The organism is Bacillus sp. AMCV2, from assembly GCF_056033925.1.
Genome location: NZ_JBVYIB010000002.1, coordinates 2,323,588 through 2,551,743, shown reverse-complemented (window position 1 = coordinate 2,551,743; position 228,156 = coordinate 2,323,588). Strand labels below are relative to the sequence as shown.

Below are 228,156 nucleotides of genomic sequence, written 5' to 3'. Positions count from 1 at the left end.
TGACTATCACTTAGACGGTGGGGGATTTAAAATGTTTGAAGGTTTATTGTTTTTTATTTCAGCTGGAATTGTCTGTGAACTTGCTGCAATTAATAGAAATGGCCGCAAAAATATAAAGCAACAGGCGGAATTGATTCAAATTTTAAAAGAAAACCTTAATAAAGACATTAAATAAATCAAGATGGTTGGATATTATTGAAACACACCAGAAAATTCAGGTGTGTTTTTATTTTGCTTTTTATTTTAAGTCTTAAAACGTCACCAATCGCTAGTTGAATACTATGGGAACCACTCTCCATACGGAAAAGATGATTATTTACATCATTCAGAGTTGATTTTAGGTTCTTTTGAACTTATAATGTTACATATACTGTTTTTTGTTTATTCAGAAAAAACGGACGTTATAAAAATAAAAGAAAATATTTACATCGGAGGTGTACGCCTTACTAGGTAAGGCAAATCATTGACAACCATTAACCTTATCATCTTTACTCTTTTAATTGTCTTGACAGCATTTTTTGTTGCGACTGAATTTGCGATAGTAAAGATCAGGTCATCAAAAATTGACCAACTCATATTAGAGGGAAAAAAAGGTGCCGTATCAGCCAAAAAGGTCATTACTCATTTGGACGAATATTTGTCAGCTTGTCAATTAGGGATCACGGTTACAGCGTTGGGAATTGGCTGGGTTGGAGAATCGACTTTTGAAGTGATTTTGCACCCCTTATTTGTTCATTTTCATGTAAGTGAAACAGTCTCACATGTATTGATCTTAGTGATTGCTTTTGTGATGGCGACTTTTTTGCATGTTGTAGTTGGAGAACTTGCTCCTAAAACACTCGCTATCCAAAAAGCGGAAACCATCACTCTTTTGACTGCAAAGCCAATTATTTGGTTTTACCGCATCCTGTTCCCTTTTATATGGTTTTTAAATGGTTCAGCCCGGTTTATAGTAGGACTCTTCGGTTTGAAACCTGCATCAGAACATGAACTTGCTCATTCTGAAGAAGAACTGCGCATCTTACTGTCTGAAAGCTATAAGAGCGGTGAAATCAATAAAAATGAGTTGAAATATGTAAATAATATTTTTGAATTTGATGAAAGAATCGCCAAAGAAATTATGATTCCGAGAAGAGAGATCGTAGCGATTTCTAGTGAGGATTCTTATGAAACTATTGTTAAGACCATTAAGACAGAGAGCTATACAAGGTACCCCGTCCTAAATGGAGATAAAGATTCAATCATTGGTTTTATCAATGCTAAAGAGTTCTTGTCAGCTTATATTGACACAGACCAGAAGATAAAAGAGAATTTCAAGTTAGAAAATCATATCAACCCTGTTATCCATGTTATTGAATCCGTTCCAATTCATGATTTATTGGTAAAAATGCAAAAAGAGCGAACACACATCGCTATTCTTGTGGATGAATATGGCGGCACTTCAGGTTTAGTCACTGCTGAAGATATTCTTGAAGAAATTGTTGGGGAAATCAGAGATGAATTTGATGAAGATGAAGTGCCTGATATTAGAAAAGTAAATGATAATCACTATATCTTAGATTCGAAAGTGCTCATTGAGGATGTAAATGATTTATTGGGAACGACGTTAGCAAGTGACGAAGTGGATACAATAGGCGGCTGGTTTATAACTCAACAAATAGACGCTGCAGTTGGGTCCGTTATAGAAGCCGATGGGTATATTTTTAAAGTGCACAAAACAGTTGGCCGGCATATTAATTATTTAGAAATTGTCCGGAAAAAAGAATAACATCTGGATAAAACACATGAGATTTTGACTAATAAGATGCTTAAAGCCTGAGATGAAAATTTCATCCAGGCTTTTTTAAACAATGATCTTGCAGTTTAAGCAGGTAATCATTATCGAGGTTCAAACGTTTCTCAGCAAACAAGGAGGCTTGGATATCTATAGCTCTTTTACCATTACCTTCTCGCCATTAAAGTCGAGTTCACCATTAAATCGAAAACCAAACCTTTGATAAAGGCGTAGAGCATGAATATTATTTTCAAATATACTCAAATAAATTCTCTTGCATTTATATAGCTCAGCAAGGTGCTGAATGAGGGCTTTAAGCATTTTCTTCCCTAATCCTTTTCCCTGATAGCGTTCGTCAATAAAAAATCGGTCAAGCCAGACTCGTCCATTTTTATTATCTTCATCATACTCTGGAAACAATCCATACATTGCAAAACCGACTAGATCTCCTTCATAGTAAAGCCCGACAGGTTTATAATAGTGACATTCTTTTGCATCCTCTAAACATACTTTTGTAGATTCAATATATGATAATTGATTCTCGCTGACATGTAGATCAAGAATTGCAGCACGATTATCATCAGTTACTGCTTTTATTTTTATACTCATACTACATTCTCCTTTTTTCTTATCCCGGTTAGGCTGCGGTTTATGGTGATGGCAGATGAAATCCTGATATTGCTAAATCTCAGCTTAAACTATATTCACGTCAAACAACATGTAGCCTATCAAATTAAGTACCTTTTCTTATTGTGCCTAACCAGAGGCATTCCCTGCATCCAAATGACTTGACTTTATAGAGAATGAATTAATTTAAAGCTGTAGCATCATTCTTTTTTTCTTTCCAAACCATTGTAAGACCAAGGCCGACAATCATAACGAAACCTGCAAAAAGGAAAGGATAATGAATGTTAAGATCAAATAGTATACCGCCTAGAGCAGGTCCAAATATATTTCCCAGGCTGGTGTATGTGGAGTTCATGCCTGCTGCGAAACCCTGCTGGTTACCGGCCATATTGGATAAATGAGCGGTTAAGGCCGGGCGTAGCAAATCGAACGCCAGAAAAATAAAACAAGTTACAAGCAAAACAGTTAAAAATCCTGACATAACAGTAGACACGAAAGCCAAGATCGCTCCGGTTATTAAGCACAGCTGAATCATTCTTTTCTCTCCAAGTTTGTTGACCAATTTCCCGAATAGTAAAACTTGAATAACTACCGCAACAATGGAACTTATCGTAATAATGGTTGCGATATCTTTTGGTGTGAAGCCAAATTTATGATCAGAAAACAAGCTGAATACCGTTTCATAAGCTGATAAACCAAAAGCCATTACAAAGACGATAATAAATGCAATGAAATAGACAGGATGAATGGATATCTTCAAGTCTTTAATGAAATTTGATTCCTTTGTATGAGATGAGAGTTGATGGCGTTCTTCTATCGACAATGACTCTTTTAGTATAAAAACGGAAGTGACAGCTGCTATTAACGCGATGGCGGAGGCGAAGAAAAACGGCATGCGGATACCAAAGCCGGCAATAAATCCTCCCGCACCAGGCCCAATAATAAAGCCTGTGCTAATTGCAGCAGAAACATACCCCATAGCCTTTGACCTTTCCTTTAGGGTTGTAATATCAGCTACATATGCTGTTACCGCGGGCATGATAAAAGCCGCACTTATACCACCCAATATCCTCGAGAAATAAAATATTGAAACATGGGTCCCTAATCCGAAAATCAACTCAGATAAACTGAATATAAGCAACCCGAGAATAATCATTTTTTTTCTGCCGAATCGGTCAACCCACCTACCTGCAAAAGGTGACGCAATTAACTGAGAAATGGAAAAAGCTGCAACAAGATAACCCATTGTGCTGCCGGATAAATGCATGATTTTCATAAAAGAAGGCATAACTGGAATGATTAAACCGATACCAAGAAATACTACGAAGATGTTGCTTAATAGTATAATGAATATCGTTTTTTGCTCATTTATTGATTTTTTCATCTGAATTCCCCTTTAACTCAATTGAACCCTTTTTACCTATCCTTTTCGCTTGAAGCTTTTTTCAAGTACAATCAAATCATAAGGTATATGGTTACCGTATAGTCAAGGAGGTTTTTATGAGCGAAGATGTTAAGAAGTATTTCACAACAGGGGAGTTTTCGAAGCTCTGCCGTGTAAAAAAACAAACCTTATTTCATTATGATGAGATTGGTCTTTTCTCGCCGGAAATAAAAAAAGAAAATGGGTATAGATATTATTCCTATCATCAATTTGAGATTTTTCAAGTCATCAGTCTATTTAAAGAGCTTGGAGTTCCATTAAAAGAAATAAAGTGTCTAATAAAAGGAAAAACACCAGACAAGATCCTGCATGTTCTAAAAGAAAAGTCTATTGAGATTGATAAAAAAATAAATGAGCTTAAGCAGTTGCAAACGATCTTACATACAAAAGTGGCGCTTACTGAACAAGCACTTGATACTGATTTTTCCTCAATTTCATTTGAGTATTTACATGAAGAAAAATTTATGTTAAGCCGAAAAACATTAAACTTACCGGAACGAAAATATGTGGCTGCCATTTCAGAACTCATTCATGAAGTTCAGCAATATGAATTAGATGAAGGATATCCGATAGGCGGAATCTTTGCACGGGAACAAATCTTAGAAAAAGACTTCTACAATTACAGTTACTTTTATATAAAAGTAAAAGATGGGGCAGAGAACATAAATTATCATGTACGACCAAAGGGCCTGTATGCAGTTGGATATGAAATAGGCGGAAATACTGAAGAGGCATACCGGAGAATCATTGAGTTCATTGAAAAGAATGGAATGCAAATAGGGCAAAATGCATATGAGGAATATATGCTGGATGAGATGGTAGTTGACGGGTATGAAAATACATATGCCAAAATCCTCCTTCAAGTTAAGGAGGTGTAAGATTACGAGATTTTCATATGGAAAAATTGCTTCTATTGTGTGCCCAAAAAGAATATAAACTGGTTTAATAAGCAGCCCACAAGCGAACTTCAAAACTGCACCATTGAGTAAAAAGCAATGTCAATCTTTATTCGCTGGTGTAATTATTACTAGTGAAAAGGGCAAGGAGAATAAAATGGACTTCAAAGGGGCTTAATCATGAAAATGAATTATAAAATGAAAGAAGTTCAAAGAAAATACCAAAATGGATTGTGAAACGCGGGGCTTGCTTGTTGGTGGGGGTTAAATATCAATAACAAGTTGGTAAAAGGTTAATGATGGTGCCAATTTTATTCATCTGTTATGTTTTATTTTTAAATCCTGAAATTATACTTGAAGAGCAATGTCCTATTAAGCCTCACAGCCAAAGGGGAGGACATTTTATTTATTTTTAAAGAGTGCATTAATTACTGAATTTAAAGACATAAGGAAAATAAAATAGTAATCTAGTATGAAAATTCAGTTATCTTCTAAAAAAGATATTGATATTTATTCCAACTCTGTGGTATTTAATTGTTGTCAATATTCTTAAAAGGAGTTGGAATAATGAACAAATTTTTCTTGGCTCTCTTTTTATTTGTAATCACTTCTGTTAGCACGGTTTCAACAGCAAATGCAGCTGTAATCGATCATGATAAAGTTGTGGGTTTTAGAGAGGTGGTGCCTACCACTGTTACTCAAAAAGCGGCGAAACGTTTTCAACCATATCTAAAGGTTTATAGCGGCTGTGTGCCTTTTCCTGCAGTAGATGCGCAAGGTAATACAAGTGGAGGTTTAGAGCCGACTGGAGCGCCTGAAGGACATTGCAGCAAAAATACTGGACAAGTATATTCACGTTCTGCATGGTACAATGGGGTTTGGGCAATCATGTATTCTTGGTATTTTCCTAAAGATGAAGCCTCTCCAAGCTTAGGTCACAGACATGACTGGGAAGGAATCGTTGTATGGATTGATAATCCAGCGAATCAAAATCCAAAGGTTTTATCAATTGCATATTCCGGACATGGAAAATTCACAAATGTAGCACCAAGCGGAAACCAACATGAAAGATGGCACTCATCCTTTGATTGCCTATGACAGCACGTGGCCACTTAACCACGAATTGATGATGAGCGATCGTGTTGTAGGTGGAACTCAACCGTTGATCGGTTGGGATGATTTAACTCCTGCCGCAAGGAATGCATTAAATACAGCAGATTTCGGTAAAGCAAACGTTCCTTTTAATGATAGTAATTTCACCAACAATTTAAAGAAAGCTTGGTTTAAATAAAAATTCATAATTCTAAATTGAGAAGAGTCCTTACTAAAAGAAGGGCTCTTTTTTCTCCTTACTTCAAGACGACATTTATGGACCGAAAACAAAAGCAAAACTTAAATCCCTAATAAAAGAGAAGCCCTTCTTGTTATGAGAAGGACTTTCCACATATATAATATGATTTCTTAAATTTTGCTTTCTGCAAATTCTGCCTTAGTTTTTTGTTATTTACTTAAAATCAGCTAGAGACAAAGTTCATTCTATTCAAGTTTGTTCATTAACTCTGTGAATGAATCACAAACATAGCTAATGGAACTTTCCTTATCTTCATAAGCGATGTCATGATCCCAAAATACAATAGAAGGACTATTGAGTCCTTTTCTAAAATCGAAGCAGATTTCATTGCCAAACACATCATCGGCAATCGGTTTTACTTTATCTGGCATTCTGCCGTCTCGATAACGATTAGAAACGTTAACTATATATGACTCACTTTCTTTATGGAAGCTATGTAAGTATCCAAATGCAATTCCTTCCCTATCTTCAAGATCAAAAGTTTCAGGAGAGGGGGTAGCACCAGAATAGGTTTTGACATATTCTAAATAATCTTTTGGGAACTTTACTTGTAACGTGTTTTCTACTTCAATAATTTCCTCGTTACTAACAGGATGCTCTCCGAAATCCCATTCAACCATATGAATCCCGCCTTGATCTGTAACATCCTTCTTTATGTAACAAGAGGGTGTTGATTTTTCTAATCTTTAAATATATCTGGAATTTTTTCTCATCATATTAATAGCAATTCTCTAAATTGATTAGTTTCAATTGAGTTTTCATAGGGTTCTTCTTCCTAAAAGAGGTTTCAACAATTGCCACATCTTTTTTGATTAGAACACTTGTAGCATTTAACTCTATCTCAATATCTTCATATATCCCTTCTGAAACCTTCTCAATGTAATCTATATACTCGTTGGCTTGTTCTTCTGTAGTGATGTTTTCAATAAAGTCAGAGAAAATACTGATTTCTTCTGGCAATACTATTCCTAAATCACCAAATGGATCTTCTTCAAATTTATATGAATACTTCATATGTTATTTCACCTTAAATATTATTATTTATATAACGGATAAGCAGTTGCTATTGCTCCTTATTTAAATACATTTCTATTTTAATACCCGACCAAGAGATGCCCCTGAATTTAGTTGGCCGATTTGCTTTTTAGTTTGGTAAGCTTCATCAATAGCTTTTAATACATCTGTACGGTTCCACTCTCAGGGAAGAAACTAGAATCAGCTATTTTTATCAACCTCAACCTTTGCCATATAAACTCCGTTTTTATCAGTTTTTTTTTCCGTACCCTGAATAATTTTTCCGCCCGGCGCTTTGTAAAGCTTCTCTCAAGTTGACCATTTGCGTCCTTAGTTCTTTATATTCTTTGGCGCGGTCTGTAGCTTCAGACATAAGTGTTTTAGCTTCAAAGACTTTCATAATCATACCCTTTCATTTAATTATATATCAAAATATTACCATGGAAGAAAGAAGAAACGAACCTAAAATTAACTTGATTGATCATATCAAAGATAGCGAATAAAAAGTTTGCGGTTTTTTTGCGGTCTGAACACTTTTTGGAAATGTTAGAATATTACATAAAAAGACATAAAAAGACATAAAAGGAGGGGTCCTGTGAATCCGGTTTTATCATCGTCAGAAGTTGGCGTAAAGATCAATGAATGGTATAAAATGATACGTCAATTTAGTGTCCCGGATGCAGAGATTTTAAAGGCAGAGGTCGAGCAAGAAATCCAACGGATGGAGGAAGATGAGTATTTACTCATTTACTTCTCCCTAATGAAATTCCGTCATCAGCTCATGTTAGATTATTTGGAACCCGTAACAACACGTATAAGACCAACTATTGAGGAACTTCTTGAAAAAATTGAGACTTCAAATAAAGGCATATCTGGCCTGTTATCGTATTATTCTCTATTTTTCAGAGGGATGTACGAGTTTGATAAGAAGCAATACATGAAAGCTATCTACTATTATAGAGAAGCCGAAAAGCAGCTTATACATGTCCCAGATGAGATCGAAAGGGCAGAGTTTCATTTTAAGTTAGCTGAAGCATATTATGGTATGAAGCAAAGTCATGTGTCTATGCATCACGTTAAACAAGCATTGGATATTTATAATCAATATGAACTTTATAAGGTGCGAAAAGTTCAATGTATGTTTGTTATCTCAGGGAATTATACTGATTTTAAACATTACGAAAAAAGTCAGCCGCATCTTGAAAAGGCATTAGAGTTATCTAGGGAATTGAATAACAAAAGGTTGATTAGTTCTGCACTATATAATTTAGGCACTAATTTTGCTGACAGTGGTGATTACGAGCAGGCGGAAGTATACATAAAGCAAGCAGTGGAGATTACAGAAAAAGAAAAGCTCACAAACTTGCCACATTCTTTATTTTCTTATGCAAAAATCCTTTTTAAACAAGGAAAAATGAATGAGGCTATCCAAGTAAGTAAGAAAGGTTTGTCAGCAGCTCTTTATCAAGGTGATGAGCTTTTCGCAAAATTACAGGGATATTTAAAAGCTCTTTATGTCGATGCAGTGGACCAACAAGGTGTTAATCAAACAATAGAATACTTAGAAAAAAATAAGAACTATTCATATATTGAAGACATTGCCTGTGAGACCGCAGCTGCTTACGCAAACTCAAAAGAATTTGAAACATCCTATGTATATCATCAGAAAATGCTTGAGACTCAAACACAAATTCAAAGGGGAGAATGCCTGTATGACTTTTAAAAAGAAGGTATGCCTAATCCTGGGTTTGTCACTTGTTTTAGTGTGTGGTTTCGGATCCAACTTAACAGAAGATCAAACTCAAAACACATTTCATATTGCCTCTGATCGTTTTCAAACTTGATAATATTACATTCAACCTCCTTCAGAAATGGAGGTTTTTTTATTTGATATTAACAGAAACAATGGAATCAAATGCTACATAAATAGTATCCCCTTTTAAATCCTTGAGGCATAACCTTATTTTTTGGGGAGAGAAAAAGGCAATAGTGCACCGCAAATTAAAATTTTCGGTAGATCATAATAACTTTTGGCTTGGTATTAAGCATCTTGAATATATGCTAGGTAACGGAGAAAGTGACAGGTTGGGGCTGTCAAAGAAAACACCAGATTATTAAGAAGCAAAAGGTAAAGAAACTAAGTTGGAAAACTAAACTTTAAATTAATTCAGGCTGTGAGAAAAATCTCAACAGCCTTTTATAATTGTTTAGGAGCAAGTGGATTGATAGTATGGACAAATGGTATCTAAAAAAGGAAAGAGTTTTAAGCCTTTTCTTTTTATCTATTATGTATATGAGCAAATTTTCTGTGCCTTTCAACTTCTATTTCTTAATTATGTTTAATTTAACCAAGCACTTTTTAAAAGCTGTGAGCCAGATGTAATTTCATCAAAGTTGAGATGAGCAAAACCTAACTTTATAATTGGTTTATCAGGCATAGTGTTAACGAAATGAACGGAAGTAGGATATACTTTCACACCGTACTGCAAAGCACGCTGAATTAATTTCTCTTCTAGGCAATTCAGATGAACTCTCACTAATATATATAATCCGGACTGCTCGCCGATGATTGTCACATGATCCCCAAACTGCTGCTTTAAATTTGAAATTAAGTGTTGCATCTTGCGTTTATATACAATGCGCATACGCTTAATATGGCGAGTCCATTCACCAGCCTTTATAAATTCAGACATGGTTAGCTGATTAAGCAAAGAAGCAGTGTTTTCAAAATGAAGAAACCGTTTTTTATACTTATGCAAAATGGGCTGCGGCAAAACCATATAACTTATACGGATGCCGGGAAGAAAGGATTTTGAGAAATTCCCCAAATAGATCACTCGTTCTGATTGAATGGATGCAAGGGCGGGAAACGGCTGTTGCGTATAACGGAACTCACTATCATAATCATCTTCAATAATATATCCTTCTCTATTATTCGCCCAATTGATCAGTGTTTGACGATGCTGAATGGTCATGCTTACGCCGTAAGGGCTATGATGGGAAGGAGTCACATAGATTAATTTCTCTTTCAGTGCATTTAATTGAGAAAAGTCAGCTCCACTTTCATAAACAGGAAGCGTTTCTAAATGAAGTCCATGAAATTGAAAAGCTTCCCTGGCACCTTCATACCCCGGATTTTCAACTACAATTCCGTGAAATTCCTCTTTTAGAATGTGGCAAAGATATATTAGCATTTGTTGCGTACCACTGCCGATAATAATAGAATTAGCATCTGTTTTCACCCCACGTGATTCTAAAAGATAAGTGGCAATTTGCTCACGGAGGCTCATTTCTCCAAATGGTTCGCTGTACAGATAGCTTTTCTCTAATGACAAAACCTGATTGTATAATTTTCTCCATGTTTTCAGCGGAAAATGCTTTTGATCGACGGCTCCGGCGCGAAAATCAATCAGTATCGGTTGTGACGTTTCTGTTTTATCAGCTTGTACCTCAGCATTTTCTTGTCTTAAAAGGGGTCCTACTTCATTTGCAAAATACCCTTTACGTGATTCTCCGCGAATGTATCCCTCTGCTAAAAGAAGATCGTAGGCCATTAGCGTTGTATTGCGGCTTACCTGCAGGGAATTGGCCAGTTCTCGAATGGATGGCAGCTGCTCATTTACTTTTATATTTCCATGCTCGATTAATGCCTTAAATTGCTCGTAAATTTGTTTGTATTTCGGAGTGTCGCTTTTGAAAGCGAAAATCATGCTTTTCATTTGTTTTTCTCCTCTGACATGTATATTTAACTAAAACTGTACCTTTTAAAATGTCAGTTGTTATTTTATCCTAAAAGTACTTTGTCAATCCATTGAAAATAAAGACATATGGTTAGTTAAAGAATATTTATTTGGGGGAAATTTCAAAATGAAAAATCTAAATGTTGCTATTCCTACGCCTTTTAATGAGGATGAAAGTCTATTTTTAGAAGGATTTGATACTATTGTTGATCATTTAAAAAACAACGGTATCAATTCATTACTAATATGCGGTACTACTGGTGAACAACATTCACTGAGCATAGATGAACGTATTCAGATCATTGAGTATTTCAGTCAGCGAAAATCCGATGATATCGAACTTATGTTTGGTGTTTCAGCTACGAGAACAAGTGATGCCATAAAACTAATTGAAAAAATTGAGAAAACTCATATTCATTCAATATTAATTGGTTTTCCGCCTTATATAAGACCTACACAAAAGCAAGCTATTTATTATGTTGACGAACTTCTTAGTCATACATCTAAAGAGGTTGCGCTTTATAATAACCCTACCAGGACTGGTTTTAATTTGAGTGAGAAAGCACTTAATGATTTACTAAGCCGACATTCAAATATAAGGGGACTTAAAGAAGGAGGCGATGTTCATCGGCATAAACAAACAGACTTCCCTAATAATTTTATTATGTTTGCAGCTGGAGATGTAAACCTTCCAGAAATGATTAAAAATGGATGTAATGGTCTATCAAGCTTGGTTGGAAATGTTTATCCTGATGAGATCAAAGTAATTTTCAATGACTTATTAGAAAATAAACATGTAGATTTAAATAGATTAAACGAACTTATAAATGAAGTTATAAACGATCACACTCTTATTAATATAAAAACTCACTATAAAAATATTGGTTTAAAAATAGGAGATTGTCGATCACCGATCATAAAAATGTAAGATGGCGCCTTAGTTTGTTACAGAAAGGACTAACTTTGAGAAAGTGGAAGGAAGAACAGAGGAGTAAATATTTATGGCTGTCGAGAAAAAACTCGACAGCATACCCTATATTGTGTGGTTTTTATCTTTACCTAAATTTAATGAGGTACTAGAAGGGTTTGTTAATATGCAGTCTAAAACTTTTTTAGTAAATGGCATAAAGTAATTAAGTATTAACCCTGCTAAACAAACGGTCAATAAAGTCCCTATACCAATTGGTCCATTCGAAATTATTGCCATTATCAAGAATATTAGGTAAATGAGTGTTCTTGCAAAAAATAGATTTGTTCTGGTTAATTCTTGTATGATTAAAGTTAATCGATCAATTGGAATTGGCGCAAAATTGGTGTATAAATATGTTGCAGTTCCTATTCCTATTACAACTAGCCCGATTCCGAAACAAACAATTTTGCTATACCATTGTTCAGGTGTTATTAAATCCTGCAATAAAAAAAAGCCACATATCAATGCCAATTCCTGTTATAAATGCTGTTAACATCCCCAAAATTTCTGGTCGTTGTCTCTTTAAAATTGAATTGAAGCAAATCAGTATTAAGGCTAATATAATTTCCCAACTTCCCGCAGTAAGTCCCACATTTGTGGACAGTCCAACCAATAGAGCATCAAAAGGTGAAGTGCCAAGGTTTGATTGAATCGTGAAAGAAATGCCGAGGGTTAAGATTAAAATTCCTAATATATAAAACAAATATTTCATTGTACTCAGCCTCTTTTTTTATTATTTTTTGTTGTATTTACAACAAAGTTAGTTTATATTCAATATATGTCATTTATATTGTATTTGCAACAAAAATAACTTTAAGGGGGTAATGATGAAGGAAATTCTTCGTGAAATTGGAATGATTGCAAGGGCGTTAGATTCCATAAGTAATATCGAATTTAAAGAACATGACCTTACCAAAGGGCAGTATTTGTATCTTGTACGAATATGTGAAAACCCAGGAATCATCCAAGAAAAACTAGTTGAAATGATCAAAGTAGACAGAACGACAGCGTCTCGTGCGATTAAAAAACTTGAAATGAACAGTTTTATTGAAAAGAAAGATGATGAACATAACAAAAAAAATAAAAAAACTCTTTCCAACTGAGAAGGGGAAAAATGTATTTCCATTTATTAAAAGTGAAAATGAGCATTCAAATCGTGTTGCTTTAGCGGGATTTTCTGAAAAAGAAGCAGAGTCTATTTTCAATTTTCTTCAAAGAATAAGAAAAAATATAGAAAAAGATTGGGAATATGTTAAGAAGGGAAACAAAAGAAGTTATTTATAAAGAAGGAGCTTTATAAAAGTGAACATTCTAATTAAAAAGTGCAATCATGAAGATTTAAACATACTACAAGAAATAAGTATTGAAACGTTCAACGACACATTTAAAGATCAGAATTCACCTGAAAATATGAAAGCCTATTTAGAAAAAGCTTTTAACTCTAAACAACTTCAATTGGAGTTATCCAATTCTTGGTCACAATTCTATTTTGTTTTTTTAGATAATGAAGTAGCTGGATATTTAAAGGTCAATACAAATGATGCTCAGTCGGAAGAGATGGGTGAAGAATCACTTGAAATCGAAAGGATTTATATAAAGAAGAAATTCCAAAAACATGGTCTGGGTAAACATCTGTTTAATAAAGCTGTGGATATTGCACTGGAATGTAATAAAAAGAAAATTTGGCTAGGTGTTTGGGAAAAAAATGAAAATGCCATTGCTTTTTATGAAAAGATGGGATTTATTAAAACAGGAGCGCACTCATTTTATATGGGCGATGAAGAACAAACTGATTTCATCATGATCAAGACACTGATATAAATTTTTACAAGGGGGATGGATAGTTATGTATATTCCGAAATACTATAAGATAACAAATATTAATGAGATTTGGGACTTTGTTAAAGAAAACTCTTTTGGCACAATTGTGACAACAAGAAAAGGGAAACCCATTGCTACTCATTTACCATTGCAGCTAGTGCAAGAAGGAGATACTTACTTTATAACGGGGCATATCGCTTATGGGAATCCTCAATGGAGAACATTTGAAACCAGTGAAGATGTACTGGTGATGTTTCAGGGACCACACGCTTATATCTCTTCTTCTTGGTATAAACAGGAAAATGTGCCAACATGGAATTATCAAGCTGTACATGTATATGGTACAGCTAGCATTTTAAACGAAGAAGAGTTAAAACAAGACTTAACATCGTTGCTACAAAAATATGAAAAACATCGTGAAAATCCGGTTTTATGGGATAGGCTTTCTCCTCAATTATTAGAACAAGAATTGAAAGGTATTGTTGGTTTTAAGATTAGAGTACAAGAAATTCAAGCTGCCAATAAATTAAGTCAAAATCGTAATGAAGAGGACTATCAGAACATCGTAAATAAACTCTATGAAGAAAAGGATATAAATTCTCAACAAATGGCGCAACTGATGGAGAGCAAGTTCAAAAAGGAAAATTAAATGCTATTTTTATAATTTAAGATTTTTCTTTACAAGAATTAGTTTTGTTAATGAAAACAATCTAATTGTAGAGGGGATTTTCAGTATGCTTCAAGAAGTAGCAGGTATTAGAATTCCAGATACTCAATTGGCGAAAGATGCAGCAGATATTTTACGCGAGCATGGGGACAACTTATTGTGGAATCACTCAAATCGCGTATTTTTATTTGGTGCAGTTAACGGAAGAAAAACAAAGCAGCATTATGATTTAGAATTGCTTTATGTTAGTGCATTATTCCATGATTTAGGCTTAACAAAAAAATTCAGCAGTCCAGATTTAAGATTTGAGGTAGATGGAGCAAATGCAGCGAGGAGCTTTTTGCAACAGTACCAAATATCGGAGGAATCAATTCGTCTTGTTTGGGATGCCATTGCATTGCATACTACACCAGGTGTTGCAGAACATAAAGAGCCTGAAGTGGCATTACTCTTTTCAGGTGTTGGTTTAGATGTAATGGGAGATGGATTTGAACAATTCCCAGCCGACTATCGCGAAGAAATTATAAAGGCATTCCCACGCAACAATTTTAAGAGGGAGATTATTCCGGCGTTTTATGAGGGATTTAAACATAAGCCTGAGACTACTTTTGGAAATATGAAAGAGGATATTGTTAAACATTTTAGGCCCAACTATAAAAATAAAAATTTCTGTGATTGTATTTTGCATTCACCTTGGACTGAATAGAGAAAAAGAAACAAAGTTTGTTAGAGGATTAAACCATGTGTTTACTTCTCTTTTTTTGTGTCTTTGAAAGGATCGAAAATGAAACAATAAGGAGAAAAAGTTCATTTGACAGGGCAAGCAACTGCCTCTAGAGTTGCCAAGTTAGAAGACAACGGTGTTATTGAGGGATATACAATTAGAGTAAATCAACAGAAATTGGGATGGAACATACATGCCATGCTGAATATCTATACAAAAAGCACATATCATACACCATTTCTTACATTTATAGAAACACAAGAGAAATATGTAATCAATAATTATAAAATTAGCGGAGATGGCTGTTATCTTCTTGAATGTAGATTTCCGAATAACGAAGTGCTAGATCAATTTTTAACGGAATTAAACAAGCATGTTAATTATAAATTGACAATTTTGATAAATAAATAAAAGGTACCTTTAGGGTGTTTGCAATTTTTGACGGACATGGCACCAATGACGTATTGCTAATCTATATGGGCACAAATTTCATCACAATTTTTAACCATAATTCGTGAAAACATATAGAAATGATGAAAATGGAAGATAGAGAGTATAATGAAAATAAGCTTTCATAACCGATGATATGGATTTACTATGTTGAGGGACTTGATTTAGATGAAGATACCAAATCATATTGGTATCTTTTTTGTTTTGGCTTTAGAGCTATTAAATCCATCTAGAAGTACCATGATTTGGCATCAACAAAGTAACTTAATACTATATCGAATCTATTTGAGGAAACTGATTGATGATATATTGTTTGAAGTTTTCAGTGACAGGTGATAGATACTTCCCTTCAATCCAAGAAATACCGACTACACGCTCAAACCTTGGCCAACTAATACGTACTTTTGCGATATTTGTTTGGTCTAAGCCTTTAAAATCAGGAAGAATTGAAACGCCAAGACCCGCTGTAACAAAACCTGCAATTGTGGTAGCTTCTTCACCTTCAAATACAATGTTTGGGGTAATATTAACCTGTTCAAAAATATGATCTATTGTCACTCGAAGAGCGAAACCTTCTTTCATTAAAACAAAAGGCTCATTAGCAATTTCGTTTAATGTAATATCCTTACGGGCAGCTAACACATGATTTTTGGGCAAAAATAAAAAGAGCTCCTCCTTCCATAAGGGTTTCCACATTATATTTGATTCGACTGGAAAAGAAGCAAGCAGGCAGAGATCTAGTTCACCTGATTTTAGTTTATCTAAAAGCTGATTAGAGTGAGACTGGTTTAGTTGGAAATGAACATTTGGGTATTGATCTTTAAATGCTCCAATTAAGTTTGGAACGATAGTCGTACCCAGAGTGTGTAAGAAGCCTAAAGACACTTCACCTTGATCCGGTTTTAAAAGAGTTTGAATTTCTTCCTTTCCTTCTGTATATTCTCGAATCATGGAATCAACCCTTTTGAGGAATATTTCCCCATATTTATTTAATTTAATGGACCGGCCTTGTCTATCAAAAAGCGGAACACCTAAGTGATTTTCTAATCTAACAATAGACCGAGAAAGTGCTGGCTGTGTTATTGATAACGTTTCAGCAGCTTTGGTTACATGCTGTATACGAGCAAGAGTTTGAAAGTACTCTAATTGTTCCCATTCCATAAAAAAACCTCTCTTCTTATAAATCATTAATTACATAAAGGAATTGAAATCATATTTATTATGCATTATACATCATGATTTATTAGTGTTAAGCTAAATTTAGCAGCGAAATATATAAATTTTTATATTAATTTTAAACTATTTTCATGTTCAGAAGGAGGACTATTTTAATGAACTATCGAATTGAAAAAGATACTTTTGGAGAAATAAAGGTGCCTGCTGATAAGTTTTGGGGAGCGCAAACACAACGTAGTAAAGAGAACTTCAAGATAGGTTCTGAAAAAATGCCAAAACGTATTGTTAAAGCTTTTGCTATATTGAAGCGCAGTACAGCTATTGCTAATAATCGTTTAGGGAATTTGGATAGTGAAAAAACAGAGGTTATTACCGCAGTTTGTGATGAAATTCTTGAAGGTAAATATGATGACAATTTTCCACTCGTTGTTTGGCAGACGGGAAGCGGTACACAAAGCAATATGAATGTTAACGAAGTTATAGCAAACCTTGCAACATCTTTATTAAAAGAGAAAGGCTCTATCCAAACCATACATCCAAATGATGATGTGAACCGCAGTCAAAGTTCAAATGACACTTTCCCAACAGCGATGCATGTTGCAGGTGTATTAGCTATCTATGAACAATTAGTTACTGCACTGGATCAACTTCGGAACACATTAGATGAAAAAGCAAAAAAATTCAATGGCATTGTAAAAATAGGTCGTACACATCTTCAAGATGCTACACCTCTTACCCTTGGACAAGAAATTAGCGGTTGGGTATATATGATTGATCGTTCGAAAGAAATGATATTGGAAGCAACTGAAAAAATGCGTGAACTTGCTATCGGGGGGACGGCTGTAGGGACAGGCATTAATGCACATCCGCATTTTGGAGAAGTTGTCTCAGAGGAGATCTCAAAGTTTACAGGCCAACAGTTTAAAAGTTCACCTAATAAGTTTCATGCCTTAACTAGTCATGATGAAATAACGTATGTACATGGTGCTATGAAAGCATTAGCAGCTGACTTAATGAAAATTGCGAATGATGTTAGATGGCTTGCAAGCGGTCCTCGCTGTGGTATCGGGGAAATTTCAATCCCGGAAAATGAGCCAGGTAGCTCCATTATGCCCGGTAAAGTTAACCCTACTCAATGTGAAGCTCTTACCATGATTGCGGCTCAAGTTATGGGGAATGATGCAACTATTGGTTTTGCTTCAAGTCAGGGTAACTTTGAACTAAATGTATTTAAACCAGTTATTATCTATAACTTCCTTCAATCCGTGCAGTTATTGAGTGATGGAATAAAATCTTTCCATGATCATTGTGCGGTTGGTATTGAACCTAATAAGAAAACCATTAAAGAAAATCTTTTCGGATCTTTGATGCTTGTTACAGCATTGAATCCTTATATCGGATATGAAAATGCTGCAAAAATTGCTAAGTTTGCTTATAAAGAAGGCTTGACGTTAAAAGAGGCTGCTGTGCAACTTAAATTGCTAACGGAAGAAGAATTTGATGAGATGGTTAAACCAGAAGATATGGTGAAACCAAACATTTAAATCTTTTAAGTGAAAACTAGTTACTGATCTGTAACTAGTTTTTTCTTTTTTTACACTCATTGAAAATCGCCTCATTAGGACAAACACTTATTACATAGCAGGATGCATTTTATGAAGGTAATAATTATCGAGAGACCGCAAGCTGACAAATGCATGAACGATTGCTATCATTATTTAATAAAACTTTATAGGAAGGAGATCCAGGGTGATAGCAATATACCGAGGAACAAGCGATCAAGGAATCGAGCATCGACAGCCAGTTCGAGGCCTGTATAAAGAAAGCAGGGACTAAGGATGTGCTGAAGTATGCCGATGAAGGATTTTCTGGGGAGCTTTTAGAACGTCCGGCTTTGAATCGCTTGAGGGAGGATGCAGGCAAAGGACTTATAAGTCATTTGTTACGATCAGACCGTCTTTCTCGGAGAGCTTATCAGCGATGAAAAAAATGATTTTCATATCTTTCAAATAGAGAAAGCCGGAATATGAGATCCGGCCTCTTCTGCATTATTTCCCCTTCGCCTTCTTCCGCTTTTCCTTCTCAGCCCGATAAAACTCATGAAACATCTTCATCAGCGCCCTCTTTTCAATCCGCGATACATAGCTGCGCGAGATCCCGAGCTCTTTGGCAATCTCACGCTGCGTTTTTTCTTTCTTCAAATCAAGCCCAAACCGCCCGACTATCACTTCCTTCTCACGGTCATCTAGAATGTCAATGTATTGTTTCACTTTTTCAAGCTCCATATTGAGCTGGATCGTATCAATCACATCTTCGTTTTCTGATTTCAATACGTCGATCAGGCTTATTTCATTCCCTTCTTTGTCCTGCCCGATCGGATCGTGAAGGGAGACGTCTTTTTTTGTTTTTTTCAATGCGCGCAAATGCATGAGGATTTCATTATTCATTACAAAAGGGGGGTGCACAGATTTCCCGTAACTGTTTGATTAAATAAATGTTGAGTCAGCTTCCTGTAATATATGTTCAAACGTTTCTTCGCAAACGAAGGGGATACTTTAAATAGCCAAGCCACATTTTCAATTGCATGTGATTGTATGTACGAAAGATTAATATTACGCAACATGAAAGTTGGAATGCAAAAGTGATATGTAAAATAATTGGACTGCCACTCTAAATAATCAGTCCAAGTTGCAGGCATTGTTTTTTTATCGCCTTCATGTCTCTATATATGGCAAAATTCATGAGCAAAATCATACCATTGTTCAATTCGGCTTTTTCGGCTGTCCAAGCGTATATTATAAATGCCGCTGGGCTTAAGTGCGAAGCTTGTAACAGGTTTAAACGAAAGCCTGATATCTAATGACTCAGCAATCCGTTCAAAATTAATTTGTTCAGGTTCTGTAATATCAATCTTTCTGTATAAGTTTTCAATCCAATCCTCTAAATGACTGTTTGTATACCTCAAGATAAAAAACCTCCTTAAAGACGACAATCTAAAAATTGGATTCGTTTAAATATTATAGGGAAATCAAGACTTTTTTATAGGAAAAAGCGTCTAAGGAGATGGAATATGAATCCGTTTGATAATGGCTGTTTTCGTAAGTATGATGATTTTAACACGCATCTGGATTTCTCTAGAAAAGTAAAGGTCTTTAGGGATTTATGTCAAAATAATAGTAAGTACCTTATGCGACAAACAGGGAGTTTGGTTGCTTAATAAGGAGGGGGAAGTATGAAAAAAAATATTCACATATTGGGAAGCCTCTCGTGCCAGGAACGTCAACATTAGGTGCTGCATTATCAAAACGTTTGCCTCATACGCATCTTGATACTGATAATTACTATTGGTTAGATAAATTCACTAAAAAAAGAGAAATTCCTGAAAGAAGAAAGTTGCTTGAAAAAGACTTAACAATAAATGAGAAATGGATTCTTTCTGGTGCAGTGTGTGGCTGGGGCGATAATCTAAAAAGTTATTTTGACCTTGTCGTCTTCTTATGGATTCCACAAGAAATACGGCTTGAGAGATTAAGGCATAGGGAATTTCAGCGTTATGGAAATGAAGTGTTAGCCGGTGGCAGTAAATATGAACAATCAAAAGCATTTTTAGAGTGGGCTTCATTATATGACACTGCTGGAATGGAAGTTAGAAGTAAAGCATTACACGAACATTGGATGGCAGATTTATCTTGTCCAGTGTTAAAAATTGAAGGCGATTGCTCAGTCAGCGAAAGAGTTCACCGCGTCTTGGATTATTTGAATTCTAATTAAACTAACGGCTAGCGATTGAAAAAGAAGAACACGCAGCTGATTCACTTGCTTTTGTTGGGGGCAAGTGTTGACAACCCTCTTACTGGTTTAAATAAAGAAGGAGTATAAAACCTGTATCAAACATGTTACTAGATATCTACGACACAGGTTTTATATTTAGGTAACTAATGTTCTTAAATTTAACTTTTCATTTTTTTATTTTGCAATAGTTGAGTTGATTCTATTTCTGTTTTCAATTTTTCAAACCACTCTAAATTAACCAAATGATGTGAACGGGAATTTTCGTTCATACGGCGAAAGTAATCGATTGTGCCGGGAATTTCTTGAGTGATGGACAGGTATTCATCAAGGAGCTCGATTCGAGTTTTAGTCTGATCGATTTGTGATTGGATCAGATCCAGTAATTTATTTTTGTCGAATTCATCGGCAAAGAGTAACGCCCCATAAAATTGCAGGTTCACATATTCCGATTTGGTGCCGTATTTGATCATTAATTTTTCGAATTCTGCCCTTCCCGAATCTGTGACTTTGTAGTTACGGATTTCACGCCCGCTGGTTGAGGGTTTTTGCTGAATCTGTTCAATAAAGCACTTTTCTTCAAGTTGCTGAAGATTGTAATAAAATGAACCTTTCGTGAAGTTAACAATGTATTTGTAATGACGCTTTTCCATTAAGGCCAGAAGTTCATAGCCGTGAGCTCCGGGGTTTTGGATTAGCAAGCCAAGGATAAGTAAGGGAATCATGGTTTCATCACCTTCGCCATCCGCGCCTCAAATTCCGCGTACGTAATTTTACCCGAAGCCAAATCCATACTATGAAGGTAAATCTGTTCTGTTTTAGAATAGTCACCATTCACTTTCAGTGATTGCTCCTCTCCCGAAATGGGTTTCAGGATATGGTGCTTTTTCGAAAAAGCCTCGAAATAGCGGTAACCGAATTTGCGTTGTGAAGCTGCGTCTAAATGAATGCCATCAGGATTCGCAGTCAAACCTGCTGCAGTAACAAAATAACAATTCTGTTGTTCATTAGCAAAACGCAGCAATTGTTCATTAACCTGTCGAAATTCAGTTGCGTGCTGTCCAAAACCGGTCTTTCCAAGAAAGTCACCAAGCCCTCCAATAATTAACGGTACCTCATCAAGTTCCAACTCGTTTCTTAGCGTCTCGATGATAAGAGTTAATTTCTCGTAATAAGTTTCATGTAGCGAACGATAACTGTCACTCTCACCTTGGTGCCAAAGGATTCCACAAATTTGACTGGACCGGAGGGCGAAGCGGGCTTCGGACAAAGCATGCTGAAAAAGGATGCCTTCCGGATGCCAGTCATTCAATGAACTGCCACCTTCCGCACAAGGGATCAAGCCAATTTCTTCATCGGGATGAGCTTTCGACCATGCATCTGCAAAAGATGCCGCCAGGCCAACGCCGGAAACCGGACGGTCGTAATTAATCGGCTCTGTCATCATCTGCCACTGTCCATTGCGCAGCATTTTTATTTTTTCATTATAGATAGGGTCTACTTCATTCAAAAATCCACGGCCCGCCATATTCGACTGCCCCAACATTAAAAAAGACTTTATCATCTCATTTTTCACTTCTATACATTAATATTTTAGTCTAATTAGACTATAGTCAATTCAGTTTGTCTTGTAAAGTTTTTAACAAGGTTTTATTTTTTTATTAGTATGTATGAACAACAAACTAACATTGAAAATTTGGTGGATGTATTTGAGAAATAGCAAGTTCTTTTGCTTTTTCTTATCCAACTATCGGGGCTTTCGTTCAATAACGATCTTCCACAATCGGGCAAGTGAATTGAAGTTCTGGGGTAAATCCTTATCGGGGACAAAAAGAGCCCTTAGAGGGCAGAAAGTGGATGACGGAACATTTGCCACTAGCACAAAAGGGAAATCAGAAGCTTGGTCTTTTAACATTACTGGTTTTAAAGAAATTGTTATGGAGCTTACAGCTTTAACAAATGGAAACTTTTCAGTTAGAGGGACGGCCGTCTCATAAGATACGGCTGTCCTTTTTTATTTGCCTCGGAGGAGGTGATTAGAAATGGAGGAGACAAGTTTGTTTATCAATTTTGAAACATTAGATTTAGCAAGAGTATATTTATTTGGAGGGGTGAAGTACCTTGATTTACTTCTAGTACTTAGCATAATTGACGTTTTAACAGGAGTAATTAAGGCATGGAAATTCAAGAAACTGCGGAGCCGAAGTGCATGGTTTGGCTATGTCCGCAAGCTGCTCAATTTCTTTGCGGTCATTTTAGCAAACGTTATTGATACAGTCCTCAATTTAAACGGTGTCCTAACTTTTGGTACTGTTCTTTTTTATATCGCTAATGAAGGCTTGTCAATAACTGAAAACTTAGCACAGATCGGTGTTAAAATCCCTTCATCGATAACAGATCGATTACAAACAATTGAGAACGAAAAAGAACAGAGCAAGAATAACGCAGACAAAGCTGCTGGCTAAGCCAGTGGCTTTTTTTATTACACAGACAGAAGGAGAGAGGATATATGGCCATCAAAGTTGTTAAGAATCTAGTCTCTAAATCAAAGTATGGATTGAAATGTCCTAATGCAATGAAAGCTGAATATATCACTATTCATAACACTGCGAATGATGCTTCAGCAGCCAATGAGATTTCTTACATGAAGAATAACTCTAGCTCAACAAGTTTTCATTTTGCAGTAGACGATAAACAAGTCATTCAAGGAATTCCAACTAATCGAAATGCATGGCACACAGGAGATGGAACAAACGGTACAGGGAATCGTAAGTCGATTGGTGTCGAAATTTGTTATAGCAAGTCAGGAGGGTCACGATATAAGGCAGCGGAAAAGCTCGCTATTAAGTTTGTGGTACAGCTGCTTAAAGAACGAGGATGGGGTGTTGATCGTGTCCGCAAACATCAAGACTGGAACGGTAAGTATTGTCCGCATCGTATTTTGTCAGAGGGAAGATGGAATCAAGTTAAGGCTGCCATTGAAAAAGAATTAAAGACGCTAGGTGGAAAAACAAGCTCAAGCAAAACAAGTGCAACCAAAAAGAAAACAAACTTAATCAGCAAAAAAACGTCATATGCTCTACCTTTCGGTATTTTTAAAGTGAAGAACCCAATGATGAGAGGCGCGTCTGTCACGCAGATTCAGAAAGCTCTAGCGGCTCTTTATTTCTATCCAGATAAAGGAGCGCCGAATCACGGAATTGACGGTGTGTATGGTCCGAAAACAGCAGATGCAGTTAGACGATTCCAGCTGATGCAGGGGCTTTCTGCTGATGGTATCTATGGATTAAAAACAAAAGCGAAACTTGAAGCTCTCTTGAAGTAAATTAATAGTCTCCTTGAGTATCTTTCTCAAGGAGATACTTATGTTTATTTTGTTACAGATAGTTCAAAATTATTCTAATATTTGAGTAAAAAGTATTGTTTTTCTAGTCTGAACATAATGTTATCATTTACATGTAAATAATTTAAAAGAAAGGGATTAATTTCATGTTTAAGAAATTACTTTTAGTAACATCCGCATTAACATTCTCTTTATCATTAGTTCTTCCGTTGGATGGACATGCCAAAGCTCAAGAGGTAACATTACAGGCACAGCAGGAAGTCACTTATCAAACTCCTGCTAAACTATCCGAATTACCAACTAATACAACTGAACAATCTGGTGAATTTCACACAAATGGTATTAAAAAATGGATTGCTAAAGAAGCAATGAAGGCAACAGCCAGTGCGCTTCGACATGGTGGGAGAATTGTTGGTGAGGTAGTCGATGAGTTAGGTGGATCAGCAGGAAAAACATTCGCAAAACATACTGATGATGTAGCAGATGCTTTGGACGAGTTAGTTAAACGAGGTGACGTTGTGGAGGACGCAATTATTGACACGGTTTCCTCATATCTAATTGATGCTGGTGTAAAATCTTCTACAGCTAGAACTATTGCAAGTGTATTTACTTTCTTAGCTTTTTAATTGAGGTGATTTGAATTGGTAACAGTAGAAGAAAGGCTTGACAACCTAGAAAAAAAAGTCGAGAAGCAGGCTTTTCAACTAAGGTTAGTCCAACAATTAGCAGCTGATTATGATCGGTTTGGCTTATTTGATCAAGTTTTGGCCTATGATTTAAGTGAAAAACAGTATCAAGAATTAAGAGAGTTAACGAGCCAGTACACTGATAAGATTAAAAATGGCGAAGAGGTCTCTCTTCATAACTTTACTGAAGAATTTAAAAGAATTTTGAAAGATATTGAAAAAGAAGTGGATTTCGAAAAGTTTATTTCTCTCTGGTTAAAGGGACCAGAAGAAGGTTTTGGATTTTCTAAAGCTTTACATAACCATTTCTTTAATTAAAGATAAGGACCAGCCACATAATAAGCTGGTCTTTCTTTAATTTCCCTCAAGTTCGAACTCCTATGAACAGAATACCAGGTATCTATCCTTCCAAATATATTGTTAATAGCTTGAGGGTTGTGTGTTTTTCTTCATTAATCATAGAATTCTCCTTACCTCAGTCATTTTCATTATTAGCAGCTGATTTCAAATTAAATAGAATAAGCCCTTCTCATTGAGAGGGGCTTGTAAAGTACTCTTCTTCATTAAATAAAGAAATGAATGTTATTTAAGCAACAGATTCTCTCTTTATATCAAAAATATCAGTCTGCTTTGATTCCAAAAGACCTTGTAAATAATCTGGACCGTGTTTCTCAGCTACTTGTAACTCTCCTTCTGAAATAGGTAAAGCCATTAGCCAGGTAACACTCTTGTTGTTAAATTCAAGTAGCTCTAAATCTTCCTCCCACAGAAATGGGGGAACGAATATAACATGTTTCATGTCGGTTTTCTGATTATACATACTAATCACATCTTTAAAAATAACACCTGGTGCACAAGAGAAATTCGAGTTGATTATATTAAAGGCACAAGTTGATAAAACATTAGCATATATGTCTGAAGCTGACTCCATTGCAGCTACAATTTCTATTCGTAACGGAGTGCCATTCACCTCATAATTAATAGAATGATCCGACAAGCCTAGAGTTGAGTATGACGTGATACCTTCTTGAGGCTGGTCACTAACTGATAAAATATCAATGCTGCTACTCTTGTTATCATCCCAATATTTCGTAACCTTCGGTTTACCTCCAAAAGCTCCTAAAACTGTTCTAGCAATTACTTTATTTTCTTGTGTAACGCCCATTAGACAATCTCTCCTAATCACCAAAGTATACTCCTTTAGGACAAAGGTAATTCAGGTTGATAAAGCTCTGGATTTTTGTTGTTAGTTTAGGATTCGTTAACTTAAAAACCTGACTTGGAGTTAAGCTTTTGTTAATTCTGCGTACTCCAAAAGGAACCAACATTTTGCGCTACTGAGGCTATGTTCTTGCCTTTCTTTGAAGACTTTATTCCTGAACATATCACGTCCAGTTATAGCCTTACCATTTGCTCAAAGCGAAGCCTTCTTGAAATAGAACAAAGCCCCTTAGAAATTTCATGGGGCTTTAAAATAACATAACAATGTACAACATAGAAATATTCAGCTTTTCCTTATAGCTTAATATTATATTTCTCTTTAATGGTTCCCATGTATTTTTCTACTTCTAATTTATTGTCTGGGTGTCGTTCTACATATTGACCAACAATTTCATTTAAATATTTATAAAAATTTCCGTAATCTAATATGACTTCTTCATCTTCTTCGACTGCTGGGTAATCGAAATAAAAAGCTATACCCTCATCTCCAAAGTAATCTTCTTCCCACTCTTTGTAGTCATCAGCAAATACACACCAAACATTCTCTATACCATAACCTTCTCCTTTGGAGAATTTCTCTAAAATTTGTATAAATCGTTCATCACCCATAACCTTAAAGAAATAATTAATTAATGCTTTATTTTTATTATCCATTTCATTTTTACACCGAATTATGCCCTCTCATAACAAGAAGGGCTTTCCACCTTTTTTTACTCTCTCCTCAAAAAGAAGGGGAAAGGTTTTATCCTATCCCTCGTATAGTTTATTAATCAACTCTGTAAATGAATCACAAACATAGCTAATGGAACTTTCCTTATCTTCATAAGCGATCTCATGATCCCAAAAAACAATTACGGGTTCTTGAGAAGACATTCTGTAATCAAAACAAAAGAGGTTTCCCCCTGCATCTGTAGCAAAAGGTATGATCTTATCAACTAACCGGTCTTTAACATTATCAATTGTACTAAGGAGATCAATTGGCCGAGTAGGATCTCCTATGCTCAGTAAATTGTTGATTGATTCTCGAGAATCTTGGAATAAAACAACCTTTTTATCTATAGGGGAACATCCATTATGGTCTTTAATGAATTCTTTGTAATCTGTCGGGAACTTGATTTTTAATTTCTCTTCTACCTCTTTGATCTGACTGTTTGTCGCCTCTTGAAAGGTGCTTCGTTTTCTCCATTTAATACTTTGCATTGGTTAACCTCCTATTTCTCATCTTTCCCCCAAATTTTATATCCGCCAGTGTGACCTGTTTTAGCATGAATTACTCGGTCCACCAGCTCCATTTTTCCAGGAGTTTGATGGTGGTGCCATGTGTATTTCTCTGGTGTTATTCCATCTTGAAGATCAAGTAAATCATCTTCGTTCAAATCAAGCTTTTTAATCAATGATGGGTCTTCTTCAATCTGCTTATATAATTGTTTATTTAATTTGTCAAAATGCTGGTCTCTACTTTTTTTAAAGTCGGCTTTATCAAGTGTGAGTGTATGCTTTGATTCGAATATTGGAAATCCATCTTTATCATAGGGAACTTTTGTTACTGGGTGGACATCATTTTTCAAGTGACCCATTCTTAAGTTAATAGTCGTTGTTTTACCCGCACTGTTTTCGTACGTGTATGGTGCAGCTTTAACAAATTGATCATGTTTGGATTGTATTGCTTTTTTTAATATAGACGTATTCTTTACATTATGAGTATTTTCAATATCTTGGGCAATCCCTACAAGTGCAGGTTCATATCTGTTGTTATAAAAGGGATTAATAAGGTTGTTTCCTTTTGTAATTCCTTTATCCACATGAGCAGCGGCTGTTCCACCTTCCACCACTTTACCTACTTTTGATAGCTTAGTAGTGGTTTGCACTGCAGCACCTGCACCTTTTGGACCAACGATATTACCGACCGCATAACTGATATAATGTGCTCTTGAGTATGCATCGCCATTTATCATTTTATCATTCCATGAATCAACGATGTTTGTCCAAATTATTTTAGGGTAGGAGGGGACACTTAAGACTGTTGTAATTGTTTTTGCAAGTTTTAGTTCCATAGGGAGCTGTGAAAATTCCCATGCGCCTACAACCAAGTCCTTGATTCCATATATCGTATCATCAATCGCATCGTTAAGCCCATCATTAACCCCATCGATGATATCCAATGCCGTTTTACCTGCATTGATTACACTTTCACCGACGGACTTCAGCTGTTTTGCTTGTTCTAGCTGCACCACATACTGTAACTGTGCAGGTTCAAGGTTCTCATACCCGATCTTCTTCGCAATTTCTAAATACTCATCCGGATCTGAGACACCATTCGCAAGCTTTTTCTTTAAGTCTTTTATCTCGCGTTCCTTCGCTTCTTCTTTCTTGATCTTCAAATAAGCTTCCGTTCGCTTTTCAATATCGCCTTTTTTCTTATGTATATCACTCTCACGGTACGCCTTGGCGTTGTAGTGAATGGGTGTAGCGTTTTTGCCTTTGCCCGTTGCTTCTTGGAGCTTTTGGAAGTCTGACTTGATGAATTGTTCATTAGGTTCTGACATAGCATATTCTGTCAGTAAATCTTCGTCAAGATCACCTAGTTTTTCAATTGTTTTTTTACGTTTATCATTGGCATCTGCAAGCTCATCTTTGAAGGTTTCTGTTGAAAACAAGTCGAGCGGGAGGATGTCGTCGATATCGTTTAGAATATCTTTCATGGCTTTTTTCTGTTCAGACATGATGGATTTGGATTTTTTATGGGCGTTAGCCAGTTCATGTTCTAAAAAAGACTCTTCAATATAAGCATCAGAGAGGCCTTTGTCCTCGATAGCTCCAGCAATGCTGTTAAAGAATGCAATTTTCATGTCAATGTAGTCGATCCATTGATCAGTGACACCAACATGATCGTGATAGAATGCTTTAATGTTATTAGCGCCTTTACCTGAGAATTCGCTGTCGTCAAGTTCAGCGACGCTTTGTAAAGCTTTTCTCAAGTTGACCATTTGCGTCCTTAGTTCTTTATATTCTTTGGCGCGGTCTGTAGCTTCAGACATAAGTGTTTTAGCTTCAAAGACTTTCATAATCATACCCTCTCATTTAATCATATAACAAAATATTACCATGGAAGAATGATGAAACTAACTGTTATGTGGATCAAAGGGTGGAAATAAATCATTCGATCTGTGTCATTTTACCTATTTGCTAATCCTTTCAATGAAAGGGGACTTTCCAATTGTAACATCGCCATCATGAAAAAATTCGATAACGTAGCCGGATTCACTAAACATAAAAGTATCTGAACCAACGGCAGTTACACCATCAATTACGTTTAATGCATGTTCAAGACCGGTTTTTAATGCTGGTTGTTCTCCGTAACCCCAAAGAATGATAATGTTTCTATCTTTAAAATGGTGTTCAGCTAGCCACTCGTCAATCTCTTCCTCGTAATCTATAGATTGGTGACAACAAACTTCTTCCCACTTGATTCGTCCCCAAGATGTAAAGGGAAAACTGTTTGAAAGCAGTTCATAATATTTTGCCGTTAATTCTTCTGATAAGATTTCTTTGTTTTTCTCTAGAGCTTCTAAGCATTCATCAAATAAATCCAAAATTCTCATCTCAAAAGCTTTATGTATATGATGGATTTTTTCAGTATTAGAAATAAGAAAAAGCCGTTATGAAACGGCTAAAGGGAATCAGAACTAATGTTGTTTATCGAATCAAACAAGGAATTCATGAGTAGGTGCGAGAGTTACATTCCGGGATGCTTCCTTCATTTCGCCATTAGACATAGATCCGAAAAAGGCAAGTCCAATTAAAACGGCGGATAAACTGATAAACAATTTAGATTTCATACATGCATTCCCCTTTCGATATTTGCTTTTGAGCATATACCATCTTCTTGAAACAGATGATACTATCCTCTATTTTTCCATTATAATCGAAAAGATTGCCTCCTAACAATGCCAGCTCTTCCAGATAAGGGTATCCTTTGCCGTTCTCTAAACGAGAAAAAATGTTGAGGAGTTTAGGTGTATCGCCATTTCTTATATAAAGAACGTCTAATGCTTCAAATAAGTTCATAAAAAGTTCGTCTTTAAAATCTACAGCACTTCTGATTCCTTTGCGGAAGCAATCCATTGCTTGTTCTTTTTTGCCTTGTTTAAAATAAATCAACGCTAGGTCATGATAAGCTTGCGGAAGTACGTCAGAGTTAATTTTTCTGTATTGAACCAAGGCTTGTTCGATGTAACGAGCAGCCTTATTTAAGTTGTCCATTTTGTGATAGCAATTGCCGAGATTGAAAAACGCAGTGGCATAGATATGAGTATTTTTACTTTTAAGCAGCTCAGCACCTTTTAAAGCTTCTTGAAGGTGGGGGAGAGCTTTTTCATGATTTTCAAGGTCATCGTAGTTACCGGCAATGACAAAATGGCACTGAATACGCCGAACAGAATAAAGTTCATGTTTTTTATAGATATTGTATGAAAGTTCAGCGTAGTGCATTGAGATGTGAGTCATTTTCATATGATAATAGACTTCGGATAACTTAAAATAAAACTCAGCTTTTTCAATCTTGTCGGAGATCGTTGGAATTTTGCGTTCAGCTTTTTTGTAATATGTAATGGCCTTTGTGTATTTACCGTTTCTAAACTCATACATCCCGCGGAAGAAGTTATAATAATATGCCCGCATATTGTCTAGTTTTTTCTTATGTCCTTCAATTTTCTTCAAATATTCTGAAAGTTTCATTCGGTTTTCATCAGATGGCAGCGTGTATTCCAACATGATCTTATGGCGAAAGGCCATCAATTGATAATAAATAAGCAAATCTTGATCTTCTTCCATAACCTCTATATCACGTTCGATTTCAGCTTTTAACATTTCAGCATCAGTAACGTTGAATTTTTGAATATGCCTATGCCATTCATTAATCTTCATTCCCACTTCAGCTGATGTGATTGATATCAAGATATTCACCCTTCCCTTAACTCTACTAGTAATGTAAATATTAACAAGTTTTCACCCGCAGAAAAAGGTAATAGGGCACCGCAATTTAAATTTTCGGTAAGACCGCAATAACTTTTTGGTTTTCATGGAAAATCTCTCAAGGGGGAGTGGTTTGGGGATTAGCTCATTAAAAAATTCACTTCACTTCATAGATGAAGACAGTGCTTCAAATGGTGGTTTCAAACTTGCCGTAGATCGAGTTGGTGCAAAAGAAAAGAAGTGGGCTTTTTAATCCCACTTCTTAGTTCATATTAATCGCATTCTACCAAATTTACAATAATTCTTCCTCTTGCTTCGCCTCTCAGTAAGGTAGGAAGAACATCTGGTAATTGATCAAGTGTTACTTCATTCTGAACGAATTTTTCTAAATTTGCTGGTTTAAGTTCACTGGCTAGGCGTTGCCACGTTTTTTGTCTAGTTTCCATTGGACAATAAACAGAATCTATTCCTAACAAATTCACTCCGCGTAGTATGAACGGAAATACTGTGGTTGGAAGCGTTGTACCGGCTGTTAACCCACTAACTGCCACTGAACCTCCGTACTGAATTTGGCTAAGTATTGATGCTAGAGGTTCTCCGCCTACAGGATCGACAGCAGCTGCCCATTTTTGTTTTTGCAATGGTTTTAAGGTGCCGTTATATACTTCATTCCGATGAATGACAGTTTTAGCGCCCAGTTCTTTCAGGTAACTGCTTTCTTTTTCTTTCCCTGTACTTGCTTCAACATGATAGCCGCTTGCTGAGAGCATAGACACAGCAAAACTGCCGACTCCGCCTGTCGCTCCTGTGACAAGCACCTTGCCCTTTTTAGGTGTAACATGATTTTCTTCAAGGCGCTGTACGGATAATGCTGCAGTAAAGCCAGCAGTACCAATAATCATCGCATCTTTTAAAGTAAGACCCTCAGGAAGGGGGACGATCCAATCAGCAGGAATACGAGCGTATTCACTATAGCCTCCAAAATGGGAAACACCTATTTCGTAGCTAGTAGCAATTACTTTGTCTCCTACTTTGAAACGGTCATCTTCTGAAGAAACGACCACTCCAGATAAATCAATACCAGGAACAAATGGATAGGTTGATACAATTTCCCCTTCAGGAATGGTAGCAAGACTATCTTTATAATTTACACTGGAATAACAAACACGAATTAATACTTCTCCTTTTTGTAAATCAGAAGAAGTTAACTGTTGGACATTTACTGAAAAATTATGATTTGCATTGTTTATAACCAGAGCCTTAAATTCCATGGCCAACATGACTCCTTTGATTTCCATCTAATATTTCAAACAAATTTTTATACTTTGATATGATTTCTGGGTCCTCGATTTTATGACCAGAACGATAAAAGGTGATTGAACCTGATCCTTCACCAAGCTGGTTATGATCTGCAAGAATTTTCTTCAACTGTCTTGCAGTACCGATACTGCCTGAAATAATATCAACATTTATACCAAACAATTTTTCAAAACTTTTTTTAAAAAACGGAAAATGAGTACAACCTAACACAACGGTCCCGTATTGTTTTATATCATTAGAAGACAGCTCGTTCTTTAGATATTTAATGATCTTGTCTTCACTAAAATCAAAGTTCTCAGCAAATTCAACTAGTCCTGGAAGAGCTAAGCAATCAACAAGTTCATGGTGATCAATTTCTTTGACTAGATTATGAAATTTCTCTTCTTTAAGCGTCAAGTTAGTAGCAACTACGAGAACTCTTTTTCTTTCGTCTTCACAGTTTTTTATAGCGGGCTTAACAGCAGGTTCGATTCCGATTATCGGAAAATCGAAATTTTCCCGAAGATTCTCTATCGCAATGCTAGTAGCTGTATTACATGCAATAACGAGAGCTTTGATATTTTGACTGGCCATAAATTCAACTGCATTAAAAATATATTCTCTAACTTCTATCTTTGATTTTTCACCGTATGGAACGTTTAAAGTGTCTGCATAAAAAATGTAATCTTCATAAGGAAGAACTTTTATGGCCTCATATAATACAGACATTCCACCTATTCCGGAATCAAAAAATCCTATTTTCATAACTTTTCACGCTTTCTATCTCATTCTTTTTTTATCATATGACTTCATATCATCTTAATCAAACGAAAAAGAACCATTTTAATATTCGAATTTAATATGGGAGATATCTATTTTTCGAATAGGATAGTTTTAATTCAATATGTTACCTTAGAGCAAAACTTAAGAAGGGAGAGATAGGGTGGAAATGTTTAAAAAATGTTGGTGGTGTAATATGGTGAAGTCATCAAAATCGAATCAACCAATGAAGTTTTCAGGTTTTGGGCTCATTCAAAATCAAGATAAAGACAGCCTTTCGAGAAAAATTACTAGGGAAGCGGATTTATTCAAAGTATGGCATCTTGGTATTCCTGATATTAATAATCGTGAATGGATGCTAAGTATCAACGGAATGGTTGATAGACCGAATCAATTCAGTTTGGAAGATTTAAAAGTATTTCCACAAACATCTGTAATGGCGTTTCATGAGTGTGCAGGAAATCCCCTTAATCCAAAAGTACCGCAACGGAGAGTTGGAAACGTTGTTTGGAAAGGAGTCAGACTCACAGATTTATTAAGTGTGGTAGGTGTAAAAGAAGAGGCATGCTATGTTATCTCAAAAGGTATTGATCAAGGAGTTTACAACCAAGAATACTATTCAGAATACGAGAAAGATCTCCCCCTAGCAAAGGCGTTAAATCCAAATGTATTAATAGCTTTGGAAATTAACAATGAGCCGTTAACTGTAGAGAGAGGAGGTCCTGTTCGACTTGTTGTTCCTGGCTATTATGGAACTAATTCCACAAAATGGCTGACTCATTTGACTGTTTCAGACTCCCGAAGCAACAGTGCTTTCACTACCAAATATTATGTTGACCGGGAAGTAGTAGATGGACAACTAAAAGAGTCCCCGGTATGGACTGTTAGCCCAAACAGTATTATTGTACATCCGCAGAATGGACAATTGGTTGAACTTGAAGAGATTGATATTTTCGGTTGGACATGGGCAGAACATCCAATTGTATCAGTTGAAGTATCTACTGATGGAGGAGAGAATTGGAAAGAAGCCAAGGTTGAAGGCCGTAAGAGTGTAGAGTGGCAGAAATTCTCTTTCCATTGGTACCCGAAATCTGTAGGTGAATATTTAATATTTGTGAGAGCGATTGACTCTTTAGGAAATAGTCAGCCTTTAACTTCAAGACGCAACCAAGTGTCTAGGGCAATGATCTTCGTTCAAAATTCTTTGGATGAGGAAAATCTACATCCTAATATCGACTAGGTTTAACGATTCAGAGTGCGAAATCACGAAGAAAAAGCAAACTACATATCGAAGTTTGCTTTTTTGCTCTATACAAACAATGAGATGCGCCTATATTTTTATATCCTCTTGGCAAAGCTGATTTAAAAGCTGCTTAACCGAAATTTCCTCAGTCAATGACCGTATCCCTTGACCTGCCCATAAAGACATCTGATCATGGTTATTTTGAAGTGAAGCCTGCTGTCTCATTGCCTTCGTTAGTGTATTTTGATAAGGGTACGGAAGGGTTTGTGTCTCAAACTGTTCTTTTTCTTCCATCCATTTATTTACGATTCCTCTGGCCTCTTTACCTGAAAATAATGTCGTAAGCTTTGTATCTGCTTCGTTTGCTTCTCGTATTTTCTGTTTATGCACTGGATGTGCGTTACTTTCGTGACAAATTAAAAAGGCAGACCCAATTTGAACGCCTTGGGCTCCAAGGGTTAAAGCTGCTTTTACTCCTCTATGGTCTATCATTCCCCCAGCAGCTATGACAGGTACACTCAATGCATCTGCTGCTTGTGGTATCAGAGCCATTAAACCTATGGCAGATTCACCTTTGGAAGGTAAGAACGCTCCACGATGTCCACCGGCTTCACTTCCTTGAAGGACTACTATATCCATTCCCCGTTCTTCCATTAACAATGCTTCTTCTACTGTTGAAGCGGTTCCAATTAAACAGCAACCAGAAGTTTTTAGTTCCTTTACAGCGTCTTCCGGCGGCAGATCAAAAGTGAATGAGCAAGCCTTTACCTTGTATCTTAAAATCATATCAATTTTTTGATAGAAGTCATCCCACTCTTCTTGCACAGATGTGAATTGATTTACTAGATTAGCTAACGGTATGTTTTTTTTCCACGAGTCAATTTGATCTTCTGATGGCATATCTAGACCTAATGGAACAAACACATTAATTTGAAAGGGAGCGTCTGTCAGCTCAAACATTTCTTTAATTTGTTGCTCTAGTAATTCTGACGTAAGATATCCTGATGCTAAACTACCGAGAGCACCTTGATTCGAAACTGCAGAGGCCAGTTGCGGCTTTGTAATACCGCCAGCCATTGGAGCTTGAATAATTGGTTTTGTTAAGGAAAACATCTTCATAAATTCATTCATACCGAATCCCCCTGTTAAGACATAAATTTTGAAAAAAGTGTCATTTTCAAAGAATCGTATTCGCTTAAATATATAGTTTTCCTTCTTTTTGTCAACTAATGTTTTTCTGAAAATGATCCCTCATATTCGTTAAAAAAGCAGATAAAGCAGGTGTAATTAAAGTGTCTTTTCGCCTAATAAACATGGTTGTTACTAAAGAATATTTGTCAGAAATAGTATGGCTGCGGATGCGGCCTTGTTTTTCATGCGCGGCAATAATTGAACGAGGCAGCAATGAAATACCCAAACCGGCGCTAACACAACCAATAATTGCTTCAAGTATGCCAAATTCCATTAATTTTACAGGTAATAAACCTTCTTCTTGCAAGATATGATTGAGCTTTGCTCTGTAAGAACATCCTTCACGCAATACCAGCATTGTTTGTGTTTGAACATCATGGATGGAAGAAATATCAGGGTGTGAAGCACTTGTAACAAGAACCAGCTCTTCGTCCAATACCTTTTCCTGAACTAAATCAGGGTGTTCAATAGGCCCAGAAATAAAAGCGCCATTTAACTCGTAATGTAAAACTGCTTGTATTTGCTGTTCCGTAGGACCGGTTACTAAATTTAAATCAACATTTGGATAGAGGTTATGATAATGTGCAAGGAGTTGTGGAAGCCAAACTGCAGCCGTTGTTTCCATCGATCCTATACGTAGAGGTCCAGAAGGCGCAGATGATTCGCCCATGGCTGCTCTTGCTTCTTCAATCGCATGTAGAATTTTTTCTGAGTAAGAAACAAGAATTTGCCCAGAGGGAGTAAGTGTGATTCCTCTATTATGGCGGTAGAATAATGTTGTCTGTAAATCTGTTTCTAGTTGTTGTATCTTATTCGTTACGTTCGATTGAGCATAATTTAAAGTCTGAGCTGCCTTAGAAATACTGCCTTCACGAGCAGTAGTGAGAAAAACCTGTAACAATTGAATATTCATGTAGTCCTCCATAGTTGGTATCTGATTTTGAGATGTCTCACATCTTAATTTTGAATTATATATGATAGGAGAACTTCATGTAAACTAAAGCTTAGAAAGGATAAATGATTTCCTGAGTGAGTCATACAGATAAGTGTTATTCCATTCAAGAGTAAAAAAATCGACATGACACACCCTAATATAAGGAAAATTGCACAGGAGGGATATAAATGACAACATATCATTTTGTTGAAATAGAGGGTATAAATGTATTTTATCGTAAGGCTGGAGATCCTGAAAAACCAGTCATTTTATTGTTTCATGGTTTTCCAACATCAAGTCATATGTTCCGTGAACTGATACCCATTCTAGAAAATGACTATTATGTAATTGCACCTGATTACCCGGGTTTTGGTAACACGGCCTCACCCGATAGAGAAAAGTTTGAATATACATTTGATCACATCACTGAAATTGTTGCAGCTTTCGTTGATAGACTTAATCTAAAGAAATATGCCCTTTATGTCTTTGATTATGGCGCGCCCATTGGCTTTCGTTTAGCTATGAAACACCCGGAACGCGTCACGGCAATAATTAGTCAAAATGGGAACGTCTATCGTGAAGGTTTGGGTAAAAAATGGGCTGAGCGGGAAGATTATTGGGAAAATCCTACACAGGAAAAAAGGGAAAGCTACCGTACAGCATTTGCACCGAAAACAATTAAAAATCAGTATCTTGATGGGACACAAAATAATCAAGTATCGCCAGATGGATATACTCTTGATATTGCATATATGTCTCGACCGGGAATTGACGAAAAACAATTAGATTTAATTTTCGATTATAAAAATAACGTGAAGCTTTATCCGGCATTTCAACAATATTTACGCGAATATCAACCACCTTTATTGGCAGCATGGGGCAAAAATGATGTTTCGTTTATTCCTCAAGGTGCTTTAGCCTTTAAAAAAGATTTGCCCGATTCCGAGATTCATTTATTAGACTCTGGACATTTTGCATTAGAAACACATGCGGATGAAATCGGAAAATTGATTTTGAACTTCATGGAAAAAATTAATGTTATATAAATTCGGGTCACGGTTCAAGGATAAACTTTTTGTGAAAGACATTTAATTTTTATAAGGAGAGAGACGGTTGAAGGCTGTATCACCGAAACAAGGATTTATTCTTATTATTTCCCTTGTTATTATTTGGAGTTTGAATTGGCCCATTACAAAGATTGCTTTAGAGTATACACCTCCATTTCTATTCTCAGGCATGAGGACTTTTCTGGGAGGGTTAATTCTATTGATTATTTTTTGGCCGAAACTTAGAAATTTAAATCTGAGAGGGAATTGGGGCATATATTCAATATCCACTATATTTAATGTTGTTCTTTATTATGGACTCCAAACAATTGGACTCAATTATTTACCTTCTGGTTTATTTTCAGTTATTGTTTTCCTTCAGCCAGTATTAGTTGGAATTATGGCTTGGATATGGCTTCAAGAGAAAATGACAAAATTCAAGCTTATTGGTTTGATTTTGGGCATTATAGGTGAATTGGTGATTAGCGAAGGAAGCTTTTCAGGGGATATTTCAATTGTGGGTGTTTTACTTGCCGTGGGGACCGCAGTAAGTTGGGCGATTGGCACAATCTACGCTAAAAAAATAGAACAGAGGGTAGACGTATTAAGTATGATCATTGTTCAGTTTATCATTGGGGGTATTATACTAACGGCTATTGGTGCTTCTATAGAAAATTGGAGAGATATCCAATTAAATTTTTCCTATATGTTTGGCTTATTATTTGGTGGTATTCTAGTCATTGCCTTGGGGTGGTTAATTTACTTCACGTTAGTTAGACATGGGGAGGCGAGTAAAGTAGCATCTTACATGTTTGTTATACCAATTGTTGCATTAATTATTGGAGCACTTTTTTTAAATGAATCAATTACTTTAAATATTCTGGTGGGAATAATTATGGTTACTATGAGTATTTATTTTGTGAATAGAAAGCCAAAGAAGTTAGATGTATTAAAAATTCAGAGTTAACAACTGTGAAATATAAACCTGAGAAGGAGGAAATTTTATGCCATTACTTCGTTTTGACTTAATAGAAGGGCGAGATAAATCAAGTTTGAAAAAACTTTTAGATGTCGCTCACAATGTTGTAGTAGAGGCTTTTGATGTGCCTCAACAGGACCGTTATCAAATTGTGCATGAACATCCAGAAAATCATATGATTATTGAGGATACAGGCTTAGGATTTAACCGAACCAAAAATCTTGTTGTTCTTTCTGTTACAAGTAAATCCCGACCGAAAGAGAAGAAACAAAAATTCTACAGTCTGTTAGCCGAAAGACTGGAATCCGAGTGTGGTATCGCATCAACTGATTTAATTGTATCTCTTGTTGAAAATGATAATGCTGACTGGAGTTTTGGACTTGGTGAGGCACAATTTTTAACCGGTAAATTGTAGGTGAATCCATTTAGTAAGGCTTTTTATATGGAGCCCTTGGGACAAAAGTTCAAGTGATGATGAAAAATATTCGCCAGAGAGATTGTATTGGTGTACAAATGATTAAACTTAATTTAAAACAATGCCCATTTTGTGCCCAAAATCATTATAAAATAATTAAAATAGGTGTAATGAGTGATCTTGAAAGCTTGAAATGCCGGGCTTTTGTAACTGATAATAAGCTTTCGCTTTATGAATAACCCGTGAAGGTTCAAGTCCTCTCGGCCGCATCAATGTTACCAAGGGTTTTAACGCCCTTGGTGTTTTGTATGTTCTTGAAGAAAATGAGTTTTGTGCCCCAAAGTGTCCACTAACTTAAAGGAAGTCATCTAATTTTTCCGTCATTCTTGTTTAGTGATAATAAAGTTATTTAAGTTTGCATTAAAAGATACGAGCCTTGCTACATTTTATTGTAATAAGGCTCCTTAAATTGATTAATTTCGATTCATATTTTACATTCGAAAATGATAATAAAGTTATTTAATTCTTATTCAACTAAAGCACCCGTTATTTTAAGTGAAAGAGCTCACAATTTTTTCACCATAACAAAATCTAATCCCTTTATGTGTAGGAACATATCATAGAGACGCTTTCTTACTAAAGAAAAGCTTCCTTTAATGGAATAATTAAAGGAAGCTTTTAATCATAAAATCAATTTTTTCTACTTAAACTTAAGCAGCTGATCGTTAATGATTAACCTCTCTTTTCAAAAGCTAACCATGTTCCTAAACCAATTAGAGTAAATCCACTAACCCTTTTCTGCCATTGCATTACAGTTTTATTTTTCGATAAAACACTTCTAATTGAATCTGCAATAATTGAATAGCAAACGTCAATTATTAGACCAAGCAATCCAAAAATAACTCCTAGAAATATGAATTGGAAAAAAGTGTTCCCTTTGTCGGGACTAATAAATTGTGGTAGAAAAGTAAGGAAAAATAAAGCAACTTTCGGATTAAAAACATCGGTTATAGCTCCTTGCCAAAAAGCTTTCCACATTCCACCCTGATTTTGATGAATATTAATGTTTATTCCTTCTTTATCTCGAATAGTTTGTATTCCTAAATAAATTAGATACGCAGCACCAATATACTTTACGATTTGAAAAGCAAGTGCAGAAGTCATCAAGATAGCTGATAGTCCGAATGCTGCAAGAAGAATGTGGAACATAATCCCTACTTGCATCCCAAATGCTGTGGCAATTCCGACCTTTTTACCTCCAGCAATACTACGGCTCACTACAAATGCTACATCTGGTCCTGGAACAAGTGATATTATCAGTGTAGCAAATAAAAAAGCTGTAAAATTAGTAAAATCTAAATTCATAAAATCAAACATAAATAACCTCCGAAAAAAAAGATATTATCACAATAAAAATTAATTAAGGAATATTAACTTTATTTATTGTTATATTAGCGCAGTTTTGTATAAAAAAATATGTTTATGCATAATTATAAACCTCATAGTAGAATAAGGTCAACGGCTTTGTGTTATTAAAGATGTGAATTTTATCTATGTATAATTATTGGGCAATGAAAAAAAGAAATTGTAATGGAAATAGGATTTAAACTAGATAAATAGTGGTATATGTCAGAAAAGAAACCGATGATTCAAACCATCGGTTTTTTATTTGTTTTCATACTCATTGAAAACCACCTCATTAGGACAAACAGTTATTACATAGCATTACCCAAGGGGTGATGCATTTTATGAAGGTGATAATCATCGAGGGACCGCAAGCTGACAAATGCATGAACGATTGCTATCATTATTTAATAAAACTTTATAGGAAGGAGATCCAGGGTGATAGCAATATATGTAAGGGTATCGACCGAGGAACAAGCGATCAAGGGATCGAGTATCGACAGCCAGATCGAGGCCTGCATAAAGAAAGCAGGGACTAAGGATTGTTTGAAGTATGCCGATGAAGGATTTTCTGGAGAGCTTTTAGAACGTCCGGCTTTGAATGCCTGAGGGAGGATGCAAGCAAGGGACTTATAAGTCAAGTTATTTATTACGATCCTGCGTGTCTTTCTCGGAGAGCTTATCAGCGATGAAAAAAATGATCTTCATATCTTTCAAATAGAGAAAGCCGGAATATGAGATCCGGCCTCTTCTGCATTATTTCCCCTTCGCCTTCTTCCGCTTTTCCTTCTCAGCCCGATAAAACTCATGAAACATCTTCATCAGCGCCCTCTTTTCAATCCGCGATACATAGCTGCGCGAGATCCCGAGTTCTTTGGCAATCTCTCGCTGCGTTTTTTCCTTCTTCAAATCAAGTCCAAACCGCCCGACAATCACTTCCTTCTCACGGTCATCTAGAATGTCAATGTATTGTTTCACTTTTTCAAGCTCCATATTGAGCTGGATCGTATCTATCACGTCTTCGTTTTCTGATTTCAAAACGTCAATCAGGCTTATTTCATTCCCTTCCTTATCCTGCCCGATCGGATCGTGAAGGGAGACGTCTTTTTTTGTTTTTTTCAATGCGCGCAAATGCATGAGGATTTCATTTTCAATACACCTCGCAGCATACGTCGCCAGCTTTGTCCCTTTACCAGCGGAATAGCTTTCAATTCCTTTTATCAGCCCGATCGTTCCGATGGAGATTAAGTCCTCTGCATCCTCACCTGTATTTTCAAACTTTTTCACAATATGGGCGACCAAGCGAAGATTATGCTCAATCAGCATGTTTCTGGCATGTTCATCCCCTTTAGCCATGAGCTCTAAGTATTTTTTTTTCTTCGCTGCTTGAGAGCGGTTGTGGAAAGGCATTGTTTTTCACGTAAGATACTAAAAAGACAAGCTCTTTAACAACAAAGCCGAGCGCTGCGAAAACACCTGTCACCATCGTCACCTCCACAAAAGTATGTAGGCAAAAGCCTATATGTAAATGTATGTGACCTGGAGGCTGTCTGTGTCTGTACCGGGAAATTTCTCGCGGGGGAGTCCGGCTTTGGTAAGCAGCATACGAACTTCAAATGTTAAAAATATTCTTCATCAAGCGCCCATACATTGAAATGAACAAAGGTATGGGGGGATGGGAATGAAAAAATGGATGGCAGGCCTGTTTCTTGCTGCAGCAGTTCTTCTTTGTTTAATGATTCCGCAACAGATCCAAGGCGCATCTTCGTATGACAAAGTGTTATATTTTCCGCTGTCTCGTTATCCGGAAACCGGCAGTCATATTAGAGATGCGATTGCAGAGGGACATCCAGATATTTGTACCATTGACAGAGATGGAGCAGACAAAAGGCGGGAGGAATCTTTAAAGGGAATCCCGACCAAGACGGGCTATGACCGGGATGAGTGGCCGATGGCGGTCTGCGAGGAAGGCGGCGCAGGGGCTGATGTCCGATATGTGACACCTTCTGATAATCGCGGCGCCGGCTCGTGGGTAGGGAATCAAATGAGCAGCTATCCTGACGGCACCAGAGTGCTGTTTATTGTGCAGTAGTAAAGAAGAGGCTCTTTCTTGAGCCTCTGTTGTTACAATCCTTCGCCGAGCTGAATTTTCGGGGGATAGGTTTCTGCTTTTCGCCAATATTGGCGTGTGCCTTCGTCCCGTACAACGATGCCCAGCTGTGCCAGTTCGAGACGGAATTCTTCAATATCGTCTTTTTCTTCGTCCTGCAGCGCTTTGTGACGAGCTTTTAATAAGGCATGGGCGCCTTGCGATAGGTCTGGTGCATCAGGAATCCATCGGCGAAATTGATCTTTAAACGGATCACCATCTGTTGCCCATTCGTAATGATGCTGTCTAAAGGCCTTCTCAACGTTTACTGGTTTTTCATCAATTTCTTCCCGTACCAATTCATATCCGGCTGTTCCCAGGAGGACAAGCCGTTTGTGATCCATAAATACAAGAGCGATGTCATCGGAATGAATTGTTTGCACTTTTTTTCCTTTGATGAATTCCACTGTGTGATCTGTAATTTTGACAGACAGCAGCATTGCAATAACAGAATGAGCGAACCAAATCCCCGCACACATACCGAGAAGAGCAGTGATAAATGAAGCTGTAGATCCCTGAAAAGAGGTAATGAGCCGAAGCGGTCCTTCAAGAGGGATCCAGGGGAGGGATAATGCCCATTTCGCAATCTGCGGAATAAAATACCCGATTGCAAAACCGATGATTGCAAGTGCAGCGTATAAATAGAATACAGCGGTTTTCGTAACTCCAATAAGAGTATGAGATTGATTCTGCAACATGTCACCTTCTTTTTACTGAAAAAATCGAATTCCTTCACATATTTTAACTTAAACTGATGGTAAATCAAGGATAAAGTGATAATTATGGATATAAAGAGATTCAGTAATAGAACTGGCAGGCGCAGTCAATCATGAAAAATAAAATTTACATGAGTAGACGATGTAAGCCCCATTTGTTTTCTGCGTATCACAATACAATCCAAAGGGAACATAAAGAGTGAAGGCTTTTTAGACAATCAGGAGGAACAGATATGAAAATCGGATTAATCGGCTTAGGGAAAATGGGCATAAACATAGGAAAGCAATTCATTGACCGCAATCATCAAGCGGTTGGATATGATGTAAATCAAGCGGCTGTTGATGAACTGAAAGCATACGGGGCAGAGGGGACAACGAATCTTAAAGAGTTAATTTCTTTATTAGGCCCGCCGCGTATTCTATGGGTTATGGTACCGCATGGCATTGTCGATGCTGTTTTGCGTGATGTATCACCTTTATTAAGTAAAGGCGATATGATTATCGAAGCTGGAAACTCTCATTATAAAGAATCAATTCGCCGCTACAACCAAATGAAAGAAGCGGGTATCCATTATCTTGATGCCGGAACGTCGGGCGGAATGGAAGGCGCACGGCATGGAGCCTGTTTTATGGTGGGGGGCGATCATGAAGCATGGGAGATTGTGGAACCGCTTTTTCGTGATACCGCCGTCGAAAATGGTTATCTATACGCGGGTGAAGCGGGAAGCGGACATTTTTTAAAAATGATCCATAATGGAATTGAGTATGGAATGATGGCCGCGATTGGTGAAGGATTCGAAGTGCTTGAAAACAGCCAATTTGATTTTGACTACGAGAAGGTTGCCAGAGTGTGGAATCATGGTTCTGTCATTCGTTCTTGGCTTATGGGGCTGACTGAGCGAGCTTTCGCTAAGGATGCGAAACTGGATCAGATCAAGGGCATTATGCATTCCTCAGGTGAAGGAAAATGGACGGTGGAAACCGCGCTTGATCTGCAGACGGCAACTCCGGTGATCGCCATGTCACTGATGATGAGATACCGTTCTTTAACAGACGATACGTTTACAGGAAAGGTGGTCGCTGCGCTTCGAAATGAATTTGGAGGCCATGCGACAGAAAAAAAGTAAGGGGGCCCAACAAGCCTCCTTATTTTTTTGGCACCTTCAGAAGATGAGGAAACTTTTTATAAATGACCAGCATGATGATCAGAATATATGTACCGTAAATGCTGATAGACAATAATTTATTGCTGGTGAAATTGGCACCTGCAATAGTGACAACAACAATATTGGGGATTTTCCCTATTAAAGACGCAAAGAAAAAAACATGCCAGCGAACCTGGCTCAGCCCGCAGATCACGTTCATTACAAGTGAAGGTATGACAGGTATCAGCCTTCCTAATAAAACAGCGGTAAAAGCGTTTTTGTTGAAGGAAGCCTCGTAGCTTTGTATGGCAGGATAGGCCTGAACTTTTTTTCTGGCCCAATCTCTAAAACTGTACCTGGCGAGAAAAAACAGCAATATTGTACCAAGCATTGAGCCGGTTAGTGTAATCCAAATTCCATTTGCAGTCCCGAACACTGCGCCGTTTAAAGCAGCAACCAAAGCAAACGGCACTATTGGGAAAAAAACATCGGCAGCAATCAGCAGCATACTAAATAAAACGGAAAACATCCCTCCTGCTTTGATTGCATCAAGCCAAGCTTCTTTCTGAAAAAAACCGACTGCAATGATAGCAATAATCACAAGTATACCTATTACTTTTTTTAACATGTCTATGGTCACTCCCAACTTAGGTGATGTCAGGAGCCAAAACCTCCGTCATCTAAATTAGTATAACTGTTGCCATTTCAGCGGTTCAACTGAAAACCAGGTTAAGAACACAATTCTTTTTTACCTCAAAAAAAAGGCTGTCCATCTCTCTGTTTTCTGCATTCTTAATAATAGGGAGGGATAGAAATGGTAACCATAAAAAAGGATTTTATACCGCTATCAAATGATAATCGTCCTGGCTATTCGATGACGCCTGCTTATATTACGGTGCATAATACAGCGAATACAGCAAAAGGCGCTGATGCGAAAATGCACGCCAATTTTGTGAAAAACCCGAGCACATCCGAAAGCTGGCATTTTACAGTTGACGATTCAGTCATTTATCAGCATCTCCCGATAGATGAAAACGGCTGGCATGCGGGAGACGGTACAAACGGGACAGGAAATCGCAAATCGATCGGGATTGAAATCTGCGAAAATGCTGATGGCGATTTTGAAAAAGCAACATCAAATGCCCAGTGGCTGATCAGAAAGCTGATGAAGGAAAACAATATTCCGTTAAATCGTGTTGTTCCCCACAAAAAATGGTCTGGGAAAGAATGTCCGCGGAAACTCTTGAACCACTGGAACTCTTTTATAAACGGAATTTCTTCCTCGGATACACCTCCAAAAGAATCTTCACCATCATATCCCCTGCCGTCTGGGGTTATAAAGCTCACTTCGCCTTATCGAAAGGGCACAAACATTCTCCAGCTGCAAAAGGCTTTAGCTGCACTTCACTTTTACCCTGATAAGGAAGCCAAAAACAATGGCATAGATGGAGTTTACGGACCGAAAACAGCGAATGCCGTCAAGCGTTTTCAGCTCATGAACGGATTAACTGCAGACGGGATTTATGGGTCAAAAACAAAGGCCAGGCTTAAATCGAAGTTAAAGTAAATGCAGGATTTAACGGATAACCTGTTTCCGGTGCGGATTCAGGTTATTTTCTTTTCTTTGGTTTGTGTGTTTTTCAGATTGGAAAGAAGGGAATTTTAAAAAATCATCAGCTGCGCCGCAATGAAAGCAGAATGATATTCACTGAGAGGGACACGTTAACTATAGGAAAAAACAGTGATAGCGAAAAACTCTTCATTGAACGAAGAGAAACAGAGGTATAACATTAAGGTGAGGCTTTTGGGGGTGTAAAGATGAAACATTTTATCATCCTTTTCCTTCTGCTGTTCGTTACAGCAGGATGCGAGGGAAGGGGATACGAAGACGTTGTAGCATTTGGTGACAGCAATACGCGTGGTTCTAACTGGGATTATCGCGATTATCCAAAAGCACAGCAGTGGGTCAATATATTAAAAACAGCTGAGCGCGGTAACCTTGATATACTCAATGCGGGAATCGGCGGACAGACGACAGAGGATGCCCGTCTCCGATTTCAGACAGATGTGCTGGATCAAAAACCGAAGTATTTGTTTATTATGTTCGGCACCAATGACGCTGCCATACTGACTGAGGGGAAACCGAGAGTGTCGAAGCAGCGTTTTAGAGAAAATCTAATTTATTTTATTGAAGAAAGCAGAAAACACGGGATCAAGCCAATCTTAATGACGTGTATCCCAATTATAGAAGGTAATGGGAAGCATCATCTGTTTTACTATTCCAGATATCAAGCAGCTGCTTTTGAACCAAAAGGCGGAGCAAGGAAATGGCACAACTCATATAACGATATTACAAGAGATGTGTCGAAGCGCCTGGATGTCCCTCTTGTAGATAACTGGAAGCATTTTATAGAAGCAGACGGCGGAAAAGCAACTGATGAAGCGCTTATCCAATCTGGTCTTATAGATCCTTCTGGAAATCATATGACACCTAAAGGGGCAAGGATTGTATATGAAGGAATACAAGATGGGCAGATTCTGCAGCGTTGAGCCGGACAACCGCCTAGTCCGATTTATTTCTCCTACATAGGCTGTTATCAAACCTTATTAAGGAGGCGCTTCACATGTATGGCGCAGGCAGAGCATATGGATACGCTTTTATTGTTGTTTTAGTTGTTGTTCTCCTGGTTGTGGGCGGCATATACTGGTTAGCATAATAACCGGCCCTTTAAAACACCTCTTTTTAGGGGTGTTTTTTGCTGAAAATAGTAGTAAAGCGCGCAGCCAAAGTGATATAATATCAGTCATCTGAGTAAAAAAAGGAAATACGCCCGGAAAAAATAGACAAATTCCTATTAAGAAGATACGGAAATAATATGTCCGAGCGATCTTCTTTTTATTTCGTTTTCAATTAACTCGATAAAGTCACGGTTTAAATTCATTTCGGTGGCTTTGAAATAAGATTCTATTAGTAATTCATCAGACAGTTTTCTCATGCTAGGAACCCAATTAATGGGAGAGGCACCTCCTTAAAAGTTGGAATCATTCATGATTTTAACGCATACAATGATAAGTTGCGTTCATCTGAGGTTGAAGTTATCTTTAATCTACCATGAAATGCATATAAGAACAATCGTTCTGTTATCCACACCAAAAAGTGGATAACTTGTGAGTATCGTGTTTATAATTTGTCTAAAGAGTGATGTAATAAGAGTGGATAGTGTGTGTAAATTTATCCACACCTGGTGAAGAAACCCAATTTTTGTCGAAATTTTTTTGCTCAGTTTTTCTTTAGGCGCAAGTTCGATTTTTTTCGACAATCATTTTGAGAGAAAGAAAAAGGGAAGGGTGCGGGTTTTGTTAAAAAAGTTTTTTTTACCTGACGAGTTTGTAAAAAATATTTTTCATATTACACCTGAGAAATTAAAGGAACGAAATGTAAAAGGAATTATTACTGACCTGGATAATACGCTTGTTGAATGGGACAGACCGAACGCGACACCGCGATTGATCGAGTGGTTTGAAGAAATGAAGGAACACGGCATTAAAGTGACAATTGTCTCTAATAATAATGAAAGAAGAGTGAAACTTTTCTCAGAACCGCTTGGAATCCCATTCATCTATAAAGCAAGAAAACCGATGGGTAAAGCCTTTAATAGAGCGGTGCGCAATATGGAGCTAAAAAAAGAGGACTGCGTTGTCATCGGAGACCAGCTGCTGACCGATGTACTCGGGGGAAACCGAAACGGCTACCATACGATTTTGGTCGTGCCAGTCGCTTCCTCTGACGGATTCATTACGCGCTTTAACCGCCAGGTCGAACGCAGAATACTGAGTGCTCTCAAACGAAAAGGGCACATTCAGTGGGAGGAGTAAGAAATGGAAAAGGTTGTTTGTATCGGGTGCGGAGTTACGATCCAAACCGAGGACAAAACAGGTTTGGGGTACGCGCCGCCTGCATCGCTTACGAAAGAAAATGTGATTTGCCAGCGTTGCTTCAGACTGAAAAACTATAATGAAATACAAGATGTCTCCTTAACTGATGATGATTTTTTAAACATTCTTCACGGTATTGGAGAAACGGACTCTCTTGTCGTAAAAATTGTTGATATTTTTGATTTTAACGGCAGCTGGATTAATGGGCTGCAGCGCTTGGTGGGGGGAAACCCTATTTTATTGGTTGGCAATAAAGCGGATATTTTGCCTAAGTCACTGAAAAGAGAGCGTCTGATTCAATGGATGAAGCGTGAAGCGAAAGAGCTTGGCTTAAAACCGGTTGACGTATTTTTGGTCAGTGCGGGACGCGGCCAGGGAATCAGAGAAGTAATTGATGCGATTGAGCATTACCGCAACGGAAAAGACGTCTATGTTGTCGGATGTACAAATGTAGGAAAGTCAACCTTTATTAACCGGATTATTAAAGAAGTGTCAGGTGAAGAAGATATTATTACAACATCCCAATTTCCTGGCACAACCCTTGATGCGATTGAAATCCCGCTGGATGACGGTTCATCGCTTTATGATACACCGGGAATTATCAACAACCATCAAATGGCGCATTATGTCAATAAAAAGGATCTGAAAATATTATCTCCTAAAAAGGAGCTGAAGCCTCGCACATTCCAGCTTAATGATCAGCAAACACTGTATTTTGGCGGACTTGCAAGGTTTGATTATGTGTCTGGGGAAAGATCTCCTTTTATTTGCTATATGCCGAATGAGCTGATGATTCATAGAACAAAACTTGAAAATGCAGACGCGCTTTATGAAAAGCATGCAGGGGAATTGCTCACACCTCCGGGTAAAGATGAAATGGATGAGTTTCCGGAATTGGTCGCCCATACGTTTACGATAAAAGACAAAAAGACAGATATTGTTTTCTCTGGGTTAGGCTGGGTTACTGTCCATGACGCCGATAAAAAGGTAACTGCATACGCGCCAAAAGGCGTTCATGTATTTGTTCGGCGTTCATTAATTTAAGAAAAGGGGAGAGGAGTATGAAAAAGCTGTACGGGGTTATCGGAAATCCGATTGGCCATTCTATGTCACCTGATATTCATAACGCATCATTGAAAGACCTCGGGCTTGACGGACATTATCATGCCTTCAAGGTAGAAGAGAATGATCTGGAGAATGCGGTAAAAGGAATAAGAGCTCTAGGCGTACAAGGAATCAATGTGACTGTTCCGCACAAGGTTTCCATTATGGATTATCTGGATCATATTGATGAGAGTGCAAAAGTGCTCGGTGCCGTAAACACGGTCAGAAGAGAGGGAGATAAGCTTGTCGGATACAATACCGATGGGGAAGGCTTCGTGAAGTCATTAATGAAGGTATTAGACAAGCCCATCTCTGAACTGTCATTCTTAATGATCGGCGCTGGCGGAGCGGCGAGAGCCATTTTTACAACAATTGTCCGAAATACCCCGAAAAAATTTGATATTTGCAACCGGACGTTAGAAAAAGCAAAGCGGCTTACAGAAGCTACTCCCTCGTTTCACAATAAAGAAGTATTAAGCATAAAAGAAGCAGAAGAACGTCTTGAGCAGTATGATGTTATCATCCATACAACGTCTGTGGGCATGTATCCGAACGTGGACGATGTGCCGCTTTCATTACAGCGTGCCGCGAGCAGTGCCGTCGTATGTGATATCGTGTATAATCCAATACAGACGGCCCTTTTAAAAGAAGCAAGCCAAAAAGGCTTGAAAACACTTGACGGTGTGGGCATGTTTGTTGAACAGGCAGCATTGTCTTTCCAATTGTGGACTGGACAAGAGCCTGATATTGAAAAAATGAGATCCATTGTAATAGGAAAATTAGGAGGAACAGAATGTTAACAGGTAAACAAAAACGTTTTTTGCGTTCAAAAGCGCATCATTTAACGCCGATTTTTCAAGTAGGTAAAGGCGGAGTAAACGACAACATGATTAAACAAATTGCTGAGGCGCTTGAAGCGAGAGAGCTGATTAAAGTCAGCGTGCTTCAGAATTGCGAAGAGGATAAAAACGATGTAGCGGAAGCTCTTGTAAAAGGAAGCCGCTCTCAATTGGTGCAGACAATCGGCAATACGATTGTGTTATATAAGGAATCAAAGGAAAATAAACAAATCGAGCTTCCTTAAAGGTGGTTGAAATGAAGAAAATCGGAATTTTCGGAGGCACGTTTGACCCTCCGCATAATGGTCACCTCTTAATGGCGAATGAGGTGCTGTACCAGGCGGGGCTTGATGAAATTTGGTTTATGCCTAATCAAATTCCGCCGCATAAACAGAACGAAGACTATACCGACAGCTTTCATCGCGTGGAAATGCTAAAGCTTGCAATTCAATCTAATCCGTCCTTTAAGCTGGAGCTTGTTGAAATGGAAAGAGAAGGACCGTCATATACCTTTGATACCGTTTCTTTACTGAAGCAGCGTTATCCAAATGATCAGCTGTTCTTTATTATCGGTGCTGATATGATTGAATATTTGCCGAAATGGTATAAGCTGGACGAGCTGCTGAACCTCATACAATTTATTGGAGTAAAGCGCCCCGGTTTTCATGTTGAAACCCCTTATCCGCTTCTCTTTGCAGACGTTCCGGAATTTGAGGTATCATCAACTATGATAAGGGAACGGTTTAAAAGCAAGAAGCCCACTGACTACTTAATCCCTGATAAAGTGAAGAAGTATGTAGAGGAGAATGGTTTATATGAATCGTGAGGAGGCACTTGCATGCGTGAAGCAGCAATTGACCGAACACCGATATATCCATACGGTTGGCGTGATGAACACGGCGATCGAACTTGCGGAGCGTTTTGGAGCCGATTCTAAAAAAGCGGAAACAGCGGCAATCTTTCATGATTACGCCAAATTCCGCCCTAAAGAAGAAATGAAACAAATTATTGCGCGCGAAAAAATGCCTGCGCATTTATTGGATCATAATCCGGAGCTCTGGCACGCTCCGGTCGGCGCTTATTTGGTCCAAAGAGAGGCAGGGGTTCAAGATGAAGACATTCTTGACGCCATTAGGTATCATACCTCAGGGCGCCCCGGCATGTCACTTTTAGAAAAAGTCATTTACGTTGCCGATTACATTGAGCCAAACCGGGCATTTCCCGGTGTCGATGAGGTGCGTAAGCTTGCTGAGACAGATTTGAATCAAGCGCTGATTCAGTCCATTAAAAATACAATGGTTTTTCTTATGAAAAAAAATCAACCGGTTTTTCCAGACACATTTTTAACGTATAACTGGCTTGTGTCTGGCAGCTGAACAGGAGGAATTTGTGAATGAACCAAAAGTCCATTTTAAAGATCGCAGCTGCGGCTTGCGACGATAAACGGGCAGAGGATATTTTAGCACTGGATATGGAAGGTATTTCTCTGGTTGCTGATTATTTTCTGATCTGCCACGGAAATTCAGATAAACAGGTACAGGCGATTGCCCGTGAAATCAAGGATCAGGCTGATGAAAACGGCATTCAAGTCAAAAAGATGGAAGGCTTTGATGAAGCAAGATGGGTTCTCGTTGATCTAGGCGATGTGATTGTCCATGTCTTCCACAAGGATGAAAGAAGCTACTACAACCTTGAAAAGCTGTGGGGAGACGCTCCGCTCGCAGATCTTGATCTTGGAATGAATCAATGATTTATCAAGGCTTTGCAAGCGTGTATGACGAGTTAATGTCACACGCGCCTTACGATCAATGGACAAAATGGATTGAAGCATCTCTCCCGGAAAAAGGCCGTATTCTCGATCTGGCATGCGGCACGGGGGAAATCTCCATCCGGCTTGCCGAAAAAGGCTTCGAGGTTACAGGCATCGATCTCAGCGAAGAGATGCTTTCTTTCGCCCAGCAAAAGGTATCGAGTAGCCAGCCTATTTTATTTCTTCAGCAGGATATGAGAGAGATTACCGGCTTTGACGGTCAGTTTGACGCTGTTGTGATATGCTGTGACTCATTAAATTATTTAAAAACAAAAAATGATGTGATCGAAACCTTTAAAAGTGTATTTCGGGTATTAAAGCCTGAAGGCATTTTGCTGTTTGATGTTCATTCGTCTTATAAAATTGCGGAAGTCTTTCCGGATAGCACATTTGCTGACCAGGACGAAGATATCAGCTATATTTGGCAGAGCTTTGCCGGAAGTGGCGAGCTTTCTGTCATTCATGATATGTCGTTTTTTGTGTGGAATGGAGAAGCGTATGATCGTTTTGATGAGACACACGAGCAAAGAACGTTCCCAGTGGAAGAATACGAAGAAATGCTTAAGAACTGCGGCTTTCAGCTCCATCGCGTGACAGCTGATTTTACGGATACCGAGCCATCAGCACAATCAGAACGCCTCTTTTTCAAGGCGCAGAAATCAAAAACCATCGTTTCCTAAAACGATGGTTTTTTAAAATGCTTTTTTATGCTTTTGCAGTACAGACGAAAGTATGACATACTCGTCTACACATGAAACTGCTTTTTCACTGCGGAAATGTCCTCCTCGTACTTCATATGAGTATTTTGAAATACCCGGTGAAACATATCCTGCACACCGCTTTCCAGCGCTTTAATGCCTTCTCCAGTTACACCGCCTTTAACGCAAACCTTTTCCTGTAATGCAGGCAGGGTATACAATTCGGTTTCTAACAGTTTTCCCATTCCGACAAGCATTTCCTTACACATCAAAATCGCGTCCTGTTTAGACACTGATGTTTCCGAAACAGCTGCATCTATAAACCGCTGAATCAGATAGCTCATAAAAGCGGGGCCGCAGCTTACGATGTCTGATGCAACCCTCGTGATGTCACTTTCAATTTGCAGCGGATGAGAGATATGCTGCATCAGCTCATTGATTTTCGTTTTTGCAGATTCGCCGCAGCTTGTGCCGAACGTGACGAGAGAAACACCTGCCAGCGCTCTGTTCGTAATACTTGGGATTACTCGAGCCACTTGACACGGCACATATTGTTCGAGCTGTTCGGTTTGAACGGGGCTTGTAATTGAAATGAGAATATGATCTTTTCTTAAATAAGGTAACGCTCTTGCCAGTAAAGGATATATATCAAGCGGCTTAACACAAATAAAAATCATCTCGTTCTCAGAAACGAGCTTTTCGAGACTTTCGGTAACGTTTATGCTGTTGTAGCGGTTTTTTATGTGCAACGCTTTTTCAATTGTGCGGTTTGTGATTGTTATGTTTGAGGGATCGGCCGCTTTTGATTCAATAAATGATTCGATAAGGATTGTACCCATATTTCCTGTGCCGATAAAGCCTATCTTCAATGGTTTCCCCTCCTTTGAGCTATTATCCTCTAAACCATATGTGTTATGAAAATAAAATATGACGAAAGCGGGGAACATGCACGATGAATTGGTTGAATCAGCATAAGAAAGTAATTATTTTAGCGGCTTCTGCGGCTGTTTTCACAGCGATTATGATCGTTCTTGCCACAGGGAAAAATAAAGAGCCGGTGAAGCAAGCTGTACCAACAGAGACAGAAAATACAGTGGTAAAGCAGGAAGCAAACAACGACAAGTCAAACGAAACAATTGTGATAGACATCAAAGGTGCTGTTCAGCATCCTGGCGTTTATGAAATGCGAACAGGGGACAGAGTATCTCAGGCAATTGAGAAAGCGGGCGGGACCAGTGAACAAGCAGACGAAGCGCAAGTAAATTTGGCGGAGATTCTGCAGGACGGGACAGTGGTGTTCATCCCGAAAAAGGGAGAGGAAACAGCAGTGCAGCAAGGTGGCGGAGTGTCTGTCCAAAGCGATGGAGGGAAGGGAGCGCTGGTGAATATCAATACAGCAACCTTAGAGGAGTTACAAGGCATCTCAGGGGTGGGGCCATCCAAAGCTGAAGCTATTATTGCATACCGGGAAGAGAACGGTCGTTTCCAAACAATTGAAGATATTACTAAGGTTTCAGGAATAGGTGAAAAGTCATTTGAAAAAATAAAGTCTTCCATTACAGTAAAGTGATTTGACGGTCATGCATTATGATAGGTAAACTAAAGGTCAGGCAACACAACATTTGGAGGGAACAACGTGGAACGAATTTCATGGAATCAATACTTTATGGCTCAAAGCCATTTATTGGCGCTGCGCAGCACATGTCCGAGATTATCTGTCGGCGCTACTATAGTCAGAGACAAACGCATGATAGCAGGAGGCTACAACGGGTCAATCGCGGGCGGCGTACATTGTGCAGATGAAGGATGCTTAATGATAGATGATCATTGCGCAAGAACCATTCACGCTGAAATGAATGCTATTCTTCAATGCTCTAAGTTTGGGGTGCCGACTGATGGAGCGGAGATTTATGTGACGCATTATCCGTGCATTCAATGCTGCAAATCTATTATTCAAGCTGGTATCAAAACGGTTTATTATGCTGAGGATTACAAAACACATCCGTATGCGCAGGAATTATTTGAACAGGCGGGTGTAACTGTTGAACAGGTTGAACTCGATGAAATGATCGTTGATCTGAAAAACAGAGAAAAGCTTTCATTTGTAGCGGGTCTTATAGGGAAATTGGCCGATGCCGGTTTAGCGGAGGAAGAATTGAAAAAGATACATGAGCAGGCGAATACACTTTTCACGAGCTACGTGTGATGAATGCGTAATTCGCGATTGTTATTGCCTATGGCGGCAGCTTCGGCAACGGCTGGAATTACTGCCGCCGCTTATTTCCCCGCTATTTTTCTTTTCATCCTCTTTCTCCTCATCATTTTAATCAAAACGAGGCACGCTTTTCTTATTATTGTTTGTTTCTTCTCTTTTATATTGTTTTTTGTACTGTATGCAGTCACAGATTCTCAGAATGTCTCTTCCTATCGGCAGGGAACTTATCAATTCAAGGCAGTGATTGACAATATTCCTAAAATTGACGGCGACCGTATGTCTATGATGGTTGAGACACCTGATAAGGAAAAATGGGCTGCTGCGTATCGCATTCAGTCTGCTGGTGAAAAAGAACAGCTGTTATACATAGAACCAGGAATGTCATGTGAGTTGACTGGTACATTGGAAGAACCGAATCACGCAACTGTGCCGGGTGCATTTGATTATAACGAGTATCTTTATCGGCAGCATATTCATTGGAACTACTCTGTCACGTCTATCCAAAACTGCAGCGAACCTGAAAATTTCAAGTACAAGGTGCTCAGCTTGAGAAAACATATCATATCATTCACAAACAGCCTTCTGCCTCCTGATTCGGCAGGGATTGTACAGGCACTTACAGTTGGTGACAAATTTTATGTGGAAGATGAAGTGCTTACTGCGTATCAAAAGCTTGGTGTTGTCCATCTCTTGGCAATATCAGGGCTCCACGTGGGGATTTTGACAGCAGGTTTGTTTTATATCATGATACGCCTTGGTATAACAAGAGAAAAGGCGTCAATTCTGTTGCTGTTATTTCTGCCGCTCTATGTGATGTTGACCGGCGCTGCTCCTTCAGTGCTACGCGCCGCTCTCATGTCGGGTGTTTACTTAGCTGGAAGCCTTGTCAAATGGCGTGTCCACTCTGCAACTGCAATTTGCCTTTCATACATCGTCCTTCTGCTCTTCAATCCTTATCATCTCTTTGAAGCCGGTTTTCAGCTATCGTTCGCCGTCAGTTTTTCTTTAATTCTATCCTCTTCTATTTTTCAGCAGGTTAAAACCTCCTTGGGGCAGCTGACAATTGTATCACTCATCGCTCAGCTGGGCTCGCTTCCGATTCTCCTATATCATTTTCATCAGTTTTCTATCATCAGCGTACCGATGAATATGTTGATGGTACCATTTTATACCTTCTGTATTTTGCCGGGAGCTGTAGCAGGTGTTCTTCTATTAAGTCTTTCCGCTTCGTTTGGGAGATTGTTTTTCAGCTGGTTTGATTTATTGATAAGCTGGACCAATAGGCTAATCACAAACATTGCAGATGTTGATGTATTCACGATTATGATCGCACATCCTGCACCTGTTTTGCTTTTTTTATTCACGGTCACGATCCTCCTATTGCTTATGGCGATTGAAAAACGCTCCTTGTCACAGTTGATGGTAACTGGAGGCATTTGCTGCACGGTGCTGTTTCTGCTCTTTATATATCCGTGTCTTAGTTCCGAAGGAGAAGTGGATATGATAGATATTGGACAGGGTGACAGCATGTTTGTAGGTGCTCCGCATCAGCGGGGTCGTGTCTTAATTGATACCGGCGGCACTTTGTCTTACTCGTCAGAGCCTTGGCGCGAAAAACAGCATCCGTTTTCACTGGGGGAAAAGGTGCTGATTCCGTTTTTAACTGCTAAGGGAATCAAACAGCTTGACGCTTTAATTCTGACGCACGCTGACCAAGATCATATCGGAGAGGCGGAGACTCTGCTGAAGTATCATAAAGTAAAGCGCCTCGTGATTCCGAAAGGGTTCGTTTCTGAACCTAAAGATGAGAAAGTGCTGCAGACAGCCAGAGAAGAGGGAGTGACAATTGAAGAGGTGAAGCGAGGCGATGTATTGCAAATAAAGGATTTGCAGTTCCATGTACTGTCACCTGAAGCACCTGATCCGGCAAGCAAAAATAATTCCTCTCTCGTTCTGTGGATGGAGACGGGCGGTATGAGCTGGATCTTGACGGGTGATCTGGAGAAAGAAGGGGAACAGGAGGTGATGGACGTGTTTCCAAATATTAAAGCAGATGTCTTAAAGGTGGGGCACCATGGGAGCAAAGGCTCTACCGGTGAAGAATTCATCCAACAGCTTCAGCCGGAAACGGCCATTATCTCAGCTGGGAAAAACAATCGGTACCATCATCCTCATCAAGAAGTTCTGCAACTATTACAGAGACATTCTATCCGCGTGCTGCGAACAGATCAAAACGGAACGATCCAATATAGATACAAAAACAGAGGTGGAACCTTTTCTGTCTATCCTCCATATGATACATCAGATATAACAGAGACGAACTAAAAAAGACTGCCGAGAAATCAGCAGCCCGGGCAGTCGCTGTTATGAACCAACTAGGTGAATAACCGTTGCCATGACAAACAAGAAGGCGAAAAATCCGAAGGACACAACAAAACCAACAGCTGAATCTACAGCATCATTTCGTTTGCTTTGAACGTTTTTTTCAAAATCATTCAACTTTATCCCTCCTGACTGATTTAAGTATAATGGAATTGTTTTGAAAAATCTAGAAGCTAAGGTAACGTTTTCTGTTCTGGTGATTATCGCCTTTTTACAAGCTGTCCCGGGGGCTTGCGAACAGGCGTTTAATATAAATGGGGAAGCAGCAGTCAGGCTTCCTCTTTACTATTTTGCAAACTCAATTTAGGATAGAAGGGGATGATGAAAGAGAGGAAGTCGTACAACAATGGTATTTGATGTGTGGAAAAGCCTGAAAAAAGGAGATGTCCATCCGGTTTATTGCTTATACGGAAAAGAGACATATCTGCTGCAAGAAACCGTCAGCAGGATCAGACAGACGGTCGTTGATCAGGAGACAAAGGATTTCAATCTATCCGTTTTTGATCTGGAAGAGGACCCGCTGGATCAAGCGATTGCAGATGCTGAAACGTTTCCGTTTATGGGAGAGCGGCGTCTTGTCATTGTGAAAAATCCATATTTTTTAACAGGTGAAAAGAAAAAAGAAAAAATTGAGCACAACGTCAGTGCGCTTGAATCATATATACAATCACCTGCGCCTTACACAGTCTTTGTCCTGCTTGCTCCGTATGAAAAGCTTGATGAGCGGAAAAAGCTGACGAAAGCGTTAAAGAAGCACGCGTTTATGATGGAGGCGAAGGAATTAAACGCAAAGGAAACGACAGACTTTACTGTCAACCTTGCAAAAACAGAGCAGAAAACAATCGGCACGGAAGCGGCGGAGCATTTGGTTCTGCTTGTGAACGGGCATCTGTCATCGATTTTTCAGGAGATTCAAAAGCTCTGCACGTTTATTGGAGATCGTGAAGAAATTACGCTGGATGATGTGAAAATGCTTGTTGCTAGAAGCCTTGAACAAAATATTTTTGAGCTGATCAATAAAATCGTCAACCGAAAACGAACAGAGAGTCTGCAAATTTTTTATGATTTGCTTAAACAAAATGAAGAACCGATTAAAATTATGGCGCTTATTTCGAACCAGTTCCGACTGATTCTGCAGACAAAGTACTTCGCGGAACAGGGATACGGACAAAAACAAATCGCTTCTAATCTAAAAGTTCACCCATTTCGGGTAAAGCTGGCGATGGATCAAGCAAGGCTTTTTTCAGAGGAGGAGCTCCGTTCAATTATTGAACAGCTTGCCGTCATGGACTATGAGATGAAAACCGGGAAAAAGGACAAGCAGCTCCTGCTCGAACTGTTCCTTTTACAGCTGTTAAAAAGAAATGAAAAAAACGATCCCCATTATTGAGGATCGTTTTTATATTATGCAGAAAGTCCGTTCACTTTTTTCGCTAGTCTTGATTTGTATCGAGCTGCGGTATTTTTGTGTACAAGACCTGTTTTCACTGCTTTATCAATACGTTTAGCTGCTTCAGTAAGAGCAGTTTTCGCTTTGTCAGCTTCGTTGTTGGCAACAGAAGCTTCAACTTGTTTGATTGCAGTACGCATAGCAGATTTGATTGTCGCGTTATGAACGCGGCGTTCGTTGTTTGTTTTTGTACGTTTAATCGCTGATTTAATGTTTGGCATGTGTTTCACCTCCTAAGATACAACCTGTAGCACAGTGTCTTAAGGTTAAATCTTCTTCACAATAGAACAAATTGTATTCTATCAAACACACCTTTAGATTGCAATATAAATGTAAAGTATTTTTCATTGAAGGTTCTCTTTTTAGCATGATTCATTCAGCAAATGGCAACAATATAGGTACTTAATGTGAAGGAGGCCCCTGTATGAAAAAGAGTGAGCTGGATGTGAATCAGTATTTGATACGGACCGATTTGGCAGTAGAAACGAAGGAAGCAATGGCCAATCAGCAGGCTGTGCCGACAAAAGAAATTAAAGGCTTTATTGAAAAAGAGCGTGATCACGGCGGCATTAAAATCCGCACAGTTGATGTTACAAAGGAAGGCGCAGAGCTTTCGGGAAAAAAAGAAGGGCGCTATTTAACGCTTGAAGCACAGGGAATCAGGGAGAATGATTCGGAAATGCAGGAGAAGGTCTCTGCTGTCTTTGCGGAGGAATTCTCAGCTTTTCTTGAAAACCTTAATATCTCAAAAGATGCGAGCTGTTTGATCGTTGGGCTCGGCAACTGGAACGTGACACCTGACGCGCTTGGACCGATGGCAGTAGAAAATCTGTTGGTAACAAGGCACTTGTTTAAGCTTCAGCCGGAAAACGTACAGGAGGGGTACAGGCCTGTCAGTGCATTTGCACCGGGTGTAATGGGGATAACAGGAATCGAAACAAGTGACATTATTAAAGGTGTGATTGAGCAATCGAAGCCTGATTTTGTCATCGCCATTGATGCGTTGGCGGCGCGGGCAGTGGAAAGGGTAAACACAACCATTCAAATATCGGATACAGGCATTCATCCGGGATCTGGAGTGGGGAATAAACGAAAAGATTTAAGCAAAGACACGCTTGGTGTTCCGGTGATTGCTATCGGTGTTCCGACAGTAGTTGATGCCGTGACAATTGCCAGCGACACGGTGGACTACATATTAAAACATTTTGGCAGAGAAATGAAGGATAACAGGCCGTCAAGATCGCTTGTTCCGGCAGGCATGACGTTTGGGAAGAAGAAAGTGCTCACTGAAGAAGATCTTCCCGATCAAAAGCAGCGCCAATCGTTCCTAGGTATTGTCGGAACCCTTCAAGAAGATGAAAAACGGCAGCTCATTCACGAGGTGCTTTCGCCTTTAGGGCACAACTTAATGGTTACGCCGAAGGAAGTCGATTCATTTATCGACGATATGGCAAATGTTTTAGCGAACGGATTAAACACAGCGCTTCATGAAAAAGTGTCACAAGAAAACAAAGGCTCCTACAATCACTAAACAGTTCTACTTCCTCTAGCTTGTTCATAGAGTAATTACTAGACAAGCGCTGGAGGGATTCAATGAGAAATAAACGCAGAAACAGACAAATTGTTGTTGCGGTAAATGGCGGGAAAGCGGTAAAAGCCATCTTTCTATTTATCGTAAGCCTTATCGTGATTTTTGTTCTATCCGGTGTGCTGACGTCTCTCCGGCCGGAACTTAGGCCGTCGTCTGACTCTTTTTATGGGATTGCTGAAGAATTGCCGGGTGACGTGTTTGCACACTTGCTGCGGATGGAAAACCATTATTTCGCTTCTGACCTCTCTCAAACAGACAGCTCATTTCATCTTTCTCGTCTTTCTTTAAAGCTGGCGACGAGCATTAACCTCGAAGATCCGCGGAGCTTTCTCGGTCGGGAGCTGCCGGGGTTTGCACAATTTGATACCGAGATTTTGTTAGCTGGACAAGGGACGGATTATACGAATATGCCTGCGGAATCGCCGCCGCCGTCTAAGGTGATGGAGGAAGAAAGAGAAGCGAATTTGGCAGAGATTGAAAAACAGCAAACGCAATCAGATAATGCGCAAAAAGATCCGCCCAAACAAACAACAGGTGATAAAAAGGTCGTGTTTATCTATCACACGCACAATACGGAATCATATCTCCCTCTATTAAAAGGCGAGACCGATCCTGACATGGCGCGCCATTCTAAAGCCAACGTCACGCTTGTAGGAGATATGTTCGGACAAGCGCTTGAATCCCAGGGAATCGGAGCCACAGTGAATAAAACCGATATACAGTCAAAATTGAATAAAAAAGGCTTAAACTATGCCAGGTCCTACGATGAATCAAGGCCGGTCGTGAAAGACGCCCTCGCTTCAAACAAAAATCTGCAATATATCATTGACATCCACAGAGACTCACGGCGCAAAAAAGACACAACCGCAACGATTAAAGGAAAAAGCTATGCCAGGGTAGCCTTTGTCGTCGGGAAAAAAAGCAAAAACTTCGAAGAAAACTATAAAATTGCGAGTGAGCTTCATAAACTGATGGAGAAAAAATACCCCGGACTTAGCACAGGTGTCTTTTCCAAAGGCTCGCCAGGCGATAATGGTGTTTACAATCAGGATTTAACCGATAGAGCGCTTTTGCTCGAGTTTGGCGGGGTAGATAATAATCTCGAAGAGCTGCAGCGTGCGGCTAACGCGGCCGCGGACGTATTCAGCGAAATGTACTGGGATGCTGAAAAGGTCAACGCAGCGAGCGGGGAGACGAAAAAACAATAAGAAATAGGTGGTTGATTTGATTGCATATTTTGGAAAATGCTTACTGCTTGTCACGATCATGTTTTTAGGCGTGCTGTTCGGCATGCAGCAGGCAAACAACGGGATGCTGAGTATGAAAGGCTATCATGATCCTTCACTGAAGGGGGCGTTTACGCTCACCGACGGAAAAGATAATGAAAAAGAAGCCTCAATCCTAGGAGAAACAGTCACGGCAAAAGATTTAGAAGAAAAACAAAAAGAGCTGGAAAAGGTGGAGACCTTCAATATGTTTTCGAAAGCCGGAAAAGCGCTTTCAGACACCGTAACCAATACTGCCCAGTCAATGTATGAATGGATACGGGATATGAATCAATAAGTACGTGAAAGAGAAAAGCAGCCCAGATATGACAGGGAACTTTTCTCTTTCTTGTTTTACATTGAATCTTTACAATCCTATTGATATAATCTAAGCTAGTGTATTTTGCGTTTAATAGTAGGAGTGATAGATTGTGACAGATAAAGAAAAGCGTTTAGAGAGGCAATCGAGAATACGGAATTTCTCTATCATTGCCCATATTGACCACGGAAAATCGACCTTAGCGGATCGTATTTTAGAAAAAACGTCGGCAATCACTCAACGAGAAATGAAAGAACAATTGCTCGATTCTATGGATCTTGAACGTGAGCGGGGCATAACCATTAAATTAAACTCTGTTCAGCTTAAATATAAAGCAAAAGACGGAGAAGAATATATCTTTCATCTAATCGATACGCCGGGACACGTCGACTTCACGTATGAAGTATCCCGAAGCCTTGCTGCCTGCGAGGGAGCGATTCTTGTCGTGGATGCAGCCCAGGGGATTGAAGCGCAGACGCTCGCCAATGTCTACTTAGCGCTTGACAACGATCTTGAAATCCTTCCGGTCATCAATAAAATCGACCTTCCGAGCGCCGAGCCTGAACGTGTGCGCCAAGAGGTAGAAGACGTTATCGGCCTTGACGCATCAGAAGCCGTGCTTGCCTCAGCAAAAGCTGGTATCGGGATTGAGGAGATTTTAGAACAAATCGTAGAAAAGGTGCCAGCTCCGACCGGAGATCCGGAGGCGCCGCTCAAAGCGCTGATCTTCGACTCGCTTTATGACGCCTACCGCGGTGTCGTGGCTTATATCAGAGTCGTTGAAGGAACGGTAAAGCCGGGACAAAAAATCAAAATGATGGCAACCGGCAAAGAATTCGAAGTAACAGAGGTGGGCGTGTTCACGCCGAAAGCAACTCCGACAAATGAACTGACGGTCGGTGATGTAGGCTTCCTGACTGCCTCAATCAAAAATGTCGGTGACACACGTGTCGGTGATACAATAACGAGTGCTGCCAATCCTGCAGAAGAAGCGCTGCCGGGATACCGCAAGCTAAACCCGATGGTGTACTGTGGTTTGTATCCGATTGATACAGCGAAGTATAATGATTTAAGGGAAGCTCTTGAAAAGCTTGAGCTGAATGATTCCTCCCTTCAATATGAAGCGGAAACTTCGCAAGCGCTTGGATTCGGTTCCGCTGCGGATTTTTAGGCATGCTTCACATGGAGATCATTCAGGAGCGAATTGAGCGTGAGTTCAACATCGACCTGATTACGACAGCGCCAAGCGTTATCTATGACGTGTATATGACAGACGGCGAAAAGGTCGTTGTCGACAACCCGTCCAACATGCCGGATCCTCAAAAGATCGAACGGGTTGAGGAGCCATACGTAAAAGCGACGATGATGGTGCCGAATGACTATGTCGGCGCTGTAATGGAGCTTTGCCAAGGTAAACGCGGCAATTTCATTGATATGCAGTATTTAGACGCAAACCGAGTCAGCATCATTTATGATATGCCATTAGCGGAAATCGTATATGAGTTTTTTGACCAGCTGAAATCAAGCACTAAAGGCTATGCGTCCTTTGATTATGAGCTGATCGGCTACAAACCGTCCAAGCTTGTGAAAATGGACATTATGCTGAATGGTGAAAAAATCGATGCCCTTTCCTTTATCGTGCATCGTGATTACGCATATGAACGCGGAAAAGTGATCGTTGAAAAACTGAAAGAACTCATTCCGCGCCAGCAGTTTGAAGTTCCGGTACAAGCCGCAATCGGCCAGAAAATCGTGGCCCGCTCCACCATAAAAGCAATGCGTAAAAACGTATTGGCTAAATGTTACGGGGGGGACATCTCACGTAAACGGAAACTTCTTGAAAAACAAAAAGAAGGAAAACGCCGTATGAAGCAGGTCGGCTCAGTTGAAGTGCCGCAAGAAGCATTTATGGCAGTTCTGAAAATGGACGACAGTCCGAAAAAACAATAGAAGCCGCCGCAGTCTTGTACTGCGGCTTCTTTCTGTAAAGAAGGTGAATCCGTTGAAATCAGCTTATATCCATATCCCATTTTGTGAGCATATTTGCCACTACTGCGATTTCAATAAATATTTTATTCAAAGTCAGCCAGTCGACGAGTATTTAAACGCACTCGAACAGGAAATGATAAATACAATAGCAAAAACTGGGCAGCCTGATCTCAAAACAATCTTTATTGGAGGAGGCACGCCGACCTCCCTGTCTGAGGAACAGCTTAAAAAGCTGATGGACATGATCAACCGTGTGCTGAAGCCCTCAAGCGACTTATCGGAATTTGCGGTTGAAGCGAATCCGGACGACTTGTCCGCAGAGAAATTAAAAATATTAAAAGAAGCAGGCGTAAATCGCCTCAGCTTTGGTGTACAAACGTTTGAAGACGATCTGTTAGAAAAAATCGGCCGAGTGCACAAGCAAAAAGATGTATTCACCTCTTTTGAAAGAGCGCGGGAAATTGGTTTTGAGAATATCAGTCTTGATCTCATGTTCGGGCTTCCGGGGCAAACCCTCAAGCATCTGGAACATTCCATCAACACTGCTTTATCACTGGATGCCGAGCATTATTCCGTTTACTCCCTTATTGTAGAACCGAAAACGGTATTTTATAATTTGATGCAAAAAGGGCGGCTTCATCTTCCGCCGCAGGAGCAGGAAGCTGAAATGTATGAAATGGTGATGAGCCAGATGGAAGCTCACGGCATTCATCAATATGAAATCAGCAACTTTGCTAAGGCAGGCATGGAATCTAAGCACAATCTAACGTATTGGAGCAACGAACAATATTTCGGTTTCGGAGCCGGCGCTCACGGATATATCGGCGGCACACGAACAGTGAATGTCGGACCTGTTAAGCATTACATTGACCTGATAGCTGAAAAGGGTTTTCCGTACAGAGATACACATGAAGTGACAACAGAGGAACAGATTGAAGAAGAAATGTTTTTAGGTTTGAGAAAAACAGCCGGTGTCAGCAAAAAACGATTCGCAGAAAAATACGGCCGTTCCCTGGATGGACTTTTCCCAAGCGTATTAAAAGACCTCACTGAAAAAGGGCTGATTCACAATTCGGAGTCTGCCGTTTATTTGACTCATCAAGGGAAATTATTAGGCAATGAAGTTTTTGGCGCTTTTTTGGGTGAGTTATAATTGACATTTTTCTTGTGGTTTGATACTTTTGTTATAGAATTAGCACTCGCTTATTGAGAGTGCTAACAGAGGTGATGATGATGTTAACAAATCGTCAGCTGCTGATCCTTCAGGTTATAATCAACGATTTTATTAAATCGGCACAGCCGGTGGGATCAAGAACTCTTTCGAAAAAAGATGAAATCACATTTAGCTCTGCAACAATAAGAAACGAGATGGCTGACTTGGAGGAATTGGGCTTTATTGAAAAAACCCATTCATCCTCAGGACGTGTTCCGTCAGAAAAAGGGTATCGGTACTATGTTGACCATTTGCTGTCACCCGTCAAACTGACGAAAAGCGACCTGGACCAAATCCACTCGATCTTCAAAGAGAAAATTTTCGAGCTGGAGAAGACAGTTCAAAAATCAGCGCAAATTTTGTCCGATCTGACGAATTACACATCCATCGTACTCGGGCCGAAGCTGAGTGAGAATTACCTTAAACAGATTCAAATCATTCCGATTCAGCCTGATATGGCGGTAGCGATTCTCGTTACCAATACGGGGCATGTGGAAAACAAAACGATTAACTTTCCGACCAAAATGGATCTGTCTGATATTGAAAAACTGGTAAATATACTGAACGACCGTTTAAGCGGCGTTCCAATGGATGAACTGAATGAGCGCATATTTAAGGAAGTTGTCATGTACCTAAGACAGCACATTAAAAACTATGACAATATACTCGACGCGCTTCGTTCAACCTTTCATTCCACAAATCATGTTGAAAAGTTGTTTTTTGGCGGGAAAATCAATATGCTGAACCAGCCTGAGTTCCATGATATCACCCGAGTTCGGTCACTGCTTTCATTAATTGAGAAAGAACAGGATGTTTTAAAGCTGGTTCAATCCCCGCACACGGGAATTTCGATTAAAATCGGAAAAGAAAACGACTATGAAGAGATGGAAAATTGCAGTCTGATTACGGCTTCTTATTCCGTAGACCAGAAGCAGATCGGCTCAATTGCGATTATCGGCCCGACCCGCATGAATTATTCCAGGGTTGTCAGCCTGCTTCAGCATGTGACTTCGGACTTGTCAAAAGCATTAACAAGTCTGTATGATGAATAAGGGAATTTTGGCAAATTTTATCGAAGGGCAGCACCTGTCCTTCTCCTTACACTTTGAGGGAGGTGAACACAATGTCAGAAGAAAAACAAACCGTTGAACAAAACGAAACAGAAGAGCAAGAAATCATTGAAGAACAAGCTGCCGCTGATGAACAGCAGGAAGAAACAAATGAAAGCGAACTTCTTCAAAACCAAATTAACGAATTGCAAGGTTTGCTTGAGGAAAAAGAAAACAAACTTTTGCGTGTTCAAGCAGACTTTGAAAACTATAAACGACGCAGCCGTTTAGAGATGGAAGCGTCCCAAAAATACCGTTCTCAAAATATCGTGACTGATTTGCTGCCGGCTCTTGACAGCTTTGAACGAGCGCTTCAGGTTGAAGCCGACAATGAACAGACGAAAAGTTTGCTCCAGGGAATGGAAATGGTCCACCGTCAGCTCGTAGAAGCCTTGAAAAAAGAAGGCGTCGAAGCCATCGAAGCTGTAGGGCAGGAATTTGATCCTAATCTGCACCAAGCTGTTATGCAGGCTGAAGACGAAAACTACGGCTCCAACATTGTTGTTGAGGAAATGCAAAAAGGCTATAAGCTGAAGGATCGCGTCATTCGCCCTTCCATGGTCAAAGTGAATCAATAATTACATAGCAGGAGGTTATTCAAGTGAGTAAAGTTATCGGAATCGACTTAGGAACAACAAACTCATGTGTGGCAGTGCTTGAAGGCGGCGAGCCTAAAGTGATTGCTAACGCTGAAGGAAACCGCACAACGCCATCAGTTGTTGCGTTTAAAAATGGCGAACGTCAAGTAGGGGAAGTGGCTAAACGCCAATCTATCACAAACCCTAACACTATCATGTCTGTTAAACGCCATATGGGTACTGACTATAAAGTGGAAATTGAAGGAAAAGATTACACTCCTCAAGAAGTGTCTGCTATCATCCTTCAGCACCTTAAATCATACGCTGAAAGCTACCTTGGCGAAACAGTATCAAAAGCAGTTATCACAGTTCCTGCATACTTTAACGATGCTGAGCGTCAAGCAACAAAAGACGCTGGTAAAATTGCAGGTCTTGAAGTAGAACGTATCATCAACGAGCCGACTGCAGCAGCGCTTGCATACGGACTTGATAAAACAGATGAAGATCAAACGATCCTAGTATACGACCTTGGCGGCGGTACATTCGACGTTTCCATCCTTGAGCTTGGCGACGGTGTATTCGAAGTTCGTTCAACTGCCGGCGACAACCGTCTGGGCGGGGACGATTTTGACCAAGTTATCATCGATCATCTTGTGTCTGAATTCAAAAAAGAAAACGGCATTGATTTGTCAAAAGACAAAATGGCGCTTCAGCGTTTGAAAGACGCAGCTGAAAAAGCGAAAAAAGATCTTTCCGGCGTATCTTCTACGCAAATTTCTTTACCGTTTATCACAGCTGGAGAAGCAGGACCGCTTCACCTTGAACTTACATTAACTCGCGCTAAATTCGAAGAGCTTTCTTCTCATTTAGTAGAGCGCACAATGGGTCCTGTCCGTCAAGCGCTTCAAGATGCAGGACTTTCTGCAAGCGAAATCGACAAAGTCATCCTTGTCGGCGGATCAACTCGTATCCCTGCCGTACAAGAAGCAATCAAAAAAGAAACTGGAAAAGAAGCGCATAAAGGCGTAAACCCGGATGAAGTTGTAGCGCTTGGTGCTGCGATTCAGGGCGGCGTTATCACAGGTGACGTAAAAGACGTTGTTCTTCTTGACGTTACACCGCTTTCTCTCGGTATCGAAACAATGGGCGGCGTGTTTACAAAACTGATCGACCGCAACACGACGATCCCGACAAGCAAATCTCAAGTGTTCTCAACTGCTGCTGATAACCAAACAGCTGTTGATATCCATGTTCTTCAAGGTGAGCGCCCAATGTCTGCCGACAACAAAACACTCGGCCGCTTCCAGCTTACTGATATCCCGCCAGCACCGCGCGGCGTGCCTCAAATCGAAGTTTCTTTCGATATTGACAAAAACGGTATCGTAAACGTAAGAGCAAAAGACTTAGGCACAGGAAAAGAACAAAACATTACAATCAAATCTTCTTCAGGTCTTTCAGATGAAGAGATCGAACGCATGGTAAAAGAAGCGGAAGAAAATGCTGACGCTGATGCGAAGAAAAAAGAAGAAATCGAAGTCCGCAACGAAGCAGATCAGCTTGTTTTCCAAACTGAGAAAACATTAAAAGATCTTGAAGGCAAAGTGGACGAAGAACAAGTGAAAAAAGCCAACGATGCCAAAGACGCTTTAAAAGCAGCGATTGAGAAAAACGAATTTGAAGAGATCAAAGCGAAAAAAGATGAGCTTCAAACAATCGTTCAAGAGCTTTCTATGAAGCTTTATGAAGAAGCTGCTAAAGCACAGCAAGCTCAAGGCGGAGCAAACGCTGAAGGCAAAGCGGATGACAACGTTGTCGACGCTGAATACGAAGAAGTAAACGACGACCAAAACAAAAAATAAGTTCTTTTTAGGGTCAGTCCCGCTTCAGGAGCTGACCGAAAAGAACACATTTCATAATCTGATTCAATGATTAGAAAGTCAAAGTCAGGCATCTCTTGGCTTTGACTTTTTTTCTTGCCCGGGATAAAAGGAATTGAAAAATCATAATTCAAAATGATACAATCTAATTTATGTGAGAAATTCGGGAGAGTGAAGCGAGATGAGTAAGCGTGATTACTATGAAGTGCTGGGAGTAAGTAAGAGCGCTTCAAAGGATGAAATTAAAAAAGCTTATCGGAAGCTGTCAAAAAAATATCATCCTGATATTAACAAAGAAGCCGGATCAGATGAAAAATTTAAAGAGGTAAAAGAAGCGTACGAAACGCTGTCAGATGACCAAAAACGAGCGCATTACGATCAATTTGGTCACACTGATCCTAACCAAGGCTTCGGCGGCGGAGGTTTTGGCGGCGGCGATTTCGGCGGTTTTGGTTTCGATGATATTTTCTCAAGTATTTTCGGCGGAGGTACTAGACGAAGAGATCCAAATGCTCCGCGCCAGGGTGCTGATTTACAGTATACGATGACCCTGTCGTTTGAGGATGCGGCTTTCGGTAAAGAAACAACCATCGAAATTCCCCGCGAGGAAACGTGCGAAACATGTAAAGGCTCAGGCGCGAAACCTGGAACAAATCCAGAAACATGCTCCCACTGCGGAGGCTCCGGCCAGTTAAACGTGGAGCAAAATACACCGTTTGGAAAAGTCGTTAACAGACGGGTCTGCCACCACTGTGAAGGTACAGGCAAAATCATTAAAAACAAATGTGCGGACTGCGGCGGCAAAGGAAAAATCAAAAAACGCAAGAAAATCAACGTGACAATTCCAGCCGGTGTAGATGACGGGCAGCAGCTTCGTCTCTCGGGACAGGGTGAACCAGGAATAAACGGCGGCCCTGCCGGGGATTTATTTGTCGTGTTCCATGTACGCGCACACGAGTTCTTCGAGCGTGACGGCGATGATATTTACTGTGAAATGCCGTTAACGTTTGCTCAGGCTGCTCTTGGAGATGAGGTAGAAGTGCCGACGCTGCATGGAAAAGTGAAATTGAAAATTCCGGCCGGTACACAAACAGGGACGAAATTCAGATTAAGAGGCAAAGGCGTTCAAAATGTCAGAGGCTATGGACAGGGTGACCAGCATATCGTCGTCCGCGTCGTTACGCCGACAAATCTGACTGATAAACAAAAAGACATTATCCGCGAATTTGCCGAAGTCAGCGGAAACCTGCCTGACGAACAGGAAATGAGTTTCTTTGACAAGGTAAAACGCGCGTTTAAAGGCGATTAATTATTGGATGAGGAGTTGGTAGTTTTGAAATGGTCCGAATTAAGCATTCACACAACACATGAAGCGGTCGAACCTATCTCAAATATATTGCATGAAGCTGGTGCAAGTGGGGTTGTGATAGAGGACCCGCTTGATTTAATTAAAGAACGTGAGAATGTGTACGGGGAAATCTACCAGCTCGACCCCAATGATTACCCAGATGAGGGTGTCATTGTCAAAGCATATCTGCCGGTTAACAGTTTTCTGGGCGAAACTGTAGACGGCATTAAAGAAACGATTAACAATCTCCTTCTTTACAATATTGATTTGGGCAGAAACCACATCACTATTTCTGAAGTAAATGAAGAAGAGTGGGCGACTGCCTGGAAAAAGTATTATCATCCTGTGAAAATTTCTGAAAAGTTTACAATTGTGCCGACGTGGGAGGAATATACGCCGGTCCATACTGATGAACTGATTATTGAAATGGACCCGGGAATGGCTTTCGGCACAGGGACACATCCGACAACCGTACTCTGCATTCAGGCGCTTGAACGCTTTGTGCAAAAGGGTGATAAAGTGATTGATGTCGGCACTGGTTCGGGAATTTTAAGTATTGCGGCTGCAATGCTTGAGGCTGAATCGGTTCATGCCTACGATCTTGATCCCGTGGCTGTAGAAAGTGCACGCCTTAATCTCAAGCTGAACAAAGTCAGCGATATTGCTCAAGTGAAGCAAAACAATTTGTTAGACGGGATTGAAGGGGAACATGATGTGATTGTGGCCAACATTTTGGCTGAAGTCATTCTTCGCTTTACTTCACAAGCGTACAGCCTGTTAAAAGAAGGCGGCCACTTTATTACGTCAGGAATCATCGGTCATAAAAAACAAGAAGTAAAAGAAGCACTGGAACAAGCTGGCTTTACCATTGTAGAAATCCTTTCAATGGAAGATTGGGTCAGCATTATTGCGAAAAAATAACAGTTAGTAGGTGTCACAGCGTATGCAACGATATTTTATCGAGCTCACGAAGCAGCAAATAGAGGAAGCGCCGGCTTTTTCGATTACAGGCGAAGATGTTCATCATATTGTGAACGTGATGAGAATGAATGAGGGAGATCAGATTATCTGCTGCTCTCAAGACGGCTTCGAGGCAAAATGTGAACTTCAATCTGTTTCCAAAGATAAAGTGTCCTGCCTTGTGATAGAATGGACGAATGAAAACAGAGAGCTTCCGATAAAGGTCTATATTGCGAGCGGCCTTCCGAAAGGAGATAAGCTTGAATGGATTATCCAAAAGGGGACTGAGCTCGGAGCTCATGCCTTTATTCCTTTCCAAGCCGCGCGTTCTGTTGTCAAGCTGGATGACAAAAAGGCAAAGAAAAAGCGGGAAAGATGGACGAAAATTGCAAAGGAAGCGGCTGAGCAATCGTACCGTAACGAAGTGCCGCGAGTGATGGATGTCCATTCTTTTCAGCAGCTTCTTCAAAGGATGCAGGATTTCGATAAATGTGTCGTTGCATACGAGGAGTCATCGAAGCAAGGGGAAATAAGCGCATTCAGCGCGATTGTAAGCAGCCTTCCGAAAGGATCATCTCTATTGATCGTATTTGGTCCCGAAGGCGGTTTAACAGAAGCGGAGGTTGAACGGCTCACAGAGCAAGACGGTGTGACGTGCGGCCTTGGACCGAGAATTTTAAGGACAGAAACCGCTCCGCTATACGCGTTAAGCGCGATTTCTTATCAAACAGAGTTATTAAGAGGTGATCAGTAATGGCAACTGTTGCTTTCCATACGCTTGGCTGTAAAGTCAACCATTATGAAACAGAAGCAATCTGGCAGCTTTTCAAAGAAGCGGGCTATGAAAGAAGAGATTTTGAACAAACAGCTGATGTATATGTCATTAATACATGTACGGTTACAAATACGGGAGATAAAAAAAGCCGCCAAGTGATCAGACGCGCCATTCGTCAAAATCCTGACGGTGTCATCTGTGTCACAGGCTGCTACGCGCAAACCTCACCTGCTGAGATTATGGCGATCCCCGGTGTCGACATTGTAGTCGGAACACAGGACCGTGAAAAAATGCTTGGCTACATTGACCAATACCGAGAAGAACGCCAGCCGATTAATGGCGTCAGCAACATCATGAAAGCAAGAGTATATGAAGAGCTTGATGTGCCTGCTTTCACGGACCGGACAAGAGCGTCATTGAAAATACAGGAGGGCTGCAATAATTTCTGCACATTCTGTATCATTCCGTGGGCGAGAGGCCTGCTCCGCTCCCGCGATCCTGAAGAAGTCATTAAACAAGCGCAGCAGCTTGTCGATGCCGGATATAAGGAAATTGTTCTTACGGGTATTCATACAGGCGGCTACGGCGAAGATATGAAAGATTACAACTTCGCGAAGCTTTTGAGCGAATTAGACACCCGTGTGGAAGGCGTGAAACGGATCAGAATTTCTTCAATCGAAGCCAGCCAAATCACTGACGAAGTGATCGAGGTCTTAGACCGCTCAGATAAGATAGTGAATCATCTGCATATTCCTATCCAATCCGGATCAAACACAGTGCTTAAACGGATGAGACGCAAATATACAATGGAATTCTTTGCAGACCGTTTAAATAAATTGAAAAAAGCACTGCCAGGCTTAGCTGTTACTTCTGATGTCATCGTCGGGTTCCCTGGAGAAACAGAAGAAGAATTTATGGAAACCTATAACTTTATTAAAGAACATAAATTCTCTGAACTGCATGTTTTCCCTTACAGTAAACGTACAGGAACACCAGCTGCGCGAATGGAAGACCAAGTGGATGAAAACGTGAAAAACGAACGTGTGCACCGCCTGATTGCTCTTTCTGACCAGCTTGCAAAAGAATACGCTTCTCAGTATGAAAATGAAGTGCTTGAGATTATCCCTGAGGAAGCGTTTAAGGAAACAGAAGAAGAAAATATGTTTGTCGGTTACACAGACAATTATATGAAGGTTGTTTTCAAAGGTACGGAAGATATGATCGGCAAAATCGTAAAAGTCAAAATCCTAAAAGCAGGTTATCCTTACAACGAAGGACAGTTTGTCCGTGTGGTTGAGGATGAAATAACTGAACACATGCGTTTGTCTTCTTAACCTAAAAAATCGGTGCATTAAAATGTACCGGTTTTTTTATTTAGCCGGGATAAGAAAGTGAATCAATCGGTAAAACAAGTTTGTAAGCGGAAGGAATAAAAGAGCTGTTACTACATTAAATAAAAGACTGAAATGAGCAATCCTTTGGGCAGGATCGGGTGATAACTGCTCTACAAAGCCGGTCGCTGCGGTCAGAAAAGGCAATACTAGAGCCACCCCTAGCACGTTAAATACCACATGGGCATACGCTGTCTGTTTCGCCGCATATCCGCCGGATACAGCAGCCATGACAGCTGTAATGCATGTCCCGATATTGGATCCGAGTACGACGCTCATCGCCTGTGTCAGTCCGATAATCCCTTCATTCATAAAACTCATCAAAATGCCGATACAGACAGAACTGGAGTGAATGATGGCAGTTAACACCATCCCGATGAGCAAAGCGGACCAGTTTGAATCGTTAACATGGTATAGAACGTCGGCTCCCGTTTTCAGCTTCGTCAGCGGCCCGGCAAGGTGGCTGAATCCGCTGATGCAAAAGAAGATGATGCCCAGTCCAAGGAAGCTTGTTCCCAGCTGTTTCAAAGGATACCTGCCAGTCAGAAAAAACAATAAACCTCCTATTAAAAGAACCCAAATCAAAATATCCATTTTGATAGCAATAAATTCAGTTGTAAAAGTAGAGCCAACATTCGTCCCCAGAATCATCGGTATTGTACGCTTAAAAGAAAGAACGCCCGCACTTACAAAGCCGATGACAATGACCATAAAAGCTGAACTGCTCTGAAGTATCCCCGTAAATACAATACTGATAAGAAACGCTTTTAACGGATGGTCCGTAAATAAAAGCAAACGTTCTTCAATTTTTGAGTACGCCATTGAAATTAAGCCCTTTCGAAGCATGTTCATGCCTGCGAGAAAGAATAATATAAGAGCAGTAAAGCTAATCAGAATTAACATCCTATTCACCAACCCCTTTCTATCATTATATAGACAGGCAGTCGCACTCATGACGGAAAAGTGAACTCACTTAGTTGACCTGACTGATGGCTTATATTATAATGTCAAAGTACATGTTTATATGTGTAACTTAAAGGTAGTCGATTGGTGTATTCGGAGGGAGGGAAAGAGAATGTCAAAAACGGTCGTTAGAAAAAACGAATCGCTTGAAGATGCTCTTCGTCGCTTCAAACGCAGTGTATCAAAGACAGGTACTTTGCAAGAAGCAAGAAAGCGTGAATTTTATGAAAAACCTAGCGTAAAGCGCAAGAAAAAGTCTGAAGCTGCTAGAAAACGCAAATTCTAAAAGAGGGTGGATTTATGAGTCTTCTTGAGCGTCTCAACCAGGATATGAAGCTGTATATGAAAAACCGTGAGAAAGACAAACTGACTGTCGTTCGAATGGTTAAGGCTTCACTTCAAAATGAAGCAATTAAGCTTAAGAAAGACAGTTTGACCGAGGATGAGGAACTCACTGTCCTTTCTCGTGAACTTAAGCAACGTAAAGACTCCCTCCAGGAATTTTCAAACGCTAATCGTTTAGATTTAGTAGATAAAGTTCAAAAAGAGCTGGACATTTTAGAAGTTTATTTACCTGAGCAGCTGTCAGAAGAAGAGCTGCGTACAATCGTAAATGAAACCATCGCGGAGGTCGGTGCGAGCTCAAAAGCGGACATGGGCAAAGTGATGGGGGCAATTATGCCTAAAGTAAAAGGTAAAGCTGACGGAAGTTTAATTAATAAGCTTGTGAGCAGTCAACTGTCTTAAATGGCAAAGAAAAGGACATCTTTCTAAGAGAGATGTCTTTTTTTATACATAAAAAAATGAAACCTTTGATACATTTGTTACGTATGAAGAGAAGGCACTTATTATAAAAGGAAGGAGGGATACACCGCCCTTGCTTCAAATCAAAGGATTCCGTGCTGCTCTTTTGAGTATATTTTTGCTTTCTTTATTAGGCGTACAACTGAACGCAAAAGCAGAAAAACAAACTGTTTATGTGATTCCGGTTGAAAAAAATGTCGAACAGGGTCTCGCCTCGTTTTTGTCCCGTTCGTTACAAGACGCAAAGGATGCACATGCAGACCATATTATTCTTGATATCAATACCCCGGGGGGATTGGTCAAATCTGCTATTGATATGGCCGATTTGATAACCGAAAGCGAGATCCCCGTAACTGCATATGTCAACAAACGCGCGTTGTCTGCTGGTGCATATATTGCACTGCAAGCAGATCACATTTATATGGCGCCTGGCGGAAAAATGGGAGCCGCCGCGATTGTTGATGGCCAAGGCAATGCCGCTGACCAAAAAGCTCAATCACTTTGGCTGGCAGAGATGGAAGATGCCGCAGTGAAAAATAACCGCGATCCAAAATATGCGCTCGCAATGGCTGACCCAGATATAGATGCCAAGGAAGTCGGCGCGCCTAAGGGAGATCTGCTGACACTTAACGCAGACAAGGCAATTGAGATAGGGTATTCAGAAGGCACTGCTGACAATTTGTCCACGCTCGTAAAGAAGCTTGGGTTCGAAAAGGCGCAGATCAGCTACGCAAAGGAGAGCTTTGCGGAAAAGTCAGCAAGGTGGCTGACGAATCCGGTCATTGTCCCTATTCTGCTGACAATCGCTTTTTTAGGTCTGACGGTGGAGCTTTTTTCACCGGGTGTCGGCCTCCCTGGAACGGCTGGACTTATTGCGTTATTGCTGTTCTTTTACGGGCATCTTGCAGCCGGCCTTGCCGGGTATGAGACGGTTCTCCTCTTTATAGCAGGGGTGATCCTCATCCTGCTTGAGATTTTTCTTCCCGGAGGAATCATTGGATTACTGGGCTTGGGAGCGATTATTGCGAGCCTGTTTTTAGCCGCGGGGAGCTTCACTGTCATGGCGGTTTCTCTCTTAATCGCCTCAGCTGTTTCGATTACAGCTTTTATTTTACTGACAAGGGTGTTGGGAAAGCGTATGAAATTCTTTAAGAAATTGATATTAAATGATTCTACAAACACGGAGAGCGGCTACGTTTCAAATCAAACGCGCACGGACTTAATGGGAAAAGTGGGTATAACCTTTACACCGCTGCGTCCTTCCGGTACCGTCATTATTGATGATGAACGTCTTGACGTCGTTTCAGAGGGATCGTTTACAGAAAAAGATAAGAAAGTAAAAGTGATTAAAGTAGAAGGCTCCCGCATTGTCGTGCGAGAAATTTAAACAGAAACGAGGAGAATAGATATGGATCCATCAACACTTATGATTCTGGCTATTATCGTAGTAGGGATCATTGTTTTAGCTGTATTTTTTACATTTGTGCCTGTGATGCTTTGGATTTCAGCGTTAGCAGCCGGAGTTAGAATCAGCATTTTCACTCTTGTAGGGATGAGGCTTCGCCGCGTCATTCCGAATCGGGTTGTTAACCCGCTGATTAAAGCGCATAAAGCCGGACTCGACGTTGGAACAAACCAGCTTGAAAGCCACTATCTTGCCGGAGGAAACGTTGACAGAGTTGTCAATGCTCTGATCGCTGCTCAGCGAGCCAACATTGAACTCACATTCGAACGCTGTGCTGCTATTGATCTTGCCGGCCGTGACGTATTGGAAGCCGTGCAGATGAGTGTTAACCCTAAGGTGATTGAAACACCATTTATTGCCGGTGTTGCCATGGACGGGATTGAAATGAAAGCGAAAGCGAGAATCACAGTAAGAGCGAATATCGAACGCCTCGTCGGGGGAGCAGGGGAAGAAACCATTGTAGCCCGTGTCGGCGAAGGGATTGTCTCTACAATCGGTTCATCAGATAATCATAAAAAAGTGCTTGAAAACCCTGATATGATTTCTCAGACAGTCCTTGGAAAAGGATTGGATTCAGGAACTGCGTTTGAAATTCTCTCCATTGATATTGCAGATGTAGATATCGGCAAAAACATCGGTGCAATTTTACAAACCGATCAGGCCGAGGCTGATAAAAACATCGCGCAGGCAAAAGCGGAAGAACGACGTGCGATGGCTGTCGCTCAAGAACAGGAAATGCGCGCCCGCGTAGAAGAAATGCGCGCGAAAGTGGTAGAAGCCGAAGCGGAAGTGCCGCTTGCGATGGCAGAAGCTTTACGTGAAGGGAATATTGGCGTCATGGACTACATGAATATCAAAAACATCGATGCTGACACAGAAATGCGTGATTCATTCGGCAAACTGACGAAAGATTCGTCTGATGAAGACCGCAAATCATAATCTCTCTAAGAAGGGAGAACGCTGATGGAAGATATACTGACCAATCCGCTTATTATTGCAGCGATTATCGGAATCATTTCTGCGATTTTCGGCAAAAAGAACAAAGAAGAAAAGCAAAACAGCCAAAAAAGAAAAAAACCTCAACACGTGCAATCTGCTTCTCCTCAAAAGAAGCAGTCAAAAGAAGACGCCCCTGCACCTATCCCTAACCGTATGGAACAGGCAAGACGGGAAGCGGAAGAAAGACGCAGGGAAACAGCAAGAAACTTGAAAGGGCTGGAACGAGATCTTGCTGCTGCCAAACAAAAAACAGTATACACAAAACAAAAAATGCTTCAGGTGAATAAAGACACTGTCGTACAGGGGATCGTTCTAGGAGAGGTGTTCGGACCTCCACGGGCGAAAAAACCTCACCGTACGATGCGCCCAGCCCGTAAAAATTAAAGTGTTAGAACCTCCTTTCAAATCATACATATGAGATGAAAGGGGGTTCTTTTTGTATGGGGCAAAGAAAGAATCGTATGAAAGCTTGGCTGACAAGAGCATTGGAAATTCCCCCGGACGTTATGATGGATCTGCCGAGGATTACAATGGTTGGCAGACTTCATATCTACATAGAAAACCACAGAGGTCTTTTGCTTTTCAGTGAGAATGAAGTGAGGCTGATGCTGAAGCAGGGCCAGTGCATCATATCTGGTAAAAATTTTGTCATCAAGGCGATTCTTCCGGAAGAGATACTTTTGGAGGGTACGATTGATGTCGTTCGATATGTTGAGTCATAAAGCCGAGGGGGAAATGTTGTGAAAAATAAATGGCTGTCTTTTTTTTCGGGTAAGGTCCAGCTTGAATTGACGGGAAGAGGGATTGAGCGGCTCCTTAATGAATGCACAAGACAGGGGATTCCGGTCTTTCATGTCAAAAAAAAGAAAGAAGCCGTATCGTTATATATACAGCTTCAGGATGTACATGCCTTTCGGCGGGTGAGAAGTAAATTTAAATGTAAAGCCCGATTTATCAATCGGAAGGGTTTTCCCTTCCTGTTGATGAAATCAAAGCTGAATATAGGGTTTACGATCGGTTTTGCGATTTTTTTCATCCTTTTGTTTTTGCTGTCCAATATGGTGTGGAAAATTGATGTGACAGGCGCTAAGCCTGAAACAGAACATCAAATGAGGCAGCATCTTAATGAAATCGGCGTCCAAAAGGGCCGTCTGCAGTTTTTAATGATGTCGCCCGAAAAAATACAGAAATCATTAACCAATGGAATAGACAATATCACTTGGGTCGGAGTTGATCTGAAGGGGACGACCATTCACATGAAAGTTGTGGAGAAAAATGAGCCCGAAAAAGAAAAGTATGTTAGCCCGCGCAATATTGTCGCCAAAAAGAAAGCAACCATTACGAGAATGTTTGTGCAAAAAGGACAGCCCATGGCCGCCATACACGATCATGTTGAAAAGGGGCAGCTGCTTGTTTCGGGACTGATCGGCAACGAAGACCATCAGCAGGAAGTCGCCTCAAAAGCAGAAATTTACGGAGAAACCTGGTATAGATCAGAAGTGACAGTCCCGCTTGAAACATTATTTAACGTCTATACGGGCAAAGTAAGGACAAAGCACAAGCTTTCTTTTGGTTCTTTGGCAATCCCGATCTGGGGGATGACGTTTAAAAAAGAGGAATTGAAGCATCCAAAAACAGAACAAGAAAAGCATTCGCTTCATTTTCTCGGATTTAAGCTCCCTGTATCCTATGTCAAAGAGCAAACGAGAGAAAGTGAAGAGGCTTTACGAAAATATACGAAAGAAGAAGCAGTTCAAGAAGGCATTAAATTGGGTAAACAGGATGTAGAGGATAAAATAGGCGAAAACGGCGAGGTGAAAAGTGAAAAAGTTTTGCACCAGACTGTTGAGAATGGTAAAGTAAAGTTGATTATTCTCTACCAAGTTATAGAAGATATCGTTCAAACCACACCTATTGTCAGGGAGACTGAAGAATGACAGAACATTTACTTGCGATGAATCAAAAACTGAAAAACCCGGACGAGGCGCTTTCACTCTTCGGGAACCAAGATTCTTTTTTGAAATTGATGGAGAAAGATCTGAATGTAAATATCATTACGCGCGGCGAGACGATTTATGTTTCAGGCGATGATGAATCGTTTCAGATTGCAGACAGGCTGCTGGGATCGCTCCTCGCTTTAATTCGCAAGGGGATAGAGATCTCTGAACGTGATGTGATTTACGCCATCAAAATGGCAAAGAAGAATGAACTTGAATACTTTGAAAGCATGTATGAAGAAGAAATTACAAAAAACGCAAAAGGCAAATCAATCCGTGTAAAAACAATGGGACAGCGGGAATACGTGGCCGCTATGAAGCGGAATGACCTTGTATTCGGCATTGGTCCGGCGGGAACCGGGAAAACGTACCTGGCTGTCGTAAAAGCAGTCCATGCTTTAAAAAACGGACATATCAAAAAAATCATTTTAACAAGACCTGCCGTGGAAGCCGGTGAAAGCCTTGGTTTTCTCCCAGGTGACCTAAAAGAAAAAGTAGATCCTTATTTGCGCCCGCTGTATGACGCTCTCCATGATGTGCTTGGGGCAGATCATACAGAACGTCTGATGGAAAGAGGCATCATTGAAATTGCTCCGCTCGCATATATGAGGGGACGGACGCTCGATGATGCTTATGTTATACTTGATGAAGCACAGAATACCACGCCTGCTCAAATGAAAATGTTTTTGACGAGACTGGGTTTTGGCTCTAAAATGATCATTACAGGTGACGTTAGCCAAATTGATCTGCCGAAAGGCGTCAAATCGGGACTTGCAGTAGCGAAGGAGATGCTGAAAGGAATAGACGGCATTTCTATGATTGAGCTGGACCAGACAGACGTGGTCAGACATCCGCTTGTTGCGAAAATTATTGAAGCATACGATAAGCAAAATTAATGCTGAATGACCCGATCGCGCGTTATCGGGTCATTTTTATGATTGCTTATGGGCTTGATGTTTCAAGAGGAGGTTCTTGTGTTGAAAAAGAAGGCTAAGACCAAAAGCAGCTCGAAAAAATGGAGCAGTTTTAAAAATGCCCGCTCCATGCATGTACTGCTGTATCTTCTGCTGGCTGCCATTATGTTTGCTTTGCTCTTTGTACATGTTAAGCCGGAAACACTTGATTTAGACCTGTTTTCAGTCAGCGACAAGACCATTTACGCTCCGGCAACCGTAGAAGATCAAAAAGCCACAGAGGAAAAAAAGCAAGCCGCTGAGGACGCGGTTGAAGATCAATATACATTAAAAAAAGAATATACAGACAATCGGATTGACCTTGTGTCATCAATATTCGACAGTATTAGTGAAGTGAAAAAATCATCGGAAGAAGGCAGTAAATCACCATCGGAAAAATCAATGGTCAAATCTGTAAAGGACAAATTGACATCAGATGTGAATGATTCTATATCGGAGGATTCCATCAAGACATTGCTGAAAGCAGACAGTGAAGACTTTTCTTTTGTTAGAGATACGGTCATTACCGCAGTAAATACGGTCATGAACAGTGAAATCCCTTCGGATAAACTATCTGATGCAAAGGATAAGGTAGAAAAAGAGCTAAAAAGCAATTCTATTCCGTCTAAATACTTGGGAGCTGCGACAGAAATCGGGCGTTTTGCTATTATTCCGAATTACGTCTTCGATCCGAAAGCAACAGAGGCAAAACGGCAGGAAGCCTCAGATAATGTCCAGCAGGTTCAAATCAAACAGGGGCAAGTGCTCGTGGAAGAAAATGACCTCATTGATCGGGAAGTGTACAGGAAACTTGAGCTGACCGGGTTATTAAATAACTCAAATCTCTTTAAACCGATCAGCGGGCTATTGATTATGATCGGACTTTTCATTGCAACACTTGTATATTATTTTGAAAAACAGAAACAAAATCTGAAGTTTAAAAATCAATCCATTCTGTTATTCTCGATTATCACAACACTTTTGCTTGTGATCATGGAGGTTGTCAGTTTGTTTCAGAAGATGGAGTATAATAATATCGGCTATCTGGTCCCCATTGCGGCCGGCGCCATCTTAATCAAACTGCTGATGAATGAACGCATTGCCATTTTGGGAAGTATCATTCTTGCGATTTGCGGAAGTATGATGTTTAATCAGGGTGTGACAGGAACATTCAATTATGTCATAGGGATTTATTATTTGATCAGCGGCATTTCAGGTGTATTATTTTTAGGAAAACACAATGCAAGATCAAAGATTTTGCAGACCGGACTTTTCGTGGCGTTTATTAATATGGTTGTCGTTCTATCCTTATTATTGATCCAGAACACTGCGCTATCGGGTCTTGAAATCGGCACGTTAATGCTCATGGGGGTTGTGTCGGGGTTTGCTTCATCTGTATTGATCATCGGCCTGATGCCGTTTTTTGAGACGGGCTTTGGCATTTTATCCACCATGAGGCTGCTCGAGCTGTCTAATCCTAACCATCCGCTATTGCGCAAAATACTGACGGAAACACCAGGTACATATCATCACAGTGTAATGGTTGCCAATTTATCAGAGGCAGCCTGTGAAGCGGTTGGGGCTAATGGTTTGCTTGCAAGAGTCGGCGCATATTATCACGATCTCGGAAAAACAAAGCGCCCGCAATATTTTATTGAAAACCAAATGAATATTGACAATCCGCATGACAAGCTGTCACCTCAGTTGAGTAAAAATATTATTATCTCGCATACGACAGACGGTGCGAATATGCTGAGAAGCTATAAATTTCCGAAAGAGCTTGTCGATATTGCTGAGCAACATCATGGAACCTCGCTTTTAAAGTTTTTTTACTATAAAGCGAAGGAAAAAGGCGACCAGATTACAGAGGAAGAGTTCCGTTATCCGGGGCCGAAGCCGCAGTCAAAGGAAGCCGCAATTATATCAGTGGCCGACAGTGTTGAAGCGGCCGTCAGATCCATGCATAATCCCAATCCTGAACGAATTGAAAAGCTTGTCCGGGGTATTATATCCGATAAGCTTCAGGACGGACAGTTCAGTGAATGCGATTTGACATTTAAAGAGCTGGATACAATCGCAAAAACGCTCTGTGCAACATTAAAAGGAATTTTCCACTCCCGGATTGAATATCCGGAGGCTACTAAGAAGGTGAAATAGATGAGTTTACTGATTGATATCGTTGATGAAACAGGAAGCGTCTCAGAAGAGATGCTCAAAGAAGTAGAAAATCTGCTTCAATTTGCCGCTGAGCGTGAAGGCGTTCAGGATCAGGCTGAAGTTTCTGTCACGATTGTTTCCAATGATGACATACATCAGATTAACAAAGAATACCGGGGAAAGGATGCTCCGACAGATGTCATCTCATTTGCTCTTGAAGAAGAGGGAGAAGGCGAGATCGAAATCGTGGGCGCTGAAATGCCTCCGGTTTTAGGTGATATTATCATTAGTGCCGATCGCACAAGAGAGCAGGCAGAGGAGTATAATCATTCTTTTAAAAGAGAGCTCGGATTTCTAGCTGTACACGGATTTCTGCACCTTTTAGGATATGACCATATGACGAAAGAGGAAGAAGAGGAGATGTTTACTAAGCAAAAGGAATTGCTGGACGCTTATGGACTCAAAAGATCATAGAAATGAGCTGAAGCGATTCTTCAAAAGCTTCGTGCATGCAGGCCGGGGCATCTGGGAAACAGCGCGGACGGAGCGGAATTTCCAATTTCATGCCGCAGCCGCCTGCGCTGTTCTCATTTGCGGCTTCCTTGTAGAGCTCAGCATGATTGAGTGGATGATTATATTCCTTTTGATTGGCGGTATGTTTTCGCTTGAGCTTTTAAATACAGCCATTGAACATACGGTTGATTTAATAACTGACAAACATCACCCTCTTGCTAAAGCGGCCAAGGACGCTGCCGCCGGGGCTGTTTGCGTTTTTGCCGTGATTTCGTGTATCATTGGTTTACTTATTTTTTTGCCAAAGCTGTAATGGCTGAAAATTCTTACATTTATTTTACATTTTTAGAAATGGGCGTGAAAAAAAGCGCGCGATTATGTAAAATATAAAGTGATAGCGGTACCATTATAGGTAAGAGAGGAATGTACACATGAACAGACAAGAATTAATAACAGAAGCTTTAAAAGCGCGTGATATGGCATATGCGCCGTATTCCAAATTCCAAGTAGGAGCCGCTCTTCTTACCAAGGATGGAAAAGTGTACAGAGGCTGCAACATTGAGAACGCGGCATACAGCATGTGCAATTGCGCCGAGCGTACGGCTTTATTTAAAGCTGTTTCTGAAGGGGATACAGAGTTTCAGATGCTGGCCGTTGCGGCTGACACCCCTGGACCGGTATCTCCGTGCGGAGCCTGCCGCCAGGTGATTTCTGAGCTTTGCACAAAAGACGTTATTGTCGTACTAACTAATTTACAAGGACAAATAAAAGAAATGACTGTGGAAGAATTATTGCCAGGCGCATTTTCATCGGAGGATTTACATGACGAACGAAAGCTTTAAATCAGGATTTGTATCCATTATTGGAAGACCAAACGTAGGAAAATCTACATTTTTGAACAGAGTCATTGGACAAAAAATCGCGATCATGAGCGATAAGCCCCAAACGACGAGAAACAAGGTGCAAGGAGTACTGACGACAGGCACATCACAAACCATTTTTATTGACACACCAGGGATTCATAAACCTAAGCATAAACTTGGGGACTTTATGATGAAAGTGGCGCAAAATACATTAAAAGAAGTCGATTTGATCTTGTTTATGATCAATGCTGAGGAAGGCTACGGGAAGGGCGACGAATTTATCATTGAGAAATTGCAGACGATGTCTACGCCTGTATTCTTAATCGTAAACAAAATTGATAAAATTCATCCCGACCAATTGCTTCTGCTAATTGACGAATACCGCAAACGTTATCCTTTTAAGGAAATTGTTCCGATTTCTGCTTTAGAAGGAAATAACATCGAAACATTGCTCGCTCAGATTGAAGCGTATTTGCCGGAAGGGCCGCAATTCTATCCGAGTGACCAGGTAACTGACCACCCTGAACGATTTATCATTTCTGAATTAATCAGGGAAAAGGTGCTGCATTTGACGAGAGAAGAAATCCCGCACAGCATTGCGGTGGCCATCGAATCCATCAAAGGGCAGGACAACGGTTCTGTGCACGTAGCGGCAACGATTGTGGTCGAGCGGGATTCCCAGAAAGGCATCGTGATCGGTAAAAAAGGAAGCCTTCTAAAAGAGGTTGGAAAAAGAGCGAGAGCGGATATTGAAGCACTGTTGGGCTCCCGTGTCTACCTTGAATTGTGGGTGAAAGTGCAGAAAGACTGGCGTAATAAAATGTCCCAGCTTCGCGATTTTGGCTTTAAAGAGGACGAATATTAATCTCTTGCTGTGTGTGTCATTATCTCACAGGAACAGGGATACATTAGCAAATTTTGTTTAACATGAAATGGAGGACATCTGGTCAAGATAAAGGTAAGAATTTGGAGTTTAGGTAAGCTAGTTTAACTACAGAAAGGTGGGTTTCTTGTGTTGAATTTTACCTGGAACGTATTTTCTCAAACAGGAAATGTTGATACGTATCTTCTTTTTAAAGAACTGGAAAAAGAGAACATGGAAAGACCCGAAGAACTAGAAGATGAGCTAGCCCGATTTGATTATCCAATTTTATAAACCTCTTGGCCGCTCCTGCTTGAGGAAGGTGCGGAAATGCTGACAAAATGTGAAGGAATCGTTCTTCGCACAAATGATTACGGAGAGACGAATAAAATCGTAACTTTATTGACAAGAGAACACGGAAAAATAGGTGTTATGGCACGAGGCGCCAAAAAACCGAACAGCCGTTTATCAGCAGTCAGCCAGCCCTTTTTGTATGGTTCTTTCTTAATGCAAAAAACATCGGGCCTCGGAACGCTTCAGCAGGGGGAAATGATCCTCAGCATGAGAGGCATCAGGGAAGACTTGTTTTTAACAGCATATGCTGCCTATATTGCTGAGTTAGTCGACAGAGGCACAGAAGAAAAAAAGTCAAATCCTTATTTATTTGAATTCATACTAGAATCATTAAAACAGCTGAATGAAGGAACAGATCCGGATGTTATCACCTTCATTGTTCAAATGAAGATGCTCGGTGTCATGGGCCTGTATCCTGAGCTGAATCATTGTGTACATTGTAAAAGCCAAGACGGAACCTTTCATTTCTCTGTTCGTGATAATGGTTTTATATGCCACCGCTGTTTTGAAAAAGATCCTTACAGGATACCGATTAAACCGCAAACGGCAAGGCTGTTAAGACTCTTTTACTATTTTGATCTGTCGAGACTCGGCAATGTGTCCTTAAAAGAGGAAACAAAAGCTGAATTAAAGCAAGTGATTGATTTATATTACGAAGAATATTCGGGATTGTATTTAAAATCAAAGCGCTTTTTAGATCAAATGGAAAGCATGAAACATCTTATGGGTGAAAACAAAAGTTGACATTTGGTCCATCTTTTTATATGATCATTTATTATAAAATATGTTGCAGTGAGAGAAAGAAGTACTTGCGTTTACCTCATGAAAGCGACCTTAGGGCGGTGTAAGCTAAGGATGAGCACGCAACGAAAGGCATTCTTGAGCAATTTTAAAAAAAGAGGCTGGGATTTTGTTCTCAGCAACTAGGGTGGAACCGCGGGAGAACTCTCGTCCCTATGTTTGCGGCTGGCAAGCATAGAGACGGGAGTTTTTTGGTTGCTGCCGCAGTCAACTTATGAAAGAAAAGTGGAGGTGCTTGAAATGAATATTCAAGACATGATTCTAACCTTGCAAAAGCATTGGTCCAGTCAGGGCTGTGTGCTTATGCAGGCTTACGATGTAGAAAAAGGAGCCGGCACGATGAGCCCGTATACATTTTTGCGCAGTATCGGCCCTGAACCGTGGAAAGTGGCTTATGTAGAGCCTTCCAGACGTCCTGCAGACGGCCGCTACGGGGAGAACCCGAACAGACTGTATCAACATCATCAGTTTCAGGTCATTATTAAACCGTCTCCTGATAACATTCAAGAGTTGTATTTGGATTCCTTGCGTGCTCTTGGAATTGATCCGCTTGAGCACGATATTCGCTTTGTTGAAGACAACTGGGAGAATCCGTCTTTAGGCTGCGCGGGTCTAGGCTGGGAAGTTTGGCTTGACGGAATGGAAATAACACAATTTACGTATTTCCAGCAGGTCGGGGGATTAGAGTGTAAACCCGTTTCTGTAGAGATTACGTATGGAATTGAGCGTCTCGCGTCTTATATCCAGGATAAAGAAAACGTGTTTGACTTGGAATGGACGTCAGGGTTTACAGTAAAAGATTTATTCATGATGGCCGAATATGAGCATTCTGTTTATACGTTTGAAACATCAGACGTCGATATGCTGTTCCAATTGTTCAGCACATATGAAAAAGAAGCGATCAAGCAAATGGATAACGGACTTGTTCATCCAGCATATGACTATGTGCTGAAATGCTCGCACACCTTCAATCTGCTTGACGCCAAAGGTGCGATCTCTGTTACCGAGCGGACGGGCTATATCGCAAGAGTGCGGAATTTAGCTAGAAAAGTAGCAAAAACCTATTATGAGGAACGAGAAAAACTAGGGTTTCCAATGCTTAAAGGGGAGGGTTCTTCTCATGAGTAAACAGGATTTACTTTTAGAGATCGGATTAGAGGAAATGCCGGCGCGCTTTTTGAATGAAAGCATGGTTCAGCTTGGCGACAAGCTGACAGGCTGGCTTAAAGAAAAAAATATTACTCACGGTGAAGTGAAACTATTCAATACACCGAGACGTCTTGCTGTGTTCGTTAAGGATGTCGCAGAAAAGCAGGATGATATAAAAGAAGAAGCAAAAGGGCCTGCGAAAAAAATTGCCCTTGATGCGGACGGGAACTGGACAAAAGCGGCAATCGGCTTTTCAAAAGGCCAAGGCGCGAATGTGGAAGACCTGTACATCAAAGAAGTAAAAGGCATAGAGTATGTATTCGTGCAAAAATTCCAAGCTGGCCAAGAAACGAAGTCGCTTCTGCCAGAATTGAGCGGTTTAATTACAAGCTTGCATTTCCCGAAAAACATGCGCTGGGGAAATGAAGATTTGCGTTATATCCGACCGATCAAATGGATTGTCGCATTATTTGGACAGGATGTCATTCCATTTTCGATCACAAACGTTGAGTCTGGACGGACAACACAGGGACACCGTTTCCTCGGACATGAAGTGTCAATTGAATCACCTTCAGCTTATGAAGAGCAGCTGAAAGAACAGCATGTTATTGCTGATCCTAGCGTCCGAAAGCAAATGATTCAATCTCAGCTGGAAACAATGGCTGATGAAAACAATTGGAGCATTCCAGTTGACGAAGACCTTCTTGATGAAGTGAATCATTTAGTAGAATACCCGACAGCTCTTTACGGTTCATTTGAATCCGAGTTTCTGTCAATTCCTGAAGAAGTGCTTGTCACGACAATGAAAGAGCATCAGCGCTACTTCCCTGTCAAAGACAAAAACGGTGACCTGCTGCCTCACTTTATCACAGTCCGAAACGGCAACAGCCACGCGATTGAAAATGTGGCCCGAGGCAATGAAAAAGTGCTGCGCGCACGTTTATCTGATGCTTCATTCTTCTACAAGGAAGATCAGAAACTAAACATTGATGCAAATGTGAAGAAGCTTGAAAATATCGTTTTCCATGAAGAGCTTGGTTCTCTTGCTGATAAGGTTAGAAGAGTCACATCAATCGCAGAGAAACTTGCCGTTCGTCTTCAGGCTGATGAAGATACATTAAAACATGTGAAGCGGGCTGCTGAAATTTCTAAATTCGACCTTGTGACGCATATGATATATGAATTCCCTGAACTTCAAGGAATTATGGGCGAAAAGTATGCGAGAATGCTTGGCGAAGATGAAGCTGTGGCTGCGGCAGTCAATGAACATTATATGCCTAGATCAGCGGGCGGAGAAACACCTTCTACTTTCACCGGAGCTGTTGTAGCAATGGCGGATAAGCTTGACACAATCGCTTCATTCTTCTCTATCGGCGTAATTCCGACCGGTTCCAGGACCCTTACGGACTGCGCCGCCAAGCAAGCGGTATTGTTGCGATTCTTCTTGACCGCAACTGGGGAATTTCATTTGAAGAGCTGCTTACTTTCGTACAAACCGATAAAGAAAATGAACTGCTGGATTTCTTCACTCAGCGCTTGAAATATGTCTTGAATGCTGAACAAATCAGACATGATGTCATTGACGCCGTGCTGGAAAGCTCTGAGCTTGAGCCGTACTCTGCGCTGCATAAAGCACAAGTACTGGAGCAAAAGCTTGGTGCACCTGGTTTTAAGGAAACAGCCGAAGCGTTAGGCCGAGTGATCTCTATCAGCAAAAAAGGAGTCCGCGGAGACATTCAGCCTGATCTGTTTGAAAATGAATACGAAGCAAAACTGTTTGATGCCTACCAAACAGCGAAGCAAAATCTGCAGGAAAACTTCAGCAAAAAAGATTATGAGGCGGCGCTTGCTTCACTTGCAGCCTTAAAAGAACCGATCGATGCTTACTTCGATCATACAATGGTTATAGCGGATAATGAGTCATTAAAGGCAAATCGTTTAGCGCAAATGGTAAGCTTGGCGGATGAGATCAAGTCCTTTGCGAATATGAATGCCCTTATTGTAAAATAAAGAGAGAAAAGGCGGTTGCTGTGTGATCGGTAATCGTCTTTTCCCCATTTATAAGTTTTTTGTTTGATTACAAGATATTTACGTTATAATATGGATTATTATTTCTTTACATAGCTATGAAGTGAAAAGGTGGTGAGTACGATCGAACTAAATAAACGGCAAGAACATATTTTGCAGATTGTAAAAGAAAACGGGCCGATTACAGGGGAGCATATTGCAGAAAAGCTGAACCTAACCAGGGCGACATTGCGCCCGGATTTAGCCATACTCACCATGTCAGGATTCCTCGAGGCGCGCCCGAGAGTCGGTTATTTCTATACGGGAAAAACCGGCACGCAGCTTTTGGCGGATAAACTCAAAAAGCTTCAGGTGAAAGACTTTCAATCTATCCCCGTAGTGATTCACGAAAACGTTTCTGTGTACGATGCGATTTGCACCATGTTTTTAGAAGATGTAGGTACTCTGTTTGTGGTGGACCGCGATGCTGTTTTAGTCGGGGTGCTTTCACGAAAAGACTTGCTCAGAGCGAGCATTGGCCAGCAGGAGCTTACATCGGTCCCTGTTCACATCATCATGACAAGGATGCCGAACATTACGGTGTGCAGACGCGAGGATTATGTGATGGACATTGCAAAGCACTTAATAGAAAAACAAATTGATGCACTTCCTGTCATCAAAGACACCGATAAAGGCTTTGAAGTGATCGGCAGAGTGACAAAAACAAATATGACCAAAATACTTGTCAGTTTATCTGAAAATGAAATCCTATAAGATTGCAAACTAACGGGGGGATAATATGAATAACCGCATCATCTATGTTGTATCGGATTCCGTCGGTGAAACGGCTGAATTGGTAGTAAAAGCAGCACTCAGCCAATTTAACGGATCGGCGGATGATACTCATGTAAGAAGAATTCCTTATGTTGAAGATATAGGCACTATCAATGAAGTGATTTCACTTGCAAAGGCAGACGGGGGCATTATCTGTTTTACACTCGTGGTGCCCGAAATCAGAGAATATTTGATAGCCGAAGCGGAAAAAGCAAATGTTTTATATTATGATATTATCGGCCCGTTGATTGATAAAATGGAAACAGCCTACGGTTTAACAGCGAAATACGAACCGGGGCGGGTGCGCCAGCTTGATGAAGATTATTTCAAAAAAGTGGAGGCCATCGAGTTTGCAGTTAAATACGATGATGGACGTGATCCAAGAGGGATTTTAAAAGCTGATATCGTTTTGATCGGCGTGTCAAGAACGTCTAAAACACCGCTGTCTCAATATCTCGCACACAAACGCCTGAAGGTTGCCAATGTTCCGATTGTACCGGAGGTTGATCCGCCGGAAGAACTCTTTAACGTTGATCCGAAAAAATGCATCGGTTTAAAGATTAGCCCTGATAAACTGAATCATATCAGAAAAGAACGCTTAAAATCACTCGGGCTTAATGATAAAGCGATTTATGCAAATATCAATAGAATCAAAGAGGAACTCGAGTATTTTGAAAAGATTGTGGATCGGATCGGCTGCCAGGTTGTTGATGTTTCAAATAAAGCGGTTGAGGAAACAGCAAATATTATCCATCATCTCAAAACAAAAAACATATAACTCAGGACGCTCTATCCTGGGTTTTTGGCTGTGCCAAAAGGGAATAATGAAAAACAATAGCATCTTTGTGAAGTTTGTATTATAATAAAAAATTGTGATAAAATGATTAATTTTAGGTTTAAGGATCGTGTGATACGAATAAACTATTATGGGTAAGATGTCAAGAATTTCTCCCGGAAATTTTTCGACAAATTCATATACATCCACAATAATAAAGGATGTGCGATTTTGCTTGCTTTTATGCAGGAGTTTAATGGAGGGATGGAGAATTACTCTTCTTAATGAACAAGAAAAGACGATTTTTGTCGATGCTGATGCTTGTCCGGTAAAAGATGAAATTTTACAAACAGCATCCGAGTATGAAGTTCAAGTTCTTTTTGTCGCTTCATTTGAACATTATCAGCTTTCCAGAAGCAATGAAGAAAAATGGAAGTATGTTGATCCTCATAAAGAAGCTGCTGATTTATATATTGCAAATCACGTAAAACCGGGAGATATCGTTGTGACGCAGGACATCGGATTAGCATCTCTGCTGTTGAACAGAAATGTCTCTGTTATGTCGGAAAGAGGTCGTCTTTACAAAGAAGATGCGATTGATTTTGCTCTAGAGGGCCGTCATTTTTCCGGCAAACAAAGAAGAAAAGGCGTATATGCCAAAGGGCCTAAAAAATTGAATAAAGAAGATCGAGAACGATTTATTACACTGCTGCAAAAAATCCTGTCGAACGATGAAGGGATTTTGCACTAAAGCATCGAATAATGTACGACGGAGTGTTATAAGATGGGAAATCGGATACCAGATGAAATTGTGGATCAGGTGCAAAAGTCGGCAGATATCGTTGAAGTCATAGGTGATTATGTTCAATTAAAGAAGCAAGGCCGAAACTACTTTGGACTCTGTCCTTTTCATGGAGAAAGCACACCTTCGTTTTCCGTATCGCCCGACAAACAGATTTTTCATTGCTTTGGCTGCGGAGCGGGCGGCAATGTTTTCTCTTTTTTAAGGCAGATGGAAGGCTATTCTTTTGCCGAGTCGGTTTCTCACCTTGCTGACAAATACCAAATTGATTTTCCAGATGATATAACAGTCCATTCCGGAGCCCGGCCAGAGTCTTCTGGAGAACAAAAAATGGCTGAGGCACATGAGCTCCTGAAGAAATTTTACCATCATTTGTTAATAAATACAAAAGAAGGTCAAGAGGCACTGGATTATCTGCTTTCTAGGGGCTTTACGAAAGAGCTGATTGATGAATTTCAGATTGGCTATGCTCTTGATTCTTGGGACTTTATCACGAAATTCCTTGTAAAGAGGGGATTTAGTGAGGCGCAAATGGAAAAAGCGGGTCTCCTGATCAGACGCGAAGACGGAAGCGGATATTTCGACCGCTTCAGAAACCGTGTCATGTTTCCGATCCATGATCATCACGGGGCTGTTGTTGCTTTCTCAGGCAGGGCTCTTGGCAGCCAGCAGCCTAAGTATATGAACAGTCCTGAAACCCCGCTCTTTCATAAAAGTAAACTGCTTTACAATTTTTATAAGGCCCGCCTTCATATCAGAAAGCAGGAAAGAGCAGTCTTATTTGAAGGGTTTGCTGATGTCATATCGGCCGTAAGCTCGGGTGTAAAAGAAAGCATAGCCACGATGGGAACGTCTCTTACAGATGATCATGTCAAGATCCTGAGAAGAAACGTCGAAGAAATCATTCTTTGCTATGACTCTGATAAAGCCGGTTATGAAGCCACCTTAAAAGCTTCGGAGCTTCTGCAAAAAAAAGGCTGCAAAGTCAGAGTTGCAATGATTCCTGACGGATTGGACCCTGATGATTACATCAAAAAATTCGGCGGGGAAAAATTTAAAAACGACATTATTGACGCCAGTGTCACCGTAATGGCGTTCAAAATGCAATTTTTCCGAAAAGGAAAGAACCTGTCCGATGAAGGCGACCGACTAGCTTACATTAAAGACGTACTGAAAGAAATCAGCACGCTTTCAGGGTCTCTAGAGCAGGAAGTCTATGTAAAGCAGCTTGCTTCAGAGTTTTCGCTTTCACAGGAGTCTTTAACTGAGCAGCTGTCTGTTTTCAGCAAGCAAAACAAACCAGCTGACAATAGCGGTGAAACAAAAATGCGGCGAGCGCATCTGACGACAAAAGCAAGGCAAAAACGTTTGCGTCCGGCGTATGAAAATGCAGAAAGGCTGTTACTCGCTCACATGCTTCGAGATCGGAGCGTCATCAAAAAAGTGATTGACCGGGTAGGGTTTCAATTTAATATTGATGAGCACCGGGCATTAGCCGCCTATCTTTATGCTTTTTATGAAGAGGGAGCCGAGCTGACGCCTCAGCATCTGATGGCCAGGGTGACGGATGATCATATAAGCCAGCTCTTGTCTGATATATTAATGCTTCAGGTTAATCAAGAGCTTAGCGAAGCCGAGTTATCAGATTATGTAAAAAAAGTGTTGAATCAAAGAAATTGGTCAATGATAAAAGAAAAAGAGGCGGAAAGAGCCGAAGCCGAAAGGCAAAAAGATTTTTTAAGAGCTGCTTCTCTGGCTCAAGAAATCGTTACATTGAACCGATCTTTAAAATAACTGGAGAACTGATGAGGAGCATTTATTGGCAATGATTCCTTGCGGAGGAGCAAATAGATCGCTTAACCTCATCATGAATTGTCATTTCATTATTCGCACATTGTTAAAGGCAGTTCACATAGAAAACGCCTGAATGGACCGAATAAGAATCATACCGCTTATAGAATTCGTTGCAAGCTTTGGAAGGAGGGATCCATAATGGCTGATAAACAAACCCACGAGACAGAATTAACATTCGACCAAGTAAAAGAGCAATTAACAGAGTCAGGTAAAAAACGTGGCGTTTTGACATATGAAGAAATTGCTGAGCGTATGTCCAGCTTTGAAATTGAATCAGACCAAATGGATGAGTATTATGAATTTTTAGGTGAACAAGGTGTTGAATTAATTAGTGAGAATGAAGAAACAGAAGATCCTAATATTCAGCAGCTTGCCAAAGCCGAAGAAGAATTTGACCTTAATGACCTAAGTGTACCGCCTGGCGTTAAAATCAATGACCCAGTTCGTATGTATTTAAAGGAAATCGGTCGGGTTAACCTTCTTTCTGCAAAAGAAGAAATCGCCTACGCTCAAAAGATTGAAGAAGGTGACGAAGAATCTAAACGCAGATTGGCTGAAGCGAACCTGCGGCTTGTTGTCAGTATCGCAAAACGGTATGTCGGACGCGGTATGCTGTTCCTTGACCTGATCCAGGAAGGAAACATGGGACTGATGAAAGCCGTTGAAAAATTTGATTATCGCAAAGGTTATAAATTCAGTACGTATGCTACGTGGTGGATCAGACAGGCGATTACACGCGCCATTGCCGATCAGGCGAGAACGATCCGGATTCCCGTTCATATGGTTGAAACCATTAATAAATTAATCCGTGTGCAGCGTCAATTACTGCAAGACTTAGGCAGAGAACCAACACCTGAAGAAATTGCGGAAGATATGGATTTAACGCCTGAAAAAGTACGCGAAATCTTAAAGATTGCTCAAGAACCAGTATCGCTGGAAACACCAATCGGTGAAGAGGATGACTCGCACCTTGGTGATTTCATTGAAGACCAAGAAGCAACTTCACCTTCTGACCACGCCGCATACGAGCTATTGAAAGAGCAGCTGGAAGATGTGCTTGATACGTTAACTGATCGTGAAGAAAATGTATTGCGTCTTCGATTCGGTCTTGATGACGGCCGTACAAGAACATTAGAAGAGGTCGGCAAAGTATTTGGAGTAACGAGAGAGCGTATTCGACAAATCGAAGCCAAAGCGTTGCGGAAACTAAGACATCCTAGCAGAAGTAAACGTTTGAAAGATTTCCTCGAATAAGATGGAACGGGTCTTGAAGATCCGTTCTTCTTTTTTTAAAAAGATATATGGATAATATGCCTTTATTTTACTGAAAAATGATGTCATTTGCAAATGGACATTGTGGTGAAAAATTTCAAAATCTAATTCCATATTTTCTATTGTAAGCGTATACAATACATTATACAATAGAATAAAAAGGATATTAGAGATTTAGGCATGTTTCTATTCAATTTTGTATAAAGTGTGAATAAAAAACTTTTGTATAGCAATCCATTTACTTTTTGTAAAAATAAGTTAGAATTAGAAGTGTTTACATAGGGGGAAGGATCAAAAAGGGGGAAGGGAAATGAAATGGAACCCGCTTATTCCATTTTTGCTGATCGCTGTTTTAGGAATTGGTCTAACTTTCTTTTTATCAGTAAAAGGACTTGATGACTCTCGGGAGATTGCGAGCGGAGGAGAAAGCAAATCTGCTGAAAAGAAAGATGCAAACGCTTCACCAGAAGAAATTTACAAGGCAAACTGCATCGCATGCCACGGTGAAAATTATGAAGGTGTTTCGGGTCCTAGCTTAAAAGGTGTAGGGGATAAGAAAGATGTCGCTGAAATTAAAACAAAGATCGAAAAAGGCGGTAATGGAATGCCTTCCGGTCTTGTTCCGGCCGATAAGCTGGATGATATGGCAGAGTGGGTGTCAAAAATTAAATAAAAGAACCATTTTTCTCTTTATACATTCACAGGCCGCCGAGATGTTCTCGACAGCCTTTTATTTTTGACTGCCGCGTGCAGACCCGCATCAAAAGAAATAATCTCAAAATCATTTGCTTCAGCTTGGATTCTGGGCTGATTTTTTATATGATAGTAAAGGAAAAAATGATTGAGAAAAGTTGTGATGACAAGTGAACGAATTAAAATTATCTAAACGATTGCAAACAGTAGCGGAGTACATACCGAATGGAGCGGTGATGGCCGATATCGGCTCTGATCACGCATACCTTCCTTGTTATGCGGTGCTGAATCATAAAGCCAGCGGGGCGATTGCCGGAGAAATAACAGACGGCCCATTTTTGTCTGCAAAGCGGCAGGTTGAAAAATCAGGCTTAAACTCGCACATTTCTGTAAGGCAGGGAGACGGACTGGAAGTGATTAAAAAAGGTGAAGCTGATGCCATTACGATTGCCGGAATGGGCGGGGCTTTGATCGCTCACATTTTAGAAGCGGGCAAAGACAAATTAACGGGGAAGGAACGGCTCATTTTACAGCCGAATATTCATGCTGTTCATATCAGGGAGTGGCTTTATAAAGAAGGATATGCGCTGATAGATGAGGTAATCCTTGAAGAGGACGGAAAGTGCTATGAGGTGCTGGTAGCAGAAGCGGGAGACAGGGATGCGGCTTATGACGGTATTTCTTTATCAGCCGGGATGCTCGTCGGCCCTTTCTTGGCAAAAGAAAAAAATGCTGTCTTTTTGAAAAAGTGGACACAAGAGCTTCAGCACACTCAAAGCATTTATGAACAGATTAGCCAAGCGGCGGATACAGAGCAAAACAAACAAAAATTAAAGGAGCTCTCCGATCGAATGGAGCTGTTAAAGGAGGTAATCGATCATGGCTAAAAGTGTAAATGGGCAGCAGATCATCCAGCTGTTTGAACAATTTTCCCCGAAAGCCTATGCGGTTGAAGGAGATAAAATCGGCCTGCAAATCGGCACTTTAAACAAACCAATTAAAAATGTGATGGTTACACTTGATGTGTTAGAGAGCGTTATCGATGAAGCGATTGAAAAAGAGGTTGACTTGATTATTGCACATCATCCTCCTATTTTCCGGCCGCTAAAGCATATTTCAACAGATCAGCCTGCCGGAAGGTTAATTGAAAAGTGTTTGAAGCATGATATTGCTGTTTATGCAGCTCATACAAATTTAGACGTTGCGGACGGCGGCGTGAATGATTTGCTTGCTGAAGCATTAGAGCTGAGTGAGACGGAAGTGCTGGCACCTACTTATACGGATCCTCTGAAAAAGCTGGCAGTATACGTGCCGAAGGAATATGAAGAGCAGGTCAGAGCCGCGGTCGGAAATGCGGGGGCCGGCCATATCGGTGAATACAGCCATTGCGCGTTTTCATCTGAAGGAATCGGCAGCTTTAAGCCATTGGATGGAGCTAAGCCTTTTATCGGTGAAGTGGGAGAGCTTGAGCTTGTTCATGAAGTAAGACTTGAGACTGTATTTCCTAAAAGCATCGAAAAAGCTGTTATCAATGCAATGATAAAAAGCCATCCATATGAAGAAGTCGCTTACGATATCTATCCTGTCGAACAGACTCCCGCCGAAAAAGGGCTCGGCCGTGTCGGAACCCTTAAAAATGAGATGACGCTTAAGGAATTCGCTTTATTTGTGAAAGACAAGCTTGACGTCAATGGTGTCAGAATGGTGGGGGATGCTGACAGCATGGTGAAAAAGGTAGCTGTTCTTGGTGGAGATGGAAACAAGTATATTCATCATGCAAAACGAAAGGGAGCCGATGTTTACGTCACAGGAGATTTATACTTCCATGTGGCCCATGATGCGATGATGCTTGGCCTAAATGTGGTTGATCCGGGCCATTACGCGGAAAAAATCATGAAAGAAGGCGTCACGAGAAAACTGACATCAATGTGTAATGATAAAAAGTTTGACGTGAATATCTTTGTTTCTGAAACAGATACAAATCCATTTACATTTCTATAAAAAAACTGAGGCTTTTACAGCCTCAGTTTTTTGCTTTTACTTTTGGAAGTATTTTTTTGAGCGGTATATTATGTTCAGTTGTCCAAGTTGATGGATCTTCGTGATCAAACTGCTCTAAAAAGCGAATGACTTCTTTTGTGATCGGCGTCGGTGTTGAAGCTCCCGCTGTAACTGCAACGGTATTAACGCCTTTCAGCCATTCGAGCTTCAGTTCGCTTAAGTCGCCGATCCGGTATGCTTTTGTCCCGGCTATTTCCTCTGACACTTGAGCAAGCCTATTTGAATTGTTGCTTTTCGGGTCTCCGACAACGATTGTTAAGTCCGCTTTTTTTGCCTGCTCTGATACAGCTTCCTGCCGCACTTGAGTAGCGAGGCAAATCTCTTGGTGATATTCGACATGAGGATATTTTTCTTTGACAAGCTCCATAATGTCGTGAACATCCCATTGAGACATTGTTGTTTGATTCGTCACGATTAACTTCTCTGCTTGGATATCAAGGTTCTTTACATCTTCTTCTGTTTCAACTAAGTGAACGATCTCTGGCGCTACGCCAACGGCTCCCTCAGGCTCTGGATGCCCTTTTTTGCCGATATAGATCACGTGATATCCTTTTTCTTTCATCTCTAAGATTAGATTATGAGTTTTCGTCACATCCGGACATGTAGCATCAATTGCGACTAACCCTTTTTCTTCTGCGATTCTTCTGACTTCGGGAGAAACACCGTGCGCAGTGAAAATGACAGTTCCTTTGTCAACCTGCTTTAAGATGTCCAGACGGTTAGAGCCGTCCAATGTAAAAATCCCTTCCTCTTCAAACGCATCAGTGACGTGTTTATTATGAACAATCATCCCGAGTATATAGATGGGTCTTGGCAAGCTTTTATCTAGTGACGCATTTTTGGCAATGACCATAGCATCAACAACACCATAGCAATAGCCGCGCGGTGAAATTTTAATTACGTCCATTTTCGGTTGTCCTCCAATACTGAAGTGAGTAAAGGCAATATAAAAAGCCGTAATCAAACGGCTCTATTCTTGCATTCTTCTGATCTCATTATAGCCAATCTCACTTCAGATATCAAAGAATGTTAAATATATAATCTCGGTTTTGAACTGCCTGATGTTCTTTTCGGAGCAGAAGAGGCAGCTTCCTTTTTCTTCGGGGCAGATGTTTTTGATTCTTGTTCTTTATTGTCAGTTGTTTTAGATTTCTTTGGGAGAGAAGAACTTTTTGGTTTTGATTTTTTGTTCCCATCTGAGGTTTTTGTTTCAGTCTCTTTTTCTGATGATTCTTCTGAAACGGATTGTTTTTCACTTTCCTCATTGGCCTCTGTCTCAGTTTCATCACTTTTACTTAATTGGCTGTACAGCTTCATCATTGCTGGCAGATTGCGGACTAATGGGCCGTACTGCTGGATCATAGGGGTGACTTGCTGCGCCATGCCGAGTACTTTTTGCACATTTCCAAGCATACTGGATAATGATGCAGGATTGGCGATATTTTGAATGCCTTGCAGGCCAGCACCTCCGCTCGCTGCGGCACCTGCTCCTGGAATTCCAGGAACTCCGGCGCTGCCAGCGCCTCCTCCGCCGGGTAGGAACCTTGACAGCATTCCTTTTAAGCCTCCGCCTGCACCTGCACCATTTCTCGCTCCGGCATTTGCCTGAGGAAGAAATTGTCCGGCTTGCTGAAAACCTTGCTGCTGTGCTCCAAATGAAGGTCCTCGCATATTAGGCGGTCTTCTGCCCATCATTCGCTGATTTGGCATGGGGCGGGGCGGTCCGGGCTGTGGGTAATTTCTCATTGGCTGCTGCGGTGAAAACATACTTGTACCTCCTTTCAGCTCTCTCTGCTATTAGAATATGCATGGGCTGCGGTATTTGCTTTACATAACTGAATAAAACAAACGCCTTGCAAACGTGGTGTTTTTAAGCAAAATCGGGTATAATGTGATGATGGACACATAATGTGCCGCTTTAAGGAGCTGGGAAAAATGAAAGAAACGAAATTTGAACTTTATGAATTGAAACCATTTATTATAGATGCAGTACATCGCCTTGGTTTTTACGAACCGACTGATATCCAGAAAAGGCTGATTCCTGCAGTTTTAAAAAAAGAAAGCGTCATCGGCCAGTCTCAGACGGGTACCGGAAAGACTCACGCTTATTTACTGCCTTTATTAAACAAAATCGATCCTGCTAAGGATGTCGTTCAGGTAGTCATTACGGCTCCGACAAGAGAGCTAGCCAACCAGATTTATCAGGAAGCGCTTAAAATCACACAAGGTGAGGAAGGCAGTCAGATTCGCTCGAAATGTTTTATCGGAGGCACTGATAAACAAAAATCAATTGATAAATTGAAAATACAGCCGCATCTTGTTGTCGGTACACCCGGACGGATTGCTGACTTAATCAAAGAACAGGCGTTAAGTGTTCATAAAGCGGAATCTCTTGTTATTGATGAAGCGGATTTAATGCTGGACATGGGATTCCTTGCAGATGTAGATTACATCGGTTCCCGCATGCCTGAGGATCTGCAAATGCTTGTGTTCTCAGCGACCATACCGGAAAAGCTGAAACCATTTTTGAAGAAATACATGGAAAATCCGAAATACGCCCATGTGGAGCCAAAACAGGTGACTGCTGCGAAAATCGAGCATATCCTCATTCCTTCGAAACATCGTGACAAGGACAAGCTCCTTTTTGACATCATGTCGCATTTGAATCCATACCTGGGGATTGTGTTTGCCAACACGAAAAATACGGCTGACCATATTGCCCAGTATCTGACTGGCAAAGGCATGAAAATCGGCTTGCTGCACGGCGGATTAACACCACGTGAGCGGAAAAAAGTCATGAAGCAGATCAATGATTTGGAATTCACTTATGTCATTGCAACTGACCTTGCCGCAAGAGGCATTGATATTAAAGGTGTCAGCCATGTTATCAACTATGAGCTGCCGGATGATCTCGATTTCTATGTCCACCGTGTGGGCAGAACGGCTCGTGCCGGCTCATCAGGACAAGCGATGACCATTTATGAACTTACTGATGAGGATGCATTAGTAAGACTTGAAAAAATGGGCATCGAATTTGATTACTTAGAGCTTGAAAAGGGCGAATGGAAAAAAGGCGATGACCGTCAGCGCCGCAAAAAGCGTAAAAAAACGCCGAATGAAGCGGATGAAATTGCTCATCGTCTCGTGAAAAAGCCTAAGAAGGTTAAGCCTGGGTATAAAAAGAAAATGAGCTATGAGATGGAGAAAATCAAGAAAAAACAGAGAAGAAACCAATCTAAGAAAAGAAAGTAGGGGAACCTGTTGTTGAGAATAGGCTCACACGTCTCTATGAGCGGAAAACATATGCTTCTGGCTGCAAGCCAGGAAGCAGTCTCTTATGGGGCGAATACGTTTATGATCTATACAGGCGCACCGCAAAATACGCGCCGAAAGAAAATTGAAGACTTAAATATAGAAGCAGGCCGGGCACATATGCAAGAAAACGGCATTGACGAGATTATCGTACACGCGCCTTATATTATTAATATTGGCAACACGACAAATCCGTCCACTTTTGAGCTGGGTGTTGATTTTCTTCGTTCAGAAATTGAACGGACAGCGGCCATCGGAGCGAAGCAAATTGTCCTTCATCCTGGCGCTCACGTAGGGGCAGGAGCTGAAGCCGGCATCAAAAAAATTATTGAAGGCTTAAATGAAGTGATTGATCCGAATCAAAATGTCCAGATTGCATTAGAAACAATGGCTGGAAAAGGATCAGAATGCGGCAGAAGCTTTGAGGAGCTTGCACTGATTATCGAAGGCGTTACACACAATGAGCAGCTGTCAGTGTGCTTTGATACATGCCATACACATGATGCCGGGTATAACATTGTTGAAGACTTTGACGGAGTGCTGAATGAGTTCGATAAAATCATTGGCATTGACCGTATTAAAGTGCTTCATATCAATGACAGCAAAAATGTCAAAGGTGCGAGAAAAGACCGCCATGAAAATATTGGCTTTGGTGAAATTGGTTTTGACGCACTGCAATATGTTGTTCACCATGAGCAGTTAAAAGACATTCCAAAAATTCTTGAAACACCATATGTCGGTGAAGATAAAAAGAACAAAAAACCGCCATACCGTTTTGAGATTGAAATGCTGAAAGAAAAACAATTTGATGATACATTGCTCGAAAAGATTTTACAGCAATAAAAAATGGGGGATAACACCCCCATTTTTTAGCTTATAAATTGTTTGAATAGTTCATTAACTGTTTGAGCTGTTTCTTTCGATGTAATCGTCTCTACTTGTTTCAGCAGCCGCATTCGTTCACTTTCATTAAAGATGTTTACATTTTTCCCGTATAACAGGTTCGCTACTTCAACGGCCTGTGACCTTGTTAAGCTGATTCCGTATTGTTTTGAGTACTTCAGCAAATCGTCAGCAGTAGCCTGATTAAGCCGCTGTAAAATAATTCTTTGAAATAAAATCATCGGTCATTCCACCTCCAGACTTAATGTATGGGCAAATCAGTAAAATGTGTCAGTGTTTAATGGTAAAATAGATTTATAATGTATTTAAAATAGTTATTGCAGGAAAGGAGATTTTATGACCCCAACAAAACAACATAAGAAAGAAACATTTACCCATTTTATTTTCAGGGTCTTTATGATTCTGGTAGGAGCTGCATCTGCGGCTGTAAGTATTGAATTATTTTTAATCCCCAATGATTTTATTGATGGCGGGATTATCGGTGTATCACTTATTTTAGACCACCTCTTTATGTCAAACCCCTTTCTGAATTTCGCCTTTTTCGTTGTCATATTAAATATTCCTTTTATGATCTTCGGATATAAATATATCGGTAAGACCTTTCTAGTCTCTACGTTTATAGGGATTGTCGGGCTTGCCGTTATTGAATCCTCACTTCACCATGTAGAAGCCATCACAACCCAGCCTATTTTGGCTACTGTGTTCGGAGGTCTTTTACTCGGCTTTGGCGTCGGGCTTGTTATTCGAAACGGAGGTTCAATGGATGGTACAGAAATTCTCGGTATTTTGCTGACCAAAAAACTCCCGTTTTCAGTAGGTGAGTTCGTTATGTTCATCAATGTGTTCATTTTCATTTGGGCAGTTTTTGTGTTCGGTCCTGAGCAAGCGATGTACTCATTCATGACTTATTATATTGCGATGAAAACGATTGATGCCGTGATCCAAGGGCTTGATGAAACAAAAGCTGTCATTATTGTGTCTGAGCAGTATGATGAGATTTCCGACGCGATTTTGCACCGTCTCGGTCGGGGCACAACGAAGCTGAAGGGGAAAGGCGGATATACGGACGAAGAAAAAGACGTAATTTACGCGGTTGTCACAAGGCTGGAAGTGACAAAGCTCAAATCGATCGTGTTTGAAGTTGATCAAAATGCATTCATAACAATTATGAATACTCATGAAACGAGAGGCGGAAAATTCAAAAACGCAATCCACTAGGCTTTCATTTACTTTTATTCATTTTATGGGTATAATTTTATCTGCAGTAAAGAAAATGGCTTGCTGGACAGACAGCTGCCATTTTCTTTTTCATACATGTGATACGTTCTTAAGCAAAGCGAAAAGGGGGACCCTTCATGAACGTACAAGAAGCGCTGAACCTATTAAAAGAAAACGGATATAAATATACAAACAAACGGGAGGATATGCTGCAGCTTTTTGCTGATTCAGACAGATATCTTACCGCTAAAAACGTACTGTCTGCACTGAATGATGATTATCCAGGCTTAAGCTTTGATACAATCTACAGAAATCTTTCTTTATATGAAGAACTTGGGATTTTGGAAACAACTGAGCTGTCCGGTGAAAAGCTCTTCCGATTTAAGTGTTCATTCACCCATCACCACCATCATTTTATTTGTCTTGCCTGCGGCAAAACAAAGGAAATTGAATCATGTCCGATGGACAAGCTTTGTGATGATTTAGATGGCTATCAGGTCAGCGGGCATAAATTTGAGATTTACGGCACATGCCCTGATTGTACAGCGGAAAACCAAGAAAACACTAATGCGTAAAATGCGTATATATGAGAAAGGTGCCCCGGTTTGGGCTCTTTTTCAGTTATTGACACGTATAAAGTGATGCTTGTTGTTGTTCATCCATTGAACGGCTTCTAGCCAGTTGTTTACTCTGATGATGTTTGAATCAATCGGAAGCTGATTATAAGGGGAATTGAACAAAATCACCGGTATCCCGGCTTCTTTCGCAATCATCATGGCGTTCCCGTGATGATCTTCAAAAAACAGGTCGATGTTATGATTCTTGACCGCTTCAACTTTGTGATGACCACCAACGAGTTCGATGTGGTCATAATGAATGTTTTGTCTGTCAAACCATTCATAGGTAATATCAGTTAAATGAGTCCGTCTCGCTGTAATATAAATAAGCTTGTGCTCCTCTTTGAGAAGATCAAGTGACTGTTTCGCATGCTGTGCAAGCAATGCTTCCTTATATATGATCGCTTCATTTTGATTCATCCAATCCCAAAATTCTTCCTGGGTAATGTTTAACAGCTTTGTTAAATCATAATCCGTCATATCGTTTAATGAAATGGAAAGATTAAACGAACGGTTCAAATAAGGGACGAATGTATCCTGAGCCGTGATTGTGCCGTCAATATCTATTCCTAAGCGTAACATGCCCACACTCCTTCAGTTTCATCCCTTCAAGTGTAACATAAACAATTGACATTAACAGAAAAGTTTAGCAAACATGAATCAGGCAAAATGGATCAAACTATAAAAGCTCCTTTAATAAAACAGAAGGGGGAATTGAAGGTGGCAAACGATTACGAAAAGCGTGATAACAACAGTTACTATGTTGATCATGGATCTGAAGGGACAAATATTACCCGCGACAATGACGGTTTTTTTGAGGAAACAGCTGCTGAAATCGCAGAGCCTTATCGTGCTGCTGACCGCAGCAATGACCAAGACAATGATCGCAGCGGCGGCAATGTCAATGAAGGACGGGGAATAGGGTACATCGCTTTAGCCTTGTCCATCATTTCATTGTTTGTACTGCCTGTTTTATTGGGAGCTGCCGGTATTATTGTCGGCTATATCGCAAGAAGAAGAGGTGCTCAAGGCCTTGGAGCCTGGGCAATGGGTATCGGTGTCGTTTCATTAGTGCTTGGAATATTTATTATTCCATTTTTCTAACACAAAAAAGCTTGACGGGTTCCCGTCAAGCTTTTTGTGTTTCTTCTTTTAATTTTGCTTTTTCAGCTTCAAGTTTTGCGTAGTGTTCCTCAGCAAGAATGTCAATTTCTTTTTTGAGTTCTTCTACCATCGTTTCCTCTGGAACCTTACGGACAATTTTCCCTTTCCGGAACAGCAGTCCTTCACCGCGTGCGCCGGCGATTCCGATATCAGCTTCTCTCGCTTCACCAGGTCCGTTTACAGCGCAGCCGAGAACAGCAACTTTAATCGGCGCTTTTATCTTAGAAATATACTCTTCCACTTCATTGGCAATGCTGATTAGATCAATCTCAATACGGCCGCAAGTCGGACATGAGATGAGCGTGGCAGCATTGGAGGCTAAGCCGAAAGATTTCAGAAGCTCCCTTGCTACTTTTACCTCTTCTACAGGGTCTGCGCTTAGTGAAATGCGCATGGTGTTCCCGATGCCTTTGCTTAAAATGGCGCCGAGTCCTGCTGCGCTCTTTACTGTGCCGGCAAACAGCGTTCCTGACTCGGTGATCCCGAGGTGAAGCGGGTAGTCAAACGCTTTCGCCGCTTTTTCATAAGCCTCGATTGCAAGGTTCACGTCAGAGGCCTTCATGCTGACAATAATATCGTGAAAATCAAGATCCTCAAGAATTTTAATGTGATGAAGTGCGCTTTCTACCATTCCATCGGCAGTCGGATAACCGTATTTTTCTAAAATGCGTTTTTCCAATGAACCGGCGTTTACTCCGATTCTGATCGGAATGCCTTTGTCTTTGGCCGCTTTAACAACCGCTTCAACTTTTTCGCGTCGGCCGATGTTGCCGGGGTTGATGCGGATTTTATCTGCGCCGCCTTCAATGGCTTTCAACGCAAGTTTATAATCGAAATGTATGTCAACAACGAGAGGAATGGAAATGCGCTTTTTAATATCCGCAATGGCGTTTGCTGCCCGTTCATCCGGACATGCTACCCGAACGATTTGGCATCCGGCTTCAGCCAAACGGTTAATTTCCGCAACCGTTGCTTCTACATCATGTGTTTTTGTTGTTGTCATGCTTTGGATGACAACTTCATTGTTGCCGCCTATTGTTAAAGGTCCCACTTTGACGGGACGCGTTTTTGTACGATGTGTGATTTCACTCACTTGCAATCGCTCCTTAATTGTAGTTGCCGCTTCTAGATATAACAATTCTAGTATGGTTTATGTGAATTTATTTTACAAATTACATTGTAACAGTGTCTTCGCCGAACTGACAAGAAATTAACGTTAAATTAAGGGTAGACCGGGAATTTATACGCTGTTCCCGCTTGAATGGCATTGGCTTTCACATTTGGATTCAGTGCTTCAAAATCCTTTACAATGTCATCCGGAGAACCTGCTGATCCGACTATCGACATAACCGTATCACCCGGCTTTACCTTCACCGTTTTATAAGCCGGTTCTTGTGCAGCCGTTTTTGCTGATGCTTCATAGACAGGGAGGTCCTGAATGGGTATGGTTCCAATTTTAAGGTCATAAAAAAGAATAAAAAGTATAAAAACAATGCTGCATACTAAGGTGAGACGCTTCATCGCTTTTCCTCCCGCATACGAAATTTTATACCATAGTATGCTTGTCCATTTCGATTCATGACAAAAGAAAAGAGACTGCGAATGCAGCCTCGGTTTATACAGCAGCTTTTTTGGACGGAATCTCTTTTAAAACGAGAAACAGGATGACAAAATTGACAAACCAGTTCAGCAAAAATTCACTTGGTACGGTTGCTTCTAATGCCCGCATGATTGTAAAGAATACAGTTGAAAGGGTGATGGAATAAGCAGAAAGCTTCCAGAGCTGATGATAGGATAAATGTTTTTTCTGCGAATTCTTAATGATTAACCCGATAAGCGCTAAAAACGATACTTCAATAAATTTTCCCGCTGCAGTTACGAGAAAAATAAGAGCTGAGAGAACAGTGACAATCATCGCTTTATTTTGGTTTAACCCTGCAATGACATCTTTTTTCTGTAACTCTGACGGCATCATTGAGTAAGACATTTCTTGGGCTTGTCCGTCAATGGCCAAAACAAATTTGTTCTGAAGGATGCCGATCGCGTTTTGCTTTGCTTCAATTTGTTCAGTGCCATAGGAGTCTGTCGGATCGAACACGATAACGAAATCATTTGCTTGAGATTCCGTGGCTTTTTTCTCATCCGTTTGAAGTTTGCCGTTTGAAATTGTGAAATCAGGGAAATCTTTGTTTAAAACAGTTTTAAAGCCATTCATTGATTTTACGGTCCCTGTACTTACATAATAAGCGGTAGGGATTGCAAACAGGACAGAGAGCAAAAATACATAAAGAATCGCTTTTCCGATTCCTTGAAATCTTGTTTTTGCAATATCACGGGGAGAGTATGTACTTTTAATGAAAAGCTGAAACACATTCACTATCTTCACTTCCTAGCTAAACTAATATATGTTGCTTATTGTATCGTTGCATGCGTGTGAATACAAGGAAGACATGAAGAAGACAGAGTAAAATGGGAGGATGGAAGCTATGGATATGTTGTATTGGCTGTTGATTGCAGCGGTTTTTATCATTGCCTTTATCGGGCTGGTGTATCCTGTTATTCCGAGCGTAGTATTTATTGTGGCCGGATTTGTATTGTACGGATTTTTATTTTCATTCAGTCCGTATTCTTATATGTTCTGGCTTGTTGAGGCAGTTTTTGCCGCAGTATTATTCGCAGCAGATTACGTGTCGAATCTGCTTGGGGTAAAAAGGTTCGGAGGAAGCAAAGCTGCCATATGGGGAAGCACGATCGGTTTATTAGTCGGGCCTTTTGTCATTCCGGTTGCAGGGATCATATTGGGTCCGTTTATCGGGGCTGTTTGCGCAGAACTTATCGTCCATCAGAAGGACTTAAAGTCAGCGTTTAAAATTGGCCTCGGCTCACTCATTGGTTTTTTAACAGGGGTTATTGCCAAGGGCATCATACAGCTTTTGATGATCGGATACTTTTTATGGACGGTCCTATAAGAAATGCTGGCGGCAGGTTTAATGGGGCAGATTATCGGTTAAAGTGAAGTATGTCCGCTGAAATGAGCCAAATCGTGAGCTTTTTCATTGATTACAAAGCATTCTTTTGTTACATTGAATGAAGAAAGGCTCGCTGTGAAGCGGCATTTCAGTACATATATACTAAGGAGGAATTATCATGGCTTACGAACTTCCAGAATTACCTTATGCGTACGATGCTTTAGAACCGCATATCGACAAGGAAACTATGACTATTCACCATACGAAACACCACAACACATACGTGACAAATTTAAACAAAGCGGTTGAAGGAAACACTGCTCTTGCCAACAAATCAGTTGAAGAGCTTGTTGCAGATCTTGATTCTGTTCCTGAAAACATCCGCACTGCAGTCCGCAACAACGGCGGCGGACACGCGAACCACAAATTATTCTGGACACTTTTATCTCCAAACGGCGGAGGCGAACCGACTGGCGCGCTTGCTGAAGAGATCAACAGTGTATTTGGAAGCTTTGACAAATTCAAAGAGCAATTCGCAGCAGCAGCAGCTGGACGCTTCGGTTCTGGCTGGGCATGGCTTGTTGTGAACAACGGCAAACTTGAAATCACAAGCACGCCAAACCAAGATTCTCCGCTTTCAGAAGGCAAAACGCCTATCTTAGGTCTTGACGTTTGGGAGCATGCTTACTACCTTAACTATCAAAACCGCCGTCCTGATTACATTTCAGCTTTCTGGAATGTTGTAAACTGGGACGAAGTGGCTCGTCTATACAGTGAAGCAAAATAATGGCACAAACAAGGTCCTCATTATGGGACCTTGTTTTTTTATGTCTTCTTTTTACATATCTCGGTTTGAGTGAGACAGACTAAGGGATAGTAAAGGGGAGTCAGTTATGAGCAAACTAAAAAAAGTGATAGGCGATGTAGACGTAAACAAAGGGTTACTCTTTCTGCTGACCATTGGCGGGCTTTACTCGCTGGGAATTGCACTGTCCAATACATTTGTTAATGTGTATCTTTGGAAGCAGTCAGGGAAATTTATTGATTTGGCGATATATAATTTATCCATTGTGACAATGCAGCCGATAACCTTTTATTTGGCTGGACGGTTAGCCAAAAAAATAGACAGGGTATTTATTTTAAGGTTCGGCGTCATTTTTTTAGCTGCCTTTTATTTAAGTGTGCTTTTAGCCGGAGAAACGGCGGCCAGCCGCCTCGTGCTAATAGGCGCGGTGCTCGGAGTGGGCTATGGCTTTTATTGGCTAGCGTTTAACGTGCTGACCTTTGAAATAACAGAGCCGGATACGCGAGACTTTTTCAACGGGTTTATGGGCATTCTGTCTTCCTCTGCAGGAATGATCGGCCCGATTGTAGCCGGATTCGTGATCTCAAGGCTTGAAAATAATACGGGTTATACAGTGATTTTCAGTCTCTCCCTCAGTTTATTTGCCCTGGCTGTCGTGATGAGCTTTTTCTTAAAACGGAGAGAATCAAAGGGCCGTTTTATGCTGAGCAAAGTATTTGGAGAGCGCCATAGCAATATGAATTGGCGGAGAATCACGAATGCGCATTTTTTTCAGGGTTTGAGAGAAGGGATTTTTGTCTTTTTAATCAGTGTGTTTGTATTTATTGAGACAAACAGCGAACTTGCTCTCGGTACATTCGGTCTTGTCAATTCAGCTGTTTCCTTCTTTGCCTACTACTTTGCATCCAGGCTGATTAAGAAAAAGGCAAGAAAAAAATCGATTTTGCTGGGCGGACTTATTTTGTATGGCGCGCTGTTTTTGATTTTGTTTCATATGAGCTTTTCGACATTATTAACGTACGGCGTTTTTATTGCCATCGGCTATCCTCTGTTGCTTGTGCCATATGTATCACTTACATATGATGTGATAGGGCGGGCGAGGCATGCAAGAAAAGCAAGAATTGAATATATCGTGCTTAGAGAAATGTTCTTGAACGCCGGCAGAATTGTTTCCATTTTGTGCTTTCTCCTGATCGTGGCCCTTCTGAAAGAGGATGTGGGAATTCCTTTGTCACTTGCGATATTGGGTATAGGACATCCTTTGATTTATTACTTTGTCAAGGATATCCGTTTTAAGGAGAAAGAAGGGGAAAATGAAACCATGGAAGAAGACGGCCAAAAACGGGTAACAGAACCGACCCTGTTAAAAGGCGAGAGATAATTTTTTTGCCAAAAAGGGGTTATCTGTAGAAAAAAGTCGAAAAAACCTTTAAAATGAAAACTGGCACTCTTACTTGAGTGTCTTTTCTTTCTGTAAATAGAAAAGGTGATGTTATGAGGAGAAATAAACCAAAAAAGCAAAATCATAAAGAGAAAAAGAAGTCGCTTCCGATCCGGCTGAATATTTTATTTTTAGCTGCCTTTGTTATATTTACCTGGATTATTGTGGAACTGGGCATCAAGCAGATCGTGCAAGGCGATGATTACAAAAACCAAGCGAATAAGCAGGAACAAAGTGAAGTCAGCTCAGCGGTACCACGCGGGAAAATTTATGATCGAAACTTTAATGCCATTGTGACAAATAAGGCTTTAAATGCAATCACATACACGAGATCTAAATCGACCACGCAAGAACAGCGCTTAAAGATCGCAAAAAAGCTGTCTGACATGATCAAAGTCGATACAAAAAAAGTAACAGAACGGGATAAAAAAGATTATTGGATTTTGACTAGACCGAAAGAAGCGAAAAAGCTCATTAGCTCTAAAGAAAGACAGCAGGTTGAAGACAAAAAAATATCCGATGACGATTTATACCAGCTTCAGCTAAAACGGATTACTGATAAGCAGCTGAATGAATTAACGGATAAAGATATGCAGATCCTCGCTATCAAAAGACAGATGGATTCGGGCTATGCATTGACCCCTCAATATATCAAAAACGAAGATGTATCAGCGAAGGAAATGGCAGTGGTAAGTGAACATTTAGACGAACTGCCAGGTGTTGATGTCACGTCCGATTGGGAACGTGAATATCCGTATAAAAACCTTCTTCGCTCAGTGCTCGGAAGTGTTTCCAGCTCTAATGAAGGGTTGCCGTCCAACTTGCTCGACCATTATCTGTCGCTTGGCTACAGCCGTAATGACAGGGTCGGAAAAAGCTATTTGGAATACCAATATGAAAGCCTTCTGCAGGGCCAAAAAGCCAAAGTCGAAAATATCACAGATTCAAACGGCAATGTCACGGGAACAAAAACGGTATCTGAAGGCAAAGCCGGTAAAGATCTCGTGCTTACGATTGACATTGATTTGCAAAAAGAAGTGGAAAAAATCATTGAGAAGAACCTCAAATCTGCTAAAGCAAGACCAAGCACGCAATTGTTAGACCGTGCATTCGTTGTCATGATGGACCCAAGAAACGGTGAAGTGCTTTCAATGGCGGGCAAGCAGATTAAACAAGAAAATGGGAAATATAAAATTGATGATTACGCTTTAGGTACAATGACGTCATCTTATGCCATGGGATCAGCGGTCAAAGGCGCAACAGTCTTGACAGGCCTTCAAACCGGAGCTATTAATCTGAATACTGTTTTTCAAGATGAACCATTGTATATCGGCAGTCAGGATAAACGCGGTAAAAAGTCATGGACTAACTTAGGACCGGTCAATATTCAAAGAGCCTTAGAGCAGTCTTCCAACGTATTTATGTTTAAAACTGCGATCGCGCTCGGAAAAGGTGAATATAAACCGCACCAGGCTTTACCGATTGATACGACGGCCTTTGATACGTTCCGTAATTACTTCAGCCAATTTGGACTGGGTGTCAAAACTGGAATTGATCTTCCGAATGAAATGACAGGCTATAAAGGAACAGACAGATTGACGGGATTCTTGCTTGACTATGCGATCGGCCAATACGACACGTATACACCGCTGGAACTCGCGCAATACGTATCAACGATTGCAAACGGCGGATATCGCTTAAAGCCTCAGCTTGTAAAGGAAGTCAGAGAACCTGATGCTAAAAGAGGGATCGGTGCTGTCGTACAATCCGTTCAGCCGGAAGTGCTGAATAAAATCGACATGAAGAGTGAATACATTAAAGAGGTTCAGGCCGGATTCAGACGGGTGATGACAAAAGGGACAGCTGCCAGCCAATTTGCTTCAGCGTCATATCAGCCTGCCGGTAAAACAGGAACAGCACAATCGTTCTATGATGGACCTGATAAATCAAAAACAGGAACATCGACTTATAATACGACACTTGTCGCCTATGCACCGGCTGATAATCCTGAGATTGCAATCTCTGTAGTAGTCCCTTGGGCTTATATTGATTACAGCGCTAAATATACCATTACAAACGAAATCGGCAGGGAAGTAATGGATAAATATTTTGAGCTGAAATCGAAGCAGGACAAAGAAGATACTCAGCAAAAGAATAAAGACAAAATTGAAGAAAATGCAGAAAACACAACGTCTTCTGATAACTAAAAAGAAACGCTCACATGATGTGGGCGTTTTTTTTATACAAAAAAACGCACTGATTTACAAAACCTTAACATTCGGTTCAAACCCTTTTTACATAGAACCTTTACTCTATACGTGTAGGACAAATTACACATTATACGCAGGGGGAATTCAGGAAATGAAAAAAAACAAATTGATGCTTATGCTTCTGATGGCTGCTTTTATGATGATTGCAGCTGCATGCGGAAATGCAGGAGAAAGTAAAAAATCGAATAGCGATTCTGCAAAAGGAGAAGAAAAGGCATCAGGTTCTTTAACCATTTCTGGTTCATCGGCTATGCAGCCACTAGTACTTGCAGCCGCGGAAAAATTTATGGAAGAAAACCCTGATGCTGATATACAGGTACAAGCTGGCGGTTCTGGAACAGGGCTTTCTCAAGTCTCTGAAGGTGCTGTTCAGATCGGGAATTCAGACGTTTTTGCTGAAGAAAAAGAAGGCATCGATGCAAAAGCGCTTGTCGATCATCAAGTCGCTGTAGTTGGTATGGCAGCAGCTGTAAACCCTGATGCTGGTGTGAAGGATATTTCAAAAGAAGAATTGAAAAAAATCTTCACTGGCAAAATTAAAAACTGGAAAGAGCTCGGCGGCAAAGACCAAAAGATTACACTTGTAAACCGTCCTGATTCTTCTGGCACACGTGCTACATTTGTGAAATATGCGCTTGACGGAGCGGAGCCTGCAGAAGGCATTACTGAAGATTCCTCCAACACGGTGAAAAAGATCATTGCTGATACTCCGGGAGCGATTGGATATCTTGCATTCTCATATTTAACAGATGACAAAGTAACTGCTCTATCTATTGACGGTGTTAAACCTGAAGCGAAAAATGTAGCAACTGGCGAGTATCCGATCTGGGCTTATCAGCATTCTTATACAAAAGGTGAAGCGACAGGTTTAGCTAAAGAATTTCTTGATTATCTAAAGAGTGAAGACATTCAAAAAAGCATTGTTACTGACCAAGGCTACATTCCGGTTACTGATATGAAAGTGACACGCGATGCCAACGGGAAGCAAAGCTGATCTTAATAAAAAGAGGAGTGCGGGGACAACCGTTTCTCCTCTTAACACATTCATAGGAGTGTAAAACAATGATAAACAATAGAGAAAATATGTCTGTGAGCGAGCGTTTAATCAGCTCAAGGCAAAATCGGCAATTGGATGAAGTTCGGGGAAGAATGATTGTAACAGCATGTGCACTGATTATGATTGCGGCATCTGTTGCAATCACCATTTTCCTCGGCGTGAAGGGGCTGCAATCTTTTCTTGTAAATGGTGTAAGCCCAATTGAATTCTTAACGAGCTTAAATTGGAATCCTACAGATACTGATCCGAAATACGGAGTGCTGCCATTTATTTTTGGCTCATTTGCAGTAACGATTCTTTCTGCTCTAATCGCTGCGCCGCTTGGCATTGCAGGTGCGATTTTTATGACAGAGATTGCCCCGAATTGGGGAAAGAAAGTGCTGCAGCCGGTGATTGAGCTTTTAGTCGGTATTCCATCTGTTGTTTATGGATTCATAGGTCTTACAGTATTGGTGCCGTTTATCGCCCAGTTCAAATCGAGCGGAACAGGGCACAGTTTATTGGCGGGAACGATTGTCCTTTCCGTCATGATTCTGCCGACGATCACATCGATTTCTGCTGATGCAATGGCTTCTCTTCCGAAGAGTTTACGAGAGGGTTCTTACGCGCTTGGTGCGACAAGATGGCAGACGATCAGAAAAGTACTTGTGCCTGCAGCTTTTCCAACATTGATGACAGCTGTTGTGTTAGGCATGGCTCGGGCGTTCGGCGAAGCTTTGGCTGTTCAGATGGTCATTGGAAATACAAGAGTATTGCCGGAAAGCCTGTTTGACACTGCGGGAACGCTGACAACGATCATCACGCTGAATATGGGCCACACCACATACGGAAGCGTTGAAAACAATACGCTTTGGTCAATGGGGCTTGTGCTTCTGGTGATGTCATTCTTGTTCATCCTGCTTATTCGCTACTTGTCATCTAGGAGGAAAGTGTAATGAACCGCAAAATAACAGATAAACTGGCGACCGGAATGTTTGGTTTGTGTGCAGCCATTATCGCTGCCATTTTAGTAGGTTTGTTTTCCTATATTATTATAAACGGTGTTTCTCAGCTCAGTTTTCAATTTATTACAACAAAATCGAGCGCCATTGCAGCTGGAGGAGGCATACGAGATCAGCTGTTTAACTCCTTTTATATTTTGTTTATTACAATGCTGATTACAATCCCGCTCGGTGTGGGCGGCGGAGTCTTCATGGCTGAGTACGCGCCTAATAACAAAGTGACTGACTTCATCAGAACATGTATAGAGGTGCTTTCATCTCTTCCGTCTATTGTCATTGGGATGTTTGGATTATTGATGTTTGTCAACTTAACAGGCTGGGGATATACGATCATAGGCGGGGCGCTTGCGTTAACTGTTTTTAACCTTCCTGTCATGGTGCGTGTGACAGAAGACGCGATCCGTTCAGTCCCTAAAGATCTGAAGGAAGCCTCTCTCGCTTTAGGTGTATCACGCTGGCATACCGTAAAAACGGTTTTGATTCCAAGTGCGATTCCTTCTATTATCACAGGAGCAATTTTAGCGTCAGGAAGGGTGTTCGGGGAAGCGGCCGCATTATTATTTACGGCAGGCCTGACAACACCGCGTCTTAATTTTACGGAGTGGAACCCGTTTTCGGAAACATCACCGCTTAATATTTTCAGGCCCGCTGAAACACTTGCGGTCCACATTTGGAACGTCAATACACAAGGAATGATTCCGGATGCTGAAGCGATTGCCAACGGTGGTTCTGCCGTGCTGGTGATTTCTGTTCTTGTGTTTAATCTCGCAGCGAGATGGCTTGGCACGATGATCTACAAAAAGCTTACGGCTAATTAGAACGGAAAGAGGCGAAAAACATGTCTGAACAAATGGTAAAAGAAAAACCTGAGCGAGCTGTTATTGTTCCGAAGCAGAACCACGTGCTTGAGGTGAAAGATCTGTCTATTTTTTACGGAAATAAACAAGCAGTTCATCATGTAAACATGGATATTGAAAAAAATGCGGTGACTGCTTTAATTGGGCCGTCGGGATGCGGAAAATCCACTTTTTTGAGAAATATTAACCGAATGAACGATTTAATTCCATCTGCAAGAGCGGAAGGTGAAATCCTTTATGAGGGATTAAATATATTGGGCGGCAATATTAACGTTGTCAGCTTGAGAAGAGAAATCGGAATGGTTTTCCAAAAACCAAATCCATTTCCGAAATCGATCTATGCGAATATCACACATGCATTGAAATATGCCGGAGAGCGGAATAAAGCCGTTTTAGATGAAATTGTGGAAGAAAGTTTAACAAAAGCAGCGCTCTGGGATGAGGTGAAGGATCGTTTACATTCATCAGCACTCTCGTTATCCGGCGGCCAGCAGCAGCGTTTATGCATCGCGAGAACGCTTGCGATGAAGCCGGCTGTTCTTCTGCTTGATGAACCAGCTTCAGCGCTTGATCCGATTTCAAATGCAAAAATAGAGGAATTAATTACAGGATTGAAAAGAGAATACTCAATTATTATTGTCACGCACAATATGCAGCAGGCTCTGCGGGTTTCTGACCGGACGGCATTCTTTTTAAACGGAGAGCTTGTAGAGTACGGACAGACCGAACAGATTTTCACGAGTCCGAAAAAGCAAAAGACAGAGGATTATATTAACGGAAAATTCGGATAGGAGGGCGGCAATGAGTATTGCTACCGAAGCTGTAATGAAACAGGAAGTCTATCAAGTCAATGAAATGAACTTATGGTATGGACAGCATCATGCTTTAAAAAATATCAATTTGAGCATTTATGAAAATGAGGTTACGGCGATTATCGGGCCATCCGGATGCGGGAAATCGACCTTTATTAAGACATTGAATTTAATGATTCAAATGACGCCGAATGTAAAGCTTGCAGGTGAGCTGAACTATAATGGCAGCAACATTTTAAAGGATAAAGTGGACATCGTGGATTTGCGAAAAAATATCGGCATGGTATTCCAAAAAGGGAATCCGTTTCCGCAATCTATTTTTGATAATGTGGCTTACGGACCGAGAGTCCACGGCACCAAAAATAAAAAGAAGCTTCAGGAAATTGTGGAAAAGTCATTAAAAGACGTGGCATTATGGGATGAGGTGAAGGATCGATTGCATACGTCCGCTCTTTCGCTGTCAGGGGGCCAGCAGCAGCGTCTTTGCATCGCTAGAGCACTTGCGACCAATCCTGATATTTTGCTGATGGATGAACCGACATCTGCACTAGATCCAATCTCAACGAGAAAAATTGAAGAACTCATTCTAGAGCTGAAAAATAAATATACAATTGTCATTGTCACGCATAACATGCAGCAGGCAGCAAGGGTTTCTGATCAAACCGCCTTTTTCTACATGGGCGAGCTTGTTGAATGCGACAATACGAATAAAATGTTCTCTAACCCGAAGGACCAAAGAACGCTCGATTACATTTCAGGAAAGTTTGGATGAAAAAAAACAGGCTGAGTCAGCCTGTTTTTTTATCGTGTTAACGTTTTTACGATCTTTTTGAAACTCATGTCTGATTTTACTTTAAACTCGCCGGCACGAATTTCTTTGTGATAGCCGGCATCAATGACATAGTCATTAAAGTCTTGAGCCGAAAAGATAATGCCCTCTTTTTCAAGAATAGCAGATACATCCGCAGTGCTCATGCCATCTTTAATTTTGAGCTTGTACGTTTTGACTTTGTCTGTTTTCGTGTCTGAGCTACTGTCATCGGTCAACGATTTCTCTTTTGAATCAAGAAGTTTTTGATATTCATCACGGTTCACAGAAACCATTTTTTTAGAATCAAGGTAATTGTTCACGTCTTGTTCAGTTACTGTTTTATTATCTTTTACAGCAGCGACCTGGTCTTCGTCAGTCAGATAAAAAACAGCTGCAAGAACGGCTGTCGCTAAAATGATGCCGCCAGCAAATGCCTGAATGCCCCGTTTTGTCATACGAGCACCTTCTCATTATCTTTGATAATCGTATTCACGTCTTCCACTGATACATGCTCAGCTTTAGCAATCGCTTCAGCTGACATACCGTTATTATATTTAGAAAGTATTTGTTTAGCGATTTTTTGATTGATGTCGTTCTGCTTTGATTTGCGAATGACAAGGTTTGTTTCCAGTAATTCTTCCTCAAGCACTGTCATTTTCTTTTTGAGCTTGTAAATTTCCTGCATCGCAGAAAGCTGCAGTGTTTCGAGCTCCTGTTCTACATCTTTCATCGGGTCTCTTTGAGAATATGAGAATGCAATTAGCGCTATACTGACGATAAACAACGCAATAATAGCAATTTCCACGTTTCATCACCTTCTATTCTTTTTTTATCCTTCTTTTTTATACCATAAAACCAATAGTTTCTAAAGGAATTCGCGAAAAAAACGAGATTTTGTCGAGAAATCTTTCTTTGCTTCTTCTTTATGTAATGGTTTAATAGGAACACGAAGTGAACGATTGGAAAGGAGAATGTTAGGAGTCCATGGATAAACACCCATTTCCCTATAATATACGACATAAGCTTTCCTTTTTTAGGGACACATTCGACATGATCATTCAAAACGCTCACACCTTGACCGTAAGCTGGGAAATCTCAGAAGAAACAATGCGGCTGGCTGAAGCGGTCCTTTTCGAAAAAACGCAGGATATGATAAAAGAATTGCGCATTGTCATCAAAAGAAAAGACATTGAAGCTGTCAGGACAAAACGCACAACGTATGATAAAGGCGAATGGACGATTAGACAGGCGGCTGGTGATGCTGTATATCGGGCTGAATACAGAATTGTGAATTCAATGAATGTCTCTCTCAAGCTTGCCGGTACAGACGACATCTATCTTGATGAAAATGGGATTCGTCATATAAACAGTTTTCAGATTGAAGAAGCGCACACCAGTTGGGAGGCGCAATTTTCTGCATACACCTGTTATGGGAGAGGGGAAAAAGAACGGTGAACATTCTCATGCTTTCACCCGAACATCCCGATGAGCCGAAAAGCGGGCTCGGTGTCCATTTAAACCGCCTCATTTCCTATTTACATCCTCATATCAACATTACGGTTTGTACTCCGAGCGGGCAGTTGTTTTCGTATGCGAAGTTTGAAGATTACATAGCTGATGCTAACTTTACAATGGTTCGCCATGTGTTATCACACAATGAACGCTTTGATCTGATTCATGCCCATGATGACACAACAGCCCCTGCCGCCCAGTATTTGAAACAACGGCTTGGTCTTCCGCTTGCTGCGACAATCCACGGTCTTGAAAGCGAAAGGAAGAAGGTGTGCCGAGAAGCCCCACACCCATACAGGCTCATGACCGAACGGCTCCTTATTGAATCCGCTGATGCATTGATCGTATTAAGCACATTTATGAAGCGGTCTCTTGATAAGGCGGCACATAAAAAATTAACCGTTATCCCGAGTCCTGTATCGATGGAGGAAGAGAAGGGGAAAATCCCAAGAAGCATGAATAGAAGATTCCTCTTTTCATATGGAAGGTTTGTTCCGGAAAAAGGATTTTCGCAGCTGTTAAAGGTGTTTACCATCTTGAAGCAGCGTCAGCCTGACCTCTATCTGGTGCTGGCTGGGGAGGGGCCGTCTCTGTCCTGCTATGAGAAATTGGCTGCGGCATATAACCTGAAGGATCGCGTCATGTTCCTGCCGTTTCTAAATAGGAAAGACATCAGAACGTTACTGTCTCACTGTGAAATGGCTGTTTTCCCTAGTTCTTATGAACCGTTTGGGCTTGCCGCGCAAGAAAGCATGGAACAAGGTGTGCTGACTGTCGTTTCTCATTCGGGTGGTTTTTGTGATTATGCCGTTCATGACAAAACGGCAATCATCGCTGATTTTACGCTCGTACAGGAAGCGGCTGATCTGCTGGACAGTTTTTTTAAAGACCGGGAAAAAGCCCGCCGGATAAAAGAAGCTGGCAGACAACAAGTGTTCAAGCTCCACCACCCCCGACTCATTATGTCATCATATTTGCAGCTTTATGAGCGTATCTTCAATAATTCAGCAATTCATTGAAAAACAGCCTAGCATTCCGTCCATTATAGTGGTATTATATATAAGTCTGAATAAGTAAATGATTTTAGTTTGGAGGGAAAATAATGCGCGTTAATATTACTTTGGCTTGCACTGAATGTGGTGAGCGTAACTATATTTCTAAAAAGAACAAACGCAACAATCCAGACCGCGTTGAATTTAAAAAATATTGCCCACGTGATAAAAAATCTACGTTACACCGTGAAACAAAATAACAGCCTTGCTGTTTGAGGTGTAAGAAAAAAGCCAGAGCTTTGAAAAAGGTTCTGGCTTTTTTTCTATTCCGAGGGGGATGAGAGATGAAATCACAATTAAGAAAAAAGACGCTGGAGGCACTGTCTGCTTTATCAAATGAAGATCTGCTTCAAAAAACGGAACGTATGTATAAGTACTTGTTTTCTCTGCCGGAGTGGCAAAATGCCGGCACCATTGCCGTCACTATTTCCAGAGGATTAGAGATACCGACGCGTCTTGTCATTGAGCAGGCTTGGGAAGAAGGAAAACAAGTTTGCATCCCAAAATGCTATCCGGACACGAAGAAAATGCAATTTCGCACATATCAGACTGATGATCAGCTCGAAACCGTGTACGCCGGACTGCTCGAGCCGGAAATTGAAAAAACAAAAGAAGTAAACCCATCACAAATTGACTTGATGATCGTTCCAGGTGTTTGTTTTGATGTTAACGGGTTTAGGGTCGGCTTTGGAGGCGGCTATTATGATCGCTATTTAAGTGAATATGAAGGGAAGACAGTCTCTTTGCTTTTGGAGTGCCAGTTGTTTGCGCACGTACCCAGTCTGCCGCATGACATCCCGGTACATAAGCTGATAACAGAGGATGGGATTATTTCTTGTTTTTCATAACTTTCCTGTCCCTTATTCGAGAATAAATAAGGTAGAATAACAAACCCTATTGGCAGGAGGGATATAATGAAAAAACTTTTGATATATGCCATTTTCGCGGTTTCTGCCGTCATGTTTTATCAAAATCGCTACCGTCTTATGAATACTGTACTCAGCCAGCCAGGAATCAGGCGGTCTTTTATCCATTTGTTTTTAAGAATTCCATTTATCCGCAATAAGTTTATACAGCAAGCTTTCTAAAATCCCGTGAAAAACGGGATTTTTTGCTTTCAGTAGGCGTTTCGGAGCGCCAGCTGTTATAATGAAAAAAAACTATTGGAGCGGTAAACATGTTTTTGCTGGAGTATACATATTGGAAAATTGCGGCGCACCTGGTGAATAGCGGGTATGGCGTCATACAAGCCGGTGAGTCAGATGAAATATGGTTGGAAGCGCCGGACAAGTCCTCTCATGATCTAGTTCGTCTTTATAAGCACGATCTTGATTTCCGTCAAGAAATGGTTAGAGACATCGAAGAGCAGGCCGAACGAGTAGAACGAGTCAGACATCAATTGGGCAGACGAAGGATGAAGCTGCTGAATGTGTTTTTTTCAACGGAAGCCCCTGTTGATGACTGGGAAGAAATATCCAAACTACCTTTTGAAAAGGGAACTGTGTCAGTTGAGCCGGCAATCGTTAGAGGAACGATGCTTCGAGATGATCTTCAAGCGGTTTTTCCATCATTTCGTACAGAAGATTGTTCAGAGGAACACGCTTCGTTTGAAAACGCGCAAATGGCGCGAGAACGCTTCCTTTCGCTAGTGCTGAAACAAGAAGAACAGAGAAAAACTGAAGCGGCGGTTTTTCAAAACGGAAAACCGATTTTTACATATTTATTTATTGCGCTTCAGATCCTGATGTTTTTCTTGCTCGAAATAAACGGAGGCAGCACTAATACGGAGACGCTGGTGGCTTTTGGAGCAAAAGAAAACAGCCTGATTGCACAAGGAGAATGGTGGCGGCTTCTGACACCCATTGTGCTTCACATCGGCATAGCGCATTTAGCTTTTAATACGCTGGCTTTATGGTCGGTTGGTACAGCGGTTGAGCGGATGTATGGATCGGGCAGGTTTTTGCTGATTTATCTGGCTGCTGGCATTACGGGTTCGATTGCGAGTTTTGTGTTCAGCCCGTATCCTTCGGCAGGGGCATCAGGAGCCATATTCGGATGCTTAGGTGCATTACTGTATGTTGCTTTGTCTAATCGAAAAATGTTTTTAAGAACCATAGGAACCAATATTATTGTCATTATTATCATCAATCTGGGCTTTGGTTTTGCAGTTTCGAATATTGATAATTCAGGACATATCGGCGGCTTGATTGGCGGCTTTTTCGCTGCAGCGGCATTGGGGTTGCCCAAAGCCAGAGCCTTTGGAAAAAGATTGTTGTCAGCGGTTTTGCTGATTGCTTTGGCTGCCGGATTTTTATATTACGGATTGCATTCGCCTTCACACCAGGAGTCAGCGCTGATTCAGCAGGCAAGCGAGCTGTATCAGGAAGGAAAGTATGAAGAAGTAACAGAATTGCTGAACGGAGAAGCAGCGCAAAAAGATGCCTCTGCCGATCTTTTGAAAATTCTTGCTGTTTCTGATATTAAAATCGGCGAATATGATCAGGCGGTTTCCCTTTTGGAACGAGCAGTGAAAAAAGAACCTAAAGACCATGCCTCATATTACAATTTAGCCTTATTGTATGCGGAAAAAAATGAGCTTGCACAAGCAGAAAAGGCTATCAGGCTGGCTTTAAAATTGGAGCCGAAGGAGCAGCGCTACAAGGAGCTTCAGCAACAAATTGAAAACAATAAAGAATCATAAAGGTGGAATATGGAAAGGAGGCTGGCTTTTTTGTCAGCGTTTTCTTCTTGACTGACCGCTTCCTTATGAATACGCTTATGATAGTTAAGTTCAAGAAATGGTGAGGAAAATGAATACATTTTATGATGTGCAGCAGCTGTTAAAAACGTTTGGCCACATTGTTTATTTTGGAGACAGAGAGCTTGAAATTGAGTTTATGCTGGATGAATTAAAGGAATTATACATGAACCACATGATTGAAAAGGAGCAGTGGACCAGAGCGGCAGCTGTCCTTCGAAAAGAATTGGAGCAAACAAAAAACGGAAGAGATTTCTATAAAGGCTAAGGTGATAAAAATGGACGAGATATGGTTTGCGGGCATTGACCTGGGAGGAACGACGATTAAACTCGCTTTTATTAATCAATATGGCGAAATTCAGCATAAGTGGGAAGTTCCGACTGATAAAACCGGCGACACGATTACTGTCACAATTGCAAAAACAATCGACAGCAAGCTGGATGAGCTGCAAAAACCGAAGCACATCATCAAATACATCGGAATGGGTGCACCAGGCCCTGTAGATATGGCGGCAGGAGTTGTTTATGAAACAGTAAATCTAGGGTGGAAAAATTATGCTTTAAAAAACCATCTGGAGACAGAAACCGGCATCCCAGCTGTTATAGAAAATGACGCGAATATTGCTGCGCTCGGGGAAATGTGGAAGGGAGCGGGTGATGGCGCAAAAGACGTCATTCTCGTGACGCTTGGCACAGGAGTTGGCGGCGGCATCATTGCAAATGGTGAAATTGTACATGGCATAAATGGCGCCGGCGGAGAAATCGGCCATATTTGCAGCATCCCTGAAGGCGGAGCGCCCTGCAACTGCGGCAAAACGGGCTGTATCGAAACAATTGCTTCAGCAACCGGAATTGTAAGAATTGCAAAAGAAAAAATAGCAAATGCTAAAAAGACGACACGTTTAAAAGCAACCGAACAATTGTCAGCGCGGGATGTGTTTGAAGCGGCGGGTGAAAATGATGAAATTGCCCTTGAGGTGGTTGATTATGTAGCCAAGCACCTTGGTTTGGTGCTCGGAAATTTGGCAAGCTCGCTTAATCCATCCAAAATCGTTCTTGGCGGCGGCGTATCGAGAGCCGGAGAACTGCTGAGATCAAAAGTTGAGAAAACATTCCGCAAATGCGCGTTTCCGCGGGCGGCCCAAGCTGCTGATATTTCAATCGCAGCACTTGGAAATGATGCCGGCGTTATCGGAGGCGCTTGGATCGCTAAAAATGAATGGCTGAAACATCAAAATTGTTAAAATTGTGTAAATGAAATTGATTTTTTGTTGTGCTCAGGTTAAGATTTAATTTGATGTGTTAATGAGAATGTTGGGAATAGACTGATTTTTTGAGCGTGCTGCATAGGAGGTTGAAATGCGAAAAACGTTTTTTTCGAAGATTTCATTTATGCTGATTGCCATTTTATTGATGTGGCTGAAAACGTATGCTGTTTACAAAACCAGTTTTCATATTAAAATCGACAATCTAACACAGGAATTTATTCTGTTTATCAACCCATTGAGTTTTTTGTTGCTTATTTTTGGCCTCAGCCTGTTTTTAAAAGGCAAAAACAGAAATCGCTACATTATCGCGATGAGCTGTCTTGTCACGTTTGTATTGCTGGCAAATATGGTTTTTTACCGTTTTTACAATGATTTCTTAACAATCCCTGTTCTTTTTCAAACGAGCAATATGGGTGATCTCGGAAGCAGCATCGGAACACTTCTTGAGCCGACAGACCTCCTATTAGCTGTAGATATTGCGGTTTTAATATGGCTTCACATCCGGCAAAAAGCTTTTCAATCGGACATTCCCTCAACGAAAAATGAACGGGCGGCTTATTTTTTGTTCGTTGCTTCTGTTTATTTCTTCAACCTGGGCTTGTCTGAGGCGGAAAGACCTCAGCTATTGACACGCTCATTTGACAGAGAAATGCTTGTTAAAAACATTAGCCTGTTTAATTTTCATATTTACGATGGCGTTCTTCAGTCAAAGCAATCCGCACAGAGAGCGTTGGCAGACAGCAACAGCCTGACGGAAATTGAAAACTACGTAACCGCTAATGCGAAGGATGCCAACAAACGCTTATTCGGCGCTGCAAAAGGAAGGAACGTCATTCTCGTATCCTTAGAGTCGACGCAAAGCTTCGTGATTAATGAAAAATTGAATGGAGAAGAAATCACGCCTTTTCTGAATGACTTTATAAAACAGAGCTACAACTTTAATAATGTTTACCACCAAACAGGCCAGGGGAAAACCTCGGATTCTGAATTTATCGTGGACAATTCACTGTATCCGCTTGGACGAGGTGCCGTGTTTTTTACGAATGCGGGCAATCAATATATGGCCGCTCCTGAAATTTTGAAAAACAGCGGATACTATTCAGCGGTGCTCCACGCTAATAATAAGAGCTTTTGGAATCGTGATTTAATGTACGACTCATTTGGATATGATTCGTTTTTTGATATTAACTCGTATGATGTAACTGACGAAAATTCAGTCGGCTGGGGACTTAAGGATAAAGAATTTTTTGAGCAGTCTTCAGAGCTGATGAAAAATCTGCCTCAGCCGTTTTACTCGAGGCTGATTACACTGACGAACCACTTCCCGTTTGATCTTGATGAAGAGGATCAATTGATTGATGAATATGATTCAAGCAGCCAGACGCTAAATAAATATTTTCCGACAGTGCGTTATCAGGATGAGGCGCTAAAACGGTTTATCGAAAAGCTGAAGGAAGACGGATTATACGACAACTCTGTTATTGTATTGTACGGTGACCATTATGGTATATCAGAAAACCATAATGAAGCGATGGGGCAGTTTTTAGGAAAAGAAATAACCCCATTTGAAGAGGTACAGCTCCAAAAAGTGCCGCTGGTCATTCATATTCCGGGTATTACTGATAAAAAGCCGCAAACCATTGAAACAGTAGGCGGGCAGATTGATATCAGGCCGACGCTGATGAATCTTTTAGGGATTGATACGAAAGATCAAATTCAATTCGGCAACGATCTGCTTTCAGACGAAAAACTGGACTTTACGGTGCTCCGGGACGGGAGCTTTATCACAGATCAGGTTGTTTATACAGACGGTGCGTGTTATGACAAAGAGACGGGAAAACCGTTAGAAGAGACAAAACAATGTGAAGCATTTGCTGATAAAGCAAAACAGGAGCTATCACTTTCTGATGAAATCATTTATGGGGATTTGTTGCGATTTTATGACCAGAAAAGGCTGGACAATTCGTCAAAACGGAAAGAAAAACAAATGCTTGATCAGGCATCGTAATCACAATGTCTCCCGCGTCAAAGTGAGCGGGAGGCTTTCTTTTTTTAAATACGCTGTCATATAGTAACAAAAAAGGGGGATGATGATGGCGTTTATTACGGTGAAACCTGCGATCAAGAACAATTTGGCCAGAGTGGCGAAAGAACTGAAGATAGACGAGGAATTGCTTAAAAGTGCAAATCGCTCCGCACAAAAACATCAATTGTATTGCCCTGGTTATGTGATAGAGGAGCATAGCGACAAAGAGCTTCAAACCATTCAGGACATAAAGCGCTTTTTACAGCCTCGGCAGCTGGAACTTTCTGATAGCTGGATTGAGCAAGAGAAAATCTATGATGATTCAGCTGTTGAAAAGGAAATAAAGAAGATTATTGATGTTTTTCCGTTTGTCTCATGCCGGGAAATTGGCCGTTCTGTACTCGGCAGGCCTATCTGGGAGCTGAAGGCTGGTGGGGAGCATGCCGTAAAAAAGGTCCATATGAACGCGTCATTTCATGCGAATGAGTGGATTACAACGTCTGTCCTGCTAAAATGGTTTAAGGAATACTGTATGTCATTATGCTGCAATTCGCCTTTCTTTGGCTTTTCTCCCATAAAGCTGTTTAACAGCACATCCTTATCCCTCGTTCCTTTTGTCAATCCGGATGGCGTTGATCTTGTTTTAAACGGATCAGAAGTCATGGGAGCCAGAAGAGATGAGCTCGAAAGGCTAAATGAACATCGTCCGAATTTTAATGAATGGAAGGCGAATATAAACGGGGTTGATTTAAATAAACAATTTCCATCATTATGGGAAATTGAAAAATACCGAAAACCGACAGCACCCAGCTACCGCGATTTTCCGGGAATCTCTCCACTTACGGAGCCGGAATCTATTGCGATGTACCGGCTGATCACGGAGAATCCGCCTGACAGACTGCTGGCTCTTCATACTCAAGGAGAAGAAATTTATTGGGGCTATAAAGGCCTTGAGCCTGAGGAATCTGCTGCCGTCATAAAGGATTTTGAGGAGTTAAGCGGGAACATTTATAAGGGAGTAAGGGATATAGACAGCTATGCTGGATTTCGTGATTGGTTTATTCACCATTATTTTAAGGAAGGGTATACGGTGGAACTTGGAAAAGGCCAAAATCCTTTGCCGTTTCAGCAGTTTTCACACATATATAACGCCACAAACGGCATCTTGTGGAGGGCGTTATTTTTTCATGAGTAACTGAAACTTTTTCTTTTTTCTGCCGAAGCAAATATGAGAGAATAAAGATGATCGGAGGGGAATGCTGATGAGATCAGTTTGTTTTATTCTGCTGACGGTATTGCTGTTTAGTCTATCGGCATGCGAACCATCTCATCAGCAGCAAAAACAGGCATCGGCGGCAAAAGATGAGAAAAAAGACATCATACCGCTTTCCGCGGAAAAAGCGGATGGGGCGGAAGGCTGGCTGAATAACAGCACAATATTATATACTGCGTCTAATCCGACGAAAACAGAGCTTTTTGCGTACCGCATCTTTACAGGCAAAGCGAAAAAGCTCTATCAAACGGATGGTCAAATCGTTGATGTTCAAATCAATGCGAGGGAGCAGATGATTCTGCTGCAAATCACACATAGCCAAAAGACGGCAGTGGTTTTGCTTAATGCAGAAGGGGAGACGCTTTACGAAAAAGATTACGAAACGTATGAGCTTGAGGCTGCTTGGAATCAGTATGATCCTTATCAAATGATGGTTACGGAATTCAATGAAAACTGGGATTTCCATACATATCAGGTGAATGCTAAAAAAGGCGAATCTTTCTTAAGTCCGGTACAGGTTCCGTTCATTCATTGGACATCCAAAAATACATTTGATTATGTAAAAGAGGAAAGAGACGATAAAACAGGGCCTTTATATACGTTCGATACAGCTTCTAAGATGGAACAGAAGCTTGAGGATGACGTTCTATTCTTCGATTCTTTCCTTCAAATGAGCTTTACTGTCAAATCAGCTTCCGGAGGAAAAGGGACGTATCAGTTTAAAACGCCGCAATCAACATCACCTGTTACAGCGAAATGGCCGCTCCAAGCGAAATATACAAGTTTGGCTCCAATGGAGTATGACTATGATGAAACAGGAGGCCTGTTTTATACATTCAAACAAAGCGGCGATGCATATAAGCTCGCAGCAGTCGATGTAGCATCGGGAGAGACAAAAGATCTTGTGTCTCTGCGGGAAATGGAGCCGATTCAAATATCTCCGAACGGGAAATATGCGTTATACGGCTTTCATTTTGAGCAAATTATTTTATTGAAATCACATGAAACGAAGCAACTTATCATTGATCAAAAGGAGATGGAATAACGATGGCTATCGCAGATGTAACCATTATCCCAATCGGTACGGAAACACCCAGTGTCAGTGCTTACGTAGCCGATGTGCAAAAGATATTAGAAGGATATCAAGCAGAAGGGAAAATCAAATATCAGCTGACACCGATGAATACGCTGATCGAGGGAGAACTCAGTGACCTTTTTGCAGTCATTCAGGCAATTCACGAAGCGCCATTTCAAAAAGGATTGCACAGAGTGGCAACGAATATCCGTATCGATGACAGGCGTGACAAAAAAACGACGCTTGAGAGCAAAATAGAAAGTGTCAATAAACATTTACAGCCATAAAAATAAACCTGTATCCGATCGGATACAGGTTTTAATGTGCGGTTGGATACCCGCTGTTTATTACGGTCATCACGGTAAACCATCCAAAGACAAATAAGGTGGCACCGGCTAATAAAAACCCGAGTATATTTTTATTTCTAACAGAACGCAAGACTCCCCATAAAGCGAAAAGAGCGACAAGGCCGAAAATCACGACAAGTAACATAACACAGCCCCCTTTACATTGAAAAACCTGCAATTCTTTCCAGTTTTATTCTACCTGTTTTTTATAGGTTTGTCGATAGCGTTTTCAATGCGATTGTTTGAATCTTTTTTAAAAAAACCTCATAATAAGAGCATAAAAAAGAAAGAGGTGATAATAGTGAAATGGAGACGAATGCCAGTAGGGCCGATTCAAGCGAACGCATATTTTCTTATCAGTGATGATCAATGCCTGATTTTTGATCCGGGCGGCGAGGGACATAAAGTCAATCAATACATAAAAGAAAAAGGGCTGACGCCTTTAGCCATTTTGCTTACACATGCCCATTTTGACCATATTGGGGCGCTTGATGAAGTGAGAGAAAAATGGGATATCCCTGTTTACCTGCATCAAAATGAAAAAAATTGGCTTACGGATGCTTCTTTAAACGGCTCCGGCATGCTGCGAGGGATAGAAGTCACAGCTAAGCCTGCAGATCATCTAATTGAAGGTGACGGTGAGTTGAATATCGGGCCGTTTCATTTGGAAACATTATTTACGCCGGGACATTCACCAGGCAGTGTGTCTTACTACGTGAAAGATGCAGACTTGGTCATCTCCGGTGATGTTTTGTTCCAAGGCGGTATAGGACGTACGGATTTAATAGGCGGCGATCAAGAGACGCTGCTGACGTCCATTCATGAAAAACTGCTTACGCTTCCGGAACACACGCTGGTGTTAAGCGGCCATGGACCTGAAACAGACGTACTGACTGAGCAGGACCAAAATCCGTTTTTAAATGGTTTTTCATTGTAAAAAAAGAGACAAACCGATAAGGTTTGTCTCTTTCTGCATTTAATGGCCTCCGCCGCCGGGCACCATAATAAAAATTGAGTAATATGTAAAGCCGGCGAAGAAAATTGTTAAATAAGCGCCAAAAATATAAATATACATGCGTTCGGTTAAGTTCAAATACGATAGAAACACAAATAAGATCGTCTGTCCAAAAAATAAAAGGGAAGCATCTTTCATATCACCTAAATAAAACATGACTGCAAAAATTCCCGTCCAAAATCCTAACACCCGGAACATGCGATTCATTTTTATCCCCTCCCGAGAGTCCCTCTGACTGTTATTATAATAGATCACACCTAGAAATGTAAACATTTTCATTATTAATATACAAATGGAATTTGTCCCTTTGATTGTGTTTTCTATTGTATGAATGTTTTTTAAAAAATAATCCGAAAAAAGTTCTGTAAATGGTTTAAATGAAAAATGATCCGGGTAGTTATTCTACAAAGAGATGGTTAACTGAGGAGGAAAAAACGAATGGAACAACAATTAACTTTTTACTCATATCCAAGCTGCACGTCATGCCGAAAAACAAAACATTGGCTTAAAGCACATCAAATTGAATTTAACGAACGGCACTTATTCAGAGAAACCCCGACAAGAGAAGAATTAAAGTACATTTTATCGTTAACGACAGAAGGAATTGATGAAATTTTGGCGACAAGAAGCCAGACTTTCAAAAATTTAAATTTAAACATTGAAGAAATGACGGTAAATGAGGTGCTGGAACTTTTAATCGAGAAGCCGAAGCTTTTGCGACGCCCGATTCTAGTAGACAACAAAAAGCTGGTGATTGGTTATAACCCGGGAGAACTGTTGAAGTTATCGAAGAAGAAAACGGTTCATCAATCTGCATGATGAAAAACCGAAGATCCGCTGATTTATACGAATCAGCTTATCTTCGGTTTTTCACCTGTTCAGAAACTGGGCTAGCTGGATTCGAACCAACGATCACGGAGTCAAAGTCCATTGCCTTACCGCTTGGCTATAGCCCATTGAATGTAAACATAGTATGTGTAAAGGCAGACGCGTTATACATATATAGCGTACATTTTTCAAAAACAGGAGGTAACTCATTAAGATGATAGCTCTTGATCAGCACTTAACAGAGCACAAAGAAGATATCACGCAACAATGGCTGGAAGTTTGTACGTCAAAAGGCAGCTGGCTGTATTCAGCGAAAGATCAGCAAAAACTAGAACAAAAGTTAAAAGACCAGCATGAATTATTGGTGACCATCGTAGCAAAATCCCTTAGAAAAGAAGACGTAGAGGATGAGCTCAACCGGTGGTCTCTTCAATGCGCCAGAGACCGTGCCGTTCATGAAGTGACGGTAACAGAAAGTGTCGGCCAGTTTAACACCTTCAGGCATATCATGTTTGAATGGATTCAGAAATTCAGCGAAGCTTCTTCTCAAGACATCAGCATTCAGGATTTTTATGAGTGGAGCCGGATCTTGAATCAAAACATTGATGAGATCATCGAAGTGTTTACGGAAGAATATCACCAGGTGACCATGATACAATTAAACGCGCAAAAAGAAATGATTAATGAATTGAGTGCGCCGATTATGCCGATTACTGATGGAATTGGGATTCTTCCGCTTGTCGGTGAGATTGATACGTACAGAGCGAGGACGATTTTGGAGTCTGTGCTGGAGCAGTGCTCAGCGTTAAAGCTCTCGTATTTATTTTTAGATATTTCGGGCGTTCCTATCGTTGATACCATGGTAGCCTATCAAATTTTTAAAGTGATTGACAGCACCAAATTGCTCGGCATTGAGACGATTATTTCAGGAATCAGGCCGGAAATTGCCCAAACTGTCGTGAAGCTGGGTCTAGATTTTTCGAATGTGAAAACCGAGCAAAGTCTTGCTAAAGCCCTGGCCAATAAAGGGTTTAAAATAAAAGAGTGTTGATGCCTTTGCCATGTTGATCTTGAAAGATAGCAGCTGAACAGCCTTTCACGGGCTATTCAGCTTTTTTAACTTCTATAAATAAAATGTGATGGCTGTTGATGTCTTTTACCTTAAAAGAGTAGCCATCATATTCTATGGTACTTTCAGGCTCAGCGTCTATGTTTTGTGTCAAAAACCAGCCGCCCAAGGTGTCTACTTCTGCGTCTGATAAATCGGTTCCAAGCAGGCTGTTAACATCGCTGATTAATAATTTTGCATTTAACAAGTAGTGATCCTTTCCAAGTTCGCGGATATGAGGCACTTCATCCGCATCAAATTCATCACGGATTTCTCCTACAATTTCCTCGATAATATCTTCGACAGTGACCAAACCGGACGTCCCGCCATATTCATCTATGAGGATCGCCATATGAGTGCGTTCCTTTTGCATTTTCAGCAATAGTTTATAAATAGGAATCGTCTCAATGACATGGATAACGGGCTGTACGAAAGGTTCAATTTGATGCTTCTTGATTGAAAAATCTTTCGTCAGCATGGAAAACAGCACTTCTTTCATATTAATCACGCCAATGACGTTATCTTTATCCTCTCTTACAACCGGGTACCGGGTATATTTTGTTTGCTTGACTGTTTCCTGAAGATTTGAAATGGAGTCTTCATCTAGTGACAAACTAACCATTTCATTTCGCGGCACCATAATTTCCTTTGCCATTCGTTTATCAAAGGTGAAGATATTATTCATGTACTTTAATTCACTTTTTCTGATCTCGCCGCTTTTATAGCTTTCAGCCAATAGGACCCGAAGTTCTTCCTCTGTATAAGCCAGCTCATGCTCTGATGCCGGCTTCAGCCCAAACACTCCTGTAATCAATCGGGCAGAGTGGTTCAACAGCCAAATGAATGGAAACATGATCTTATAAAACCAAATAAGCGGTTTAGCGAACAACAAGGTAATGCTTTCTGCTTTTTGAATGGCGAAACTCTTTGGCGCCAGTTCCCCAATAACGACATTTAAATACGTAACCGCTAAAAATGCGATGACGAGTGAAAGCAGGTGGGTAAGCGATTCATTTAAGCCTGCTTTATGAAAAAGCGGTCGAAGCAGAGTTTGCACAGTCGGTTCCCCAAGCCATCCCAGTCCTAAAGCTGCGACTGTGATGCCTAACTGACAGGCTGATAAATATTCATCAAGGTGAGTGATGACATGCTTTGCCGCTTTAGCACCTTTCTTTCCTTTTGCGACAAGCTGATCAATTTTGGACCGCCGCACTTTTACGATTGAAAATTCTACGGCAACAAAAAATCCTGTTAACAAAATGAGAATAGCGACTGCTAGTAAATTGACAAATTCCAAAACAACTGCCTTCTCCAAGGAAGGCATGCACCTCCCTTTTCCGATGTCTTTCTACATTCCATACCACCTGAAAATGCTCATAAAACATGTGTTGAAGCGGCAGACTGGTTTAGTGACGCGGTTATTGGGCAATTAAAGAATAAAGAACAAAAGTTTGGAGGATCTTGACATGAAGGCACATACAGGAAAGGATTGGTTTTGGTACCAAATGGGGCCTCAAGAAAGAAGTAAGGCAAGGGATCTAATCCATTTTTCTCACTGGCCTCAGTGTGAAAAGTGGTTTGAAAATAACCATCACGTTAATTTTTTGAGAGTAGATACAACTGAGACGGAAAATGAAGCGGTATTTGGGTCGATTGTTTATGATCAGGGGCTTGGTGAAGAAAAAGACCATACTGTTTTTCACTTTTATATCACCAGACAATATTTTTTTACAATCAACTTTGACTTTTCGATTTTGAGAGAGATTAAAGGAAAAGAAGTTGTCCGGCAAATGGAAAGAGCGGACAATGCGATAGAGGGGTTTTTAATTCTTCTCGGCGAGCTAATGAATGCGTATTTAATCGGTGTTGATGAATTTGAAGTAAAGCTGAGAAAGCTTAGATGGCAGATTAAAGACGACAATAGCAAAAGCATTTTAAACCGCGTCCATCTCCTGCGCCATGAACTGATGATTTGGAAAAACTTGATATTAAGCGCTAAAAAAATTGAAATGGCGTTGAAAGAAACCTTTTTACCTCAAAATGAAGAGAAAAAGGATTATCAGCGGACACAACTGAAAATTGACAGGGGATTTACATACATCAGCGAATTTGAAGGAGAGCTTAACAATCTGCTGCATTCAGAGGAAGTCATTACCTCACATAGGGGGAATGAAATTGTAAAAGCACTGACCATTTTCACGACGCTTTTTACGCCGATTACAGCTCTGGGTGCCTTATGGGGGATGAACTTTTCAGTGATGCCGGAACTGAATTGGAAATACGGATATCTCTTTTCTCTCTTATTGATTGTCACATCTACAGTTCTGATCTACCTCTATTTGAGGAAAAAAGGCTGGACGGGAGATATGCTGCAGGAACGGAAGAAGAAAAAGAAACCTCGGAAAAGGCGGACTCTATAGGATGTTTCATATTTTGTGCAGCGTGCCCCGCTTTTTCACCAGACATATCAGGGTGACCGGATACGATGTCAAGGCGCTTATGGCAGAGCATTAAATCCACAGTTTATCGATTCTTGAAAATGACCAAATGACCGGTATTGTTGCATTAGGCGACCTTTCCGTTGAAAAAGATACTGGTCAAAAAGCGAAAACAGCATAATGAAAATGGAATCAAGCAGGCATGGTGACCATGTCTGCTTTTTTATTATTGGGAAAATTGTAATGAAAGGGGCACATTCAGTTGAAAGTTTTTTTCTTGCCAGAAAGAATTGGTTTTTCAGCATATAACATCTCACAAAATCACGTTTTCCCTGTTTGATTACCGTTTCTTCTTTTTCTACAATATGCGTTGAAAGGAGAGGGAATCAAATTGGATTCAATAGAAAAGGTAAGCAAAAACTTGATTGAAGAGGCATATCTAACAAAGGCTTCTGATATTCACATCGTGCCGAGGGAGCGGGACGCTATCATTCATTTTCGTGTCGATCATGCCTTGCTGAAAAAAAGGGACATGAAAAAAGAAGAGTGCGTAAGGCTGATTTCACATTTTAAATTTCTTTCAGCAATGGATATAGGTGAAAGGCGAAAGCCGCAAAACGGTTCGCTTACGTTAAAGCTGAAAGAGGGAAATGTTCATTTAAGAATGTCAACGCTGCCCACAATTAATGAAGAAAGCCTCGTGATCAGAGTGATGCCCCAATACAATATCCCTTCGATTGATAAATTGTCGCTATTTCCGAAGACAGGAGCCACATTACTCTCATTTTTAAAACATTCCCATGGCATGCTCATTTTTACCGGGCCGACTGGTTCAGGGAAGACTACCACATTATACTCTCTCGTTCAATATGCAAAAAAACACTTTAATCGAAATATTGTCACATTAGAGGACCCTGTTGAAACAAGGGACGAAGATGTTCTTCAGGTTCAGGTGAATGAAAAAGCCGGTGTAACTTATTCCGCAGGTCTGAAAGCAATTTTGCGCCATGATCCCGATATGATTATTTTAGGTGAGATCAGAGACGCGGAAACAGCTGAAATTGCGGTGCGGGCAGCGATGACGGGACATCTGGTACTGACGAGCCTTCATACGAGAGACGCAAAGGGCGCAATTTACAGACTGCTTGAATTCGGTATCAATATGAATGAAATCGAACAGACTGTCATTGCAATAGCGGCTCAGCGCTTAGTTGATTTGGCTTGCCCGTTTTGTGAAAACGGATGTTCATCAGTGTATTGCCGCCAGTCACGAAATACCAGGAGAGCTAGCGTTTATGAGCTTCTTTACGGGAAAAATCTTCAGCAATGTATCCAGGAGGCAAAAGGAAATCATGCAAATTACCAATATCAAACGCTTCGTCAAATTATCAGAAAAGGAATTGCGCTCGGCTATATAACGACAAACAACTATGACCGGTGGGTTTATCATGAAAAAGATTAGAAAAGTCTGGTCGTTAAAGGATCAAGCCAGGTTATTAAAGCGGCTTGGTGAAATGACTGCGGGCGGATATACGCTTCTGGATGGATTACGCCTGATGGAACTTCAGATGAATAAGAGGCAGGCTGCTGACTTGACTGATACGGTCACTTGTTTGAGGGAAGGGGCTCCGTTTTATCAAGTACTAAAGAGTTTGTCATTTCATAAGGAAGCCGTAGGTATTTGTTATTTTGCTGAAACACATGGTGAACTGCCCGCTTCCATGATCCAGAGCGGAGAGCTGCTGGAACGAAAAATTGCACAGTCAGACCAGCTGAAAAGAGTGCTGCGCTATCCGCTTTTCCTCATTTTTACGGTCGCTGTCATGTTTTATATGTTACAGTCCATCATCATTCCTCAGTTTTCCGGTATCTATCAATCGATGAATATGGAAACCTCACGTTCAACCGATATGCTTTTTGCTTTTTTTCAGCATATTGATCTTGTGATCATTTTGTTGGCTCTTTTTACAGCAGGTATCGGGATTTATTATTGGCTTGTGTTTAAGAAAAAATCACCTGCCCGGCAAATGCTGATTTGTGTCAGGATTCCTTTGATTGGAAAGCTTGTCAAGCTGTTTAACAGCTACTTTTTTTCTTTGCAGCTAAGCAGCCTTTTAAAATCGGGCCTCTCAATTTATGACAGCCTTAATGCATTTAAACATCAAACGTTTCTCCCTTTCTACCGCTGCGAGGCTGAACAATTGATTGAACGGCTAAAAGCCGGTGAGTCAATTGAAGCCGCTATTTGTGGAAGCCCTTTTTATGAAGTTGATTTTTCAAAAGTCATATCTCACGGCCAGCTGAGCGGCCGATTGGATCGAGAGCTTTTCACATACAGTCAGTTCATATTGCAGCGGCTGGAACACAAAGCGCAAAAATGGACAGGCATCCTTCAGCCGATGATTTATGGATTTGTTGCAGCGATGATCTTACTTGTGTATTTATCTATGCTTGTGCCTATGTATCAGATGATGAATCAAATGTGAAAGGAAGAGGCTGATGAATGAGAAAGGATTTACACTTGTTGAAATGTTAATTGTGCTCTTTATTATTTCGATCTTGCTTTTAATTACGATACCGAACGTCACGAAACATAATCAAACCATTCAAAAAAAGGGCTGTGAAGGCCTACAAAACATGGTTAAGGCACAAATGACCGCATTTGAGCTTGATCATGAAGGACAAACTCCGAGCCTTGCCGATTTACAGTCAGAGGGCTATGTGAAAAAGGATGCTGTCTGTCCAAATGGGAAGCACATTATCATCACCGGCGGAGAAGTTAAGGTTGAACATTAAATTAAACGAGGAGGAGGGGTTTACCCTTTTAGAAAGTTTGCTTGTGTTAAGCCTTGCCTCTATCCTCCTGGTGGCCGTCTTCACTACACTTCCTCCTGCTTATGACAATACAGCTGTCCGACAGGCAGCAAGGCAGCTGAAAAATGATATTATGCTCACACAGCAGACTGCTATTTCCCGTCAACAAAGAACAAAAATTCTCTTTCATAAAAAAGAATATCAATTAGTCATTGGTGATACGGTCATTGAACGTCCGTATGCAACGGGACTATCTATAGAACTGCTGACATTAAAAGACCGTTTGGAATTTAATGAGAAAGGGCACCCGAATGCAGGCGGAAAAATACGAGTAAATGGCCATGCCGTTTATGACATAACAGTTTATCTAGGGAGCGGGAGAGTCAATGTGGAGAGAAAATAAAGGTTTTTCTACAATAGAAACAATGTCAGCGCTAAGCCTGTGGCTGTTTGTGCTGCTGACAGTCGTCCCCTTGTGGGACAAGCTGATGTCTGATGAAAAAATGGCGGAATCACGAGAAATTGGCTATCAGATGATGAATGAGAGCATTAGCAAATATGTCATGAGTGGTGAAGGAGCCGCGTCAAAAACGATTACAAAGAACAATCATATCTATGCAATGAAGTGGAAGGAGGAGGGTGAATATCAAAACGTATGTATCAAAGCCACAGCTTATAAAGAAAAATCATATTGCCTCAGCATCCTGCAGACAGAATGGCTACACGCTTCTTAACGTATTATTTTCGCTCTCAGTCTTTTTGCTCATATCAGGATCGTTAGCTGCGATTTTCCATCTGTTTTTGTCTCGACAGCAGGAACATGACGGTTTCACACAGCAAGAATGGATGATTTCGATAGAACAGATGATGAATGAATGCAAGGAGTCACAGGCAGTTAAGACAGCCGAGGATGGGAGCGTGTTAATCTGCACCAATCTTTCCGGACAAGACATCCGTTTTGACATTTATCACTCAATGATAAGAAAAAGAGTGGATGGCAAAGGGCATGTTCCGATTTTAGATCATATTACTGCCATGAAAGCTGATATTGAAAATGGTGTTGTTTTGCTGAAAATTGAGAGTGAGGACCAAAAAGTGTATCAAACTGCTTTTCCAGTCTATTCGTATTTAGGAGGGGGGTGAATGTACCGTACAAGAGGGTTTATTTATCCAGCTGTTCTTTTTGTGTCAGCGCTTGTGCTGTTAATCGTGAACTTTGCTGCTGCTCAATATATTTCACGCTGCATGTTTGAGAAGGAAACAAAAGAGTTATACATAGGAGAGAACTTGCTTCAAAATGGGGTGCTTCTTTCGATTCGGCATGTTCTAGAGGAACGGAAAGGCCAGGAGGGTACGCAGCAATTTCCATATGGACGGGTTTCTTATTACATTCATGATACATCGATAAAAGAACAAAAAGAAATCAACTTAAGAGTGTCAACGGAGTCGGGAACAGAAAGAACTGCACAGATCGTGTTTGATCAAAAACAGAAAAAACTGCTGAGATGGACAGAATAAAACAGTGTAAAGGGTATAAAAAAAGTCATGTGAGACAACACTTCATAATAATTGAATGATGAGGTGATCACGTGAAAACGAATGATTATGTTAAATATATGACGCAGCAATTTGTCAAATATATAGATACTCCGAGAGATGAGCGAAAAGAACGAAAAGAGGTGCGGAAAGAAACAAAAACGCCTGTTTCCCAGCAGTGGTTCGGTATTTTACCCTATGGCTTCCGACTTTGGCTGAAACGGAAAAAATAACCGCAAATAAACGAATAAGGTCCTTCAAAAAATGGAGGACCTTATTGATATTCTTCTAATATGGCAATTTTATTGACCTTTTGGCTATAAGGATCAAATGAAATCGTCACAAAAACGCCGAATTCTTTTGACCCTTCCCTCAGAGTTAAATGGTATTGCTTCACTGCTTCATCTTTTCTTTTACGGTCCCATACTTTTTGTTTGAACAGTACCTGTGCGAGCGGGTACCTTTTTTTTGCTTCTTTTACAGCAATCTCTTCCCATTTGGACATGTGGCGGGCGGTTACAAGCGGTATTTCTTCTGCGTGAGCGGCTGTGGTGCCAAAGACGAGAAGAGGTAGACAAATCACACATTGTTTGATCATCATGCTGTCACCCTTTCTTTATTTATTATTACCAAATAATAATTGGATATGCATTTAAATTCTCACATAACAATCCCAAAAATTTCAAAAAATGAAAAGATGAGCAATACTGAGCAAGACTTTGTAATATGACGAAAACATTCTTTTAAACGAACAAAATGAGCGATTTCGGTGTTTTAAAATCTATAAATCGTTGATTATACTCTACTTGTGCGGTTCTTTAAAGAGAACGACTGTCATATCAAGTTACAGTGTTTTACAGGAGGTAAGATATGTTTCGATTGTTTCACAATCAGCAAAAGACGAAGACGAAACTGAAAGTTCTGCTTATCTTTCAGCTTTCAGTCATTTTCAGTCTGACTGCCGCAATATGCTTACAATTTTCCGATGATACAAGCGCTGCTTTTCATGATATTGAAACATTTGATTTCTCACTTCAAACGTGTAAAGACTTTCAGCATACAGATAAAAACTGCCATTATGATAAACGCTGGGATCAAAGTGATTTGCACATATCAGATCAAACAGATACGAAAGGCACTGTATGCTCACCTTTCGCCTTATTTGCTGTGCTCGAAAATACAGGTGAGAAACTTAAGAAATCAAAGTGGAAGTGGGAGCTTCATAAGCTTAAAAATGCCCGCAAACCGTTAGAGGATGGGAACGTGATCGAAAAAGGATTTGTCTCCAATCAAATTGGCGATTCACTTTATAAAATTGAGACGAAGAAAAAAAAGAAACCCGGCATTTATGCATTTAAAGTATATAAACCGGCAGGCTACCCGGCAAACGGCAGTACATTTGAGTGGTCGGAGCCTATGACGCTTGCAAAATGCGATGAAAAACCGACAGTCCCTAAAAAAGAAACAAAGTCGGACGTCAAAAAGGAGAATGAAACAACACAAAAGGATATACAGGAAAAAACAATGAAAGAAGAAACATCTCAAGAAGCTGTAACCAAAGAAAATGAAACTCAATCAGACCAGAAGGAAAGCGGGGAAGAGGATGAAAAAAGCAATGAAGCTGATCAGTAATATTTTATACGTGATCATCTTTACTCTTATTATTGTGCTGACACTTGTCGTGATTTCAACACGTTCATCCGGGGGAGAGCCGGCGGTGTTTGGGTATACGCTGAAATCAGTTCTGTCAGGTTCGATGGAGCCGGAGTTCAATACAGGTTCCTTAATATTGGTAAAAGAAATCGCTGATGTGAAAGAGCTCCAAAAAGGAGACGTTATTACATTTATGCAGGATGCAAATACGGCAGTCACCCACAGAATAGTTGACATAACAAAGCAAGAAGACCATTTGTTATTTAAAACAAAAGGTGATAATAATGCAGCAGCTGATTCAGCCCCTGTATCGGACGAAAATGTTCGCGCGCAATACACAGGTTTTCAGCTTCCATATGCAGGCTATATGCTTCATTTTGCCAGCCAGCCGATTGGAACGGCTGTATTATTGATTGTTCCCGGCGTGATGCTGTTAGTGTACGCTTTTGTGACGATCAGCAGCGCCATTAGAGAAATTGAAAGAAAGACAAAAGCCTTGGAAACAGATACAAAGGACAGCACCATGTCTACTTAACTTCAGTTGTAAACCTGGCAACAGGTTTCGATATAAAATCATTCAATAAAAGGGGAGTTTACCATGGGTATGAAAAAGAAATTGAGTTTAGGAGTTGCTTCTGCAGCACTAGGATTAGCTTTAGTTGGAGGAGGAACATGGGCAGCATTTAACGACATTAAATCAAAGGATGCTACTTTTGCATCAGGTACGCTTGATTTATCTGCTAAAGAGAATTCAGCGAGTGTGAACCTATCAAATCTAAAGCCGGGAGATAAGTTGACAAAGGATTTCCAATTTGAAAATAACGGATCACTTGCGATCAAAGAAGTTTTAATGGCGCTTAATTATGGAGATTTTAAAGCAAACGGCGGCAGCAATACATCTCCAGAAGATTTCCTCAGCCAGTTTGAAGTGACATTGTTGACAGTTGGAAAAGAGGGCGGCAATGGTTACCCGAAAAACATTATTTTAGATGATGCCAACCTTAAAGACTTGTATTTGATGTCTGCTAAAAATGATGCAGCGGCTACTGAAAAAATCAAAAAACAAATTGACCCTAAATTCTTAAATGCAAGCGGTAAAGTCAATGTAGCAACAATTGACGGTAAAACCGCTCCTGAATATGATGGTGTTCCAAAAACACCAACTGACTTCGATCAGGTTCAAATGGAAATCCAATTCAAAGATGATAAAACAAAAGATGAAAATGGGCTTATGGTTCAAAATAAATATCAAGGCAACTCCATTAAGCTTCAATTCTCGTTCGAAGCTACACAGTGGAACGGCTTGACAATCAAAAAGGACCATACTGATAAAGACGGTTATGTGAAAGAAAATGAAAAAGCGCACAGCGAGGATAAAAATTAATAACAGCCATAAAAAGAGACGGCCCAGTATTCATATACTGGGCCGTCTCGATGTTTATTGACAAAAGAGGAGTTAGTGCCTCTGCTCAGGCACTACTCCTCTTTTTGAGATTTTCTCCATTTTTGATAATCTAAAAATTCACGAAATTGTTTTTTCGATACCCCGGATGTCATCGCATCGCGAACCAATTTCTCCCATTCACTATCTAATTGACCATCGTATTCGGTTTCATGTTTCTCATCGAGCAAAGTATGAACCGAGACGTCCAGAACAGCGGAGACTTTTTCGAGAAATTGAATGGAGGGGTTCGTTTGTAGATTTCGTTCTATTGAGCTTAAATAAGACTTCGCTACCCCAGCTTTTTCAGCTAGTTCTGATAGTGAGTAGCCTTTTTCTTTACGGTATTGTTTAATACGCTGGCCAATCAATGTCATCACCTTCCTTGTGATATTATAGCACATTCAGAAAGGATTTACGGTATGACTTCTGGCTGCCGGACCAGGATGAGCAGACTTTTTGTTTAAAAGTAAATATTTTCGTATTTCTTCCGGGCTGATATTTGCCTCTTTGGCTTCCACCATTAATTCAACCCATTCTTGATCCAATTCAAAGTGCTCTTGTTTTGCATTCTTCATGCAGTTTCTCCTCCTAAAATACTTGTTTATGTATTTCAGCCAGTCCGGCCATGACTTATTGTATGCTTCATTAGTCTCTGGAAGTCATTTGCCATTAAATCGCCAGAATTTTTTTCCAATATACCTTTATTATAATCGTATTTTCTCAAAAAAAACGAGAATGATGTCGAATGGTAAAAAAGTTAGCTTGAAATATTATTTTGCAGATAAAACAATCCGCCATTTTCAATTTCAACTGATATCTTTGGTTGATACAAGGTTTTCAGCGCCTGTTTTTCTAGATGGTATTCTTCTGGTTTTTCTTCTATATGCTCGTAAAACTTATCAAGCAATGTCATATCATTCTTCCACCTGTTAACCGCCTGTTCCGCCCAGTCGGACGGCTCCTGCATAGCGGATTTTGAAATATAGTTTTCCATACGCTTAAGTCCGCTTTCTGGTTTGATCATAGGTGAAATGGTGAAGCAATAGTCACATATTTGAGACGTCAGTGAAAACTGGGTCAGCTTGCTTTGAAAATCTTCAATTATCGTTCCAGAGACTAGGTGAAGACCTAGTGACAATAACTTATCCTTTTTCATGTCGGACTGGTATGAAATCGTGACATTTATACCAAGCCAAGGCTGAAGTGGGACTTTAGCTCCGGCTGATTCAATTTTCTCATACATTCTGGTAAATCTCCCATTTTGTTTAACAGCTTTAAATATTTGAAAAAGACGCGGGGCCCCAAAATATATAAATTCACCATCTAGGTCTTTTGGTGCATTTTCTTTATCTGTAATAAAAGTGATTTTCATTGGATTCGGATCACCGCCTGTCTTCTCGCGCCAATGCCAGTAGAAAGGGCGGTTCATGATTTGTTTGTCCATTTCAACTGTAAGCTGCACTGTCATATAGCCTAAGCCTTGATCGACGATTTGGCAGCTGTTTGCTTGAAAAAAACGCAGCAGAAAATCGTGAACCTCTTGCTGTCTCACTAATAAAACCTCCTTACAGGCTAAGATCCTCTTTTTTCAGCAGGCAGCTGTTTTTTATAAGACAAAAATGAGGTTAAGTTATCCATTTTTATTTTCATTTCTTCTTCTGTTGCTGAGTGATACAAAATGTCATGAAGGTGCTCTTCAAAATTGTTCACTTGAATTTTCGTTAAAATATCATCAAGTTCACCGACCACTTTTTCAAACAAATGAATTTTTTCATATAAAAGCTTTAGAATATGCTCTTCCACCGTATGTTTTGTCGCCATGTTATAAATATGCACGTCACGCTCCTGCCCGAGTCTGTGAATTCTTCCGATTCTTTGCTCAAGTCGCATCGGGTTCCATGGCAGGTCATAGTTGATCATGTGATTGCAAAATTGCAGGTTAATCCCCTCACCGCCTGCTTCAGTTGCAATAAGGACTTGGATTTTTCCGCGGAAAAGATCCTTCATCCAGTCTTTTTTTTCCACGTTTAAATCCGCCTCTAAACGGCACAGAACTGATGCCGTTTTGCTGAAGAAACCACTGCAGATAAATCTGGGTTGCACGGTATTCTGTAAAAATGATGACCTTATCGTCGATCTTTTTGATCAAGTCAACAACTTGAAGCGCTTTAGAGTTTTGTGTCACTTGATTGATGCGATCTATTAAAACTGAAATCGTATCCTCATCAATGGCAGGTGCTTGTTTCTCTTTTTGATCAAGCATCTTTTTCAGCGTCATATACACCGCTTCTCTGCTCGAACAGCATTCTCTTTGCAAGGTCATAATCGAGAACATGCTGGCTGGTTTATTGATACTTTCCTTCAAGCGAGAAATTTCATCATAAAGCGCCTGCTCTGATGGAGAAAGTTGAATCGGCACTGTTTCAACATGGCGCTGTTTCCAATTCAGCCCTGTATCATGCCGCCTGTTACGGATCATGACTTTATTCACAAGATCTTTTAAATGTTCATGCGTTTCTAAACTGGATTTCTTCTTGGCGAACTCCTCCTGAAAGTGATTCTGACTGCCTAAATGGCCGGGTTTTAATAAGGACACCAAATTGAAAATCTCTTCGATACGGTTCTGGATTGGCGTTGCGGTAAGAAGCAGGCAATATTTTTTTACGAGATTCCGGACAAATTCATAGTTCTTCGTTTTGCTATTTTTCAGTTTGTGTGCCTCATCAATAATGACAAGATCATATGGGATAGACAGAACGATTTCTCGATGGGGCGAACGCTTCGCGGTGTCTATTGATGAGACGACAATATCGCATTGCTCCCACACATAGCTTTTCTTTTGTTCAACAGCCGGAATCAAAAATTTTTCCTGAAGCTCTTTGACCCATTGTGACACAAGGGAAGCGGGCACAAGGATCAAAATTTTTTTTGCTAACCCGCGAATCATATATTCTTTTAGAATCAGTCCTGCTTCAACCGTTTTCCCGAGACCAACCTCATCTGCTAAAATTGCTTTCCCGTTCATTTTTTCAACCACTTTTTGCGCCACTTCAAGCTGGTGGGGGAGCGGCGTAAAGGAAGGCAGATATAAAGGAGCCCGTAAGCCTTCAAACTCTGGAATTGCTAATGTTTTCTGGATTTCTGCAGAGAGCTTGTACAGTTCCCAGTTTGCCCAAGGGCCATCGTTTTTCAGTCTTTCAGCAAATTCTTCAGGCCATTTTGCATCGTAGATCATTTCTGTATTCATTGCTTTGAAACCGCCTTTCTTATTCTTCGATTCTTAAGATGAATAATATAAGAAAAATCTGCCCAAATTGCTGTTGCCCAGCATATAGTGATGATGGTAGGATATGAGTATGTATTTGATGTAAGATATTGCTATAGTATGTCCATAACAGCATGAAAATATGAGCGAATGACAGCAAGGGGAGAGACCTGACCGAAAACCTCGGGATACAGGCGCCGAAGGAGCAAACTGCGGAGTGAATCTCTCAGGCAAAAGAACTCTTGCTCGACGCAACTCTGGAGAGTGTTTGTGCGGATGCGCAAACCACCAAAGGGGACGTCTTTGCGTATGCAAAGTAAACTTTCAGGTGCCAGGACAGAGAACCTTCATTTTACATGAGGTGTTTCTCTGTCCTTTTTTGTATGTTTTTTAGCTGCGCCGTTGAAAAAGGGGAGGAATTAGATGCTGAAAAGAACGCCGTTATTTGACCTGTATAAGGAATATGGAGGAAAAACGATTGATTTCGGAGGCTGGGAGCTTCCTGTTCAATTTTCTTCTATAAAAAAAGAACACGAGGCTGTCCGAACTGCAGCCGGTTTGTTTGATGTATCTCATATGGGAGAAGTCGAAGTGTCAGGGAACGACTGTCTGTCTTTTTTGCAAAGATTGATGACAAATGATGTTTCCGCGTTAACGCCAGGCCGTGCTCAATATACAGCGATGTGTTACCCGGATGGCGGAACCGTCGATGATTTGCTTATCTATCAAAAAGGAGAGAACCGCTATCTGCTTGTCATTAATGCTTCTAATATAGATAAAGACTTGGCTTGGATGAAAGAACATGCAGCAGGTGATGTGCAGATTGACAATCAGTCAGACCAAATCGCGCTCTTGGCTGTACAGGGACCGAAAGCAGAAGCGATCTTGAAAAATCTGACAGATGCAGATGTGTCTGCATTAAAGCCGTTTGCGTTTATTGATGAAGCCGATATCAGCGGACGCAAAGCACTTATTTCACGCACTGGCTATACGGGAGAAGACGGGTATGAAATTTACTGCCGCAGTGATGATGCTATGCATATTTGGGAAAAAATTATCGATGCAGGGGATGCATACGGATTGATTCCATGCGGTCTCGGTGCACGTGATACACTCCGGTTTGAAGCGAAGCTCCCGCTCTACGGTCAGGAGCTGACCCGGGATATTACACCGATTGAAGCAGGTATAGGCTTTGCTGTAAAGCACAAAAAGGAGTCTGACTTTTTTGGTAAGTCAGTATTGAGTGAACAAAAAGAAAACGGAGCAAAGCGCAAACTTGTCGGTCTCGAAATGATTGAAAAAGGGATACCGCGGCACGGATATGAGGTTTTCCAAAATGGCAGGTCTGTCGGAAAGGTGACAACCGGCACGCAGTCACCGACATTAGGGAAAAACGTCGGCCTTGCCTTAATTGATTCGGAAACGAGTGAGATCGGGACTGTTGTAGATGTAGAGATTCGCAAAAAATTAGTGAAAGCAAAAGTTGTCAAAACACCATTTTATAAACGCTAATATTTTTTCTTGGAGAGAGGAGACAACACATGAAGCACCGTTATTTGCCCGCAACAGAAGAGGATAAACAGGAGATGCTTGCCACTATCGGCGTAAGCAGCATCGATGATTTATTTGCTGATATACCGGAAAACGTCAAATATAAAAAAGAGTATCAAATCAAAAAAGCGAAATCAGAAACAGAATTAACAAGAGAACTGACAAAGCTGGCCTCTAAAAATCGTGATACCGTTCAATACGCTTCTTTCTTAGGAGCGGGTGTATATGACCACTATCAGCCTGTCATTGTGGATCATGTCATTTCGCGCTCTGAGTTTTATACCGCATATACGCCTTATCAGCCAGAGATTTCACAAGGAGAGCTCCAGGCTATTTTTGAATTCCAAACGATGATCTGTGAACTGACAGGCATGGATATCGCCAACTCCTCGATGTATGACGGCGGAACAGCCTTGGCAGAAGCAGCAATGCTTGCTTCAGGCCACACGAAAAAGAAAAAAATCGTTGTGTCAAAAACCGTGCATCCTGAATCGCGAGAGGTGCTGAAAACGTACGCAAAAGGTCAGTATATTGATGTTGTTGAAGTACCCGCTGCGGATGGCGTTACGGATCTTGATGCATTGCGCCAAACCGTTTGCGAGAACACAGCCGCAGTGATCGTTCAGTACCCGAATTTTTTCGGCCGGATCGAGCCGCTAAAGGATATTGAGCCTATCGCTCATCAAGGGAAATCCATGTTTATTGTTTCAGCCAACCCGCTGGCGCTAGGTCTTCTCACTCCGCCGGGCAAGTTTCAGTCTGATATCGTCGTCGGTGATGCGCAGCCTTTCGGCATTCCTTCAGCGTACGGCGGCCCGCATTGCGGCTTTTTTGCCGTTACTAAAAAATTAATGAGAAAGGTGCCGGGCCGTCTCGTCGGACAAACGGAAGACGAAAACGGAAAAAGAGGCTTTGTGCTTACCCTGCAAGCCAGGGAGCAGCATATCCGCCGGGATAAAGCAACATCAAATATATGCTCGAACCAAGCTTTAAATGCGCTGGCAGCATCAGTGGCCATGACTGCTCTCGGAAAAAACGGCGTAAAAGATATAGCCCGCCAAAATCTCTTAAAAGCCAACTATGCAAAGCAAGAAGCAAAAAAAGCAGGCCTTACCGTTATGTTTGACGGGCCGATGTTTAATGAATTTGTCATCAAACTGGATGAGCCGGTGAGAGCTGTGAACAAGCGTTTGCTGGCAAAAGGCATGATTGGCGGATATGATCTTGGGCTGACGTATCCGGAGCTGGACTGCCATATGCTGATTGCTGTAACGGAGCTGAGAACAAAAGAAGAAATTGACGCACTCATTCAGGAATTGGGGGATCGCCATGAGTAATCAGGACCAGGCACTTATTTTTGAACTTTCAAGAGAAGGCCGAATCGGCTATAGTCTGCCGGAGCTCGATGTACCGGAAATCGAATTGGGGCACCTCTTGTCAGACACCTATATTCGTGACGAAGACGCAGCGCTGCCGGAGGTTTCAGAGCTGGACATCATGCGCCATTATACAGCGCTGTCCAAACGCAATCACGGGGTGGATTCCGGCTTTTATCCTCTCGGTTCTTGCACGATGAAATACAATCCGAAAATCAATGAAAAAATTGCGCGTATACCTGGTTTTGCTGCGATTCATCCCCTTCAGGATGAAGACACGGTGCAAGGCGCATTAGAACTTTTATATGATTTAAGCAAGCACCTTGAAGAAATAACGGGAATGGATGAGGTTACGCTTCAGCCTGCTGCCGGAGCGCACGGCGAATGGACGGGGCTGATGATGATCCGTGCCTATCATGAAGCTTGCGGGGATTTCAAGCGGACGAAGGTCATTGTCCCTGATTCCGCGCACGGGACGAATCCTGCATCAGCGACAGTAGCAGGCTTTGAAACCGTTACGGTGAAATCGAATGAAAATGGGCTTGTTGATTTAGAGGATTTAAAAAGAGCAGTGAATGAAGAAACTGCAGCTCTTATGCTGACGAATCCAAACACGCTCGGCTTGTTTGAGGAGCAGATTACAGAGATGGCGGAAATTGTACACCAAGCGGGGGGGAAACTGTATTATGACGGCGCTAATTTAAATGCTGTTTTAAGCAAAGCGAGACCTGGTGATATGGGATTTGACGTGGTGCACCTCAACCTGCATAAAACATTCACAGGCCCTCATGGCGGCGGAGGCCCCGGCTCAGGCCCTGTCGGCGTAAAACAAGATCTGATTCCTTATTTGCCAAAGCCAGTTATAGTCAAAAAAGAAGGGCGCTTTACGTTTGATTATGACCGCCCTCATGCGATCGGCCGTGTGAAGCCGTATTACGGCAACTTTGGCATTAATGTGAGAGCGTATACGTATATTCGCTCCATGGGGCCTGACGGATTAAAGGCTGTTACTGAGAACGCAGTGTTAAACGCCAATTATATGATGAGAAAGCTCGCGCCTTATTACGATCTTCCGTTTGACCGCCATTGCAAGCATGAATTTGTATTATCAGGGAAGCGGCAGAAAAAGCTGGGAGTGCGTACGCTTGATATTGCAAAACGGCTCCTTGATTTCGGCTATCATCCGCCGACGATTTATTTCCCGCTTAATGTTGAAGAATGCATCATGATCGAGCCGACAGAGACAGAATCAAAGGAAACACTGGATGCGTTTATTGATGCTATGATTCAAATCGCAAAAGAAGCGGAGGAGAATCCGGAGCTTGTTCAGGAGGCCCCGCATACAACGATTGTAAAAAGAATGGATGAAACAAAAGCGGCGAGACACCCGGTGCTCAGATACGAGGCGGTAGAAAGATAAATAAAAACAGCTGTCTACCAGACAGCTGTTTGCTTTATTTCTTCGCTTTAATCTTTCCGCCCCATTTTTTAAAGCCGCCTTTTAGGTTGTAAATCTCAGTGCAGCCGTTTTTGCGCAGGGTTTGTGCCGCGCGTCCGCTGCGGACACTGTTTTGGCAGTACAGGTAAACAGGCTTGTCCGTACGGATCTCATTTTTTCTCTGTTTCAGCTGGGAAAGCGGGATGTTGCGGGCGCCTAAAATATGTCCGCCCTCAAACTCATTTGGTTCACGAACGTCAATAAGCTGCGCTTTGCGGTAACCCGCGCGGAATTCTTCTTCGGTAAGTGTTTTCATAATTCGCTGCTGATAGACATATGAAGCAATCATATAGATGATAAACGCAGCAAAAATAATCAAAACGATCATATTAGACAATGTGATTCTACTCCTTTAGCATATAAAATCAAAACCCTGCTTCATAAAACAAGGTCATAGAGCCGTTTTCGACAAATACTATTATAGTAAAGCACAGCGTGATTGTCATCTATAATGGAACTAAAATATTTTTCATTTTCCCGACAGTTTGATAAACTGATTCTATTAAAACGGTAAGGAAGGTCTTAAAATGCAAAAAGAAACTTGGCGGTTTATAGACTCAGGCAATGCAAGTCCTGCATTCAATATGGCGCTTGATGAAGCGCTTTTATATTGGCACAGCGAAAAGAAAATCCCCCCGGTTATCCGTTTTTACGGCTGGAATCCGGCGACACTTTCTGTAGGGTATTTTCAAAATATTAAAAAGGAAATCAATTTTGAAGCAGTACATAAATATAATCTCGGATTCGTCAGACGCCCGACCGGCGGGAGAGGTGTGCTGCACGATCAGGAACTGACATACAGCGTAATTGTTTCGGAAGAGCACCCCGAGATGCCGGCGACTGTTACTGAGGCTTACCGGGTTATTTCAGAAGGCATACTTCAAGGCTTTAGAAATCTCGGTCTGGACGCTTACTTTGCCATCCCGAGAACTGAAAAAGAAAAAGAAAGCTTAAAAAATCCGCGGTCATCTGTTTGTTTTGACGCGCCTTCGTGGTATGAGCTAGTGGTTGAGGGGCGCAAGGTGGCGGGAAGCGCGCAAACGAGACAAAAAGGCGTGATTCTTCAGCATGGCTCCATTCTTCTTGATTTAGATGAGGACAAGCTGTTCGATCTGTTCTTATATCCAAGTGAAAGAGTAAGAGAGCGGATGCAGCGCAATTTCAAAAATAAAGCGGTTGCCATTAATGAACTCACTGAAAAGCGGGTGACGATGGATGAGGCTCGTCAAGCCTTTAAAGAAGGATTTGAAACAGGTCTTAACATTCATTTGGAGCCATATGAACTTTCTCAGGAAGAGCTTGATTTTGTTCATCACTTGGCTGAAACAAAGTACGCTTCAGATGAATGGAATTATAAGCGGTAAACAGGGCTTTTGACCCGCGGAGCATCCTTGTTTTTTCAAGTTCATTAGTGTAAACTTGTAATGGTTTATAAAGTTAAGGTGCTTTTTGGGAGGGTTTCGATGACAACACCAAGTATGGAAGATTATATTGAACAGATTTATATGCTGATTGAAGAAAAAGGATATGCACGAGTTTCCGATATCGCGGAAGCATTGGCAGTCCATCCCTCCTCTGTAACAAAAATGGTTCAAAAACTAGATAAAGACGAATATTTAATTTATGAAAAATATCGCGGTCTCGTGTTAACGTCTAAAGGGAAAAAAATAGGCAAACGGCTGGTATACAGACATGAATTGCTTGAGCAGTTTTTAAGAATCATTGGTGTTGATGAAGAGAAAATATATAACGATGTCGAAGGAATCGAACATCATTTAAGCTGGAACAGTATTGATCGCATCGGGGATCTTGTTCAATATTTTGAAGAAGATGATGCCCGTAAAAAAGATCTGAAATCAATCCAAAAGAAAACAGAACATCATAATCAGTAAAAAGGCGGTCTCGAAGGAGGCCGTCTTTTTTGATACGCTGACGCCACCCGTCATTCGTTGGTCTATTTCTTCGCGTGTTTTCTTAAAATGGTAATAAACGATCGGATGGAGGGGGAGGGAATGAGATGTATATTGACGGTGTGTTTTCCGGCGGAGGAGTAAAAGGCATTGCGCTCGCAGGCGCTTATGAAGTGCTTGAGGAAAAAGGCTTCCGCTTTAAAAGAGTTGCGGGTACAAGCGCCGGCGCCATTATTGCCGCTTTCATTGCGTCAGGTTACACCAGTAAGGAAATCCACGCTTTAATTGAAGAAGTGGATGGAGAGAAATTGCTGGACCAGAGGTACTCATTTCTCCCCTTAAAAATGCTCCAGTGGGTGTCCATCTACTGGCGTCTTGGCTTATACAAAGGCGATACGATAGAAAAATGGATTGCTGATCTGTTAAGAGCGAAAGGCATAAGGGTTTTCGGCGATTTGCAGAAAGGGTCTCTGCGCCTTATTGCTTCTGATCTGACAAACGGCACCATGATTGTTTTGCCGGACGATTTGGCCCGTTACGGGTTAAATCCAGATATGTTCCCGGTTGCCAGAGCGGTCAGAATGAGCTGCAGCATTCCGTATTTCTTTGAACCGATAAAATTAAAAACGGACACAGGCACCGCCACGGTTGTCGACGGAGGCGTGTTAAGCAATTTTCCAATCTGGCTGTTTTCAAAGGAAAGAAAGCGCCCTGTGATCGGTGTCACGCTTGCGCCGCGTGAAAGAGAGCGTCCGAAAAAAAATATCCGCAACGCTTTTGAACTGTTCGGCGCCCTGTTTGAAACGATGAAGGATGCTCATGACGCAAGGCACATTGCGTCACGCTATGAACAAAATATTATTTTTCTCCCTGTCGATGACGTAATGGCCACTGATTTTCATTTAACACAACAAAAAAAACTAGCCCTGATTGAGCTAGGTAAAAGACGGACAGAGCTGTTTTTAAAGCAGTGGACCTATTAAAAAAGCGCTCTGTTTTTCTTTTTATTTTTTTTCCCTTCTATAACAGTCAGCTGAGTCTGGCTTTTTTTCTTGAGAATCATCGGCTTAGGCTTGCTGGCGCTCGGAACGCTTCGCAGGTGGCTGACACGTCCCTTATGTCCGGCGCGGTGTTTTGCTTTTTGTTCTTTCATCCGTCGCCGCGATTGTTTCGCCGCTTTTTTGAAGGCTGCTCCTTCGCTGCCCGCATTTCGATTCATTACATATTTCACAATAAAATAAATAATGATACCTGCCACGATGACGGTTACCGCCATTTTTGCCATTTCTCCGGGATTGGTTACCAGCACATAGAGGAAACCGAACGCTCCCAGCGCAATTAATACAGCAATAATAGGTTGTACACGATGATTCATAACTGTCCACCTCCGAAAGTAATAGCAGGGCAACGGATTTTAGATGACGTTGTGAGAAGGCTTCTGATTTTGCTCAGACAATGCTTCGAGTCTGAGAAGTTCGTTAAAGCTTTCGATGGCAACTTCAACCTGTTCATCCTTAGGTTCCTTTGTGGTTAACAGCTGAAGCCAAAGACCCGGGTATCCAAGTAATTTCAGACCGGGAATGTCACGCACTTTGTTTGTCAGCTGCAGAACTTCAAAGGATATACCAAGCACGACCGGTATCAGTGCGACACGATCTATAACACGCAGCCAAAGCGGATCTGTCGGAACGAGTAAATAAACAAACATGCCGACAATAATCGTAAATAAAATAAAGCTTGATCCGCAGCGGTAATGAAGCCGAGATTGGTTTTGGACATTCTCCACAGTAATTGGCAAATTCTGTTCGTAACAGTTTATGACTTTATGTTCGGCTCCATGATATTGAAACACTCTTTTAATAAGCGGTGTCATGGACAAAAAATAGATGTAACCGAGCAGCAAAATCAACTTAAACAGGCTTTCAACCGCGATTTGCGCCGTGTCCGAGGAAAAAATCGGCCTTGTCAGTTCCGCTAAGAAAACTGGAACCAATGTAAATACGAATTTACTGAACAAAAATGATAGGACGCCTATAACTGCGAGGCTGAGATACATAGACAGCCCGGAGGATTTTTTTTTCTTCCTGCTCAAGTGTCTCGTCTTCAGATGGATCGAGTCCGTAACGTTCGCTTGAAAAATTCAAATGCTTTGTGCCGTTTGCACTCGCTTCGATAATGGCCGCGATCCCCCGTAAAAACGGTATCTTTTTCACGATGTTCAGTTTCGGGTTGTGTTTGCGTGGAAGCTTAAAAAAGTCAATGCTTCCATCCGTTCTTCTGATGGCTGTAACGTAATGATGCTTTCCGCCAAACATAACGCCTTCCACAACAGCCTGCCCGCCGTAAGCGGGCGGAACTTTATGTTTTGACATATTATCAACCTGCCTATTTCTTTAGGATTGCTAACCATTTCCTTTCACTCTATTGTACAGGAAACAGCGCTAAACCTCTAGATTGACAGGCTGAAAAAATTGCCATAGCCTTGCTTTTTCTACATGCATTATACCCGTTATTTTCAAATTTTACTCGCAGCTGTCAAAAAGTGTGAGCTTTTTTATTGACATTTCATTTTTTGGGCACACTTTAACTGGAGGTGCCATGATGACAAGCGAAAAAGATACAGAACAAAATGAAGAATTGAATGAGAAGCAAAAGCCGCCTGTTTCAATGGCCGGCAGGGTGGCGGCAACAGGTTTTTGCGGAGGCGTACTTTGGAGTTTCGTTGCTTATATCGCATATTTGTTCCATTTTTCCGAAATCAGCCCGAATATGATATTGCAGCCGTTTGTGCTCGGAGAGTGGAAAAAACATGGGCTGGGAACGGTAATCAGCATCATTTTGATTGGAGTAATTTCAATTGGCGCAGCGTTTCTTTATTTTCTTCTATTGAAACGTTTAAAAACAATGTGGCCGGGTATTTTATACGGCTTGGTGCTTTGGCTGCTCGTGTTTTTTGTTTTTAATCCGATTTTTCCAGATGTGCGCACGGTGACCGAACTGACATCAGATACAATTATTACGACCATTTGCATTTATTTGCTTTACGGGCTGTTTGTCGGGTATTCCATTTCATTTGAATACAATGAGCTGAATTCGGAAAAGCTTGCACGTGCGCTGGGAATGCATAGAGAATAGTGTATAATCCTTTTCCAGTATGATAAAATGTTCACGAGAAGTGAACATTTTTTACATGAGAAACCCTCGCGAAAAGGAGAGATTATGTGCCTCATTTTTTGATTTTGAACGGACCGAATGTTAACCGGCTGGGGAAGCGTGAGCCTGAAGTATTCGGCCGCCAGACACTGACCGATATTGAAACAGATCTTTTTCAGTTTGCTGAAGCCTTACATATCCAGCTCACTTTCTTCCAGTCTAATCACGAAGGTGATTTGATAGATGCGATACATGAGGCTGAGGAGCAATACAGCGGGATTGTTCTGAACCCTGGCGCCCTGAGTCATTACAGCTATGCGATCAGGGATGCTGTTTCAAGCATCAGTCTTCCTGTAGTAGAGGTGCATTTATCAAACTTATACGCCAGGGAAGAATTCAGGCATCAGTCGGTTATCGCTCCTGTTGCGAAAGGGCAGATTGTCGGTCTTGGAGCTGAAGGCTACAAGCTTGCTGTTCGCTACTTATTAAGCCAGCAAGGGAGAGAATCAAGATGAAGCTAGAGAAATTAAGAAACCTGTTTGGACAGCTGGGAATTGACGGCATGCTGATTACAAGCAGCACGAATGTACGCTATATGACAGGGTTTACAGGTTCAGCGGGTTTGGCTGTTATATCGGGTGACAAAGCAGCGTTTATTACGGATTTTCGTTATACTGAGCAGGCGAAGGTTCAGGTAAAGGGTTTTGAGATCATTGAACATGGCGGCAGCCTGATTCAGACCACTGCCGACACTGTTGAATCGTTTGGCATCAAGCGTCTCGGCTTTGAACAGAACAGCTTGACATATGGCACTTACGCTTCATACAGCGCCGTTATCAGTGATGCCGAATTAGTGCCTGTGGCTGAATCCGTGGAAAAGTTGCGCTTGATTAAGTCTAGTGAAGAGATTAAGATATTAGAGGAAGCTGCGAAGATTGCAGATGATGCCTTTAGACATATCTTGACGTTTATGAAACCCGGCATTTCTGAAATCGCTGTTGCCAATGAGCTGGAGTTTTATATGAGAAGCCAGGGAGCAGACAGCTCTTCTTTTGATATGATTGTCGCCTCAGGCCTTCGTTCAAGCCTTCCGCACGGTGTGGCCAGTGACAAACTGATTGAAAGCGGAGACCTTGTTACGCTTGATTTTGGCGCTTATTATAAAGGATATTGTTCTGATATTACCCGGACGGTCGCTGTAGGTCAGCCCAGTGATCAATTGAAGGAGATCTATCAGGTTGTATTTGATGCTCAGGCGCTCGGCGTCGCACATATTAAGCCGGGAATGACAGGAAAAGAGGCTGACGCCCTCACAAGGGATCATATTGCTGCAAAAGGCTACGGTGACTATTTCGGCCATTCAACCGGGCACGGGCTCGGCATGGAAGTTCATGAATCGCCGGGATTATCCGTCAGATCTTCAGCTATCCTTGAACCGGGTATGGTGGTCACAGTGGAGCCGGGCATTTACATACCAGAAACAGGCGGTGTCCGCATTGAAGATGACATCGTGATTACAGAAAACGGCAACCGGACAATCACCCATTCCCCAAAAGAACTTATTATTTTGTGATTGGAATATAGGAGGACATTAAACATGATTTCAGTTAACGATTTCCGTACAGGATTAACAATTGAAGTAGATGGCGGCATTTGGCGCGTCGTTGACTTCCAGCACGTAAAACCTGGAAAAGGTGCGGCATTTGTCCGCTCTAAACTCCGCAACCTTCGCACTGGCGCGATTCAGGAAAAAACATTCCGCGCTGGTGAAAAAGTAGCGAAAGCGCAAATCGAAACCAAAACAATGCAATATCTATATGCAAACGGAGATCAGCACGTATTTATGGATACTTCTTCCTATGAGCAGCTTGAACTGAGCGCAACTCAAATCGAAGAAGAATTAAAATACCTGCTAGAAAACATGTCTGTGCATATCATGATGTACCAGGATGAAACACTTGGTATCGAACTTCCAAACACAGTTGAGCTGAAAGTTGTTGAAACTGAACCTGGTATTAAAGGTGATACAGCGTCAGGCGGTACAAAACCTGCGAAAACTGAAACCGGGCTTGTTGTAAACGTGCCGTTCTTTGTGAATGAAGGCGACACACTTGTTGTCAATACATCAGACGGTTCTTACGTTTCAAGAGCATAGAAAGAAAAAAGAAGTCTGTTCCCAAATGGGAGCAGGCTTTTTTTGTGCCCAAAAACAGAATCTTTCTTTTATACGAAAATGACAAGACTACTTCAGCAAGCTAGAGCATATCATATAAAAAAATGGGAGGTTGGGAGAGTGCTATGAAATTTTTACTTGGAAATATCAATTCTACTGTTTTAACAATGGCGGGATTACGAGTTTTATCCTCTATGATTGAGCTGACGGCAGCAATTGTCATGCTTGTGACCAACGATGTCCGGAAGGCGGTTGTGGTTAACAGCATTCTCGCTATTGTCGGTCCGTTGATTTTTATCATTACGATGACTGTCGGAATCTACCAAATTGCCGGGCAGCTTTCGTATGCAAAGCTGATTCTGATTTTTACGGGTGTTGTTTTGATTTTGGCGGGTGTTCATAAATAAAGAGAGGCTTGTCATAAAGTCTGCCTCACATCATACATTTTAAAGAAGCCAATCGGTAGAAAGGAGGAGGCTCTGTTGAATGAAATCGCTGAGGTTCTCCCTGAATCCATGAAAAACGCCCTTTCTGAAATACCGGAACAACAATGGCTGGAAATCGAAGAAGTCAGAATTCGGATCAACCGTCCTGTTGAATTGATTCGAAGAGGACAACCTGTTTATTTGTCCTATGCGGGCACGGCCGAGGATGCTCATCTGATCCTGAGCCGGCTCAGCAACTATAGTATGTATACACTAGAAGAAGAGCTGAAGAAAGGGTATGTCACGATCAGAGGCGGCCACAGAGTCGGACTGGCGGGCAGAGTCATTACGGAAAACGGAGGTGTGAAAGGCCTCCGTGACATCGCATCTTTTAATATACGAATTGCCCGGCAAAAGCTGGGGATTGCGGAGCCGCTGCTTCCATACTTATATCAAAACAGCTGGCTGAATACGCTGATTATCGGACCGCCCCAAACAGGCAAAACAACACTTCTCCGGGACCTTGCGAGGCTCTCAAGCACCGGCAAAAAAAACATGCTGCCCGTAAAGACAGGAATCGTCGATGAACGGTCAGAAATTGCCGGATGTCTTCGCGGCATTCCGCAGCATCAATTTGGTCAGAGAATTGACGTGTTAGACGCCTGTCCAAAAGCTGAAGGGCTGATGATGATGATTCGATCCATGAGCCCTGAGGTGATGATTGTCGATGAAATCGGGCGTATGGAAGATACAGATGCACTTCTGGAGGCACTGCATGCTGGTGTTTCAGTAATCGTATCAGCGCATGGCTGGAGCATATCCGACCTGATGAAGCGGCCTTCATTGAAGCGTTTGTGGGAAGAAAGAGCCTTTGACCGCTATTTGGAATTATCAAGAGCAAAAGGGCCGGGCACAGTGAGCCAAATTTATGACAAAGACGGAAATGTGCTGTCTAGGACGACGGGCGTGAAAACATGCTGAAGCTGCTGGGCGCTGTATTCATTGTGGTAGCGACAACATGGACAGGTTTTGAGATGGCGAAGATTTATACAGAACGGCCGCGGCAAATCCGCCAGCTGCGTGCGGCGCTTCAATCCCTCGAGGCTGAAATCATGTACGGCCATACACCGCTTCATACTGCTTCACAGCAGATTGCCAAACAGCTCGCACAGCCTGTTTCAGCTCTTTTTTCCGCATTCAGTGATCAGCTGGACAAGGGAAGTGATTCCGCGAAAACGGCGTGGGAGCAAAGCTTAAAGAAGGTATGGGACACCCTGTCTTTGAAAAAAAGCGAATACGAAGTACTGAAGCAGTTTGGCGAGACGCTCGGGATTCATGATCGAATCTCTCAGCAAAAGCACATCAAGCTGGCGTTGACACATTTGGAAGCCTCGGAAGCGGATGCTGAGCAGGCGCAAGCGAAAAATGAAAAGATGATAAAAAGTTTGGGCTTTTTAGCGGGCTTGTTACTCATTCTTCTATTGATGTAAACGTGAGGGGAGCAAAAATAAAATGGGAGTAGACGTGAATGTCATATTTCAAATCGCCGGAGTGGGAATCGTGGTCGCTTTTTTACACACGATATTGGATCAGATGGGCAAGAAAGAATACGCTCAGTGGGTGACGCTGTTAGGTTTTATCTATATTTTATTTATGGTCGCCACGATTGTAGATGACCTATTTAAAAAGATAAAAGCTGTGTTTTTATTCCAAGGATAGGGGGGCTTGCAGATTGACATTGTTCAAATTGTAGGTTTAGGGCTGATCGCCACCTTCCTTTCTTTAATTGTAAAAGAACAAAAGCCGACTTTTGCGTTTTTAATCGTCGTTTTTGCCGGATGTGCCATTTTTCTTTATTTGGTAGACCAAATCTACGACATTATTCGAATGATAGAAAAAATTGCGATTAATGCAAATGTCAACATGGTCTATGTTGAAACCATTTTAAAGATCATCGGAATCGCCTATATTGCTGAATTCGGGGCACAGCTCACAAAAGATGCCGGTCAAGGAGCCATCGCCTCGAAAATAGAATTGGCGGGGAAAATTTTAATACTCGTTATGGCTGTGCCTATTTTAACCGTCATTATCGAAACGATTCTCGGACTTATACCTTCTATGTCATAACCGAAAGGAGGCGGTAGATTGAAGCGCTTTCAATGGGTTTTGCTTTTGGCCGTCCTGATCATAGCAGGCCGTGCAGAAATTGTACAAGCAGCTGGTAATGCAGAACAAACGGAAGACCATGCTGAAACAGCCGAGCAATTAGCGGAAAGGACAGCAGCCTCGCTTGAAACAGATAAGATCGGGGAATTTTGGAATGACATTATGACAGAATACGGCGGACTGCTGCCGGAAAGCCAAAAAGGCAGCTTAATGGAGTTTATCAATGGCGATAAATCATTCTCACCGCAAGAATGGCTGAAAGCTCTCTTTTCTTATTTGTTTCATGAAGTGCTTGCCAACGGAAAGCTGCTGGGCACATTGATTTTGCTCACGATTTTTTGCGTCATTCTGCAGCTTCTGCAAAATGCTTTTCAGCAAAGCACCGTCAGTAAGGTCGCTTACTCAATTGTGTACATGGTGCTGATTATCCTTGCGCTTAATAGCTTTCATGTGGCAATTAACTATGCAACTGAGGCGATTCAGACGATGACCAGCTTTATCCTGGCGCTCATTCCGCTCCTCTTGGCGCTTTTGGCTTCCTCAGGCGGAGCTGTATCTGCTGCCTTCTTTCATCCTGTTATCCTCTTTCTGATGAACACGAGCGGTCTCTTGATTCAGAATATCGTCATGCCGCTGATTTTTTTATCAGCGATTCTGAGCATTGTCAGCACGATGACCGAACAATACAAAGTAACGCAGCTGGCCAACCTGCTCAGAAATATCGCCATCGGAGCACTGGCTGTTTTTCTTACCATCTTTCTCGGCGTCATCTCTGTTCAGGGAGCCTCGGCTGCAGTGACAGACGGCATTACGCTCAGGACGGCTAAATTTATAACGGGAAATTTTATTCCTGTGCTTGGCCGAATGTTCACAGACGCAACAGATACAGTAATCAGCGCCTCTTTACTGCTGAAAAATACGGTAGGGATTCTCGGTGTTGCTATTTTGATCTGTATCGCGGCATTTCCGGCAATCAAAGTGCTTTCCCTCGCTTTTATTTATAAGCTGGCAGCCGCGATTCTTCAGCCGCTTGGAGGCGGGCCCGTCATCACCTGCCTCGACGTCATCAGCAAAAGCGTCATTTATATTTTTGCAGCTCTCGCCATTGTGTCTCTCATGTTTTTTTTAAGCCTTACTGTCATAATCACAGCCGGAAACCTCACGATGATGATGAAATGAAGGAGGCAGGCGAATGAGTTTTTTAACGGAATGGCTTACCACCATCGTGTTGTTTATCCTATTTGCAATTGTGATTGATATGCTGCTGCCGAGCTCCAGCATGCAAAAGTACGCAAAAATGGTAGTCAGCCTGCTCTTGATTGTCGTCATGCTTACGCCGATTTTTAAACTTTTCAAGACAGACCCCGAAGTCATCTTTGAATATCTCACAAAAAACGGGCAGTCAGAGTCTGCCGACATAAAAAATCAAATCAATTCAAAAAAAATAGAAATACAAGCTTCCCAGCGCGCATATATTCTAGAAGAAATGGCTGTCCAACTAAAAAAGAAAGCGGAGGAGAGATTCAGTCATGATGAATATAAAGTAGGCCGCATCAAACTCACGGCAGGAGAAAAGGTAGATTCAGAAGAGGATATTAAAACAATCAGCGTGTATATGGCCCCGTCTTCTGAAAAAACGGTCCAAACGGTCGCGCCGGTCCACATTGATACAGATCATGCATACGTAACGAAAGAAGCAGCCGAACAAAAAGAAGCCAAACAGATACAAACGCAGCTCGCGGACATTTGGGAAATCGGAAGTGAGAAAATTACGGTTCATATGGAAGGCGGGGAGAATGTCGGCAATGAATAAAAACGGATTATGGAATGTATTGAAAAAGCAGTTTCTTCCGGGACAAACGAAGGACGGCGAAAAGCCGAAGCTGACCAAATATCATTACTTTCTATTCGTTTTTGTTCTCGGAGTTTCCTTTATGCTTGTCAGCCAGCTGTTTTCTTCACCTGAGAAAACAGAAAACGCCAAAACGATAACGGCCGTATCATCGCAACATTCCGCAGACAGCAAAGAGAAAACAGCTGAAGTGTTTAAAGCCTCAAAATCTGATAAACCTAAAGACTCGATCGATGACTATGAAAAAGAATACGAAAATCAGCTGAAAGAAATTCTTGAAACAATCATTGGTGTGGACGATGTCTCGGTTGTCGTGAACGTAGATGCAACGTCGCTGAAAGTATACGAAAAAAACAAATCAAACAAAAATACAACCACTGAAGAAACTGACAAAGAAGGCGGAACAAGAAGCGTTACAGACCAAACATCGGAGGAAGAAATCGTCATGATCAAAAACGGCGATAAAGAAACACCTGTCGTCGTCCAAACGAAAAAACCTGATATACGCGGTGTACTCGTTGTTGCTCAAGGAGTGGACAACGTTCAAATAAAACAAACCATTATCGAAGCGGTGACACGGGTCCTGGATGTTCCAAGCCACCGGGTTGCGGTTGCCCCTAAAAAAATAAAGGAGGATTCATAAATGCTTAAAAAACAAACCGTTTGGCTATTAACAATGCTCAGTCTTGTCGTGGTGTTAAGCGTCTACTATATCATGTCGCCGGAAAGCAAAAACGCCGTGCAGATGCAAAGTGAAAAAAGCGCGTCTGACAGCGGAGAGGTCGCAACTGAAAAAGCGCCTGCCAAGCAAGACACGAAGGAAAAAAGCGGTACAGAAACTGAAAAAGGAAAAGAAGATGGAACAAAGGGAACGAAAGATTCATCAGCAGACAAGGAAACATCCGCTGAAGCCAGTGAAAAAGGAACTGTTGTTACGGAAACAGCCGATGATGATTTGTTTACGACGTACCGTCTTGATTTAGAAGATGCCAGAAGCAAAGAAAGAGAAGAGCTGAATGCCATTGTGTCAAGCGATGATGCAACAGCCAAGGAGAAAAGTGAAGCATACGATAAAATGACGGCTCTCAGTGAAGTGGAAGGAACAGAAAAACAGCTGGAAACGCTGATTAAAACACAAGGTTACGAGGATGCGCTCGTTAATGCTGAAGGAGATAAAATCAATATTACAGTCAAATCAGACAAACACTCCAAATCGAAGGCGACAGCCATTATAGACCTTGTCGCAAAAGAAATCAAAACAATGAAAGATGTCGCTGTCACATTTGAACCATCCAAGTAAGAAAGAGGAAAAAGAAGCCCGCTAAACAAGCGGGCTTTTTGCGTTGCTGTCATATTAGAGTTGAATTCAAAAGTCCGCTCCTGTAAGATGAACATAGTATGTACTTTTAGTAGTAACCTATAAAAAAAGAAATTTCATACATAGGAGTGCGATTGAATGTTAAATATCAAAGAAATCCACGAGCTGATTAAAGCAATTGACGAGTCTACAATTGACGAATTCGTATATGAAAATGAAGGTGTATCCTTAAAACTGAAAAAACACGAAGCAGGCACGGTTCAAGTCATGCAGCAGGCACCGGCAGCACCTGTACAAGCACAGGCTCCGCAGGCAGTTCAGCCGCAAGCGCAGCAAGCAGCGGCACCTGCCCAAGAAGCACCAAAACAAGATGAGAATCTGCATAAAATCACTTCACCAATGGTAGGAACATTTTATGCTTCTTCATCACCGGAAGCTGGCCCGTATGTAACAGCCGGTTCAAAAGTAAATGAAAACACAGTTGTCTGCATTGTAGAAGCGATGAAGCTTTTCAACGAAATCGAAGCAGAAGTGAAAGGCGAAATCGTTGAAGTATTAGTAGAAAACGGCCAGCTGGTCGAATACGGACAACCTCTATTTCTTGTAAAAGCGGAGTAAGGAGACTTAACATGATTAAAAAGCTATTGATCGCCAACAGAGGAGAAATTGCTGTCAGAATCATCAGAGCCTGCAGAGAGCTCGGAATTGAGACTGTCGCTGTTTATTCAGAAGCTGATAAAGATGCCCTTCATGTTCAAATGGCCGATGAAGCTTTTTGTATCGGACCGAAAGCATCAAAAGACAGCTATTTAAACGTTACAAATATTGTGAGTGTTGCAAAGCTGACTGGCACGGACGCCATTCATCCGGGATACGGATTTTTAGCTGAAAATGCTGATTTCGCTGAATTATGTGAAGAAGTTAATGTCACGTTTGTCGGTCCGAGCGCTGACGCCATTTCAAAAATGGGAACAAAAGACGTTGCGCGGGAAACGATGAAACAGGCCGGCGTGCCAATCGTACCGGGTTCACAGGGAATTATAGAAAATGTGGAAGAAGCGGTTTCGCTTGCTAATGAAATTGGGTATCCTGTAATTATAAAAGCCACCGCAGGCGGAGGCGGAAAAGGAATTAGGGTTGCCCGCACTGAAGAGGAACTGATTAATGGCATTAAGATTACACAGCAGGAAGCGGCAACTGCATTTGGGAATCCAGGTGTATACATCGAAAAATACATAGAAGATTTTCGCCATGTTGAGATCCAAGTGCTTGCTGATAACTACGGAAATACGATTCATTTGGGCGAACGCGACTGCTCGATCCAAAGACGCCTGCAAAAGCTTTTGGAAGAATCACCATCTCCTGCCCTTGATTCAGAAATCAGGGAGCAAATGGGAGATGCAGCGGTAAAGGCTGCAAAAGCGGTTGGCTATACAGGTGCTGGAACAGTTGAATTTATCTATGACTACAATGAACAGCGCTATTACTTCATGGAAATGAACACGAGAATTCAGGTAGAGCACCCAGTCACAGAAATGGTGACGGGAACTGACCTGATCAAGGAACAAATCAAAGTGGCATCAGGAATGGAACTGAGCCTCAAGCAAGAAGATGTTGAATTTGAAGGCTGGGCAATCGAATGCCGAATCAACGCAGAAAACCCAAGTAAAAATTTCATGCCGTCACCTGGTGAAATTAAAATGTACCTGCCTCCTGGCGGTCTTGGTGTCCGTGTCGATTCAGCTGCGTACCCTGGCTATTCCATCCCACCGTACTATGACAGCATGATTGCAAAGGTAATCACATACGGAAAAACGAGGGATGAAGCGATTGCTCGCATGAAGCGCGCATTGGGCGAATTCGTCATCGAAGGCATTGAGACAACAATCCCTTTCCATTTAAAACTGCTTGAACACGAAACATTTGTGAGCGGAGAGTTTAATACGAAATTTTTAGAAACATATGATGTAATGGGCTCATAATTTTTACGGAGGTGAATTGAATGAAAGACAACAGCTTGCTTAAAATGGATCACGAAGATACGCATTTGGGTAAGGTTGAGATTGCACCGGAGGTCATTGAGGTCATTGCCGGCATTGCAGCATCAGAAGTTGATGGTGTTGCCGAAATGCGCGGAAACTTTGCGACAGGCGTCGTCGAGCGTTTTGGCAAAGTGAATCATGGCAAAGGTGTCAAAGTCGACCTGGCGGATGACGGAATTACGATCGATGTATACTGTGTCGTTACATTTGGCGTTTCGATTCCGAAAGTTGCAGCATCCGTTCAGGAAAACATTCGTCAAACCTTATTAAATATGACGTCTCTTTCGATTAACGAGATCAATATTCACATCGTCGGCATTCAATTTGACACAAAAGCCCAAGAAGTCCAAATCGACGAAGAAATGTAAATGGCTTAACACGAAACCAAGGGGAGGGCGGCCCTTTGGTTTTTTTACACGTTACCCTTTATTTCAAAGCATGAAGAAAGCCGGCTTAAATAGCCGAGTTTCTTCATGATCGTGAAATCCGAATGATCATATTAAGGTGTGTGAAAATATTCGGTAATAGGGTAAAAAAACCTTGATTTCAATATGCGGATACGAAAAAAATATGTTATGATCTCTTTGTGGCTTAACGACAAGCGGATAAAGAGGATCAAAGGAGAAAGAAAATGAAAAGAAGAACAGCAAGAGAAAAAGCTTTGCAGGCACTATTTCAAATTGATGTCAGCGATATTGCAGTGAATGAAGCCATAGAACACGCACTGGATGAAGAAAAAACAGATCCTTTCTTTGAACAGCTTGTACACGGGGTATTGGAACACCAAGACCAGCTGGATGAAATGATCTCCAAGCATCTGGTGAATTGGAAGCTCGATCGGATTGCCAATGTTGACCGTGCGATTTTGCGCTTGGCAGCATATGAAATGGCATATGCCGAAGACATTCCGGTGAATGTCTCCATGAACGAAGCGATTGAGCTGGCAAAACGGTTTGGTGATGACAAAGCGACAAAGTTTGTAAACGGGGTTCTTTCTAACATTAAATCTGATATTGAACAATCATAGGAGGAAAGAAAATGACTGCAACAATCATCGACGGAAAAGAAACGGCTAGAGAAAAACGCGAACAATTGGCAAAAGAGGTAGAAGAGCTTAAAAAGCAAGGCGTCACTCCCGGACTGGCGGTTATATTGATTGGAGATGACCCTGCTTCTCACTCTTACGTGCGAGGAAAGAAAAAAGCAGCAGAAACAATGGGAATGAATTTCAAGCTCGATCAATTTGACAGCAGCCTCACAGAAGCTGAACTGCTTTCCGTTATTGATCAATATAACCAAGACCCTGAGTTTCATGGCATTCTCGTTCAGCTTCCGCTCCCAGACCATATTTCTGAAAAAGCGGTGATCGAACGTATCTCTCCTGATAAAGATGTAGACGGTTTTCATCCGTTAAACGTAGGGAAAATGCTGCTTGGCGAAGATACGTTTCTTCCTTGCACGCCTCATGGAATTGTTGAGCTTTTGAAGAAAACCAATATTGACCTTTCCGGTAAAGAGGTTGTTGTAGTCGGCCGAAGCAACATTGTCGGCAAACCTGTCGGCCAGCTTTTATTAAATGAAAACGCGACGGTTACTTACTGTCATTCAAGAACAGAAAATATTACTGAACATACGAAAAAAGCGGACATCCTGGTGGTGGCAGTCGGCAGAGCCAACTTCATCAGTGCAGACCAGATCAAAGAGGGCGCTGTTGTCATTGACGTTGGCGTTAACCGTCTGGAAAACGGAAAGCTTTGCGGAGACGTTGAATTTGAAGGGGCGAAGGAAAAAGCGTCCTTCATCACGCCGGTTCCGGGCGGAGTAGGTCCGATGACCATCACGATGCTTGCGCATAATACTGTTAAATCTGCGAAACGTACGTTATCATAGATAATTGGAGATATTCACAGGCGAAATGTTTACCCGCCTTGAATATGAGCACGATACCCGCTTCTTCAGGCTCCTAAAGCCAGGGCGGGTTTTCTTTAGTTATGGTGCAGGAATGCTTAGGAGAGGAGTTTTTAGACATGGGTGAAGCAGCGTATGTGACCGTCTCAGCGCTGACAAAGTATATAAAACGAAAATTCGATGTAGATCCTCACCTTGAAAATATTTGGATTAAAGGCGAATTGTCGAATGTAAAGATACACACACGAGGGCATATTTATTTCACTTTAAAAGACGAAAACGCAAGAATGCAGTCGGTGATGTTCGCGAGACAAAGCGAGCGTCTGCCTTTTAAACCTGAAAACGGAATGAAAGTGCTGGTAAGAGGCGGAATTTCCGTATATGAACCGAGCGGAAACTATCAATTATATGCCAAAGAAATGCAGCCTGACGGGGTTGGAGCGCTTTATTTAGCGTACGAAGAATTAAAAAAGAAGCTTGCCGGAGAAGGTTTATTTGACGACCGCTACAAAAAACAAATCCCCGCATTTCCAGCCACAATCGGGGTTGTGACATCTCCAACGGGTGCCGCTGTCAGAGACGTTATTACAACTCTAAAAAGAAGATATCCCCTTGTAAAAGTCATTGTTCTTCCAGCGCTCGTACAAGGTGAAAATGCGAGCAGATCCATCGTTACGCGCATTGAAGAGGCAAATGAAAAAGAGATTTGCGACGTATTAATTGTCGGGAGAGGCGGCGGTTCGATAGAAGAACTGTGGGCGTTCAATGAAGAAATTGTAGCACGCGCCATCTTTGCTTCCAATATTCCGATTATATCGGCAGTCGGACATGAGACGGATTTTACGATCAGTGATTTTGTCGCCGATATCAGAGCCGCGACGCCGACAGGAGCAGCTGAGATTGCTGTGCCTCATACCACTGATTTAATCGAACGGACAAAAACAGCGGAAGTCAGAATGACAAGAGCAATGCAGCAGCATCTCGGCCAGAAAAAAGAACGGATTCAAACGCTGCAATCGTCCTATGCCTTTCGTTTTCCAAAGCGTTTGTATGCGCAAAAAGAGCAGCAGTTTGACCTCGCGTACCAGCAGTTTCAAGCACAGCTGACCGCTCTTTTAGATCGGAAAAGCAGACAGCTGGAGCGTGAAACGTACAGATTAGAGGCACTGCATCCTCATGAACAGCTGAAACAAGCGAGAACACGATACCAGGAACAAACAAATCAGCTGAGAAAAAATATGAATATCCAAATGAAGCAGCTGCATTCCCAATTTCAAACCGTTCTTGGCAAGCTGAATGCACTAAGTCCTCTTCAAGTGATGGAAAGAGGATACAGCTTGGCTTATAAAGAAGATAAACTCATTAAAAGTGTCAGTCAGATAGAAGAGCAGGACCGGCTTGAAGTCAAGCTGAAGGATGGCGTGCTGACCTGTGAAGTATTAGAAAAGAGAGGGGAAGAAAAATGACAGACGTGAAAAAAAATGAAAACATGACATTTGAAGAGGCGATGAAAGGGCTTGAGAGCATCGTATCAAAGCTTGAAGAGGGAGATGTGCCTCTAGAGCAAGCCATTAACTATTTCCAAGAAGGCATGGCTCTGTCAAAAATGTGCCATGAAAAGCTGCAAAAAGTCGAAAAGCAAATGGATTTCATTTTAAAAGAAGACGGCGAACTGGCACCTTTCAGTGTTCAGGAGGAAGACGAAGGTGACAAATAAATTAACGAGCTTTCTGGCGGACCGGAAAAAAACAATTGAAAATCAGCTTTCTGTCTATACAGAAAAGCTGGATATGCCGGACTCATTAAAGAAATCTATGCTGTATTCTCTAGAGGCCGGCGGAAAGCGGTTGCGGCCTCTGATTGTACTGGCTGTTTTAAACGCATATGGAAAAAGCGAAAAAGACGGCATTCCGGTCGGCTGTGCTGTCGAAATGATTCACACGTATTCGTTAATTCACGATGATCTTCCATGCATGGATGATGACGATTTGCGCCGCGGGAAGCCGACAAACCATAAAGTGTTTGGTGAAGCGACGGCAGTATTAGCGGGTGACGGGCTGCTCACAGAAAGCTTTAAGCTGATTACCTCCCACGTGTCAGACGAGGTGTCAGCAGAAAAGCGCCTGCGGCTTGTGAATGAACTGATTTCAGCGGCAGGCACCGAAGGCATGGTCGGTGGGCAAGTAGCTGATATGGAAGCGGAAAACCGACAAGTCACGCTTGAAGAGCTCGAATCCATTCATGAACGGAAAACTGCCAAGCTCCTTGGCTTTTGTGTAATCGCTGGTGCTATTTTGGCTGATGCGCCTGAGGAAGACATTGAAACACTGCGTACCTTCAGCAGCCACATTGGAATCGGATTTCAAATCAGAGACGATATTTTAGATTTAGAAGGCAGTGAAGAGAAAATCGGCAAACGTGTCGGCTCGGATACCACAAATGACAAATCGACATACCCGTCGCTTCTTTCATTGGAAGGGGCCAAACATAAATTGGATGTTCATATAAAAGAGGCGAAGCGATTGATCGGCGGACTCTCTCTTCAAAAAGACCTTTTATATGAGCTTTGTGATTTAATTGCGGCAAGAGATCACTAAAACGATCCTAATTTGAAGCGGCTGTACGAGATATGGTAAAATGTAAGCAGTTTATATGAAAAATGAAAAGGAAAAGCGCGTTTGTCTTTTTTTATGTCTGAGATTATTGTCAGCTCGGCATGCAAAAGACATGTATCATTGCAGAAATTCATGCTGAAAGTGAGTTGATCCGCTTTGGATCTTTTATCAATACAGGACCCGTCGTTTTTAAAAAACATGTCCATTGATGAATTAGAGAAATTAAGTGATGAAATCCGTCAGTTTTTAATTACAAGTTTATCCGCTTCCGGCGGCCACATCGGCCCAAACTTAGGTGTCGTAGAGCTTACTATTGCTCTGCATAAGGAATTTAACAGCCCGAAAGACAAATTTTTATGGGATGTAGGCCATCAATCGTATGTCCATAAGCTGCTGACAGGACGCGGAAAAGAATTTGCGACGCTTCGCCAGTACAAAGGGCTTTGCGGATTTCCAAAGCGGAGTGAAAGCGAGCACGATGTTTGGGAAACCGGGCACAGCTCGACTTCTCTGTCAGGCGCGATGGGAATGGCAGCTGCCCGTGATATTAAAGGAACGGATGAATATATTATTCCGATCATTGGTGACGGCGCGCTGACCGGCGGAATGGCGCTCGAAGCCCTTAACCACATCGGCGACGAGAAAAAAGACATGATTGTCATCCTTAATGATAATGAAATGAGTATTGCGCCGAATGTCGGTGCCATTCACTCTATGCTCGGACGGCTCCGTACTGCGGGGAAATACCAGTGGGTCAAAGATGAGCTTGAATACTTATTTAAAAAGATTCCGGCAGTTGGGGGCAAGCTTGCCGCCACGGCGGAACGGGTCAAAGACAGCCTGAAATACATGCTCGTCTCCGGAATGTTTTTCGAGGAGCTCGGTTTTACGTATTTGGGCCCAGTGGACGGACATTCTTATCATGAGCTGATTGAGAATCTTCAATACGCCAAAAAAACGAAAGGCCCTGTTCTTCTGCACGTCATCACGAAAAAAGGGAAGGGGTACAAACCGGCTGAGACCGATACGATTGGGACATGGCATGGTACCGGACCATATAAAATTAATACCGGCGACTTTGTAAAGCCGAAAGCCGCAGCTCCTTCGTGGAGCGGCCTTGTCAGCGGAACTGTGCAGCGAATGGCGCGCGAGGACGGACGCATTGTAGCCATTACGCCGGCTATGCCTGTCGGTTCAAAGCTTGAAGGTTTCGCAAAGGAATTCCCTGACCGGATGTTCGACGTAGGAATCGCAGAACAGCATGCCGCAACGATGGCGGCAGCTATGGCAATGCAGGGTATGAAGCCGTTTTTGGCGATTTACTCAACCTTCCTGCAAAGGGCATATGACCAAGTTGTTCATGACATCTGCCGCCAAAACGCCAATGTGTTTATTGGAATTGACCGTGCAGGACTCGTCGGCGCTGATGGAGAGACACATCAAGGCGTGTTTGATATTGCGTTTATGCGCCACATTCCAAACATGGTCTTAATGATGCCGAAAGACGAAAATGAAGGCCAGCACATGGTTCATACAGCACTTAGCTATGACGAAGGCCCGATAGCGATGCGTTTTCCGCGCGGAAACGGACTCGGCGTAAAAATGGATGAACAGTTGAAAACGATTCCGATCGGTACGTGGGAGGTGCTGCGTCCAGGGAACGATGCTGTCATCTTAACATTCGGCACAACAATCGAAATGGCGATTGAAGCAGCCGAAGAGCTGCAGAAAGAAGGCCTTTCCGTGCGCGTGGTGAATGCGCGTTTTATTAAGCCGATTGATGAAAAGATGATGAAGAGTATCCTAAAAGAAGGCTTGCCAATTTTAACAATTGAAGAAGCGGTCTTAGAAGGCGGTTTCGGAAGCTCGATTTTAGAATTCGCTCATGATCAAGGTGAATATCATACTCCGATCGACAGAATGGGTATACCTGATCGGTTTATTGAACACGGAAGCGTAACGGCGCTTCTTGAGGAAATTGGACTGACAAAACAGCAGGTGGCAAATCGTATTAGATTACTGATGCCGCCAAAGACACACAAAGGAATTGGATCATGACGTCAAAGAAAGAACGATTAGATGTATTATTAGTGGAAAGAGGGCTGGCGGAAACGCGTGAAAAAGCCAAAAGAGCCATTATGGCGGGGATCGTCTATTCAAACGAAAACCGCTTGGACAAGCCTGGAGAAAAAATTGATCGCGACCTTCCGCTAACAGTCAAAGGAAACCCACTGAAGTATGTGAGCAGGGGCGGCTTAAAGCTCGAAAAAGCGCTGAAGGAATTTCCCGTCTCTGTCAAAGATAAAATTATGATTGATATTGGCTCCTCCACCGGCGGTTTTACGGACTGCGCTTTGCAAAATGGAGCTAAACAGTCATACGCTGTGGATGTAGGCTATAATCAGCTTGCGTGGAAGCTTAGACAGGATGAACGGGTCGTCGTGATGGAACGGACGAACTTTCGTTATGCAACACCGGCAGACTTTACAAAGGGCATGCCGGAGTTTGCCACAATTGATGTGTCCTTTATTTCACTGCGGCTCATCCTGCCTGTCCTAAGGACTTTACTCGTACCGGGTAGCGACTGCATGGCTCTAGTTAAGCCTCAGTTTGAAGCGGGACGGGAATCCGTCGGCAAAAAAGGGATTGTCAGAGATCCTAAAGTGCATGCTGATGTGCTCAAGCGAATGATCAGTTTTTCTGCCGCTGAAGGCTATATCTGTAAAGGCTTGTCATTTTCTCCAATCACGGGAGGAGACGGAAATATTGAGTTTCTCCTTCATTTGCATTGGCCGGGAGAGGGACAGGAAGGCCAGGAGCTGCCGGAAGAAGAGATCATGCGCGTTGTAGAAGAAGCACATAAGACGTTAAAAGAAAAAAAAGCAGATGTACCGGAATAATAGGGCGCTATTATTCCTTTTTTCTGCATTCATGTACAATGTGCAGAGAATCATATAACATAAAAGAACAGATAAGCTTGGAAATAGAGGTGCTTACATGAACAAAGGCCAGAGGCATATTAAAATCAGAGAGATCATTACAAGCAATGAAATCGAAACGCAGGATGAATTGGTCGACATGCTAAAGCAGGATGGATACAAAGTAACGCAGGCCACGGTATCACGGGATATTAAAGAACTTCACCTTGTAAAAGTGCCTACAAATAATGGTTCTTACAAATACAGTCTTCCGGCGGACCAGCGTTTCAATCCGCTGTCTAAGCTAAAGCGGGCATTGATGGACGCATTTGTGAAAATAGACTCAGCAAGCCATATGATCGTGCTGAAAACGATGCCGGGCAATGCTCAGGCAATCGGGGCGCTGATGGACAATTTGGACTGGGATGAAATTATGGGAACCATTTGCGGAGATGACACGATTTTAATTATTTGCCGGACTCCTGGAGATACAGACGGTGTAAAAAACAGGCTCCTTGAACTGCTGTAACAGAAAATCTAACAAAGATAAGAGGTGTAATGCTGTTTGTTAGCTGAACTATCGATTAAAAACTTTGCCATTATTGAGGAACTGACGGTTTCTTTTGAACGCGGGCTTACGGTTTTAACAGGAGAAACCGGAGCCGGCAAATCCATTATCATAGATGCCATTTCTCTTTTAGTCGGAGGCCGCGGATCATCTGAATTTGTTAGATATGGGGAAGCAAAAGCCGAACTTGAAGGGCTGTTTCTGTTGGAGAGCGGCCATCCTGTTTTAGGCGTATGCGCTGAGCAGGGTATCGACGTTTCAGACGAAATGATCGTCATGAGAAGGGATATCAGCACGAGCGGGAAAAGCGTTTGCCGTGTCAATGGCAAGCTTGTCACGATTGCTTCGCTAAGAGAGATCGGCAGGCTTTTATTAGATATTCACGGGCAGCACGATAACCAGCTGTTAATGGAAGACGAAAATCATCTCCAGCTTTTGGACAAGTTTGCCGGGACCGAAGTGGAAAGCGCGCTCAAAACGTATCAGGAAGGGTACCAGCGGTATATGAAGCTGCTCAAAAAGCTTAAGCAGCTTTCTGAAAGCGAACAGGAAATGGCCCATCGCCTTGATCTTATTCAATTTCAGCTCGAAGAAATCGAATCGGCAAAGCTTGAGCTTAACGAAGATGAACAGCTCCAAGAAGAGCGCCAGCAAATTTCAAACTTTGAGAAGATATATGAGTCGCTGCAAAATGCATATAACGCGCTTCGCAGTGAGCAGGGCGGATTGGACTGGGTCGGAATGGCATCAGCGCAGCTAGAAGATATATCTGATATTAACGAACCGCTGAAAAAAATGTCTGAAAGTGTTTCGAACTCCTACTATTTGCTTGAGGATGCCACATTTCAGATGAGAAATATGCTGGATGAGCTTGAATTTGATCCGGAACGCCTGAACTATATTGAGACGCGACTTAATGAAATCAAACAGCTGAAACGAAAATACGGTGCCACTGTTGAAGACATTTTGGAATATGCTTCTAAAATTGAAGAAGAGATTGACCAAATTGAAAATAGGGACAGCCACCTTCAAAGCTTGAAAAAAGAGCTTGACTCCGTCGGCAAAGATGTCGCAGTGGAAGCGGCAAATGTGTCACAAATCCGAAAAACATGGGCGAAAAAGCTGGCTGATGAGATTCATCGGGAATTAAAAAGCCTGTACATGGAAAAATCAACTTTTGATACGGAATTTAAGGTCAGAACAGCGTCACGCAATGAAGAGGCTCCGCTTGTAAACGGCCAGCCCGTTCAGCTGACTGAACAAGGGATTGACCTGGTGAAATTTTTAATTTCAACCAATACAGGCGAGCCGCTGAAATCTCTTTCGAAAGTTGCTTCAGGTGGAGAGCTGTCACGGGTGATGCTTGCCATAAAAAGCATTTTTTCCTCACAACAGGATGTGACATCGATCATTTTTGATGAGGTTGATACCGGTGTAAGCGGGAGGGTCGCACAGGCAATCGCTGAGAAGATCCATAAGGTGTCAATAGGATCACAAGTGCTTTGTATTACACACCTCCCTCAGGTGGCTGCCATGGCCGATACGCATCTTTATATTGCGAAGGAGTTAAAAGACGGCAGAACGACGACACGTGTCAAGCCGCTCTCTAAGCAGGAAAAGGTAGCGGAAATCGGGCGCATGATTGCAGGTGTCGAAGTAACCGATTTAACGAAACGCCATGCGAAAGAACTTTTAAAACAAGCGGATCAAGTCAAAACAACTGGGTAAGCTGCGTGAGAAGCGCAGCTTATTTTTTTCGTGCACATCCATTCGTTCATCAGTATATCCAATGTTTTTCTTCATATGACAGTTATAAATAAGCCGTCAGAAGGCAAAATTAAATGATGTAGCAGCAAGTCATAAAGAAGGTGTGGGATAGGAGCGAGGAGAGTGAAGTAGTGAATGCCCGATAACATCAGAAAAGCAGTAGGTTTAATTCTCCTTGTTTCGTTATTAAGTGTAGGTTTATGCAAACCGCTAAAAGAATATTTACTGATTCCAACGCAAATGAGAGTATTTGAAACCCAAACACAAGCGATTGAAACGAGTTTATCGGTAAACGCTCAGACATCAGAATCCTCAGAAGCGTTTACAGTAAAGAAAGATCCGCATGAAATCAAGGTGACGGGCAAAAAATCTGGTGAGTCAGAATTAGTATACGATCTTGCCGGATTTCCAATTAAAAAAACAAAAGTGCACGTTCTTCCTGATTTAAAAGTTATACCTGGCGGACAATCAATCGGCGTAAAACTTCATTCCGTCGGTGTTCTTGTCGTCGGATTTCATCAAATCAATACAAGTGAAGGCAAAAAATCTCCGGGAGAAACGGCCGGAATTGAAGCGGGCGACATCATTATTGAGATGAATGGACAGAAAATTGAAAAAATGAATGATGTAGCCCCATTTATTCAAAAGGCTGGGAAAACTGGTGAATCTTTAGACTTACTGATCAAACGTGATAAACAGAAAATCAAAACGAAGCTGATCCCAGAAAAGGATGAAGGAGAAGGCAAATACAGAATCGGGTTATATATCAGAGATTCTGCTGCCGGCATCGGCACTATGACCTTTTATGAACCGAAAACAAAAAAATACGGAGCACTTGGCCACGTGATTTCCGATATGGACACAAAGAAACCAATTGTAGTGGAGAATGGAGAAATCGTTAAATCCACTGTAACATCAATTGAAAAAGGGACAGGCGGTAATCCGGGAGAAAAACTGGCGCGATTTTCCTCAGAACGCAAAACGATCGGGGATATTAACAGAAACAGCCCATTTGGGATTTTCGGCACGCTGCATCAGCCGATTCAAAACAACATATCAGATCAAGCACTGCCGGTTGCGTTTTCTACCGAAGTCAAAAAAGGACCGGCTGAAATTTTAACGGTTATTGATGATGACAAAGTAGAAAAATTCGATATTGAAATCGTCAGCACAACGCCGCAAAAATTCCCTGCGACAAAAGGAATGGTGTTGAAAATTACCGATCCAAGGCTTTTGAAAGAAACAGGAGGCATCGTACAGGGGATGAGCGGAAGCCCGATCATTCAAAATGGAAAAGTGATCGGCGCTGTCACCCATGTGTTTGTAAATGACCCGACAAGCGGCTACGGTGTTCATATTGAATGGATGCTGTCAGAAGCAGGAATCGATATTTACGGAAAAGAAAAAGCAAGCTGACTGCCGGAGTTTCCGGCAGTTTTTTATTTTGATCCCTCTTCACTTCTCAGAATACATACGGTAAAATATACAAAAGAAGATTTTTCGACAAATTCACGTTTCCTTGTTTGTCAAATTTCATTTTTAGTCGAAAAACAGAGAAAAACATAGAATAACAAAGATATGCCACTAATATTGGGGATTATGATTTTTTTAGAGGGTATATAGCGGTTTTGTCGAATGTAAACATGTAGCAAGGGTGAATCCTGTTAACTACATTTGGGGAGGAAGAAACGTGGAGAAAATTAAAGTTTGTGTTGCTGATGATAATCGAGAGCTGGTAAGCCTGTTAAGTGAATATATAGAAGGACAGGAAGACATGGAAGTGATCGGCGTTGCTTATAACGGACAGGAATGCCTGTCGTTGTTTAAAGAAAAAGATCCCGATGTGCTCGTATTAGATATTATTATGCCGCATTTAGACGGACTTGCGGTTTTAGAGAGGCTGAGGGAATCAGATCTGAAAAAACAGCCGAATGTCATTATGCTGACAGCCTTTGGACAGGAAGATGTCACGAAAAAGGCCGTCGATTTAGGCGCGTCCTACTTTATTCTCAAACCGTTTGATATGGAAAACCTTGTCGGCCATATCCGCCAGGTCAGCGGAAATGCCAGCAGTGTGACGCATCGTGCGCCATCATCGCAAAGCAGTATTATACGCAGCAGCCAGCCTGAACCAAAGAAGAAAAATCTCGACGCGAGCATCACAAGCATTATCCATGAAATCGGCGTCCCAGCCCATATTAAAGGCTATCTCTATCTGCGCGAAGCAATCTCAATGGTATACAATGACATCGAATTGCTCGGCAGCATTACAAAAGTCCTCTATCCGGACATCGCCAAAAAATTCAACACAACCGCAAGCCGTGTAGAAAGAGCGATCCGCCATGCAATTGAAGTGGCATGGAGCAGAGGAAACATTGATTCCATTTCCTCGTTGTTCGGTTATACTGTCAGCATGACAAAAGCTAAACCGACAAATTCGGAATTCATTGCAATGGTTGCGGATAAGCTGAGATTAGAACATAAGGCTTCTTAAACATGAGCTTATTAAGTGGTCATTAAATCAAACGTCTTTTATTTATTAGTTTGCGCTGATAAATAGGAGGCGTTTTGTTTTGGGGACATTTGTTAGTATGGGAGAAGAATAGTAAGTATCCGCATATAGTAAAGGATAGGTTTGAAAAGTAAGGAAAGCAAATGGGGTATTACCTGCACTCTTGGTCCATTCATACATCTTATAGGATCACGAAGCATGATCGACTCTAGATGTTTCCGTTATAAAATGAAACCTTTCTCCTGCAAAATCGTAAGTAAGGCGTATTCATGTAAAAAGGAGACGTACGAATGAAAAAGAAAAAAGCAAGAAAGCGTGAGGGGTTTTTCCTAGATTTTCTTTTCGAAGTAGGTGGGGAGCTCTTTCTTTTGCTGTTTAGATGTGTACATAAACTATTTATATAAAGGGAAAAAAGACTGCCGAATCGGTACGGCAGTCTTTGCATATTAATCTTTATAAGGCACCCAGCCTGGCGTGTTCACAATTGCTTGCCATAGCGGTTCAGGCAAATGATATTTTTCTTTATCTGTGCCTTTGATCACTGTTTCGATTTGCTTTTCATGGCCTTCTTTTACTTTTACCGTCCAGTTAGGGTCAACTAAAATTTCGCGTCCCATAGCGACTAGCGGAATACCGTTTTCGATGACGGCTAGCGCGTCATCAGCGGAATGGATGGAACCGACGGCGATCAGCGGCACTTTGTTTCCGACACGTTCATTCAATAAGTCCATGCGTGTGCGAGTCGGATCTGCACCGCGGCGCGCTTTTGAGTTCACGTCCATCAGTGAGATATGAAGATAATCCAATTCTTTATCCCCTAAAGCATCAACAAGCGTAAAAGTTTCAGTCATTGTCAATCCCGGTGTCTCAGGTTCTTCCGGAGACAGACGGTAGCCTACTAAGAACGCACCCTTCGCATGTTCTGAAGCGGCTTTTTTCACTTCATCGACAATAGCGAGCGGGAAGGCTAATCGTTTTTCATCGCTTCCTCCCCAGCGATCCGTGCGCTGGTTGGTTTTCGGAGAATAAAACTGCTGAATCAAGTAGCCATTTGCCCCGTGAATTTCGACACCGTCAAAGCCAGCTTCAATGGCGCGTCTTGTCGCTTCTCTAAACGCCTTCACAATGTTTTCCACTTCTTCTTCTTTTAATGCGCGAGCAATTTGTTTGCCGTTATCAAACACGTCACTTGGCCCCACAACATCCTGTTGAGGAACGAGCTCAGACGGGCATTCGATGCCGCCGTGATGAATTTGTACAACGGCTTTAGCGCCTTGTGCCTGAATGGCTTGTGCTAATTTTTTTAAACCTGGAATGTTGGAATCGTCATGGATGGCCGGCTGCCCGGGGAATGCTTTTCCGTCCGGTGTAACATTTGCGCAGGCTGTAATCACCATTCCCATCTCTTTTGAACGGGGGATGATGTAGTCGAGCTCCGCTTCAGATATTGTACCGTCTTCATTAGAAGCGTAATGAGTCATCGGTGCTACCGCGATCCGGTTGTCGATTGTAACGCCGCTTTTAAACGTAAATGGTTCAAACAGTGGCTTATACTTAGGATTCATTTGATCATCTTCTTTCGTTTGGATTCGCACATATTCTAGCCTATATGTAAAAATTAATGCAATTGATCTGCTTTACCGACTGAATATCTTGAATGCAGAGTGATGTTTTCGCCGCTCTTTTTCGGGACCTTTGTAGCCGCCGCTGATTTGGTGGCCGATGGAGCATGTGATGACAGCTGCCGCCAGCAGCAGAACGAATTTTTTCATGGCTTTAACTTCTTTCAATAAAGTAAATATCCTTTAAAAGGTTACGCTTGGCTGACCCACCCGTCAAACGATTTGCTCACCCTATTCTCAAATTTTTTAAAATGAATAAAAAGTTGCTTCTTTCCGCTAATTTTTTCTAATTGGCGCCTCAATTAGAGCCATCCTCATAGACAAATCTGCTCGTTATCTTTCTAACAACAGGAAATGATCGGGTCGTATAGCCCTTTTGAAAATCATGGAACTTGCTCGCCTGCATTCGCGTTGTCTTTACAAATTCGCCATTCTGGTCAAAGATAAAAGCCAAACATCAGGAAGAGGTGGTCATGTGAAACAAACGGTTCTTTTGCTGTTTACTGCGCTCTTTCTTTCGGGGTGCAGTGTTGCAAGTGCGGATGACTCAGTGCCAAGGTTTACCGAAGAGGGAAAATACATTGGCTCGGCTGATCCTCATACGATTGCGGTTTCTCTTAATGGAGAAGAAACCATGATACAAGTTCCGAAGGATAAACGTGATGAATGTGAATCACTGCCAGATCAGACACATGTCCTGGTGAAATATACAAAGAAGGATAATGGAACTTTACAGCTGGAAGATATTCAGCTGCGAAAGAACTCGTCATAAAAAGACCGGAGGGAGTAAGTTGAGAATGTTATGGAGGAGCTTGGCGCTGTGCGGATTGGCTTTGACGCTCGCGCCTTGTGCACAGGCAGCAGAGCCGATAGAAGGGAAAACGGTGTATATTGATGCCGGACACGGCGGTGAAGATAGTGGAGCGGTCGGAAACGGGCTCTTTGAAAAGGATATTAATTTGGCTGTCTCAGAGCATGTGACAGACAAACTAAAAGAGGAGGGAGCCAATCCTGTTGCATCCCGGTCTGACGATCATTTTCTGACCTTGGAGGAAAGAGTGGCTAAGGCAAGTGCCAATCAGGCTGACCTTTTTGTCAGCATTCATGTGAATTCTGGGGTTGCTTCAGCTTCAGGAACAGAAACGTATTTTCAATCTGATTATGAAGGGGAGAACAGCCGGCGTCTGGCATCCGATATTCAGTCAGAGCTCGTTTCTTCCTTACAAACGAGAGACAGGGGCGTGAAAGAATCAGACTTTTACGTCATTACATATTCACAAATGCCAAGCGTGTTGGCGGAGCTTGGGTTTATCACTAACAGCTCTGATGCGGACAAGCTGGGAAGTGAAGAATACCAGCAAAAGGCCGCAGATGCGATTGTCAACGGCATTGATTCTTATTATGATCAGTAGATTGCCTTAATCCTAGAGTGGAGCCGACAAAATAAGTATAATGGAGAAAACTTTAGGGTTTGAGGTGAAACGATGACAAAGATTTTTGCCCACCGGGGGGCATCAGGTCAATTTCCCGAAAATACAATGCTTGCATTTGAAAAAGGAATTGAAGCCGGAGCAGATGGGATAGAGCTTGATGTACAGCTGACGAAAGACGGACGCATTGTTGTGATTCATGATGAAAGACTTAACCGCACGACATCACTTAAAGGATTCGTGAAGGATACAACCTATGATGAGGTAAAGACTGCGAATGCGGCCGCTGGTCACGATCAAGCGTACAGCGATATAAAAGTGCCGCTGCTAGAAGATGTGCTCTCGTGGGCGGTAAAAAAGGATTTTCTCATCAACATTGAATTAAAAAACAGCGTGATCCGCTATGAGGGAATGGAAGAAAAAGTGCTGGAGGCAGTGAAGCGTTTCAATGTAGAGGAGAGAGTCATCCTATCCACCTTTAATCATGACAGCTTGGCGCTATGCGCCCGGCTTGCACCGCATATCGAACGGGCAGTATTAACTTCAGATGTGCTTTATCAGGCAGATCAATATATCATATCTATTCCGGCTTCCGGCTATCACCCGAAGTTAAACAGCCCAGGGGCCACAGATGAAGTGCTGAAGAAAATGAGGAACAGTTCGATTAAGGTAAGGCCGTATACAGTCAATCGTCCGGAAGATATGAAGCGTCTCATTGAAGCGGGAGCAGACGGCATGTTTACCGACTTTCCAGAAAAGGCTGCGGCATTGTTGAAAAATGAATAGTTGTTTAGAAGGAGGCTGTTTGACGCAGCCTTCTTTTTTCATTCATTCATGCCCGTTTCAAAGCATACATTCATAGAAGACAACTAGAAATTGTAAGCGCTGTCTATCTTCTGAATGAGGTGAAACCATGAGGAAAACAGTCATTGTAAGTGCTGCAAGAACTCCATTTGGCAAATTCGGCGGAGTATTGAAAGAGGTGAAAGCTGCTGAGCTTGGGGGCATTGTGATGAAGGAGGCGCTGCAACGGGCTGGAGTCTCTGGAGATGATGTAGAAGGAAACGTTATGGGCATGGTTGTCCAGGCCGGCTCAGGGCAGATACCTTCCCGTCAAGCTGCCCGTCTGGCGGGAATGCCTTGGAGTGTGCCGTCAGAAACACTGAATAAAGTCTGCGCTTCCGGCCTTCGCGCTGTCACTTTATGTGATCAAATGATTCGGGCGCAGGATGCGGACATACTTGTTGCCGGGGGAATGGAAAGCATGAGCAATATCCCGTATGCCGTTCCCGCCGGGCGCTGGGGAGCACGGATGGGGGACGGCGAGCTTAGGGACTTAATGGTGTATGACGGATTAACGTGCGCGTTTGACGAGGTGCACATGGCTGTTCACGGAAATACAGCTGCCAAGGAATATGCAATCTCACGAAGAGAGCAGGACGAATGGGCGTTGAGAAGTCATGCAAGGGCAGCTAAGGCAGCCGATGAAGGGAAGTTTCAGGATGAAATTGTTCCCGTCAACTGGATCGGTCGAAAAGGAAAACCAAACGTTGTTGATAAAGATGAAGCGATTCGCCGTGACACAAGTCTGGATCAGCTCGCGAAACTTGCTTCGATTTATGCAAGTGACGGTTCTATCACAGCCGGCAATGCTCCTGGGGTCAATGACGGAGCCGGCGCGTTCGTGCTGATGTCTGAGGAAAAAGCTGCTGAGCTTGGCAAACGGCCTCTGGCTACAATTCTTGGTTTTTCAACTGTGGGAATGCCAGCGCACGAGCTGGCGGCAGCGCCGGGATTTGCAATTAACAAGCTCCTGAAAAAGAACGGTTTAACTGTCCAAGATATTGACTTGTTTGAAGTAAATGAAGCTTTTGCTTCAGTTGTTTTGACATGTGAAAAAATCGTAGGTTTCGATCTTGAAAAAGTAAATGTAAATGGCGGTGCGATCGCGCTCGGCCACCCGATCGGCGCGAGCGGGGCAAGAATTCTCATGACGCTTGTTTATGAATTAAAGCGACGGGGAGGGGGTCTGGGCGTTGCCGCTATTTGCAGCGGGGCAGCACAGGGAGACGCCGTCTTAGTGCAGGTTCATTAAAACATGATGAAAAAGGGGATTTGAATGGAAATCAAACAAATCATGGTAGCTGGCGCAGGTCAGATGGGAAGCGGAATTGCTCAAACAGCTGCCGACGCGGGCTTTTATGTACGGATGTACGATGTGAATAAAGAGGCTGCGGAGGCAGGATTGAAACGGCTGAAGAAACAGCTGGCCCGTGATGCTGAGAAAGGAAAAAGGACCGAGACGGAAGTGAAGAGCGTAATCAGCCGCATTTCGATTTCTCAAACGCTTGAGGAGGCAGAGCATGCGGACATTGTGATTGAGGCTATCGCAGAAAACATGGCGGCAAAAACTGAGATGTTTAAAACACTTGATCGCATGTGCCCGCCTCATACGATTTTGGCCAGCAATACATCTTCCTTGCCTATTACAGAAATCGCTGCTGTAACAAACCGTCCTCAACGGGTTATTGGCATGCATTTTATGAATCCCGTCCCTGTAATGAAGCTGGTTGAAGTGATTCGCGGCTTGGCTACATCAGAAGAAACGGCCTTAGATGTTATGGCATTAGCGGAAAAGATGGGGAAAACAGCGGTAGAAGTCAATGATTTTCCTGGGTTTGTTTCCAACCGTGTGCTTCTTCCAATGATTAATGAAGCCATCTATTGCGTGTATGAGGGAGTGGCGAAGCCGGAGGCGATAGACGAAGTGATGAAGCTGGGCATGAATCATCCGATGGGTCCACTTGCATTAGCGGATTTTATCGGACTGGATACGTGTTTATCAATTATGGAAGTTCTTCACTCAGGCCTTGGCGATTCCAAATACCGTCCTTGCCCGCTGCTCCGCAAGTATGTCAAAGCAGGCTGGCTTGGCAAAAAGAGCGGACGCGGTTTTTATGACTATGAGGAGAGAACTTCCTGAAGTCTATTCCATCCGGGGGTGGCCGAGTTGCATGTAACCCAAGAGCAAGTCATGATGCGAAAAATGGTGCGTGATTTTGCACGAAAAGAAATTGCTCCCGCTGCGGAAATCATGGAGAAAACGGACGAATTTCCCTTTCAGCTGATCAAAAAAATGGGCGAATACGGCCTGATGGGAATACCGGTGCCGGAACAATACGGCGGTGCCGGGGCGGACGTTGTTTCTTATATTTTGGCGATTCATGAGATTTCTAGAATCAGCGCGGCTGTCGGCGTGATTCTCTCCGTTCATACCTCAGTCGGCACAAATCCGATTCTGTATTTCGGAAACGAAGAACAGAAGATGAAATATATACCGAAGCTCGCGTCAGGAGACCATTTGGGCGCATTTGCACTAACGGAGCCTCACTCGGGGTCGGATGCCGGGAGCCTTCGCACAACAGCAATCAAAAAGAACGGCAAATATCTATTAAACGGATCGAAAATATTCATAACGAATGGCGGAGCAGCTGATATCTATATCACATTTGCTTTAACAGCTCCAGATCAAGGCAGGCACGGGATTTCGGCTTTTATTGTTGAAAAAAACACACCCGGTTTTACCGTTGGAAAAAAAGAAAGAAAGCTGGGGCTTTATGGTTCCAATACTACGGAACTGATTTTTGATAATGCAGAAGTGCCTGAAGCCAATTTGCTTGGCAAAGAGGGGGATGGCTTTCACATTGCTATGGCGAATTTAAATGTCGGCCGGATCGGCATTGCGGCACAGGCGCTCGGAATTGCAGAGGCGGCTCTTGAGCATGCCGTTAATTATGCGAAGCAGCGAGTGCAATTTGGAAGACCGATCGCAGCCAATCAAGCCATTTCATTTAAGCTGGCTGATATGGCGACTAGGGCTGAGGCGGCAAGACATCTTGTCTACCACGCTGCAGACCTCCATAACCGTGGCCTGAATTGTGGAAAAGAAGCGTCTATGGCTAAACAATTTGCTTCCGATGCAGCCGTGAAGGCGGCGTTAGACGCCGTTCAAATTTATGGGGGATATGGCTATATGAAGGATTATCCGGTTGAGCGCCTGCTTCGCGATGCAAAGGTGACGCAAATCTATGAAGGGACGAACGAGATTCAAAGACTGATTATTTCCAAGTATTTGCTTGGCGGAACCTGATAGACAAAAAACGCAAAAACGGAGGTTGAGAATATGGAGGAGAAACAGCAATATTCTCCAGGGTTGGACGGTGTGATTGCGGCAGAAACTCATATTTCTTATCTTGACACCCAGTCCAGCCAGATTTTGATACGAGGCTATGATTTAATAGAACTTTCTGAAACAAAAAGCTATCTGGAGCTTGTCCATTTATTGCTGGAGGGCAGGCTGCCAGAAGAAAGTGAAATGGAGACGCTGGAACATAAAATAAACAGTGTCTCAAGCCTGCCTGCTGATCATCTCCGTCTGCTTGAGCTGCTCCCTGAGGACACTCATCCAATGGATAGTCTGCGTACCGGCCTGTCGGCACTTGCTGGCTATGATCGGCGAATTGATGATCGGTCTCCTTCCGCAAACAAAGAACGCGCCTATCAGCTTCTTGGGAAAATGCCTGCCCTCACTGCTGCCAGCTACAGGATCATTAATAAGAAAGAACCGATTCTTCCGCTTCAAACCCTATCCTACAGTGCGAATTTTCTATACATGATGACAGGGAAACTGCCGTCTTCATTGGAAGAACAGATTTTTGACCGGTCGCTCGTCCTGTACAGTGAGCATGAGATGCCGAATTCAACCTTTGCGGCCAGGGTCATTGCATCTACACATTCAGATCTTTATGGGGCTTTGACTGGGGCTGTCGCTTCCCTGAAAGGGAATCTTCACGGAGGAGCAAACGAAGCTGTGATGTATTTGCTTTTGGAGGCAAAAACGACATCTGATTTTGAGCAGCTTCTGCAAACAAAACTGAAAAGAAAAGAAAAAATCATGGGCTTCGGCCACCGGGTGTATATGAAAAAAATGGACCCGAGAGCACTCATGATGAAAGAGGCGCTGCAGCAATTATGCGATAAAGCCGGTGACCATCGTTTATATGAGATGTGTGAAGCGGGTGAGCGGCTGATGGAGAAGGAAAAAGGGCTTTACCCGAATTTGGATTACTATGCTGCCCCGGTGTATTGGATGCTCGGCATACCGATTCCTTTATATACGCCGGTCTTTTTCAGCGCGAGAACGTCCGGTTTATGCGCTCATGTGATCGAACAGCATGCCAATAATCGGCTCTTCCGTCCCCGTGTCAGTTACATGGGCCCGCGATATCAAACAAAATCATGAAAGGAGCTGGTAGAATGCCGAAAACGGATCGTGTTATCGAAGAAATCACAGACTATGTGCTTGAAAAAGAGATTACAAGTGCCGAAGCGTATACAACAGCGGGGCATGTATTACTGGATACCCTGGGCTGCGGGATCTTGGCGCTACGGTATCCGGAATGCACAAAGCTGCTTGGCCCGATTGTTCCAGGAACGACTGTGCCGAATGGAAGCAAAGTGCCGGGAACGTCATATGTTCTCGATCCTGTGAGGGCAGCGTTTAATATCGGCTGCATGATTCGCTGGCTCGATTACAACGATACGTGGCTGGCGGCGGAGTGGGGGCATCCATCCGATAACTTGGGAGGGATCCTTGCCGCTGCTGACTATGTATCAAGAGTGAGGCTGTCTGAAGGAAAAGAGCCGTTAACGGTACGCGACGTACTTGAGATGATGATCAAAGCACACGAGATTCAAGGTGTGCTGGCGTTAGAAAACAGCTTAAATCGAGTTGGCCTTGACCATGTGCTGTTTGTCAAAGTTGCGACAACCGCTGTTGCGGCAAAGCTTTTGGGCGGCGGAAGAGAAGAAATCAAAAATGCCCTTTCGAATGCATGGATTGACAATGCAGCATTGAGGACATACCGCCATTCACCGAATACAGGCTCGCGTAAATCATGGGCGGCAGGAGATGCAACGAGCAGAGGTGTTCATTTGGCGATGATGTCGTTAAAAGGGGAAATGGGTTATCCGACAGCCCTGAGTGCACAGGGTTGGGGGTTCCAAGACGTTTTATTCAATAAGAAAGAGATCAAGCTTGTCCGACCGCTCGACGCTTATGTCATGGAAAATGTGTTATTTAAAGTGTCTTATCCTGCGGAATTTCACGCCCAGACAGCGGCGGAGTGCGCCGTCATTCTTCACCCGCAGGTAAAGAACCGGATTGACGAGATTGACCGAGTTGTCATCAGAACGCATGAATCCGCTATCCGAATCATTGATAAAAAAGGCCCGCTCCACAATCCGGCAGACCGTGATCACTGCCTCCAATACATTACAGCAATCGGTTTGCTTTTTGGTGATATCACCGCACAGCATTATGAAGCTGAAACAGCGAATGATCCGAGAATAGATAATCTTCGTGATAAAATGGAAGTGACTGAAAATAAAACATATACCGAGGATTATTTGAAACCTGATAAACGTTCCATCTCAAATGCCGTTCAGGTTCATTTTAAAGACGGAACGAGCACGGAAATGGTGGAATGTGAGTTTCCCCTCGGCCATCGTTTTCGAAGAGAGGAAGCAGTGCCGAAACTGCTGGAAAAGTTTTCTGACAATCTCAAAACCCATTTTCCTGATAAACAGCACAAACACATTTATGAGCGCTGTACCAGCTATGAGACATTACAAACGATGCGCGTAAATGAATTCGTAGACATGTTCTGCATGTAAAAGGGGGATTTGTTTCATGTCGTGGATCGTCAATAAGCAATCGTCACAAGAGGAGCTTGCCGGGCGTTTCCGCAAGCTGATGTCAGCACCGGACATTCTTCAAATTCCCGGCGCCCATGACGGGATGGCCGCTTTGCTTGCGAAAGAAGCCGGTTTTTCTGCTATTTATTTGTCCGGTGCTGCCTATACAGCCAGCAGGGGGCTGCCTGATTTAGGGATCATCACATCGGCAGAGATAGCTGAACGGGCCAAAGATCTTGTGCGTGCAGCTGATCTGCCCCTGCTTGTGGATATCGATACGGGATTTGGCGGTGTCTTAAATGCCGCCCGAACAGCCCGGGAGATGCTTGAAGCCAGGGTAGCAGCCGTTCAAATAGAAGACCAGCAGCTCCCAAAAAAATGCGGACATTTAAATGGCAAACAGCTAGTTCCGATAAAGGAAATGGCGCAAAAAATAAAAGCCATTAAACAAGCGGCACCCTCCCTTATTGTTGTTGCCCGTACTGATGCCAGGGCGCAGGAAGGGCTTGATGCCGCAATAAAACGTTCAGAGGCTTACATTGAGGCGGGAGCGGACGCAATTTTCCCGGAAGCGCTACAGGCGGAGAATGAATTCCGCCAGTTTGCTGAGCGTATCCCCGTTCCGCTCCTTGCGAATATGACTGAATTTGGGAAAACGCCGTATTATCGTGCCGATGAATTCGAAGATATGGGGTTTCACATGGTGATATATCCTGTCACCTCGCTTCGGGCGGCGGCAAAAGCTTGTGAGCGGATGTTTGGTTTGATGAAGGAGCACGGGTCACAAAAAGAAGGACTTCAAGATATGCAGACACGAAAAGAACTGTACGATACGATTTCTTATTATGACTATGAAGCGTTAGACAAAACGATTGCCAAGACCGTTTTGCCTGACGAATAGTGCAACAAAAAAGCCGGAGCATTCTCCGGCTTTTTTTTCAGCTATCGTTTTCTGAATCGCGGGCTGACTTGATTGCGTTTTCTGTCTCTGTATAAAATGAACCCGGCCAGCACATAGAGGCCGATCGCAAAAAAGATGAATCCTGACAACCCTTGGAGCCAAAGAACTGAAAATGGCTTGATTGTATGGCCGAAAAGTGTATCTCTCATCAGTTTAATGCCTAAAGCAGAAATAGCCCCGGGGATGACTAATATTAAAAGCGCAAGAAGTCGGCTCATCTTCAGAAAACCCCTTTATCTTTTCATTTCCTTTATTGTCCAGCGGAAAAAATATTTTGTCAAGAGAAGAAAACGTGGTAACATAGGGTTGTGCAAATTATTGCAACGGAATAAATAGGTGTGCAAATTTTTTCATACAAAGGGGTATCGGGATGCAAAAGGTACTGATAGTAGGTGCCGGCAAAAGGGGAACGGCGTTATTACATATTCTGATTAAAACAGCCATCATAGATATCATTGCCGTAGTTGACAAAGACCCCGAGGCGCCGGGATTGAAAGAAGCAGAACAGTATGGGATTGCCGTTTCATCTGATTGGAAACCTTACATACAACAAAAACCGGATATCGTCATTCATACCACCGGCGATCAATCCGTGTTTGACGAGCTCCTTCAAAGAAAGCATAAAGATACCATTGTCATGCCGGGAAAAATGGCATACATCGTTTTTCAGCTGATGGAAGAAAAGCAGCACCTGATTCAAATGCTAAAAGAGCAAACCTATAAATATGACAGAATTTTTAATTCCACCCATGATGGAATGATTTTTATTGATATCAATGAAGAAATCATTCTCTTTAACCATATGGCCGAAAAAATGGTCGGGAAAAAACGTGAGGAAGTCATTGGGCGCCCAATAAAAGAAGTGATTCCGAGCACTAAGATGCCGCGGATTTTAAAAACAAGAGTGCCTGAATACAACCAGAAGCAGCTGTTAGGCGATCATTTGCAAATTGTGACCACAAGGCTGCCGATTATTGATGAAGGCGGACGTCTGCTCGGGGCTCTTTGTGTGTTTAAAGATATCACTGATGCGGTCGAGCTGGCAGAGGAAGTGACCAACTTAAAGCAGGTCCGTACGATGCTGGAGGCAATTATTCAATCCTCCGATGAGGCGATTTCTGTCGTTGATGAAAACGGCATTGGCCTGCTAATCAATAAAGCGTATACGAAAATGACGGGGCTTTCTGAAAAAGAAGTCATCGGCAAGCCTGCAAACACTGATATTTCCGAAGGTGAAAGCATGCATTTAAAGGTGCTTGAAACAAGACGTCCTGTCCGCGGTGTCAGAATGAAGGTCGGCCCGAATGAAAAAGAGGTCATCGTTAATGTAGCACCAGTGATTGTGGACGGGATTTTGAAAGGCAGCGTCGGCGTGATTCACGATGTTTCCGAAATTAAAATGCTGACAGCGGAGCTTAATCGCGCCAGACAAATTATTCGCACGCTTGAAGCGAAATACACGTTTGACGACATTATCGGCAAAAGCGAGCAAATGCTGGTTGCGCTTGAGCAGGCGAAGCTCGGTGCGAAAACACCGGCAACCATCTTGCTGCGCGGGGAATCAGGAACAGGAAAAGAACTGTTCGCCCATGCCATCCATAACGAAAGCGACCGGAAATACAATAAATTTATTCGCGTGAATTGTGCAGCCCTTTCTGAAAACCTGCTCGAATCAGAATTGTTCGGCTATGAGGATGGTGCGTTTTCAGGAGCGAAGCGCGGCGGTAAAAAGGGTTTATTTGAGGAAGCAAATAACGGCAGTATTTTCTTAGATGAAATCGGTGAACTGACACAAAATATGCAGGCCAAATTGCTACGCGTCCTTCAAGAAAAGGAAATCGTCAGAGTGGGCGGCACGAAAGCGATCCCTGTCAACGTCAGAGTGATCGCGGCAACAAATGTAAATATTGAAAAGGCGATGGCGGATGGAAAGTTTCGCGAAGACCTGTATTACCGGATCAACCGCTATCCCATCTCCATTCCGCCTTTGCGTCAGCGGTTGGAGGACATTGAAGCACTAAGCGTCAGACTTATCCAAAAGATCAACCGGGATTACGGCAGGAATGTAAAAGGGCTCTCGCAGCAAGCCTTGCGCGCCTTATCTGCTTACCATTGGCCTGGGAATGTCCGCGAGCTTGAAAATGTCCTTGGACGAGCCATGATTTTTCTCAATCCGCATATGGAATGGATTGAAAAAGATCATTTGCCTATATTTGAACTTGAGCAAAAAGAAAATGACACAGATCAGGGGACAGGTTTTGATTTTCCGGATATTGAAGGGGAAAAGCTGTCTGTCGCAGTAGAAAAATTTGAAGCGCATTTGATCCAGCAAACGCTCGAAAAGCATCATTTTAACCGGACAAAAACAGCGAAAGCCCTCGGTGTCAGCATTCGGAATTTATATTACAAAATGGATAAATATGGCCTTGCAAATGAAGGCATGCAATAATTTGCAGAATAAACGCAAACATCTGCACGAATGTTTCAATATATCTGGTATGACAGCACCCTTAAGAGCTGGCACGGAACTTGCATAATAAAAGGCGGAGTCGAAACAAGAAAGGTGGTAGCAGATGAAGCTGAAAGATTTAATCGGCAAAGCGTCGATGCACAAAAACAAGACTATTGCGGTTGCTCATGCTGAGGATGAGGAAGTGATCCGGGCTGTAAAGCTGGCTGCCGAGCACCTATCCGCCCGTTTCTTGTTAACGGGCGACAGCAAAAAACTGAACGAGCTGACATCATCCATGCAAGGGCATCAAGTGGAAATCGTCCATGCCGATACACCTGAGGAGTCGGCGAAATTAGCGGTTCGTGCTGTACATCATAAAACAGCGGACGTTTTAATGAAAGGGAATGTGCCGACTTCTGTTTTGCTTAAAGCGGTATTGAACAGACAGGAGGGGCTTCGGTCATCAAGTGTCCTTTCCCACGTGGCTGTGTTTGATATACCGGATTTTGACAGAATGATGTTTGTAACAGATTCGGCAATGAATATTGCCCCTTCGCTGGAAGAGCTTCGGCAGATTTTGCAAAATGCAGTTCATGTGGCCCATGCAGTAGGGAACAATATGCCAAAAGCAGCTGCTCTGGCAGCGGTTGAAACGGTGAACCCAAAAATGGAAGCGACCGTGAATGCAGCTGCTCTAGCTCAAATGTACAAAAGGGGCCAGATCAAAGGCTGCATTGTTGATGGACCGCTTGCTTTGGATAACGCAGTTTCACAAATTGCCGCGGCCCAGAAAAACATTTCGGGAGACGTAGCGGGCAACGCAGATATCCTTCTCGTCCCAACAATTGAGGCCGGCAATATTTTATATAAATCACTGATTTATTTTGCCAAGGCCAGCGTGGCGGCTGTCATTACAGGAGCAAAAGCACCGATTGCTTTAACAAGCAGAGCGGACTCTGCTGAAAATAAACTGTATTCCATTGCGCTGGCAATATGCGCATCTGAAGAATACACACATTAGGAGGAACGAACATGGAACTTTTTAAATATATGGAGAAATACGATTACGAACAATTGGTATTCTGCCAGGATGAACAATCTGGATTAAAAGCGATTATCGCGATTCATGATACAACGCTTGGTCCGGCGCTTGGCGGAACGAGAATGTGGACATATGAAAATGAAGAAGCGGCAATTGAAGATGCGCTCAGATTGGCTAGAGGCATGACCTATAAGAACGCGGCGGCAGGCTTAAACCTTGGCGGCGGAAAAACAGTCATTATCGGCGATCCGCGCAAAGACAAAAATGAAGAAATGTTCCGCGCGTTTGGCCGCTATATTCAAGGGCTGAACGGCAGATACATCACGGCTGAAGATGTGGGTACAACGGTCGAGGATATGGATATCATTCATGATGAGACAGACTATGTCACAGGCATTTCTCCTGCTTTCGGCTCTTCTGGAAATCCTTCTCCAGTCACAGCGTACGGGGTGTATAGAGGAATGAAGGCAGCAGCTAAAGCTGCTTTCGGAACCGACTCTCTTGAAGGAAAAACCATTGCTGTACAGGGTGTTGGGAACGTAGCCTATAACCTTTGCCGCCACCTGCATGAAGAAGGAGCAAACTTAATCGTTACGGATATCAACAAACAATCTGTACAGCGTGCAGTTGAAGATTTTGGCGCCCGTGCTGTAGATCCTGATGACATTTATTCACAAGACTGCGATATTTATGCGCCGTGTGCCCTTGGTGCGACTATTAACGACGACACCATTAAACAGCTGAAGGCGAAAGTGATCGCAGGTGCGGCTAACAACCAATTAAAAGAAACCCGCCATGGTGATCAAATTCACGAAATGGGCATCGTTTATGCACCGGATTACGTGATTAACGCGGGCGGTGTTATCAACGTGGCAGATGAGCTTTACGGCTATAATGCAGAACGTGCATTGAAAAAAGTCGAAGGCATTTACGGCAATATCGAGCGTGTACTTGAAATTTCTCAGCGTGACGGCATTCCTGCATATTTAGCGGCTGACCGCTTAGCAGAGGAACGGATTGAACGCATGCGCCGCTCAAGAAGCCAGTTTTTGCAAAACGGCCACAGTGTATTAAGCAGACGTTAAGAAATTGATCTGGAGGTTATGAAAGTGCTACATGACGAAAAACGCATTCTCACAATTAATCCAGGCTCAACTTCAACGAAAATCGGTGTTTTTCATAACGAAAGAAGCATTTTTGAAAAAACATTGAGACACAACATAGAAGAGCTGCAGCGATTTGACCGAATTATTGATCAGTATGAATTTCGTAAAAACCATATTCTCGAAACGCTTCATGAACAGGGAATCAATATCTCAAAGTTTGATGCAGTCTGCGCAAGAGGCGGCCTTCTTCGGCCAATTGAAGGCGGGACCTACGTAGTGAATGATGAAATGATTGAGGACTTGAAAAGCGGTTACGCCGGTCAGCATGCTTCTAATCTCGGCGGCATTATCGCGAGGGAAATCGCTGACGGCCTGAATATCCCTTCGTATATCGTCGACCCTGTTGTCGTAGACGAAATGTCAGTGCTTGCGAAAGTTTCAGGCATGCCTGAAATTGAACGGAAAAGCATTTTCCATGCGTTAAACCAAAAAGCTGTCGCTCGTAAAGCGGCAGCCTCCCTTGGCAAACGATATGAGAACATGAAAATGATTATTACCCATATGGGCGGAGGTATTACAATTGGCGTCCATGACCGCGGGCGAGTGGTAGATGTCAATAACGGCCTACACGGCGAAGGACCATTCAGTCCTGAACGAGCAGGAACAGTGCCTGCGGGAGATCTTGTTGATCTATGTTTTTCAGGGGAATATACAAAAGAAGAAATCATGAAAAAGCTTGTTGGCACCGGCGGACTTTTAGGCTATCTCGGTACAAATGATGCAGTAAAAGTGGAACAGATGATTCAAGGGGGCGATGAAAAAGCCCGCTTCATTTATGATGCCATGGCATATCAGGTAGCAAAGGAAATCGGGGCAGCCAGCGCGGCGTTAAAAGGCGAAGTTGAAGCGATTGTGCTGACGGGAGGCCTTGCGTACGGCAAAAGCTTTGTTTCTGCTATCAGATCATACATAGATTGGATTTCAGACGTTTTAGTCTATCCGGGTGAAAATGAACTGCAGTCTCTTGCCCAAGGGGCGCTCAGAGTATTGCAGGGCGAAGAGCAATCCAAACAATATCGTATTGAATAGACAGACAGGAGTGAGTCACCATGGCAACTGAGTATGACGTAGTCATTCTGGGCGGCGGTACCGGCGGTTATGTTGCGGCCATCAGAGCCGCTCAGCTCGGCTTAAAAACAGCCGTTGTGGAAAAGGAAAAACTCGGGGGAACATGTCTGCATAAAGGCTGTATCCCGAGTAAAGCGCTGCTTAGAAGCGCAGAGGTATACCGGACAGCTCGTGAAGCCGATCAATTCGGGGTGGAAACGGCTGGCGTGTCCCTCAACTTTGAAAAAGTGCAGCAGCGTAAGCAAGCCGTTGTTGATAAGCTTGCAGCGGGTGTAAATCATTTAATGAAAAAAGGAAAAATTGACGTATACACCGGATATGGACGTATCCTTGGACCGTCAATCTTCTCTCCGCTGCCGGGAACAATTTCTGTTGAGCGGGGAAATGGCGAAGAAAATGACATGCTGATCCCGAAACAAGTGATCATTGCAACAGGATCAAGACCGAGAATGCTTCCGGGTCTTGAAGCGGACGGTAAGTCTGTACTGACTTCAGATGAGGCGCTCCAAATGGAGGAGCTGCCACAATCAATCATCATCGTCGGCGGAGGTGTTATCGGTATCGAATGGGCGTCTATGCTTCATGATTTTGGTGTGAAGGTAACGGTTATTGAATACGCGGATCGCATATTGCCGACTGAAGATCTAGAGATTTCAAAAGAAATGGAAAGTCTTCTTAAGAAAAAAGGCATCCAGTTCATAATAGGGGCAAAAGTGCTGCCTGACACAATGACAAAAACATCAGACGATATCAGCATACAAGCGGAAAAAGACGGAGAAACCGTTACCTACTCTGCTGAGAAAATGCTTGTTTCCATCGGCAGACAGGCAAATATCGAAGGCATCGGCCTAGAGAACACCGATATTGTTACTGAAAATGGCATGATTTCAGTCAATGAAAGCTGCCAAACGAAGGAATCTCATATTTATGCAATCGGAGACGTAATCGGTGGCCTGCAGTTAGCTCACGTTGCTTCACATGAGGGAATTATTGCTGTTGAGCATTTTGCAGGTCTCAATCCGCATCCGCTTGATCCGACGCTTGTGCCGAAGTGCATTTACTCAAGCCCTGAAGCTGCCAGTGTCGGCTTAACCGAAGACGAAGCAAAGGCGAACGGGCATAATGTCAAAATCGGCAAGTTCCCATTTATGGCGATTGGAAAAGCGCTTGTATACGGTGAAAGCGACGGTTTTGTCAAAATCGTGGCGGACCGAGATACAGATGATATTCTCGGCGTTCATATGATCGGCCCGCATGTCACCGACATGATTTCTGAAGCGGGTCTTGCCAAAGTGCTGGACGCAACGCCGTGGGAGGTCGGGCAAACGATTCACCCGCATCCAACGCTTTCTGAAGCAATTGGAGAAGCAGCGCTTGCCGCAGATGGCAAAGCCATTCATTTTTAAAAGCATAAAGGAGGGGCTTGAATGAGTACAAACCGACATCAAGCACTAGGGCTGACTGATCAGGAAGCCGTTGATATGTATAGAACCATGCTGTTAGCAAGAAAAATCGATGAAAGAATGTGGCTGTTAAACCGTTCTGGCAAAATTCCATTTGTAATCTCTTGTCAAGGGCAGGAAGCAGCACAGGTAGGAGCGGCTTTCGCACTTGACCGTGAAATGGATTATGTATTGCCGTACTACAGAGACATGGGTGTCGTGCTCGCGTTTGGCATGACAGCAAAGGACTTAATGATGTCCGGGTTTGCAAAAGCAGCAGATCCGAACTCAGGAGGCCGCCAGATGCCGGGGCATTTCGGACAAAAGAAAAACCGCATTGTGACGGGATCATCTCCGGTTACAACGCAAGTGCCGCACGCAGTCGGTATTGCGCTTGCGGGACGTATGGAGAAAAAGGATATCGCAGCCTTTGTTACATTCGGGGAAGGGTCTTCAAACCAAGGCGATTTCCATGAAGGGGCGAACTTTGCCGCTGTCCATAAGCTGCCGGTTATTTTCATGTGTGAAAACAACAAATACGCAATCTCAGTGCCTTACGATAAGCAAGTCGCATGTGAGAACATTTCCGACCGTGCCATAGGCTATGGGATGCCTGGCGTAACTGTGAATGGAAATGATCCGCTGGAAGTTTATCAAGCGGTTAAAGAAGCACGCGAAAGGGCGCGCAGAGGAGAAGGCCCGACATTAATTGAAACGATTTCTTACCGCCTTACACCACATTCCAGTGATGACGATGACAGCAGCTATAGAGGCCGTGAAGAAGTAGAGGAAGCGAAAAAAAGTGATCCCCTGCTTACTTATCAAGCTTACTTAAAGGAAACAGGCCTGCTGTCCGATGAGATAGAACAAACCATGCTGGATGAAATTATGGCAATCGTAAATGAAGCGACGGATGAAGCGGAGAACGCCCCTTATGCAGCTCCTGAGTCAGCGCTTGATTATGTGTATGCGAAGTAGGGAGGAAGAACAAATGTCAGTAATGTCATATATTGATGCAATCAATTTGGCGATGAAAGAAGAAATGGAACGAGATTCTCGCGTTTTCGTCCTTGGGGAAGATGTAGGAAGAAAAGGGGGTGTGTTTAAAGCAACAGCCGGACTCTATGAACAATTTGGGGAAGAGCGCGTTATGGATACGCCGCTTGCTGAATCTGCGATCGCAGGAGTCGGTATCGGAGCGGCAATGTACGGAATGAGACCGATTGCTGAAATGCAGTTTGCTGATTTCATTATGCCGGCAGTCAACCAAATTATTTCTGAGGCGGCTAAAATCCGCTACCGCAGCAACAATGACTGGAGCTGTCCGATTGTCGTCAGAGCGCCATACGGCGGAGGCGTGCACGGAGCCCTGTATCATTCTCAATCAGTCGAAGCAATTTTCGCCAACCAGCCCGGACTGAAAATTGTCATGCCATCAACACCATATGACGCCAAGGGTCTATTAAAAGCCGCAGTTCGTGACGAAGACCCAGTGCTGTTTTTTGAGCACAAGCGGGCGTACCGTCTGATAAAGGGAGAGGTTCCGGCTGATGATTATGTCCTGCCAATCGGCAAGGCTGACGTAAAACGGGAAGGCGACGACATCACAGTGATCACATACGGCCTGTGTGTCCACTTCGCCTTACAAGCTGCAGAACGTCTCGAAAAAGATGGCATTTCAGCGCATGTGGTGGATTTAAGAACAGTTTACCCGCTTGATAAAGAAGCCATCATCGAAGCTGCGTCCAAAACTGGAAAGGTTCTTTTGGTTACAGAAGATACAAAAGAAGGCAGCATCATGAGCGAAGTAGCCGCAATTATATCCGAGCATTGTCTGTTCGACTTAGACGCGCCGATCAAACGGCTTGCAGGTCCTGATATTCCGGCTATGCCTTATGCGCCGACAATGGAAAAATACTTTATGGTCAACCCTGATAAAGTGGAAGCGGCGATGAGAGAATTAGCGGAGTTTTAAAGACGTAAGGGAGGATACAATCATGGCAATTGAACAAATGACGATGCCGCAGCTTGGAGAAAGCGTAACAGAGGGGACGATCAGCAAATGGCTTGTCGCCCCCGGTGATAAAGTGAACAAATACGATCCAATCGCGGAAGTCATGACAGATAAGGTAAATGCAGAGGTTCCGTCTTCTTTTACTGGTACGATAACAGAGCTTGTGGGAGAAGAAGGCCAAATCCTGCAAGTCGGAGAAGTGATTTGCAAAATTGAAACAGAAGGCGCGAATCCGGCTGAACAAAAACAAGAACAGCCAGCTGCTTCAAAAGCCGCTGAGACGCCTGCTGCAAAAAGTGCCGAAGCAGCTGATCAGCCCAATAAAAAGCGCTACTCGCCAGCTGTACTCCGTTTGGCCGGAGAGCATGGCATTGATCTTGAACAAGTAACAGGAACAGGTGCCGGCGGGCGCATCACACGAAAAGACATTCAGCGCTTAATTGAAACAGGCGGCGTGCAAGAACAGAATCCTGAGGAGCCGAAAACAGCAGCTCCTGCACCGAAGTCTGCATCAAAACCTGAGCCAAAAGAAGAGACGTCATATCCTGCGTCTGCAGCCGGTGATAAAGAAATCCCTGTCACAGGTGTAAGAAAAGCAATTGCTTCCAATATGAAGCGAAGCAAAACAGAAATTCCGCATGCTTGGACGATGATGGAAGTCGACGTCACAAATATGGTTGCATATCGCAATAGTATAAAAGATTCCTTTAAGAAGACAGAAGGCTTTAATTTAACGTTCTTCGCCTTTTTTGTAAAAGCGGTCGCTCAGGCGTTAAAAGAATTCCCGCAAATGAATAGCATGTGGGCGGGCGACAAAATTATTCAGAAAAAGGATATCAATATTTCAATTGCAGTTGCCACAGAGGATTCTTTATTTGTTCCGGTGATTAAAAACGCTGATGAAAAAACAATTAAAGGCATTGCGAAAGACATTACCGGCCTAGCTAAAAAAGTAAGAGACGGAAAACTCACTGCAGATGACATGCAGGGAGGCACGTTTACCGTCAACAACACAGGTTCGTTCGGCTCTGTTCAGTCGATGGGCATTATCAACTACCCTCAGGCTGCGATTCTTCAAGTAGAATCCATCGTCAAACGCCCGGTTGTCATGGAGAATGGCATGATTGCTGTCAGAGACATGGTTAATCTGTGTCTGTCCTTAGATCACAGAGTGCTTGACGGTCTCGTGTGCGGACGATTCCTGGGACGTGTGAAACAAATTTTAGAATCGATTGACGAGAAGACATCTGTTTACTAAATAAGCAAAAAGAGCATTTTTTGAAGTTTTGTTTCAGAAAATGCTCTTTTTCTATGCTGTATTATTCAGCGATTCGTATTTTCATTTCGACCCGATATTCTTCTTGTTTTTTCGGGGAGTAATGAATCGGTATGATTAACTCGTATACATCACTGACTACTGGTAATTGGCGGTCCGCGATATATTTGATAAGCTTCTGTAAGTTGAGAAAATAATGTTCAGGCGAAAAATTATACGCGATACACGCATACCTCCCTTTAGGGATCGTTGTGATTTCCATATCCGGCGTAATTGATGAAATCTGTTTATTCGTCAATACAGGCGTGAAAATATGACGGTAAGTCATTTCATCAATGCTGGTGTAGGGCTGAAAAGAGAAAGTAGCGCCGTAGCTATTGTTCGTAAATCCATCTGCTGACTCGATAAATTTTTTTAATTTGCTGTAGGAGGCGTTGAGCACGTTTTCAGGCCCGATTCCTTCTGCCTCTGTCTGAATGATCCGTATTTCTTCTTCATCTAAAACAAACACCTCACCGAGCGCGGGATATTCCATCTGCCGTTTCATCCGCTTTTTCACCAATGAAATGGTTTGCTCCAGTGCTGATAAAAAGTCTAATTTCTCCCTGATTTGCCTCTCCTGCTCGGTATAAAAAGCAAACAGTTCTTCCATCTCTAAGTCCTGTGCTTTTTTCATTTCCTCTAAAGGTGTGCCGATATATTTCAATGATTTGATCAAATCCAGATGAATGAGCTGAGAATCTGTATAATAGCGGTAGCTGGTATCCGGGTCGACGTAGGCTGGTTTAAATAAATCAATTTTATCGTAATAACGGAGCGCTTTAATCGACACGTTTGCCAGTTTTGAAACTTCCCCAATTGAGTAATATGATTCCTTCATGCCATCACTCCTTCTATCATCAGTATAAAGAAGAAGCGCATTCTTTGCAGTACACAAAGAATACGCTTCTTATCACGTGCTGGCTTTAAGATGTGCAGGCGCTTTCCAAGCAATGGTCAGTGCAATCCCTATGGCTAAGGTGACCGTTGCAAAGTAGAAAGGATAGTTTACATCAATATCGAACAGCATTCCGCCGATAATAGGCCCGAATACATTGCCGATACTTGTAAACATTGAATTCATACCGCCGGCAAACCCCTGTTCATTCCCCGCAATCTTTGACAGGTAAGTCGTTACCGCAGGCCGCATGAGATCAAATCCGACAAATACGGTGACTGTCACCAGCAGAATCGCAACATATGAATGTACCGTTGTCAGCAAGAATACCAGACTCGTCGAGAGAATTAAGCTGTACCGAATTAAATGGATTTCACCAAACCATCTTGTGAAGCGGTCGAATAAGACGACTTGCGTAATGGCGCCAACAATCGCTCCTCCTGTAATCATAATGGCAATGTCGCTGGCCGTAAATCCGAATTTATGATCTACGAATAATGCAAATAAAGATTCAAATGATGCTAAACCAAAAGACGAAATTAAGATAATGAGAAAAGCTATGAAATACATGGGGGCAAAAATTCGTTTAAAGCCTGTCTTCTGCCCTTTTATTTCCTGATTTTCAGGGTTTCGTTCCGGCTCGCGCAGCGTGAGGATTGATAAAATGGCTGCTAACAGAGCAAAAGCTGCCGCAAAGAAAAAAGGCAGCCGGGAATGGACTTCTGCTAAAAATCCCCCGATGCCGGGGCCGATAATAAATCCTGTTGAAATAGCGGCTGACATATAACCGAGCGCTTTTGGCCGTGTTTTAATGGTCGTGATATCTGCGATAAAAGCCGTGACCCCAGGCATAATGAAGGCTGCGCTGATACCGCCCAGCATACGGGAGATAAATAACATCTCAACTGTTTTTCCAATGCCGAATAAAAACTCCGACACACTAAAGAACAATAGGCCGATCACGATCATGATCTTGCGTCCGAAGCGATCAACCCATCGTCCGGCTATTGGTGAGACAATGAGCTGTGTAATAGCGAAGCAGGCAACCATATAGCCGACCGCGGTCCCCGATAAATGCAATTCATTCATAATGGTCGGCGTTACTGGAATCACAAGCCCGATCCCCAAAAAAGCAATAAATAAATTGGTTAATAATATAGTTAAGGTAATATTTTTCTTCTCCATATGACTTCCCCTTTTTCAAGTGTGTATCCCTTATACTGTAAGACCTCCTCCTAGGGGAGAGTCAACGGATTTGCAAAATCTTTCTAAAGCCTTATGACAGTTATTCATTTGCAGGAACAAGCATGTCGATATGCTGCGGCAGGACCTGAATGACTGCGGGTGTATGTGTATAAACTTCTCCATCCATATCCGCCTTTTTCGCAGTGTCTGTTTCAATCTCGATACGGGAGGCCTGGACATAGGACAGCTCTCCGGTAAAACGATCAATTGAGCCCTGTTCCATGCTCATCAGCTCCCGCAGCGCGGTGAGGTTGGTGTTGCGGCATATGAGAACATCAAGTAAGCCGTCTTCAATACTGGCATCGGGCAGAGGAATTCGATTCGTTCCAATGTATTGGCCATTCATCACAAGCAGCATAACGGCTTCTTCTTTAATTTCTTCTCCATCAATTTTTAATGTCATCGGAAACGATGCAGCGGATGAGACGGTTCGCAATGCACTTGTAAAATAGCTGATTTTTCCCAATAATGCTTTTTCCGTTTCGTTGATTTGATTCGACGTTTCTGCAATTAAGCCGATCCCCCAGAAATTCAAAAAATAACGGTCATTCATCTGACATACGTCTACGCTGGTTTTTTTTCCTGACATAAGTGCTTCCGCGGCCTTTGCAAGATTTTGAGGGATGCCAAGCACTCTTGAAAAGTCATTGCACGTGCCGCCGGGCAAAATTCCGACCGCGGGTTTTCTTTCTAGAGCGCTGATAGCATTTATGCATTGATGGATCGTGCCGTCGCCGCCGAGAATGAAGACGGTGTCGACAGAATCATCAATGGATTGGCAAAAATGATACGCATCATCCTTTTTCTTTGTCTGCTTAATAATCACCTCATCTAAATGGTGAGATAAAACCGGCACCACAGCACCAAGTGCTTTTTCTATATTTTTGTTGCCGGCATTTCCGTTATGAATCAGTAACGCTTTCCGGTGGCTCATATACAACTGCTCCTTTATTTTACTTCTGGTTATATAATCCCCTTTTTCTGTAAGCAGTAAACGAAGAGCAAAAAAAGTGCACGGCGAAGCAAAGTCATTTGCCGATATGGACGTTTCCTTGCTATCATAAGAACAGATGATGAAAAAGGAGAGGTCTTCATTGAACATGGACTTTAATTTATTTATGAATGATATTGTCCGCCAAGCGAGACAAGAAATAACAGCTGCCGGATACACCGAGCTTAAAACAGCCGAAGAGGTGGATGAGGCACTTACGAAAAAAGGAACGACGCTCGTCATGGTAAACTCTGTTTGCGGATGCGCCGGAGGAATTGCAAGACCGGCAGCCTACCATTCCGTTCACTATGATAAAAGACCTGATCAGCTCGTCACCGTTTTTGCCGGACAGGATAAAGAAGCGACAGCGCGTGCGCGTGACTATTTTGAAGGTTATCCGCCATCTTCTCCGTCCTTTGCGATTTTGAAAGACGGAAAGATCATGAAAATGGTAGAGCGCCATGAAATTGAAGGCCACGAGCCGATGGCCGTAGTGGCAAAGCTGCAGGAAGCCTTTGAAGAATATTGTGAAGAAGTATAAGACGAACAACCCGGATGCCCAAGCGGCCCGGGTTTTTTTGTGCATAAATTTCCAAGGGTATATGAATAAATATTAAAGGATTATTCAATCGGATTGTACAGTGATTTTATTTTTATCTAGTAATATCAAAAAGAGATCACTGGAAAGATAAGCTTGAAGATAATTTTTAAAAATAGTATTGCATAAAAATAAGAAACTGTTTAAAATACAAATTAACGAATAAATATTCAAATACACCAAAAGTAATGAATACGGGGGAAATGGATCATGAAAAAATGGCTCTTATTACTTGTAGCTGCCTGCATTACCTTTGCATTATCTGCTTGCGGCTCAAGCAATTCAGGTTCAGAAGGCGGCAAGAAAAAATTAATTATGGGTACTTCGGCGGATTACAAACCGTTTGAATATAAAGAAGGCGATAATATTGTCGGTTTTGATGTAGAGTTGGCAAAAGCTCTGGCAAAAAAGGCAGGCTATGAAATTGAAGTGCAGGATATGGACTTCAACAGCTTAATTACAGCGCTTAAATCAAAACAGGTGGATCTCGTTCTGTCAGGAATGACACCAACGCCTGAGCGTAAAAAACAAGTTGATTTTTCAGATGTGTATTATACAGCGAACCATATGATTGTCAGCAAAAAAGACAGCGGTATTCAATCTTTGAAAGACCTGAAAGGAAAAACAGTTGGCGTTCAGCTTGGCTCTATTCAGGAAGAGAAGGGGAAAGAGCTTTCTCCGGAATATGGTTTTAAAACAGAAGACCGCAACAGAATTTCTGATTTGGTGCAGGAAATCAAATCTGACCGCTTCGATGCCGCGATTATTGAAGACATTGTTGCAGAAGGGTATTTCAGATCAAATGATGACCTGCAAGGCTTTGTGATTCCTGATGCGAAAGCGGAAGAAGCCGGTTCAGCAATTGCTTTCAGAAAGGACAGTGAACTGACAGACAAATTCAATAAAGCGCTCAAGGAAATGGAAGATAACGGAGAGCTTGAGAAATTGAAGAAAAAATGGTTCACTGGCGAGAAGTAAAAAAGCGGCTCAACTTTTTCGTTGAGCCTTTTTATTGAATAGGAAATCTTTTTTCCTGTAAGAAAAGGAGACAAAGGCTATGAATTTGGATTTTTCAGCAACGATCCCCCAAATTCCTTTTATATTAGAAGGCTTGGCAATTACATTAAAAATTGTTGTTGTATCTGCTATTATCGGACTTATACTCGGTATTGTGCTAAGCTTATGCAAGATCAGCACATTCCGCCCGTTTATCTGGATCGCTGATTTTTATACATCAGTGTTCCGAGGCACGCCTTTAGTGCTGCAGCTTATGATTGTCTATTTTGGCCTTCCTCAGCTGCTCGGATTTCAAATTGACCAGTTTTGGGCTGCGGTTGTCGCATTGTCTTTGAATTCCGCCGCTTATGTATCGGAAATTATTAGAGCCGGAATCAATGCCATTGATAAAGGGCAAAAAGAAGCTGCTGTTGCACTCGGTGTCCCGTATGGAAAAATGATGAAGGATCTGCTGCTGCCGCAGGCCTTCAAAAATATATCACCTGCAATTGTGAATGAATTAATTACGTTAACAAAAGAATCGGCGATCGTTACCGTCATCGGGCTTGGTGATGTCATGAGACGCGCATATCAAGCTGGCGCCGCCACTTACAATTACCTTGAGCCGCTTATTATCGCGGGATTGATTTATTATGTGCTTGTCCTGATTTTAACGTTTATCGGCAAGGCTGTAGAAAGGAAGCTGAAATCCAATGATTAAGGTTGAAAAGCTGTCAAAATCATTTGGGAAACACGAAGTATTAAAAAACATTTCAACAACAATCGCTGAGGGTGAGGTTGTTGCCGTGATCGGTCCTTCAGGCTCAGGCAAATCAACGTTCTTACGCTGTTTAAACCTGTTGGAAAAGCCTAACGGCGGAACCATTACAATAAAAGACACAGAGATTACGAAGCCAAAAACCAACACATTAAAGGTCCGGGAAAACATCGGGATGGTTTTTCAGCATTTTCATCTCTTTCCGCACAAAACGGTTCTCGAAAACATCATGTACGCGCCTGTCAATGTAAAAAAAGAATCAAAACAGGCTGCACAGGAGAAAGCTGAGGACCTGCTCCGCAAAGTCGGTTTGTTTGAAAAGCGAAATGACTATCCAAACCGTTTGTCTGGCGGACAAAAACAGCGTGTCGCGATTGCCAGGGCTCTTGCGATGAACCCGGACATCATGCTGTTTGACGAGCCGACCTCCGCCCTTGATCCGGAGATGGTCAAAGAAGTGCTACAGGTGATGAAAGAGCTGGTCGAAACCGGCATGACCATGGTGATTGTCACACATGAAATGGGCTTCGCAAAAGAAGTGGCAGACCGCGTGCTGTTTATGGACCAAGGAATGATTGTCGAGGACGGCAATCCGAAGGAATTTTTTATGTCGCCAAAATCCAAAAGAGCGCAGGACTTTTTAGAGAAAATATTATAGAATATAAAAAAGAAGAAGGCTGGCCGCCTCTTCTTTTTTATTGAAGAAACAAATAGAAATGGAGTCCGACATGTTTAAAATTGGTTACCGCACAATAAAGACCGCGCTTGGAACAGCTTTGGCTATTTATATAAGCCAGTTATTGCATTTGCAAAACTTCGCATCAGCAGGAATCATCACCATTTTGTGCATTCAAATCACACAAAAACGGTCGCTTCAGGCCTCATGGGCCCGCTTTGCGGCATGCTGTCTGGCAATTGTTTTTTCTTTTCTCTTTTTCGAGCTTATTGGCTACCACCCGTTTGTGATCGGAGCGCTTCTTTTGATATTCATTCCGATAACGGTTCTGTTAAAAATTAACGAAGGTATCGTCACCAGTTCCGTTATTATCCTTCATTTATACATGTCCGGCGGCATTACGCTTGCTTTCATCTGGAATGAAGTTCAGCTGATTACGGTTGGCATCGGCGTCGCTCTATTGATGAACTTGTATATGCCTAGTCTTGACCGGAAACTGATTGCCTACCGCAAAAAGATAGAGGATAACTTTGCTGTCATTTTTGCAGAAATCGAACGGTATTTGTTAACTGGTGAGCAAGATTGGTCAGGAAAAGAAATTCCGGAAACGCACCAGCTCATTACGGAGGCTAAAAACCTGGCATATCGAGATGTGCAAAACCACATTTTGCGTTATGAAAATCTGCATTATCATTATTTTAAAATGAGAGAAAAGCAATTTGAAATTATCGAACGCCTTCTCCCTAAAGTGACATCGATCTCCATTACGGTAGATCAGGGAAAAATGATCGCTGAATTTATTCATGATTTGCGGGAGGCGATACACCCTGGGAATACAGCGTACAAATTTCTGAAAAGACTTGCTGACATGAGAAAAGAATTTGAGGAGATGCCGCTTCCTGCGACTAGAGAGGAATTTGAAGCGAGGGCCGCTCTCTTCCATCTTCTCGGCGAAATGGAACAATATTTAGTGATTAAAAGTTATTTTAAAGGAATAAAAGCACAAAAATCACTCGGATGATTCGCATGAGCTCTTCCTTCATTGGTCAACCTAATGAAAAAGGAGGAGCTTATGCGTTTTTTCTTATGTTCGATTTTTATGATGATTTCACCGATTTGGCCGCTCGGCGAAAATCCGCTGCCGGGTGATCCGTATATTATTGTCAACAAGCGAACAAATGAACTTGCTGTTATCCTCGACAACAGAGTAGAAGGCGTGTATAGTGTGGCGACTGGAAAAACAGATGATTTGACGCCTGAAGGAGAGTTTTCGGTAACGGTAAAAGCGGAAAATCCTTACTACAGAAAGAAAAATATTGAAGGGGGATCTCCTGACAACCCGCTTGGGGCCAGATGGATCGGATTTGACGCGAAAGGAACGGACGGGCGGATTTATGGAATTCATGGGACAAACCGAGAGGAATCAGTAGGGAAATTTGTGTCTAACGGCTGTATACGTATGCATAACGATGAGGTCGTTCATTTGTTTCAAACGATACCAGTAGGAACGAGAGTGCTGATCACGGACGACAACCGCTCTTTTGAGGAGATTGCCATCGAGCATAAAGCTCTGATAAAAAAGCAGGATATTCCCATTGAATAAGGCGCCTGCTTTTTTATCGTTATAAAAACATGACGATTCCTGAGAGTACAGTTGAAAGAATAAAAACTCCCAAAATCACGATCAAAACGCTTTTCATCAGTTTTTGAGACATGATTTTCACTCCTTAAACAATCTGTCTATATTTTAGCGTGTTTTGAATGGGTGGACAAGCGATATCTATTAGCGAAAGCAGGGATGCAAATGAACAGGCTTGACCATATCGGGATAGCCGTTTTTTCGATAAAAGATGCTAGAAGCTTTTATGAAAATGTATTGGGGCTTGCATTTCTTCATCAAGAAACGGTTGAAGAACAAAAGGTGAATGTTGCTTTTTTTCAAGCTGGTAGCGTCAAACTTGAGCTGATAGAGCCGTTGACAGCTGACAGCCCCGTCCGTTTATTTTTGGAGAAGAAAGGGCAGGGACTGCATCATATTGCGTTTTTGTGCAACGGCCTATCTGAACAGCTTCAAGCATTGTCTGACCGGCATGTTCGATTGATTGACAGGTATCCAAGACAGGGGGCAAATGGGAAAAAGATCGCGTTTATTTCCCCTCGGGAAACAAACGGTGTTCTTATAGAGCTTTGTGAACCGAAAGGAGACCAACACAATGAGCATGAATGAGCACATGGATCATTTATACACGAAACGCAAGCAGGCAGAAGAAGGCGGAGGACAGGAAAAGCTGGCTCAGCAGCGGCAAAAGGGCAAGCTCACTGCTCGGGAAAGGATCATATTTCTTCTAGATCAGGACAGCTTTATCGAATTAAACCCCTTCATGGAAAGTCAAGTGTTAACAAGAGAACAGCGCATGTTAGGGGATGGGGTCGTGACAGGGTACGGCACAATTGACGGCCGCTCAGTTTATGTATTTGCGCAAGACTTCACAGTGTTCGGAGGGGCGCTTGGCGAAACCCATGCCAGGAAAATCTGCGCTTTGATGGATCTGGCAGCAAAAAATAAGGCGCCGATTATCGGGCTGAATGACTCAGGTGGTGCGAGAATTCAAGAGGGTGTGGTATCATTAGATGGATACGGTCACATATTTTACCGAAACGTCTTATATTCCGGAGTCATTCCGCAAATATCGGTTATTTTAGGGCCGTGCGCTGGAGGCGCTGTATATTCTCCGGCACTCACAGATTTTATATTTATGGCTGAACAGACCGGCCGGATGTTTATTACCGGCCCGAAGGTGATTGAAAAAGTGACAGGGGAACAGGTTGATGCGGAGAGCTTAGGCGGAGCGGGGATACATAATGCCGTCAGCGGAAACGCCCACTTTTCCGGGCATACGGAGAAGGAGGTTCTGACAGGGGTGAGAAAACTGCTGTCTTATTTGCCGCTGAATGGCCGGACAACAGAGCCGAAGCCAGAGAAAGAGGCGTCCAGACCGTTATTAAACCGTCTAGTGCCTGCTGACACGACAAAGCCGTATGATGTTCGGACGGTGATTAAGGAGATGGCCGACCCGCAGTCTTTTTTTGAGATTCAGCCATTTTTTGCGAAGAACATTGTCATTGGGTTTGCAAGGCTGGGTGAAAAAACAATCGGCATCGTGGCGAGCCAGCCGAAGCATCTGGCGGGAAGCTTGACGATTGACGCTGCTGATAAAGCAGCAAGGTTCATCCGTTTTTGTGACGCATTTGATATCCCGCTGTTGACTGTTGAGGATGTCCCGGGGTTTCTGCCCGGTATTCAGCAAGAGCACAACGGAATCATCAGGCATGGAGCAAAATTATTGTTTGCTTATGCAGAAGCGACTGTCCCAAAAGTCACACTCATCATTAGAAAAGCGTACGGCGGCGCCTATGTGGCCATGAACAGCAAAGCAATCGGAGCGGACCTTGTGTTTGCATGGCCGAATGCTGAAATCGCAGTGATGGGTCCAGAAGGTGCGGCATCGATTTTGTATGAAAAGGAAATCAAAGCTTCAGCTGACCCGCAAAAGACGAAACGCGAAAAAACAGCTGAATACAAAAAGCAAAACGCCGGCCCATACAAAGCGGCCGCTTGTGGAATGGTCGATGACATCATTTTGCCGGAAGAATCAAGGGGAAGACTGATTCAAGCTTTTCATATGCTTGCACATAAGACAGAAGAGAGACCGAAAAAAAAGCACGGTAACATACCGCTTTAATATGGAGGGACTTACAAATGGTGAATGAAAAACGCCTGCTGGAAGAATTTTTAGAGCTTGTCCAAATTGACTCAGAAACAAAGCACGAAGCTGAAATCTGCAAAGTGCTGAAACGAAAATTTTCTGATTTAGGTGTGGATGTTAAAGAAGACGATACAATGGATATCACGGGCCACGGAGCCGGTAACCTGATTTGCACGCTAAAAGGGACAAAACAAACAGATACGATCTATTTTACATCTCATATGGACACAGTTGTACCCGGAAACGGCGTAAAACCAGTTGTAGAGAACGGTTACGTCAAAACTGACGGCACGACGATTTTAGGCGCTGATGATAAAGCGGGATTGGCTGCAATGTTTGAGGCGATTAAGGTGCTGAAAGAAGAAAACATTGAACACGGCACGATTGAATTCATCATCACAGTAGGGGAAGAATCGGGTCTGATCGGAGCGAAGGCTCTTGACCGTTCTATGATCACTGCATCCTATGGCTATGCCCTTGATTCAGACGGAAAAGTTGGAAATATCATTGTGGCCGCGCCGACACAGGCGAAGGTAAGAGCGGCAATTTTCGGGAAAACCGCTCACGCCGGGGTTGAACCTGAAAAAGGCATTTCAGCGATTACAATCGCTAGCAAAGCCATTTCAAAAATGCCATTGGGCCGTATCGATGAAGAAACAACAGCTAATATCGGCCGGTTTGAAGGCGGCACACAAACAAACATTGTGTGCGACGAAGTTCATATTCTTGCTGAAGCGCGCTCTTTAGTTCCTGAGAAAATGGAAGCTCAGGTTCAAAAAATGAAAGCTGCTTTTGAAGAGGCAGCTGCTGATATGGGCGGACGCGCAGAAGTCGAAATTGAGGTTATGTATCCGGGCTTTAAATATCAAGACGGCGACCAAGTTGTTGAAATCGCGAAAAAAGCGGCTGCTAAAATCGGACGTCCAAGCGAGCTGCAAACGAGCGGCGGCGGAAGCGACGCGAACGTAATCGCTGGTCATGGCATCCCGACGGTCAATCTTGCTGTCGGTTATGAGCAAATTCATACAAAAAATGAAAAAATGCCGATCGAAGAGCTCGTTAAAACGGCAGAAATGGTTGTTGCCATTATTGAAGAGGCGGCAAAATAAAAAAAGAAAACCCGAGTGCGATTTCCCGCATCGGGTTTTTTTAGCTCCATTTCCTAAGCGGCCAAAATAACACATCCTGTTTTTTAGCGTAATGAAGCAAGGGGTCTGACTCCGGCAATGTAATGCCGTGAGCATCAGTCACCGTATTGACTGAAATTTCTGCTTCGGCGTTTTGCAGCAGCCACGGATGATGATGGATGTCTTCGTAATAGAGCTTATTGCGATAAGTGGTGTAGAGCCTGTATCGTTCTGTCAGCCAGTAATCGAGCGAATCCTTTTCTGCTGTAAAAGGCGCTGAAATGGGCCGGTATGCGGCGTGGAATGCTGCTTCTTTGTCATCTTTCCGCTTGCTGACATAGTCAATGGCATCACCGTTTTTTTCGGCTTTCATATTCGCGTAAAAATAAGGCAGATGAAAGAATGTGCGAGCGCCAAGGACCGCCAGACGATGATCGGCATCTAAGCTAAAAAAATAAATGCCGGGCTTGCCTTTATACGTGACATAGGTGCGGAGGTTAAGCTCAGGAAATGCACGCGCACCGGGAATGGCAGGAAGATAACGCGCCCTCAGGTTCGTGAGCATAAAGGGAAGCATGCTGATCCAAGCTTGCCCGTTATATGTATCTAATTCTAAAACGGACGGTACCAAAGCGCGAAGGATAGAAACATCAACAGGCCAGTGAGCAAATAAGACATCATTCCAGGTTTGTCTCATGATCCAGATTCCTTCAGGTACAGAAATGTTTTTTTGCTGAAAGTGTTCCGTCAACGTATATGCTCCTTTCGTTTGGAGGTGAGTAAAGGTATTCCCGATTTCCTTCTTTTTAAACGATACGGCTATTTTTTAGGATGGCCATTTCTGCTTCAGCCATGATAAACAAGACTGTTTGGCGCGGTATGCTTTGCAAGTAACAAAAAACAACCCCGGCTTTTCGCACGGGGTTGCTTTTTTATTTCACCGACTCAGTAAGAGCGGCTGTTTTTTTACTTTTATGATGCGTCATCTGAAGGACGATGTTTTGCACTGTCAAAAACAGTCCGCTTGTAAACCAGTACAGCGGAAGGGCTGCCGGGACATTAAGCGAGAAAATCGTCATCATCACTGGGAAGATGAACACCATCAATTTTGCGGATTGCTGCGCCGCAGGGTTTTGCGGGACAGCGGAATATTTCGCGCTCAGTTTTTGAGCGATATAGGCTTGAACAAAATACATAATCCCTGCACTAAGGGACATGAGAATATCAGATTGCCCTAAACTGAACCATAGAAACGAGTGTGACGCAATTTCAGGTGTTGAGCGAATCGCGTAATAAAGCCCAATCATAATCGGAGACTGAATCAGCATTGGAAGACAGCCCATCGCAAGCGGGTTGATATTATGCTCCTGATACAGCTTCATCATTTCCATTTGCAGTTCTTTTTGTTTTTCAGGGTCCTTCGTCTTTTTCAACTTAACCTGGATACTGTCAACCTGAGGTTTAATAACGGCCATTTTCTCTTGGAAGATGCGCTGTTTTTTGAACTGATTGACAAACAAAGGCAATACAACTATACGCACAATAATGGTTACGAGGATAATAGAGAGTCCGTATTCTCCGTGAAACAGCCCGGCAACACCCTTAAGCAGAGCGGAAAACGGTTCGATTAAATAATCGTGGAAAAAACCTACGTTGCTGAGGCCTCCCACCTGATTAGTCGCTGCAAATGCAGCATTACCCGAGCATAATACGATCAAAAAGATACCCATAGCCAAAAATTTTTGATATGTTTTTAACAATTTTGTTCTCCTCCTTTTTATAAATGCAGTTTATAAAAGAAGAGAACCGGCGTCTTCATCATCGTTCACAGGCGAATTCATTCGGAAGACTTTACGTATCCAAGTTGTAATGCGATGATATATAATAATAAGAAAGTCTGCTCGGTTAATGTGAAAGACCGTCTGATGTTCATCTGTTCGTTTTGATTTCCATTGCTCGCCCGCACGGCACTCCCGTAAGAGAAATGCAATCCCGATTGCCGTCAGAGCAGGAAGAATAATTGTGAAAAAATCGACTAAGAATAAAACGTCATTTATCGATTCCACAAACATTGTCACCACATCCATTCAATACGTTCATTTTACTATATGTACAAGCTGTTGTCTAATGAACGAAAAGGAGATTTGTTTATGCCGGGAAAGAGCCGAATTATTTTCCATATTGATATGAATAGCTTTTATGCGTCGGTTGAAATGGCATATGATCCGGCTCTCCGGGGAAAGCCGGTCGCAGTTGCCGGAAACGTAAAGGAGCGAAAGGGCATCGTGGTAACATGCAGCTACGAAGCAAGAGCGCGCGGCGTCAAAACAACGATGCCGGTTTGGGAAGCGAAGCGCCATTGTCCTGAGCTCATCGTTCTTCCGCCGAACTTTGACCGCTATAGAAACTCTTCACGAGCGATGTTTACCATTCTTCGTGAATATACTGACCTGGTGGAGCCTGTCTCCATCGACGAAGGCTATATGGACATGACCGATACATCATACAGCAGCCGGGCGCTGGAGACGGCAAAAGAAATCCAAAGCAGGCTGCAAAAAGAGCTGCTGCTCCCGTCAAGCATAGGGATCGCGCCGAATAAATTTCTCGCTAAGATGGCGTCTGATATGAAAAAACCGCTTGGAATCACGATTTTAAGAAAGAGGCAAGTGCCTGATATCCTGTGGCCGCTTCCTGTTGGAGAGATGCACGGAGTCGGCAAAAAGACAGCGGAAAAACTGAAGGGACTCGGCATCCATACAATCGGAGAGCTAGCTGCAGCTGATGAACACTCGCTGAAGCGCCTGCTTGGCATCAACGGTCCGCGCCTTAAAAATAAAGCAAATGGCATTCACCATGCGCCGGTTGACCCGGAGCGCATTTACGAATTTAAAAGCGTCGGCAACTCATCGACACTTTCCCATGATTCCAGTGATGAAGAAGAGCTGTTAGGCGTCTTTAGAAAGCTTGCGGCTTCTGTGAGTGACCGTTTACAGCGTAAGGAAGTCATGGCTTCGAAGCTTTTTATTATGATTAGATATGCGGATTGGAAAACCATCACAAGAAGCACCACGTTGAGAAACCCGATTGATCAAAAAAATGACATTTTGAAAGAAGCGGAGCACCTCTTTTTTAAACATTGGAATAAAAATCCTGTCAGGCTGCTTGGCATTACCGGAACGGATTTAGTAGAAAAAGAGCAGGCATATAAACAGCTCGATTTGTTCAGCTTTAATGAAGATGCGAAGGATGAGCCCATTCAGCAGATGATGGAAAAGCTGAATAAAAAGTACGGTACCAAACTGATCAGAAAAGGGGCAACGTTAAAAAAAGAGGAGAGCAAAACAAAGGGAACAAGCTTTAATAAAGATTTTTTTCAAGATGAAAAGAAAAGCTGAATCGCTTGAAAAAAAGGGTGAATGTATGGTAATTTCTTTATTATAAATATCATTTTATTTTAATTTAAATTTTAAAATGATTAAACGTTTGCAGAAGGGACGTTAGAATATGTCAAAACAACAAATCGGCGTTATCGGACTTGCGGTCATGGGTAAAAATCTGGCTTTAAATATCGAAAGCCGGGGATTTTCTGTTTCTGTTTACAACAGATCAAGCAGTAAAACTGAGGAGTTTTTACAGGAGGCAAAAGGAAAAAATGTTGTTGGCACATACAGCATTGAAGAATTTGTCCAATCCTTGGAAACACCGCGCAAAATCTTATTAATGGTTAAAGCGGGAACTGCAACAGATGCGACAATTCAATCTCTTCTTCCTCATCTAGAGAAGGATGATATTTTAATTGACGGCGGTAATACATACTATAAAGATACACAGCGCCGTAACAAAGAACTCGCTGAAAGCGGCATTCATTTTATCGGAACAGGCGTTTCCGGCGGAGAAGAAGGAGCGCTTAAAGGACCTTCTATCATGCCTGGCGGACAAAAAGAAGCACATGAGCTTGTAAAACCGATTCTTGAAGCCATTTCTGCAAAAGTTGACGGAGAACCTTGTACGACATATATCGGTCCGGACGGCGCCGGCCATTACGTAAAAATGGTGCACAACGGAATTGAATACGGAGATATGCAGCTGATCTCTGAATCATATTTCATTCTGAAACAGGTGCTGGGCCTTTCTGCTGGTGAGCTTCATGAAGTTTTCGCTGAATGGAATAAAGGCGAGCTTGACAGCTACTTGATTGAGATTACGGCTGACATCTTCACAAAAAAAGACGAAGAGACAGGCAAACCGCTTGTTGATGTGATTCTTGATAAAGCAGGGCAAAAAGGAACAGGAAAATGGACAAGCCAAAGCGCACTTGACTTAGGCGTTCCGCTTCCGATTATTACTGAATCTGTATTCGCACGCTTTATCTCAGCTATGAAGGAAGAGCGTGTGAAAGCAAGCGGACTTCTTTCAGGACCAGAAGTGAAGCCTGTTACAGAAAATAAAGAAGAGCTGATTGAAGCGGTCAGAAAAGCGTTGTTTATGAGTAAAATCTGCTCATACGCGCAAGGATTTGCCCAAATGAAAGCTGCTTCTGAAGAATACAACTGGGACCTGAAATATGGTGAAATCGCTATGATCTTCCGCGGTGGCTGCATCATTCGCGCGGCATTCCTTCAGAAGATCAAAGAAGCTTACGATCGCGAGCCTGAGCTTGACAACCTGCTTCTTGACAGCTATTTCAAGAATATTGTAGAAAGCTATCAAGGAGCGCTTCGCCAAGTGATTTCACTTGCAGTTGCCCAAGGTGTGCCGGTGCCATCATTCTCAAGCGCATTAGCCTACTATGACAGCTACCGCACAGCCGTACTGCCTGCAAACTTAATCCAAGCACAGCGCGACTACTTTGGCGCTCATACATATGAGCGTACCGACAAAGAAGGCATCTTCCATACTGAATGGATGAAGTAATCAATAGAAACCCCCGAAGCTTTAGAGCTTTGGGGGTTTTGTTATTAAAGAGAGTGCTATACCTCTGTGATAGCTGAAAAAAGCCGAAAATGCTTGTGAGCATTTTCGGCTTTTTTCTTACTTATATATTCCACCAGTGCAAGCCGTCTTTCGCCAAAAGATCATCTGATTCTTTTGGTCCCATTGAGCCTGATTCGTAGTTAGGAGATAAGGTTTTGTTTGCTGCCCATGTTTCAGAAATGGAGTCGACAAAGCTCCAAGAAAGGGCAACTTCATCCCAGTGTGCAAAGTTTGTTGCATCGCCAAGAAGACAGTCGTGAATTAGTTTTTCATATGCTTCAGGGGTGTTCAACTCGTCATTGCAATTGCTGCAGTAATCGAGTTTGATTGGCTGCGCGTGTGCTGCTCCGCCAAGCTTTTTAGCATTTAAGTAAAGCGTAATGCCTTCGTCAGGCTGAATATGAATGACAAGCAAGTTCGGATTCATGTTGTTTTCATTGCCGTAGTACAGGTTCATCGGAATGTCCTTAAATTGAACGACAATTTTTGTGGACTTTTCTTTCATTCGTTTTCCGGTACGGATATAGAATGGAACACCAGCCCATCTGAAGTTGTCAATCAAGAGCTTGCCGGCAACAAAGGTTTCTGTATTGGAGTCAGGAGCGACATTATCTTCTTCTGTATAAGAAGGAACAGGCACACCGTCAATTTCACCGGCTTGATATTGTCCGCGCACAAAGTATTCATCCACTTCATCTTTTGCAATAGGACGCAGTGCTCTTAGCACCTTCACTTTTTCGCTGCGGATTTCTTCTGTGTTCAATTTGATCGGCGGCTCCATTGCAAGAAGGGCAACCATCTGCATAATATGGTTTTGTACCATGTCGCGAAGGGCGCCTGATTTTTCGTAATATCTTGCGCGGTCTTCAACGCCTAGTGATTCGCTAGATGTGATTTGAATGTTTGAAATGTAGCGGTTTGTCCAAAGCGGTTCGAAAATCGCATTGGCAAATCGAATCACTTCAATGTTCTGAACCATTTGTTTGCCTAGATAATGGTCGATTCTGTAAATTTGATCTTCCGTAAATGCTTCGCGGATTTCTTTATTCAATGCCTGTGCGCTTGGCAGATCATGGCCGAACGGTTTTTCGATGACAAGGCGGGACCAGCCGGTTGTAGCTGTTACACCCTCTGATTTTAATGTTTTTGCAATCGTTCCAAAGAATTCAGGAGCCATTGCCAAGTAGAACATTCTGTTGTTAGGAATTTGATATGTATCTTCCAGCTGGTTAAGCAATACGTTAAGCTCTTGATAAGAGCCAGGGTTTGTCACGTCAAACGGGTGATAGTAAAAATGAGACGTGAAATCATCTATATGCTTATCTGCAGCTGAGGAAATGGATGTTTTAACAGTTTGGCGAAGATCCTCATTAGACCAAGGTCTTCTTCCAACTCCTACCACTGCAAACTCTTCTCCGATTTGTCCGTTTTGATATAAACGGTGAATAGACGGATACAATTTTCGTTTTGCTAAATCTCCAGTTGCACCGAATATGACAATTACTGCTTTTGGTTGTTGGTTTGTTTTCACTAAAAGTACCTCACTTTATTCGAAGCTTTATTTTAGTACACCCCGTATATTTCCTTCATTTTAAATCTAAAATTCAACGAAAGCAAACATTTAAGCCCTTTTTTAAGCAGAATGCTGAAAAAATGTTTCTAGCACGAAAGGATTGTTCTTTTCAGAGGCAAGATTCACATTTTGCGCTTGATCCTGTATTCTTGTAGGTATCTGGTTCTAGTAGGAGGAAGGAAACGTGGAATTACTTTTTTTAGGGACAGGAGCCGGCATTCCCGCCAAGGCGAGAAATGTAACGTCGGTGGCATTAAAATTGCTTGAAGAAAGGCGTTCGGTATGGCTTTTTGACTGCGGGGAAGCCACACAGCATCAAATTTTACATACAACGATTAAACCTCGTAAAATAGAGAAAATCTTTATTACACACATGCACGGCGATCATGTATACGGACTTCCGGGGCTTCTGGGGAGCCGTTCCTTTCAAGGTGGAGAGGACGAGCTGACAGTGTACGGACCTAAAGGGATCAAGGCGTTTATTGAAACAAGCCTTGCCGTCACGAGAACCCATTTGACATATCCGCTTGCGATACAAGAAATTGAAGAAGGAATCGTGTTTGAGGACGACCAGTTTATTGTCACAGCGGTAGCTGTTATTCATGGAGTAGAAGCTTTCGGGTACCGTGTGCAGGAAAAAGACGTACCGGGTTCCTTGAAGGCTGATGTATTAAAAGAAATGAACATCCCGCCCGGACCTGTATATCAGAAAATCAAAAAAGGCGAAACGGTAACGCTTGAAGACGGACGAATCATCAATGGGAATGATTTTCTGGAGCCTCCCAAAAAGGGAAGATCTGTTGTGTTCTCCGGTGATACGAGAGTAAGTGACAAACTAAAAGAGCTTGCGAGGGATTGTGATGTGCTTGTTCATGAAGCAACCTTTGCTAAGGAAGACCGTAAACTTGCTTATGATTATTATCACAGTACAACGGAACAAGCGGCTGTAACAGCGAAAGAAGCAAGGGCGAAGCAGCTCATTTTAACCCATATCAGCGCAAGATATCAGGGAGATGCTTCTTTGGAGCTTCAAAAAGAAGCGGTTGACGTTTTCCCCAATAGCGTGGCGGCATATGATTTCTTAGAGGTAAATGTCCCGCGAGGCTGAAGGCGGAGCTCTTATTTGACAATTTGTGATGATGTTGTATAATAAAACGTAATCATTACGCTTTATAAGGAGATGTTAATTATGAGAGTAAATGTTACTTTAGCCTGCACTGAAACGGGAGACCGAAATTACATCACAACAAAAAATAAACGCACCAATCCAGACCGTTTGGAGCTGAAAAAATATTCACCGCGTTTAAAGAAATATACCCTTCACCGTGAAACAAAATAATATAAAAGACCGGGAATCCCTTACGGCCCGGTCTTTTTTTACGTTAATTGACTGCCTGGTAAAGAGGAGCGGCCTGCTGGCACGCTGCGCACCATACGTCATAAATAGCCAAGTGAACGATATGAGGTTCATCATGATGGATGTTGTGGGAGCTGTTTTTAGCTTGAATCCAGCCGCTTTGGTTAGATAGAGACAATATGCTGCTGTGCAAGTTTTGCCACTCCTGTTCAGCAGCGAATTTCTCAGTCCGTTCTCCTGATGACAACACAAGAAGAGGCATGTTTCCTAAGTGGACTTGCCGCTTTTTGAGCTCCTGCAGACTTTTTGAAAACTCTGCATGTGTGCCCTCAAGCATCATCTTTCTCGTATGTGATTTGTGCATTTCTTCGGGTATAAAGGTAAAGCTGGCGCAATCGCCTAAAGCTGGGTCAAGAAGGACCATGCCGATAATATCATACTTGTTTTTGCAGGCCCATAAACCGGTGATGACAGCTCCGTATGAGTGTGAAACAGCCAAATAAGGAGGTTTTACATCAGCTGCTTTAAGCAAACTCTCCAATTCTTTCACTTGTTGATCAGCTGTTCGTTTAGCTCTGCTTTGCCCGCTTTTTCCTATGCCTGCCCGATCATATGTGAAAATGCCAAATTCATCATCAATGTCCGCCATTAATGGTTTCCACGTCTCAGAAGAAGTACCATAGCCGGCCTCAAAGACAATCGTTACACCGCTTGATCCTTTCCGGTGCTGTGTATGAAACGCACATCCGTCAATTGTATATGTCTTTTCCATCCAAGCTGATTTCATTGGAGTCATCTCCTCTAATTGGTTCTACTAGGGAGACGGAGAACCTTAGCCGATCGTTTCTCTAAAAATAAAAAAAGAGATATCCTCAACAGGATATCTCTTATGGGCATTACCAGCCTCTTTCGTATTGAACAGGGGCCGGAATCTCTGTATTGAGCTGTTTCGCGGCAGTTCTTGCAAAGAATGGATCCCGCAAAAGCTCTCTGCCGATAAAGATGAGGTCGGCACGTCCGTTTTGCAGAATTTCTTCAGCCATTGAACCGTCTGTAATCATGCCGACGGCACCAGTAGCCATGTCCGCCTGTTCACGGATTTTCTCAGCGAAGCTGACTTGATAGCCAGGGAATACGTTAATGTTTGCGTGAACAAGGGCGCCTGAGCTGCAGTCAATTAAGTCAACACCCTGCTCCTTCATCCATTTTGCAAAACCGATGTGATCGGCAATGTCTAAGCCTTTATCAGTGTAGTCAGAAGCAGATACACGGACAAATAAAGGACCGTCCCATACTTGTTTGACTTCATCAATGATCTCTCTCAAGAAACGATAGCGGTTTTCAGGTGAGCCGCCGTATTCATCTGTGCGATGGTTGGAAAGCGGAGACAAAAATTCATGAATTAAATATCCGTGCGCCGCATGAATTTCAATCACATCAAAGCCGGCTTCTTTTGCGCGGGCAGCCGCTTGCTTGAACTCCTGAACTGTTTCTTTTACTTTTTCTGCTGACATTTCTACAGGTGTTGCTGATTGTTCGTCAAACGCAATCGCCGATGGAGCGAAGATATCTCCTTCAAGCTCAGCTTTACGTCCGGCATGGGCAAGCTGAATGCCGATTTTTGAACCTTGTTCTTTGACCTGCTCAGTCAGTTTTGCAAAGCCTTCAATATGCTCGTCGCTCCAAATGCCTAAGTCTTGGTCAGTGATTCGTCCTTGAGGGTTAACCGCTGACGCCTCTACAATAATCAGTCCGACCTGGCCGATTGCGCGCGATATGTAATGTGCCATGTGGAACGGTGTTAATTTTCCGTCCTTTTCATGAGAAGAATACATGCACATTGGCGACATGACAATGCGGTTTTTTAACGTCATATCTTTAATTGTAATAGGTGTAAATAATTTTCTGGCCATTTCTTTCGCCTCCCGTAAGGTTTTTAGAGATTGATTATATCAAGTCATTTCTTTCCCGTCATATAAACTGCTCAAAAGAACCGCTTTTGTCAAACATTTCTGTATAATAGACGAGAAATCAGTTTATTTTTCAGTATAGAAGCATTTTTATTCATAGGAGGGGCGGAATCAATGAATTGGCAGACGAAGGACGAATTGCTGGCACTTTTAACTTCTCTTGTGCAATACGAAAGCATCACCGGTTCAAAGGGCGAGGCAGCACTTGCAGAGTATCTTTATTTTATTTTGAAGGACAAGCCCTATTTTCAAAAGCACCCTGATGATGTAACACTTCATCCGATGGACGATGGCAGATCTTTTCTTACGGCTCTAGTCAAAAAGAAGAATGTCAAAAAGACAGTGCTTCTGCTGAGTCATTTTGATGTCGTTGACATAGAAGATTACGGCGAATTTAAACATATGGCTTGCAAGCCTGCTGAGCTTTTGAGCTCCTTTTTAGAGAAAAAAGAGCTGCTCCCGGAACGTGTGAGAAGAGATGCCGAAAGCGGAGACTGGCTGTTCGGAAGAGGGACGATGGATATGAAAGCGGGGCTTTGTGTTCAACTGTCGATGCTGGAGAGGGCAATGAACGGATATTTTGAGGGCAATCTGCTGTTGATAACGGTTCCGGACGAGGAAGTGAATTCTAGAGGCATGATTGAAGCGGTTCCTGCATTGAAGGAAATGGAGAAAAAGCATGATATCACATTAACCGCTTGCCTGAATGCCGAACCGATGTTTGAAAAATTTCCCGGCGATCAGCAGCAATATTTTTATACAGGAAGCATTGGCAAGGTGCTTGCGGGTTTTTTCTGCAAGGGGATTGAGACACATGTTGGAGAGCCGTTTTCAGGCCTAAACGCAAATTTAATGGTATCTGAGATTAACCGTTTGCTTGAACTGAATGCTGATTATTGCGAAAAGGTTGATGGCGAGGTCACTCCGCCGCCGGTAAACTTAATGCAAAAGGACTTGAAAGAGGCATATTCAGTCCAGTCACCGCATACAGCTGTCACATTATTTAATGTGCTGTCAATGAAACGCTCAGCTAGTGAGCTGCATCAGATGCTGCTTAAAACAGCAGAACAGGCGGCGGAGAAAATCATGTCGAACGTTCGGAAGAAAACACAGGATTTTCAACAATTTGCGCCATTTCAGCCGATTGAGCGGGACGTCACTGTTTTGCCATTTGATGAGCTGGTCTCGCGTGCAAAAAAGCGTGCGGGGATCTCGGAAATAGAGCGGGCTCTAAATTATGCCTTTGCTAACAGGGGGGAGCTGGGAGACAGGGATTTTTCGACGAAAATTGTTTCTGAGCTTGCTTCGCTTTGTAAGGAGGATGCGCCGCTCATCGTTCTGTTTTATAGTCCGCCGCTTTATCCAGCTGTTTCTTCAAAGGATGATCAATTGATCAGAAATACAGCAGATCAGTTAAAGCATTATGCGGCTGAGCGATACGGCATTGCATTACGGGAGGTTAAGTACTTCCCCGGACTTTCGGACTTGAGTTATCTTCAGCTGGAAAAGCAGGAGGTTGATGCATACACAAGCAATATGCCGCTCTTTAAGAGAGGATATTCATTGCCAAGCGGTAAAAATCAGGCTTTATATGTCCCGGTTTTAAATGTCGGTCCGGCTGGTAAAGACCCGCATAAATGGACGGAAAGATTGTATATGCCTTATTCCTTTGAAGTGCTTCCCGATTTGCTTTCATTTACGATCTCCGCGTTATTAAAGCAATCAGAATCTGCCGGCCAGCTGTTGCGGGAAAAATAAAAAACAGAAGGCACTATGCCTTCTGTTTTTGTCTTGCAGCTAAGAATGTCTCTCTAAGGCGGCACCGGCAAACTGTTCTTTGATTTCTGCGCTCCGTTTAGCTGTTTCTTCAATACAGTGAATAATTGCTTCTTCAAAGCGGGAGTCCTGTAAAGCGCGAAGACCTGCCTCTGTAGTGCCCCCAGGACTGGTGATTTCTTTACGCAGCTTTTCCGGCTGTTTGCCGCTTTGAAGGAGCATATCTGTTGCCCCTGCCATTGTCTGCAAAATGAGTGCTTTTGCCGTTTCTTTATCTAATCCTACTTTTTGTGCCGCTTTTTCCATCGCCTCAATATAACGATACACGTAGGCCGGGCCGCTGCCTGCGATTGCAGTGACAGCGTCAAGATGCCGCTCCTCAACCAGTGTTGCATCACCGATTGTTTCCAATAGAGCTTTTGCGGCAATAATATCATTCTTGCTTGCTTCCGTGCTTACGGAAAATCCGGTTGCTGATTTTCTGATTGCCGCTGATGTATTAGGCATGACGCGAATGACCGCGAGCTTTCTGCCAAAATAATGCTGAATGGTTTCGATGGTAAGGCCTGCAAGTACTGAAATTACAAGCTGGTCCTTGATATACGGCCGGATGCTGTCGATGCTTTCCGCCGCGTCTTTCGGTTTGAAAGCGAGGATAATGATATCGGTGTGAGTGAAAAACTCATTTTTATCTCTGCATGGACGCACGCCGTACGTTTCCTTTAATTCAATCAGGCGCTCGTCATTTGAGCGATTTGTAATATAGATATGTTCTGGTTTTGTGATGCCGCTTTGCAAAATGCCGTTGATCATTGCTTCTGCCATTGACCCGGCGCCGACAAATCCTATCTTTTTCATTGATATCCTCCTTCTATCAGAACAACAAAAAACCTTTTCATCACGTAAAGGACGAAAAGGTTCGCGGTACCACCCTCATTAGCACAAATTGTGCTCAGCTCAAATCCCGTAACGCGGGAAACGTTTAGGTTTTCCTAACCGCGACTTGAGGGCAGGTTCTACAAACAAGCGGGCCGCAACACCTTTCAGCCGGGGGTATCGCTCTCTTAGGCCATTGCCTTGTATACTATTCCTCGTCATAGCGTTCCAATGGTTCTCGTTTTAGTTTGTTGTTCATTATGCAATGGCGGATAAGCTAATGTCAATAGCTTTTTCAAAAAGGTTTGTTCTCATTCTGCAATAATGACACAAGACCGAGAAAAAGCTAAAATATGAATAATGAATGAAGACAAGGAGCGAAAGGATGACAACTGAAGATGTAATTGCGATCCGCGTCCCGACGCCGTTTGCTGTCGGCGATGTTATCGTTTACCTCGTAAAAGGTGATGCACTGACACTTATCGATGCCGGGCCGAATACAAAAGAGGCTGCCAGAGTCTTACAAGAGCAGCTTGCCGCTGTAAATGTGAAAATGTCAGATATCGAGCAGGTTGTACTGACTCACCATCATGCTGATCATGCAGGCTTGCTTGATGTCTTTTCAGATGAAATCGAAGTGATTGGGCATGCATTCAACGAACCTTATATCAGCCGAAATCAAGCCTTTATGGATTGGCAAAAACGTTTTTTTCAAAAGCTGCTGCCTGAATTAGGCGTTCCATTTGATACGGGGAAGGCGGAAAAGCTGATTCGATCAGCGTACGCATTTTCCTGTACGAGATCTCTGACAAAATCAATCAGAGAAGGTATGGGCATAGATGGGCTTGAGGGCTGGTCTGTGTTGGAGATGCCTGGACATGCTGAATCGCATATCGTTCTGTTCCATGAAAAAAGCGGAAGGATGCTTGGCGGCGATCTACTGCTGGCCAACAGCTCGTCTAATCCGATTTTGGAAGCGCCGAAAACGGGAGACGTCAGGTCAAAGCCTTTAGTGGATTATCAGCGGTCATTGCGAAGGCTGTCTCAACTTGATCCAACAATCGTATTTCCTGGTCACGGCGAGCCTATCACCAGTGTACAAGCGCTGATTGAGAAGCGTTTTGACAAGCAGAGGAACAGGACGGAGGATGTGCGTCGCATGCTGGATGAAAAGCCGATGACCGCTTTTCAGGTCTGTCAGCAGCTTTTTCCTGCTGTATATGAAAAGGAATTGTTTTTAACGATGTCAGAAACGGCAGGTCACCTTGATGTGTTGGAGGCTGAAGAAGCCATCACGTCATATTGGGAAGGAAATACCGCATACTTTAAAACAATGAAGAGGTGAAATGGGTGAAACATATAGCGGGAAAAAGGATTTGGATAACCGGCGCTTCAGGAGGGCTTGGTGAAAGAATCGCATATTTATGCGCGGCTGAAGGAGCCCATGTCCTGCTGTCGGCTAGACGCGAGGATCGTTTGATAGAAATCAAAAGGAAAATAACCGAGGAATGGAGCGGACAATGTGAGATTTTTCCTCTGGATGTCGGCCGCCTAGAGGATATCGCCCGGGTCCGCGATCAGATCGGCTCGGTTGATGTACTGATTAACAATGCGGGCTTCGGTATATTTGAAACGGTTTTAGACTCTACATTGGATGACATGAAAGCGATGTTTGATGTGAATGTCTTCGGCCTGATCGCCTGTACAAAAGCGGTGCTTCCGCAAATGCTTGAGCAAAAAAAGGGCCATATCATCAATATCGCCTCTCAAGCGGGGAAAATCGCAACACCGAAGTCGAGCCTGTATTCCGCGACCAAACATGCCGTGTTAGGTTACTCAAACGCTTTGCGGATGGAGCTTTCGGGAACCGGCATTTATGTGACAACAGTCAATCCGGGACCGATTCAGACGGACTTTTTTTCCATTGCTGATAAAGGCGGGGACTACGCCAAAAATGTCGGCCGCTGGATGCTTGATCCTGATGACGTGGCAGCTCAAATTACAGCTGCAATTTTTACGAAAAAGCGGGAGATCAATCTTCCGCGTTTAATGAATGCCGGCACTAAGCTGTATCAGCTGTTTCCAGCTCTTGTAGAAAAGCTGGCAGGACGCGCGCTCATGAAAAAATAATGATGGAACTGCCTGTGGTGGAGTGGCTTGTTTCTCACGAGGCAGTTTTTGATAGTGGAAGGGAGAGATTGTTGAATGTCAGTTCATTCAGAAGTCCTTCATGCTCTGCTTAAAGATCCGTTTATTCAGAAACTGATTGATGCAGAGCCTGTATTCTGGGCAAATTCAGGCAAGAAAGAAGGGCCATTACCCCGTGCAGATGAGTGGGCAACCGAGATAGCGGAAGCGGAAAAAAGAATGCGGCGGTTTGCACCTTACATTGCCGAGGTGTTTCCTGAGACGAAAGGCGCTAAAGGAATCATCGAGTCTCCGCTTTTTGAGGTTCAGCATATGAAGGAAAAGCTGGAAGCGGCATATCAGCAGCCATTTCCGGGAAGATGGCTTTTAAAGTGCGACCATGAGCTTCCGATTTCAGGATCGATTAAAGCGAGGGGCGGGATTTATGAAGTGTTAAAGCATGCTGAAAATCTCGCGCTTCAAGAAGGAATGCTTCGGGAAACCGATGATTACCGCATCTTACAGGAAGAGCGGTTTACCGGGTTTTTCTCCCGCTATTCGATTGCTGTCGGTTCGACAGGAAATCTAGGTTTAAGCATCGGCATCATCGGCGCGGCACTCGGGTTTCGTGTGACAGTGCATATGTCCGCCGATGCTAAGCAGTGGAAAAAGGATCTCCTCCGCCAAAAGGGAGTCACTGTTATGGAGTACGAAACAGATTACAGCGAAGCAGTGAACGAAGGGAGACGGCAGGCGGAACAAGATCCATTCTGTTATTTTATTGATGATGAATATTCTCGACAGCTGTTTTTAGGATATGCTGTTGCCGCAAGCCGATTAAAAACACAGCTTGACTGTATGAATATAAAGCCAAGTCTTGAGACGCCCTTGTTTGTGTATCTGCCGTGCGGAGTCGGCGGAGGACCGGGCGGTGTAGCATTTGGGCTGAAGCTTTTATACGGAGATGATGTTCATGTGTTTTTCGCAGAACCAACTCATTCACCTTGTATGCTGTTAGGGCTTTATTCAGGACTTCACGAGAAGATCTCCGTCCAGGATATCGGCCTGGATAATCAGACGGCTGCTGACGGACTTGCCGTAGGGAGGCCGTCAGGATTTGTCGGCAAGCTGATTGAACCGCTTCTGAGCGGCTGTTATACGGTAGAGGACAATACGCTTTATACTTTGCTTCATATGTTGGCTGTATCTGAAGATAAATATTTAGAGCCTTCTGCTCTTGCCGGCATGTTCGGGCCGGTTCAGCTTTTTACGACAGAAGAGGGAAGGCACTATGCTCAGAAATATAAGATGGAACATGCCGTACATGTCGTCTGGGGAACGGGAGGAAGCATGGTTCCAAAAGATGAAATGGCTGCGTATAACCGAATCGGTGCTGATTTGCTAAAAAAACGAAATGAAAAATAAGCAGACAGTGAAAAGGTTTTCCGTTACAATCTTTGTAAGGGTTTTAACCTACAGAGAGTCAGGTGTAAACAGTGAAAAATAAAGAACTTAACCTACATACTTTATATACACAGCACAATCGGGAGTCTTGGTCTGGTTTTGGGGGGCATTTGTCGATTGCTGTATCTGAAGAAGAGGCAAAAGCTGTGGAAGGATTGAATGATTATCTATCTGTTGAAGAAGTGGAGACGATCTATATTCCGCTTGTTCGCTTGCTTCATTTACATGTCAAGTCTGCGGCTGAACGCAATAAGCATGTCAATGTTTTTTTGAAGCACCCACATTCAGCCAAAATTCCGTTTATTATCGGCATTGCCGGCAGTGTCGCAGTCGGAAAAAGCACGACGGCGCGGATCTTGCAGAAGCTGCTTTCGCGTTTGCCTGACCGTCCAAAAGTGAGCCTTATCACGACAGATGGTTTTTTATTTCCTACTGCCGAGCTGAAAAAGAAAAATATGATGTCTAGAAAAGGGTTTCCTGAAAGCTATGATGTAAAGGCGCTGCTTGAGTTTTTGAATGACTTAAAATCAGGAAAGGACAGCGTAAAGGCCCCGGTGTATTCCCATCTAACCTATGACCGCGAGGAAGGTGTGTTCGAGGTTGTAGAACAGGCGGATATTGTGATTATTGAAGGCATTAATGTTCTTCAGTCGCCCACCTTGGAGGATGACCGGGAAAACCCGCGTATTTTTGTTTCCGATTTCTTTGATTTTTCGATTTATGTGGATGCGGAGGAAAGCCGGATTTTCACTTGGTATTTAGAGCGTTTTCGCCTTCTTCGGGAAACTGCTTTTCAAAATCCTGATTCATATTTTCATAAATTTAAAGACTTGTCCGATCAGGAGGCTGACGAGATGGCAGCCTCGATTTGGGAGAGTGTCAACCGGCCGAATTTATATGAAAATATTTTGCCGACTAAATTCAGGTCAGATCTCATTTTGCGTAAGGGAGACGGGCATAAGGTCGAGGAAGTGCTGGTAAGGAGGGTATGAAATTGTGCATCATATTGAACTGTATGTCTCTGATTTGGAGGCGTCTAGGCGGTTTTGGGGCTGGTTCTTAAAAGAACTTGGCTATAAAGAGTATCAAAAATGGAGCTCAGGCATCAGCTGGAAGAAAGATCGTTTTTACCTAGTGATTGTGCAGGCGAAAGAGTCATTTCTAGAGCCGGAATACCATAGATGCCGAGTCGGTCTGAACCATCTCGCATTTCATGCTGAATCCAAGCTTCAAGTCGATCAGATGACTGAAAAATTGACGGCAAAAGGCTATCGTGTGTTGTACCGAGACAGGCATCCTTTTGCCGGAGGAGACGGGCATTATGCAGTCTTTTGTGAGGATCCAGACCGGATTAAGGTAGAGCTCGTTGCCCCAAGCTGTTAATCGTGATCTTCGGACAGGCTGTTCAGCTTTTTCTCAATGCGATCCAGCTGCGCTTTTCGGTTTTTCGCATACTTGAAGCCTGTAACAGCCGCAAAGATGACAGCGGCAAATATAATAAATACAAACAGCTGAAACATCACATCACCTATATTCATGTTCTTCACCTCATGTTTGCGGGAGAGATTCATTCTCTTCCGTTTTTTATGTAAAGCGGCTTTTCCAGACGGGAACGGTGTTTTGTGGTCTCCATTTTCATTTGCCGATAGGCGAACGCTAAAAATGGCAGGCCGAGCAGGGTAATGCCGCTCAGGACAGAAAAAATAAAAATCGGCCTGTCAGCGCCAAACAGGTCTATACAGATCCCCCCGATCCAAGGGCCGATGACGTTTCCGAGCTGTGAAAAACCGATTGCCCCGAAATAAGTGCCTTTTAATCCTGGTTTTGCAATCTGGTCTACATACAAATCCATCATAGAGAATAAAAGAACTTCGCCGATTGTAAATGTGATGACAATCATCACAATTGATGGAACACCGTGCGATACGGTGAAAATGGCCATGCTGATACTAACCATCACATTACCGAGCATCAGAGAACAAAGCGGCGAAAACCGTTTTGCAAAATGGACAATGGGAAATTGCGTCGCCAACACAACGATTGCGTTTAATGTCAGCATCAGCCCATACAGCTTCGTTCCATTGCTGATCAAGGGGTTCTGTGCCATATACTGAGGGAATGTGGAACTGAATTGTGAGTAGCCGAAGGTGCATAGCGTAATGCCGACCAAAGCAATGGTAAAAAGATAATCCTTTTGCGTGACCATAAACGCTTCCCGCACGCTCATATTTCGGGACTGGGCTGGTGCTGATAAGGATGGATGTTTTTTAAATTGGAGGGCAAGCACAATTCCGTATAGTCCGTAAATGACTGCAGGCACCAAAAAGGGCGTAGTCGATTGCGATGAGCCGAAATATAGGCCAAGCACAGGTCCGAAGACAACGCCGATATTAATAGCTGCATAGCGTAAATTAAAAACTAGCAGTCTCGTTTTTTCTTCTGTCATATCAGACAGCAAGGCCTTTGAAGCGGGCTCAAACAGTGATTTGCAAAGACCGTTTAATGCGTTAACTACAAAAAACACCCAGAGATGAGATGCCGCCGCAAAGCCTGCAAATACCAGCATCCATCCGAAAATCGATACAAGCATCATGTTTTTTCTGCCGAATTTATCTGAGATATATCCGCCGTAAAAGCTTGCGAGGATGCCGACTGATGAGCTCGCGGCAATGACCAGCCCTGCATAGGAAGCTGATGCGCCTTGGACGGCTGTCAAATAAATCGCTAAAAAAGGAATGCTCATCGATGTTGCCATTCTGCCGAAAATGGTTCCGATTATAATTGTCCAGCTGATCGGGTGGATATCTTTCCATTTCTTCATGAATTATATTCTCTCCTGTCTATCATATATGAAAAAATTTCCTTCTCCAATAGATCATTCAAAATATTTCGTTTTTGACATGTAGTATGCCTGATTGTATGGATGGCAATATACTATGCGTTGAGGATGCGTGTGGCTGACGGGGTTTACATCTTGAAATTGAAGAAGGAAAATGACGGGATGTCCGATGAAAAGCAAAGCGATTGGTCTGTGAGAGTGTGTTAGTTTAAGCCGCCAGGACGTAGATCATATCGGCAGTGAAACCGGCTATGAGATCAAGATGTAAGCTGAAAACCGATGGACCGCATGACAGAACAAGAGAGCACATCTCTTCGAAAAAGTGTATACGCGTGATCATGGACAGCTTATTCCGTTTTGCGCGAACATTGAGGGAAATTTTATGGGCCATATGAATCTATGGAGCGTGAGAAAATCCTGCTTTTTCTGTAAGCCTGAGACTGTTTATTTGTTTCAGGCGGTGTTTTCAAAGGGAAGCCGCATCAGCGGCTGAAAGAACTGACAGTCATGCGTTTAAGAGAACAGGCCTTGGTTTGTGACATAGTCATAAATGATATCTTCTATATGCGCATGCAAATCCTCATCTGGTTCTTCATTCCGTCTCTCTTGTAGAGCCGCTTTCAGGCTTTGTTTTTCATACGGGCTTAACGGATCTATAGCAACGTTTCTGCCGTATTGCCGCAATGCCTGTTCCATCATTTTTTCGACAAATTTCTCCATCATGACTCTCCTATCCTTATGCTTCGCTTTTATTCTACTAAATGTTTTTCTTCTCTCAAACCCTTGGATCATATTTTCTGTCAGACAAGAATCATTTACCAGTATAAAACGAACATACTTTCGCATATAATGAAAAACGAACATAAGTTCTTTTTAGAGGTGTGTATGATGAAAGAAAAAGTGATTTTTCTCGTTGACATGCAATCGTTTTATGCATCTGTAGAGAAAGCGGAAAATCCACATTTGAAAAATAGGCCCGTCATTGTTTCGGGTGACCCTGAAAAAAGGGGCGGAGTCGTATTGGCTGCCTGCCCGCTGGCGAAACAAAAGGGTGTGGTGAATGCTTCACGGCTGTGGGAGGCGCAGGAAAAGTGTCCTGAGGCTGTTGTGCTCCGGCCGCGTATGCAACGGTATATTGATGTATCACTGCAAATTACGGCCATTCTAGAGGAGTATACAGACCTTGTGGAGCCTTATTCTATCGATGAACAGTTCATGGACATTACAGGCAGCCAGAAGCTGTTTGGGACGCCGATGGAGATCGCGAAAAGCATTCAGGGCAGAATCATGCGGGAGATCGGCGTTTATGCACGGGTCGGAATCGGCCCTAACAAAGCGCTGGCCAAAATTGCGTGTGACAATTTTGCAAAAAAGAATACGAACGGTATTTTTACCTTAACGAAAGAAAATATGAAAACCGAAATGTGGCCGCTCCCGGTGGGCAGCATGTTTGGCGTCGG

243 protein-coding genes, 1 tRNA gene, 21 pseudogenes, 1 riboswitch and 1 other annotated feature (2 of these 267 cut by a window edge) are annotated in these 228,156 nt (G+C 42.2%); of the genes and pseudogenes, 193 read left to right on the top strand and 72 right to left on the bottom strand.

What is annotated here, in order from left to right; genetic code table 11:
• The 3 genes from AC0OMA_RS13285 to AC0OMA_RS13275 form a co-directional block, all read left to right on the top strand.
• On the top strand, positions 1-14 hold the final stretch of the coding sequence (locus AC0OMA_RS13285) for a DMT family transporter (RefSeq protein WP_063335473.1). 952 nt of this gene lie to the left of the window's left edge; the window shows 14 of its 966 coding nt (coding positions 953-966); its start codon lies off the left edge, out of view; it ends in the stop codon at positions 12-14.
• Positions 15-31: 17 nt separating this feature from the next.
• The gene (locus AC0OMA_RS13280) at positions 32-175 is read left to right on the top strand and encodes a YrzO family protein (protein ID WP_014477437.1); all 144 of its coding nucleotides are present in this window, start codon (positions 32-34) and stop codon (positions 173-175) included.
• A gap of 288 nt (positions 176-463) precedes the next feature.
• Positions 464-1,768, top strand: a complete 1,305-nt coding sequence (locus tag AC0OMA_RS13275; RefSeq protein WP_322839712.1) for a hemolysin family protein — start codon at positions 464-466, stop codon at positions 1,766-1,768.
• Between the two features lie 156 nt (positions 1,769-1,924).
• On the opposite strand, the gene bltD is transcribed toward AC0OMA_RS13275, so the two are convergent.
• Positions 1,925-2,383, bottom strand: a complete 459-nt coding sequence (gene bltD, locus AC0OMA_RS13270) for a spermine/spermidine acetyltransferase (protein ID WP_047182921.1) — start codon at positions 2,381-2,383, stop codon at positions 1,925-1,927.
• 199 nt (positions 2,384-2,582) lie between these two features.
• The gene (gene blt, locus AC0OMA_RS13265; RefSeq protein ID WP_047182920.1) at positions 2,583-3,785 is read right to left on the bottom strand and encodes a multidrug efflux MFS transporter Blt; all 1,203 of its coding nucleotides are present in this window, start codon (positions 3,783-3,785) and stop codon (positions 2,583-2,585) included.
• A gap of 116 nt (positions 3,786-3,901) precedes the next feature.
• Here blt and bltR point away from each other — a divergent pair, with 116 nt between their 5' ends.
• Entirely contained in the window at positions 3,902-4,723 is an 822-nt protein-coding gene (gene bltR, locus AC0OMA_RS13260; RefSeq protein ID WP_047182919.1) for a multidrug efflux transcriptional regulator BltR, read from the top strand.
• Positions 4,724-5,308: 585 nt separating this feature from the next.
• A pseudogene (locus AC0OMA_RS13255) lies at positions 5,309-6,032 on the top strand (NPP1 family protein).
• A gap of 245 nt (positions 6,033-6,277) precedes the next feature.
• Here AC0OMA_RS13255 and AC0OMA_RS13250 read toward each other — a convergent pair.
• The 3 genes and pseudogenes from AC0OMA_RS13250 to AC0OMA_RS13240 all read right to left on the bottom strand — a co-directional run.
• A complete protein-coding gene (locus AC0OMA_RS13250; protein WP_474222163.1) occupies positions 6,278-6,712 on the bottom strand; it encodes an SMI1/KNR4 family protein in 435 nt (144 codons plus the stop codon).
• Between the two features lie 59 nt (positions 6,713-6,771).
• A pseudogene (locus AC0OMA_RS13245) lies at positions 6,772-7,106 on the bottom strand (tRNA-Val4).
• A gap of 253 nt (positions 7,107-7,359) precedes the next feature.
• Positions 7,360-7,506, bottom strand: a pseudogene (locus AC0OMA_RS13240) (hypothetical protein); the annotation flags it as partial.
• 195 nt (positions 7,507-7,701) lie between these two features.
• Between AC0OMA_RS13240 and AC0OMA_RS13235 the strand changes: the two are divergent.
• Positions 7,702-8,829: a Rap family tetratricopeptide repeat protein gene (locus tag AC0OMA_RS13235; RefSeq protein ID WP_014477416.1), complete on the top strand. Its 1,128-nt coding sequence runs from the start codon at positions 7,702-7,704 to the stop codon at positions 8,827-8,829.
• A gap of 616 nt (positions 8,830-9,445) precedes the next feature.
• Here the strand turns inward: AC0OMA_RS13235 and pdxR are convergent.
• Positions 9,446-10,825 carry a MocR-like pyridoxine biosynthesis transcription factor PdxR gene (pdxR, locus tag AC0OMA_RS13230; RefSeq protein WP_047182917.1) on the bottom strand — a complete coding sequence of 460 codons (1,380 nt, stop codon included), beginning with the start codon at positions 10,823-10,825 and terminating at the stop codon, positions 9,446-9,448.
• A gap of 148 nt (positions 10,826-10,973) precedes the next feature.
• Between pdxR and AC0OMA_RS13225 the strand changes: the two genes are divergently transcribed.
• Positions 10,974-11,774, top strand: a complete 801-nt coding sequence (locus AC0OMA_RS13225) for a dihydrodipicolinate synthase family protein (RefSeq protein WP_047182916.1) — start codon at positions 10,974-10,976, stop codon at positions 11,772-11,774.
• Positions 11,775-11,879: 105 nt separating this feature from the next.
• On the opposite strand, the pseudogene AC0OMA_RS13220 reads toward AC0OMA_RS13225, so the two are convergent.
• Positions 11,880-12,528: pseudogene (locus AC0OMA_RS13220) on the bottom strand (YczE/YyaS/YitT family protein).
• 115 nt (positions 12,529-12,643) lie between these two features.
• Between AC0OMA_RS13220 and AC0OMA_RS13215 the strand changes: the two are divergent.
• The 5 genes and pseudogenes from AC0OMA_RS13215 to AC0OMA_RS13195 form a co-directional block, all read left to right on the top strand.
• A pseudogene (locus AC0OMA_RS13215) lies at positions 12,644-13,100 on the top strand (MarR family winged helix-turn-helix transcriptional regulator).
• 18 nt (positions 13,101-13,118) lie between these two features.
• Positions 13,119-13,637 (top strand): spermidine/spermine N(1)-acetyltransferase, encoded by a 519-nt coding sequence (gene paiA, locus AC0OMA_RS13210; RefSeq protein ID WP_047182913.1) that lies wholly within the window; start codon positions 13,119-13,121, stop codon positions 13,635-13,637.
• A gap of 25 nt (positions 13,638-13,662) precedes the next feature.
• Positions 13,663-14,286 carry an FMN-binding negative transcriptional regulator gene (locus AC0OMA_RS13205; protein WP_047182912.1) on the top strand — a complete coding sequence of 208 codons (624 nt, stop codon included), beginning with the start codon at positions 13,663-13,665 and terminating at the stop codon, positions 14,284-14,286.
• 85 nt (positions 14,287-14,371) lie between these two features.
• Positions 14,372-15,010, top strand: a complete 639-nt coding sequence (locus AC0OMA_RS13200) for an HD domain-containing protein (protein WP_047182911.1) — start codon at positions 14,372-14,374, stop codon at positions 15,008-15,010.
• 90 nt (positions 15,011-15,100) lie between these two features.
• Positions 15,101-15,439 (top strand): annotated as a pseudogene (locus AC0OMA_RS13195) (Lrp/AsnC family transcriptional regulator); the annotation flags it as partial.
• A 309-nt stretch (positions 15,440-15,748) separates the two neighbouring features.
• Here the strand turns inward: AC0OMA_RS13195 and AC0OMA_RS13190 are convergent.
• Positions 15,749-16,639 (bottom strand): LysR family transcriptional regulator, encoded by an 891-nt coding sequence (locus AC0OMA_RS13190; RefSeq protein WP_047182909.1) that lies wholly within the window; start codon positions 16,637-16,639, stop codon positions 15,749-15,751.
• A 170-nt stretch (positions 16,640-16,809) separates the two neighbouring features.
• Here AC0OMA_RS13190 and fumC point away from each other — a divergent pair, with 170 nt between their 5' ends.
• From fumC to AC0OMA_RS13175, 3 genes and pseudogenes are all read left to right on the top strand, one after another.
• Complete coding sequence (gene fumC / locus AC0OMA_RS13185; RefSeq protein WP_181219801.1) at positions 16,810-18,198, top strand: class II fumarate hydratase; 1,389 nt, start codon at positions 16,810-16,812, stop codon at positions 18,196-18,198.
• A gap of 111 nt (positions 18,199-18,309) precedes the next feature.
• Positions 18,310-18,474: a hypothetical protein gene (locus tag AC0OMA_RS13180; RefSeq protein ID WP_181219799.1), complete on the top strand. Its 165-nt coding sequence runs from the start codon at positions 18,310-18,312 to the stop codon at positions 18,472-18,474.
• Positions 18,432-18,623: pseudogene (locus AC0OMA_RS13175) on the top strand (recombinase family protein); the annotation flags it as partial. The gene AC0OMA_RS13180 and the pseudogene AC0OMA_RS13175, both read left to right, overlap by 43 nt.
• 79 nt (positions 18,624-18,702) lie before the next feature.
• Here the strand turns inward: AC0OMA_RS13175 and AC0OMA_RS13170 are convergent.
• Both AC0OMA_RS13170 and AC0OMA_RS13165 read right to left on the bottom strand, forming a co-directional pair.
• A pseudogene (locus AC0OMA_RS13170) lies at positions 18,703-19,101 on the bottom strand (sigma-70 family RNA polymerase sigma factor); the annotation flags it as partial.
• Positions 19,101-19,619, bottom strand: a pseudogene (locus AC0OMA_RS13165) (ImmA/IrrE family metallo-endopeptidase). The pseudogenes AC0OMA_RS13165 and AC0OMA_RS13170, both read right to left, overlap by 1 nt.
• Before the next feature lie 267 nt (positions 19,620-19,886).
• Between AC0OMA_RS13165 and AC0OMA_RS13160 the strand changes: the two are divergent.
• Positions 19,887-20,425, top strand: a pseudogene (locus tag AC0OMA_RS13160) (ATP-binding protein).
• Positions 20,426-20,604: 179 nt separating this feature from the next.
• On the opposite strand, the gene AC0OMA_RS13155 reads toward AC0OMA_RS13160, so the two are convergent.
• Both AC0OMA_RS13155 and AC0OMA_RS13150 read right to left on the bottom strand, forming a co-directional pair.
• Positions 20,605-21,168 (bottom strand): PadR family transcriptional regulator, encoded by a 564-nt coding sequence (locus AC0OMA_RS13155; RefSeq protein ID WP_327845118.1) that lies wholly within the window; start codon positions 21,166-21,168, stop codon positions 20,605-20,607.
• On the bottom strand, positions 21,165-22,007 hold the full coding sequence (locus AC0OMA_RS13150; protein WP_015483458.1) for a sialate O-acetylesterase: 843 nt from the start codon (positions 22,005-22,007) through the stop codon (positions 21,165-21,167). The genes AC0OMA_RS13155 and AC0OMA_RS13150 overlap by 4 nt, the downstream gene beginning before the upstream one ends.
• Before the next feature lie 226 nt (positions 22,008-22,233).
• Here AC0OMA_RS13150 and AC0OMA_RS13145 point away from each other — a divergent pair.
• The 5 genes and pseudogenes from AC0OMA_RS13145 to AC0OMA_RS13125 all read left to right on the top strand — a co-directional run.
• A pseudogene (locus AC0OMA_RS13145) lies at positions 22,234-22,440 on the top strand (phage portal protein); the annotation flags it as partial.
• A gap of 45 nt (positions 22,441-22,485) precedes the next feature.
• Complete coding sequence (locus AC0OMA_RS13140; RefSeq protein ID WP_003246208.1) at positions 22,486-22,908, top strand: phage holin family protein; 423 nt, start codon at positions 22,486-22,488, stop codon at positions 22,906-22,908.
• 44 nt (positions 22,909-22,952) lie between these two features.
• A complete protein-coding gene (locus tag AC0OMA_RS13135; protein ID WP_474222161.1) occupies positions 22,953-23,768 on the top strand; it encodes a peptidoglycan recognition protein family protein in 816 nt (271 codons plus the stop codon).
• 164 nt (positions 23,769-23,932) lie between these two features.
• Positions 23,933-24,412: a hypothetical protein gene (locus tag AC0OMA_RS13130; RefSeq protein ID WP_474222160.1), complete on the top strand. Its 480-nt coding sequence runs from the start codon at positions 23,933-23,935 to the stop codon at positions 24,410-24,412.
• A 15-nt stretch (positions 24,413-24,427) separates the two neighbouring features.
• The gene (locus tag AC0OMA_RS13125) at positions 24,428-24,790 is read left to right on the top strand and encodes a hypothetical protein (protein ID WP_003229947.1); all 363 of its coding nucleotides are present in this window, start codon (positions 24,428-24,430) and stop codon (positions 24,788-24,790) included.
• Here AC0OMA_RS13125 and AC0OMA_RS13120 read toward each other — a convergent pair.
• The 10 genes and pseudogenes from AC0OMA_RS13120 to murI all read right to left on the bottom strand — a co-directional run bounded on the left by AC0OMA_RS13120 (position 24,787) and on the right by murI (position 32,731).
• Positions 24,787-24,932: pseudogene (locus AC0OMA_RS13120) on the bottom strand (hypothetical protein). The gene AC0OMA_RS13125 and the pseudogene AC0OMA_RS13120 sit on opposite strands and share 4 nt — an antisense overlap.
• A gap of 126 nt (positions 24,933-25,058) precedes the next feature.
• On the bottom strand, positions 25,059-25,637 hold the full coding sequence (locus AC0OMA_RS13115; RefSeq protein WP_474222158.1) for a suppressor of fused domain protein: 579 nt from the start codon (positions 25,635-25,637) through the stop codon (positions 25,059-25,061).
• Between the two features lie 350 nt (positions 25,638-25,987).
• Positions 25,988-26,347, bottom strand: coding sequence for a ribonuclease toxin immunity protein CdiI (gene cdiI, locus AC0OMA_RS13110; RefSeq protein WP_474222157.1), 360 nt, complete (start codon positions 26,345-26,347; stop codon positions 25,988-25,990).
• A gap of 93 nt (positions 26,348-26,440) precedes the next feature.
• Positions 26,441-26,893, bottom strand: a complete 453-nt coding sequence (locus AC0OMA_RS13105; RefSeq protein WP_019260159.1) for an SMI1/KNR4 family protein — start codon at positions 26,891-26,893, stop codon at positions 26,441-26,443.
• Between the two features lie 11 nt (positions 26,894-26,904).
• Positions 26,905-28,758: a T7SS effector LXG polymorphic toxin gene (locus tag AC0OMA_RS13100; protein ID WP_474222156.1), complete on the bottom strand. Its 1,854-nt coding sequence runs from the start codon at positions 28,756-28,758 to the stop codon at positions 26,905-26,907.
• Between the two features lie 114 nt (positions 28,759-28,872).
• A complete protein-coding gene (locus AC0OMA_RS13095) occupies positions 28,873-29,286 on the bottom strand; it encodes a CDI toxin immunity protein (protein ID WP_474222155.1) in 414 nt (137 codons plus the stop codon).
• 111 nt (positions 29,287-29,397) lie between these two features.
• Complete coding sequence (gene phrE / locus AC0OMA_RS13090) at positions 29,398-29,532, bottom strand: phosphatase RapE inhibitor PhrE (protein WP_014114495.1); 135 nt, start codon at positions 29,530-29,532, stop codon at positions 29,398-29,400.
• Positions 29,522-30,649 (bottom strand): response regulator aspartate phosphatase RapE, encoded by a 1,128-nt coding sequence (gene rapE, locus AC0OMA_RS13085; protein WP_474222154.1) that lies wholly within the window; start codon positions 30,647-30,649, stop codon positions 29,522-29,524. The genes phrE and rapE overlap by 11 nt, the downstream gene beginning before the upstream one ends.
• A gap of 290 nt (positions 30,650-30,939) precedes the next feature.
• A complete protein-coding gene (locus tag AC0OMA_RS13080) occupies positions 30,940-31,947 on the bottom strand; it encodes an NADPH:quinone oxidoreductase family protein (protein ID WP_474222437.1) in 1,008 nt (335 codons plus the stop codon).
• Positions 31,928-32,731: a glutamate racemase gene (gene murI, locus AC0OMA_RS13075; RefSeq protein ID WP_474222153.1), complete on the bottom strand. Its 804-nt coding sequence runs from the start codon at positions 32,729-32,731 to the stop codon at positions 31,928-31,930. Before murI ends, AC0OMA_RS13080 begins: the two co-directional genes overlap by 20 nt.
• Before the next feature lie 184 nt (positions 32,732-32,915).
• On the opposite strand from murI, the pseudogene AC0OMA_RS13070 reads away from it, so the two are divergent.
• Both AC0OMA_RS13070 and AC0OMA_RS13065 read left to right on the top strand, forming a co-directional pair.
• A pseudogene (locus AC0OMA_RS13070) lies at positions 32,916-33,545 on the top strand (molybdopterin-dependent oxidoreductase); the annotation flags it as partial.
• On the top strand, positions 33,528-33,986 hold the full coding sequence (locus tag AC0OMA_RS13065; RefSeq protein WP_474222436.1) for a molybdopterin-binding protein: 459 nt from the start codon (positions 33,528-33,530) through the stop codon (positions 33,984-33,986). The pseudogene AC0OMA_RS13070 and the gene AC0OMA_RS13065, both read left to right, overlap by 18 nt.
• Before the next feature lie 90 nt (positions 33,987-34,076).
• Here the strand turns inward: AC0OMA_RS13065 and AC0OMA_RS13060 are convergent, their stop codons facing one another.
• Both AC0OMA_RS13060 and AC0OMA_RS13055 read right to left on the bottom strand, forming a co-directional pair.
• Positions 34,077-35,120 (bottom strand): nitronate monooxygenase, encoded by a 1,044-nt coding sequence (locus AC0OMA_RS13060; protein ID WP_474222152.1) that lies wholly within the window; start codon positions 35,118-35,120, stop codon positions 34,077-34,079.
• A gap of 91 nt (positions 35,121-35,211) precedes the next feature.
• Positions 35,212-36,093, bottom strand: coding sequence for a LysR family transcriptional regulator (locus AC0OMA_RS13055; protein ID WP_327844470.1), 882 nt, complete (start codon positions 36,091-36,093; stop codon positions 35,212-35,214).
• Positions 36,094-36,302: 209 nt separating this feature from the next.
• Between AC0OMA_RS13055 and AC0OMA_RS13050 the strand changes: the two genes are divergently transcribed.
• The 3 genes from AC0OMA_RS13050 (at position 36,303) to AC0OMA_RS13040 (ending at position 38,554) form a co-directional block, all read left to right on the top strand.
• Entirely contained in the window at positions 36,303-37,160 is an 858-nt protein-coding gene (locus AC0OMA_RS13050) for an alpha/beta fold hydrolase (protein ID WP_474222151.1), read from the top strand.
• Between the two features lie 67 nt (positions 37,161-37,227).
• Positions 37,228-38,127, top strand: a complete 900-nt coding sequence (locus AC0OMA_RS13045) for a DMT family transporter (protein WP_124072940.1) — start codon at positions 37,228-37,230, stop codon at positions 38,125-38,127.
• 37 nt (positions 38,128-38,164) lie between these two features.
• Positions 38,165-38,554, top strand: a complete 390-nt coding sequence (locus AC0OMA_RS13040) for a tautomerase family protein (RefSeq protein ID WP_474222150.1) — start codon at positions 38,165-38,167, stop codon at positions 38,552-38,554.
• 732 nt (positions 38,555-39,286) lie between these two features.
• Here the strand turns inward: AC0OMA_RS13040 and AC0OMA_RS13035 are convergent.
• Positions 39,287-39,931 carry a LysE family translocator gene (locus AC0OMA_RS13035; RefSeq protein WP_474222149.1) on the bottom strand — a complete coding sequence of 215 codons (645 nt, stop codon included), beginning with the start codon at positions 39,929-39,931 and terminating at the stop codon, positions 39,287-39,289.
• Positions 39,932-40,302: 371 nt separating this feature from the next.
• Between AC0OMA_RS13035 and AC0OMA_RS13030 the strand changes: the two are divergent.
• Both AC0OMA_RS13030 and AC0OMA_RS13025 read left to right on the top strand, forming a co-directional pair.
• Positions 40,303-40,481 (top strand): annotated as a pseudogene (locus AC0OMA_RS13030) (hypothetical protein).
• Positions 40,439-40,635: pseudogene (locus AC0OMA_RS13025) on the top strand (recombinase family protein); the annotation flags it as partial. The pseudogenes AC0OMA_RS13030 and AC0OMA_RS13025, both read left to right, overlap by 43 nt.
• Here the strand turns inward: AC0OMA_RS13025 and AC0OMA_RS13020 are convergent.
• A pseudogene (locus AC0OMA_RS13020) lies at positions 40,601-40,715 on the bottom strand (hypothetical protein). The pseudogenes AC0OMA_RS13025 and AC0OMA_RS13020 sit on opposite strands and share 35 nt — an antisense overlap.
• Positions 40,715-41,444, bottom strand: a pseudogene (gene sigK / locus AC0OMA_RS13015) (RNA polymerase sporulation sigma factor SigK). Before sigK ends, AC0OMA_RS13020 begins: the two co-directional pseudogenes overlap by 1 nt.
• A gap of 195 nt (positions 41,445-41,639) precedes the next feature.
• On the opposite strand from sigK, the gene nucB reads away from it, so the two are divergent.
• Entirely contained in the window at positions 41,640-42,050 is a 411-nt protein-coding gene (nucB, locus tag AC0OMA_RS13010; RefSeq protein ID WP_181219797.1) for a sporulation-specific Dnase NucB, read from the top strand.
• 32 nt (positions 42,051-42,082) lie between these two features.
• Here nucB and AC0OMA_RS13005 read toward each other — a convergent pair whose 3' ends face one another.
• On the bottom strand, positions 42,083-42,805 hold the full coding sequence (locus tag AC0OMA_RS13005; RefSeq protein ID WP_181219795.1) for a YqeB family protein: 723 nt from the start codon (positions 42,803-42,805) through the stop codon (positions 42,083-42,085).
• A 251-nt stretch (positions 42,806-43,056) separates the two neighbouring features.
• Here AC0OMA_RS13005 and gnd point away from each other — a divergent pair, with 251 nt between their 5' ends.
• Entirely contained in the window at positions 43,057-43,950 is an 894-nt protein-coding gene (gene gnd, locus AC0OMA_RS13000; RefSeq protein WP_181219793.1) for a phosphogluconate dehydrogenase (NAD(+)-dependent, decarboxylating), read from the top strand.
• 19 nt (positions 43,951-43,969) lie between these two features.
• Here the strand turns inward: gnd and AC0OMA_RS12995 are convergent, their stop codons facing one another.
• Positions 43,970-44,596, bottom strand: a complete 627-nt coding sequence (locus AC0OMA_RS12995; protein WP_038429330.1) for a TVP38/TMEM64 family protein — start codon at positions 44,594-44,596, stop codon at positions 43,970-43,972.
• Positions 44,597-44,782: 186 nt separating this feature from the next.
• Here AC0OMA_RS12995 and cwlH point away from each other — a divergent pair, with 186 nt between their 5' ends.
• Entirely contained in the window at positions 44,783-45,535 is a 753-nt protein-coding gene (cwlH, locus tag AC0OMA_RS12990; protein ID WP_474222148.1) for an N-acetylmuramoyl-L-alanine amidase CwlH, read from the top strand.
• A gap of 251 nt (positions 45,536-45,786) precedes the next feature.
• Positions 45,787-46,518: an SGNH/GDSL hydrolase family protein gene (locus AC0OMA_RS12985; protein WP_047182903.1), complete on the top strand. Its 732-nt coding sequence runs from the start codon at positions 45,787-45,789 to the stop codon at positions 46,516-46,518.
• Positions 46,519-46,823: 305 nt separating this feature from the next.
• Here AC0OMA_RS12985 and sda read toward each other — a convergent pair whose 3' ends face one another.
• Complete coding sequence (sda, locus tag AC0OMA_RS12980) at positions 46,824-46,964, bottom strand: sporulation histidine kinase inhibitor Sda (RefSeq protein ID WP_003226124.1); 141 nt, start codon at positions 46,962-46,964, stop codon at positions 46,824-46,826.
• A gap of 361 nt (positions 46,965-47,325) precedes the next feature.
• Between sda and AC0OMA_RS12975 the strand changes: the two genes are divergently transcribed.
• The 8 genes from AC0OMA_RS12975 to AC0OMA_RS12940 are packed head-to-tail and all read left to right on the top strand — an operon-like array spanning position 47,326 to position 52,337.
• Positions 47,326-47,844 (top strand): YqeG family HAD IIIA-type phosphatase, encoded by a 519-nt coding sequence (locus AC0OMA_RS12975; protein ID WP_003226126.1) that lies wholly within the window; start codon positions 47,326-47,328, stop codon positions 47,842-47,844.
• A gap of 3 nt (positions 47,845-47,847) precedes the next feature.
• Positions 47,848-48,948, top strand: coding sequence for a ribosome biogenesis GTPase YqeH (yqeH, locus tag AC0OMA_RS12970; protein WP_003229966.1), 1,101 nt, complete (start codon positions 47,848-47,850; stop codon positions 48,946-48,948).
• Between the two features lie 17 nt (positions 48,949-48,965).
• Complete coding sequence (aroE, locus tag AC0OMA_RS12965; RefSeq protein ID WP_015384136.1) at positions 48,966-49,808, top strand: shikimate dehydrogenase; 843 nt, start codon at positions 48,966-48,968, stop codon at positions 49,806-49,808.
• Positions 49,802-50,092, top strand: a complete 291-nt coding sequence (gene yhbY, locus AC0OMA_RS12960) for a ribosome assembly RNA-binding protein YhbY (protein ID WP_003226133.1) — start codon at positions 49,802-49,804, stop codon at positions 50,090-50,092. Before aroE ends, yhbY begins: the two co-directional genes overlap by 7 nt.
• Positions 50,093-50,103: 11 nt before the next feature.
• On the top strand, positions 50,104-50,673 hold the full coding sequence (locus AC0OMA_RS12955; RefSeq protein WP_004398676.1) for a nicotinate-nucleotide adenylyltransferase: 570 nt from the start codon (positions 50,104-50,106) through the stop codon (positions 50,671-50,673).
• The gene (gene yqeK, locus AC0OMA_RS12950; RefSeq protein WP_015483448.1) at positions 50,663-51,223 is read left to right on the top strand and encodes a bis(5'-nucleosyl)-tetraphosphatase (symmetrical) YqeK; all 561 of its coding nucleotides are present in this window, start codon (positions 50,663-50,665) and stop codon (positions 51,221-51,223) included. Before AC0OMA_RS12955 ends, yqeK begins: the two co-directional genes overlap by 11 nt.
• Positions 51,224-51,240: 17 nt before the next feature.
• Complete coding sequence (gene rsfS / locus AC0OMA_RS12945; protein WP_014480315.1) at positions 51,241-51,597, top strand: ribosome silencing factor; 357 nt, start codon at positions 51,241-51,243, stop codon at positions 51,595-51,597.
• Positions 51,594-52,337: a class I SAM-dependent DNA methyltransferase gene (locus tag AC0OMA_RS12940; RefSeq protein ID WP_029317885.1), complete on the top strand. Its 744-nt coding sequence runs from the start codon at positions 51,594-51,596 to the stop codon at positions 52,335-52,337. The genes rsfS and AC0OMA_RS12940 overlap by 4 nt, the downstream gene beginning before the upstream one ends.
• A gap of 65 nt (positions 52,338-52,402) precedes the next feature.
• On the opposite strand, the gene comER is transcribed toward AC0OMA_RS12940, so the two are convergent.
• Positions 52,403-53,224 carry a late competence protein ComER gene (gene comER / locus AC0OMA_RS12935; protein WP_063335455.1) on the bottom strand — a complete coding sequence of 274 codons (822 nt, stop codon included), beginning with the start codon at positions 53,222-53,224 and terminating at the stop codon, positions 52,403-52,405.
• An 83-nt stretch (positions 53,225-53,307) separates the two neighbouring features.
• Between comER and comEA the strand changes: the two genes are divergently transcribed.
• From comEA to AC0OMA_RS12920, 3 genes are all read left to right on the top strand, one after another.
• The gene (comEA, locus tag AC0OMA_RS12930; RefSeq protein WP_327830703.1) at positions 53,308-53,925 is read left to right on the top strand and encodes a competence protein ComEA; all 618 of its coding nucleotides are present in this window, start codon (positions 53,308-53,310) and stop codon (positions 53,923-53,925) included.
• A 66-nt stretch (positions 53,926-53,991) separates the two neighbouring features.
• Positions 53,992-54,561, top strand: a complete 570-nt coding sequence (locus AC0OMA_RS12925) for a ComE operon protein 2 (RefSeq protein ID WP_003229978.1) — start codon at positions 53,992-53,994, stop codon at positions 54,559-54,561.
• A 3-nt stretch (positions 54,562-54,564) separates the two neighbouring features.
• Complete coding sequence (locus AC0OMA_RS12920) at positions 54,565-56,895, top strand: DNA internalization-related competence protein ComEC/Rec2 (RefSeq protein ID WP_322839700.1); 2,331 nt, start codon at positions 54,565-54,567, stop codon at positions 56,893-56,895.
• Between the two features lie 39 nt (positions 56,896-56,934).
• Here the strand turns inward: AC0OMA_RS12920 and AC0OMA_RS12915 are convergent, their stop codons facing one another.
• Positions 56,935-57,069 carry a YqzM family protein gene (locus AC0OMA_RS12915; protein WP_003229983.1) on the bottom strand — a complete coding sequence of 45 codons (135 nt, stop codon included), beginning with the start codon at positions 57,067-57,069 and terminating at the stop codon, positions 56,935-56,937.
• Positions 57,070-57,109: 40 nt separating this feature from the next.
• On the opposite strand from AC0OMA_RS12915, the gene AC0OMA_RS12910 reads away from it, so the two are divergent.
• A complete protein-coding gene (locus AC0OMA_RS12910; RefSeq protein WP_003229985.1) occupies positions 57,110-57,259 on the top strand; it encodes a hypothetical protein in 150 nt (49 codons plus the stop codon).
• Between the two features lie 39 nt (positions 57,260-57,298).
• The gene (gene holA, locus AC0OMA_RS12905) at positions 57,299-58,342 is read left to right on the top strand and encodes a DNA polymerase III subunit delta (protein WP_029317888.1); all 1,044 of its coding nucleotides are present in this window, start codon (positions 57,299-57,301) and stop codon (positions 58,340-58,342) included.
• A 14-nt stretch (positions 58,343-58,356) separates the two neighbouring features.
• Here holA and rpsT read toward each other — a convergent pair whose 3' ends face one another.
• Complete coding sequence (rpsT, locus tag AC0OMA_RS12900; protein WP_003229989.1) at positions 58,357-58,623, bottom strand: 30S ribosomal protein S20; 267 nt, start codon at positions 58,621-58,623, stop codon at positions 58,357-58,359.
• Between the two features lie 203 nt (positions 58,624-58,826).
• Here rpsT and gpr point away from each other — a divergent pair, with 203 nt between their 5' ends.
• The 12 genes and pseudogenes from gpr (at position 58,827) to mtaB (ending at position 72,760) form a co-directional block, all read left to right on the top strand.
• Positions 58,827-59,933: a GPR endopeptidase gene (gene gpr / locus AC0OMA_RS12895; RefSeq protein WP_014480309.1), complete on the top strand. Its 1,107-nt coding sequence runs from the start codon at positions 58,827-58,829 to the stop codon at positions 59,931-59,933.
• A 62-nt stretch (positions 59,934-59,995) separates the two neighbouring features.
• Entirely contained in the window at positions 59,996-61,201 is a 1,206-nt protein-coding gene (gene spoIIP, locus AC0OMA_RS12890; protein WP_014477383.1) for a spore autolysin SpoIIP, read from the top strand.
• A 16-nt stretch (positions 61,202-61,217) separates the two neighbouring features.
• Positions 61,218-61,556 carry a YqxA family protein gene (locus AC0OMA_RS12885; RefSeq protein ID WP_014477382.1) on the top strand — a complete coding sequence of 113 codons (339 nt, stop codon included), beginning with the start codon at positions 61,218-61,220 and terminating at the stop codon, positions 61,554-61,556.
• Positions 61,557-61,689: 133 nt separating this feature from the next.
• A pseudogene (gene lepA / locus AC0OMA_RS12880) lies at positions 61,690-63,527 on the top strand (translation elongation factor 4).
• A gap of 52 nt (positions 63,528-63,579) precedes the next feature.
• Positions 63,580-64,719, top strand: coding sequence for a radical SAM family heme chaperone HemW (gene hemW, locus AC0OMA_RS12875; RefSeq protein WP_047182897.1), 1,140 nt, complete (start codon positions 63,580-63,582; stop codon positions 64,717-64,719).
• Positions 64,720-64,799: 80 nt separating this feature from the next.
• The gene (gene hrcA / locus AC0OMA_RS12870; protein WP_003246126.1) at positions 64,800-65,831 is read left to right on the top strand and encodes a heat-inducible transcriptional repressor HrcA; all 1,032 of its coding nucleotides are present in this window, start codon (positions 64,800-64,802) and stop codon (positions 65,829-65,831) included.
• A 71-nt stretch (positions 65,832-65,902) separates the two neighbouring features.
• Positions 65,903-66,466, top strand: coding sequence for a nucleotide exchange factor GrpE (gene grpE, locus AC0OMA_RS12865; RefSeq protein WP_003230005.1), 564 nt, complete (start codon positions 65,903-65,905; stop codon positions 66,464-66,466).
• A 23-nt stretch (positions 66,467-66,489) separates the two neighbouring features.
• A complete protein-coding gene (gene dnaK, locus AC0OMA_RS12860; protein WP_014477380.1) occupies positions 66,490-68,325 on the top strand; it encodes a molecular chaperone DnaK in 1,836 nt (611 codons plus the stop codon).
• A gap of 199 nt (positions 68,326-68,524) precedes the next feature.
• Complete coding sequence (dnaJ, locus tag AC0OMA_RS12855; protein WP_003230010.1) at positions 68,525-69,652, top strand: molecular chaperone DnaJ; 1,128 nt, start codon at positions 68,525-68,527, stop codon at positions 69,650-69,652.
• 24 nt (positions 69,653-69,676) lie between these two features.
• Positions 69,677-70,612 carry a 50S ribosomal protein L11 methyltransferase gene (gene prmA, locus AC0OMA_RS12850; protein WP_004398884.1) on the top strand — a complete coding sequence of 312 codons (936 nt, stop codon included), beginning with the start codon at positions 69,677-69,679 and terminating at the stop codon, positions 70,610-70,612.
• Between the two features lie 22 nt (positions 70,613-70,634).
• Positions 70,635-71,405: a 16S rRNA (uracil(1498)-N(3))-methyltransferase gene (locus AC0OMA_RS12845; RefSeq protein ID WP_015384126.1), complete on the top strand. Its 771-nt coding sequence runs from the start codon at positions 70,635-70,637 to the stop codon at positions 71,403-71,405.
• Positions 71,405-72,760 (top strand): tRNA (N(6)-L-threonylcarbamoyladenosine(37)-C(2))-methylthiotransferase MtaB, encoded by a 1,356-nt coding sequence (gene mtaB / locus AC0OMA_RS12840; protein ID WP_003230017.1) that lies wholly within the window; start codon positions 71,405-71,407, stop codon positions 72,758-72,760. Before AC0OMA_RS12845 ends, mtaB begins: the two co-directional genes overlap by 1 nt.
• A 36-nt stretch (positions 72,761-72,796) precedes the next feature.
• Here the strand turns inward: mtaB and AC0OMA_RS12835 are convergent, their stop codons facing one another.
• Positions 72,797-73,720, bottom strand: a complete 924-nt coding sequence (locus AC0OMA_RS12835; RefSeq protein ID WP_047182896.1) for a Na/Pi symporter — start codon at positions 73,718-73,720, stop codon at positions 72,797-72,799.
• Positions 73,721-73,892: 172 nt separating this feature from the next.
• On the opposite strand from AC0OMA_RS12835, the gene rpsU reads away from it, so the two are divergent.
• The 25 genes and pseudogenes from rpsU to AC0OMA_RS12710 all read left to right on the top strand — a co-directional run bounded on the left by rpsU (position 73,893) and on the right by AC0OMA_RS12710 (position 96,935).
• Entirely contained in the window at positions 73,893-74,066 is a 174-nt protein-coding gene (gene rpsU, locus AC0OMA_RS12830) for a 30S ribosomal protein S21 (RefSeq protein WP_003152957.1), read from the top strand.
• Positions 74,067-74,080: 14 nt separating this feature from the next.
• Entirely contained in the window at positions 74,081-74,527 is a 447-nt protein-coding gene (locus AC0OMA_RS12825) for a GatB/YqeY domain-containing protein (RefSeq protein WP_003230022.1), read from the top strand.
• A gap of 130 nt (positions 74,528-74,657) precedes the next feature.
• Positions 74,658-75,971 carry an NfeD family protein gene (locus tag AC0OMA_RS12820; protein ID WP_181219781.1) on the top strand — a complete coding sequence of 438 codons (1,314 nt, stop codon included), beginning with the start codon at positions 74,658-74,660 and terminating at the stop codon, positions 75,969-75,971.
• 21 nt (positions 75,972-75,992) lie between these two features.
• Positions 75,993-76,988: a flotillin-like protein FloA gene (floA, locus tag AC0OMA_RS12815; protein ID WP_003237085.1), complete on the top strand. Its 996-nt coding sequence runs from the start codon at positions 75,993-75,995 to the stop codon at positions 76,986-76,988.
• A 24-nt stretch (positions 76,989-77,012) separates the two neighbouring features.
• Positions 77,013-77,432, top strand: a complete 420-nt coding sequence (locus tag AC0OMA_RS12810) for a hypothetical protein (RefSeq protein WP_015384123.1) — start codon at positions 77,013-77,015, stop codon at positions 77,430-77,432.
• A 56-nt stretch (positions 77,433-77,488) separates the two neighbouring features.
• Complete coding sequence (yqfC, locus tag AC0OMA_RS12805; RefSeq protein WP_003226191.1) at positions 77,489-77,770, top strand: sporulation protein YqfC; 282 nt, start codon at positions 77,489-77,491, stop codon at positions 77,768-77,770.
• Positions 77,771-77,788: 18 nt separating this feature from the next.
• Positions 77,789-78,985 carry a sporulation protein YqfD gene (yqfD, locus tag AC0OMA_RS12800; protein ID WP_327830707.1) on the top strand — a complete coding sequence of 399 codons (1,197 nt, stop codon included), beginning with the start codon at positions 77,789-77,791 and terminating at the stop codon, positions 78,983-78,985.
• The gene (locus AC0OMA_RS12795; RefSeq protein ID WP_014477373.1) at positions 78,982-79,941 is read left to right on the top strand and encodes a PhoH family protein; all 960 of its coding nucleotides are present in this window, start codon (positions 78,982-78,984) and stop codon (positions 79,939-79,941) included. Before yqfD ends, AC0OMA_RS12795 begins: the two co-directional genes overlap by 4 nt.
• 78 nt (positions 79,942-80,019) lie before the next feature.
• Entirely contained in the window at positions 80,020-82,155 is a 2,136-nt protein-coding gene (gene pgpH, locus AC0OMA_RS12790) for a cyclic-di-AMP phosphodiesterase PgpH (RefSeq protein WP_474222145.1), read from the top strand.
• Positions 82,156-82,629 (top strand): rRNA maturation RNase YbeY, encoded by a 474-nt coding sequence (gene ybeY, locus AC0OMA_RS12785; RefSeq protein WP_003230039.1) that lies wholly within the window; start codon positions 82,156-82,158, stop codon positions 82,627-82,629.
• Entirely contained in the window at positions 82,610-82,981 is a 372-nt protein-coding gene (locus AC0OMA_RS12780) for a diacylglycerol kinase family protein (protein ID WP_015384119.1), read from the top strand. Before ybeY ends, AC0OMA_RS12780 begins: the two co-directional genes overlap by 20 nt.
• 118 nt (positions 82,982-83,099) lie before the next feature.
• Positions 83,100-83,510, top strand: a complete 411-nt coding sequence (locus AC0OMA_RS12775; protein WP_003230049.1) for a cytidine deaminase — start codon at positions 83,100-83,102, stop codon at positions 83,508-83,510.
• Positions 83,491-84,396, top strand: a complete 906-nt coding sequence (gene era / locus AC0OMA_RS12770; RefSeq protein WP_003230051.1) for a GTPase Era — start codon at positions 83,491-83,493, stop codon at positions 84,394-84,396. The genes AC0OMA_RS12775 and era overlap by 20 nt, the downstream gene beginning before the upstream one ends.
• A 147-nt stretch (positions 84,397-84,543) precedes the next feature.
• Complete coding sequence (locus tag AC0OMA_RS12765) at positions 84,544-84,687, top strand: YqzL family protein (RefSeq protein ID WP_003230053.1); 144 nt, start codon at positions 84,544-84,546, stop codon at positions 84,685-84,687.
• A 36-nt stretch (positions 84,688-84,723) separates the two neighbouring features.
• Positions 84,724-85,491 carry a DNA repair protein RecO gene (gene recO / locus AC0OMA_RS12760; protein ID WP_015384118.1) on the top strand — a complete coding sequence of 256 codons (768 nt, stop codon included), beginning with the start codon at positions 84,724-84,726 and terminating at the stop codon, positions 85,489-85,491.
• Between the two features lie 39 nt (positions 85,492-85,530).
• Positions 85,531-85,706 (top strand) — a binding site (T-box leader).
• Positions 85,707-85,788: 82 nt separating this feature from the next.
• Positions 85,789-86,676, top strand: coding sequence for a glycine--tRNA ligase subunit alpha (gene glyQ / locus AC0OMA_RS12755; protein WP_003226213.1), 888 nt, complete (start codon positions 85,789-85,791; stop codon positions 86,674-86,676).
• Positions 86,669-88,707, top strand: a pseudogene (gene glyS / locus AC0OMA_RS12750) (glycine--tRNA ligase subunit beta). The gene glyQ and the pseudogene glyS overlap by 8 nt, the downstream one beginning before the upstream one ends.
• A 132-nt stretch (positions 88,708-88,839) precedes the next feature.
• Entirely contained in the window at positions 88,840-89,478 is a 639-nt protein-coding gene (ccpN, locus tag AC0OMA_RS12745) for a transcriptional regulator CcpN (RefSeq protein ID WP_003237058.1), read from the top strand.
• A gap of 25 nt (positions 89,479-89,503) precedes the next feature.
• Positions 89,504-90,316 carry a pyruvate, water dikinase regulatory protein gene (locus AC0OMA_RS12740; protein ID WP_003230064.1) on the top strand — a complete coding sequence of 271 codons (813 nt, stop codon included), beginning with the start codon at positions 89,504-89,506 and terminating at the stop codon, positions 90,314-90,316.
• A gap of 253 nt (positions 90,317-90,569) precedes the next feature.
• Positions 90,570-91,064: a YaiI/YqxD family protein gene (locus AC0OMA_RS12735; protein WP_015384116.1), complete on the top strand. Its 495-nt coding sequence runs from the start codon at positions 90,570-90,572 to the stop codon at positions 91,062-91,064.
• A 33-nt stretch (positions 91,065-91,097) separates the two neighbouring features.
• Complete coding sequence (dnaG, locus tag AC0OMA_RS12730; protein WP_015384115.1) at positions 91,098-92,909, top strand: DNA primase; 1,812 nt, start codon at positions 91,098-91,100, stop codon at positions 92,907-92,909.
• 198 nt (positions 92,910-93,107) lie between these two features.
• Entirely contained in the window at positions 93,108-94,223 is a 1,116-nt protein-coding gene (rpoD, locus tag AC0OMA_RS12725; protein ID WP_003226225.1) for an RNA polymerase sigma factor RpoD, read from the top strand.
• Positions 94,224-94,551: 328 nt separating this feature from the next.
• Positions 94,552-94,914: a cytochrome c550 gene (cccA, locus tag AC0OMA_RS12720; RefSeq protein ID WP_003230068.1), complete on the top strand. Its 363-nt coding sequence runs from the start codon at positions 94,552-94,554 to the stop codon at positions 94,912-94,914.
• A 256-nt stretch (positions 94,915-95,170) separates the two neighbouring features.
• Positions 95,171-95,821 (top strand): tRNA (adenine(22)-N(1))-methyltransferase TrmK, encoded by a 651-nt coding sequence (gene trmK, locus AC0OMA_RS12715; RefSeq protein ID WP_014480286.1) that lies wholly within the window; start codon positions 95,171-95,173, stop codon positions 95,819-95,821.
• Entirely contained in the window at positions 95,814-96,935 is a 1,122-nt protein-coding gene (locus AC0OMA_RS12710) for a Nif3-like dinuclear metal center hexameric protein (RefSeq protein WP_100506299.1), read from the top strand. Before trmK ends, AC0OMA_RS12710 begins: the two co-directional genes overlap by 8 nt.
• A 22-nt stretch (positions 96,936-96,957) precedes the next feature.
• On the opposite strand, the gene AC0OMA_RS12705 is transcribed toward AC0OMA_RS12710, so the two are convergent.
• Positions 96,958-97,902 carry a 4-hydroxy-3-methylbut-2-enyl diphosphate reductase gene (locus AC0OMA_RS12705; protein WP_014477361.1) on the bottom strand — a complete coding sequence of 315 codons (945 nt, stop codon included), beginning with the start codon at positions 97,900-97,902 and terminating at the stop codon, positions 96,958-96,960.
• 122 nt (positions 97,903-98,024) lie between these two features.
• Entirely contained in the window at positions 98,025-98,762 is a 738-nt protein-coding gene (locus tag AC0OMA_RS12700; protein ID WP_474222144.1) for a YqfQ family protein, read from the bottom strand.
• Between the two features lie 168 nt (positions 98,763-98,930).
• Here AC0OMA_RS12700 and cshB point away from each other — a divergent pair, with 168 nt between their 5' ends.
• Together cshB and AC0OMA_RS12690 are read left to right on the top strand one after the other, a co-directional pair.
• Positions 98,931-100,247 (top strand): DEAD-box ATP-dependent RNA helicase CshB, encoded by a 1,317-nt coding sequence (gene cshB, locus AC0OMA_RS12695; protein ID WP_015483443.1) that lies wholly within the window; start codon positions 98,931-98,933, stop codon positions 100,245-100,247.
• Positions 100,248-100,256: 9 nt separating this feature from the next.
• The gene (locus tag AC0OMA_RS12690) at positions 100,257-101,150 is read left to right on the top strand and encodes a deoxyribonuclease IV (RefSeq protein WP_015483442.1); all 894 of its coding nucleotides are present in this window, start codon (positions 100,257-100,259) and stop codon (positions 101,148-101,150) included.
• Between the two features lie 26 nt (positions 101,151-101,176).
• Here AC0OMA_RS12690 and AC0OMA_RS12685 read toward each other — a convergent pair whose 3' ends face one another.
• Positions 101,177-101,431 carry a DUF2624 domain-containing protein gene (locus AC0OMA_RS12685; protein WP_474222143.1) on the bottom strand — a complete coding sequence of 85 codons (255 nt, stop codon included), beginning with the start codon at positions 101,429-101,431 and terminating at the stop codon, positions 101,177-101,179.
• A gap of 115 nt (positions 101,432-101,546) precedes the next feature.
• On the opposite strand from AC0OMA_RS12685, the gene AC0OMA_RS12680 reads away from it, so the two are divergent.
• Together AC0OMA_RS12680 and zur are read left to right on the top strand one after the other, a co-directional pair.
• Positions 101,547-102,428, top strand: coding sequence for a YitT family protein (locus AC0OMA_RS12680; RefSeq protein ID WP_003230077.1), 882 nt, complete (start codon positions 101,547-101,549; stop codon positions 102,426-102,428).
• Positions 102,429-102,565: 137 nt separating this feature from the next.
• The gene (gene zur / locus AC0OMA_RS12675) at positions 102,566-103,003 is read left to right on the top strand and encodes a zinc uptake transcriptional repressor Zur (protein WP_474222142.1); all 438 of its coding nucleotides are present in this window, start codon (positions 102,566-102,568) and stop codon (positions 103,001-103,003) included.
• A 42-nt stretch (positions 103,004-103,045) separates the two neighbouring features.
• On the opposite strand, the gene AC0OMA_RS12670 is transcribed toward zur, so the two are convergent.
• A complete protein-coding gene (locus tag AC0OMA_RS12670) occupies positions 103,046-103,627 on the bottom strand; it encodes a nucleotidase (RefSeq protein ID WP_014477357.1) in 582 nt (193 codons plus the stop codon).
• 132 nt (positions 103,628-103,759) lie between these two features.
• On the opposite strand from AC0OMA_RS12670, the gene AC0OMA_RS12665 reads away from it, so the two are divergent.
• On the top strand, positions 103,760-104,149 hold the full coding sequence (locus tag AC0OMA_RS12665) for a DUF308 domain-containing protein (RefSeq protein WP_010886568.1): 390 nt from the start codon (positions 103,760-103,762) through the stop codon (positions 104,147-104,149).
• 25 nt (positions 104,150-104,174) lie between these two features.
• On the opposite strand, the gene ispG is transcribed toward AC0OMA_RS12665, so the two are convergent.
• The 3 genes from ispG to AC0OMA_RS12650 all read right to left on the bottom strand — a co-directional run bounded on the left by ispG (position 104,175) and on the right by AC0OMA_RS12650 (position 106,586).
• A complete protein-coding gene (ispG, locus tag AC0OMA_RS12660) occupies positions 104,175-105,308 on the bottom strand; it encodes a flavodoxin-dependent (E)-4-hydroxy-3-methylbut-2-enyl-diphosphate synthase (protein WP_010886567.1) in 1,134 nt (377 codons plus the stop codon).
• Between the two features lie 122 nt (positions 105,309-105,430).
• A complete protein-coding gene (locus AC0OMA_RS12655; protein WP_014477356.1) occupies positions 105,431-105,730 on the bottom strand; it encodes a LysM peptidoglycan-binding domain-containing protein in 300 nt (99 codons plus the stop codon).
• A gap of 94 nt (positions 105,731-105,824) precedes the next feature.
• A complete protein-coding gene (locus AC0OMA_RS12650) occupies positions 105,825-106,586 on the bottom strand; it encodes a DUF1189 domain-containing protein (RefSeq protein WP_474222141.1) in 762 nt (253 codons plus the stop codon).
• Between the two features lie 109 nt (positions 106,587-106,695).
• Here AC0OMA_RS12650 and AC0OMA_RS12645 point away from each other — a divergent pair, with 109 nt between their 5' ends.
• From AC0OMA_RS12645 to pstB (AC0OMA_RS12605), 9 genes are all read left to right on the top strand, one after another.
• The gene (locus AC0OMA_RS12645) at positions 106,696-107,178 is read left to right on the top strand and encodes a DUF456 domain-containing protein (RefSeq protein WP_015483441.1); all 483 of its coding nucleotides are present in this window, start codon (positions 106,696-106,698) and stop codon (positions 107,176-107,178) included.
• 178 nt (positions 107,179-107,356) lie between these two features.
• Entirely contained in the window at positions 107,357-107,965 is a 609-nt protein-coding gene (gene sodA, locus AC0OMA_RS12640; protein ID WP_004398583.1) for a superoxide dismutase SodA, read from the top strand.
• Positions 107,966-108,071: 106 nt separating this feature from the next.
• Positions 108,072-109,364 (top strand): MFS transporter, encoded by a 1,293-nt coding sequence (locus AC0OMA_RS12635; RefSeq protein ID WP_003230095.1) that lies wholly within the window; start codon positions 108,072-108,074, stop codon positions 109,362-109,364.
• A gap of 113 nt (positions 109,365-109,477) precedes the next feature.
• A complete protein-coding gene (gene pbpA / locus AC0OMA_RS12630) occupies positions 109,478-111,631 on the top strand; it encodes a penicillin-binding protein 2A (protein WP_015483440.1) in 2,154 nt (717 codons plus the stop codon).
• A 154-nt stretch (positions 111,632-111,785) separates the two neighbouring features.
• Positions 111,786-112,688, top strand: coding sequence for a phosphate ABC transporter substrate-binding protein (locus AC0OMA_RS12625; RefSeq protein WP_015384104.1), 903 nt, complete (start codon positions 111,786-111,788; stop codon positions 112,686-112,688).
• Positions 112,689-112,756: 68 nt separating this feature from the next.
• Complete coding sequence (pstC, locus tag AC0OMA_RS12620; RefSeq protein ID WP_015714268.1) at positions 112,757-113,686, top strand: phosphate ABC transporter permease subunit PstC; 930 nt, start codon at positions 112,757-112,759, stop codon at positions 113,684-113,686.
• Positions 113,686-114,570, top strand: coding sequence for a phosphate ABC transporter permease PstA (gene pstA / locus AC0OMA_RS12615; RefSeq protein WP_003230103.1), 885 nt, complete (start codon positions 113,686-113,688; stop codon positions 114,568-114,570). The genes pstC and pstA overlap by 1 nt, the downstream gene beginning before the upstream one ends.
• Positions 114,571-114,590: 20 nt before the next feature.
• On the top strand, positions 114,591-115,400 hold the full coding sequence (pstB, locus tag AC0OMA_RS12610; RefSeq protein WP_015384102.1) for a phosphate ABC transporter ATP-binding protein PstB: 810 nt from the start codon (positions 114,591-114,593) through the stop codon (positions 115,398-115,400).
• A 10-nt stretch (positions 115,401-115,410) separates the two neighbouring features.
• Positions 115,411-116,193: a phosphate ABC transporter ATP-binding protein PstB gene (pstB, locus tag AC0OMA_RS12605; RefSeq protein ID WP_181219765.1), complete on the top strand. Its 783-nt coding sequence runs from the start codon at positions 115,411-115,413 to the stop codon at positions 116,191-116,193.
• A 29-nt stretch (positions 116,194-116,222) separates the two neighbouring features.
• Here pstB (AC0OMA_RS12605) and AC0OMA_RS12600 read toward each other — a convergent pair whose 3' ends face one another.
• Together AC0OMA_RS12600 and AC0OMA_RS12595 are read right to left on the bottom strand one after the other, a co-directional pair.
• Positions 116,223-116,687, bottom strand: coding sequence for an endolytic transglycosylase MltG (locus tag AC0OMA_RS12600; protein ID WP_181219762.1), 465 nt, complete (start codon positions 116,685-116,687; stop codon positions 116,223-116,225).
• Positions 116,684-117,037 (bottom strand): hypothetical protein, encoded by a 354-nt coding sequence (locus tag AC0OMA_RS12595; RefSeq protein WP_003245993.1) that lies wholly within the window; start codon positions 117,035-117,037, stop codon positions 116,684-116,686. Before AC0OMA_RS12595 ends, AC0OMA_RS12600 begins: the two co-directional genes overlap by 4 nt.
• A 179-nt stretch (positions 117,038-117,216) precedes the next feature.
• Here AC0OMA_RS12595 and AC0OMA_RS12590 point away from each other — a divergent pair, with 179 nt between their 5' ends.
• The 12 genes from AC0OMA_RS12590 to AC0OMA_RS12535 all read left to right on the top strand — a co-directional run bounded on the left by AC0OMA_RS12590 (position 117,217) and on the right by AC0OMA_RS12535 (position 127,483).
• Complete coding sequence (locus AC0OMA_RS12590) at positions 117,217-117,687, top strand: hypothetical protein (RefSeq protein WP_181219760.1); 471 nt, start codon at positions 117,217-117,219, stop codon at positions 117,685-117,687.
• A complete protein-coding gene (locus tag AC0OMA_RS12585; protein WP_181219758.1) occupies positions 117,684-118,763 on the top strand; it encodes a glycosyltransferase family 4 protein in 1,080 nt (359 codons plus the stop codon). The genes AC0OMA_RS12590 and AC0OMA_RS12585 overlap by 4 nt, the downstream gene beginning before the upstream one ends.
• Before the next feature lie 83 nt (positions 118,764-118,846).
• Positions 118,847-118,996 (top strand): 50S ribosomal protein L33, encoded by a 150-nt coding sequence (gene rpmG / locus AC0OMA_RS12580; RefSeq protein WP_003153056.1) that lies wholly within the window; start codon positions 118,847-118,849, stop codon positions 118,994-118,996.
• Between the two features lie 84 nt (positions 118,997-119,080).
• Positions 119,081-119,644 (top strand): 5-formyltetrahydrofolate cyclo-ligase, encoded by a 564-nt coding sequence (locus tag AC0OMA_RS12575; protein ID WP_181219756.1) that lies wholly within the window; start codon positions 119,081-119,083, stop codon positions 119,642-119,644.
• Positions 119,645-119,710: 66 nt separating this feature from the next.
• A complete protein-coding gene (locus tag AC0OMA_RS12570; protein WP_003230126.1) occupies positions 119,711-119,884 on the top strand; it encodes a hypothetical protein in 174 nt (57 codons plus the stop codon).
• 89 nt (positions 119,885-119,973) lie between these two features.
• The gene (yqgP, locus tag AC0OMA_RS12565) at positions 119,974-121,497 is read left to right on the top strand and encodes a rhomboid protease YqgP (RefSeq protein WP_322839696.1); all 1,524 of its coding nucleotides are present in this window, start codon (positions 119,974-119,976) and stop codon (positions 121,495-121,497) included.
• Between the two features lie 109 nt (positions 121,498-121,606).
• Positions 121,607-121,822, top strand: a complete 216-nt coding sequence (locus AC0OMA_RS12560) for a YqgQ family protein (protein ID WP_047182878.1) — start codon at positions 121,607-121,609, stop codon at positions 121,820-121,822.
• Between the two features lie 10 nt (positions 121,823-121,832).
• Positions 121,833-122,798: a glucose kinase GlcK gene (gene glcK, locus AC0OMA_RS12555; protein ID WP_003230132.1), complete on the top strand. Its 966-nt coding sequence runs from the start codon at positions 121,833-121,835 to the stop codon at positions 122,796-122,798.
• A 115-nt stretch (positions 122,799-122,913) separates the two neighbouring features.
• Positions 122,914-124,830 (top strand): LTA synthase family protein, encoded by a 1,917-nt coding sequence (locus AC0OMA_RS12550; protein WP_003230133.1) that lies wholly within the window; start codon positions 122,914-122,916, stop codon positions 124,828-124,830.
• Positions 124,831-124,912: 82 nt separating this feature from the next.
• Entirely contained in the window at positions 124,913-126,043 is a 1,131-nt protein-coding gene (locus tag AC0OMA_RS12545; RefSeq protein ID WP_474222435.1) for a M14 family metallopeptidase, read from the top strand.
• Between the two features lie 67 nt (positions 126,044-126,110).
• Complete coding sequence (locus tag AC0OMA_RS12540) at positions 126,111-127,166, top strand: YqgU-like beta propeller domain-containing protein (RefSeq protein WP_047182875.1); 1,056 nt, start codon at positions 126,111-126,113, stop codon at positions 127,164-127,166.
• 2 nt (positions 127,167-127,168) lie between these two features.
• Positions 127,169-127,483 (top strand): MTH1187 family thiamine-binding protein, encoded by a 315-nt coding sequence (locus AC0OMA_RS12535; RefSeq protein ID WP_003230139.1) that lies wholly within the window; start codon positions 127,169-127,171, stop codon positions 127,481-127,483.
• A 31-nt stretch (positions 127,484-127,514) separates the two neighbouring features.
• On the opposite strand, the gene AC0OMA_RS12530 is transcribed toward AC0OMA_RS12535, so the two are convergent.
• Positions 127,515-127,688 (bottom strand): DUF2759 domain-containing protein, encoded by a 174-nt coding sequence (locus AC0OMA_RS12530; RefSeq protein WP_003230141.1) that lies wholly within the window; start codon positions 127,686-127,688, stop codon positions 127,515-127,517.
• 156 nt (positions 127,689-127,844) lie between these two features.
• Between AC0OMA_RS12530 and AC0OMA_RS12525 the strand changes: the two genes are divergently transcribed.
• A complete protein-coding gene (locus tag AC0OMA_RS12525; RefSeq protein WP_047182874.1) occupies positions 127,845-128,480 on the top strand; it encodes an MBL fold metallo-hydrolase in 636 nt (211 codons plus the stop codon).
• Positions 128,481-128,519: 39 nt separating this feature from the next.
• Here the strand turns inward: AC0OMA_RS12525 and AC0OMA_RS12520 are convergent, their stop codons facing one another.
• Positions 128,520-128,765, bottom strand: a complete 246-nt coding sequence (locus tag AC0OMA_RS12520) for a DUF2626 domain-containing protein (RefSeq protein ID WP_003226300.1) — start codon at positions 128,763-128,765, stop codon at positions 128,520-128,522.
• Between the two features lie 231 nt (positions 128,766-128,996).
• Between AC0OMA_RS12520 and mgsR the strand changes: the two genes are divergently transcribed.
• On the top strand, positions 128,997-129,377 hold the full coding sequence (mgsR, locus tag AC0OMA_RS12515; RefSeq protein WP_003230147.1) for a transcriptional regulator MgsR: 381 nt from the start codon (positions 128,997-128,999) through the stop codon (positions 129,375-129,377).
• A 66-nt stretch (positions 129,378-129,443) separates the two neighbouring features.
• Here the strand turns inward: mgsR and AC0OMA_RS12510 are convergent.
• A tRNA-Gln gene (locus tag AC0OMA_RS12510) sits at positions 129,444-129,514 on the bottom strand.
• Positions 129,515-129,600: 86 nt separating this feature from the next.
• On the opposite strand from AC0OMA_RS12510, the gene rsbRD reads away from it, so the two are divergent.
• Entirely contained in the window at positions 129,601-130,437 is an 837-nt protein-coding gene (gene rsbRD, locus AC0OMA_RS12505) for an RsbT co-antagonist protein RsbRD (RefSeq protein ID WP_015384093.1), read from the top strand.
• Between the two features lie 52 nt (positions 130,438-130,489).
• On the opposite strand, the gene AC0OMA_RS12500 is transcribed toward rsbRD, so the two are convergent.
• On the bottom strand, positions 130,490-131,818 hold the full coding sequence (locus AC0OMA_RS12500) for a hemolysin family protein (protein ID WP_003230150.1): 1,329 nt from the start codon (positions 131,816-131,818) through the stop codon (positions 130,490-130,492).
• A gap of 142 nt (positions 131,819-131,960) precedes the next feature.
• On the opposite strand from AC0OMA_RS12500, the gene corA reads away from it, so the two are divergent.
• From corA to AC0OMA_RS12455, 9 genes are all read left to right on the top strand, one after another.
• Positions 131,961-132,914, top strand: coding sequence for a magnesium transporter CorA (gene corA / locus AC0OMA_RS12495; RefSeq protein WP_015483432.1), 954 nt, complete (start codon positions 131,961-131,963; stop codon positions 132,912-132,914).
• Positions 132,915-133,323: 409 nt separating this feature from the next.
• On the top strand, positions 133,324-134,394 hold the full coding sequence (comGA, locus tag AC0OMA_RS12490; RefSeq protein WP_015483431.1) for a competence protein ComGA: 1,071 nt from the start codon (positions 133,324-133,326) through the stop codon (positions 134,392-134,394).
• Positions 134,381-135,418, top strand: coding sequence for a comG operon protein ComGB (comGB, locus tag AC0OMA_RS12485; protein ID WP_047182873.1), 1,038 nt, complete (start codon positions 134,381-134,383; stop codon positions 135,416-135,418). The genes comGA and comGB overlap by 14 nt, the downstream gene beginning before the upstream one ends.
• A gap of 13 nt (positions 135,419-135,431) precedes the next feature.
• On the top strand, positions 135,432-135,728 hold the full coding sequence (comGC, locus tag AC0OMA_RS12480) for a comG operon protein ComGC (protein WP_014477332.1): 297 nt from the start codon (positions 135,432-135,434) through the stop codon (positions 135,726-135,728).
• The gene (comGD, locus tag AC0OMA_RS12475; protein WP_015384089.1) at positions 135,718-136,149 is read left to right on the top strand and encodes a comG operon protein ComGD; all 432 of its coding nucleotides are present in this window, start codon (positions 135,718-135,720) and stop codon (positions 136,147-136,149) included. The genes comGC and comGD overlap by 11 nt, the downstream gene beginning before the upstream one ends.
• Positions 136,133-136,480, top strand: coding sequence for a ComG operon protein 5 (gene comGE, locus AC0OMA_RS12470; RefSeq protein WP_015384088.1), 348 nt, complete (start codon positions 136,133-136,135; stop codon positions 136,478-136,480). The genes comGD and comGE overlap by 17 nt, the downstream gene beginning before the upstream one ends.
• Positions 136,386-136,889: a competence type IV pilus minor pilin ComGF gene (gene comGF, locus AC0OMA_RS12465; RefSeq protein WP_464097236.1), complete on the top strand. Its 504-nt coding sequence runs from the start codon at positions 136,386-136,388 to the stop codon at positions 136,887-136,889. Before comGE ends, comGF begins: the two co-directional genes overlap by 95 nt.
• Positions 136,890-137,264: a competence type IV pilus minor pilin ComGG gene (comGG, locus tag AC0OMA_RS12460; protein WP_014480253.1), complete on the top strand. Its 375-nt coding sequence runs from the start codon at positions 136,890-136,892 to the stop codon at positions 137,262-137,264. It begins immediately after the preceding gene.
• Positions 137,265-137,335: 71 nt separating this feature from the next.
• Positions 137,336-137,515: a YqzE family protein gene (locus tag AC0OMA_RS12455; protein WP_003230176.1), complete on the top strand. Its 180-nt coding sequence runs from the start codon at positions 137,336-137,338 to the stop codon at positions 137,513-137,515.
• Positions 137,516-137,556: 41 nt separating this feature from the next.
• Here the strand turns inward: AC0OMA_RS12455 and AC0OMA_RS12450 are convergent, their stop codons facing one another.
• Positions 137,557-137,883, bottom strand: coding sequence for a YqzG/YhdC family protein (locus AC0OMA_RS12450; protein ID WP_015384086.1), 327 nt, complete (start codon positions 137,881-137,883; stop codon positions 137,557-137,559).
• 269 nt (positions 137,884-138,152) lie between these two features.
• Here AC0OMA_RS12450 and tapA point away from each other — a divergent pair, with 269 nt between their 5' ends.
• The 3 genes from tapA to tasA all read left to right on the top strand — a co-directional run bounded on the left by tapA (position 138,153) and on the right by tasA (position 140,319).
• Positions 138,153-138,914: an amyloid fiber anchoring/assembly protein TapA gene (gene tapA, locus AC0OMA_RS12445; RefSeq protein WP_015384085.1), complete on the top strand. Its 762-nt coding sequence runs from the start codon at positions 138,153-138,155 to the stop codon at positions 138,912-138,914.
• Positions 138,898-139,470, top strand: a complete 573-nt coding sequence (gene sipW, locus AC0OMA_RS12440; RefSeq protein ID WP_080030740.1) for a signal peptidase I SipW — start codon at positions 138,898-138,900, stop codon at positions 139,468-139,470. Before tapA ends, sipW begins: the two co-directional genes overlap by 17 nt.
• Before the next feature lie 63 nt (positions 139,471-139,533).
• Positions 139,534-140,319 carry a biofilm matrix protein TasA gene (gene tasA, locus AC0OMA_RS12435; RefSeq protein WP_003230183.1) on the top strand — a complete coding sequence of 262 codons (786 nt, stop codon included), beginning with the start codon at positions 139,534-139,536 and terminating at the stop codon, positions 140,317-140,319.
• A 92-nt stretch (positions 140,320-140,411) separates the two neighbouring features.
• Here tasA and sinR read toward each other — a convergent pair whose 3' ends face one another.
• The 4 genes and pseudogenes from sinR to AC0OMA_RS12415 form a co-directional block, all read right to left on the bottom strand.
• On the bottom strand, positions 140,412-140,747 hold the full coding sequence (sinR, locus tag AC0OMA_RS12430) for a transcriptional regulator SinR (protein ID WP_003226345.1): 336 nt from the start codon (positions 140,745-140,747) through the stop codon (positions 140,412-140,414).
• Between the two features lie 33 nt (positions 140,748-140,780).
• Complete coding sequence (gene sinI / locus AC0OMA_RS12425; protein WP_003230187.1) at positions 140,781-140,954, bottom strand: anti-repressor SinI; 174 nt, start codon at positions 140,952-140,954, stop codon at positions 140,781-140,783.
• A gap of 182 nt (positions 140,955-141,136) precedes the next feature.
• A complete protein-coding gene (locus AC0OMA_RS12420; protein ID WP_003230200.1) occupies positions 141,137-141,931 on the bottom strand; it encodes a YqhG family protein in 795 nt (264 codons plus the stop codon).
• A gap of 20 nt (positions 141,932-141,951) precedes the next feature.
• A pseudogene (locus AC0OMA_RS12415) lies at positions 141,952-143,626 on the bottom strand (DEAD/DEAH box helicase).
• Positions 143,627-143,794: 168 nt separating this feature from the next.
• A riboswitch (glycine riboswitch) is annotated at positions 143,795-143,896 on the top strand.
• 171 nt (positions 143,897-144,067) lie between these two features.
• Between AC0OMA_RS12415 and gcvT the strand changes: the two are divergent.
• From gcvT to gcvPB, 3 genes are read left to right on the top strand one after another with little or no spacing between them, the layout of a single operon-like run.
• The gene (gcvT, locus tag AC0OMA_RS12410; protein WP_015384081.1) at positions 144,068-145,156 is read left to right on the top strand and encodes a glycine cleavage system aminomethyltransferase GcvT; all 1,089 of its coding nucleotides are present in this window, start codon (positions 144,068-144,070) and stop codon (positions 145,154-145,156) included.
• 29 nt (positions 145,157-145,185) lie between these two features.
• Positions 145,186-146,532 (top strand): aminomethyl-transferring glycine dehydrogenase subunit GcvPA, encoded by a 1,347-nt coding sequence (gene gcvPA / locus AC0OMA_RS12405; RefSeq protein ID WP_015384080.1) that lies wholly within the window; start codon positions 145,186-145,188, stop codon positions 146,530-146,532.
• A complete protein-coding gene (gene gcvPB, locus AC0OMA_RS12400; RefSeq protein ID WP_015384079.1) occupies positions 146,525-147,991 on the top strand; it encodes an aminomethyl-transferring glycine dehydrogenase subunit GcvPB in 1,467 nt (488 codons plus the stop codon). Before gcvPA ends, gcvPB begins: the two co-directional genes overlap by 8 nt.
• Before the next feature lie 34 nt (positions 147,992-148,025).
• Here the strand turns inward: gcvPB and AC0OMA_RS12395 are convergent, their stop codons facing one another.
• A complete protein-coding gene (locus AC0OMA_RS12395; RefSeq protein ID WP_004398485.1) occupies positions 148,026-148,406 on the bottom strand; it encodes a rhodanese-like domain-containing protein in 381 nt (126 codons plus the stop codon).
• A gap of 190 nt (positions 148,407-148,596) precedes the next feature.
• On the opposite strand from AC0OMA_RS12395, the gene lipM reads away from it, so the two are divergent.
• The 3 genes from lipM (at position 148,597) to AC0OMA_RS12380 (ending at position 150,962) form a co-directional block, all read left to right on the top strand.
• Entirely contained in the window at positions 148,597-149,433 is an 837-nt protein-coding gene (gene lipM / locus AC0OMA_RS12390; RefSeq protein WP_047182867.1) for an octanoyltransferase LipM, read from the top strand.
• 99 nt (positions 149,434-149,532) lie between these two features.
• Complete coding sequence (gene mntR / locus AC0OMA_RS12385) at positions 149,533-149,961, top strand: transcriptional regulator MntR (protein WP_003236923.1); 429 nt, start codon at positions 149,533-149,535, stop codon at positions 149,959-149,961.
• Between the two features lie 125 nt (positions 149,962-150,086).
• Positions 150,087-150,962 carry a patatin-like phospholipase family protein gene (locus AC0OMA_RS12380; protein WP_003230220.1) on the top strand — a complete coding sequence of 292 codons (876 nt, stop codon included), beginning with the start codon at positions 150,087-150,089 and terminating at the stop codon, positions 150,960-150,962.
• Here the strand turns inward: AC0OMA_RS12380 and AC0OMA_RS12375 are convergent.
• Entirely contained in the window at positions 150,959-151,354 is a 396-nt protein-coding gene (locus tag AC0OMA_RS12375) for an SA1362 family protein (RefSeq protein ID WP_003226367.1), read from the bottom strand. The genes AC0OMA_RS12380 and AC0OMA_RS12375 overlap by 4 nt on opposite strands.
• 39 nt (positions 151,355-151,393) lie before the next feature.
• A pseudogene (locus tag AC0OMA_RS12370) lies at positions 151,394-152,351 on the bottom strand (DUF1385 domain-containing protein).
• A gap of 226 nt (positions 152,352-152,577) precedes the next feature.
• On the opposite strand from AC0OMA_RS12370, the gene AC0OMA_RS12365 reads away from it, so the two are divergent.
• From AC0OMA_RS12365 to spo0A, 27 genes are all read left to right on the top strand, one after another.
• Positions 152,578-153,114, top strand: a complete 537-nt coding sequence (locus AC0OMA_RS12365) for a YqhR family membrane protein (RefSeq protein WP_003230222.1) — start codon at positions 152,578-152,580, stop codon at positions 153,112-153,114.
• Between the two features lie 86 nt (positions 153,115-153,200).
• On the top strand, positions 153,201-153,647 hold the full coding sequence (gene aroQ / locus AC0OMA_RS12360; protein ID WP_181219743.1) for a type II 3-dehydroquinate dehydratase: 447 nt from the start codon (positions 153,201-153,203) through the stop codon (positions 153,645-153,647).
• Positions 153,644-154,705, top strand: a complete 1,062-nt coding sequence (papA, locus tag AC0OMA_RS12355) for an aminopeptidase PapA (protein ID WP_015384074.1) — start codon at positions 153,644-153,646, stop codon at positions 154,703-154,705. Before aroQ ends, papA begins: the two co-directional genes overlap by 4 nt.
• A gap of 24 nt (positions 154,706-154,729) precedes the next feature.
• Complete coding sequence (gene efp / locus AC0OMA_RS12350; RefSeq protein ID WP_003226377.1) at positions 154,730-155,287, top strand: elongation factor P; 558 nt, start codon at positions 154,730-154,732, stop codon at positions 155,285-155,287.
• Between the two features lie 143 nt (positions 155,288-155,430).
• A complete protein-coding gene (locus AC0OMA_RS12345; RefSeq protein WP_004398639.1) occupies positions 155,431-155,712 on the top strand; it encodes a YqhV family protein in 282 nt (93 codons plus the stop codon).
• Positions 155,713-155,787: 75 nt separating this feature from the next.
• Entirely contained in the window at positions 155,788-156,711 is a 924-nt protein-coding gene (spoIIIAA, locus tag AC0OMA_RS12340; protein WP_003230226.1) for a stage III sporulation protein AA, read from the top strand.
• Positions 156,705-157,220 (top strand): stage III sporulation protein SpoIIIAB, encoded by a 516-nt coding sequence (spoIIIAB, locus tag AC0OMA_RS12335; protein ID WP_014477309.1) that lies wholly within the window; start codon positions 156,705-156,707, stop codon positions 157,218-157,220. Before spoIIIAA ends, spoIIIAB begins: the two co-directional genes overlap by 7 nt.
• A gap of 22 nt (positions 157,221-157,242) precedes the next feature.
• Positions 157,243-157,449: a stage III sporulation protein AC gene (spoIIIAC, locus tag AC0OMA_RS12330; protein WP_003153142.1), complete on the top strand. Its 207-nt coding sequence runs from the start codon at positions 157,243-157,245 to the stop codon at positions 157,447-157,449.
• A 6-nt stretch (positions 157,450-157,455) separates the two neighbouring features.
• The gene (spoIIIAD, locus tag AC0OMA_RS12325) at positions 157,456-157,857 is read left to right on the top strand and encodes a stage III sporulation protein AD (RefSeq protein WP_003230228.1); all 402 of its coding nucleotides are present in this window, start codon (positions 157,456-157,458) and stop codon (positions 157,855-157,857) included.
• 18 nt (positions 157,858-157,875) lie between these two features.
• Positions 157,876-159,075, top strand: coding sequence for a stage III sporulation protein AE (spoIIIAE, locus tag AC0OMA_RS12320; RefSeq protein WP_003230230.1), 1,200 nt, complete (start codon positions 157,876-157,878; stop codon positions 159,073-159,075).
• A 13-nt stretch (positions 159,076-159,088) separates the two neighbouring features.
• Entirely contained in the window at positions 159,089-159,709 is a 621-nt protein-coding gene (gene spoIIIAF / locus AC0OMA_RS12315) for a stage III sporulation protein AF (protein ID WP_015483425.1), read from the top strand.
• Positions 159,702-160,391 (top strand): stage III sporulation protein AG, encoded by a 690-nt coding sequence (spoIIIAG, locus tag AC0OMA_RS12310; protein ID WP_014477307.1) that lies wholly within the window; start codon positions 159,702-159,704, stop codon positions 160,389-160,391. Before spoIIIAF ends, spoIIIAG begins: the two co-directional genes overlap by 8 nt.
• The gene (gene spoIIIAH, locus AC0OMA_RS12305; protein WP_003230250.1) at positions 160,392-161,048 is read left to right on the top strand and encodes a stage III sporulation ratchet engulfment protein SpoIIIAH; all 657 of its coding nucleotides are present in this window, start codon (positions 160,392-160,394) and stop codon (positions 161,046-161,048) included. It begins immediately after the preceding gene.
• A 156-nt stretch (positions 161,049-161,204) separates the two neighbouring features.
• The gene (gene accB / locus AC0OMA_RS12300) at positions 161,205-161,684 is read left to right on the top strand and encodes an acetyl-CoA carboxylase biotin carboxyl carrier protein (protein WP_003230252.1); all 480 of its coding nucleotides are present in this window, start codon (positions 161,205-161,207) and stop codon (positions 161,682-161,684) included.
• Positions 161,685-161,695: 11 nt separating this feature from the next.
• Positions 161,696-163,048, top strand: a complete 1,353-nt coding sequence (gene accC, locus AC0OMA_RS12295; protein ID WP_014477306.1) for an acetyl-CoA carboxylase biotin carboxylase subunit — start codon at positions 161,696-161,698, stop codon at positions 163,046-163,048.
• 20 nt (positions 163,049-163,068) lie between these two features.
• The gene (yqhY, locus tag AC0OMA_RS12290) at positions 163,069-163,476 is read left to right on the top strand and encodes a fatty acid biosynthesis protein YqhY (RefSeq protein ID WP_003230254.1); all 408 of its coding nucleotides are present in this window, start codon (positions 163,069-163,071) and stop codon (positions 163,474-163,476) included.
• Positions 163,477-163,739: 263 nt separating this feature from the next.
• On the top strand, positions 163,740-164,135 hold the full coding sequence (gene nusB, locus AC0OMA_RS12285) for a transcription antitermination factor NusB (protein WP_003230256.1): 396 nt from the start codon (positions 163,740-163,742) through the stop codon (positions 164,133-164,135).
• Positions 164,136-164,146: 11 nt separating this feature from the next.
• A complete protein-coding gene (gene folD / locus AC0OMA_RS12280) occupies positions 164,147-164,998 on the top strand; it encodes a bifunctional methylenetetrahydrofolate dehydrogenase/methenyltetrahydrofolate cyclohydrolase FolD (RefSeq protein WP_015384072.1) in 852 nt (283 codons plus the stop codon).
• A 137-nt stretch (positions 164,999-165,135) separates the two neighbouring features.
• Positions 165,136-166,482: an exodeoxyribonuclease VII large subunit gene (gene xseA / locus AC0OMA_RS12275; RefSeq protein ID WP_015251733.1), complete on the top strand. Its 1,347-nt coding sequence runs from the start codon at positions 165,136-165,138 to the stop codon at positions 166,480-166,482.
• Entirely contained in the window at positions 166,479-166,733 is a 255-nt protein-coding gene (locus AC0OMA_RS12270; protein WP_003226409.1) for an exodeoxyribonuclease VII small subunit, read from the top strand. The genes xseA and AC0OMA_RS12270 overlap by 4 nt, the downstream gene beginning before the upstream one ends.
• Positions 166,723-167,613 (top strand): polyprenyl synthetase family protein, encoded by an 891-nt coding sequence (locus AC0OMA_RS12265; RefSeq protein ID WP_015483424.1) that lies wholly within the window; start codon positions 166,723-166,725, stop codon positions 167,611-167,613. The genes AC0OMA_RS12270 and AC0OMA_RS12265 overlap by 11 nt, the downstream gene beginning before the upstream one ends.
• Positions 167,614-167,787: 174 nt before the next feature.
• Positions 167,788-169,689 carry a 1-deoxy-D-xylulose-5-phosphate synthase gene (gene dxs / locus AC0OMA_RS12260; RefSeq protein ID WP_015384069.1) on the top strand — a complete coding sequence of 634 codons (1,902 nt, stop codon included), beginning with the start codon at positions 167,788-167,790 and terminating at the stop codon, positions 169,687-169,689.
• On the top strand, positions 169,686-170,531 hold the full coding sequence (locus tag AC0OMA_RS12255) for a TlyA family RNA methyltransferase (RefSeq protein WP_015384068.1): 846 nt from the start codon (positions 169,686-169,688) through the stop codon (positions 170,529-170,531). Before dxs ends, AC0OMA_RS12255 begins: the two co-directional genes overlap by 4 nt.
• A gap of 97 nt (positions 170,532-170,628) precedes the next feature.
• The gene (gene argR / locus AC0OMA_RS12250) at positions 170,629-171,078 is read left to right on the top strand and encodes an arginine repressor ArgR (RefSeq protein ID WP_015384067.1); all 450 of its coding nucleotides are present in this window, start codon (positions 170,629-170,631) and stop codon (positions 171,076-171,078) included.
• Between the two features lie 36 nt (positions 171,079-171,114).
• Positions 171,115-172,845, top strand: a complete 1,731-nt coding sequence (gene recN / locus AC0OMA_RS12245; protein ID WP_047182861.1) for a DNA repair protein RecN — start codon at positions 171,115-171,117, stop codon at positions 172,843-172,845.
• 174 nt (positions 172,846-173,019) lie between these two features.
• Complete coding sequence (gene spoIVB, locus AC0OMA_RS12240; protein ID WP_004398697.1) at positions 173,020-174,300, top strand: SpoIVB peptidase; 1,281 nt, start codon at positions 173,020-173,022, stop codon at positions 174,298-174,300.
• A gap of 274 nt (positions 174,301-174,574) precedes the next feature.
• A complete protein-coding gene (gene spo0A, locus AC0OMA_RS12235) occupies positions 174,575-175,378 on the top strand; it encodes a sporulation transcription factor Spo0A (protein WP_003226427.1) in 804 nt (267 codons plus the stop codon).
• A 464-nt stretch (positions 175,379-175,842) separates the two neighbouring features.
• Here the strand turns inward: spo0A and AC0OMA_RS12230 are convergent, their stop codons facing one another.
• Both AC0OMA_RS12230 and AC0OMA_RS12225 read right to left on the bottom strand, forming a co-directional pair.
• Entirely contained in the window at positions 175,843-176,961 is a 1,119-nt protein-coding gene (locus tag AC0OMA_RS12230) for an NADH-dependent flavin oxidoreductase (RefSeq protein WP_322839695.1), read from the bottom strand.
• Between the two features lie 72 nt (positions 176,962-177,033).
• Entirely contained in the window at positions 177,034-177,186 is a 153-nt protein-coding gene (locus tag AC0OMA_RS12225) for a hypothetical protein (RefSeq protein ID WP_015384065.1), read from the bottom strand.
• Positions 177,187-177,493: 307 nt separating this feature from the next.
• Here AC0OMA_RS12225 and AC0OMA_RS12220 point away from each other — a divergent pair, with 307 nt between their 5' ends.
• From AC0OMA_RS12220 to prpB, 9 genes are all read left to right on the top strand, one after another.
• The gene (locus AC0OMA_RS12220; RefSeq protein ID WP_014480225.1) at positions 177,494-177,790 is read left to right on the top strand and encodes a hypothetical protein; all 297 of its coding nucleotides are present in this window, start codon (positions 177,494-177,496) and stop codon (positions 177,788-177,790) included.
• 19 nt (positions 177,791-177,809) lie between these two features.
• A complete protein-coding gene (locus AC0OMA_RS12215) occupies positions 177,810-178,430 on the top strand; it encodes an N-acetylmuramoyl-L-alanine amidase family protein (protein ID WP_072173938.1) in 621 nt (206 codons plus the stop codon).
• Between the two features lie 72 nt (positions 178,431-178,502).
• On the top strand, positions 178,503-179,234 hold the full coding sequence (locus AC0OMA_RS12210; RefSeq protein ID WP_047182859.1) for a glycerophosphodiester phosphodiesterase: 732 nt from the start codon (positions 178,503-178,505) through the stop codon (positions 179,232-179,234).
• Positions 179,235-179,361: 127 nt separating this feature from the next.
• The gene (locus tag AC0OMA_RS12205) at positions 179,362-180,543 is read left to right on the top strand and encodes an acetyl-CoA C-acetyltransferase (RefSeq protein WP_181219741.1); all 1,182 of its coding nucleotides are present in this window, start codon (positions 179,362-179,364) and stop codon (positions 180,541-180,543) included.
• 24 nt (positions 180,544-180,567) lie between these two features.
• Positions 180,568-181,431 (top strand): 3-hydroxybutyryl-CoA dehydrogenase, encoded by an 864-nt coding sequence (locus tag AC0OMA_RS12200; protein ID WP_015384060.1) that lies wholly within the window; start codon positions 180,568-180,570, stop codon positions 181,429-181,431.
• Between the two features lie 27 nt (positions 181,432-181,458).
• Positions 181,459-182,598 carry an acyl-CoA dehydrogenase gene (locus AC0OMA_RS12195; RefSeq protein WP_047182857.1) on the top strand — a complete coding sequence of 380 codons (1,140 nt, stop codon included), beginning with the start codon at positions 181,459-181,461 and terminating at the stop codon, positions 182,596-182,598.
• A gap of 33 nt (positions 182,599-182,631) precedes the next feature.
• Complete coding sequence (gene mmgD / locus AC0OMA_RS12190) at positions 182,632-183,750, top strand: citrate synthase (protein ID WP_181219739.1); 1,119 nt, start codon at positions 182,632-182,634, stop codon at positions 183,748-183,750.
• Positions 183,751-183,764: 14 nt separating this feature from the next.
• Positions 183,765-185,183, top strand: coding sequence for a bifunctional 2-methylcitrate dehydratase/aconitate hydratase (locus AC0OMA_RS12185; protein ID WP_181219737.1), 1,419 nt, complete (start codon positions 183,765-183,767; stop codon positions 185,181-185,183).
• Positions 185,184-185,199: 16 nt separating this feature from the next.
• Positions 185,200-186,105 (top strand): methylisocitrate lyase, encoded by a 906-nt coding sequence (gene prpB, locus AC0OMA_RS12180; protein ID WP_181219735.1) that lies wholly within the window; start codon positions 185,200-185,202, stop codon positions 186,103-186,105.
• A gap of 41 nt (positions 186,106-186,146) precedes the next feature.
• On the opposite strand, the gene AC0OMA_RS12175 is transcribed toward prpB, so the two are convergent.
• Positions 186,147-186,383, bottom strand: coding sequence for a DUF2627 domain-containing protein (locus tag AC0OMA_RS12175; RefSeq protein WP_181219733.1), 237 nt, complete (start codon positions 186,381-186,383; stop codon positions 186,147-186,149).
• A gap of 152 nt (positions 186,384-186,535) precedes the next feature.
• Here AC0OMA_RS12175 and AC0OMA_RS12170 point away from each other — a divergent pair, with 152 nt between their 5' ends.
• From AC0OMA_RS12170 to bfmBB, 8 genes are all read left to right on the top strand, one after another.
• Positions 186,536-188,614: a sigma-54 interaction domain-containing protein gene (locus AC0OMA_RS12170; RefSeq protein WP_063335277.1), complete on the top strand. Its 2,079-nt coding sequence runs from the start codon at positions 186,536-186,538 to the stop codon at positions 188,612-188,614.
• A gap of 124 nt (positions 188,615-188,738) precedes the next feature.
• Entirely contained in the window at positions 188,739-189,638 is a 900-nt protein-coding gene (yqiS, locus tag AC0OMA_RS12165) for a phosphate butyryltransferase (RefSeq protein WP_181219731.1), read from the top strand.
• Between the two features lie 11 nt (positions 189,639-189,649).
• On the top strand, positions 189,650-190,744 hold the full coding sequence (gene bcd, locus AC0OMA_RS12160) for a branched-chain amino acid dehydrogenase (RefSeq protein WP_003230309.1): 1,095 nt from the start codon (positions 189,650-189,652) through the stop codon (positions 190,742-190,744).
• An 18-nt stretch (positions 190,745-190,762) separates the two neighbouring features.
• Positions 190,763-191,854 carry a butyrate kinase gene (gene buk / locus AC0OMA_RS12155; RefSeq protein ID WP_003230311.1) on the top strand — a complete coding sequence of 364 codons (1,092 nt, stop codon included), beginning with the start codon at positions 190,763-190,765 and terminating at the stop codon, positions 191,852-191,854.
• A gap of 20 nt (positions 191,855-191,874) precedes the next feature.
• Positions 191,875-193,299, top strand: a complete 1,425-nt coding sequence (gene lpdA / locus AC0OMA_RS12150; protein ID WP_322839694.1) for a dihydrolipoyl dehydrogenase — start codon at positions 191,875-191,877, stop codon at positions 193,297-193,299.
• Positions 193,300-193,320: 21 nt separating this feature from the next.
• Positions 193,321-194,313 (top strand): 3-methyl-2-oxobutanoate dehydrogenase subunit alpha, encoded by a 993-nt coding sequence (gene bfmBAA / locus AC0OMA_RS12145; RefSeq protein ID WP_004398565.1) that lies wholly within the window; start codon positions 193,321-193,323, stop codon positions 194,311-194,313.
• Between the two features lie 13 nt (positions 194,314-194,326).
• Positions 194,327-195,310, top strand: coding sequence for a 3-methyl-2-oxobutanoate dehydrogenase subunit beta (gene bfmBAB, locus AC0OMA_RS12140; protein WP_004398638.1), 984 nt, complete (start codon positions 194,327-194,329; stop codon positions 195,308-195,310).
• Between the two features lie 22 nt (positions 195,311-195,332).
• Entirely contained in the window at positions 195,333-196,607 is a 1,275-nt protein-coding gene (gene bfmBB / locus AC0OMA_RS12135; protein ID WP_174616719.1) for a branched-chain alpha-keto dehydrogenase complex dihydrolipoyllysine-residue (2-methylpropanoyl)transferase, read from the top strand.
• A 61-nt stretch (positions 196,608-196,668) separates the two neighbouring features.
• Here bfmBB and bmrR read toward each other — a convergent pair whose 3' ends face one another.
• The 3 genes from bmrR to AC0OMA_RS12120 form a co-directional block, all read right to left on the bottom strand.
• On the bottom strand, positions 196,669-197,505 hold the full coding sequence (gene bmrR / locus AC0OMA_RS12130) for a multidrug efflux transcriptional regulator BmrR (RefSeq protein ID WP_181219727.1): 837 nt from the start codon (positions 197,503-197,505) through the stop codon (positions 196,669-196,671).
• A 72-nt stretch (positions 197,506-197,577) separates the two neighbouring features.
• Complete coding sequence (gene bmr / locus AC0OMA_RS12125; RefSeq protein WP_003230328.1) at positions 197,578-198,747, bottom strand: multidrug efflux MFS transporter Bmr; 1,170 nt, start codon at positions 198,745-198,747, stop codon at positions 197,578-197,580.
• 100 nt (positions 198,748-198,847) lie between these two features.
• Positions 198,848-199,741 (bottom strand): diacylglycerol kinase family lipid kinase, encoded by an 894-nt coding sequence (locus AC0OMA_RS12120; protein WP_015483414.1) that lies wholly within the window; start codon positions 199,739-199,741, stop codon positions 198,848-198,850.
• 160 nt (positions 199,742-199,901) lie between these two features.
• Between AC0OMA_RS12120 and brxB the strand changes: the two genes are divergently transcribed.
• From brxB to AC0OMA_RS12090, 6 genes are all read left to right on the top strand, one after another.
• Positions 199,902-200,339, top strand: coding sequence for a bacilliredoxin BrxB (brxB, locus tag AC0OMA_RS12115; RefSeq protein WP_003226477.1), 438 nt, complete (start codon positions 199,902-199,904; stop codon positions 200,337-200,339).
• Between the two features lie 267 nt (positions 200,340-200,606).
• A complete protein-coding gene (gene artP, locus AC0OMA_RS12110) occupies positions 200,607-201,374 on the top strand; it encodes an arginine ABC transporter substrate-binding protein ArtP (RefSeq protein ID WP_181219725.1) in 768 nt (255 codons plus the stop codon).
• A gap of 79 nt (positions 201,375-201,453) precedes the next feature.
• A complete protein-coding gene (artQ, locus tag AC0OMA_RS12105; RefSeq protein WP_003230340.1) occupies positions 201,454-202,113 on the top strand; it encodes an arginine ABC transporter permease ArtQ in 660 nt (219 codons plus the stop codon).
• The gene (gene artR, locus AC0OMA_RS12100) at positions 202,106-202,828 is read left to right on the top strand and encodes an arginine ABC transporter ATP-binding protein ArtR (RefSeq protein ID WP_004398740.1); all 723 of its coding nucleotides are present in this window, start codon (positions 202,106-202,108) and stop codon (positions 202,826-202,828) included. The genes artQ and artR overlap by 8 nt, the downstream gene beginning before the upstream one ends.
• Positions 202,829-202,898: 70 nt before the next feature.
• A complete protein-coding gene (locus AC0OMA_RS12095; RefSeq protein WP_064671046.1) occupies positions 202,899-203,867 on the top strand; it encodes an aromatic acid exporter family protein in 969 nt (322 codons plus the stop codon).
• Between the two features lie 51 nt (positions 203,868-203,918).
• Entirely contained in the window at positions 203,919-204,449 is a 531-nt protein-coding gene (locus tag AC0OMA_RS12090; protein WP_032726102.1) for a L,D-transpeptidase, read from the top strand.
• Between the two features lie 19 nt (positions 204,450-204,468).
• Here the strand turns inward: AC0OMA_RS12090 and prli42 are convergent, their stop codons facing one another.
• Positions 204,469-204,561 carry a stressosome-associated protein Prli42 gene (gene prli42, locus AC0OMA_RS12085; protein WP_003226489.1) on the bottom strand — a complete coding sequence of 31 codons (93 nt, stop codon included), beginning with the start codon at positions 204,559-204,561 and terminating at the stop codon, positions 204,469-204,471.
• A gap of 89 nt (positions 204,562-204,650) precedes the next feature.
• On the opposite strand from prli42, the gene mce reads away from it, so the two are divergent.
• From mce to AC0OMA_RS12070, 3 genes are read left to right on the top strand one after another with little or no spacing between them, the layout of a single operon-like run.
• The gene (gene mce / locus AC0OMA_RS12080; RefSeq protein WP_021479984.1) at positions 204,651-205,073 is read left to right on the top strand and encodes a methylmalonyl-CoA epimerase; all 423 of its coding nucleotides are present in this window, start codon (positions 204,651-204,653) and stop codon (positions 205,071-205,073) included.
• On the top strand, positions 205,066-206,589 hold the full coding sequence (locus AC0OMA_RS12075; protein ID WP_172861340.1) for an acyl-CoA carboxylase subunit beta: 1,524 nt from the start codon (positions 205,066-205,068) through the stop codon (positions 206,587-206,589). The genes mce and AC0OMA_RS12075 overlap by 8 nt, the downstream gene beginning before the upstream one ends.
• Positions 206,590-206,606: 17 nt before the next feature.
• A complete protein-coding gene (locus AC0OMA_RS12070) occupies positions 206,607-207,722 on the top strand; it encodes a tripeptidase T (RefSeq protein ID WP_003230352.1) in 1,116 nt (371 codons plus the stop codon).
• 40 nt (positions 207,723-207,762) lie between these two features.
• Here the strand turns inward: AC0OMA_RS12070 and AC0OMA_RS12065 are convergent, their stop codons facing one another.
• From AC0OMA_RS12065 to mifM, 3 genes are all read right to left on the bottom strand, one after another.
• Positions 207,763-208,491, bottom strand: a complete 729-nt coding sequence (locus tag AC0OMA_RS12065; RefSeq protein WP_474222134.1) for a YqjF family protein — start codon at positions 208,489-208,491, stop codon at positions 207,763-207,765.
• Between the two features lie 181 nt (positions 208,492-208,672).
• Entirely contained in the window at positions 208,673-209,500 is an 828-nt protein-coding gene (locus AC0OMA_RS12060) for a membrane protein insertase YidC (RefSeq protein WP_181219721.1), read from the bottom strand.
• 30 nt (positions 209,501-209,530) lie between these two features.
• Positions 209,531-209,818: a membrane protein insertion/folding monitor MifM gene (gene mifM, locus AC0OMA_RS12055; RefSeq protein WP_181219926.1), complete on the bottom strand. Its 288-nt coding sequence runs from the start codon at positions 209,816-209,818 to the stop codon at positions 209,531-209,533.
• A gap of 72 nt (positions 209,819-209,890) precedes the next feature.
• Between mifM and AC0OMA_RS12050 the strand changes: the two genes are divergently transcribed.
• Both AC0OMA_RS12050 and gndA read left to right on the top strand, forming a co-directional pair.
• Complete coding sequence (locus AC0OMA_RS12050; RefSeq protein WP_474222133.1) at positions 209,891-211,135, top strand: DNA polymerase IV; 1,245 nt, start codon at positions 209,891-209,893, stop codon at positions 211,133-211,135.
• A gap of 109 nt (positions 211,136-211,244) precedes the next feature.
• Positions 211,245-212,654, top strand: coding sequence for an NADP-dependent phosphogluconate dehydrogenase (gene gndA / locus AC0OMA_RS12045; RefSeq protein WP_181219717.1), 1,410 nt, complete (start codon positions 211,245-211,247; stop codon positions 212,652-212,654).
• 121 nt (positions 212,655-212,775) lie between these two features.
• Here gndA and zwf read toward each other — a convergent pair whose 3' ends face one another.
• A complete protein-coding gene (zwf, locus tag AC0OMA_RS12040; protein ID WP_047182847.1) occupies positions 212,776-214,245 on the bottom strand; it encodes a glucose-6-phosphate dehydrogenase in 1,470 nt (489 codons plus the stop codon).
• Positions 214,246-214,471: 226 nt separating this feature from the next.
• Here zwf and rnz point away from each other — a divergent pair, with 226 nt between their 5' ends.
• Together rnz and rpmG (AC0OMA_RS12030) are read left to right on the top strand one after the other, a co-directional pair.
• Positions 214,472-215,395 (top strand): ribonuclease Z, encoded by a 924-nt coding sequence (gene rnz / locus AC0OMA_RS12035; RefSeq protein WP_047182846.1) that lies wholly within the window; start codon positions 214,472-214,474, stop codon positions 215,393-215,395.
• A gap of 81 nt (positions 215,396-215,476) precedes the next feature.
• Positions 215,477-215,626, top strand: coding sequence for a 50S ribosomal protein L33 (gene rpmG / locus AC0OMA_RS12030; RefSeq protein WP_003226511.1), 150 nt, complete (start codon positions 215,477-215,479; stop codon positions 215,624-215,626).
• 43 nt (positions 215,627-215,669) lie between these two features.
• On the opposite strand, the gene AC0OMA_RS12025 is transcribed toward rpmG (AC0OMA_RS12030), so the two are convergent.
• Complete coding sequence (locus tag AC0OMA_RS12025) at positions 215,670-216,431, bottom strand: alpha/beta fold hydrolase (RefSeq protein WP_014477266.1); 762 nt, start codon at positions 216,429-216,431, stop codon at positions 215,670-215,672.
• Positions 216,432-216,540: 109 nt separating this feature from the next.
• Positions 216,541-217,557 (bottom strand): NADPH dehydrogenase NamA, encoded by a 1,017-nt coding sequence (gene namA, locus AC0OMA_RS12020; RefSeq protein WP_015384036.1) that lies wholly within the window; start codon positions 217,555-217,557, stop codon positions 216,541-216,543.
• A gap of 171 nt (positions 217,558-217,728) precedes the next feature.
• Between namA and AC0OMA_RS12015 the strand changes: the two genes are divergently transcribed.
• The gene (locus AC0OMA_RS12015; protein ID WP_474222132.1) at positions 217,729-219,372 is read left to right on the top strand and encodes a M20/M25/M40 family metallo-hydrolase; all 1,644 of its coding nucleotides are present in this window, start codon (positions 217,729-217,731) and stop codon (positions 219,370-219,372) included.
• Positions 219,373-219,411: 39 nt separating this feature from the next.
• Here AC0OMA_RS12015 and proC read toward each other — a convergent pair whose 3' ends face one another.
• Positions 219,412-220,248, bottom strand: coding sequence for a pyrroline-5-carboxylate reductase (proC, locus tag AC0OMA_RS12010; protein ID WP_014477264.1), 837 nt, complete (start codon positions 220,246-220,248; stop codon positions 219,412-219,414).
• A gap of 403 nt (positions 220,249-220,651) precedes the next feature.
• Between proC and AC0OMA_RS12005 the strand changes: the two genes are divergently transcribed.
• The 5 genes from AC0OMA_RS12005 to AC0OMA_RS11985 all read left to right on the top strand — a co-directional run bounded on the left by AC0OMA_RS12005 (position 220,652) and on the right by AC0OMA_RS11985 (position 225,240).
• Positions 220,652-221,611, top strand: coding sequence for an MBL fold metallo-hydrolase (locus tag AC0OMA_RS12005; protein WP_015384034.1), 960 nt, complete (start codon positions 220,652-220,654; stop codon positions 221,609-221,611).
• A 5-nt stretch (positions 221,612-221,616) separates the two neighbouring features.
• The gene (locus tag AC0OMA_RS12000; protein WP_015483409.1) at positions 221,617-222,396 is read left to right on the top strand and encodes an SDR family oxidoreductase; all 780 of its coding nucleotides are present in this window, start codon (positions 221,617-221,619) and stop codon (positions 222,394-222,396) included.
• A 75-nt stretch (positions 222,397-222,471) separates the two neighbouring features.
• Entirely contained in the window at positions 222,472-223,818 is a 1,347-nt protein-coding gene (dsdA, locus tag AC0OMA_RS11995; RefSeq protein WP_015384032.1) for a D-serine ammonia-lyase, read from the top strand.
• Between the two features lie 71 nt (positions 223,819-223,889).
• Positions 223,890-224,849 carry a type I pantothenate kinase gene (gene coaA, locus AC0OMA_RS11990; RefSeq protein WP_003245966.1) on the top strand — a complete coding sequence of 320 codons (960 nt, stop codon included), beginning with the start codon at positions 223,890-223,892 and terminating at the stop codon, positions 224,847-224,849.
• 4 nt (positions 224,850-224,853) lie between these two features.
• Complete coding sequence (locus tag AC0OMA_RS11985; protein WP_015384031.1) at positions 224,854-225,240, top strand: VOC family protein; 387 nt, start codon at positions 224,854-224,856, stop codon at positions 225,238-225,240.
• Here AC0OMA_RS11985 and AC0OMA_RS11980 read toward each other — a convergent pair.
• The 3 genes from AC0OMA_RS11980 to AC0OMA_RS11970 all read right to left on the bottom strand — a co-directional run bounded on the left by AC0OMA_RS11980 (position 225,237) and on the right by AC0OMA_RS11970 (position 227,416).
• Positions 225,237-225,395, bottom strand: a complete 159-nt coding sequence (locus tag AC0OMA_RS11980) for a hypothetical protein (RefSeq protein ID WP_014477259.1) — start codon at positions 225,393-225,395, stop codon at positions 225,237-225,239. The genes AC0OMA_RS11985 and AC0OMA_RS11980 overlap by 4 nt on opposite strands.
• Before the next feature lie 29 nt (positions 225,396-225,424).
• Positions 225,425-226,678 carry an MDR family MFS transporter gene (locus AC0OMA_RS11975; RefSeq protein ID WP_015384029.1) on the bottom strand — a complete coding sequence of 418 codons (1,254 nt, stop codon included), beginning with the start codon at positions 226,676-226,678 and terminating at the stop codon, positions 225,425-225,427.
• Between the two features lie 531 nt (positions 226,679-227,209).
• Positions 227,210-227,416: a YqzH family protein gene (locus AC0OMA_RS11970; RefSeq protein WP_014477257.1), complete on the bottom strand. Its 207-nt coding sequence runs from the start codon at positions 227,414-227,416 to the stop codon at positions 227,210-227,212.
• Positions 227,417-227,581: 165 nt separating this feature from the next.
• Between AC0OMA_RS11970 and AC0OMA_RS11965 the strand changes: the two genes are divergently transcribed.
• Positions 227,582-228,156, top strand: the beginning of a protein-coding gene (locus tag AC0OMA_RS11965) for a DNA polymerase IV (protein ID WP_080030675.1). 664 nt of this gene lie beyond the right edge of the window; 575 of the gene's 1,239 nt are visible here — the first part of the coding sequence; it begins with the start codon at positions 227,582-227,584; the stop codon falls past the right edge of the window.

Excerpts from the sequence above, each read along its gene's own strand:
- AC0OMA_RS13035 (WP_474222149.1), bottom strand. The coding sequence starts at position 39,931 with ATGTTTGATTTTATGAATTTAGATTTTACTAATTTTACAGCTTTTTTA.
- rpmG (WP_003153056.1), top strand. The coding sequence starts at position 118,847 with ATGCGCGTTAATATTACTTTGGCTTGCACTGAATGTGGTGAGCGTAAC.
- yqfC (WP_003226191.1), top strand. The coding sequence starts at position 77,489 with ATGGGGCAAAGAAAGAATCGTATGAAAGCTTGGCTGACAAGAGCATTG.
- xseA (WP_015251733.1), top strand. The coding sequence starts at position 165,136 with ATGGGTGAAGCAGCGTATGTGACCGTCTCAGCGCTGACAAAGTATATA.
- buk (WP_003230311.1), top strand. The coding sequence starts at position 190,763 with ATGAAAGTGCTACATGACGAAAAACGCATTCTCACAATTAATCCAGGC.
- bltD (WP_047182921.1), bottom strand. The coding sequence starts at position 2,383 with ATGAGTATAAAAATAAAAGCAGTAACTGATGATAATCGTGCTGCAATT.
- proC (WP_014477264.1), bottom strand. The coding sequence starts at position 220,248 with ATGAAAAAGATAGGATTTGTCGGCGCCGGGTCAATGGCAGAAGCAATG.
- AC0OMA_RS13105 (WP_019260159.1), bottom strand. The coding sequence starts at position 26,893 with ATGCAAAGTATTAAATGGAGAAAACGAAGCACCTTTCAAGAGGCGACA.
- namA (WP_015384036.1), bottom strand. The coding sequence starts at position 217,557 with ATGGCCAGAAAATTATTTACACCTATTACAATTAAAGATATGACGTTA.
- AC0OMA_RS12600 (WP_181219762.1), bottom strand. The coding sequence starts at position 116,687 with ATGACAAAACGGGGCATTCAGGCATTTGCTGGCGGCATCATTTTAGCG.
- bfmBAA (WP_004398565.1), top strand. The coding sequence starts at position 193,321 with ATGAGTACAAACCGACATCAAGCACTAGGGCTGACTGATCAGGAAGCC.
- AC0OMA_RS12550 (WP_003230133.1), top strand. The coding sequence starts at position 122,914 with ATGCGAAAAACGTTTTTTTCGAAGATTTCATTTATGCTGATTGCCATT.
- rsbRD (WP_015384093.1), top strand. The coding sequence starts at position 129,601 with ATGATAGCTCTTGATCAGCACTTAACAGAGCACAAAGAAGATATCACG.
- AC0OMA_RS12520 (WP_003226300.1), bottom strand. The coding sequence starts at position 128,765 with ATGAATCGCATGTTCCGGGTGTTAGGATTTTGGACGGGAATTTTTGCA.
- glcK (WP_003230132.1), top strand. The coding sequence starts at position 121,833 with ATGGACGAGATATGGTTTGCGGGCATTGACCTGGGAGGAACGACGATT.
- AC0OMA_RS12120 (WP_015483414.1), bottom strand. The coding sequence starts at position 199,741 with ATGAGCCACCGGAAAGCGTTACTGATTCATAACGGAAATGCCGGCAAC.
- accC (WP_014477306.1), top strand. The coding sequence starts at position 161,696 with ATGATTAAAAAGCTATTGATCGCCAACAGAGGAGAAATTGCTGTCAGA.
- AC0OMA_RS12560 (WP_047182878.1), top strand. The coding sequence starts at position 121,607 with ATGAATACATTTTATGATGTGCAGCAGCTGTTAAAAACGTTTGGCCAC.
- AC0OMA_RS12530 (WP_003230141.1), bottom strand. The coding sequence starts at position 127,688 with ATGTTACTTGTCGTGATTTTCGGCCTTGTCGCTCTTTTCGCTTTATGG.
- comGG (WP_014480253.1), top strand. The coding sequence starts at position 136,890 with ATGTACCGTACAAGAGGGTTTATTTATCCAGCTGTTCTTTTTGTGTCA.
- sipW (WP_080030740.1), top strand. The coding sequence starts at position 138,898 with ATGAAGCTGATCAGTAATATTTTATACGTGATCATCTTTACTCTTATT.
- yqgP (WP_322839696.1), top strand. The coding sequence starts at position 119,974 with ATGTTTTTGCTGGAGTATACATATTGGAAAATTGCGGCGCACCTGGTG.
- AC0OMA_RS12070 (WP_003230352.1), top strand. The coding sequence starts at position 206,607 with ATGGTGAATGAAAAACGCCTGCTGGAAGAATTTTTAGAGCTTGTCCAA.
- AC0OMA_RS12230 (WP_322839695.1), bottom strand. The coding sequence starts at position 176,961 with ATGAATCCTAAGTATAAGCCACTGTTTGAACCATTTACGTTTAAAAGC.
- comGE (WP_015384088.1), top strand. The coding sequence starts at position 136,133 with ATGTGGAGAGAAAATAAAGGTTTTTCTACAATAGAAACAATGTCAGCG.
- AC0OMA_RS12450 (WP_015384086.1), bottom strand. The coding sequence starts at position 137,883 with ATGATGATCAAACAATGTGTGATTTGTCTACCTCTTCTCGTCTTTGGC.
- bmrR (WP_181219727.1), bottom strand. The coding sequence starts at position 197,505 with ATGAAGGAATCATATTACTCAATTGGGGAAGTTTCAAAACTGGCAAAC.
- dnaJ (WP_003230010.1), top strand. The coding sequence starts at position 68,525 with ATGAGTAAGCGTGATTACTATGAAGTGCTGGGAGTAAGTAAGAGCGCT.
- AC0OMA_RS12205 (WP_181219741.1), top strand. The coding sequence starts at position 179,362 with ATGAGGAAAACAGTCATTGTAAGTGCTGCAAGAACTCCATTTGGCAAA.
- AC0OMA_RS12015 (WP_474222132.1), top strand. The coding sequence starts at position 217,729 with ATGAATTGGCAGACGAAGGACGAATTGCTGGCACTTTTAACTTCTCTT.
- comGC (WP_014477332.1), top strand. The coding sequence starts at position 135,432 with ATGAATGAGAAAGGATTTACACTTGTTGAAATGTTAATTGTGCTCTTT.
- AC0OMA_RS12670 (WP_014477357.1), bottom strand. The coding sequence starts at position 103,627 with ATGTTACGCTTAGGAATAGATATTGACGGCACAATCACGGCTCAGGAT.
- spoIVB (WP_004398697.1), top strand. The coding sequence starts at position 173,020 with ATGCCCGATAACATCAGAAAAGCAGTAGGTTTAATTCTCCTTGTTTCG.
- AC0OMA_RS13005 (WP_181219795.1), bottom strand. The coding sequence starts at position 42,805 with ATGTTGCAGAATCAATCTCATACTCTTATTGGAGTTACGAAAACCGCT.
- prpB (WP_181219735.1), top strand. The coding sequence starts at position 185,200 with ATGTCGTGGATCGTCAATAAGCAATCGTCACAAGAGGAGCTTGCCGGG.
- cdiI (WP_474222157.1), bottom strand. The coding sequence starts at position 26,347 with ATGGATAATAAAAATAAAGCATTAATTAATTATTTCTTTAAGGTTATG.
- AC0OMA_RS12570 (WP_003230126.1), top strand. The coding sequence starts at position 119,711 with ATGAAAAAACTTTTGATATATGCCATTTTCGCGGTTTCTGCCGTCATG.
- comGB (WP_047182873.1), top strand. The coding sequence starts at position 134,381 with ATGAAAAAGATTAGAAAAGTCTGGTCGTTAAAGGATCAAGCCAGGTTA.
- nucB (WP_181219797.1), top strand. The coding sequence starts at position 41,640 with ATGAAAAAATGGATGGCAGGCCTGTTTCTTGCTGCAGCAGTTCTTCTT.
- AC0OMA_RS12345 (WP_004398639.1), top strand. The coding sequence starts at position 155,431 with ATGAAATTTTTACTTGGAAATATCAATTCTACTGTTTTAACAATGGCG.
- AC0OMA_RS13055 (WP_327844470.1), bottom strand. The coding sequence starts at position 36,093 with ATGAATATTCAATTGTTACAGGTTTTTCTCACTACTGCTCGTGAAGGC.
- AC0OMA_RS12090 (WP_032726102.1), top strand. The coding sequence starts at position 203,919 with ATGCGTTTTTTCTTATGTTCGATTTTTATGATGATTTCACCGATTTGG.
- hrcA (WP_003246126.1), top strand. The coding sequence starts at position 64,800 with ATGTTAACAAATCGTCAGCTGCTGATCCTTCAGGTTATAATCAACGAT.
- AC0OMA_RS13100 (WP_474222156.1), bottom strand. The coding sequence starts at position 28,758 with ATGAAAGTCTTTGAAGCTAAAACACTTATGTCTGAAGCTACAGACCGC.
- AC0OMA_RS13060 (WP_474222152.1), bottom strand. The coding sequence starts at position 35,120 with ATGAATGAATTTATGAAGATGTTTTCCTTAACAAAACCAATTATTCAA.
- blt (WP_047182920.1), bottom strand. The coding sequence starts at position 3,785 with ATGAAAAAATCAATAAATGAGCAAAAAACGATATTCATTATACTATTA.
- AC0OMA_RS12075 (WP_172861340.1), top strand. The coding sequence starts at position 205,066 with ATGAATGAGCACATGGATCATTTATACACGAAACGCAAGCAGGCAGAA.
- bfmBAB (WP_004398638.1), top strand. The coding sequence starts at position 194,327 with ATGTCAGTAATGTCATATATTGATGCAATCAATTTGGCGATGAAAGAA.
- AC0OMA_RS13150 (WP_015483458.1), bottom strand. The coding sequence starts at position 22,007 with ATGATAAAGTCTTTTTTAATGTTGGGGCAGTCGAATATGGCGGGCCGT.
- spoIIIAH (WP_003230250.1), top strand. The coding sequence starts at position 160,392 with ATGCTTAAAAAACAAACCGTTTGGCTATTAACAATGCTCAGTCTTGTC.
- AC0OMA_RS13200 (WP_047182911.1), top strand. The coding sequence starts at position 14,372 with ATGCTTCAAGAAGTAGCAGGTATTAGAATTCCAGATACTCAATTGGCG.
- fumC (WP_181219801.1), top strand. The coding sequence starts at position 16,810 with ATGAACTATCGAATTGAAAAAGATACTTTTGGAGAAATAAAGGTGCCT.
- gndA (WP_181219717.1), top strand. The coding sequence starts at position 211,245 with ATGTCAAAACAACAAATCGGCGTTATCGGACTTGCGGTCATGGGTAAA.
- yqiS (WP_181219731.1), top strand. The coding sequence starts at position 188,739 with ATGAAGCTGAAAGATTTAATCGGCAAAGCGTCGATGCACAAAAACAAG.
- AC0OMA_RS12210 (WP_047182859.1), top strand. The coding sequence starts at position 178,503 with ATGACAAAGATTTTTGCCCACCGGGGGGCATCAGGTCAATTTCCCGAA.
- AC0OMA_RS13180 (WP_181219799.1), top strand. The coding sequence starts at position 18,310 with ATGAAGGTAATAATTATCGAGAGACCGCAAGCTGACAAATGCATGAAC.
- AC0OMA_RS13080 (WP_474222437.1), bottom strand. The coding sequence starts at position 31,947 with ATGTTGGCCATGGAATTTAAGGCTCTGGTTATAAACAATGCAAATCAT.
- lpdA (WP_322839694.1), top strand. The coding sequence starts at position 191,875 with ATGGCAACTGAGTATGACGTAGTCATTCTGGGCGGCGGTACCGGCGGT.
- yqeH (WP_003229966.1), top strand. The coding sequence starts at position 47,848 with ATGGAAAAGGTTGTTTGTATCGGGTGCGGAGTTACGATCCAAACCGAG.
- floA (WP_003237085.1), top strand. The coding sequence starts at position 75,993 with ATGGATCCATCAACACTTATGATTCTGGCTATTATCGTAGTAGGGATC.
- AC0OMA_RS12985 (WP_047182903.1), top strand. The coding sequence starts at position 45,787 with ATGAAACATTTTATCATCCTTTTCCTTCTGCTGTTCGTTACAGCAGGA.
- lipM (WP_047182867.1), top strand. The coding sequence starts at position 148,597 with ATGCAAAAAGAAACTTGGCGGTTTATAGACTCAGGCAATGCAAGTCCT.
- rpmG (WP_003226511.1), top strand. The coding sequence starts at position 215,477 with ATGAGAGTAAATGTTACTTTAGCCTGCACTGAAACGGGAGACCGAAAT.
- mmgD (WP_181219739.1), top strand. The coding sequence starts at position 182,632 with ATGGAGGAGAAACAGCAATATTCTCCAGGGTTGGACGGTGTGATTGCG.
- bfmBB (WP_174616719.1), top strand. The coding sequence starts at position 195,333 with ATGGCAATTGAACAAATGACGATGCCGCAGCTTGGAGAAAGCGTAACA.
- AC0OMA_RS12735 (WP_015384116.1), top strand. The coding sequence starts at position 90,570 with ATGGAGGGATGGAGAATTACTCTTCTTAATGAACAAGAAAAGACGATT.
- AC0OMA_RS13155 (WP_327845118.1), bottom strand. The coding sequence starts at position 21,168 with ATGATTCCCTTACTTATCCTTGGCTTGCTAATCCAAAACCCCGGAGCT.
- efp (WP_003226377.1), top strand. The coding sequence starts at position 154,730 with ATGATTTCAGTTAACGATTTCCGTACAGGATTAACAATTGAAGTAGAT.
- holA (WP_029317888.1), top strand. The coding sequence starts at position 57,299 with ATGGTATTTGATGTGTGGAAAAGCCTGAAAAAAGGAGATGTCCATCCG.
- mntR (WP_003236923.1), top strand. The coding sequence starts at position 149,533 with ATGACAACACCAAGTATGGAAGATTATATTGAACAGATTTATATGCTG.
- recO (WP_015384118.1), top strand. The coding sequence starts at position 84,724 with ATGCTGACAAAATGTGAAGGAATCGTTCTTCGCACAAATGATTACGGA.
- rpsT (WP_003229989.1), bottom strand. The coding sequence starts at position 58,623 with ATGCCAAACATTAAATCAGCGATTAAACGTACAAAAACAAACAACGAA.
- dnaG (WP_015384115.1), top strand. The coding sequence starts at position 91,098 with ATGGGAAATCGGATACCAGATGAAATTGTGGATCAGGTGCAAAAGTCG.
- prli42 (WP_003226489.1), bottom strand. The coding sequence starts at position 204,561 with ATGTCTCAAAAACTGATGAAAAGCGTTTTGATCGTGATTTTGGGAGTT.
- AC0OMA_RS12575 (WP_181219756.1), top strand. The coding sequence starts at position 119,081 with ATGAAATCACAATTAAGAAAAAAGACGCTGGAGGCACTGTCTGCTTTA.
- corA (WP_015483432.1), top strand. The coding sequence starts at position 131,961 with ATGAAGGCACATACAGGAAAGGATTGGTTTTGGTACCAAATGGGGCCT.
- AC0OMA_RS12775 (WP_003230049.1), top strand. The coding sequence starts at position 83,100 with ATGAACAGACAAGAATTAATAACAGAAGCTTTAAAAGCGCGTGATATG.
- artP (WP_181219725.1), top strand. The coding sequence starts at position 200,607 with ATGAAAAAATGGCTCTTATTACTTGTAGCTGCCTGCATTACCTTTGCA.
- cccA (WP_003230068.1), top strand. The coding sequence starts at position 94,552 with ATGAAATGGAACCCGCTTATTCCATTTTTGCTGATCGCTGTTTTAGGA.
- pstB (WP_015384102.1), top strand. The coding sequence starts at position 114,591 with ATGTCTGAACAAATGGTAAAAGAAAAACCTGAGCGAGCTGTTATTGTT.
- AC0OMA_RS13115 (WP_474222158.1), bottom strand. The coding sequence starts at position 25,637 with ATGGGCGTTACACAAGAAAATAAAGTAATTGCTAGAACAGTTTTAGGA.
- rpoD (WP_003226225.1), top strand. The coding sequence starts at position 93,108 with ATGGCTGATAAACAAACCCACGAGACAGAATTAACATTCGACCAAGTA.
- AC0OMA_RS12255 (WP_015384068.1), top strand. The coding sequence starts at position 169,686 with ATGACGTCAAAGAAAGAACGATTAGATGTATTATTAGTGGAAAGAGGG.
- gcvT (WP_015384081.1), top strand. The coding sequence starts at position 144,068 with ATGCTGAAAAGAACGCCGTTATTTGACCTGTATAAGGAATATGGAGGA.
- AC0OMA_RS12540 (WP_047182875.1), top strand. The coding sequence starts at position 126,111 with ATGAGATCAGTTTGTTTTATTCTGCTGACGGTATTGCTGTTTAGTCTA.
- pstA (WP_003230103.1), top strand. The coding sequence starts at position 113,686 with ATGAACCGCAAAATAACAGATAAACTGGCGACCGGAATGTTTGGTTTG.
- ybeY (WP_003230039.1), top strand. The coding sequence starts at position 82,156 with ATGAGTTTACTGATTGATATCGTTGATGAAACAGGAAGCGTCTCAGAA.
- dsdA (WP_015384032.1), top strand. The coding sequence starts at position 222,472 with ATGTCAGTTCATTCAGAAGTCCTTCATGCTCTGCTTAAAGATCCGTTT.
- nusB (WP_003230256.1), top strand. The coding sequence starts at position 163,740 with ATGAAAAGAAGAACAGCAAGAGAAAAAGCTTTGCAGGCACTATTTCAA.
- murI (WP_474222153.1), bottom strand. The coding sequence starts at position 32,731 with ATGAAAATAGGATTTTTTGATTCCGGAATAGGTGGAATGTCTGTATTA.
- cwlH (WP_474222148.1), top strand. The coding sequence starts at position 44,783 with ATGGTAACCATAAAAAAGGATTTTATACCGCTATCAAATGATAATCGT.
- AC0OMA_RS12545 (WP_474222435.1), top strand. The coding sequence starts at position 124,913 with ATGATGGCGTTTATTACGGTGAAACCTGCGATCAAGAACAATTTGGCC.
- AC0OMA_RS12955 (WP_004398676.1), top strand. The coding sequence starts at position 50,104 with ATGAAGAAAATCGGAATTTTCGGAGGCACGTTTGACCCTCCGCATAAT.
- AC0OMA_RS12590 (WP_181219760.1), top strand. The coding sequence starts at position 117,217 with ATGGATAAACACCCATTTCCCTATAATATACGACATAAGCTTTCCTTT.
- AC0OMA_RS12170 (WP_063335277.1), top strand. The coding sequence starts at position 186,536 with ATGCAAAAGGTACTGATAGTAGGTGCCGGCAAAAGGGGAACGGCGTTA.
- AC0OMA_RS11975 (WP_015384029.1), bottom strand. The coding sequence starts at position 226,678 with ATGAAGAAATGGAAAGATATCCACCCGATCAGCTGGACAATTATAATC.
- mgsR (WP_003230147.1), top strand. The coding sequence starts at position 128,997 with ATGGAACAACAATTAACTTTTTACTCATATCCAAGCTGCACGTCATGC.
- tapA (WP_015384085.1), top strand. The coding sequence starts at position 138,153 with ATGTTTCGATTGTTTCACAATCAGCAAAAGACGAAGACGAAACTGAAA.
- gpr (WP_014480309.1), top strand. The coding sequence starts at position 58,827 with ATGAAAAAGAGTGAGCTGGATGTGAATCAGTATTTGATACGGACCGAT.
- gnd (WP_181219793.1), top strand. The coding sequence starts at position 43,057 with ATGAAAATCGGATTAATCGGCTTAGGGAAAATGGGCATAAACATAGGA.
- AC0OMA_RS12940 (WP_029317885.1), top strand. The coding sequence starts at position 51,594 with ATGATTTATCAAGGCTTTGCAAGCGTGTATGACGAGTTAATGTCACAC.
- trmK (WP_014480286.1), top strand. The coding sequence starts at position 95,171 with ATGGCCGATATCGGCTCTGATCACGCATACCTTCCTTGTTATGCGGTG.
- spoIIIAC (WP_003153142.1), top strand. The coding sequence starts at position 157,243 with ATGGGAGTAGACGTGAATGTCATATTTCAAATCGCCGGAGTGGGAATC.
- AC0OMA_RS12375 (WP_003226367.1), bottom strand. The coding sequence starts at position 151,354 with ATGAATCATCGTGTACAACCTATTATTGCTGTATTAATTGCGCTGGGA.
- AC0OMA_RS13135 (WP_474222161.1), top strand. The coding sequence starts at position 22,953 with ATGGCCATCAAAGTTGTTAAGAATCTAGTCTCTAAATCAAAGTATGGA.
- yqeK (WP_015483448.1), top strand. The coding sequence starts at position 50,663 with ATGAATCGTGAGGAGGCACTTGCATGCGTGAAGCAGCAATTGACCGAA.
- sinI (WP_003230187.1), bottom strand. The coding sequence starts at position 140,954 with ATGAAGAATGCAAAACAAGAGCACTTTGAATTGGATCAAGAATGGGTT.
- AC0OMA_RS12645 (WP_015483441.1), top strand. The coding sequence starts at position 106,696 with ATGGATATGTTGTATTGGCTGTTGATTGCAGCGGTTTTTATCATTGCC.
- AC0OMA_RS12795 (WP_014477373.1), top strand. The coding sequence starts at position 78,982 with ATGACAGAACATTTACTTGCGATGAATCAAAAACTGAAAAACCCGGAC.
- mce (WP_021479984.1), top strand. The coding sequence starts at position 204,651 with ATGAACAGGCTTGACCATATCGGGATAGCCGTTTTTTCGATAAAAGAT.
- AC0OMA_RS12700 (WP_474222144.1), bottom strand. The coding sequence starts at position 98,762 with ATGTTTTCACCGCAGCAGCCAATGAGAAATTACCCACAGCCCGGACCG.
- AC0OMA_RS12810 (WP_015384123.1), top strand. The coding sequence starts at position 77,013 with ATGGAAGATATACTGACCAATCCGCTTATTATTGCAGCGATTATCGGA.
- AC0OMA_RS13205 (WP_047182912.1), top strand. The coding sequence starts at position 13,663 with ATGTATATTCCGAAATACTATAAGATAACAAATATTAATGAGATTTGG.
- AC0OMA_RS13040 (WP_474222150.1), top strand. The coding sequence starts at position 38,165 with ATGCCATTACTTCGTTTTGACTTAATAGAAGGGCGAGATAAATCAAGT.
- pbpA (WP_015483440.1), top strand. The coding sequence starts at position 109,478 with ATGAGGAGAAATAAACCAAAAAAGCAAAATCATAAAGAGAAAAAGAAG.
- grpE (WP_003230005.1), top strand. The coding sequence starts at position 65,903 with ATGTCAGAAGAAAAACAAACCGTTGAACAAAACGAAACAGAAGAGCAA.
- artQ (WP_003230340.1), top strand. The coding sequence starts at position 201,454 with ATGAATTTGGATTTTTCAGCAACGATCCCCCAAATTCCTTTTATATTA.
- AC0OMA_RS12380 (WP_003230220.1), top strand. The coding sequence starts at position 150,087 with ATGTATATTGACGGTGTGTTTTCCGGCGGAGGAGTAAAAGGCATTGCG.
- AC0OMA_RS13280 (WP_014477437.1), top strand. The coding sequence starts at position 32 with ATGTTTGAAGGTTTATTGTTTTTTATTTCAGCTGGAATTGTCTGTGAA.
- artR (WP_004398740.1), top strand. The coding sequence starts at position 202,106 with ATGATTAAGGTTGAAAAGCTGTCAAAATCATTTGGGAAACACGAAGTA.
- mtaB (WP_003230017.1), top strand. The coding sequence starts at position 71,405 with ATGGCAACTGTTGCTTTCCATACGCTTGGCTGTAAAGTCAACCATTAT.
- AC0OMA_RS12845 (WP_015384126.1), top strand. The coding sequence starts at position 70,635 with ATGCAACGATATTTTATCGAGCTCACGAAGCAGCAAATAGAGGAAGCG.
- AC0OMA_RS12625 (WP_015384104.1), top strand. The coding sequence starts at position 111,786 with ATGAAAAAAAACAAATTGATGCTTATGCTTCTGATGGCTGCTTTTATG.
- glyQ (WP_003226213.1), top strand. The coding sequence starts at position 85,789 with ATGAATATTCAAGACATGATTCTAACCTTGCAAAAGCATTGGTCCAGT.
- folD (WP_015384072.1), top strand. The coding sequence starts at position 164,147 with ATGACTGCAACAATCATCGACGGAAAAGAAACGGCTAGAGAAAAACGC.
- spoIIIAB (WP_014477309.1), top strand. The coding sequence starts at position 156,705 with ATGCTGAAGCTGCTGGGCGCTGTATTCATTGTGGTAGCGACAACATGG.
- AC0OMA_RS12025 (WP_014477266.1), bottom strand. The coding sequence starts at position 216,431 with ATGAAATCAGCTTGGATGGAAAAGACATATACAATTGACGGATGTGCG.
- era (WP_003230051.1), top strand. The coding sequence starts at position 83,491 with ATGACGAACGAAAGCTTTAAATCAGGATTTGTATCCATTATTGGAAGA.
- sodA (WP_004398583.1), top strand. The coding sequence starts at position 107,357 with ATGGCTTACGAACTTCCAGAATTACCTTATGCGTACGATGCTTTAGAA.
- AC0OMA_RS12995 (WP_038429330.1), bottom strand. The coding sequence starts at position 44,596 with ATGTTAAAAAAAGTAATAGGTATACTTGTGATTATTGCTATCATTGCA.
- AC0OMA_RS12270 (WP_003226409.1), top strand. The coding sequence starts at position 166,479 with ATGACAGACGTGAAAAAAAATGAAAACATGACATTTGAAGAGGCGATG.
- sda (WP_003226124.1), bottom strand. The coding sequence starts at position 46,964 with ATGAGAAAACTGTCTGATGAATTACTAATAGAATCTTATTTCAAAGCC.
- rsfS (WP_014480315.1), top strand. The coding sequence starts at position 51,241 with ATGAACCAAAAGTCCATTTTAAAGATCGCAGCTGCGGCTTGCGACGAT.
- pstC (WP_015714268.1), top strand. The coding sequence starts at position 112,757 with ATGATAAACAATAGAGAAAATATGTCTGTGAGCGAGCGTTTAATCAGC.
- spoIIP (WP_014477383.1), top strand. The coding sequence starts at position 59,996 with ATGAGAAATAAACGCAGAAACAGACAAATTGTTGTTGCGGTAAATGGC.
- tasA (WP_003230183.1), top strand. The coding sequence starts at position 139,534 with ATGGGTATGAAAAAGAAATTGAGTTTAGGAGTTGCTTCTGCAGCACTA.
- AC0OMA_RS12705 (WP_014477361.1), bottom strand. The coding sequence starts at position 97,902 with ATGGACGTAATTAAAATTTCACCGCGCGGCTATTGCTATGGTGTTGTT.
- AC0OMA_RS11970 (WP_014477257.1), bottom strand. The coding sequence starts at position 227,416 with ATGGAGAAATTTGTCGAAAAAATGATGGAACAGGCATTGCGGCAATAC.
- bcd (WP_003230309.1), top strand. The coding sequence starts at position 189,650 with ATGGAACTTTTTAAATATATGGAGAAATACGATTACGAACAATTGGTA.
- yqhY (WP_003230254.1), top strand. The coding sequence starts at position 163,069 with ATGAAAGACAACAGCTTGCTTAAAATGGATCACGAAGATACGCATTTG.
- AC0OMA_RS12740 (WP_003230064.1), top strand. The coding sequence starts at position 89,504 with ATGAATAACCGCATCATCTATGTTGTATCGGATTCCGTCGGTGAAACG.
- comEA (WP_327830703.1), top strand. The coding sequence starts at position 53,308 with ATGAATTGGTTGAATCAGCATAAGAAAGTAATTATTTTAGCGGCTTCT.
- bltR (WP_047182919.1), top strand. The coding sequence starts at position 3,902 with ATGAGCGAAGATGTTAAGAAGTATTTCACAACAGGGGAGTTTTCGAAG.
- pdxR (WP_047182917.1), bottom strand. The coding sequence starts at position 10,825 with ATGAAAAGCATGATTTTCGCTTTCAAAAGCGACACTCCGAAATACAAA.
- AC0OMA_RS12825 (WP_003230022.1), top strand. The coding sequence starts at position 74,081 with ATGAGTCTTCTTGAGCGTCTCAACCAGGATATGAAGCTGTATATGAAA.
- AC0OMA_RS12175 (WP_181219733.1), bottom strand. The coding sequence starts at position 186,383 with ATGAGCCGACTTCTTGCGCTTTTAATATTAGTCATCCCCGGGGCTATT.
- spoIIIAF (WP_015483425.1), top strand. The coding sequence starts at position 159,089 with ATGAGTTTTTTAACGGAATGGCTTACCACCATCGTGTTGTTTATCCTA.
- bmr (WP_003230328.1), bottom strand. The coding sequence starts at position 198,747 with ATGGAGAAGAAAAATATTACCTTAACTATATTATTAACCAATTTATTT.
- AC0OMA_RS13140 (WP_003246208.1), top strand. The coding sequence starts at position 22,486 with ATGGAGGAGACAAGTTTGTTTATCAATTTTGAAACATTAGATTTAGCA.
- AC0OMA_RS11980 (WP_014477259.1), bottom strand. The coding sequence starts at position 225,395 with ATGAATATAGGTGATGTGATGTTTCAGCTGTTTGTATTTATTATATTT.
- AC0OMA_RS12635 (WP_003230095.1), top strand. The coding sequence starts at position 108,072 with ATGAGCAAACTAAAAAAAGTGATAGGCGATGTAGACGTAAACAAAGGG.
- yhbY (WP_003226133.1), top strand. The coding sequence starts at position 49,802 with ATGTTAACAGGTAAACAAAAACGTTTTTTGCGTTCAAAAGCGCATCAT.
- pstB (WP_181219765.1), top strand. The coding sequence starts at position 115,411 with ATGAGTATTGCTACCGAAGCTGTAATGAAACAGGAAGTCTATCAAGTC.
- AC0OMA_RS12005 (WP_015384034.1), top strand. The coding sequence starts at position 220,652 with ATGACAACTGAAGATGTAATTGCGATCCGCGTCCCGACGCCGTTTGCT.
- accB (WP_003230252.1), top strand. The coding sequence starts at position 161,205 with ATGTTAAATATCAAAGAAATCCACGAGCTGATTAAAGCAATTGACGAG.
- gcvPB (WP_015384079.1), top strand. The coding sequence starts at position 146,525 with ATGAGTAATCAGGACCAGGCACTTATTTTTGAACTTTCAAGAGAAGGC.
- spoIIIAG (WP_014477307.1), top strand. The coding sequence starts at position 159,702 with ATGAATAAAAACGGATTATGGAATGTATTGAAAAAGCAGTTTCTTCCG.
- AC0OMA_RS12095 (WP_064671046.1), top strand. The coding sequence starts at position 202,899 with ATGTTTAAAATTGGTTACCGCACAATAAAGACCGCGCTTGGAACAGCT.
- AC0OMA_RS12365 (WP_003230222.1), top strand. The coding sequence starts at position 152,578 with ATGATGACAAGCGAAAAAGATACAGAACAAAATGAAGAATTGAATGAG.
- cshB (WP_015483443.1), top strand. The coding sequence starts at position 98,931 with ATGAAAGAAACGAAATTTGAACTTTATGAATTGAAACCATTTATTATA.
- argR (WP_015384067.1), top strand. The coding sequence starts at position 170,629 with ATGAACAAAGGCCAGAGGCATATTAAAATCAGAGAGATCATTACAAGC.
- gcvPA (WP_015384080.1), top strand. The coding sequence starts at position 145,186 with ATGAAGCACCGTTATTTGCCCGCAACAGAAGAGGATAAACAGGAGATG.
- AC0OMA_RS12535 (WP_003230139.1), top strand. The coding sequence starts at position 127,169 with ATGGCTATCGCAGATGTAACCATTATCCCAATCGGTACGGAAACACCC.
- AC0OMA_RS12680 (WP_003230077.1), top strand. The coding sequence starts at position 101,547 with ATGACCCCAACAAAACAACATAAGAAAGAAACATTTACCCATTTTATT.
- AC0OMA_RS13050 (WP_474222151.1), top strand. The coding sequence starts at position 36,303 with ATGACAACATATCATTTTGTTGAAATAGAGGGTATAAATGTATTTTAT.
- AC0OMA_RS12835 (WP_047182896.1), bottom strand. The coding sequence starts at position 73,720 with ATGTTAATTCTGATTAGCTTTACTGCTCTTATATTATTCTTTCTCGCA.
- AC0OMA_RS12050 (WP_474222133.1), top strand. The coding sequence starts at position 209,891 with ATGCCGGGAAAGAGCCGAATTATTTTCCATATTGATATGAATAGCTTT.
- phrE (WP_014114495.1), bottom strand. The coding sequence starts at position 29,532 with ATGAAATCTAAATTGTTTATCAGTTTATCCGCCGTTTTAATTGGACTT.
- AC0OMA_RS12685 (WP_474222143.1), bottom strand. The coding sequence starts at position 101,431 with ATGATTTTATTTCAAAGAATTATTTTACAGCGGCTTAATCAGGCTACT.
- zur (WP_474222142.1), top strand. The coding sequence starts at position 102,566 with ATGAACGTACAAGAAGCGCTGAACCTATTAAAAGAAAACGGATATAAA.
- AC0OMA_RS12780 (WP_015384119.1), top strand. The coding sequence starts at position 82,610 with ATGGACTCAAAAGATCATAGAAATGAGCTGAAGCGATTCTTCAAAAGC.
- papA (WP_015384074.1), top strand. The coding sequence starts at position 153,644 with ATGAAGCTAGAGAAATTAAGAAACCTGTTTGGACAGCTGGGAATTGAC.
- AC0OMA_RS13130 (WP_474222160.1), top strand. The coding sequence starts at position 23,933 with ATGTTTAAGAAATTACTTTTAGTAACATCCGCATTAACATTCTCTTTA.
- AC0OMA_RS13190 (WP_047182909.1), bottom strand. The coding sequence starts at position 16,639 with ATGGAATGGGAACAATTAGAGTACTTTCAAACTCTTGCTCGTATACAG.
- AC0OMA_RS13225 (WP_047182916.1), top strand. The coding sequence starts at position 10,974 with ATGAAAAATCTAAATGTTGCTATTCCTACGCCTTTTAATGAGGATGAA.
- AC0OMA_RS12655 (WP_014477356.1), bottom strand. The coding sequence starts at position 105,730 with ATGAAGCGTCTCACCTTAGTATGCAGCATTGTTTTTATACTTTTTATT.
- AC0OMA_RS13250 (WP_474222163.1), bottom strand. The coding sequence starts at position 6,712 with ATGGTTGAATGGGATTTCGGAGAGCATCCTGTTAGTAACGAGGAAATT.
- AC0OMA_RS12185 (WP_181219737.1), top strand. The coding sequence starts at position 183,765 with ATGCCGAAAACGGATCGTGTTATCGAAGAAATCACAGACTATGTGCTT.
- AC0OMA_RS12500 (WP_003230150.1), bottom strand. The coding sequence starts at position 131,818 with ATGCCTTCCTTGGAGAAGGCAGTTGTTTTGGAATTTGTCAATTTACTA.
- AC0OMA_RS12200 (WP_015384060.1), top strand. The coding sequence starts at position 180,568 with ATGGAAATCAAACAAATCATGGTAGCTGGCGCAGGTCAGATGGGAAGC.
- AC0OMA_RS12710 (WP_100506299.1), top strand. The coding sequence starts at position 95,814 with ATGGCTAAAAGTGTAAATGGGCAGCAGATCATCCAGCTGTTTGAACAA.
- aroE (WP_015384136.1), top strand. The coding sequence starts at position 48,966 with ATGAAAAAGCTGTACGGGGTTATCGGAAATCCGATTGGCCATTCTATG.
- AC0OMA_RS12920 (WP_322839700.1), top strand. The coding sequence starts at position 54,565 with ATGCGTAATTCGCGATTGTTATTGCCTATGGCGGCAGCTTCGGCAACG.
- rpsU (WP_003152957.1), top strand. The coding sequence starts at position 73,893 with ATGTCAAAAACGGTCGTTAGAAAAAACGAATCGCTTGAAGATGCTCTT.